194 protein-coding genes and 17 pseudogenes (2 of these 211 only partly in view) are annotated in these 230,686 nt (G+C 62.4%); 127 read left to right on the top strand and 84 right to left on the bottom strand.

Features of this window, described 5'->3' with window-relative positions; translation table 11 throughout:
- From hutH to MHI61_RS05255, 5 genes are all read left to right on the top strand, one after another.
- On the top strand, positions 1–493 hold the 3' end of the coding sequence (hutH, locus tag MHI61_RS05275) for a histidine ammonia-lyase (RefSeq protein ID WP_239789490.1). It extends 1,043 nt beyond the left edge of the window; the window shows 493 of its 1,536 coding nt (coding positions 1,044–1,536); its start codon lies off the left edge, out of view; its stop codon occupies positions 491–493.
- A 154-nt stretch (positions 494–647) separates the two neighbouring features.
- Complete coding sequence (hutG, locus tag MHI61_RS05270) at positions 648–1,478, top strand: N-formylglutamate deformylase (RefSeq protein ID WP_239789488.1); 831 nt, start codon at positions 648–650, stop codon at positions 1,476–1,478.
- A 113-nt stretch (positions 1,479–1,591) separates the two neighbouring features.
- The gene (hutU, locus tag MHI61_RS05265) at positions 1,592–3,265 is read left to right on the top strand and encodes a urocanate hydratase (RefSeq protein ID WP_239789486.1); all 1,674 of its coding nucleotides are present in this window, start codon (positions 1,592–1,594) and stop codon (positions 3,263–3,265) included.
- A gap of 5 nt (positions 3,266–3,270) precedes the next feature.
- Positions 3,271–3,846, top strand: coding sequence for a HutD family protein (locus MHI61_RS05260; RefSeq protein WP_239789485.1), 576 nt, complete (start codon positions 3,271–3,273; stop codon positions 3,844–3,846).
- 174 nt (positions 3,847–4,020) lie between these two features.
- Positions 4,021–4,650 carry a J domain-containing protein gene (locus MHI61_RS05255; RefSeq protein WP_239789484.1) on the top strand — a complete coding sequence of 210 codons (630 nt, stop codon included), beginning with the start codon at positions 4,021–4,023 and terminating at the stop codon, positions 4,648–4,650.
- Positions 4,651–4,662: 12 nt separating this feature from the next.
- Here the strand turns inward: MHI61_RS05255 and MHI61_RS05250 are convergent, their stop codons facing one another.
- Positions 4,663–5,364 carry a DUF899 family protein gene (locus MHI61_RS05250; protein WP_239789482.1) on the bottom strand — a complete coding sequence of 234 codons (702 nt, stop codon included), beginning with the start codon at positions 5,362–5,364 and terminating at the stop codon, positions 4,663–4,665.
- Between the two features lie 476 nt (positions 5,365–5,840).
- A complete protein-coding gene (locus MHI61_RS05245) occupies positions 5,841–6,023 on the bottom strand; it encodes a hypothetical protein (protein ID WP_183843930.1) in 183 nt (60 codons plus the stop codon).
- 69 nt (positions 6,024–6,092) lie between these two features.
- On the opposite strand from MHI61_RS05245, the gene MHI61_RS05240 reads away from it, so the two are divergent.
- Complete coding sequence (locus tag MHI61_RS05240) at positions 6,093–6,731, top strand: alpha/beta family hydrolase (RefSeq protein WP_239789481.1); 639 nt, start codon at positions 6,093–6,095, stop codon at positions 6,729–6,731.
- Here the strand turns inward: MHI61_RS05240 and MHI61_RS05235 are convergent.
- The 3 genes and pseudogenes from MHI61_RS05235 to pcaQ all read right to left on the bottom strand — a co-directional run bounded on the left by MHI61_RS05235 (position 6,728) and on the right by pcaQ (position 8,925).
- On the bottom strand, positions 6,728–7,426 hold the full coding sequence (locus MHI61_RS05235; protein WP_239789479.1) for an RES family NAD+ phosphorylase: 699 nt from the start codon (positions 7,424–7,426) through the stop codon (positions 6,728–6,730). The two genes, MHI61_RS05240 and MHI61_RS05235, sit on opposite strands and share 4 nt — an antisense overlap.
- Positions 7,423–7,935: an MbcA/ParS/Xre antitoxin family protein gene (locus MHI61_RS32595; protein WP_275593067.1), complete on the bottom strand. Its 513-nt coding sequence runs from the start codon at positions 7,933–7,935 to the stop codon at positions 7,423–7,425. Before MHI61_RS32595 ends, MHI61_RS05235 begins: the two co-directional genes overlap by 4 nt.
- 71 nt (positions 7,936–8,006) lie before the next feature.
- Positions 8,007–8,925 (bottom strand): annotated as a pseudogene (gene pcaQ / locus MHI61_RS05225) (pca operon transcription factor PcaQ).
- A 346-nt stretch (positions 8,926–9,271) separates the two neighbouring features.
- Here pcaQ and pcaD point away from each other — a divergent pair.
- The 8 genes from pcaD to MHI61_RS05185 all read left to right on the top strand — a co-directional run bounded on the left by pcaD (position 9,272) and on the right by MHI61_RS05185 (position 15,619).
- Positions 9,272–10,081, top strand: a complete 810-nt coding sequence (gene pcaD / locus MHI61_RS05220; RefSeq protein WP_239789478.1) for a 3-oxoadipate enol-lactonase — start codon at positions 9,272–9,274, stop codon at positions 10,079–10,081.
- Positions 10,078–10,476, top strand: coding sequence for a 4-carboxymuconolactone decarboxylase (gene pcaC / locus MHI61_RS05215; protein ID WP_239789477.1), 399 nt, complete (start codon positions 10,078–10,080; stop codon positions 10,474–10,476). The genes pcaD and pcaC overlap by 4 nt, the downstream gene beginning before the upstream one ends.
- Before the next feature lie 9 nt (positions 10,477–10,485).
- Positions 10,486–11,235, top strand: a complete 750-nt coding sequence (gene pcaH, locus MHI61_RS05210; protein WP_016736534.1) for a protocatechuate 3,4-dioxygenase subunit beta — start codon at positions 10,486–10,488, stop codon at positions 11,233–11,235.
- Positions 11,236–11,237: 2 nt separating this feature from the next.
- Positions 11,238–11,849, top strand: a complete 612-nt coding sequence (gene pcaG, locus MHI61_RS05205) for a protocatechuate 3,4-dioxygenase subunit alpha (RefSeq protein ID WP_239789476.1) — start codon at positions 11,238–11,240, stop codon at positions 11,847–11,849.
- A 160-nt stretch (positions 11,850–12,009) separates the two neighbouring features.
- Entirely contained in the window at positions 12,010–13,056 is a 1,047-nt protein-coding gene (locus tag MHI61_RS05200) for a 3-carboxy-cis,cis-muconate cycloisomerase (RefSeq protein ID WP_239789474.1), read from the top strand.
- A gap of 315 nt (positions 13,057–13,371) precedes the next feature.
- Positions 13,372–14,202 (top strand): MBL fold metallo-hydrolase, encoded by an 831-nt coding sequence (locus tag MHI61_RS05195; protein WP_097606641.1) that lies wholly within the window; start codon positions 13,372–13,374, stop codon positions 14,200–14,202.
- Between the two features lie 149 nt (positions 14,203–14,351).
- Positions 14,352–14,726, top strand: a complete 375-nt coding sequence (locus MHI61_RS05190; protein WP_239789472.1) for a GFA family protein — start codon at positions 14,352–14,354, stop codon at positions 14,724–14,726.
- A complete protein-coding gene (locus MHI61_RS05185; RefSeq protein WP_239789471.1) occupies positions 14,723–15,619 on the top strand; it encodes an alpha/beta hydrolase in 897 nt (298 codons plus the stop codon). Before MHI61_RS05190 ends, MHI61_RS05185 begins: the two co-directional genes overlap by 4 nt.
- Here MHI61_RS05185 and MHI61_RS05180 read toward each other — a convergent pair whose 3' ends face one another.
- On the bottom strand, positions 15,620–16,372 hold the full coding sequence (locus MHI61_RS05180) for a polysaccharide deacetylase family protein (protein ID WP_239789469.1): 753 nt from the start codon (positions 16,370–16,372) through the stop codon (positions 15,620–15,622).
- On the bottom strand, positions 16,369–17,460 hold the full coding sequence (locus tag MHI61_RS05175) for a glycosyltransferase family 4 protein (protein WP_239789468.1): 1,092 nt from the start codon (positions 17,458–17,460) through the stop codon (positions 16,369–16,371). Before MHI61_RS05175 ends, MHI61_RS05180 begins: the two co-directional genes overlap by 4 nt.
- 183 nt (positions 17,461–17,643) lie before the next feature.
- On the opposite strand from MHI61_RS05175, the gene MHI61_RS05170 reads away from it, so the two are divergent.
- Positions 17,644–19,356 (top strand): adenylate/guanylate cyclase domain-containing protein, encoded by a 1,713-nt coding sequence (locus MHI61_RS05170; RefSeq protein ID WP_239789466.1) that lies wholly within the window; start codon positions 17,644–17,646, stop codon positions 19,354–19,356.
- A pseudogene (locus MHI61_RS05165) lies at positions 19,356–20,233 on the top strand (FkbM family methyltransferase). The gene MHI61_RS05170 and the pseudogene MHI61_RS05165 overlap by 1 nt, the downstream one beginning before the upstream one ends.
- 143 nt (positions 20,234–20,376) lie before the next feature.
- Here MHI61_RS05165 and MHI61_RS05160 read toward each other — a convergent pair.
- The 3 genes from MHI61_RS05160 to MHI61_RS05150 all read right to left on the bottom strand — a co-directional run bounded on the left by MHI61_RS05160 (position 20,377) and on the right by MHI61_RS05150 (position 22,462).
- The gene (locus MHI61_RS05160; RefSeq protein ID WP_239789464.1) at positions 20,377–20,706 is read right to left on the bottom strand and encodes a hypothetical protein; all 330 of its coding nucleotides are present in this window, start codon (positions 20,704–20,706) and stop codon (positions 20,377–20,379) included.
- A 171-nt stretch (positions 20,707–20,877) separates the two neighbouring features.
- Positions 20,878–21,321: a DUF805 domain-containing protein gene (locus MHI61_RS05155; protein WP_239789463.1), complete on the bottom strand. Its 444-nt coding sequence runs from the start codon at positions 21,319–21,321 to the stop codon at positions 20,878–20,880.
- 235 nt (positions 21,322–21,556) lie between these two features.
- On the bottom strand, positions 21,557–22,462 hold the full coding sequence (locus MHI61_RS05150; protein WP_239789462.1) for an NAD(P)/FAD-dependent oxidoreductase: 906 nt from the start codon (positions 22,460–22,462) through the stop codon (positions 21,557–21,559).
- Between the two features lie 133 nt (positions 22,463–22,595).
- On the opposite strand from MHI61_RS05150, the gene MHI61_RS05145 reads away from it, so the two are divergent.
- Positions 22,596–23,051, top strand: a complete 456-nt coding sequence (locus MHI61_RS05145; protein WP_239789461.1) for an Rrf2 family transcriptional regulator — start codon at positions 22,596–22,598, stop codon at positions 23,049–23,051.
- A gap of 80 nt (positions 23,052–23,131) precedes the next feature.
- Here the strand turns inward: MHI61_RS05145 and MHI61_RS05140 are convergent.
- Positions 23,132–23,612 (bottom strand): annotated as a pseudogene (locus MHI61_RS05140) (class I SAM-dependent methyltransferase).
- A 122-nt stretch (positions 23,613–23,734) separates the two neighbouring features.
- Between MHI61_RS05140 and MHI61_RS05135 the strand changes: the two are divergent.
- Positions 23,735–24,910, top strand: coding sequence for a DUF3095 domain-containing protein (locus MHI61_RS05135; protein ID WP_239789460.1), 1,176 nt, complete (start codon positions 23,735–23,737; stop codon positions 24,908–24,910).
- Here the strand turns inward: MHI61_RS05135 and MHI61_RS05130 are convergent.
- Both MHI61_RS05130 and MHI61_RS05125 read right to left on the bottom strand, forming a co-directional pair.
- Positions 24,899–25,165 (bottom strand): type II toxin-antitoxin system Phd/YefM family antitoxin, encoded by a 267-nt coding sequence (locus MHI61_RS05130; RefSeq protein WP_222140646.1) that lies wholly within the window; start codon positions 25,163–25,165, stop codon positions 24,899–24,901. The two genes, MHI61_RS05135 and MHI61_RS05130, sit on opposite strands and share 12 nt — an antisense overlap.
- Positions 25,166–25,192: 27 nt before the next feature.
- The gene (locus tag MHI61_RS05125) at positions 25,193–26,530 is read right to left on the bottom strand and encodes a nucleotide sugar dehydrogenase (RefSeq protein ID WP_239789459.1); all 1,338 of its coding nucleotides are present in this window, start codon (positions 26,528–26,530) and stop codon (positions 25,193–25,195) included.
- Between the two features lie 415 nt (positions 26,531–26,945).
- Between MHI61_RS05125 and MHI61_RS05120 the strand changes: the two genes are divergently transcribed.
- The 11 genes and pseudogenes from MHI61_RS05120 (at position 26,946) to MHI61_RS05070 (ending at position 42,164) form a co-directional block, all read left to right on the top strand.
- On the top strand, positions 26,946–27,191 hold the full coding sequence (locus MHI61_RS05120; RefSeq protein WP_239789458.1) for a hypothetical protein: 246 nt from the start codon (positions 26,946–26,948) through the stop codon (positions 27,189–27,191).
- A 332-nt stretch (positions 27,192–27,523) separates the two neighbouring features.
- A pseudogene (locus MHI61_RS05115) lies at positions 27,524–28,868 on the top strand (adenylate/guanylate cyclase domain-containing protein).
- Between the two features lie 155 nt (positions 28,869–29,023).
- On the top strand, positions 29,024–30,913 hold the full coding sequence (locus tag MHI61_RS05110; RefSeq protein ID WP_239789457.1) for an ABC transporter ATP-binding protein: 1,890 nt from the start codon (positions 29,024–29,026) through the stop codon (positions 30,911–30,913).
- The gene (locus tag MHI61_RS05105; protein WP_239789456.1) at positions 30,913–32,820 is read left to right on the top strand and encodes an ABC transporter substrate-binding protein; all 1,908 of its coding nucleotides are present in this window, start codon (positions 30,913–30,915) and stop codon (positions 32,818–32,820) included. The genes MHI61_RS05110 and MHI61_RS05105 overlap by 1 nt, the downstream gene beginning before the upstream one ends.
- 3 nt (positions 32,821–32,823) lie before the next feature.
- Positions 32,824–33,822, top strand: a complete 999-nt coding sequence (locus MHI61_RS05100) for an ABC transporter permease (protein WP_097581826.1) — start codon at positions 32,824–32,826, stop codon at positions 33,820–33,822.
- Positions 33,822–34,994 (top strand): ABC transporter permease, encoded by a 1,173-nt coding sequence (locus tag MHI61_RS05095; protein ID WP_239789454.1) that lies wholly within the window; start codon positions 33,822–33,824, stop codon positions 34,992–34,994. The genes MHI61_RS05100 and MHI61_RS05095 overlap by 1 nt, the downstream gene beginning before the upstream one ends.
- 97 nt (positions 34,995–35,091) lie before the next feature.
- The gene (locus MHI61_RS05090; protein WP_097581825.1) at positions 35,092–36,300 is read left to right on the top strand and encodes a glycosyltransferase family protein; all 1,209 of its coding nucleotides are present in this window, start codon (positions 35,092–35,094) and stop codon (positions 36,298–36,300) included.
- Positions 36,301–36,309: 9 nt separating this feature from the next.
- A complete protein-coding gene (locus MHI61_RS05085) occupies positions 36,310–37,557 on the top strand; it encodes a glycosyltransferase (RefSeq protein ID WP_239789452.1) in 1,248 nt (415 codons plus the stop codon).
- Positions 37,554–38,699: a glycosyltransferase gene (locus MHI61_RS05080; RefSeq protein WP_239789451.1), complete on the top strand. Its 1,146-nt coding sequence runs from the start codon at positions 37,554–37,556 to the stop codon at positions 38,697–38,699. The genes MHI61_RS05085 and MHI61_RS05080 overlap by 4 nt, the downstream gene beginning before the upstream one ends.
- 181 nt (positions 38,700–38,880) lie before the next feature.
- On the top strand, positions 38,881–41,595 hold the full coding sequence (locus tag MHI61_RS05075) for an ABC transporter ATP-binding protein (protein WP_239789449.1): 2,715 nt from the start codon (positions 38,881–38,883) through the stop codon (positions 41,593–41,595).
- A gap of 101 nt (positions 41,596–41,696) precedes the next feature.
- Entirely contained in the window at positions 41,697–42,164 is a 468-nt protein-coding gene (locus MHI61_RS05070) for a cyclic nucleotide-binding domain-containing protein (protein WP_004679746.1), read from the top strand.
- A gap of 158 nt (positions 42,165–42,322) precedes the next feature.
- Here the strand turns inward: MHI61_RS05070 and MHI61_RS05065 are convergent, their stop codons facing one another.
- Positions 42,323–43,654: an MFS transporter gene (locus MHI61_RS05065; RefSeq protein ID WP_239789448.1), complete on the bottom strand. Its 1,332-nt coding sequence runs from the start codon at positions 43,652–43,654 to the stop codon at positions 42,323–42,325.
- A 374-nt stretch (positions 43,655–44,028) separates the two neighbouring features.
- On the opposite strand from MHI61_RS05065, the gene cyoA reads away from it, so the two are divergent.
- The 6 genes and pseudogenes from cyoA to MHI61_RS05035 all read left to right on the top strand — a co-directional run bounded on the left by cyoA (position 44,029) and on the right by MHI61_RS05035 (position 50,328).
- On the top strand, positions 44,029–45,168 hold the full coding sequence (gene cyoA / locus MHI61_RS05060; protein WP_239789447.1) for a ubiquinol oxidase subunit II: 1,140 nt from the start codon (positions 44,029–44,031) through the stop codon (positions 45,166–45,168).
- 42 nt (positions 45,169–45,210) lie between these two features.
- Positions 45,211–47,214 (top strand): cytochrome o ubiquinol oxidase subunit I, encoded by a 2,004-nt coding sequence (gene cyoB, locus MHI61_RS05055; RefSeq protein ID WP_239789446.1) that lies wholly within the window; start codon positions 45,211–45,213, stop codon positions 47,212–47,214.
- Between the two features lie 5 nt (positions 47,215–47,219).
- Positions 47,220–47,840: a cytochrome o ubiquinol oxidase subunit III gene (cyoC, locus tag MHI61_RS05050; protein ID WP_097581881.1), complete on the top strand. Its 621-nt coding sequence runs from the start codon at positions 47,220–47,222 to the stop codon at positions 47,838–47,840.
- The gene (gene cyoD / locus MHI61_RS05045) at positions 47,837–48,238 is read left to right on the top strand and encodes a cytochrome o ubiquinol oxidase subunit IV (protein ID WP_097581817.1); all 402 of its coding nucleotides are present in this window, start codon (positions 47,837–47,839) and stop codon (positions 48,236–48,238) included. Before cyoC ends, cyoD begins: the two co-directional genes overlap by 4 nt.
- Positions 48,235–49,043 (top strand): annotated as a pseudogene (locus MHI61_RS05040) (SURF1 family protein). Before cyoD ends, MHI61_RS05040 begins: the two are co-directional and overlap by 4 nt.
- A 109-nt stretch (positions 49,044–49,152) precedes the next feature.
- Positions 49,153–50,328, top strand: coding sequence for an acyltransferase (locus tag MHI61_RS05035; RefSeq protein ID WP_239789445.1), 1,176 nt, complete (start codon positions 49,153–49,155; stop codon positions 50,326–50,328).
- Positions 50,329–50,380: 52 nt separating this feature from the next.
- Here MHI61_RS05035 and MHI61_RS05030 read toward each other — a convergent pair.
- The 3 genes and pseudogenes from MHI61_RS05030 to MHI61_RS05020 form a co-directional block, all read right to left on the bottom strand.
- Positions 50,381–52,317: pseudogene (locus tag MHI61_RS05030) on the bottom strand (PAS domain S-box protein).
- A gap of 69 nt (positions 52,318–52,386) precedes the next feature.
- Entirely contained in the window at positions 52,387–53,793 is a 1,407-nt protein-coding gene (locus MHI61_RS05025) for an FAD/NAD(P)-binding protein (protein ID WP_239789444.1), read from the bottom strand.
- A gap of 482 nt (positions 53,794–54,275) precedes the next feature.
- Positions 54,276–55,172 (bottom strand): LysR family transcriptional regulator, encoded by an 897-nt coding sequence (locus tag MHI61_RS05020; protein WP_239789443.1) that lies wholly within the window; start codon positions 55,170–55,172, stop codon positions 54,276–54,278.
- A 114-nt stretch (positions 55,173–55,286) separates the two neighbouring features.
- Between MHI61_RS05020 and MHI61_RS05015 the strand changes: the two genes are divergently transcribed.
- Genes MHI61_RS05015 through MHI61_RS05000 form a run of 4 tightly spaced genes read left to right on the top strand, consistent with a single transcriptional unit; the run spans position 55,287 to position 59,019 of the window.
- Entirely contained in the window at positions 55,287–56,369 is a 1,083-nt protein-coding gene (locus MHI61_RS05015; RefSeq protein WP_239789442.1) for a 4-oxalomesaconate tautomerase, read from the top strand.
- Between the two features lie 48 nt (positions 56,370–56,417).
- A complete protein-coding gene (locus tag MHI61_RS05010; protein ID WP_239789441.1) occupies positions 56,418–57,419 on the top strand; it encodes an ABC transporter substrate-binding protein in 1,002 nt (333 codons plus the stop codon).
- A gap of 12 nt (positions 57,420–57,431) precedes the next feature.
- Entirely contained in the window at positions 57,432–58,262 is an 831-nt protein-coding gene (locus tag MHI61_RS05005) for an ABC transporter ATP-binding protein (protein ID WP_239789440.1), read from the top strand.
- Positions 58,246–59,019 carry an ABC transporter permease gene (locus tag MHI61_RS05000; protein ID WP_239789774.1) on the top strand — a complete coding sequence of 258 codons (774 nt, stop codon included), beginning with the start codon at positions 58,246–58,248 and terminating at the stop codon, positions 59,017–59,019. The genes MHI61_RS05005 and MHI61_RS05000 overlap by 17 nt, the downstream gene beginning before the upstream one ends.
- A gap of 234 nt (positions 59,020–59,253) precedes the next feature.
- Here MHI61_RS05000 and MHI61_RS04995 read toward each other — a convergent pair whose 3' ends face one another.
- Complete coding sequence (locus tag MHI61_RS04995; protein WP_239789439.1) at positions 59,254–59,871, bottom strand: NAD(P)H-dependent oxidoreductase; 618 nt, start codon at positions 59,869–59,871, stop codon at positions 59,254–59,256.
- A gap of 275 nt (positions 59,872–60,146) precedes the next feature.
- Here MHI61_RS04995 and MHI61_RS04990 point away from each other — a divergent pair, with 275 nt between their 5' ends.
- The 5 genes and pseudogenes from MHI61_RS04990 (at position 60,147) to MHI61_RS04970 (ending at position 67,052) form a co-directional block, all read left to right on the top strand.
- Positions 60,147–61,955, top strand: a complete 1,809-nt coding sequence (locus tag MHI61_RS04990; protein WP_239789773.1) for an ABC transporter ATP-binding protein — start codon at positions 60,147–60,149, stop codon at positions 61,953–61,955.
- 258 nt (positions 61,956–62,213) lie between these two features.
- Positions 62,214–64,113: pseudogene (locus tag MHI61_RS04985) on the top strand (ABC transporter ATP-binding protein).
- Positions 64,114–64,207: 94 nt separating this feature from the next.
- Complete coding sequence (locus MHI61_RS04980) at positions 64,208–64,522, top strand: hypothetical protein (protein WP_097606683.1); 315 nt, start codon at positions 64,208–64,210, stop codon at positions 64,520–64,522.
- Positions 64,523–64,886: 364 nt separating this feature from the next.
- Positions 64,887–65,927, top strand: a complete 1,041-nt coding sequence (locus MHI61_RS04975) for a LacI family DNA-binding transcriptional regulator (RefSeq protein ID WP_239789768.1) — start codon at positions 64,887–64,889, stop codon at positions 65,925–65,927.
- An 87-nt stretch (positions 65,928–66,014) separates the two neighbouring features.
- Positions 66,015–67,052: a LacI family DNA-binding transcriptional regulator gene (locus MHI61_RS04970; protein WP_239789767.1), complete on the top strand. Its 1,038-nt coding sequence runs from the start codon at positions 66,015–66,017 to the stop codon at positions 67,050–67,052.
- 5 nt (positions 67,053–67,057) lie between these two features.
- On the opposite strand, the gene MHI61_RS04965 is transcribed toward MHI61_RS04970, so the two are convergent.
- Positions 67,058–68,350 (bottom strand): MFS transporter, encoded by a 1,293-nt coding sequence (locus tag MHI61_RS04965; RefSeq protein WP_239789766.1) that lies wholly within the window; start codon positions 68,348–68,350, stop codon positions 67,058–67,060.
- A 143-nt stretch (positions 68,351–68,493) separates the two neighbouring features.
- Complete coding sequence (locus tag MHI61_RS04960; RefSeq protein WP_239789765.1) at positions 68,494–69,693, bottom strand: multidrug effflux MFS transporter; 1,200 nt, start codon at positions 69,691–69,693, stop codon at positions 68,494–68,496.
- 172 nt (positions 69,694–69,865) lie between these two features.
- On the opposite strand from MHI61_RS04960, the gene MHI61_RS04955 reads away from it, so the two are divergent.
- The gene (locus tag MHI61_RS04955; protein WP_239789764.1) at positions 69,866–70,606 is read left to right on the top strand and encodes a TetR/AcrR family transcriptional regulator; all 741 of its coding nucleotides are present in this window, start codon (positions 69,866–69,868) and stop codon (positions 70,604–70,606) included.
- A 14-nt stretch (positions 70,607–70,620) separates the two neighbouring features.
- Here MHI61_RS04955 and MHI61_RS04950 read toward each other — a convergent pair whose 3' ends face one another.
- Positions 70,621–71,061, bottom strand: a complete 441-nt coding sequence (locus MHI61_RS04950; RefSeq protein ID WP_097664071.1) for a response regulator — start codon at positions 71,059–71,061, stop codon at positions 70,621–70,623.
- Between the two features lie 275 nt (positions 71,062–71,336).
- Between MHI61_RS04950 and MHI61_RS04945 the strand changes: the two genes are divergently transcribed.
- A complete protein-coding gene (locus MHI61_RS04945) occupies positions 71,337–71,876 on the top strand; it encodes a L,D-transpeptidase family protein (protein WP_239789763.1) in 540 nt (179 codons plus the stop codon).
- Positions 71,877–71,884: 8 nt separating this feature from the next.
- Here the strand turns inward: MHI61_RS04945 and msrA are convergent, their stop codons facing one another.
- Positions 71,885–72,589, bottom strand: coding sequence for a peptide-methionine (S)-S-oxide reductase MsrA (gene msrA / locus MHI61_RS04940; protein WP_239789762.1), 705 nt, complete (start codon positions 72,587–72,589; stop codon positions 71,885–71,887).
- 208 nt (positions 72,590–72,797) lie between these two features.
- Here msrA and MHI61_RS04935 point away from each other — a divergent pair, with 208 nt between their 5' ends.
- The 6 genes and pseudogenes from MHI61_RS04935 (at position 72,798) to cueR (ending at position 87,237) form a co-directional block, all read left to right on the top strand.
- Positions 72,798–78,269 (top strand): alpha-2-macroglobulin family protein, encoded by a 5,472-nt coding sequence (locus MHI61_RS04935; RefSeq protein ID WP_239789761.1) that lies wholly within the window; start codon positions 72,798–72,800, stop codon positions 78,267–78,269.
- Positions 78,266–80,346 (top strand): annotated as a pseudogene (gene pbpC, locus MHI61_RS04930) (penicillin-binding protein 1C). Before MHI61_RS04935 ends, pbpC begins: the two are co-directional and overlap by 4 nt.
- A gap of 189 nt (positions 80,347–80,535) precedes the next feature.
- Positions 80,536–83,142: a malto-oligosyltrehalose synthase gene (treY, locus tag MHI61_RS04925; protein WP_239789760.1), complete on the top strand. Its 2,607-nt coding sequence runs from the start codon at positions 80,536–80,538 to the stop codon at positions 83,140–83,142.
- Positions 83,143–83,463: 321 nt separating this feature from the next.
- Complete coding sequence (locus tag MHI61_RS04920; RefSeq protein WP_239789759.1) at positions 83,464–83,970, top strand: hypothetical protein; 507 nt, start codon at positions 83,464–83,466, stop codon at positions 83,968–83,970.
- 348 nt (positions 83,971–84,318) lie between these two features.
- On the top strand, positions 84,319–86,838 hold the full coding sequence (locus MHI61_RS04915; protein ID WP_239789758.1) for a heavy metal translocating P-type ATPase: 2,520 nt from the start codon (positions 84,319–84,321) through the stop codon (positions 86,836–86,838).
- A 9-nt stretch (positions 86,839–86,847) separates the two neighbouring features.
- Positions 86,848–87,237 carry a Cu(I)-responsive transcriptional regulator gene (gene cueR / locus MHI61_RS04910; protein ID WP_239789757.1) on the top strand — a complete coding sequence of 130 codons (390 nt, stop codon included), beginning with the start codon at positions 86,848–86,850 and terminating at the stop codon, positions 87,235–87,237.
- 5 nt (positions 87,238–87,242) lie between these two features.
- On the opposite strand, the gene MHI61_RS04905 is transcribed toward cueR, so the two are convergent.
- Positions 87,243–87,551 carry a hypothetical protein gene (locus MHI61_RS04905; protein ID WP_239789756.1) on the bottom strand — a complete coding sequence of 103 codons (309 nt, stop codon included), beginning with the start codon at positions 87,549–87,551 and terminating at the stop codon, positions 87,243–87,245.
- Between the two features lie 177 nt (positions 87,552–87,728).
- On the opposite strand from MHI61_RS04905, the gene MHI61_RS04900 reads away from it, so the two are divergent.
- The 3 genes from MHI61_RS04900 to MHI61_RS04890 are packed head-to-tail and all read left to right on the top strand — an operon-like array spanning position 87,729 to position 89,753.
- Positions 87,729–88,268: a sigma-70 family RNA polymerase sigma factor gene (locus tag MHI61_RS04900; RefSeq protein WP_239789755.1), complete on the top strand. Its 540-nt coding sequence runs from the start codon at positions 87,729–87,731 to the stop codon at positions 88,266–88,268.
- The gene (locus tag MHI61_RS04895; protein ID WP_239789754.1) at positions 88,255–89,022 is read left to right on the top strand and encodes an anti-sigma factor; all 768 of its coding nucleotides are present in this window, start codon (positions 88,255–88,257) and stop codon (positions 89,020–89,022) included. Before MHI61_RS04900 ends, MHI61_RS04895 begins: the two co-directional genes overlap by 14 nt.
- Positions 89,023–89,042: 20 nt before the next feature.
- Complete coding sequence (locus tag MHI61_RS04890; RefSeq protein WP_097606697.1) at positions 89,043–89,753, top strand: Bax inhibitor-1/YccA family protein; 711 nt, start codon at positions 89,043–89,045, stop codon at positions 89,751–89,753.
- Between the two features lie 121 nt (positions 89,754–89,874).
- Here MHI61_RS04890 and MHI61_RS04885 read toward each other — a convergent pair whose 3' ends face one another.
- The 4 genes from MHI61_RS04885 to repA form a co-directional block, all read right to left on the bottom strand.
- A complete protein-coding gene (locus tag MHI61_RS04885) occupies positions 89,875–91,008 on the bottom strand; it encodes an RHE_PE00001 family protein (protein WP_239789753.1) in 1,134 nt (377 codons plus the stop codon).
- A 178-nt stretch (positions 91,009–91,186) separates the two neighbouring features.
- Positions 91,187–92,401, bottom strand: a complete 1,215-nt coding sequence (repC, locus tag MHI61_RS04880) for a plasmid replication protein RepC (RefSeq protein ID WP_239789752.1) — start codon at positions 92,399–92,401, stop codon at positions 91,187–91,189.
- A 156-nt stretch (positions 92,402–92,557) separates the two neighbouring features.
- The gene (gene repB / locus MHI61_RS04875) at positions 92,558–93,553 is read right to left on the bottom strand and encodes a plasmid partitioning protein RepB (RefSeq protein WP_239789751.1); all 996 of its coding nucleotides are present in this window, start codon (positions 93,551–93,553) and stop codon (positions 92,558–92,560) included.
- The gene (gene repA, locus MHI61_RS04870) at positions 93,550–94,746 is read right to left on the bottom strand and encodes a plasmid partitioning protein RepA (RefSeq protein ID WP_239789750.1); all 1,197 of its coding nucleotides are present in this window, start codon (positions 94,744–94,746) and stop codon (positions 93,550–93,552) included. The genes repB and repA overlap by 4 nt, the downstream gene beginning before the upstream one ends.
- Positions 94,747–94,947: 201 nt before the next feature.
- On the opposite strand from repA, the gene cobF reads away from it, so the two are divergent.
- The 5 genes from cobF (at position 94,948) to MHI61_RS04845 (ending at position 99,290) form a co-directional block, all read left to right on the top strand.
- The gene (cobF, locus tag MHI61_RS04865; RefSeq protein ID WP_239789749.1) at positions 94,948–95,712 is read left to right on the top strand and encodes a precorrin-6A synthase (deacetylating); all 765 of its coding nucleotides are present in this window, start codon (positions 94,948–94,950) and stop codon (positions 95,710–95,712) included.
- A gap of 71 nt (positions 95,713–95,783) precedes the next feature.
- Positions 95,784–97,166, top strand: coding sequence for a precorrin-3B synthase (cobG, locus tag MHI61_RS04860; protein ID WP_239789748.1), 1,383 nt, complete (start codon positions 95,784–95,786; stop codon positions 97,164–97,166).
- Positions 97,167–97,168: 2 nt separating this feature from the next.
- Complete coding sequence (locus MHI61_RS04855; RefSeq protein WP_239789747.1) at positions 97,169–97,801, top strand: precorrin-8X methylmutase; 633 nt, start codon at positions 97,169–97,171, stop codon at positions 97,799–97,801.
- Entirely contained in the window at positions 97,798–98,529 is a 732-nt protein-coding gene (locus MHI61_RS04850) for a precorrin-2 C(20)-methyltransferase (protein ID WP_239789746.1), read from the top strand. The genes MHI61_RS04855 and MHI61_RS04850 overlap by 4 nt, the downstream gene beginning before the upstream one ends.
- Entirely contained in the window at positions 98,526–99,290 is a 765-nt protein-coding gene (locus MHI61_RS04845) for a precorrin-3B C(17)-methyltransferase (protein WP_239789745.1), read from the top strand. Before MHI61_RS04850 ends, MHI61_RS04845 begins: the two co-directional genes overlap by 4 nt.
- On the opposite strand, the pseudogene MHI61_RS04840 reads toward MHI61_RS04845, so the two are convergent.
- A pseudogene (locus MHI61_RS04840) lies at positions 99,254–100,023 on the bottom strand (cobalt-precorrin-6A reductase). The gene MHI61_RS04845 and the pseudogene MHI61_RS04840 overlap by 37 nt on opposite strands.
- Here MHI61_RS04840 and cbiE point away from each other — a divergent pair.
- Together cbiE and cobM are read left to right on the top strand one after the other, a co-directional pair.
- A complete protein-coding gene (gene cbiE, locus MHI61_RS04835; protein ID WP_239789744.1) occupies positions 100,022–101,254 on the top strand; it encodes a precorrin-6y C5,15-methyltransferase (decarboxylating) subunit CbiE in 1,233 nt (410 codons plus the stop codon). The pseudogene MHI61_RS04840 and the gene cbiE overlap by 2 nt on opposite strands.
- Before the next feature lie 4 nt (positions 101,255–101,258).
- The gene (gene cobM / locus MHI61_RS04830; RefSeq protein WP_239789743.1) at positions 101,259–102,017 is read left to right on the top strand and encodes a precorrin-4 C(11)-methyltransferase; all 759 of its coding nucleotides are present in this window, start codon (positions 101,259–101,261) and stop codon (positions 102,015–102,017) included.
- Between the two features lie 84 nt (positions 102,018–102,101).
- Here cobM and MHI61_RS04825 read toward each other — a convergent pair whose 3' ends face one another.
- Together MHI61_RS04825 and MHI61_RS04820 are read right to left on the bottom strand one after the other, a co-directional pair.
- Positions 102,102–102,914 carry a TIM barrel protein gene (locus MHI61_RS04825; protein WP_239789742.1) on the bottom strand — a complete coding sequence of 271 codons (813 nt, stop codon included), beginning with the start codon at positions 102,912–102,914 and terminating at the stop codon, positions 102,102–102,104.
- A gap of 162 nt (positions 102,915–103,076) precedes the next feature.
- On the bottom strand, positions 103,077–104,105 hold the full coding sequence (locus MHI61_RS04820) for a LacI family DNA-binding transcriptional regulator (protein WP_239789741.1): 1,029 nt from the start codon (positions 104,103–104,105) through the stop codon (positions 103,077–103,079).
- 131 nt (positions 104,106–104,236) lie between these two features.
- Here MHI61_RS04820 and MHI61_RS04815 point away from each other — a divergent pair, with 131 nt between their 5' ends.
- The 13 genes from MHI61_RS04815 to MHI61_RS04755 all read left to right on the top strand — a co-directional run bounded on the left by MHI61_RS04815 (position 104,237) and on the right by MHI61_RS04755 (position 117,339).
- The gene (locus MHI61_RS04815) at positions 104,237–105,325 is read left to right on the top strand and encodes a fatty acid desaturase family protein (protein WP_239789740.1); all 1,089 of its coding nucleotides are present in this window, start codon (positions 104,237–104,239) and stop codon (positions 105,323–105,325) included.
- A gap of 22 nt (positions 105,326–105,347) precedes the next feature.
- A complete protein-coding gene (locus tag MHI61_RS04810; RefSeq protein WP_010028639.1) occupies positions 105,348–105,662 on the top strand; it encodes a MocE family 2Fe-2S type ferredoxin in 315 nt (104 codons plus the stop codon).
- Positions 105,663–105,672: 10 nt separating this feature from the next.
- Positions 105,673–106,896 (top strand): FAD-dependent oxidoreductase, encoded by a 1,224-nt coding sequence (locus tag MHI61_RS04805; protein ID WP_239789739.1) that lies wholly within the window; start codon positions 105,673–105,675, stop codon positions 106,894–106,896.
- 25 nt (positions 106,897–106,921) lie between these two features.
- Positions 106,922–107,737, top strand: a complete 816-nt coding sequence (locus MHI61_RS04800) for a 3-methyl-2-oxobutanoate hydroxymethyltransferase (RefSeq protein ID WP_239789738.1) — start codon at positions 106,922–106,924, stop codon at positions 107,735–107,737.
- A gap of 341 nt (positions 107,738–108,078) precedes the next feature.
- The gene (locus tag MHI61_RS04795) at positions 108,079–109,008 is read left to right on the top strand and encodes a hypothetical protein (RefSeq protein WP_239789737.1); all 930 of its coding nucleotides are present in this window, start codon (positions 108,079–108,081) and stop codon (positions 109,006–109,008) included.
- Between the two features lie 69 nt (positions 109,009–109,077).
- Positions 109,078–110,049 carry a quinolinate synthase NadA gene (gene nadA, locus MHI61_RS04790; protein WP_239789736.1) on the top strand — a complete coding sequence of 324 codons (972 nt, stop codon included), beginning with the start codon at positions 109,078–109,080 and terminating at the stop codon, positions 110,047–110,049.
- Complete coding sequence (locus MHI61_RS04785) at positions 110,046–111,587, top strand: L-aspartate oxidase (RefSeq protein WP_239789735.1); 1,542 nt, start codon at positions 110,046–110,048, stop codon at positions 111,585–111,587. Before nadA ends, MHI61_RS04785 begins: the two co-directional genes overlap by 4 nt.
- Positions 111,565–112,491 carry a carboxylating nicotinate-nucleotide diphosphorylase gene (gene nadC / locus MHI61_RS04780; RefSeq protein ID WP_239789734.1) on the top strand — a complete coding sequence of 309 codons (927 nt, stop codon included), beginning with the start codon at positions 111,565–111,567 and terminating at the stop codon, positions 112,489–112,491. The genes MHI61_RS04785 and nadC overlap by 23 nt, the downstream gene beginning before the upstream one ends.
- Positions 112,492–112,788: 297 nt before the next feature.
- The gene (locus MHI61_RS04775) at positions 112,789–114,741 is read left to right on the top strand and encodes a BTAD domain-containing putative transcriptional regulator (RefSeq protein ID WP_239789733.1); all 1,953 of its coding nucleotides are present in this window, start codon (positions 112,789–112,791) and stop codon (positions 114,739–114,741) included.
- 103 nt (positions 114,742–114,844) lie between these two features.
- On the top strand, positions 114,845–114,988 hold the full coding sequence (locus MHI61_RS04770; protein WP_239789732.1) for a hypothetical protein: 144 nt from the start codon (positions 114,845–114,847) through the stop codon (positions 114,986–114,988).
- Between the two features lie 13 nt (positions 114,989–115,001).
- Positions 115,002–116,267 (top strand): YcaO-like family protein, encoded by a 1,266-nt coding sequence (locus MHI61_RS04765; RefSeq protein WP_239789731.1) that lies wholly within the window; start codon positions 115,002–115,004, stop codon positions 116,265–116,267.
- Positions 116,264–117,007, top strand: coding sequence for a TfuA-like protein (locus MHI61_RS04760; RefSeq protein ID WP_239789730.1), 744 nt, complete (start codon positions 116,264–116,266; stop codon positions 117,005–117,007). Before MHI61_RS04765 ends, MHI61_RS04760 begins: the two co-directional genes overlap by 4 nt.
- Before the next feature lie 65 nt (positions 117,008–117,072).
- The gene (locus MHI61_RS04755) at positions 117,073–117,339 is read left to right on the top strand and encodes a hypothetical protein (RefSeq protein ID WP_004668299.1); all 267 of its coding nucleotides are present in this window, start codon (positions 117,073–117,075) and stop codon (positions 117,337–117,339) included.
- Between the two features lie 41 nt (positions 117,340–117,380).
- Here the strand turns inward: MHI61_RS04755 and MHI61_RS04750 are convergent, their stop codons facing one another.
- From MHI61_RS04750 to MHI61_RS04735, 4 genes and pseudogenes are all read right to left on the bottom strand, one after another.
- Positions 117,381–117,785: a helix-turn-helix transcriptional regulator gene (locus MHI61_RS04750; RefSeq protein ID WP_004668301.1), complete on the bottom strand. Its 405-nt coding sequence runs from the start codon at positions 117,783–117,785 to the stop codon at positions 117,381–117,383.
- Between the two features lie 387 nt (positions 117,786–118,172).
- Positions 118,173–118,337, bottom strand: a pseudogene (locus MHI61_RS04745) (cupin domain-containing protein); the annotation flags it as partial.
- 194 nt (positions 118,338–118,531) lie between these two features.
- Entirely contained in the window at positions 118,532–119,368 is an 837-nt protein-coding gene (locus MHI61_RS04740) for an amidohydrolase (protein ID WP_239789729.1), read from the bottom strand.
- A gap of 71 nt (positions 119,369–119,439) precedes the next feature.
- Positions 119,440–120,225, bottom strand: coding sequence for an IclR family transcriptional regulator (locus MHI61_RS04735; protein WP_239789728.1), 786 nt, complete (start codon positions 120,223–120,225; stop codon positions 119,440–119,442).
- Between the two features lie 298 nt (positions 120,226–120,523).
- Here MHI61_RS04735 and MHI61_RS04730 point away from each other — a divergent pair, with 298 nt between their 5' ends.
- Together MHI61_RS04730 and MHI61_RS04725 are read left to right on the top strand one after the other, a co-directional pair.
- Entirely contained in the window at positions 120,524–121,258 is a 735-nt protein-coding gene (locus tag MHI61_RS04730) for an SDR family oxidoreductase (protein ID WP_239789727.1), read from the top strand.
- A gap of 166 nt (positions 121,259–121,424) precedes the next feature.
- Positions 121,425–122,702: an L-fuconate dehydratase gene (locus MHI61_RS04725; protein ID WP_239789726.1), complete on the top strand. Its 1,278-nt coding sequence runs from the start codon at positions 121,425–121,427 to the stop codon at positions 122,700–122,702.
- Between the two features lie 94 nt (positions 122,703–122,796).
- Here MHI61_RS04725 and MHI61_RS04720 read toward each other — a convergent pair.
- A pseudogene (locus MHI61_RS04720) lies at positions 122,797–124,205 on the bottom strand (RtcB family protein).
- 776 nt (positions 124,206–124,981) lie between these two features.
- Positions 124,982–126,538 carry an RNA-binding protein gene (locus tag MHI61_RS04715; protein WP_239789725.1) on the bottom strand — a complete coding sequence of 519 codons (1,557 nt, stop codon included), beginning with the start codon at positions 126,536–126,538 and terminating at the stop codon, positions 124,982–124,984.
- 212 nt (positions 126,539–126,750) lie between these two features.
- On the opposite strand from MHI61_RS04715, the gene rtcR reads away from it, so the two are divergent.
- Positions 126,751–128,358, top strand: coding sequence for an RNA repair transcriptional activator RtcR (gene rtcR, locus MHI61_RS04710; protein ID WP_239789724.1), 1,608 nt, complete (start codon positions 126,751–126,753; stop codon positions 128,356–128,358).
- An 82-nt stretch (positions 128,359–128,440) separates the two neighbouring features.
- On the opposite strand, the pseudogene MHI61_RS04705 reads toward rtcR, so the two are convergent.
- The 4 genes and pseudogenes from MHI61_RS04705 to MHI61_RS04690 form a co-directional block, all read right to left on the bottom strand.
- Positions 128,441–128,987 (bottom strand): annotated as a pseudogene (locus MHI61_RS04705) (sarcosine oxidase subunit gamma family protein).
- A complete protein-coding gene (locus tag MHI61_RS04700; protein ID WP_239789723.1) occupies positions 128,980–131,934 on the bottom strand; it encodes a sarcosine oxidase subunit alpha family protein in 2,955 nt (984 codons plus the stop codon). The pseudogene MHI61_RS04705 and the gene MHI61_RS04700 overlap by 8 nt, the downstream one beginning before the upstream one ends.
- Positions 131,931–132,212: a sarcosine oxidase subunit delta gene (locus tag MHI61_RS04695; RefSeq protein ID WP_239789722.1), complete on the bottom strand. Its 282-nt coding sequence runs from the start codon at positions 132,210–132,212 to the stop codon at positions 131,931–131,933. Before MHI61_RS04695 ends, MHI61_RS04700 begins: the two co-directional genes overlap by 4 nt.
- Before the next feature lie 12 nt (positions 132,213–132,224).
- Positions 132,225–133,475, bottom strand: a complete 1,251-nt coding sequence (locus tag MHI61_RS04690) for a sarcosine oxidase subunit beta family protein (RefSeq protein WP_239789721.1) — start codon at positions 133,473–133,475, stop codon at positions 132,225–132,227.
- An 87-nt stretch (positions 133,476–133,562) separates the two neighbouring features.
- Between MHI61_RS04690 and MHI61_RS04685 the strand changes: the two genes are divergently transcribed.
- The 10 genes from MHI61_RS04685 to minE all read left to right on the top strand — a co-directional run bounded on the left by MHI61_RS04685 (position 133,563) and on the right by minE (position 142,843).
- Complete coding sequence (locus tag MHI61_RS04685; protein ID WP_239789720.1) at positions 133,563–134,522, top strand: GlxA family transcriptional regulator; 960 nt, start codon at positions 133,563–133,565, stop codon at positions 134,520–134,522.
- A gap of 73 nt (positions 134,523–134,595) precedes the next feature.
- Positions 134,596–135,273, top strand: coding sequence for a helix-turn-helix domain-containing protein (locus MHI61_RS04680; RefSeq protein WP_239789719.1), 678 nt, complete (start codon positions 134,596–134,598; stop codon positions 135,271–135,273).
- A gap of 89 nt (positions 135,274–135,362) precedes the next feature.
- Positions 135,363–136,268 (top strand): glutamine amidotransferase family protein, encoded by a 906-nt coding sequence (locus MHI61_RS04675; protein ID WP_239789718.1) that lies wholly within the window; start codon positions 135,363–135,365, stop codon positions 136,266–136,268.
- 50 nt (positions 136,269–136,318) lie between these two features.
- Entirely contained in the window at positions 136,319–137,005 is a 687-nt protein-coding gene (locus MHI61_RS04670; RefSeq protein ID WP_239789717.1) for a GXGXG domain-containing protein, read from the top strand.
- A 14-nt stretch (positions 137,006–137,019) separates the two neighbouring features.
- Positions 137,020–138,348 (top strand): FMN-binding glutamate synthase family protein, encoded by a 1,329-nt coding sequence (locus tag MHI61_RS04665; RefSeq protein ID WP_239789716.1) that lies wholly within the window; start codon positions 137,020–137,022, stop codon positions 138,346–138,348.
- A gap of 79 nt (positions 138,349–138,427) precedes the next feature.
- Positions 138,428–139,735 carry a type III glutamate--ammonia ligase gene (glnT, locus tag MHI61_RS04660; RefSeq protein WP_239789715.1) on the top strand — a complete coding sequence of 436 codons (1,308 nt, stop codon included), beginning with the start codon at positions 138,428–138,430 and terminating at the stop codon, positions 139,733–139,735.
- 99 nt (positions 139,736–139,834) lie between these two features.
- Positions 139,835–140,719: a formyltetrahydrofolate deformylase gene (gene purU, locus MHI61_RS04655; RefSeq protein WP_239789714.1), complete on the top strand. Its 885-nt coding sequence runs from the start codon at positions 139,835–139,837 to the stop codon at positions 140,717–140,719.
- Between the two features lie 245 nt (positions 140,720–140,964).
- Positions 140,965–141,687 (top strand): septum site-determining protein MinC, encoded by a 723-nt coding sequence (gene minC / locus MHI61_RS04650; RefSeq protein ID WP_239789772.1) that lies wholly within the window; start codon positions 140,965–140,967, stop codon positions 141,685–141,687.
- A gap of 83 nt (positions 141,688–141,770) precedes the next feature.
- The gene (minD, locus tag MHI61_RS04645; protein WP_016736745.1) at positions 141,771–142,586 is read left to right on the top strand and encodes a septum site-determining protein MinD; all 816 of its coding nucleotides are present in this window, start codon (positions 141,771–141,773) and stop codon (positions 142,584–142,586) included.
- Entirely contained in the window at positions 142,583–142,843 is a 261-nt protein-coding gene (minE, locus tag MHI61_RS04640; protein ID WP_012490694.1) for a cell division topological specificity factor MinE, read from the top strand. The genes minD and minE overlap by 4 nt, the downstream gene beginning before the upstream one ends.
- Positions 142,844–143,102: 259 nt before the next feature.
- On the opposite strand, the gene MHI61_RS04635 is transcribed toward minE, so the two are convergent.
- Together MHI61_RS04635 and MHI61_RS04630 are read right to left on the bottom strand one after the other, a co-directional pair.
- Positions 143,103–144,134, bottom strand: a complete 1,032-nt coding sequence (locus MHI61_RS04635; RefSeq protein ID WP_239789713.1) for an aldo/keto reductase — start codon at positions 144,132–144,134, stop codon at positions 143,103–143,105.
- A 217-nt stretch (positions 144,135–144,351) separates the two neighbouring features.
- Entirely contained in the window at positions 144,352–145,620 is a 1,269-nt protein-coding gene (locus MHI61_RS04630) for an NAD(P)/FAD-dependent oxidoreductase (RefSeq protein WP_239789712.1), read from the bottom strand.
- Between the two features lie 115 nt (positions 145,621–145,735).
- Here MHI61_RS04630 and MHI61_RS04625 point away from each other — a divergent pair, with 115 nt between their 5' ends.
- The 5 genes from MHI61_RS04625 to MHI61_RS04605 all read left to right on the top strand — a co-directional run bounded on the left by MHI61_RS04625 (position 145,736) and on the right by MHI61_RS04605 (position 150,109).
- Complete coding sequence (locus tag MHI61_RS04625) at positions 145,736–146,716, top strand: 3'-5' exonuclease (RefSeq protein WP_239789711.1); 981 nt, start codon at positions 145,736–145,738, stop codon at positions 146,714–146,716.
- Positions 146,717–146,900: 184 nt separating this feature from the next.
- Complete coding sequence (locus tag MHI61_RS04620; protein WP_010026285.1) at positions 146,901–147,047, top strand: DUF1127 domain-containing protein; 147 nt, start codon at positions 146,901–146,903, stop codon at positions 147,045–147,047.
- Positions 147,048–147,639: 592 nt separating this feature from the next.
- Positions 147,640–148,476 (top strand): 5-dehydro-4-deoxy-D-glucuronate isomerase, encoded by an 837-nt coding sequence (kduI, locus tag MHI61_RS04615; RefSeq protein ID WP_239789710.1) that lies wholly within the window; start codon positions 147,640–147,642, stop codon positions 148,474–148,476.
- Entirely contained in the window at positions 148,473–149,237 is a 765-nt protein-coding gene (gene kduD, locus MHI61_RS04610) for a 2-dehydro-3-deoxy-D-gluconate 5-dehydrogenase KduD (protein ID WP_275593070.1), read from the top strand. Before kduI ends, kduD begins: the two co-directional genes overlap by 4 nt.
- Positions 149,238–149,362: 125 nt before the next feature.
- Positions 149,363–150,109 (top strand): FadR/GntR family transcriptional regulator, encoded by a 747-nt coding sequence (locus tag MHI61_RS04605; RefSeq protein ID WP_239789708.1) that lies wholly within the window; start codon positions 149,363–149,365, stop codon positions 150,107–150,109.
- A 113-nt stretch (positions 150,110–150,222) separates the two neighbouring features.
- On the opposite strand, the gene MHI61_RS04600 is transcribed toward MHI61_RS04605, so the two are convergent.
- Together MHI61_RS04600 and MHI61_RS04595 are read right to left on the bottom strand one after the other, a co-directional pair.
- Positions 150,223–153,510, bottom strand: coding sequence for a cellobiose phosphorylase (locus tag MHI61_RS04600; protein ID WP_239789707.1), 3,288 nt, complete (start codon positions 153,508–153,510; stop codon positions 150,223–150,225).
- Between the two features lie 216 nt (positions 153,511–153,726).
- Entirely contained in the window at positions 153,727–154,635 is a 909-nt protein-coding gene (locus tag MHI61_RS04595) for a flagellin (RefSeq protein ID WP_010056808.1), read from the bottom strand.
- A 394-nt stretch (positions 154,636–155,029) separates the two neighbouring features.
- On the opposite strand from MHI61_RS04595, the pseudogene MHI61_RS04590 reads away from it, so the two are divergent.
- Positions 155,030–157,050 (top strand): annotated as a pseudogene (locus MHI61_RS04590) (beta-N-acetylhexosaminidase).
- A 9-nt stretch (positions 157,051–157,059) separates the two neighbouring features.
- On the opposite strand, the gene MHI61_RS04585 reads toward MHI61_RS04590, so the two are convergent.
- Positions 157,060–157,800: an AraC family transcriptional regulator gene (locus MHI61_RS04585; protein WP_239789771.1), complete on the bottom strand. Its 741-nt coding sequence runs from the start codon at positions 157,798–157,800 to the stop codon at positions 157,060–157,062.
- A gap of 278 nt (positions 157,801–158,078) precedes the next feature.
- Between MHI61_RS04585 and MHI61_RS04580 the strand changes: the two genes are divergently transcribed.
- Complete coding sequence (locus tag MHI61_RS04580; RefSeq protein ID WP_239789706.1) at positions 158,079–158,993, top strand: DMT family transporter; 915 nt, start codon at positions 158,079–158,081, stop codon at positions 158,991–158,993.
- 14 nt (positions 158,994–159,007) lie between these two features.
- Here the strand turns inward: MHI61_RS04580 and MHI61_RS04575 are convergent, their stop codons facing one another.
- From MHI61_RS04575 to MHI61_RS04555, 5 genes are all read right to left on the bottom strand, one after another.
- The gene (locus MHI61_RS04575; RefSeq protein WP_239789705.1) at positions 159,008–160,210 is read right to left on the bottom strand and encodes an ROK family transcriptional regulator; all 1,203 of its coding nucleotides are present in this window, start codon (positions 160,208–160,210) and stop codon (positions 159,008–159,010) included.
- 78 nt (positions 160,211–160,288) lie between these two features.
- The gene (locus MHI61_RS04570) at positions 160,289–161,509 is read right to left on the bottom strand and encodes an MFS transporter (RefSeq protein ID WP_239789704.1); all 1,221 of its coding nucleotides are present in this window, start codon (positions 161,507–161,509) and stop codon (positions 160,289–160,291) included.
- Positions 161,510–161,612: 103 nt separating this feature from the next.
- Complete coding sequence (locus MHI61_RS04565; RefSeq protein WP_239789703.1) at positions 161,613–162,389, bottom strand: SDR family oxidoreductase; 777 nt, start codon at positions 162,387–162,389, stop codon at positions 161,613–161,615.
- A 24-nt stretch (positions 162,390–162,413) separates the two neighbouring features.
- Entirely contained in the window at positions 162,414–163,277 is an 864-nt protein-coding gene (locus MHI61_RS04560; RefSeq protein ID WP_239789702.1) for a MurR/RpiR family transcriptional regulator, read from the bottom strand.
- 22 nt (positions 163,278–163,299) lie between these two features.
- Positions 163,300–163,689: a RidA family protein gene (locus MHI61_RS04555; RefSeq protein ID WP_239789701.1), complete on the bottom strand. Its 390-nt coding sequence runs from the start codon at positions 163,687–163,689 to the stop codon at positions 163,300–163,302.
- 111 nt (positions 163,690–163,800) lie between these two features.
- On the opposite strand from MHI61_RS04555, the gene MHI61_RS04550 reads away from it, so the two are divergent.
- From MHI61_RS04550 to MHI61_RS04540, 3 genes are read left to right on the top strand one after another with little or no spacing between them, the layout of a single operon-like run.
- Entirely contained in the window at positions 163,801–164,283 is a 483-nt protein-coding gene (locus MHI61_RS04550) for a hypothetical protein (RefSeq protein WP_239789700.1), read from the top strand.
- A 30-nt stretch (positions 164,284–164,313) separates the two neighbouring features.
- The gene (locus MHI61_RS04545; protein ID WP_239789699.1) at positions 164,314–165,789 is read left to right on the top strand and encodes a M81 family metallopeptidase; all 1,476 of its coding nucleotides are present in this window, start codon (positions 164,314–164,316) and stop codon (positions 165,787–165,789) included.
- Positions 165,790–166,890, top strand: a complete 1,101-nt coding sequence (locus MHI61_RS04540) for a D-TA family PLP-dependent enzyme (RefSeq protein ID WP_239789698.1) — start codon at positions 165,790–165,792, stop codon at positions 166,888–166,890.
- 197 nt (positions 166,891–167,087) lie between these two features.
- Here the strand turns inward: MHI61_RS04540 and MHI61_RS04535 are convergent, their stop codons facing one another.
- Positions 167,088–167,846, bottom strand: coding sequence for an SDR family oxidoreductase (locus MHI61_RS04535; protein ID WP_239789697.1), 759 nt, complete (start codon positions 167,844–167,846; stop codon positions 167,088–167,090).
- Between the two features lie 173 nt (positions 167,847–168,019).
- On the opposite strand from MHI61_RS04535, the gene MHI61_RS04530 reads away from it, so the two are divergent.
- Positions 168,020–168,919 (top strand): AraC family transcriptional regulator, encoded by a 900-nt coding sequence (locus MHI61_RS04530; protein ID WP_239789696.1) that lies wholly within the window; start codon positions 168,020–168,022, stop codon positions 168,917–168,919.
- A 331-nt stretch (positions 168,920–169,250) separates the two neighbouring features.
- Here MHI61_RS04530 and MHI61_RS04525 read toward each other — a convergent pair.
- Positions 169,251–169,562 (bottom strand): annotated as a pseudogene (locus MHI61_RS04525) (TOBE domain-containing protein); the annotation flags it as partial.
- 61 nt (positions 169,563–169,623) lie between these two features.
- Complete coding sequence (locus tag MHI61_RS04520) at positions 169,624–170,610, bottom strand: MBL fold metallo-hydrolase (RefSeq protein WP_239789695.1); 987 nt, start codon at positions 170,608–170,610, stop codon at positions 169,624–169,626.
- 135 nt (positions 170,611–170,745) lie between these two features.
- Between MHI61_RS04520 and MHI61_RS04515 the strand changes: the two genes are divergently transcribed.
- Entirely contained in the window at positions 170,746–171,642 is an 897-nt protein-coding gene (locus tag MHI61_RS04515; protein ID WP_222140977.1) for a LysR family transcriptional regulator, read from the top strand.
- 173 nt (positions 171,643–171,815) lie between these two features.
- Here MHI61_RS04515 and ugpC read toward each other — a convergent pair whose 3' ends face one another.
- The 5 genes from ugpC to MHI61_RS04490 all read right to left on the bottom strand — a co-directional run bounded on the left by ugpC (position 171,816) and on the right by MHI61_RS04490 (position 177,226).
- Complete coding sequence (ugpC, locus tag MHI61_RS04510; protein WP_239789694.1) at positions 171,816–172,949, bottom strand: sn-glycerol-3-phosphate ABC transporter ATP-binding protein UgpC; 1,134 nt, start codon at positions 172,947–172,949, stop codon at positions 171,816–171,818.
- A gap of 90 nt (positions 172,950–173,039) precedes the next feature.
- Positions 173,040–174,245 carry an ABC transporter substrate-binding protein gene (locus tag MHI61_RS04505; protein ID WP_239789770.1) on the bottom strand — a complete coding sequence of 402 codons (1,206 nt, stop codon included), beginning with the start codon at positions 174,243–174,245 and terminating at the stop codon, positions 173,040–173,042.
- A gap of 71 nt (positions 174,246–174,316) precedes the next feature.
- Positions 174,317–175,174, bottom strand: coding sequence for a carbohydrate ABC transporter permease (locus MHI61_RS04500; RefSeq protein WP_097582279.1), 858 nt, complete (start codon positions 175,172–175,174; stop codon positions 174,317–174,319).
- The gene (locus tag MHI61_RS04495; RefSeq protein ID WP_106795811.1) at positions 175,171–176,055 is read right to left on the bottom strand and encodes a sugar ABC transporter permease; all 885 of its coding nucleotides are present in this window, start codon (positions 176,053–176,055) and stop codon (positions 175,171–175,173) included. Before MHI61_RS04495 ends, MHI61_RS04500 begins: the two co-directional genes overlap by 4 nt.
- A gap of 13 nt (positions 176,056–176,068) precedes the next feature.
- Positions 176,069–177,226: a Gfo/Idh/MocA family oxidoreductase gene (locus tag MHI61_RS04490; protein ID WP_239789693.1), complete on the bottom strand. Its 1,158-nt coding sequence runs from the start codon at positions 177,224–177,226 to the stop codon at positions 176,069–176,071.
- Between the two features lie 332 nt (positions 177,227–177,558).
- Between MHI61_RS04490 and yghX the strand changes: the two genes are divergently transcribed.
- Positions 177,559–178,446 (top strand): YghX family hydrolase, encoded by an 888-nt coding sequence (yghX, locus tag MHI61_RS04485; protein WP_097608656.1) that lies wholly within the window; start codon positions 177,559–177,561, stop codon positions 178,444–178,446.
- Positions 178,447–178,736: 290 nt separating this feature from the next.
- Here yghX and MHI61_RS04480 read toward each other — a convergent pair whose 3' ends face one another.
- Positions 178,737–179,783, bottom strand: coding sequence for a saccharopine dehydrogenase NADP-binding domain-containing protein (locus MHI61_RS04480; protein ID WP_239789692.1), 1,047 nt, complete (start codon positions 179,781–179,783; stop codon positions 178,737–178,739).
- Between the two features lie 103 nt (positions 179,784–179,886).
- Here MHI61_RS04480 and MHI61_RS04475 point away from each other — a divergent pair, with 103 nt between their 5' ends.
- The gene (locus MHI61_RS04475; RefSeq protein ID WP_239789691.1) at positions 179,887–180,483 is read left to right on the top strand and encodes a TetR/AcrR family transcriptional regulator; all 597 of its coding nucleotides are present in this window, start codon (positions 179,887–179,889) and stop codon (positions 180,481–180,483) included.
- 238 nt (positions 180,484–180,721) lie between these two features.
- On the opposite strand, the gene MHI61_RS04470 is transcribed toward MHI61_RS04475, so the two are convergent.
- Entirely contained in the window at positions 180,722–181,594 is an 873-nt protein-coding gene (locus tag MHI61_RS04470; protein ID WP_239789690.1) for a LysR substrate-binding domain-containing protein, read from the bottom strand.
- A gap of 140 nt (positions 181,595–181,734) precedes the next feature.
- Between MHI61_RS04470 and MHI61_RS04465 the strand changes: the two genes are divergently transcribed.
- From MHI61_RS04465 to MHI61_RS04380, 18 genes are all read left to right on the top strand, one after another.
- Complete coding sequence (locus MHI61_RS04465) at positions 181,735–182,496, top strand: SDR family oxidoreductase (protein WP_239789689.1); 762 nt, start codon at positions 181,735–181,737, stop codon at positions 182,494–182,496.
- A 24-nt stretch (positions 182,497–182,520) separates the two neighbouring features.
- Positions 182,521–183,360, top strand: a complete 840-nt coding sequence (locus MHI61_RS04460; protein ID WP_239789688.1) for a transketolase — start codon at positions 182,521–182,523, stop codon at positions 183,358–183,360.
- Positions 183,357–184,394: a transketolase family protein gene (locus tag MHI61_RS04455; RefSeq protein ID WP_239789687.1), complete on the top strand. Its 1,038-nt coding sequence runs from the start codon at positions 183,357–183,359 to the stop codon at positions 184,392–184,394. The genes MHI61_RS04460 and MHI61_RS04455 overlap by 4 nt, the downstream gene beginning before the upstream one ends.
- A gap of 59 nt (positions 184,395–184,453) precedes the next feature.
- Complete coding sequence (locus MHI61_RS04450) at positions 184,454–185,461, top strand: TRAP transporter substrate-binding protein (protein WP_239789686.1); 1,008 nt, start codon at positions 184,454–184,456, stop codon at positions 185,459–185,461.
- Positions 185,462–185,487: 26 nt separating this feature from the next.
- Complete coding sequence (locus MHI61_RS04445; RefSeq protein ID WP_239789685.1) at positions 185,488–186,018, top strand: TRAP transporter small permease subunit; 531 nt, start codon at positions 185,488–185,490, stop codon at positions 186,016–186,018.
- On the top strand, positions 186,015–187,274 hold the full coding sequence (locus tag MHI61_RS04440) for a TRAP transporter large permease subunit (RefSeq protein WP_239789684.1): 1,260 nt from the start codon (positions 186,015–186,017) through the stop codon (positions 187,272–187,274). Before MHI61_RS04445 ends, MHI61_RS04440 begins: the two co-directional genes overlap by 4 nt.
- Positions 187,275–187,284: 10 nt before the next feature.
- Positions 187,285–188,787: a sugar ABC transporter ATP-binding protein gene (locus MHI61_RS04435; protein ID WP_239789683.1), complete on the top strand. Its 1,503-nt coding sequence runs from the start codon at positions 187,285–187,287 to the stop codon at positions 188,785–188,787.
- A complete protein-coding gene (locus MHI61_RS04430; protein WP_239789682.1) occupies positions 188,784–189,794 on the top strand; it encodes an ABC transporter permease in 1,011 nt (336 codons plus the stop codon). Before MHI61_RS04435 ends, MHI61_RS04430 begins: the two co-directional genes overlap by 4 nt.
- Before the next feature lie 40 nt (positions 189,795–189,834).
- Positions 189,835–190,812, top strand: a complete 978-nt coding sequence (locus tag MHI61_RS04425; protein ID WP_239789681.1) for a substrate-binding domain-containing protein — start codon at positions 189,835–189,837, stop codon at positions 190,810–190,812.
- Positions 190,813–190,877: 65 nt separating this feature from the next.
- A complete protein-coding gene (locus MHI61_RS04420) occupies positions 190,878–191,771 on the top strand; it encodes an amidohydrolase (protein WP_239789680.1) in 894 nt (297 codons plus the stop codon).
- A 260-nt stretch (positions 191,772–192,031) separates the two neighbouring features.
- Positions 192,032–193,165, top strand: a complete 1,134-nt coding sequence (locus tag MHI61_RS04415) for a transporter substrate-binding domain-containing protein (protein WP_239789679.1) — start codon at positions 192,032–192,034, stop codon at positions 193,163–193,165.
- Between the two features lies 1 nt (position 193,166).
- Positions 193,167–193,790: an ANTAR domain-containing protein gene (locus tag MHI61_RS04410; protein ID WP_010030221.1), complete on the top strand. Its 624-nt coding sequence runs from the start codon at positions 193,167–193,169 to the stop codon at positions 193,788–193,790.
- A 188-nt stretch (positions 193,791–193,978) separates the two neighbouring features.
- Positions 193,979–194,824, top strand: a complete 846-nt coding sequence (locus tag MHI61_RS04405) for a nitrilase family protein (protein WP_239789678.1) — start codon at positions 193,979–193,981, stop codon at positions 194,822–194,824.
- A 29-nt stretch (positions 194,825–194,853) separates the two neighbouring features.
- Entirely contained in the window at positions 194,854–196,002 is a 1,149-nt protein-coding gene (locus tag MHI61_RS04400) for a substrate-binding protein (RefSeq protein WP_239789677.1), read from the top strand.
- A gap of 50 nt (positions 196,003–196,052) precedes the next feature.
- Positions 196,053–196,886 carry a branched-chain amino acid ABC transporter permease gene (locus tag MHI61_RS04395; protein WP_097608670.1) on the top strand — a complete coding sequence of 278 codons (834 nt, stop codon included), beginning with the start codon at positions 196,053–196,055 and terminating at the stop codon, positions 196,884–196,886.
- The gene (locus MHI61_RS04390) at positions 196,879–198,636 is read left to right on the top strand and encodes an ATP-binding cassette domain-containing protein (protein WP_239789676.1); all 1,758 of its coding nucleotides are present in this window, start codon (positions 196,879–196,881) and stop codon (positions 198,634–198,636) included. Before MHI61_RS04395 ends, MHI61_RS04390 begins: the two co-directional genes overlap by 8 nt.
- Positions 198,629–199,336, top strand: coding sequence for an ABC transporter ATP-binding protein (locus MHI61_RS04385; RefSeq protein WP_239789675.1), 708 nt, complete (start codon positions 198,629–198,631; stop codon positions 199,334–199,336). The genes MHI61_RS04390 and MHI61_RS04385 overlap by 8 nt, the downstream gene beginning before the upstream one ends.
- An 11-nt stretch (positions 199,337–199,347) precedes the next feature.
- Positions 199,348–200,508: an amidase family protein gene (locus MHI61_RS04380; RefSeq protein WP_239789674.1), complete on the top strand. Its 1,161-nt coding sequence runs from the start codon at positions 199,348–199,350 to the stop codon at positions 200,506–200,508.
- Positions 200,509–200,678: 170 nt separating this feature from the next.
- Here the strand turns inward: MHI61_RS04380 and MHI61_RS04375 are convergent, their stop codons facing one another.
- On the bottom strand, positions 200,679–201,119 hold the full coding sequence (locus MHI61_RS04375) for a DMT family transporter (RefSeq protein ID WP_010027914.1): 441 nt from the start codon (positions 201,117–201,119) through the stop codon (positions 200,679–200,681).
- Entirely contained in the window at positions 201,116–201,598 is a 483-nt protein-coding gene (locus tag MHI61_RS04370) for a DMT family transporter (protein WP_097608696.1), read from the bottom strand. The genes MHI61_RS04375 and MHI61_RS04370 overlap by 4 nt, the downstream gene beginning before the upstream one ends.
- Before the next feature lie 179 nt (positions 201,599–201,777).
- Between MHI61_RS04370 and MHI61_RS04365 the strand changes: the two genes are divergently transcribed.
- Positions 201,778–202,590: a pirin family protein gene (locus tag MHI61_RS04365; RefSeq protein WP_239789673.1), complete on the top strand. Its 813-nt coding sequence runs from the start codon at positions 201,778–201,780 to the stop codon at positions 202,588–202,590.
- A 248-nt stretch (positions 202,591–202,838) separates the two neighbouring features.
- A complete protein-coding gene (locus tag MHI61_RS04360; protein ID WP_064684578.1) occupies positions 202,839–203,063 on the top strand; it encodes a hypothetical protein in 225 nt (74 codons plus the stop codon).
- Positions 203,064–203,371: 308 nt separating this feature from the next.
- Here the strand turns inward: MHI61_RS04360 and MHI61_RS04355 are convergent, their stop codons facing one another.
- Positions 203,372–203,572: a hypothetical protein gene (locus tag MHI61_RS04355; RefSeq protein ID WP_097582271.1), complete on the bottom strand. Its 201-nt coding sequence runs from the start codon at positions 203,570–203,572 to the stop codon at positions 203,372–203,374.
- 137 nt (positions 203,573–203,709) lie between these two features.
- Positions 203,710–203,880 carry a hypothetical protein gene (locus MHI61_RS04350; protein WP_239789672.1) on the bottom strand — a complete coding sequence of 57 codons (171 nt, stop codon included), beginning with the start codon at positions 203,878–203,880 and terminating at the stop codon, positions 203,710–203,712.
- Between the two features lie 232 nt (positions 203,881–204,112).
- Here MHI61_RS04350 and MHI61_RS04345 point away from each other — a divergent pair, with 232 nt between their 5' ends.
- Both MHI61_RS04345 and MHI61_RS04340 read left to right on the top strand, forming a co-directional pair.
- Positions 204,113–205,378: an AraC family transcriptional regulator gene (locus MHI61_RS04345; RefSeq protein WP_239789671.1), complete on the top strand. Its 1,266-nt coding sequence runs from the start codon at positions 204,113–204,115 to the stop codon at positions 205,376–205,378.
- Positions 205,379–205,514: 136 nt separating this feature from the next.
- Positions 205,515–205,653: pseudogene (locus MHI61_RS04340) on the top strand (IS30 family transposase); the annotation flags it as partial.
- 79 nt (positions 205,654–205,732) lie between these two features.
- Here MHI61_RS04340 and MHI61_RS04335 read toward each other — a convergent pair.
- Positions 205,733–206,329 carry a TetR/AcrR family transcriptional regulator gene (locus MHI61_RS04335; RefSeq protein ID WP_239789670.1) on the bottom strand — a complete coding sequence of 199 codons (597 nt, stop codon included), beginning with the start codon at positions 206,327–206,329 and terminating at the stop codon, positions 205,733–205,735.
- A 121-nt stretch (positions 206,330–206,450) separates the two neighbouring features.
- Between MHI61_RS04335 and MHI61_RS04330 the strand changes: the two genes are divergently transcribed.
- Positions 206,451–207,674 carry an MFS transporter gene (locus MHI61_RS04330; RefSeq protein WP_239789669.1) on the top strand — a complete coding sequence of 408 codons (1,224 nt, stop codon included), beginning with the start codon at positions 206,451–206,453 and terminating at the stop codon, positions 207,672–207,674.
- A gap of 98 nt (positions 207,675–207,772) precedes the next feature.
- On the opposite strand, the gene MHI61_RS04325 is transcribed toward MHI61_RS04330, so the two are convergent.
- Entirely contained in the window at positions 207,773–208,180 is a 408-nt protein-coding gene (locus tag MHI61_RS04325) for a carboxymuconolactone decarboxylase family protein (RefSeq protein ID WP_239789668.1), read from the bottom strand.
- A gap of 298 nt (positions 208,181–208,478) precedes the next feature.
- Here MHI61_RS04325 and MHI61_RS04320 point away from each other — a divergent pair.
- Positions 208,479–209,409, top strand: a pseudogene (locus MHI61_RS04320) (TauD/TfdA family dioxygenase).
- A gap of 47 nt (positions 209,410–209,456) precedes the next feature.
- Here MHI61_RS04320 and aspA read toward each other — a convergent pair.
- From aspA to MHI61_RS04260, 12 genes are all read right to left on the bottom strand, one after another.
- Entirely contained in the window at positions 209,457–210,884 is a 1,428-nt protein-coding gene (gene aspA, locus MHI61_RS04315) for an aspartate ammonia-lyase (protein WP_239789667.1), read from the bottom strand.
- Between the two features lie 100 nt (positions 210,885–210,984).
- The gene (locus tag MHI61_RS04310; RefSeq protein WP_239789666.1) at positions 210,985–212,088 is read right to left on the bottom strand and encodes an asparaginase; all 1,104 of its coding nucleotides are present in this window, start codon (positions 212,086–212,088) and stop codon (positions 210,985–210,987) included.
- A 69-nt stretch (positions 212,089–212,157) separates the two neighbouring features.
- Complete coding sequence (locus tag MHI61_RS04305) at positions 212,158–213,630, bottom strand: amino acid permease (protein WP_239789665.1); 1,473 nt, start codon at positions 213,628–213,630, stop codon at positions 212,158–212,160.
- Positions 213,631–213,857: 227 nt separating this feature from the next.
- Complete coding sequence (locus MHI61_RS04300; protein ID WP_239789664.1) at positions 213,858–214,565, bottom strand: FadR/GntR family transcriptional regulator; 708 nt, start codon at positions 214,563–214,565, stop codon at positions 213,858–213,860.
- Between the two features lie 52 nt (positions 214,566–214,617).
- Entirely contained in the window at positions 214,618–215,337 is a 720-nt protein-coding gene (locus MHI61_RS04295; protein WP_239789663.1) for a FadR/GntR family transcriptional regulator, read from the bottom strand.
- A gap of 85 nt (positions 215,338–215,422) precedes the next feature.
- Complete coding sequence (locus tag MHI61_RS04290; RefSeq protein ID WP_097664063.1) at positions 215,423–216,244, bottom strand: bifunctional allantoicase/(S)-ureidoglycine aminohydrolase; 822 nt, start codon at positions 216,242–216,244, stop codon at positions 215,423–215,425.
- A 79-nt stretch (positions 216,245–216,323) separates the two neighbouring features.
- A complete protein-coding gene (locus MHI61_RS04285; RefSeq protein WP_239789662.1) occupies positions 216,324–218,159 on the bottom strand; it encodes an ABC transporter ATP-binding protein in 1,836 nt (611 codons plus the stop codon).
- A 34-nt stretch (positions 218,160–218,193) separates the two neighbouring features.
- Positions 218,194–219,390, bottom strand: coding sequence for an aminotransferase class V-fold PLP-dependent enzyme (locus tag MHI61_RS04280; protein ID WP_097608605.1), 1,197 nt, complete (start codon positions 219,388–219,390; stop codon positions 218,194–218,196).
- A gap of 132 nt (positions 219,391–219,522) precedes the next feature.
- The gene (locus MHI61_RS04275; protein WP_239789661.1) at positions 219,523–220,035 is read right to left on the bottom strand and encodes a RidA family protein; all 513 of its coding nucleotides are present in this window, start codon (positions 220,033–220,035) and stop codon (positions 219,523–219,525) included.
- 54 nt (positions 220,036–220,089) lie between these two features.
- Positions 220,090–220,959, bottom strand: a complete 870-nt coding sequence (locus MHI61_RS04270; RefSeq protein WP_239789660.1) for an ABC transporter permease — start codon at positions 220,957–220,959, stop codon at positions 220,090–220,092.
- Complete coding sequence (locus tag MHI61_RS04265) at positions 220,959–221,900, bottom strand: ABC transporter permease (protein WP_239789659.1); 942 nt, start codon at positions 221,898–221,900, stop codon at positions 220,959–220,961. The genes MHI61_RS04270 and MHI61_RS04265 overlap by 1 nt, the downstream gene beginning before the upstream one ends.
- Positions 221,901–221,983: 83 nt before the next feature.
- The gene (locus MHI61_RS04260; protein WP_239789658.1) at positions 221,984–223,510 is read right to left on the bottom strand and encodes an ABC transporter substrate-binding protein; all 1,527 of its coding nucleotides are present in this window, start codon (positions 223,508–223,510) and stop codon (positions 221,984–221,986) included.
- 226 nt (positions 223,511–223,736) lie between these two features.
- Between MHI61_RS04260 and MHI61_RS04255 the strand changes: the two genes are divergently transcribed.
- Positions 223,737–224,321, top strand: coding sequence for a DUF1349 domain-containing protein (locus MHI61_RS04255; RefSeq protein WP_239789657.1), 585 nt, complete (start codon positions 223,737–223,739; stop codon positions 224,319–224,321).
- Positions 224,322–224,389: 68 nt separating this feature from the next.
- Here the strand turns inward: MHI61_RS04255 and MHI61_RS04250 are convergent, their stop codons facing one another.
- The 6 genes and pseudogenes from MHI61_RS04250 to MHI61_RS04225 all read right to left on the bottom strand — a co-directional run.
- Positions 224,390–224,704 carry a colicin gene (locus tag MHI61_RS04250; RefSeq protein WP_097588476.1) on the bottom strand — a complete coding sequence of 105 codons (315 nt, stop codon included), beginning with the start codon at positions 224,702–224,704 and terminating at the stop codon, positions 224,390–224,392.
- 22 nt (positions 224,705–224,726) lie between these two features.
- Entirely contained in the window at positions 224,727–224,978 is a 252-nt protein-coding gene (locus MHI61_RS04245) for a MafI family immunity protein (RefSeq protein WP_239789656.1), read from the bottom strand.
- Between the two features lie 166 nt (positions 224,979–225,144).
- Positions 225,145–226,080, bottom strand: a complete 936-nt coding sequence (locus MHI61_RS04240; protein WP_239789655.1) for a hypothetical protein — start codon at positions 226,078–226,080, stop codon at positions 225,145–225,147.
- A gap of 642 nt (positions 226,081–226,722) precedes the next feature.
- A complete protein-coding gene (locus tag MHI61_RS04235) occupies positions 226,723–227,085 on the bottom strand; it encodes a hypothetical protein (RefSeq protein ID WP_239789654.1) in 363 nt (120 codons plus the stop codon).
- Positions 227,085–227,525, bottom strand: a complete 441-nt coding sequence (locus MHI61_RS04230; protein ID WP_239789653.1) for a C39 family peptidase — start codon at positions 227,523–227,525, stop codon at positions 227,085–227,087. Before MHI61_RS04230 ends, MHI61_RS04235 begins: the two co-directional genes overlap by 1 nt.
- 836 nt (positions 227,526–228,361) lie before the next feature.
- Positions 228,362–230,686, bottom strand: a pseudogene (locus MHI61_RS04225) (hemagglutinin repeat-containing protein) (its annotated part continues 1,326 nt past the right edge of the window); the annotation flags it as partial.

The following is a 230,686-nucleotide window of genomic DNA, read 5'->3' as shown; positions in this document are numbered from 1 at the left end:
CGCGATCTCGCAGCGCCGCATCGCCCTGCTGGTCGATCCGGTGCTGTCCTACGGCCTGCCGGCCTTCCTCGCCAAGAAGCCCGGCCTGAATTCGGGCCTGATGATCGCCGAAGTCACCTCGGCGGCGCTGATGTCTGAGAACAAGCAGATGTCGCATCCGGCCTCGGTCGATTCGACGCCGACATCGGCCAATCAGGAAGACCATGTCTCGATGGCCTGCCACGGCGCCCGCCGCCTCCTGCACATGACCGAAAACCTGTTCGGTATCATCGGCATCGAGGCGCTGACCGCCGCGCAAGGCGTGGAACTGCGCGCGCCGCTTGCGACCAGCCCGGAGCTTTTGAAGGCGATCGCCGCGATCCGCAGCCAGGTGCCGAGCCTCGAGAGCGACCGTTACATGGCGGGCGATCTCGCCGCTGCGGCTGAACTGGTGGCGACGGGGGCACTGAATGCCTCGGTTTCGTCCGGCATCTTGCCGGTTTTGGAGGGCTGAGATGATAGTGAACGAAAAAAACCCCTCGCCAACCCCTCCCCACAAGGGGGAGGGGCTTAACCTGCGGCCCTCGCAGCGGTCGTTCTTGAACACGGAGCGTAAGGCTGGCCTTAGCCCCTCCCCTGTGGGGAGGGGTTGGGGAGGGGTTTTTGCCATGAGCACCCCCGTCTTCGAAATCCACCAAGGCACCTCCCCCGTCATCCTCGCCTTCCCCCATACCGGCACAGACGTGCCGCCGGCGATTTACGACCGCCTCAACGACAACGGCCGGATCCTCGCCGATACCGACTGGCACATCCACGAGCTCTACGACGGCCTGCTTTCTGGCGCCACGACGGTGCGCGCCACCTTCCACCGCTATGTGATCGACGCCAACCGCGATCCCCAGGGTGTCAGCCTCTATCCCGGCCAGAACACCACCGGTCTCGTCCCGGAAACGGACTTCGATGGCAAGGCGATCTGGAAGGATGGGCAGGCGCCCGATGCAGCCGATATTGACGCCCGGCTCAGGGATTTTCATGCGCCCTATCACGCCGCGCTTGCCGCCGAGATCGAGCGCGTCAGAACAATCCATGGCGTGGCGGTCCTCTATGATTGCCACTCGATCCGCTCGCATATTCCCTTCCTCTTCGAAGGCAAGCTGGCCGATTTCAATATCGGCACCGATATGGGCAAGACCTGCGACGGCGCCATCGAGCAGGCAACGCTCACCGTCGTCGAAGCCGCTGAAGGCTATGACAGCGTGCTCAACGGCCGCTTCAAGGGCGGCTGGACGACCCGCCATTATGGCCGGCCGGAAACCGGCGTGCATGCGATCCAGATGGAGCTCGCGCAGTCGACTCATCTCCAGACCGAGGCACCGCCCTTTGCCTACGACACCGCGAAGGCGGACCGGCTTCGCGTCCATCTCAGAGACATTCTGGTGCGCATCGAACAGATCGCACTAGAACAGGATGATTTTAGGCCGGTTCGGCCGAAAATCTGAATCCTGTTCTAAATTAAATAGTTAGAGCATGATGTTGTCCGAAAACCGCTGACACTTTTCGGCATCATGCTCTGGGCCTGAAACGATAACGATCACTCGACAGGGGAACCGCCATGAGCAATCCACGCCACAATATCCGCGAAATCCGCGCACCCCGCGGCAACGAGCTCAATGCCAAGAGCTGGATGACCGAAGCGCCGCTGCGCATGCTGATGAACAATCTCGATCCCGATGTCGCGGAAAATCCGAACGAGCTCGTCGTCTATGGCGGCATCGGCCGCGCCGCCCGCACCTGGGAGGATTTCGACCGCATCGTCGCGACGCTGAAGACGCTGACGGAAGAAGAAACGCTGCTGGTGCAATCCGGCAAGCCGGTCGGCGTCTTCCGCACCCACAAGGATGCGCCGCGGGTACTGATCGCCAATTCCAACCTCGTGCCGCATTGGGCGACCTGGGATCATTTCAACGAGCTGGATAAGAAGGGCCTTGCCATGTACGGCCAGATGACGGCCGGCTCGTGGATCTATATCGGCACGCAGGGCATCGTACAGGGCACCTACGAGACCTTCGTCGAGGCCGGCCGCCAGCATTATGGCGGCAATCTCAAGGGCAAATGGATCCTGACCGGCGGCCTCGGCGGCATGGGCGGCGCCCAGCCGCTCGCCGCCGTCATGGCCGGCGCCTGCTGCCTCGCCGTCGAATGCAATCCGGATTCGATCGATTTCCGCCTGCGCACCCGCTACCTCGACGCCAAGGCCGAGACGCTCGACGAAGCGCTTGAGATGATCGACCGCTGGACCAAATCAGGTGAAGCCAAATCCGTCGGCCTGCTCGGCAATGCCGCCGAAATCCTGCCGGAAATGGTCCGGCGCGGCATCCGCCCCGATATCGTCACCGACCAGACCTCGGCGCACGACCCGATCAACGGCTACCTGCCGAAGGGCTGGACGATGGCCGAGTGGAAGGCAAAGCGCGAGAGCGATCCGAAGGCTGTCGAAAAGGCGGCGCGCGCCTCGATGCGCGAGCATGTCGAGGCGATGATCGCCTTCTGGGATGCCGGCATTCCGACGCTCGACTACGGCAACAATATCCGCCAGGTCGCCAAGGACGAGGGCCTCGAAAACGCCTTCGCCTTCCCGGGCTTCGTGCCGGCCTATATCCGGCCGCTGTTCTGCCGCGGCATCGGCCCCTTCCGCTGGGCGGCCCTGTCGGGCAATCCCGAGGATATCTACAAGACCGACGCCAAGGTGAAGGAACTGCTGCCCGACAACAAGCACCTGCACAACTGGCTCGATATGGCCAGGGAGCGCATCGCCTTCCAGGGCCTGCCGGCGCGCATCTGCTGGGTCGGCCTCGGCGACCGTCACCGCCTGGCTCTGGCCTTCAATGAAATGGTCAGGAATGGCGAGCTTTCGGCCCCGATCGTCATCGGCCGCGACCACCTCGACTCCGGTTCGGTCGCCTCGCCGAACCGCGAAACCGAAGCGATGAAGGACGGCTCGGACGCCGTCTCCGACTGGCCGCTGCTGAACGCTTTGCTCAACACCGCCTCGGGCGCCACCTGGGTGTCGCTGCATCACGGCGGCGGCGTCGGCATGGGCTTCTCCCAGCATTCGGGCGTCGTCATCTGCGCCGATGGCACCGATGATGCGGCCAAGCGTCTCGAGCGGGTGCTCTGGAACGACCCGGCGACCGGCGTCATGCGCCACGCCGATGCCGGCTACGACATCGCCCTCGACTGCGCGAGGGAAAAGGGCCTGCGCCTGCCCGGCATTCTCGGGAACTGAGCCTCATGCGGATCCTGCGTGCCGGCGATCATAAGCGCATGCCGTGGAAAAACGGTGGCGGCGAAACGGTGGAGATCGCCGTTTCGCCCGAAGAGGCCGGCCTTGCCGGTTTCGACTGGCGCGTCAGCATGGCGACCGTCGCAGCCGACGGACCGTTCTCGAGCTTTCCCGGCATAGACCGCACGCTGGCGATCCTCGACGGCAACGGCATGGTGCTCGACATCGAAGGCAGTACGCACGTGCTGCTGACGGTGGCGAGCGATCCGCTGGCCTTCCCGGCCGATATCCCGGTCACGGCAAAACTGCAGGACGGCGCGATCACCGATCTCAACGTCATGACCCGCCGCGACGGGCTAGCCCATAGGCTCGTCCGCATCGAAATTGCCGGCGGCAAGACGGTGCCGCTGACGTCATCGACATGCCTGCTGCTCTGCCACCGCGGCACCCTGTCGTTCCGGCAGGGCGACGAGACCGGCGCGCTCGCGGCCGGCGATGCGCTGCTGATCGAGAATCAAGCGGAAAGCGCGCTTGAAATCGACGGTGAAGCCGAATGTTATCTCGTCTCGATCGCCGCACGCTAATCCCAACGCAACGCCTTGGAAAGATTTGATAATTGCGAAATAGTTCCGGCATTCGCATCGGCTATTTCCATGTCGGGCCATGGACGTCATTCGTGCTTTCGGTCTAAACTTCGCCTTTCTGATGCAGAAGAAGACCTAGACTGCCCGCGAGACCAGGGCAGCAGGGGAGCAGGCGTGACGGATCCATACGATATTCTCGGCGTTGAACGCGATGCGGACGAAGCGCAATTGAAGGCAGCCTATCGGAAGCTCGCGAAGGTCGCCCACCCGGATTCGGGCGGCGATTCGCAAGCCTTCGACAATCTGCAGAAGGCCTATGCGCTGCTTCTCGATCCGGTCCGCCGCAAGGTTTACGACGATACCGGCTACGACGTCGAATTCGCCGACGCAGCCGAATTGCAGGCGCTTGTCATGATCGAGAAGCTCGTCACCGATGCGGTGCTCGACGAGCGGGCGCCGGGAAGTTTCGATCCCGTCGCCGTCATGCAGGACAGCCTTTCGGAGGAACTGCGGAAAGCGCGCTTCAGCAAGAGCGAGCTGGAGCGCCATGCCTCGCGCATCGGGCTGCATCTGGAGCGACTCGCCAAACAGTCCGGCCGCGACGTGCTCGCCCATATGTTCCGCGCCCGCATCGAGGCGATCGCCAAGGCGGTGGCCGAAACCGAAGCGAAGATCAAGGCGACGGAACGCGCCGCCGACATGCTGAGCGGCTATGTCTACGACATCGACCCGACGCCGCTGCCGGAAGCGTCGATCACCAACATCGAATGGGCCGAGGCACCGAGAAACCGCTCCGCCGGCTGACGGCCTGCAGCCTCAATAGGACAGCTTCGGATACCAGTCCGGCGCCCGGCCTTCGGGCGTGGCATCGAGCACGGTCCAGAGCGGCATCAGATCGGGCGCGCCGCGCGGATCTTCGCCGGGATCGGCCGCCGCCTCGCCCATCTCCTCGCTCCAGAAATGACGGATGGTGCCATCGCGCCGTGTGAAGACATTGAAGGCGGCGCCATCGCTGCCATCCTTGCCGATCGCGTGATAATCGCGGCTGTATTCATCGGTCATATCCGAATAGAGCGGCAGGTGATGCCAGCCGCGCTCCTTCTTGAATGCGAGTAGCCTTTCGATCGGCGAGCGGGCGACGACGGCAAGCGCCACGCGCTGCTGCATATCGGGCACTTCGCCATCCCAGGCCGACAGCAGCGAGGTGCACATCGGACATGGGCGCTCGCGTTCACGCCCGTACATGTAACTGTAGACGACCAGCGTGTCCTTGTCGGCGAAGAGCTCGCTGAAGCTTATCGGCCCGTCGGCGCCTGAGAAGCGGTAGTCTTTCGTCACCGCGCCGCCCGGCGGCAGCGCCCGGCGCTGTACCGCCACGCGTTCGATGTGGCGGCGCAATTCGATCTCTTCGGCGAGCAGCGTATCGCGGGCGATGCGATATTCCTCGCTCTCGTTGGGAAACCTTACGCCGTTCTTTGCCGCAAGCACGGCGGCGGGGACGAAATTCTGATTATTCATATTCATATCCTCCTACGGTTGCCTGAGAACGTGCTGACCTGCAGCACATCGTTAAGATGACGATCGGCGGATGCGAAAGTCGACAGTGCGGCGCGAAAAGCGGCGGAAGAAAAATTCCCACTTCGGAATCCCGAAATTCCCCCGCTTCGGGATTCCGAAATGCGCGGGCTTTTTTGCCCCGCCGCGTCGGAAAAATATGTAATGATTTCAGTCCCGCAGCTAATTTCGGGATTCCGAAGTGCTATATAGATTTTGGTGGGAGTTCCTCAAGATCGCCTAGCTTCGAAGCGAGACCTTGTGAATGTCCGAAAGCAAAAAGGGCGCTCGACCCTTGCGGGGAGCGCCCTTATCCTGTCGGACAGCAAAGGGTTCGACAACGTCGATACCCCAAGCATCCGTTTTTCAGGCAGGGCTGGTATATGCGCCCTTTGCGTCGCGGTTTCAAGGGCCGATCTGCATCATAGTTTTGCGATCCCCTAAAAGGCGACGCCGGTCACCGGGTTGACCACCGGCCGTTCGCTCTTGTCCCCTTCCCCGGCCGGCTGCACGGCCGGCGGCGCCATCGAACCTGAGTCAGCAGGCTCAGGTTTCTCGGGGACGGCGGCGACATCCTTGGGACGGCGCTGCTCCGGCTTTACGTTTTCGTCGTTCGTTGACATTGTCTGTCTCCTTTCCAGGAACAAGTCACGGGCGTCGACATGGTTCCGATGGCGGATGGAGGATTGCCGATGCTTGACAGGTTTCTGATGCAAGGCCCCGAGGATGCGCGCTTCACCATCCTGCTTGCGCATGGCGCCGGCGCGCCGATGGATTCGGCGTCGATGACGGCCGCGGCGGACGCGCTTGCCGATGTCGGCTTCCGCGTTGCCCGTTTTGAATTCGCCTATATGGCCGCCCGCCGCACCGGAATCCGCAAGCCGCCGCCGCGCGCCGAAACGCTTGATCCCGAATATGAGGCGGCGATTGCCGCGCTCGGCGCAGAAGGCCCCCTCATCATCGGCGGCAAGTCGATGGGCGGCCGGGTCGCGAGCATGGTCGCCGACGATCTCCATGACAAGGGGAAGATCGCCGGCCTCCTCTGCCTCGGTTATCCCTTCCATCCGCCCGGCCAGCCGGACAAGCTGCGCACCGGCCATCTCAAGGGGCTGGCGACACCCGCGCTGATCTGCCAGGGAACGCGCGATGAATTCGGCACCCGCGACGAGGTGCCGGGCTACGATCTCTCCGACCGGATCGAAATCCTCTGGCTCGAGGATGGCGACCACGACCTCAAGCCGCGCAAGAAAATCTCCGGCTTCTCGGCTGCCGATCACCTCGCCACGATGGCGCAGGCGGCCAAGGCCTGGGCCGAGCGGTTGCCAGTTTAAGCGCCGGCTTTTGGCTGCCGTCGCCGGCTTGCAAGCTTCCTGACGTCGATGCGCCGATCGGCCGCGAAAACGGTGATTTCGAAGTGATCGGCCTGCAGCACATCGCGAATGTTGCGCGGCCGATGCGCGGCGATATTCACCCCGCCCCGCAGCCGCACACTGTCATAGAGGATGCCGGCGCCGCCGCTCGAACGCACCTCTTCGCCCAGCACCTGCGACGCCGCATAGCTCGCGCCGTCATAGACATCGGGCCGCAATGTCTGCTCGCCGCGAATGTCGAGATAGTCGCCGATCAGAGCGGCCGCATAGCTTCGGTAGGTGCGCGCCATCGTCGCCACGCCGCGGGCGACGGTCTCGCGCCGGAGATGATGGCCGACCTCGGCGGCGGCTGTCTTCAGATTGTCGGCGGCATACCAGGCGCCGAGATCGGGGCCGTTGAAACGCATGCCGCCCGGCGCGACATGCAGGAACGCCGCCATCACGATGCTGGCATTCGGACTGCCGTAAACCCATTCATCCCTCGCAAGCCGCTGGATGCGGTCGGCGACAAGCCGATCGTTGGTCCAGCCGACCAGTTCCATCACGGCTTCGAGATCGGCCGCCCGCGTCACCGTGTCGAATAGCCCGATCGGCGGAAATTGCGATGGGATCAGCCGGTAGGACGGCCGCGGCGCCTCGGCAAAACGCTCGCTCACCGGAAGACGATGTCCGCGTCTTCGTACGGCGTGAAGGCCTCGTCGAGCCTGTTCGGCGGCATGTAGAGGCCGCCGCGGGCGCCATCGAGGAACCGACGCACGGTCATCAACCCGTCCTGGGTTCCGTTGGTGACGATATCGAGCGGCGGATGGCCGCCGAACACCGGCGCCTCGTGCGGCGTGCGCATCCAGGCGACGCCGGCGCGTTCGTCGGAAAACAGCACGCCGAGCGCCTGATGGATGCCGAATACTGCGGAGATCCGGGTCAGCGTATCGACATCGAGCGTGAAAGCCCCGTGCTCGCGCGCCTGCTTGGCCCAGCTGTGATAGGTCGAGCGGGAGGGGTAGCCGAGCACGAGCAGGCGCTGCTCTTCGTTCAAGCCCCAGAGATCGGCGATCGCCAGAAAGGTCCGCAAGGCCGGCGGGCTCAGCCGCCGTCGGTTTGCCGGCGCAAACCGCTCCGTTTCCAGCCGTTCCGGCTCCTGTTCTCTGCGTCGCGCCTGCTGCATCGTGTTCTCCTGTCCTGAACTAGATTTAGTCCAAATCTGGGCATTCAGCAAGCGAATTTGAAGAGGGAAGGTCAGGAAAGCTCCCGCGCCGCCTCGCGGATCGTCTGCACCAGAAATCGATTGCAGTGCCGACGGCACGGCATCGGCGCGCATCGTCAGCCCGACCGGCCCCTTGGTCTCGGCGGTATCGACCGGCAGAAGCGCCAGCCGCCCGTCGGAGACATCGCCGGCCACGACGCCGTTGGAAATAATCCAGATCGCATCGCTTGCCCTGAGGAAAGCGCGGCCGAAGGCATCCGACACCGTCTCGATCTGGTTCGGCAGGCTGGAGACGCCGTTGGCGATGAGGAAATTTTCGACAACCGGCCGGATGATCGAACCGCGCGTCGGCATCAGTACCGTATAGTCGCTGAAGGCTGAGAACAGCGACTGGCGGCCGTCAAGCAGCGGATGGCCGGCGCGCACGGCAAACACCACCTGTTCGGAATAAAGATGCTCGAAGGAAAAGCCGGCCATCTTTTCGGCGCCGGCCAGGCGCCCGACGACCAGATCGAGGTCGCCGACGCGAAGCTCTTCCAAGAGCACCGCGTTCTCACCGGTGACGATCTTCACCCGGCTCCAGGTTTTCTCCCTGAGAAAGAGCTCCATCGCCCGCGGCATGATGCGCGATGAGACCGTCGGCAGGGCGCCGATCCGGATCGGCGGCGCATCGGCGAACTGTTCCTGCGAGACGGAATCGAGACCCTGGCGCAGCGCCGTCAGCGCCGCCCCGGCATGCCGCAGGAAAACCTCGCCATAGCGGGTGATCTTGATGCCGCGGCCGTCGCGCTCGAAGACGTCGACGCCCAGCACCTGCTCCAGTTCGCGGATCGTCTTCGTCACCGCCGGCTGGCTGACATGCAGCAATTCGGCCGCCTTCATCACGCTCTTCTGCCGCGCCACCTCGACAAAGGTCTGCAGATGGCGAAACTTGATGCGGCTGTCGATCATCGACCACATAACTCCTGGGTTATCGAAAAGCCAGAAAATATCATTTTACTTAACCGGATCAACCGGTCAGTTTTATTATTAGGAGTAGGTGCTGCTGGGTGGTTTCCGCACGGCGGGTTTGTCGAGAAAGCCAACCCACTTTCCGTTATCCTCGGGCTTGACCCGAGGATCCATGCCGCGGGCTGCCGGTGGATGCCGCGTGGATGCTCGCTCAAGGCCGAGCATGACGGAGGGCGGAGAGACCGACGGAGCCATTCTCGGCGTGGGTATTCGTGTCGAAACGCGCTTCGCCAGCGGAACCAAACCATGCCGGCCCTCGGCCGAGCTAACGTGATGAGGACGTGACGTGCAATTCGCCCGCATAAACGACGTGACGATTCATTATCAGGTCATCGGCGCGCCCGCCGACCGGCCGGTGATCGTCTTCATCAATTCGCTCGGAACGGATTTCCGCATCTGGCGCGACGTCGTGGTGCGGCTTGCCGGCGACTTCGCCATCATTCTTTACGACAAGCGCGGCCACGGCCTTTCCGATGTCGGCCAGCTCCCCGCGTCGATCGAGGACCATGCGACTGATCTCGCCGGCCTGCTCGATCTGCTCTCGGTGAAGGACGCCGTCATTTGCGGCCTCTCCGTCGGCGGCCTTATTGCCCAGTCGCTCCATCAGCGGCGGCGGGATCTCGTGCGCGCCCTCATCCTCAGCGACACCGCCCCTAAGATCGGCACAGCGGAAAGCTGGAATGCCCGCATCGCCGCGGTTGAGAAAAACGGCATCGGCAGCATCGTCGACAGCATCATGGAGCGCTGGTTCACGCCTGCCTTCCGCCGGCCCGAAAACACCGCTTATTCAGGCTATTGCAACATGCTGTCGCGCCAGCCGGTCGAAGGTTATATCGCCGCTTGCGAAGCGATCCGGGATGCCGATTTCACCGAAGCGGCCAAGAGGATCGCGGTCCCGACGATCTGCATCGTCGGCGACCAGGACGGTTCGACGCCGCCCGATCTCGTGCTTGCGACCGCCAAGCTGATTCCGGGCGCCCGTTACGAGGTCATCCCGGACTGCGCCCATATCCCCTGCGTCGAGCAGCCGGAAGCGCTGACGGCGATCATCCGCGCCTTCCTCACATCGATTTCGCCTGGAGAAAGCAGCCCATGAACGAGCCTCCCTCCGAACGCTTCCGGCAGGGCATGGCGACCCGCCGCGCCGTGCTCGGCGACGCCCATGTCGACCGTGCCGCCGCGACCGCCACGGAGTTCGACCGGCCCTTTCAGGAGCTGATCACCGAAGCCGCCTGGGGCCATGTCTGGTCGCGTCCTGTCCTGACCAAGCGAGAGCGCTCGATCGTCACCATCGCGCTGCTGGCGGCGCTCGGCCAGGACGATGAGGTCGCCATGCATGTGCGCGCCAGCGCCAATACCGGAGCGACCCGCGAGGATATATGCGAGGCGCTCCTGCATGTGGCGATCTATGCCGGCGTTCCCGCCGCCAACCATGCGATCAAGATCGCCAAGCAGACCTTTGCACAAATGGACGCCGAGCAGGCGGCCTGAGGGGGAAACATGTCCGAATTGGTCAATCGCAAGCCGGAGACCGGCGCCTTCTTCGCCCGCGACCGCGCCTGGCATGCGCCGGCGCTGACGCCCGGCTACAAGACCTCGGTGCTGCGCGCGCCGCAGCGCGCCCTGCTGTCGCTCGACGGCACGATCTCCGAAACGACAGGTCCGGTCTTCGGCCATTCGATGATCGGCGAGCTCGACAACGACCTGATCCTGAATTATGCGCGCCCCGGCGAAAGCGCCATCGGCGAACGCATCATCGTCCACGGCCGCGTGCTCGACGAGCGGGCAAAGCCGGTTGCCGGCGCCCTCGTCGAGTTCTGGCAGGCCAATGCCGGCGGGCGCTATCGCCACAAGAAGGAAAGCTATCTGGCGGCGATCGACCCGAATTTCGGCGGCTGCGGCCGCGCGATCACCGACGAGGAAGGCCGCTATCATTTCCGCACAGTGCGGCCCGGCGCCTATCCCTGGCCGAACGGCGTCAACGACTGGCGTCCCGCCCATATCCATTTCTCGATCTTCGGCCACGGCTTTGCCCAGCGGCTGATCACCCAGATGTATTTCGAGGGCGACCCGATGATCTGGAAATGTCCGATCGTCGGCACCATCCCGGACAAGGCGGCGATCGAGCAGTTGATCGCGCCGCTCGACTGGGGCAACACCATTCCGATGGATTCACGCGCCTATAAATTCGATATCGTGCTGCGCGGCCGTCGCTCGACGATGTTCGAAAACAGGCTGGAGGGCAACTGACCATGCAGCAGCTCGGCTATCTCAAGGAAACCCCGTCGCAGACGGCCGGCCCTTATGTCCATATCGGCCTGACACCGAATTTCTGCGACATAACAGGCGTCTACGACAGCGATCTCGGCGTGGCGATGGTCAACGACAAGACGCTCGGCGAACGCATCACCGTCACCGGCCGCATCTTCGACGGCGCCGGCGCCCTGGTGCGCGACGCCGTCGTCGAGATCTGGCAGGCCGACAGCGCCGGCCTCTACAACAGCCCCTCGGAAATGCGCGGCGCCGCCGACCCGAATTTCACCGGCTGGGGCCGCTGCCCGACCCGCGCCGAAGACGGCGTCTATAGCTTCGAGACCGTCAAGCCCGGCCGGGTCCCTTTCAAGGACGGCCGCAGACAAGCCCCGCACATCACCGTCTGGATCGTCGCCCGCGGCATCAATATCGGCCTGCAGACGCGCATGTATTTCCCGGAGGAGGCCGAGGCCAATGCCGCCGACCCGCTGCTATCGCGCATCGAACATCGCGAACGCGTCGCCACGATGATCGCCACCCGCGACGGAGCGACGTGTCATTTCGACATCCGTTTGCAGGGTCCTGACGAAACGGTGTTTTTGGATATTTGAGGGGTTGGCAATGGCTTATCCATGAGGTTCAGTGCAAGTAGCCCCCTCACCCTGGCCTCTCCCCGTGGGGGAGAGGGGAACAGTGCCCCAAATCCACTCCCCTCGGGGGCCCGAAGGACGGCAGCCGGATGAGGGGGCCACAGCCAAAAACGAGCAGACCATGACCGCATCGCCCTTCGACCACCCCTTCCTCTCCGGCCTCGTCGGCGACGATGAAATCGCATCCTATTTTTCCGCCGAAGCCGATCTCCGCGCCATGGCCGCCTTCGAGGCCGCGCTCGCCAAGGCCGAAGCCGATCACGCCGTCATCCCCGCCGAAGCGGCAAGAAGGATCGCCGAAACCTGCGCCGGCTTTTCTCCGGATCTGGCCAGTCTTCGCGCCGCAACGGCGCGCGATGGCGTCGTCGTGCCCGATTTCATCAAGCAGCTGCGCGCCGCGGTCGGCGAGGAAGCGGCCAGAAACCTGCATCTCGGGGCCACCAGCCAGGATGTCATCGACACCAGCCTGATGATCCGGCTGAAGGCGGTGGTCTTCCTGTTTGCCGGCCGGCTTTCCGCCATCGTCTCCGGCCTCGATGCGCTCGAGCGCCGGTTCGGCGGCAATAGTCTGATGGGCCATACCCGCATGCAGGCGGCAATCCCGATCACCGCCGCCGACCGTCTCGCTGCCTGGCGCGCGCCGCTGACGACCTATCGCGACCGCCTGACCGAGCAGAATTTCCCCGTCCAGTTCGGCGGCGCGGCCGGCACCCTCGACAAGCTCGGGCCGCAGGCCGCAGCCGTGCGCGCCTCGCTCGCCCAGGAGCTCGGCCTCACCGACATCGGCCAATGGCAGAGCACGCGCCTTGTGATCGCCGATATATCCGGCCTGTTCGCCTCGATCTCGGGCAGCCTCGGCAAGATCGGCCAGGATATCGCCCTGCTCGCCCAGGCGGGCCGCGAGATCGAAATTGCAGGCGGCGGCACCTCTTCGGCGATGGCGCACAAGCAGAATCCCGTCGCCGCCGAAATCCTGGTCTCGCTCGCCCGCTTCAATGCCACGGCGCTCTCCGGCATCCACCAGTCGCTCGTCCATGAACAGGAACGCTCGGGTGCCGCCTGGACGCTCGAATGGCTGCTGCTGCCGCAAATGGCCATGGCAACGGCCGCCTCGCTGCGGCTCGCCGGAGAACTCATAGGAAATATCAAGAGACTCGGAACTGCGTGACGCGGCATCGACAACAGCCAGCATAGGGCGAGTATTCTGTCGCCCGGCGCGGCAATTGTTTTTTCGATCGCGCGCAACCATCTAATAGGCATGACTTGCGGAAAACGCCCGCCTCGAGCAGCCCATTTACCGAAAACCAACCATACTGGGTTGCTTTCCGACGCGAAAGCCGATTGCTTAGGAGAATATACTTCTTCTTCCGCTAGCGGTTAGGAGAGTGAAAGGGGGCGCAGGCAAACCCTTGGAATTCTGCTGCTTCGCATCGGGATAAACTATGATTACGATGGCGATGCGGGAAGGCCGGTTTGAAAAACGATGACGACAGAACAGTTTCAGATAAAATTTTGGGGCGTCCGCGGCAGCATTCCCGTATCGGGCCCCGAATTCGACCGCTACGGCGGTAACACGTCCTGCATCGAAATTCGCTGCGGAAACCATCGGATGCTTTTTGACGCAGGCTCCGGCCTACGCGAGGCCGGGCTGTCATTGCTCGCCGACGGCGTCAGCGACGTCGATCTCTTCTTCAGCCACTGCCATTACGACCACATCATCGGGCTGCCCTTCTTCAAGGCGATCTACTATCCCTCGATCAACGTCAACATCTGGTCGGGCCATCTCGACGGTAAGATGAGCACACGGGAAATGGTCGAGCAGTTCATCAGCCCGCCCTGGTTCCCCGTCAAGACCGACATCTGTCAGGCGACGATGAACTTCCGCGATTTCCATGCCGGTCAGGTTCTGACCCCGCATGAGGGCATCGAAATCAGGACCTTCACGCTGAACCATCCGGGCGGCGCCATCGGCTATCGCATCGAGTGGCAGGGCCGTTCGATCGCTCTGATCTACGACATCGAGCATATCCCCGGCACTTACGATCCGGTCTCGCTGGAAATGATGCGCGACGCCGATCTCGTCGTCTACGACTGCACCTACAATGAAGACGAGATGCAGCGTTTCAAGGGCTTTGGCCATTCGACCTGGCAACACGGCACCGAGCTCGCAAAAATGGCCGGCGCCAAGCGCTTCGCCCTGTTCCACCACGCCCCCTCCCGCACGGACGAGCAGCTGGCGCAGATGGAAGCGCAGGCCGAGGCCGCCTTCCCCGGCGCCTTCGCTGCGCGCGACAATCAGACCGTGGTGATCTGACCGCTGCCGAACCGCTCCTTGTCGGCGCCAAGGCAAGTTGAAGACGCCTTGGTCCTTCGCCGCCCGCGCGCCTGCGCTTTCCTGACGGAACAGTAGCCGGGCCTGACCGTTTCCCCGGCAGCGCAAGATCGATGAAGCGGGGATCAGCCATGACCGTGTTATCAGGACAATGCCTTTGCGGGCAGGTGCAACTTTCTGTTCGAGGCGACCCCTTGCGCGTCGGCATTTGTCATTGCACCGATTGCAGGAAGGAGAGCGGCTCGGCCTTCACCTTCTATGGAATCTGGCCCGCCGGCCAGTTCGAATATTCCGGAGAAACCGGCGAGTTCCACGGCCGGCGTTTTTGCACCGGCTGCGGCTCGCGGCTGTTTTCCGCCGATGAGGAAGAGGCGGAAATCAAGCTCGGCATCCTGTCCGAAGCCCCGACGCCGCTCGTGCCGCGTTACGAACTCTGGATCAAGCGCCGCGAACCGTGGCTGCGGCCGGTCGAGGGCGCCGAGCAGCACGAGGAAGATCGCAGGTGAACGGCCACGTCGAAAACCCTCCCGTCGCCGCGCTCGTCCGGCATCGCCGCACCACCGTCGCTGGCATCGAGACCTTCTATCGCGAGGCCGGTCCGCCGGACGCGCCTGTCCTGCTGCTGCCGCACGGCTATCCCTGCTCGTCCTATGAGTTTCGCAATCTGATGCCGCGCCTTGCCGATCGCTGGCGGCTGATCGCTCCGGATTTCCCGGGCGCAGGCTACAGCGGCACGCCTGATGATTTCGACTACAGTTTCGATGGTTACGCCGCCTGGCTGGAGTCCTTCGTCGGCGCGGTCGATGTCGGCCGCTTCGCCCTCTATCTCCATGATTTCGGCTCGCCGATCGGTGCCCGGCTGGCGATCAGAGCGCCGCGGCGCGTCGTGGCGCTCATCATCCAGAACGGCGACATCCCCTACGAGGATGCGCTCGGACCGAAATATGCGGATATCGAGGCGACGTGGAGCCTACCGCCCGCAGAGATGAGGAAGGCGCTGGCGGAAGCGATCAACGAGAAGACGTTCAAGGAGGAATTCCTCAACGACCTGCCACCGCCTCTTGCCGATGCCATCCCGCCGGACCTCTGGACGCTGCACTGGTCATTGATGACGCCACAGCGCAAGCAAATCGCCATCGATCTGATCGCCGGTCTCAGGGAAAACCGCACCTGGTTTCCCGAGCACCGCAAATATCTCCGGGACTTCCAGCCGCCGACCCTGATCGTCTCGGGGCCGAACGACCACTACATGCCGGAAAAGTCGGCACGCGCCTATCTCCGCGATCTGCCGGACGCCGAACTGCATCTGCTCGGCGGCGGACACTGGCTGCTCGAGACCCACCTCGACGAGGTCGCCGCCCTCATGCGGGACTTTCTCGGACGCGTTCACGCCGCCTGATTACGCTCGCAGAAGTGCAGGCGCCGGCGACCAGCGGACGGCGGGGTGTCGGGCCGTCTGCTCGAATAGGGCCGACAGGAAATCCCAGGCGGCCGCGTCATGCACGAGATGATGGGTGAGAACACCGATCGGCTCGTCGCTGCCGGCAAACCGGTCGCCAAGCTCGGCCACCAGTTCGGCAACCAGTTCCCCTTCGCTGCGGCCGCCGCGTGTGCCATGCCAGTCAATAATGTCGACATGGGTGTTGAGAAGCGGCATCGGCCCGTCCCGCTTTGCCCGCCCGTAGACCGAAAGCGCTGCAAAGCCGAGATCGGGCAGAGCAGGGATGAGGGCGGCGTGGATCCGGTTCCACGGCGGCACCAGGATCGGCACAAAGCGGGCGGGATGCAGCCGCTGCAGCAGCCGAAACCCGTCGCGCAATTCACCGAGAACGACGTCCGCCGGCCGCTCGCTGCCGAGTTCCTGTTTTTTGCGCTCACGCCCGGCATGATTGGTGTGAGACCAGCCATGCACCGCGATGGCGACGGACGCTTCCTCCGCCAGCCGCGCGGCCAATGTTTCGCCGGTGAGACCGGGAATGACGGCGAGCGTCAACGGAATGTCGTACCGACCGGTCAGCGCCAGCAGCGTCTCCAGATCAGGCGTCGGCTCGACGGCATCGTCATCGCGCAGCCAGAACCGCGCCGCGCGGCCGGCGGCCTGCCAGCGGTCAAGCTCGCGGCGCAGCGGCTCCCAGCTCTTGCCTTCGCTCATTCTCCTGCTCCTGTTCCGGCGCTTTCGCGCAAAATCCCGTCCAAGGCGCGCGCAGCCGTCGCAAGCGAACGCTGATCGAACACGAAGCGCCGTGCCGCCTGCCCCATCACCTCACGCTTCTCACCGTCGTCGAGCAGGACGGCCACCGCCGCGGCATAAGCGGCAACGTCTCCATCCGGCGTCAAAAGACCGGTGACGCCTGCCTCGACGACGGCGGGCACGCCTGCCGTTGCCTGCGCGACCACAGGCAAGCCGGCCGCCTGCGCCTCCAGATAGGCAAGCCCGTAAGCCTCGCCGCAACCGGGCCAGACATAGAGGCCGCCGCGCCCCAGCAATCCGGCAATCTCGGCAGCACCCAGCGCGCCGAACCATTCCACGCGCGGGGAAAAGTCGGCAAACAGCGCCTGCACCTCCTGCCGCATCGGCCCGTCGCCGGCGATGGAAAGGCTCCATGGCCTGTCCTCGATCAGCCGCAATGCTTTTGCAAGCATCGCATAACTCTCCATCTTGTCCCCTGCCCGCATCATCGCCACCGTCACCAGCCGGCGCGGATCCGGCCTGGGTGGCAGCGCTTCGAAGAGCGCCGGATCGATGAAGGGATTCAGGCTGGCGAGCCGCGCCGCCGGAAAGGCGGCGGAAAGGCCGGCCCGGTCGCGCTCGGTGAAGCAGATATTCACCGCCGCCTGCAAGACCGCCTCGCCCACACGCTTCTGCTGCGCCGCCCAGCCGGTCCCGTCCCGCTTTGCCGCATAGGAGGCCTCGGCTGTGACATAGGGAATGGCGAATTCGGCCGATATCGCAGGCCCGAAGGGATCGGGCGATTTATAATAGGGATGGTAGCAGAACCAGAGCTCGGGGCGCGGCGCCGATTGCCAGTTCAGCCTGAGCCGCTCATCTTCGGCGCGGATGGCGGGCTCGAGCGCGACTGCCGCCTCCGGCGTTGCGGCATAGCTGCGGAATTCGGAGACGACCTCGACCGCGTGCCCGGCAAGCTCCAGCGCCCGGATCAGCAGCCGCGCCATCAGCCGATCGCCCGACGGCACCGGATGGTTCGGTGATTTCATCGGCGCGTAGAAAGCCACCCGCATGCGGCATCCCTCATAAGACAGACTGTTTCCAAATCGGCGCTCGCGGCCGGGCGAAAAATTCCGCTATTGTCCCTTTCCCTAAAACTTGCGCATAAGCATATGGAATGTGATCGCGCTCGAAGCAATTCCGCCTTTTTTGCAATCTCTATGGGCCTGCGGTTCCATCGACAAGAACGGGAATGAATGACGACGGCCTCAGCCACAGGGATTTTTTCGGAGCGCGCGATCAGACGGGCGAGGCTTGGTTCCGGCCTCGTCATTTTCATTTTCGTCCTGCTGCATTTGTCGAACCATGCGCTCGGGCTGATTTCGCTCGCCGCCGCCGACAAGGCCCGCCACCTTTTCCTCGCCATCTGGCGCAATCCCGCCGGCACCGCGGTGTTTTACGCCTCGGTGCTGATCCATATGGGGCTGGTGCTGCGCGCCATCTACATGCGCCGCAGCCTGGTCATGCCGAAGGGCGAAACGGCGCAGATCGTGCTCGGCCTGCTGATCCCGCTGCTTCTCATCGACCATGTCATCGGCACCCGCATCGCCCATGAACTCTATGGCTATATCGACGATTACCAGACGGTCGTCGAGCAGTTCTGGATCAAGAACCCGGCGAACGGCGCACGCCAGGTGCTGGGCGTCATCGCCGTCTGGTTCCATGGCTGCATCGGCCTCCATTTCTGGCTGCGCTACCGACCGTGGTATGCGGGCGCCGCGCCGCTGCTGCTTGCGCTGGCGATCCTCGTGCCGGTGCTCTCGATCCTCGGTTTCGTTGAGATGGGCCGCACCCTTGCCGATCCCTCCTATCAGCTGACGACCAATCCCTACGAGGTCAACCTCAACGCCCACTATCTCCACGACCCTGAGGTTCGCGCCCGGATCGCCACGGTCCGGGCCGGGCTCTACGGCGCTTTCTCGGCCTCGCTGCTCCTCGTCGTCGTCGCCCGCGCCCGGCGCCGGCTGAAGGAGCGCCTCGACCAGGTGGCGGTGCATTATCCGGGCGGCGAGGTGATCCGCGTGCCGCGCGGCTTCACGGTGCTGGAAGCAAGCCGGCTCGGCGGCCTGCCGCATTACTCCGTCTGCGGCGGCAAGGGCCAATGTTCCACCTGCCGCGTGCAGATCCTCGGCGACTATGAAAGCCTGCCCGCGCCCGACAAGATGGAACAGACGACGCTCAGGCGCATCAATGCCGGCCCCGACGTTCGGCTCGCCTGCCAGCTGCGCCCGGACCGCGACGTGGCGGTCGCCCCACTTCTGGTGCCGGCGGTCGAAACCGCCCTTCCCGCCAACAGCCAGGAGACCAGCCCGGGGCGCGAACGCGAGATCGCCGTGCTCTTCGTCGATATCCGCCATTTCACCACGCTGACGGAAACGCGCCTGCCCTTCGACGTCGTCTTCCTGCTGAACCGCTATTTCGCCATCATCGGCAAGGCGGTGGAGCAGGCGGGCGGGCGGCTCGACAAGTTCATCGGCGACGGCGCCATGGCGCTCTTCGGCCTCGGCACCGCGCCGGAGGAAGCCTGCCGCCAGGCGCTTAACGCCGCTGCGGCGATCGTCGGCGAGATCGAGAAACTCGCCGCCGAACTGGCCGAGGAGCTGGCGCTGCCGCTGCGTATCGCAATCGGCATCCACACCGGCCCGGCCGTCGTCGGCACGATGGGCTACGGCCGGGTGCGCAGCATGACGGCGATCGGCGATACCGTGAACGTCGCAAGCCGGCTGGAAAGTGCCGCCAAGGAGTTCGAAGCGGCAATCGTCATCTCCGAGCCGGTGGCGAAGCTCGCCGGCGCCGACCTTTCCGGCATAGAAAGCCGCCAAATCAGCGTGCGCGGCCGGGCGCTACCCTTGAAAGTCTATGTCATTCCGAGAGAGAAAGCGGCAGAACCGCTCGAAGGAAAAGACTGATGCCCGGCAAGCCCTGGCTCACCGCCAAATATTGGAGCCGCCGCCTGCGCAAGGCGCGCAATGCCGCCGCCTCGCGCTTTTTCGACACCCGCTTCGGCCGCCGCCTGCTGATCGAAAATATCGGCCCGCGCGTCGTCTCAATGACGGTCGATGCCGGCGATCATCTGATGACCTTTTCGCCGGCCGACTATATCGGCCGCAAGGTCTTCCGGAAGGGTCATTTCGAGCGCGACGCCGTCGACCGGCTGGTCGTCATCCTGCGCGAGCGCGGCCTGCTTCGAAAGGAGGCGACGCTGCTCGAGATCGGCGGCAATATCGGCACCCAGACCGCCTATTTCGCCTTGAGCGGCACTTACGCCCAGATCGTCAGCATCGAGCCCGACCCGCGCAATTTCCCGCTCCTTGCCCTCAACATCCGCCAGAACCGGCTGGAAGAGAAAGTACGGCTCGTCAATTGCGCCGCCGGCGAGCGCCAAGGCGAGATCGACTTTTTCCTCAATCGCAACAATCACGGCAAGAGCAGCGCCATTCGCCAAAGTGCGACCGACACGAAGATCAGCGTGCCGGTAAAGCCGGTATCCGAGATCCTTGCCGACCTGGCGATCGACCCGGCCGCCATCGGCCTCGTCTGGATGGATATCGAGGGTTACGAGCCGGTCGCCTGCCGCTCGATGCAGCCGCTGCTTGCCCGCCGTGTGCCGCTCCACATGGAGTTCACGCCGCTGTTCTATGGACCTGAGGGCACGAGAGCCTTCATCTCAATGCTTGCCGGTTATTATGAGGATTGCCTCGTCCTCTTCGAGGACCGCGAGGAGGAGATGAAAGTGCGGGATCTGCCGGGGAATTCGATCAGTATAACGTGCTGTTTTTGCCGTAAAGGCAGCCTTGTGCGGGCACGCCTTCCATTGCACGAGAGCGGAGTCTGGCGTCAGCCGGCGTTCTCAACCTGACGCCGGCTGCAAGAATGAGGCGCCGGCCACCTTCTTCTCCGCCGGCTTCGATGCGGACGTGAATTCCGCATCATGCTTGCCACCACTCGGCTTTTTCCAAAATGACCTTCCGCATCACTTTGTGTTTGTCGGGAGCCCGGATCTCAATAGTTTTGCCTTTCTTTCCCTTTTTTACCGCTTCACAAACTGCAAACACCGCCGAGAGCACTGGCTCGTGGATAGGATCCGACATTCCAAGAATGGTTGCAGCTTTGATTGCCGATTCTGGCGTCATCTTGAAACCGCATGAAGATTTCGACACCTCACGAAAGAACATGGCTGCGGCCATGCGATCTCCGGCCTGAGCGTGACCTGTAGCAGAAAGAATAAGCGCCAATGTGCCTAAAATCCGTAATTTCATTGCAATATCCCTAATTTAGAATCTGCGGTGCAATACAAACCTGCGAATTCTGAAGTCAGTTTTGCTGCCCTCAAAACCACAACTCTTCAGAATTCGACCAATAGGCGGGAATCTACCATCCCATCACTTCGAGCGACAAACCGGCAGCAGGCCCGCGTGGATGGGCACGCTCTAGGCAAATACCTCTGCGCGCGCTTCGGGACTCAACGGGTCCGATCCGAACTTGTTAGGCCCTTTGGTGCCCGGAAGCAGGGAAATAACAATCGTCACAGGGGCTGTGAGGAACATGGCATAGGGAATAAAGCTCAGGGCAAACAGCGCGAGATACCACCAACCGGAAATGTTGCGATCATGGAAGCGGCGAACCTGCAGGGATATCAGCGGCAAAAGCATTGCGAGCGTGAACAACATCCAGATGACCACGGTATAATGAGCCGGTGACGGGGCTCCGCCGCCACTGGTTAGGAAGGCGAGCACAGTGGCCAGAATTGCAAGCGGGAACAGCGCCAGCACATAGAAGAGCCCAAACCACCAATATTCAGAGCGGGAGGCTCTGCCAGAAAAGGTTGCGTATTTCTGCTTCAGTACTGTTCGAACAGCTTCAGTAAATCTCATTGAAATGCCCCCGAGTTCCCATTGCGGCAAGCGTCGCAAGATCTCACGCCGGCTTTGCCACTATAATTCCGATGGACACAGCTACAATTCAAACGCAAAGATTGCAAGAAGTCTGCATCCTTCAAACACCGCTATATCAAAAGCACAACGCTCCGTCCCCATCAGGCGGCGGAGCCGAGTGACGGTGGGGGATCTGCCTGGGCGCACTCGGTCAACCGACGCGCCGCCGTAGCACCTAACCGGCAGACTGCATCACCAGCGACTGATGGCAATGCACGCCGGCGAGCACGCCGGAGGCCGAGGCAAGCGTGCCGCTATGCATGGAGCTTGCCGCATCGCCGGCGGCGAAGACGCCCGTGATGCTGGTCTCCTTGTTTTCGCCGATCCGGATGACCGGCCCGAACATACCGTCGTCGAAGGCGCAGCCGAGTTGTTCGGCAATGGGGCTTGCCATCGCCGTTTTCGGCGCGACGAAGATGGCGTCGAGCGGCGCGATGCGGCCATCGGCGAGGCGCACTGCCTCGAGTTTCGGACTATCGCCCAGCAATTCCACGACCGGGCTGTGTTCGATGCGCACCCCGCGGGCCGTCAGCCGCGCCAGCTGCTCTTCATCGGGCTCGAACTGCGCCTGGGTGAAAAAGGTGGTCGCGCCCCAGTCCGGGATCATCATGGCCGAATGCGCCGAGTGCTGATGGTTTGCAAGGACGCCAAGCTCGCCGCCGCTCACCTCATAACCATGGCAATAGGGGCAGTGCAGCACCGAGCGCCCCCAGCGGTCTCCGAGGCCGGCAATCTCGGGCAGCGTGTCGCTGACGCCGGTTGCGAGAATGAGTCGGCGAGCGCGTTCTTCGCCGCCGCCTTCGATGCCGACGATGAATTGGTCATCCTGCTTCTGCGCGTGGACGACCTTGCCGTCGCGCAACGTGATGTTCGGATAAAGCGAAAGCTGTCTCTTCCCCTCCTCCATGATCGCCGCCGGTGCCCGGCCGTCCTGGCCGAGAAAACCGTGCGCGGCCTGCGAAAATCGGTTTCGCGGCATGCCCGCATCGATGAGCAGAACCCGCCGTCGCGCCCGGGCAAGCTGCATGGCAGCCGACAGGCCGGCAAAATTGCCGCCGATGACGATGACTTCGTAAGACATGCTGTCACTCCTTCGGTGTTGTGTTTTCATGAATCAACATAAGTTACATGAAAGGGCACGGTCAAGCGTCACGTCACTTGCGTTGTTACAGATGGCCTGCGATAATCACCCGCTCGTTCGACAGGATGGAACAATGCGCAACGACAGCCGCCTTTCCCGCATGCTGCACGTGCTGATCCACATGGATCGGCACGTGCATTCGGCGACCTCCGGAATGATTGCGAAGATGCTGAACACCAATCCCGTCGTCGTCCGCCGCACCATGGCCGGCCTTCGCGAACGGGGTTATGTCAGCTCCGAAAAGGGCCACGGCGGCGGCTGGACCTTGGTGCGTCCCTTGTCTGAGATCACCCTGCTCGACATCTACAACGCCCTTGGCGAGCCGCACCTCTTCGCCATCGGCCCCGCCGACGATCAGCCGCAATGCCTTGTCGAACAGGCGGTGAATAGCGCGCTGGCAGATGCGATGCTGGAGGCCAAGGCGCTGCTGCTGAGGCGGCTGGGCAGTGTGACTCTCAAGCAAATCGCGGACGAGTTCGAGGCAAAACTGGAAGCCCGCTCGGCTGCGGCTAATTCCTGCGCCTCGTGAGGGATTAACTCCTCCAAAAGAGGAATAACTGCCACTTCAAATCGCGACAGCGGCCGATGCCGCAATCCCCGCCCAATCGCTTACGTCCTCCGATAGAGGAAATACCGCCCTTCCTTGATCCCCTCCGGCAGCGGCAGCGCCACCAACTCCGGATGCTCAAGCGGCAGGCCGCTGACCGCGATGCCGTTATGAGCGAGCACGCCGGCGATCAGCTGCGGCAGCCAGGTCAGTGTCACGGCGTCGATCTCGTCGTGGCCGGTGCCGATATCGGCATGGGCGAGCGCTGCGCCGATGCCGAGGAAGGCCTGGCCGGAGTTCGCGGATATTGCCGGTCACCATATCTTGCGGCTCCGGCGTCGAGGCCGAATAGGAGCGGACCTCCCAGTCGAAGGCGATGATGCGGCGGTCGGGGAAATGCTCGCGCAGATGGTCATAGGTGCGGCCGTTGCCGAGGCCGAACTCCAGCACCGGGCCGTCGATTTCGGCGACCAGATCGGTGATCGCGTTCAAAATATCGCGCTGGGCCGTCAACCGGCGAATGAAGCTGTCGAGGCGGCTCATCTAAATCCGTATCCGTCATGAAATCGTGAGCGCGTGCTAACACTGAAACCTTGCCAAGTCGATTGCCGTAAATGGGAATTGGCGTTGCAGCACCAACATAGGTCTGTGCTAAGGTCGATGACATGGAAACCGTGACCGACGAAGAATTCTTTGCCGCCGTGCCGCTCTTCAGCGCCTTCGAGGGCGTGACCGATGCCGCCAACTACCGGCCGCTGCCGGATGGCTGGGTGCTGGCGCTTGCCGATATCGTCGGCTCGACCCAGGCGATCGCCGGCGGCCGTTACAAGGACGTCAACATGGCGGGCGCCAGCGTCATTTCGGCTGTGTTGAACGCCGTCGGCAAGGGCGACTATCCCTTCGTCTTCGGCGGCGACGGCGCGCTGATCGCGCTTCCGGGCGCGCTCGAGACGACGGCCCGCGAAGCGCTTGCCGCCGTGCAGGTCTGGGTCGAGGAGGATCTCGGCCTGATGCTGCGCGTCGCCATCGTTCCGGTTGCCGATACCCGCGCGGAGGGGCTCGATGTGCGCGTCGCGCGTTACTCGGCAAGCCCCTATGTCACCTATGCGATGTTCTGGGGCGGCGGCACCAGCTGGGCGGAGCGGCAGATGAAGCAGGGCCATTACGGTATAGAGCGCGCGGCCCCGGGAACACGGCCCGATCTCGCCGGCCTTTCCTGCCGCTGGAGCCCGATCGACGCGCAGAACGGCGAGATCGTCTCGATCATCGCGGTTCCCGGTGAAGGCCGGCCGGGCGAAGAATTCCGCGACCTGGTCAACGGCATCGTCGCCATCACCGGCGAGCAGAACTGCGGCAGCCATCCGGTGCCGGCCGGCGGCCCGGACTTCGCCTTCTCGCTGCACGGCATCAATCGCGAGGCCAAGGCCACAGCGCCGGCCGGCCGGCGACTACGCCAGAAGCTGATCATCTTCCTGCAGCTCGCCATCACCGTCGTCTGCTACAAGCTCGGCATTCCGCTCGGCCGGTTCGATGCGCGCCGCTACAAAAGCGACGTCGCCGGCAATTCCGATTTCCGCAAGTTCGACGACGGGCTGAAGATGACGGTCGATGTCGATGCCGAGCACCTGAAACGCATCGAGACGCTGCTGGAAGCAGCGCGGGCAAAGGGCATTGCCCGCTACGGCCTGCATCGGCAGGCCTCGGCGCTGATGACCTGCTTCGTGCCGACGCCGATTTCGCGCGACCATATGCATTTCATCGACGGCGCGTCAGGTGGTTATGCGGTGGCCGCGAGCCGGATGACCGGCAAGGCGCTTTCTACTGCGCCGTCAGTCATTTGAGGTGAAAGACGGAGTCATAGCAACTTCATCATCTCCCTTGCGAAGCTGTTCGATACTTTCGCGCAGTCGAGCGGAGTTGGCAGGCGTCGAGAGCAGGTGCAGCGTTTCCCGCATACTCTCGTATTCGCCTTCGGCGATTAAGACTATTGCTTCCGATCCTCGACGGGTCACGGTCAGAGGAGCCCGAGAGGAGAGGGCCTGATCGAAATAGGATGCAATGTTCTTCCGGAACTCGCTCAACCGAACGCGTGGCATCGAGATCCCTCTGTTAAGCTATGGCCCTCACGCCTTGATGACGTGATCGGCCGAAAGGCCGAGCCGGTTGAAGACGTTGCGGGTGTCGATGATCAGCGCCGCGCTTTTTGCAAGCGCCGCATAATCCACGCTGTCATGGTCGGTCGCCACCAACACCGCATCGTAGCCGGAAACGGCGTCCGGCGTCAGCGCCACCGATTTGCGGCCCTTCAGGGCCTGGTGTTCTCGCGTTGGCGGGATCTCGGCGACGAAGGGGTCGTGATAGTCGGCCCGGCCGCCGCGCTCTTCGATGATCTCGATCAGCCGCAGCGACGGGCTTTCTCTGATATCGGCGACGTTCTTCTTGTAGGCGAGCCCGAGCACCAGCACCTTGCTGCGGCTCAGCGCCTTGCCGGCGCGGATGTCGAGCGCTTCTGCAAGCTTGCCGACGACATAACGCGGCATTGCCGAATTGATCTCGCCGGCAAGCTCGATGAAGCGGGTTGGCAGCTCGTATTCGCGCGATTTCCAGGTGAGGTAGAAGGGATCGATCGGAATGCAATGGCCGCCTAGGCCGGGACCTGGATAGAAGGCCATGTAGCCGAAAGGCTTGGTCTTGGCCGCCTCGATCACCTCCCAGACGTCGATGCCCATCGCCGCGTAGACGGTCTTCAGCTCGTTGACGAGGGCGATGTTGACCGAGCGGAAGATGTTTTCGGTAAGCTTCACCGCCTCGGCCGTCGCATTCGAGGAAACAGGAACGACGGTCGATACCGCCGCGCCATAAAAGGCCTTCATCAGCGCCAGCGCCTCGGGCCCGTCGCCGGCGACGACCTTCGGGATGGTGGCGGTGTGATAATGCTGGTTGCCGGGATCCTCGCGCTCCGGCGAAAAGCCGACGAAGAAATCCACGCCGGATTTCAGGCCGGTGCCTTCGAGAATGACCTTCACCACGTCGTCGGTCGTGCCGGGATAGGTGGTCGATTCCAGCGCGACAAGCTGGCCGGCACGCAAATGCGCGGCGATCGAACGCGAGGTCGCCTCGACGAAGGAAAGGTCGGGATCGCGGTGCTTGGTGAGCGGCGTCGGCACGCAGATGATGATGACGTCGCAGGCGGCCAGACCGGCGAAATCGGTCGTCGCCTCGAACCGGCCTGCATCGATCTCGGCCGCAAGGGCTGCATCGCTGACGGCATCGATATAGGAGCGGCGGGCATCGAGCGCCACCATCTTGGAAGGGTCGATGTCGAAGCCGGTGACCGCAAAGCCGCTACGCGCAACGGCGATCGCCAGCGGCAGGCCGACATAGCCGAGCCCGATAACGCCGGCGCGCGCCGCGCGGGTTTCGATCTTCTGCAAAAGCGTGTCGAAGGTGGAGGTAGCCAAGGCGGGATCTCTCAAACTGGAAAATAAGGAAGCTGATCTAATGCATGATCGCAGTGAATTAAACCCGGGCGTGGATCTTCCACCTCCCACCCAGCAGGCGCTGCTCCCGACCGGTGGATGCGGTTTCGGTCGGTTATATCTCCAGCCACCGCAGTGGAGCTGCGATGGCAACTATACGACATTGCCGCTACGCTTGGACGCTGTTATGCAGCAAGCGACAGCTTCCGCTCGGGATGCACAATATGAGTTATCGCGACATATGGACCGAAGCAGATTTTGTCGACATGGGGTGGCATGACGTCGTCGTTTACTCCATGCGCTTCCCTCAAGCGGATCAGACAATTCGATTCGATATCGACTATATTTTCAAATGGCACTGGAAAGACGGAACGGTAAGCGGATGGGACGTTGCTCCATGTACGCTGCAATTCAACAACGTTTCCAATCTTGCGTTTCATTAGAATGGCAAATGCAGGGTGACACTTCCATTCTCGACATCACCCGCAACAATGGTCGGTCGTCAAAGGGAAAGCTTATGCTGTGGGACTACCAGATCGACTTTGATGTCGGACAACTTCGTTTCACCGCCAGCGGCTTCACGCAGGCTATAAGAGAGCAAGCTCTGTTTTCAACTTCCCAGTTTCTCGGGAGGAAGGAGTAAAGGGACGACCGAAAACCCCTTTAGCCGGGTGTGGCCGAAATGTCCCGGAAGCGGCCTTTGCTGCAACTTTGAAGCACAAAAAGATTCCCCTCCCATTGTTTCGCATATGCAGCATCCCTATTTTGATTTTTGATAATGAACCACCGAGAAAGGACCACCCGTCCGATCCCTCTCCAGGGAGCAAGGGGCGCCCGCTGCCGGGCCTCGGCAGATCGTTGACACTATATTGCCGCTCGTACATCCTGATTTCCCTATGACCTGCGCATGGAAATGTGCCGGCGGAAGGCGTTTTTTCTTTTGGGATGGCGTGTCTTATGAGGATCATACCGAGAATGAGCACGATCGATTCCAGCGTGTCGCCCATCCTGCTGGACCGGGTCGCCGAATGGCTGACGAATTCTTCGCTGGCAGGCGACGATCTCGAGAACATCGTGCGCGGCTTTTGCGAAAGGATTGCCGCCGCAGGCCTGCCGATCGCGCGCGTGCACCTGACATTCTCGATGCTGCATCCGCTCTACGATGCGTTGAGCTTCACCTGGCGGCGCGCCAGCGGCGTCACTATCGAGGGCTTCCGCATGCCGGCCGGGCAGAAGCCGGACCGCTTCCTGCAGAGCCCCTATTATTACCTGCTCGACAACAACCTGCAGCACATCCGCCGCCGGCTGTCGCAGGAAGGGCCGGCCGAATTCCCGATCTTCGAGGATCTGCGCAAGGACGCCATCACCGATTACCTTGCCTTCGTGCAGCCCTTCGGCGACGGTTCGGTGCAGGGCATGATGGGCTCGTGGTCGACGGACCACAAGAACGGCTTTTCCGACGACATGATCGACGCGCTGCTGAGAATGCAGAACCATCTGGCGGTCGCCGCCAAGATGGCGGTGCTCGGCAAGCTCGCCAACAACATGCTGACCACCTATCTCGGCGGCGACGCCGGCAAGCGGGTGCTGAACGGCCAGATCCGCCGCGGCGACGGCGAGACGATCCGCGCCGCCCTCGTCATGGGCGACATGCGCGAATCCACCTTGTATGCAGAAAAGGAGGGCCGCCAGGCCTATATCGACACGCTGAACCAGTTCTTCGACGCGATCGCCGCCCCCTTCAACCGGAATGGCGGCGAAATCCTGAGCTTCCTCGGCGACGGCTTCCTCGCCGTCTATCCTTGCGGGCGCCACAAGGACCCGTCGAAAATCGCCTGCGAGGCAGCACTTTCGGCCGTCCACCAGGCGCAGGCGCGGGTGGCCGAGCTCAACAACGACCGCCAGCAGAAGGGTCTCAGCAAGATCGGCTACGGCATCGGCCTGCATGTCGGCAACGTCATGTTCGGCAATGTCGGCCTCAAGGACCGCCTGACCTTCTCCGCCTTCGGATCGGCGGTCAACGAGGTGCAGCGTCTGCAGATCCTGACCAAGAAATACGGCCGCGAGGTCGTCGCCAGCCAGGCTTTCGCCGGCTATTGCGGTGGCGAGTGGACGCGAACTCGGCGAAGAGAAGCTGCGCGGCATCCGCCAGAAGGTGACGGTGCTGCAGCCGCGCGCGCCGGCCCCGGAGATCCATGTCGACGAACACTTCCGCGAGGCCGTGCAGAACGGGCTTTCCGAAGCCGAGCAGGTCATCCTGCTGCACCGGGACGCGAAGAAACAGGTCAAGCGCACAAGCATGGAGAAGTTCATCCAGTAAGACGCCAGGCCGGCGCCGATAAAACTGCGTGTTTCGTCCGGATGACCACGGCGAAAGGCGGCGATATCCCCTTGATTGTCATCAACTAGACACCCCGTTTGCGGTACGATAGTGTGCCTGAAAGGGAACATAGAAGACTGGGGAATATCATTGGTATGGCGTCCGCTGCCGATTTGTTGCGTATAGAGAATCTCGACGTCTCCTTCTCCGTTTTCGGCGACCGGCTGCGTGTCGTAAAGGAAGCCAATCTCCGCATCCTTCCGGGCAAGGTCACCGCTCTCGTCGGTGAATCCGGCTCGGGCAAATCGGTGATCAGCCAGGCGATCATGGGCATCCTGCCCAATCCGGCCAAGGCATCGGGCAGCATCCTCTTCACCGATCCGCTCGACGGCAGCACGACCGATATCCTCTCCTTGTCGCGCGACAGCGAGGAAATGCGCGACCTGCGCGGCCGGCGCATGGCGACGATCTTCCAGGAGCCGATGACTTCGCTGTCGCCGCTGCACACGGTCGGCAACCAGATCAGCGAAGCGCTTTTGATCCATACCGAAGCCGACAAGCAGGAGGCGCGTGAGAAGACCGAGGAAATGCTCGGTCTGGTCGGCTTTTCCAACCCACATCGCACCTACGACATGTATCCGTTCGAATTGTCCGGCGGCATGCGCCAGCGTGCGATGATCGCCATGGCGCTGATCTGCAAGCCGGCGCTCTTGATCGCCGACGAGCCGACGACGGCGCTCGACGTGACGATCCAGGCGCAGATCCTCGAATTGCTCCGCGAGCTGCAGGCCAAGCTCGGCATGGCGATGCTGCTCATCACCCACGATCTCGGCATCGTCGCCAACATGGCCGACGAGGTGGTCGTCATCTATCACGGCGAGATCATGGAAGCCGGGCCGGTCGAGGCGATCTTCCGCAATCCGCAGCATCCCTATCTCAAGGCCCTGATGGCCGCCGTTCCGCATTTCGACATGAAACCCGGCGAGCGGCTGAAGGCGCTGCGCGACGTGCCGGTCAATCTCGAGACTCTCGTCGGCAAGAAGAAGCCGCTGCAGGCGGAGGCGCCGGGCACGCTGCTGTCGGTCACCAATCTCTCGAAGACTTACAAGACGCGCAAGCGCAGTCTCCTCGGCAAGCATGAGGCCACCGTCCTGCGCGCCGTCGACGATGTCAGCTTCGACATCCGCCGCGGCGAATGTCTCGGCCTGGTCGGCGAATCCGGCTGCGGCAAGACGACGCTCAGCAAGATCCTGATGCGCGCCATCACACCCGACAGCGGCGCGGTCGTGTTCAACGACGGCAAGGATGTCATCGACGTGCTTGCCGTCAAGGGCGACGAGCTGCAGGACATGCGCACCAAGATCCAGATGGTGTTCCAGGATCCGGTCTCCTCACTGTCGCCGCGCATGACGGTGCGCAACATCCTCAGCGAACCACTGGAGATCCACGATCGCGGCGACAGTGATGAGCGCAAGCGCAAGGTCGAGGGGCTGATGGGGGCGATCGGCCTCGACAAGCGTTATCTCAGCCGTTACCCGCACAGCTTCTCCGGCGGCCAGCGCCAGCGCATCGGCATTGCCCGCGCGCTTGCCCTCGGCCCGAAACTCGTCATTCTCGACGAGCCGGTCTCGGCGCTTGACGTCTCCGTCCAGGCGCAGATCCTCAACCTCCTGAAGGATCTGCAGAAGGAGCTGGGGCTGACCTATCTCTTCATCTCGCACAACCTCGCCGTCGTCGATTACATGGCCGACCGCATCGCCGTCATGTGCAAGGGCCGCATCGTCGAGATCGCGCCGCGCGAAATCATCCTGCGCGATCCGGTGCATCCCTATACGAAATCGCTGCTTGCCGCCGTCCCCTTCCCCGATCTCGACCGGCCGCTCGATTTCAAGGCGCTCCGGGAAAACGGCGCCGCCGACAAGCAGAATTGGGGCGTGACCTTCACCGCCGAGCATGACGATGCTTCCGAACTTGCCTATGCCGATCTCGGCGACGGCCATCTGGTGCGCGCCCGCAAGGGCGCTACGGCCAAGGAGTTGCGCTGATGGTGACGCGTCGCACCTTTCTCGGCGGCCTTGTAGGGGCTGCGATCGCACCGGAAGTGCTTCGCGCCGAGCAGGCAGTCGAGCCGGAATTCCTCAAGGAGCGGCTGGCCGCAGGCAGCCTGCCTGCTATGGCCGAGCGTATTCCCGCCCGTCCGCGCATCGTCAATCTGAAGGAGATGGGGCTCGAACCCGGCGCCTATGGCGGCACGGTGCGCACCATCATCGGCAGCCAGCGCGACATCCGCTTCATGACGATCTACGGCTATTCCCGCCTGATCGGCTACAACAAGCACCTGCAGTTCCAGCCGGACATCCTCGCCGATTTCTACGCCGAGGACGAGAAGGTCTTCACCTTCATGCTGCGTGAAGGCCATAAATGGTCCGACGGAGAGCCGTTCACCGCCGACGATTTCCGCTACTGGTGGGAAGACGTCATTCTGAACGACAAGCTGACGCCGGGCGGCGGCGCGCTCGAGCTTCGCCCGCATGGCAGCCTGCCGCGCTTCGAGATGCTCGATCCGCTGACGGTGCGCTATACGTGGGAAAAACCCAATCCGATGTTCCTGCCGACGCTGGCAGGTCCCCAGCCGCTCGTCATCTTCGGACCGGCGCATTACCTCAAGCAATTCCATAAGAAGTTCCAGCCCGACGAGGCGAAGATGGAACAGATGATGAAGACGAGCCGCGTCAAGAAGTGGCAGGATCTGCACATCAAGATGGCGCGTTCCTACCGGCCGGAAAATCCCAACCTGCCGACCCTCGATCCCTGGCGCAACACGACAGCGCTGCCGGCCGAACAGTTCGTCTTCGAACGCAATCCGTTCTTCCACCGCGTCGATGAGACTGGCAGACAGCTGCCCTATCTCGACCGTTTCGTCCTCAACGTCTCCTCCTCGTCGATCATCGCCGCCAAGGCGGGTGCCGGCGAAGCCGATCTGCAGGCGACCGGCATCGATTTCAACGACTACACCTTCCTGAAGGAGGCCGAAAAGCGCTTTCCGGTGAAGGTCAATCTCTGGAAGGTGGCGCGCGGCTCGCGCATCACGCTCTTGCCGAACCTCAACTGCGCCGACGAGGTGTGGCGCGGCCTGTTCCGCGACGTGCGCCTGCGCCGGGCGCTGTCGCTGGCGATCGACCGGCACGAGATCAACATGGTCGCCTTCTACGGCCTGGGCACGCCGAGCGCCGATACCGTGCTGCCCGACAGCCCGCTGTTCAAGCAGGAATATGCCGACGCCTTCGTCAAGTTCGATCCCGACGAGGCCAACCGCCTGCTCGACGAGCTCGGCCTGACCAAGCGCGGCGGCGACGGCATAAGGCTGCTGCCGGACGGCCGGCGCGCCGAGATCACCGTCGAGACCGCCGGCGAAAGCAATCTCGATACCGACGTGCTGGAGCTGGTGCACGATCACTGGGCCAATATCGGCCTTGCGCTCTATACCCGCACCTCGCAGCGCGACGTCTTTCGCAACCGCGCCATGAGCGGCACGATCATGATGTCGATCTGGTACGGCCTCGACAATGGCGTGCCGACAGCCGACATGTCGCCCTCGGGCCTGGCGCCGACGCTCGACGATCAGCTGCAATGGCCGCTCTGGGGCATGCACTATCTCTCCGCCGGTCAGGAGGGTGTGGCGCCCGACCTGCCGGAGGCGGCCGAACTGATCGATCTGCTTAAACAATGGGGTTCGACGGCGAAGTTCGAGGAGCGCCAGGCGATCTGGCACAGGATGCTGTCGCTCTATACGCAGCAGGTGTTTTCGATCGGCCTGATCAACAGCACGCTGCAGCCGATCCTTCGCGCCGCCAAGCTGCAGAATCTGCCGGAAAAAGCCCTCTACGGCTTCGATCCCACCTCCTATCTCGGCATCTACATGCCGGATGCATTCTGGTACAAGGAGGCCTGAGGCGTGCTCAGATACATTCTCTGGCGCATCGCCGCCATGGTACCGACGCTCTTCGTCATTTCGGCGCTGGTTTTTACCATCATCGAACTGCCGCCCGGCGACTTCTTCGAGAGTCAGATCGCCGAGCTGCGCGCCTCCGGCGAGACCGCCAATCTCCAGGAAATCGAGGAGATGCGCCAGCAATACGGCTTCGACAAGCCGGAGATCGTGCGCTATTTCTACTGGGTCGGCGGCATGCTGCACGGCGATTTCGGCTATTCCTTCGAATACCAGCTGCCGGTTTCCGACGTGGTCGGCGAGCGGCTGTGGCTGACGATCCTCGTATCCTTCACGACGATCCTGCTCACCTGGCTGATCGCCTTCCCGATCGGCATCTATTCGGCCACGCACCAGTACAGCTGGAGCGATTACGGGCTGACCTTCCTCGGCCTGCTCGGCATCGCCATCCCGAACTTCATGCTGGCGCTGATCCTGATGTATTTCGCCAATATCTGGTTCGGCATCTCGATCGGCCATTTGATGGACCAGCAATACATCTCGGCGCCGATGAGCTGGGAGAAGGCGCGCTCGATCCTCTCCCATCTGTGGATCCCCGTCATCATCGTCGGCACGGCCGGCACGGCCGGCATGATCCGTCGCTTGCGCGCCAACCTGCTCGACGAGATGCAGAAGCAATATGTGACGACGGCACGCGCCAAGGGCCTGCATCCGATGCGGGCGCTGGTCAAATATCCGCTGCGCATGGCGCTCAACTTCTTTGTCGCCGATATCGGCTCGATCCTGCCGTCGATCATCTCGGGTGCGGAAATCGTCGCCATAGTGCTGTCGCTGGAAACGACCGGACCGATGCTGATCAAGGCGCTGCAGAGCCAGGACATGTATCTCGCCGGCTCCTTCCTGATGTTCCTCGCCTTCCTCAACGTCATCGGCGTGCTGATTTCCGATATCGCCCTCGGCTTCCTCGACCCCCGCATCCGTCTGCAAGGCAGGAGCACCAAATAATGTCGCCCCTTCCCGCACCCGGCGCGCCGCTGCCGCATTACGTCTCGACCGCACCTTTCGATCCGCATGCGACCGAAACCATGACGGCGGCGCAATCGCGCATCCATCTCGCCTCGCAGAAGAAGCTGATGTGGTGGAAGTTCAAGCAGCACCGGCTGGCCTTGGTCTCCGGCGTCTTTCTCGCCGCAATCTACCTGATGATCCTGATCGTCGAGTTCCTGGCACCCTACGGCCTGCACACCCGCAACGTCGATTTCATCCATGCGCCGCCGCAGCGCGTCCATTTCTTCGACAAGGGAGAATTCGTCGGCCCCTTCGTCTACGGCCGCAGCATGACGCTCGACCTCGATACGCTGCACCGGGTCTATACAGACCGGCCGAACGACGTGCAGCCGATCCGTTTCTTCTGCCGCGGCGATTCCTATAAATTCTGGGGCCTCGTCGCCTCGAACTATCATCTGGTCTGCCCGTCGATCGGCGGCCAGATGTTCCTGCTCGGCACCGACCGGCTCGGCCGCGACGTGCTCTCGCGCATCCTCTACGGCGCGCGGATCTCGCTGACGATCGGCCTGATCGGCATCGCGATCAGTTTCGTGCTCGGCATCGTCATCGGCGGTCTTGCCGGCTATTGGGGCGGCGTTTTCGATCTCATCGTCCAGCGCCTGATCGAGATATTGCAATCGCTGCCGAGCCTGCCGCTGTGGATGGCGCTTGCCGCCATCATGCCGGTGACCTGGAGCCCGATCGTCATCTATTTCGGCATCACCGTCATCCTCGGCATCATCGACTGGACTGGGCTCGCGCGTGCCGTACGCTCGAAACTTCTGGCGCTGCGCGAGGAGGATTACGTGCAGGCCGCCCAGCTGATGGGCGCCAGCACGCCGCGCATCATCGGCCGCCATCTGGTGCCGGGCTTCATGTCGCATCTCATCGCCTCGGCGACGATTTCGATCCCCGGCATGATCCTCGGTGAGACCGCGCTCTCCTTCCTCGGCCTCGGTCTTCGCCCGCCGATCACCAGCTGGGGCATTCTGCTGACCGAGGCAAAAAGCGTCAGCGTCATCGCCTTCTATCCTTGGTTGCTCTTTCCGATCATTCCTGTTGTTCTTGTCATTTTGGCGTTCAACTTTCTGGGAGACGGCTTGCGCGATGCGGCAGATCCCTACAAATAGCAGGAAACCCGGCGGCGCCGCACGGCACCGCCCCCGCCTCGTGGCCTCCGGACGGTGGGGGTACTAACGCATGTTGTTCACCCCGGAGGGAACACCCATGGCCAGACGTCTCGAAGATGCACGCATCCTCATGTACAGCCACGACACCTTCGGCCTCGGCCACCTGCGTCGCTGTCGCGCCATCGCCCATGCGCTGGTCGAGGATTATCGCGGCCTCAACATCCTGATCATTTCGGGCGCGACGATCGCCGGCGCCTTCGACTACCGCGCCCGCGTCGATTTCGTGAAAATCCCGAGCGTCATCAAGCTGCGCAACGGCGAATATACCTCGCTCGCCAGCCATATCGACCTGCACGAGACGCTGAAGATGCGCGAATCGAGCATTCGCCACACCGCCGAGACCTTCCAGCCCGATATTTTCATCGTCGACAAGGAGCCGATGGGGCTGAAGGGTGAGGTCGAGGATACGCTCGCCTATCTCAAGGCCCGCGGCACCGTGCTGGTGCTCGGCCTGCGCGAGGTCATGGACGCGCCGCATCTGCTCGAGGCCGAGTGGAAGCGGAACGGCATCATGCAGAAGATCGACCAATATTACGACAGCGTCTGGGTCTATGGCCCGCCGGATTTTTACGACCCGCTGATCGGTCTCGACGTGCCGGTGAGCCTGCGCCGGAAGATGGATTTCGTCGGCTTCCTGCAGCGCAGCGTCTCCAAGGGGAAGACCTCGATCAACGCCCGAAAGGATAATTATCTGCTGGTCACGACAGGCGGCGGCGGCGACGGCTCCGATCTCGTCCACGACGTGATGAATGCCTATGAGGCCGATCCGACGCTGACGCAGAAGGCGCTCGTCGTGCTCGGGCCTTATATGCCGGCCGCCGAGCGCGCCAAGCTGGTGCAGAAGGGCGAAGCCATCCCCTATATCGAGGTGATCGAGTTCGACAACCACATGGAAGAGCTGATCGACGGCGCCACCGGCGTCGTCGCCATGGGCGGCTACAACACCTATTGCGAGATCCTCTCCTTCGACAAGCCGGCCCTCATCGTGCCGCGCGTCAAGCCGCGCGAGGAACAGCTGTTGCGCGCCAAGCGGGCCAGCGAACTCGGCCTCGTCGACATGCTGCTGCCGGAACAATCGGTCGACCCGATTGTGATGGCCGAGGCGCTGAAGCGCCTGCCCTCCCGCCTGCCGCCGTCGAAGAGCGGCAGCAATATGCATCTCGAAGGGCTCGACCACATTTCGCAGACCGTCGGCCGATGGATCGACGGCCGCGGCAGCCACCTTGCCCTCGTCGGAGCGGAATAGGACCAAGCCTTGCCGCCACGCCGCAAGATTCTCGTCGTGCTGAAAGGCTATCCCCGCCTTTCGGAAACCTTCATCGCCCAAGAGCTGCTCGGCCTCGAAAAGGCCGGCTTCGACCTGACGCTGATTTCGATGCGCCGGCCGACCGACAAGAAGCGCCATCCCGTGCATGACGAGATCAGGGCGCGCGTCGTCTACCTGCCGGAATATCTGCACGAGGAGCCTATCCGGGTGCTGAAAGGCCTGGTCTCCGGTGTTTCCAAACCCGGCTTCAAGGCGCTGATCAAACGTTTTCTGGCCGATCTGCCACGCGACCTCTCCCGCAACCGCTTCCGCCGCCTCGGCCAGGCGCTGGTGCTGGGGCGTGAATGGCCTGATGGAGGCGAGTGGCTGCATGCCCATTTCATCCACACGCCGGCCTCGGTGACGGAATATGCAAGCATCCTGACGGGCACGCCCTGGAGCTGTTCGGCGCACGCCAAGGACATATGGACGTCGCCCGATTGGGAGCTCACCGAAAAACTCAACAGCGCTCGCTGGACCGTCACCTGCACCAGGACGGGTTACGAGCACATGCGGACGCTGACATCCCGCAAGGACGCGGTGCACCTGAGTTACCACGGTCTCGATCTCGCCCGCTTCGGCCATTTTGCCGGCGAGCACTCGAACCGCACCGGCAGCGACCTCGACGATCCGGCCTTCATCTTGAGCGTCGGCCGCGCCGTCGAGAAGAAGGGCTACGACGTGCTGCTGCGCGCCCTCGCCCTGTTGCCCGCCGACCTGCACTGGCGCATGGAGCATATCGGCGGCGGCGAGGCGCTGGCGACGCTGAAGGTGCTCGCCGCCGAGTTGGGCCTTTCCGACCGCATCGTCTGGAAGGGCGCCATGGCGCAGGAAGACGTGCTCGATCATTACCGCCGCGCCGACCTCTTCGCGCTCGCCTGCCGGATCGCCGCCAACGGCGACCGCGACGGCCTGCCGAACGTGCTTGTGGAAGCCTCGAGCCAGCGGCTGGTTTGCATTTCGACCGAAGTCTCCGGCGTGCCGGAACTTCTGAGGGACGGCGAAAACGGCCTCGTCGTGCCGCCGGAAGATCCGGCGCTGTTGGCCGGAGCCCTGGAGGCGGCGATCCGCGACCCGGCGCTGCGCAAGCGCCTCGGCGACGCCGCCGAAAGGCGGGTGCGCGACGATTTCGACTATCACTCCAGCATCAGACAGCTCAGCGGCCTGTTCGAGGCCGAATGGCAGAAGGCGTCATGACGGCACCGCGTATCTTCTTCTACGTCCAGCACCTGCTCGGCATCGGCCATATCGCCCGCGCCAGCCGCATCGCCAACGCCCTCGTCAAGGACGGTTTCGACGTCACTGTCGTGACCGGCGGCTTGCCGGTGCCGGGCTTTCCCGGAGAGGGCGTCAAGACCGTGGCGCTGCCGGCGGTCGTCGCCAGCAATGCCGGCTTTTCCGGCCTCGCCGATGCCAACGGCCGGCCGGTGGGCGAGGATTTCCTCCATGCCCGCCGCGACCTGCTGCTCGAGGCCTTTCATGCCGCAAGGCCCGATGTCGTCATCATCGAAGCCTTCCCTTTCGGCCGGCGGCAGATGCGCTTCGAACTGCTGCCTCTGCTTGCGGCGATCGAAACGGCCGAACCGCGGCCGAAGCTGCTGAGCTCGGTACGCGACATCCTGCAGGAGAATCGCAAGGCCGGCCGCGACGCGGAAACCGCAGCCCTGGTCAGAGATCATTTCGACGCCGTGCTCGTCCACGGCGATCCCGGCTTCGTCAGGCTCGAGGACACCTTCCCGCTGACGGCAGAGATTGCCGACAGGGTACGTTATACCGGCCTCGTCGCCGCGCCGCCGGCGCCGAAACCGGATGAGACCTTCGACATCATCGCGTCAGTGGGCGGCGGCGCCGTCGGCGCGGCGCTGATCGGCGCGGCAAAAGAGGCGGCGGCGTTATTGCCTGCCGATCTTCGCTGGCTGCTGATCGCAGGGCCGAACCTGCCGGAGGCCGATTTCGCCGCGCTGTCGCAGGATGCACCCGCGAATGTGACGCTGGTACGCTTCCGCAAGGATTTTCCCTCGCTGCTGCGCGGCGCCAAGGTGTCGATCTCGCAGGCCGGTTACAACACGGTCGGCGACCTCCTGCGCAGTCAGTGCCGAGCGATCCTCATCCCCTTCGTCGCCGGCGGCGAGACCGAGCAGACGGTGCGCGCCGAACGGCTGCAGGCACTTGACCTCGCCGATATCCTGCCGGAAGAGGGACTGACGCCGGGCCATGTGAAGGAAGCCGTCGAAAAGGCGCTCGCCGCACCGCGGCGCGGGAGGGTCCTGCTCGATCTCGACGGAGCGGAGAAGACCGCCGGCATCATTCGCTCCATGATTGCCGAATCGCTCGCCTAATTCAAAAATCCTGTGATATAAGCAAAGTTCCGGCGAGAATCGGCCTTTCTGCAGCCGCTCCCTTCGCCTTGTTTTCATTGCGATATCGGCGGTCCGGCTGCATGGTCCTGTTCTCAACAATTCCTCCCGTCCCGCGCCCGGATCGCGCCTTCGGAATTTCCCAGCAAGCTGACGGTTAGCCATGGAAAAGAGCCTCGCCCGCTACATCTGGAAGAACACGCGGCTGCAGCAGCTGTGGATCCTGGCCGTCGTCGCCGCCTCGATGGTGCCCTACTTCCTGTCCTTCGACCTGCCGAAGCAGATCGTCAACGGACCGATCCAGGGCGACGGCTTCGAGGGCCCCGGCGCAACCCAGACCTTCATGCACATCGCCTACAACATTCCGCTGATCGGCCATGTCGAGTTCTTCCAGGGCGTGCAGCTCAATCGCTTCCAGATGCTGATGGCGCTCAGCCTGGTATTCCTGGCGCTGGTGGTGCTGAATGGCCTCTTCAAATTCTACATCAACACCTATAAGGGCCGGCTCGGCGAACGCATGCTGCGGCGAATCCGCTTCGAGCTCATTGACCGGGTGCTGCGCTTTCCACCGGCTCATTTCAAGCGGGTGAAATCGGCCGAGATCGCCACGATGATCAAGGACGAGGTCGAGCCGATGGGTGGCTTCACCGGCGATGCCTTCGTTTCGCCCGCCCTTCTCGGCGGCCAGGCGATCACCGCGCTTGCCTTCATCATCGTGCAGAATTTCTGGCTCGGCATGATCGCCGCCGGCATCGTCGGCGTCCAGGCGGTCGTCATCCCCCGCATGAGGAAACGCCTCTTGGACCTCGGCCGCCAGCGGCAGCTGACGGCGCGCGAGCTTTCCGGCCGCGTCGGCGAAATCGTCGAGGGCATCGGCACGATCCACGGCAACGACACCTCCAACCTCGAACGCGCCGATATTGCCTGGCGGCTCGGCCGCATCTTCTCGATCCGTTACGACCTTTACCAGTGGAAATTCCTGGTGAAGTTCATCAACAACTTCCTCGCCCAGGTCACGCCTTTCCTGTTCTACGCGATCGGCGGCTACCTCGCATTGCAGGGCCGTCTCGACATCGGCCAGCTCGTCGCCGTCATATCGGCCTACAAGGATCTGCCCGGGCCGCTGAAGGAACTGATCGACTGGGACCAGATGCGCCAGGACGTGCAGGTGAAATACCAGCAGGTCTACGAACAGTTCAACGTCGAACCGCTGATCGACAGCCAGATCCAGGAACTTGCGGCTGCCCCGGTCGGGGCGCTGACCAGCGCCCTCGTCGTCACCAATCTCTCGCTCTCCGACGATAGCGGCGCCCGCCTCGTCGACCACGTCTCGGTCGAAATCAAGCCGAATGAGACGGTGGCGATCGTCGGCCCGAACGGCAGCGGCGCGGAAGCCTTTGCCGAAGCGCTCGGCCGCATGATCTGGCCGGATTCCGGCCGCATCACCATCGATGGGCGCGACCTGCTGGACCTGCCGGAATCGATCACCGGCCGGCGCATCTCCTATGCCTCGGCCGACACCTTCTTCTTCCATGGCTCGCTCGCCAGCAATCTGCTCTACGGCCTCAAGCATGCGCCGATGACAGATCCCGTCTACGACGAGAAGGAAGCGCTTGAATATAAATGGCATTCGGCCGAGGCCGTGAAGGCCGGCAATCCGACCCTCGACCTCAACAGCGACTGGGTGGATTACCAGGCGGCCGGCGCCAGCGGGCCGGAAGACCTTCTGAAAGCGATCCGGCCGGTGCTCGACGCCGTGCTGATCTCGCAGGACATTCTCGATCTGGCGCTGCGCTCGACCGTCAACACCGACGTGCATGTGGCCGTCAGCGATCATGTCGTCGCGCTGCGCGCTTCGCTCCGGGACCGGCTGCGTGACGAGGGGCTCGACGGCATCGTCGTACCGTTCGATTTCGACGCCTACAACGCCCAGGCGACGGTCGGCGAAAACCTGCTCTTCGGCACGATGAAGCGGCCGCTGATGACCAACCGCAGGCTGGCTGCACACCCTTATTTCCAGCAGCTCTTCCGCGAGACGGGCCTCAGCACCGATCTCTACGCCATGGGCCTCGAGATCGCCGAAAACGCCGTCGAGCTCTTCCATGACCTGCCGCCCGACCATCCTTTCTTCCAGCAGCTGACCTTCATGACGGCGGACGACATTCCGACCTATCAGGCGCTGCTGCAGAAGCTGCAAAGCCGCCGCTTCGAGGACGCCACGCCGGAGGAGCGCTCAGCGATCATCCGGCTGAGTTTCGCCTATATCGAGCCGCGCCACCGCTTCGGCCTGTTGACGACCGAACTGATGGACAAGATCGTCAGCGCCCGAAAACAGTTCCACGCCCATATTCCGGATGATCTCGCCGAGTTGATCGAGCGTTACGACGCCGAGCGTTTCACCCCGTCGGCCAGCCTCATGGACAATGTGCTGTTCGGCCGCATCGCCTATCAGCAGGCCGACGCCTCCGACCGTATCCGCGCCGTCATGGGCGAACTCTTCGACGCGCTCGACCTTTATGACGACGTGCTGTCGATCGGGCTGGAATTCGACGTCGGCTCGGGCGGCAAGCGGTTGACCATGGTGCAACGGCAGAAGCTGAACCTTGCCCGCGCGCTTCTGAAGCGTTCGGACTATTTCATCTTCAACCGGCCGCTGTCGGCGCTCGATCAGCGCGTCCAGGACCAGATTACCCGCAACATCATCGAAGACCTGCATAAGGAAGGCGAGCGGCCGGCGATCATCTGGGTGCTTTCCAATGCGCGGCTCGCCGAGATGTTCGACCGGATCCTGCTCTTCGACCGCGGCGGCCTGGCCGAAGCCGGGAACTATCCGGAACTTTCCGAGAAAAACGGTATGTTCAAGGAACTGTTATCGTAATATTCTATGGGAGCGGCGATGGTAGGCGTTCCCTGAGGGAACGCCCGGGAATTTAAGGCGTCTGGTTCGAAGAACCCTGCGCCCAGGGGATTGAAACGCTCATGCTGTTGAGAGACGAAGTCGAAATGCTGCGCCGGGTGCCGATCTTTTCGAGGATTGCGCCAGCCAAACTCAAGCTTTTGGCCTTCACCTCCGACCGCATGACCTACAAGGCCGGTCAGGACCTCTTCCATCAGGGTGATGTCGGCGACGCAGCCTATGTCATTCTCTCCGGCAGCGCCGATATCATCGTTTCCTCGCCGGCCGGCGAGATCAAAGTCGCCGACGTCGAGCTCAATTCCATCGTCGGCGAAATCGCCATCCTCTGCGACGTCTCGCGCACGGCAACGGTGCGCGCCACCTCGCCGCTCGAAGTGCTGCGCATCAGCAAGGAACACTTCCTGAAGCTGCTCAGCGACTTCCCCGAAATGGCCGTCGAAATCATGCGCGTGCTCGCCGACCGCCTGAACCACACCACCGCGGAACTCACCGCGGCGCGGGCGGCGAAGCAGCCGCAGATGGCACAATAAGATTTTAGATCCAGATTTCAGCGGTTATCGCATTGCGGCTGCAGAAGGCGCAGTGCGATAGATCAGCAAGAATGGCTGCGAGAAAATCGCCAGTTCATATCCTTCTCCCCGTCAGAGCGGGGAGACGTTTCTCGGCAGGCGCAAGAGGGGCAGCCCGCCTATTCGCGCTGTTCCAGCGCCTTGCTGAAGGCGAGTGCGGCCAGCGTGCAGATGGCGCCGGAGAGCAGGTAGTAGCCGACGAAGGTCAGGCCGAAGCGGCTGGAGAGGCTGAGCGCCACCAGCGGTGCGAAGCCGGCGCCGACCAGCCAGGCGAGGTCCGAGGTGAAGGCAGCACCGGTATAGCGATAGCCGCGGCCGAAGCGCGACGAGATCGAACCGGTCGCCTGGCCGAAGGACAGGCCGAGCACGCCGAAGCCGATGATGACGAAGGCATCGTGGCCGTTATTGCCGGATGCGATCAGGATCGGCCCGATAAAGCTGAAGACGGCGATGATGACGGCGCAGATGGCGAGCTGGGCGCGCCGCCCGATGCGGTCGGCAATCAGGCCCGAGGCGATGATGGCGACGATGCCGACCATGGCGCCGACCACCTGCACCACCATGAAGGTGCCGATCGGCTGGTTGCCGTACAGGCTCATCCAGCCGAGCGGGAAGATGGTCACCAGGTGGAACATGGCGAAACTGGCGAGCGGCACGAAGGCGCCGATCAGAATGTCGCGGCCGTGAACGCGCAGCACTTCGAGGATCGGTGCGGCCTCCAGCTCATGTTGCTCGAGCAGCGTGCCGAATTCCTTGGTCATGACCAGGCGCAGACGCGCAAACAGCGCCACGACGTTGATCGCGAAGGCGACGAAGAAGGGATAACGCCAGCCCCAGGAGAGGAAATCCTCGCTGGAAAGGTTGGCGACGAAATAACCGAAGAGCGTGCTTGCCAGCGCAAAACCGATCGGCGCGCCGAGCTGCGGGATCATCGCGTACCAGCCACGGTGATTGGGCGGCGCGTTGAGTGCGAGCAGCGATGCCAGACCGTCCCAGGCGCCGCCGAGCGCAAAACCCTGGCCGAGACGGAAGAGCGCCAGAAGCGCGATCGACCAAACGCCGATCTGCTCGTAACCCGGCAGGAAGGCGATCGAGGCGGTCGAGCCGCCGAGCAGGAAGAGCGCGATCGTCAGCTTGGTGCCGCGCCCATACATCCGGTCGATGGCCATGAAGACGACGGAGCCGACGGGACGGGCGAGAAAAGCGAGCGAGAAGATGGCGAAGGAATAGAGCGTGCCGGTCAGCCTGTCGGGCGCGAAAGGAAAGACGAGCTGCGGAAAGACCAGGACCGAGGCGAGGCCGTAGACGAAGAAATCGAAGAATTCCGACATGCGGCCGATCACCACGCCGATGGCGATGCTGCCCGGTGACACCGGCTTGTCGTCGTGAATGCGCCGCGCGTCGCGTTCCAGCGACGACGACGACGGTCCGTAATGTGATGTTGTTGCCATAAACGCCTCCTCGTTAAGGCGCTTCCGGCAAGGCGCCCCAAGCGTGATCTTGATCAAACCTGCAGGCTTATCAAGTCCGCAAGACTGAAATAGTTCATCATCACGGCTCAAATGAAGCGCGGACCGAAAAATTTGCGTGATCCGGACGGTGATTTTCCCCTGCAAATGCTGGCCTGATTGGCTGTTGCGGATATATTGGACTGAAACATGCGCAAGCCTAAAATCCTTCTATATTTAGGATTTCAAAGCACTAGCGCCCGATGATTTTTGCCGCAGTGCGGCATATTTTGCTGCACTGCGACCTTCCGCCTCATGTCGCGATCCGGTTCAGTGCTTTAGTCGCGGACCAAACGAAACAACAAGAGCTTAGAGACGTGCCAAAACTCATGAAGTTTTCCCGCCTTCTATCCGTCTTGCCGCTGCTTTTCCTGGCAGGATGCAACATGGTGGTCATGGCGCCCTCCGGCGACATCGCCGCGCAACAGCGCGATCTGATTGTCGTCTCGACGGTGCTGATGCTTCTGATCATCGTTCCGGTGATCTTCCTGACGCTGCTCTTCGCCTGGCGCTACCGCCGCTCCAACACGGCCGCGACCTACGCACCGGAATGGCATCATTCGACCCGCCTCGAAATCGTCATCTGGGCAGCGCCGCTGGCGATCATCATTGCGCTCGGTGCCGTCACCTGGATTTCCACGCATAAGCTCGATCCCTACCGCCCGCTCGACCGCCTCGATGCCGAGCGCGCCATTCCGGCCGATACCAAGCCGCTGACCGTCGAAGTCGTGGCGCTCGACTGGAAGTGGCTGTTCTTCTATCCCGAACTCGGTATTGCCACCGTCAACGAGATGGCCGCGCCGGTGGATCAACCGATCAATTTCAAGATCACCGCTTCCTCAGTGATGAACTCCTTCTACATCCCAGCCCTGGCCGGCCAGATCTACGCCATGCCCGGCATGGAGACGAAACTGCACGCCGTCATCAACAAAGAAGGCGAGTATGAAGGCTTCTCGGCCAATTACAGCGGCGCCGGCTTCTCGCACATGCGCTTCAAGTTCCATGGCCTTACCCACGAAGGCTTCGATGCCTGGGTGGCCAAGGTCAAGCAGCAGGGCACGATGCTCAACCGCGACGCCTATCTGAAGCTCGAGAAGCCGAGCGAGAAGGAGCCGGTGCGTTATTATGCCGGCGCCGATGCCGATCTCTACGCCGCCATCCTCAACATGTGCGCCACGCCAGGCAAGATGTGCATGAACGAGATGATGCACATCGACATGATGGGCGGCGGCGGCAAGGAAAGCGCCGAGAATCGCGAGAAGCTGCAATATGACAATCGCCATGCCGGCGAAGGCGTCGTGGCGCCTGCCGCCACCGTGCCGGCAACGGGGGCTCCGGCACGCAGCGAGCCAGACAGAAGCACTGATGGCAACAGCATGCAGCACGACGGCCATTCCATGCCCGGCATGAGCAACGGCACCGATCCGGCGCCTGCGCAGCTCAACAACAACAATTAACCTGGCGCTTTGCGTCGCAAGACATAATGAACGGGTTGTTCCATGTTTTCCAATCCTGACCTCCTGAAGTTCATCTTCGGCCGGTTGACCCTCGACGCCATCCCCTATCACGAGCCGATCCTGGTCGTGACCTTCATCGGCGTCGTCATCGGCGGTCTCGCCGTGCTCGGCGCCATCACCTATTTCAAGTTCTGGGGCCCGCTCTGGCACGACTGGATCTGCAGCGTCGATCACAAGAAGATCGGCATCATGTATGTGATCCTGGCCGTGATCATGCTTTTGCGCGGCTTCTCCGATGCGATCCTGATGCGCATTCAGCAGGCGATCGCCTTCAACGGATCCGAAGGCTACCTGCCGCCGCACCATTACGATCAGATCTTCACTGCCCACGGCGTCATCATGATCTTCTTCGTGGCGATGCCCTTCGTCACCGGCCTGATGAACTTCGTGGTGCCGCTGCAGATCGGCGCGCGCGACGTGTCGTTTCCCTTCCTCAACAATTTCTCCTTCTGGATGACCACCGCCGGCGCGATCGTCATCATGCTGTCGCTGTTCATCGGCGAATTCGCCCAGACCGGCTGGCTCGCCTACCCGCCGCTGTCGGGCGCCGCCTATAGTCCGGGCGTCGGCGTCGACTATTATATCTGGGGCCTGCAGGTGGCCGGTGTCGGAACGACGCTCTCGGGCATCAACCTGATCGCCACCATCGTCAAGATGCGCGCGCCGGGCATGACCTTCATGAAGATGCCAGTCTTCACCTGGACGGCGCTCTGCACCAACGTGCTGATCGTCGCCTCCTTCCCGATCCTGACCGCAACGCTCGCCCTGTTGTCGCTCGACCGCTATGCCGGGACGAACTTCTTCACCAACGACCTCGGCGGCAATCCGATGATGTACATCAACCTCATCTGGATCTGGGGCCATCCGGAGGTCTACATCCTCGTGCTGCCGGCCTTCGGCATCTTCTCCGAAGTCGTCGCCACCTTCTCGGGAAAACGCCTCTTCGGCTACGCCTCCATGGTCTACGCCACCTGCGTGATCATGATCCTGTCCTACATCGTCTGGCTGCACCACTTCTTCACCATGGGCTCGGGTGCATCAGTCAACTCCTTCTTCGGCATCACCACGATGATCATCTCGATCCCGACAGGGGCGAAGATCTTCAACTGGCTCTTCACCATGTATCGCGGCCGTATCCGCTACGAGGTGCCGATGCTGTGGACGGTCGGCTTCATGGTGACCTTCGTCATCGGCGGCATGACCGGCGTCATGCTCGCCGTGCCGCCGGCCGACTTCGTGCTGCACAATTCGCTGTTCCTCATCGCCCACTTCCACAACGTCATCATCGGCGGCGTTCTGTTCGGCATGTTCGCCGGCGTGAACTACTGGTTCCCGAAGGCCTTCGGCTTCAAGCTCGATCCCTTCTGGGGCAAGCTGAGCTTCTGGTTCTGGCAGATCGGCTTCTGGTTCGCCTTCATGCCGCTCTATGTACTCGGCCTGATGGGCGTCACCCGCCGCATGAGCCAGTTCGAGGATCCGTCGCTGCAGATCTGGTTCTTGATCGCCGCCTTCGGCGTCGGCCTGATCGCGCTCGGCATCGCCGCCTTCCTGATCCAGATCGTCGTCAGCTTCATGAAGCGCGAGGAACTGCGTGACGACAGCGGCGATCCCTGGGACGGACGGACGCTCGAATGGTCGACCGCCTCGCCGCCGCCGGACTACAACTTCGCCTTCACTCCTGTCGTGCACGACCATGACAGCTGGTACGACATGAAGAACCGCGGCTACGAGCGCCCGCTCGGAGGCTTCAAGCCGATCCATATGCCAAAGAATACCGGCACCGGCGCGATCCTCTCGGCCATCAGCGTCGCCCTCGCCTTCGGCCTGATCTGGTATATGTGGTGGCTGGTCGTCGTCTCCTTCGTCGCCCTGCTGGTCGTGGCGATCGGCCATACCTTCAACTACAGACGCGATTTCTACATCCCCGCTGACGCGGTGACCGAAACCGAAGGCAAGCGCACCGCGCTGCTTGCCGAGCAGGTGTAATGACCATGAGCGATCAGACCATCGACACGGCCGAAAAGCCTGAATTCTATCTGACGGAAGACCATCATCCGGAGAACAGCACCAATCTCGGCTTCTGGCTCTACCTGATGAGCGACTGCCTGATTTTCGCGGTGCTGTTTGCAACGCACGGCGTGCTCGGCCGCAATTACGCCGCCGGTCCGTCGCCGGCCGATCTCTTCGATCTGCCGATCGTCGCCCTCAACACCTCGATGCTGCTCTTCTCCTCGATCACCTATGGCTTTGCCATGCTGCAGATGGAGCGCAACGCCAAGGCGGAGACGCTGTTCTGGCTCGCCGTCACCGGCCTGTTCGGCGCAGCCTTCATCGGGCTCGAACTCTACGAATTCGTCCACCTGATCCACGAAGGCGCCGGGCCGACGCGCAGCGCCTTCCTCTCCTCCTTCTTCACGCTGGTCGGCACGCACGGTCTGCACGTCACCTTCGGCATCGTCTGGCTGATCACGCTGATGGTGCAGGTGTCGATGCACGGCCTGGTCGAGGCCAACCGCCGCCGGCTGATGTGCCTGTCGATGTTCTGGCACTTCCTCGACGTCGTCTGGATCGGCGTCTTTTCCTTCGTCTATCTCCTGGGAGTTCTCGGATGAGTTCGCAAGCACCTGCCCATGAGGATGCCCACGAGGCCCATCACGGCCACAGCCACGGCCATCAGGCCGGCCACGGCACCTTCCGCAGCTATATGACGGGCTTCGCGCTCTCCGTCATCCTGACCGCCATTCCCTTCTGGCTGGTCATGGCCGGCGTCTTCGACAGCCCGGCGGTGACGGCGGTGCTGGTGATGGCCATCGGGGCGATCCAGATCGTCGTCCATATGGTCTTCTTCCTGCACATGAACCCCAGGAGCGAAGGCGGCTGGACGATGATGGCGCTGATCTTCACCATCATCATCGTCGCCATCGCGCTCTCCGGTTCGCTCTGGGTCATGCATCATCTCAATACCAACATGATGCCGATGAGCCCCGAGATGATGAAGAACATGCCGTGACGGTATCGAAAGGGCGGCGCCACCGCCGCCCGAAGCGATTCTTGCTATGAGTGGGGCTCCCTCGGAACAAGCGGAAAGACGGCATTCGCGTGAAAAGCGCGCTCTCTTCTGCGTCTGCCTGGCGCTGCTCGCCGCCGCGCTCTTTGCCCTCGGCACCTGGCAGGTCCAGCGCCTCGGCTGGAAGCGTGATCTCATCGCCCGCGTCGACCAGCGTGTGCATGCCGCGCCCGTGCCGGCCCCGGCGCGTGCCGACTGGGACAAGGTCAATGCCGGTGACGACGAATATCGCCGGGTGACCGTGGCCGGAACGCTGGCGAACGACCAGGAGACGCTGGTCTATGCCTCGACGGCGCTCGGCCCGGGTTATTGGGTGATGACGCCGCTGACGCTCGCCGACGGCACCGATATCCTCATCAATCGCGGCTTCGTGCCGATCGAACGGCGCGATCCGACCACGCGCCGCGAGGGTCAGCCGGCAGGCCCGGTCGAAATCACAGGGCTCGTGCGGATGACGGAGCCGAAGGGATCGCTGCTGCAATCCAATGACGTCGCCGCCGACCGCTGGTATTCGCGCGATGTCGCAGCGATCGCGCAGAAGCGCGGCGTTGATGCGGTCGCGCCCTATTTCATCGATGCCGATGCGACCGCCAATCCGGGCGGCCTGCCCATCGGCGGCCTGACGGTCATCCATTTTCCCAACAACCATCTCGTCTATGCGATCACCTGGTACGGGCTGGCGGCGATGGCGCTGGCATTGCTGGTGTTCATCCTGCGCGGCGAGAGGGGAACAGGCCCCCGCGAATAATACGCGTTCCGGCGAGCAGTTGCGCCGCGCAGTTCAAGCTCAGCGGATTAATATCTTGTAAAGTCATGTCGGCTACTGCTTGCCTGACCAGAATAGATAAAAGCTGCAGATGAGCCGGCCGGATTACATCCCCAGTCTCGATGGGTTGCGCGGTCTCGCCGCGCTGTTGGTCGTTCAAGCGCATATCGGCCTTATCTTTCCAAGCGCGACATTGCATGTGGTGACCATGGGCAGCGAAGCCGTCGGCTTGTTCTTTGCCCTCAGCGGCTTTCTCATGGCCCATCTCTACGGTTCACGACCGGTGACCAGGGAAAATGTCCTGGATTTTCTGGTGAGCCGCTTTGCCCGCATCTATCCGGTCTATCTGGCTGCCGTTCTGCTCGTGGCGATGCTGTCCAGCATACAGGATCTAAACTTCGTTCAGCCGATCAACGGTGGCACGGACTTTGTGCGTCATGTCTTTCTTCTCGGCTCGAGCGGTGTTTTCTGGTCAATTCCGCCCGAAATTCAATTCTATCTGCTCTTCCCGGTCCTATGGCTTTGCCTCGCCCGCCCGCATCGCCATAGCGGCGTGATCGCAGGCTTCGCCATTGTCGTCGTCGTCGATGGCCTGCTCGAATTGCCGGGGCCTGGAATCCTACTCCTGTCCAAGCTCCCCTACTTTCTTTTCGGCGCACTTGCCGGTGCGCTGCATTCTCATCTGGAAAGATGGACGCCATCCGCCGTCACGGGGATTTTCACGCTGGTCCTGCTGGCGGTATTCTTCACCTACAGGCATGTCTTGCCGAATTTCTCCCCTGAATTTTGGGGCTTGCAAAGCGCGGTCGCCGCAGCCGTCATCGTAGCGCTCGTCGCACGACAACCGCCCATCGCAGCACGCGTCCTGGCAGCAGCCCCCGTCAGGTTTTTGGGCACGATCAGCTTCTCGCTCTATCTTTTCCACGTCCCGATCATGTTCCTTGTCCACCGGACTTTTGAAACTCTGCTTCCTGAACCGGCGCTGATTGCGGCAGCGCTTTTCGTTGCGGTCGGCGGAGCATGGTTCCTGCATGAAACGATAGAAGTCCCGAGCCGGCGCCTGCTCGTCACCTTGTGGCAGCGTCATCGGTCGCGCCTGGTCTCGCGCCAAACTTCGGCCGAGGGGATCGAACGGGCGATCCTTGATCTGCAACAGACCGAAAGGCGTCTTCTCGGCGGCACAGCTTCAGCCGCGACGGGTGACCTTCGGGAAGCAGCCGACAGCGCGGTCATCCGGGATGATGGCGACGAGAAGCTCCGCGCATAGCGTAGGCGTTCGGAACGTGGCGAAGTAACGCACGTCAGAATCCAGTCCGCACTCACGCGCCTTGAGCAGCGACCCGGCTGATCGCATCGGCGAGCTGTGCCTGCGAGAAGGGTTTGCCGAGCCGGGGCAGATTGGCGGCGCCGGCGCCGTCGGGCAGATCGGCGTAACCGGTGGCGAGGATGATCGGCATCTCGGGCCACTCGCTGCGGATCGCCTCGGCGAGCTGCGCCCCGGTCATGCGCGGCATGGCGTGATCGCAGATGACCAGATCGACGAGCTCCTTGCGCAGGATGTCGAGCGCCTCGGGACCGGCCATCGCCTCAAAAACGGTGTGGCCGAGATCCTCCAGCATCAGCGTCGTGTTCATCAGCACCAGGCCGTCGTCATCGACGGCGACGATCCGCAGCCGGCGCTGTACATCGTCGTTCGGCTGCGGCACGTCGGCCGGCGCCGCGGTCCTCTGTTCGACGGTCGCGACCGGGAACCACAATTCCGCCGTCGTCCCTTGGCCCGGGCTGCTCTTCAGCATCAGCCGGCCGCCGGACTGGGTGGCAAGACCCTGCACCATGGAAAGGCCGAGACCGGTGCCCTTGCCGACACCCTTGGTGGTGAAGAACGGCGTGATCGCCTGCTCCAGCGTCTTCGCATCCATGCCCTCGCCTTCATCGATCACCGAGATCCTGATATAGCGGCCGGCCGACAGCGGCCCCTTGCCGGCGGCGATCGATTCTTCGGACGCGCGCAGCACGATGCGGCCGCCGGCCGGCATGGCGTCGCGGGCGTTGACGACGAGGTTGAGGATCGCCATCTCCAGCTGGTTCGGATCGGTGAGGATGGTCGGTAGCCGGACGGGGAAGTAGGTCTCGATCGTGGTGAGGGGGCCGAGCGAACGGCTCAGAATATCCATCATCCCGCGCACCAGGCCGGAGACGTCGAGCGGCTCCATGTGCAATTCCTGCCGGCGGGAGAAGGCCAGCATGCGCTGGGTCAACGCCGCTCCCCGCTGGGCGCCCTGCATGGCATTGTCGACCAGCGATGTCAGCGACAGATCCTGCGGCATGCGCTTCTTCAGGATCTCCAGGCTGCCGAGCACGGCCATCAGCAGATTGTTGAAATCATGGGCGATACCGCCGGTCAGCTGACCGATCGCCTCCATCTTCTGCGATTGGAAAAGCTCTTCGCGCGCCTGCTCCAGCGCCCGCTGCGTCTCCATCTTCTCGGTGATATCGCGGGTGATCTTGGCAAAACCGAGCACGTCGCCGTCATCACCGCGGATGACGTCGACGACGATGCTGGCCCAGAAGCGGGTGCCGTCCTTGCGAACACGCCAGCCTTCCCGCTCGAACCGGCCTTCGGCGCGGGCGACGCGGAGCGCGGTCTCCGGCAGGCCGGCGGCGCGGTCCTCCGGCGTATAGAAGGTCGAGAAATGCCGGCCGATGATTTCATCCGGCCGATAGCCCTTGATCCGCTCGGCGCCGGAATTCCAGCTGCTGACATTGCCATTCGGATCAAGCATGTAGATCGCGTAGTCCGAGACGCCCTGGACAAGCCGGCGGAACTGTTCCTCACTCTGACGGATCGCGTTTTCGGCTGCCCTGCGTTCGGTCAGATCGCGGGTGATCTTGGCAAAGCCGATAAGCTCGCCGGAGGGGCGGCGGATCGGATCGATGACGACATGCGCCCAGAAGCGGCTGCCGTCCTTGCGCTGGCGCCAGCCCTCCCCTCGAACCGTCCCTGCTCGAGCGCCGTGGCAAGTGCGCGCTCGGGAATACCGGCCGCGCGATCCTCTTCGACATAAAAACGAGAAAAATGCTCGCCGAGAATTTCCGAAGGCTTATAGCCCTTGAAGCGCTGAGCGCCGGTATTCCAGCTGGTAACGATGCCTTCGGGGCTCAGCATATAGATGGCGTAGTCGGTGATGGCATCGACCAGAAGGCGAAAGCGCCCCTCTTCGTGAAGAGACGTATCATGTCGATCCAGCACTTCCATCTGCCCCTCTTGGTCACCAGCGCCTTTAACGCGACGGGGTGCAGATGGTTCCGAAAAGATCACACTTTTTCAAACCGCCTTGACTTGCGGATAGAAGCGCTCGCCGATCCGCTCGGCCGCGGCATAGGCCTGCGAGACGATCTCGGGCACGAGATCGATATCGGGCAGGCTGCCGAGGCCGAGCGGACCGACGGCAAAGAGCCCGGCAACCGTCGAACCGTCATCCAGGAAGGGCTCGCCCCGCGCAGTGACCGCCAGTCCGAGCGAGAGTTCGTCCGGCATGGCAAGGCCGGCGGAAAACAGGCTTTGCATCAGCGGCGCCGAGAGATCCGGCGCCTGGCAGCGGCAATCGATGATGCGCTCGGCATGGATCACCTCCTCGGCAGAGGATCCCGCCGGTGTGAAAAACAGGCCGCTCAGGCCCCTGCGACCGACCCGGCCGCGGCGCAGCACCGTGCGGCCTTCGGCAAGCTCGCGCTGCAGGCGCAGGTGCATGGCCTCCGGCAGGCGGTTGCGATGGCTGTCGTAGATCGCTCGCAAATGCCGGTTGAACTGATGTTTGTCGCGAGCCGGCAGCGAGCGCCAGAGCGAGCGGGCGTGTTTCCGCAGGCCGTTCATCACCGATTGCCAGCTTCGCCCCTCTTCCTCCGCCTCGCGACAGGCCTGGCGGATGAAGCGCACGATATCAGGCAGGCTCTCGGGCAGCGCTTCGGCCGGAAAGACCGGATCGGCGGCGTTCGGCGTGTGGCTCTGCGGCAGAAAACCGTGTCGCGAAAGGATCGTCACCTGGCCAGCATAGCCGGAATCGCGCAGCTGCAGCAGCTGGTCGACGACGCGGATGCCGCTGCCGAGCAGCACCGCATGCGGCCGCGCGACGAGGCGCTGGGCGCGGACCGGCGAAGCATCCGGCGCCTCGGCATGCGGATCGCTGAGACCGTAGCCGGTGGCGAGGATCACCGTATCGAACAGCGGATTGGCCGGATTGGTGCTTTCGAGCAGGAAGCGGTTGCCGTGGCTGCGGCGGATCGTCACCACAGGATCGTTGCAGACCTGAACGGTGATGTCCCGGCGCGCCGCCAGCGCTTCGGAAAAGCGCTGGTAGACGTAATCGCTGAAGATTTCCTTCGGCACGAAGATCTGCCGGAAACCCGGAATGGCGGCCGGCACTGCGGCGCGGAAGGCGGCGTTGCTACAGAGCCAGTCGTTGAAATCGTCGCTGTCGCCGACCGAGACCGAGAGATCGCGAACGCGGGTATTGAGGATCGTCGAGGCACGGGCAGAGGCGAGCGCCTGGCCGCCGCTGACCGAGGAATTCGGATCGAACAGCTGCAGGTGGAACGGTGCGCGCACCGTCCTCATCAGCGCAATGGCCGTCATCATGCCGGAGAAGCCGCGCCCGACGATCGCAATGCGCGGAACGGCTGATATCTTCGCCGCCGCATTGGCCCTTCCGGAAAAAAGTCCCTGAACCGTCATCGCAACTCCTTTGCGGCTTCATCAGCGCCCTTGGGGTCGATCGAGGTTTCAACGCATGAACACCGGGTCACGCGTTGATGAGGGTCATGCGGCCATTCACAAACATCGACCGCAGAGCGGGTCCGTAAAAGCGGCCCGCAAGCGAACTCGGCGGCAAAAGCAGCCCGTCCATAGTCTATTAAACTAGTCGTGTATGAAAGCGCCAAAAACCGCGAGTGGCAAGGGATTTATTGGACGCGAAGTTTAAGTTGTTGGAACAGCGGCATATTTTCCAACCAAACAGCCTCGCACCGTGGTGGCCACGCCTCGTCAGCCGCCTTGGCCTGATGCCGCCTCGCCTTCAACAGAGTGGCCAGATCCGCCGATTGTGGGGAAAAATGCCACCGCCATTGGCTATCTGCTTCCGTGCTTCCTCTCAGGGTATCGTCAACGTGACCAACGTTTGATTGCGTTGCTCGAACCATCGTTGCGGCGTCTTTCAATCACGCTCCCCATACACCTATCAACATCTCTAGAAACCGTTCAGCCGCCGGCGACAAGGTGCCGCCGCGACGTCGAACCACACCGATTGTGCGGGATATGTCGGGATTGCGGATGGGGCGGGTGATCAGAAATGGATGCTCTTCTCGCGGGGTTGCCATTCGCGGCAGCACCGAAATCCCAAGACCCGCCTCCACCAAACCGAGGGAGGTAGACAGATGGGTTACCTCGTAAAACCAGCGAAGTTTGATGTTTGATTTTGCCAGTGCCGCGTCGAGCAGCGTTCTGTTGCCGCTCGACCGATGAACCGTAATCAAGTGATAGGGCTCTAGTTCCGCCCACTCGACCCATTGTTTTGCCGCAAGAGGATGATCCTTTCGCGCTGCAAGCACGAATGGGTCTTCCGCAAGCCGCTCGAAGGTGAGGTCGGGGTCGGAGGTGCCAATGATGTTTATGCCGAACTCCACCTCGCCACTTGCCACGGCTCGAAGACCATCAGTGGCAGGGAGATCGAGGATACGAAAGCGGATGTTTGGATATTCTTCATTGAACTGGCGGATGACCGTAGGCAGGAAGTAGAATGCCGCGGTTGGTAGACATGCAATCGTCACCAATCCGCCGCGATTGGCTCCAACGTCGCGGACCGCAAAGAGAGAACCATCGAACTCCTCCAGCAGGCGTCGGACGAGCGGCATGAGTTCTGTACCGAGAGCTGTCGCAGACACGTGCCTGGTTGTCCGTTCCAGGAGCGGCGCCCCGATGACCTGCTCCAATTTTTGAATGCGGCGGCTCAACGCGGGCTGCGACATATGCAAGGCATCAGCCGCGCGATTAAAGCTCTCCAACTCCACGACGCTCAGGAAGGCTCGTAGGTCAAGAATTTCGCAATTAATGCTCATTACGCATCAATCCTCCAATTCTTAGCATTTTACAAATTAACACTTCTTCCAATAATTGGATCAAACGGCGCCGATTGATACGGCGATGACATAATTCCAATGGAAGCACAAGCGATGAACGACCTAATGGCTATCCCTTGCGTTCTGATGAGAGGCGGCACCTCGAAGGGCCCGTTCTTCCTAGCCAGGGATCTTCCTGCGGCTGCCGATCAGCGTGACAAGATCCTGCTGTCCATCATGGGATCGGGTCATCCGTTGCAAATCGATGGAATCGGCGGCGGCAACCCGGTTACGAGCAAGGTCGCCATCATCGGACCTGCGAGCGTTCCCGGCGCGGACGTCGATTATCTCTTTGCCCAGGTACGCGTCGATCAACAGATTGTCGACACCTCCCCGAATTGCGGCAACATGCTCGCCGCAGTCGGCCCATTTGCCATCGAAGCTGGACTTGTCCGGGTTCGTGGAGAAACGACGCTCGTTCGGATCCACAACGTCAACACCAGCAAGCTGATCGAGGCCGAAGTTCCTACTCCCAACGGCAGCGTTTCCTATCTCGGTGACGCTGTAATCGACGGCGTGCCCGGTCGCGCTGCACCGATCGCACTGACTTTCATGGACGCAGCCGGGGCTCGTACCGGACAGCTCTTTCCCACCGGCAAAGCCATCGACTTGATCGATGGCGTGGCTGTCACCTGCATCGACTGCGCTATGCCGATGATCTTGATGGAGGCAGCGGCGATCGGCGCGAGCGGCTTCGAATCAGCGGCCGAACTCAACGCCGACAGGGAGTTGCTGGAACGGCTGGAAAAGCTGCGCATTGCGGCTGGCGAACGGATGGGCCTTGGGGACGTGCGCAATCAGGTAACGCCAAAGCCGGTGCTCGTGTCCCAGCCAAAGGTCGGAGGCGACGTCAACGTGCGATATTTCATGCCGCATCAGTGTCATCCTTCCCTCGCAACCACAGGCGCTGTTGGAATAGCCACCGCCTGTCTATGCCAGGATACGGTCGCTTCGCATCTGATCGGCAGGCGGGCTCCTCCGGTTGTTCTTTCCATCGAGCACCCTAGCGGCCACCTGGACGTCAAACTTTATGAGCGGGACGGCACGGTCGTCGCCGGAATCCTTCGCACCGCCCGCCGGCTGTTCGAAGGGCATGTGTTAGCAAAACCTGTCACGCAACTGGGTTGCGCGGCATAATAGCCCTGGCCGCCGGGAGGGCGCCAACAACAGGAGGAGAATGTCATCATGCGCAAGCTCATGCTCGCCCTCGCGGCAACCGTCGCGCTTGCCGGCTCCGCATTTGCGGATCCGGTCCGTATCAGCGTCGGCTCTTATAACCTCAACAATCTTCCCTTTCCCGTCGCCCAAGGGCTTGGGCTTTATGAAAAGGAAGGGCTGGAGGTGACCGTCGAAAACTTCGCATCGGGCGGCTCGAAGACGCTTCAGGCGCTTGTTGCCGGCTCGACGGACATCGCCGTGGGCTTCTACGATCATACGATCCAGATGCAATCTCAGAAGAAGAGCGTCGTCGCCTTCGTGCAGCTTGCCCGCAATTCCGGGCTCGTGCTGGCTGGCGGAAAGGATGGCAAATTCGATCCGGCAAAGCCGGAAACGATCAAAGGTGCAAAAATCGGGATTACCTCGCCGGGTTCGTCTTCCGATTTCTTCGTCCGCTATTACTTGCAGCGCAACGGCTTGTCCGCAAACGACGTGTCGCTGATCGGTGTCGGCTCCGGGTCGGCCGCCGTCGCAGCGCTCGAACAGCAGAAGGTCGACCTGCTCGTCAACTACGATCCGGCTGCGACCTTCATCGAAGCCAAGGGCGTCGGCAAGATCCTGATCGATGGGCGCAGCGACGACGGTGCCAGAGCGATCTATGGCGGGATTTACCCAACCTCCGTCCTCTATGCCACACAGAGTTATATCGAGGAAAATCCCGAGACGATCCAGAAGGTCACCAATGCCACGGTCAAAGCGCTCGAATGGATGAATAGCCACTCCGCGGAAGAGATCGTAGAAAAGCTCCCGAAGGAGTTCATTTCCGGCGATCGCGATACTTACGTCAAAGCGGTCGAGAACGCGAAGGCGATATTCTCGAAGGACGGGCGCATCAACGAGGAGGAGATCAAAATCCCGCTCGCCGTCCTGAAGAGCTTTAACGACAAAGTCGCAGCGGCTGAAATCGACCTTGCGAAAACCTACACGAACGAGTTCGTCGGCAAGGTCCCGAACGACGCCGCCAACTGATAGGAGGAGGTCATGGAATTGGCCGTAGTGAAAACTGCACCCCCGACCAACAGTCCGGATCATGCAAAGCCGATGGTTTCCATCGATTCCATCACCATGTCCTTCGGTGCCTATGTGGCTGTGCAGGATGTCAATCTGAGCGTCTCCGATGGCGAGTTCCTGGCCATCGTCGGACCTACCGGATGCGGCAAGAGCACCATACTTAACGCGATTGCCGGCCTTCTGAAGCCTGCCGGCGGGACCGTTTCCATTGATGGCCATCAGGTGCGCGGGGTTCAGAACAACATCGGTTATCTGTTTCAACAGGATGCATTGCTTCCATGGAAGAGCGCAATCGAGAACGTGGAACTTGGTCCCATGTTCAAAGGTGTCGGCGCCACCGACCGTCGCGAGCAGGCGATGAGATGGCTGGCGAAAGTCGGGCTCAAAGGGTTCGAGCATCGCTATCCGCACCAGCTTTCCGGCGGTCAGCGCAAGCGCGTGCAGATGGCGCAGGCGCTGATCACCGGCCCCAAGGTTATCCTGATGGACGAGCCCTTCTCAGCGCTCGATATCCATACCCGCCACCTGATGCAGAACGAGCTGTTGCGGCTTTGGCAGGAGGAACGGCGCGCAGTGGTGATGATAACGCACGACCTCGAGGAGGCGATCGCTCTCGGCGATCGGGTGGTGGTGCTTGCCGCCGGACCGCGCTCGCGCGTGATCGACAGCTTCCCCGTGGATCTCGAACGTCCGCGTGATGTCGCTGAAATCAAGCTCGATCCGCGCTTCATGGATCTTTATCGCAACATCTGGTCATCGCTGCGAGGCGAAGTGGAGAAAAGCTATGAACGTCATGACTGAACGCCTCATTCAAATCGTGCTGCTCGTGGCAATTGTCGGCGGCTGGCAGCTCGGTGTCGCGGCCGGCGTCATTGACGTCTTCTTCTTTCCGGCTCCAGTCGACATCTTCGACCAGGTTTTATCCTGGGTGGCGGACGTCAGCTTCTATAGCCACGTCGCCATCACCCTCACGGAAACCGTACTCGGCTATCTCGTTGGAACGGCACTTGGCGTAGCAGCAGGCGTGTGGCTCGGCCTCAGCCGTTCGGCCGCGCGCATTCTGGACCCCTTCATCAAGGGGCTGAACGCAATTCCTCGCGTCGTGCTAGCGCCGATCTTCGTGCTGTGGCTCGGCCTTGGGCTATGGTCCAAGGTGGCGCTCGCCGTGACGCTGGTGTTCTTCGTCACCTTCTTCAACGCGATGCAGGGCGTGCGCGAAGTCAACCCGGTGGTATTGTCGAACGCCCGCATTCTGGGAGGTAATCGGCGGGACCTGCTTCGTCACGTTTATTTCCCGGCAGCGTCAAGCTGGATTCTGTCGTCATTGCGCACTTCGGTCGGCTTCGCCGTTGTGGGGGCGATCATTGGCGAGTATCTCGGCTCCTCTGCCGGGCTCGGCTATCTGATCGCCCAGGCCGAAGGCAATTTCGATGCGGTCGGAGTCTTCGCGGGCATTCTGATCCTCGCGATCTTTGTCTTGATTATCGACAGTATTCTGGACATCGCCGAGAAGCGCCTCATCAAGTGGCGAACAAATACTTCCGAACGGCCGGCGTGACCATCACTAACGGCAACTAAAAAATATGTTAGCACGTGCTCTCCCTCTCCAAAGAAGGGAGAGCACAAGCGTTCCGAGCGATGTGCACTCGGTCGCAATGAGACGTCCGGCCGTTAACTCGTCGACGAGGTCAATCGACCGGTCGGTCTATGACGCCATTAGCGAATCCTCGGCGGTGGCATTGTCAATTTCTCTAACAATCGCAAGTTTAAAAGAGTGCTCAGTGCCAGGGGCTCAACCGCCCTCGCCCGGATATTGTTTCGCCTTCAGCAAGCCCGCCAGATGCGCCGTGTTGCGCGCCAGCATGTCGACGGCTTTCGTCACGACCTTCGGCACCTTGTCGAGATCGACGAAATTGGTGGAACCCAGCGCCTCGCCAACCCAATAGGCGACGGCATTGGCCGGGATGGTGAAGCCGACATCGTTCAGCGCCTGATAGAGTTCGGCCGACACGTGATGGGCGCCGTCCTCGTTGCCGACGACGGCAACGGCCGCGACCCTGCCGTAGGAGACCATGCGGCCCTGATCGTCCGTCTCATCGAGGAAGGCGTCCATGCGCTCGAGCGCCCGCTTGCAGACGCTGGAGGGCTGGCCGAGCCAGATCGGCGTCGCCAGCAGCAGAATATCGGCGTCGAGCAGCTTTGCGCGAATATCGGGCCAGTCGTCGCCTTCGCCCTCGTCCGACGTGACGCCCGGCTTGACGTTGAAATCGGCAAGGCGGAGCACTTCGGTCACGACCCCGTATTCGGACATTGCCTTGTCGATGAGCCCTACCATCCGGTCGGTGGAAGATGGATCCTCGGCGTCGCTCGTCTTCAGCGTGGCGTTGAGAGCAAGGGCTTTCAGCGGCATCGTATCTCTCCGGTAACGGTTGGCCGACGGGTCTGCCTGCTGCAACCCACCCGCGCGCCGATTGTTCCCGCGGCGGAGGCGAGGCGGCCTCACGCAAAAATAACCAGTTGGTGAATTCTTTACTTGAACCGCCAAATGGAATCGGCAAAAGTGACGGTGCTATCAATCCCTTCATGGATTTGCCGTCTTTTCGGGCCAGCGTCCGAGCACACATCTATTGGAAAAACACCGTGAGCAGCGATGCGTTAACACGTGCGACGAAGCCTTCGGCTTCGATGGCGCTTGCAACTGCGGCAGGCTGGGGCCGAGGCCTCTATACACTGGTGCGCATCACCGTGATGGCTCTCCGCCACCCCTGGCAGGCGGGTTTTGCGATCGGCGCAACCCTCGTCGCCTCGACCTTCCAGCTGATGATCCCCCGCCTTCTCGGCCAGGCCGTCGACCACACGCAGATGGCGATGGGCGGCGGGGCGGCGGGCCAGGCGGCGCAGGACGCGCTGCTGACCACGGCCTTGCTGTTGCTCGGCGCCAGCGTGCTGCGCGGCCTCTTCACCATGGTGCAGAACTATTACAGCGAAGCCGTCGGCCACCACATGGGCTACGAGCTGCGTCTGGCCTGCTACGAAAAGATCCAGCGTCTCTCCTTCAGCTTTCACGACACGGTGCATTCCGGCGACCTGATCACCGTCGGCATGCTCGATCTCGAAGGCGTGCGCATGTATTTTTCCACCGCCCTGGTACGCATGATCCTGCTCACGATCCTGATCGGCATTGGCGCCTATCTGCTGCTGTCGACCGATGTCGTGCTCGGGCTGCTGGCGCTCTCCTTCGTGCCCTTCGTCGGCTGGCGCTCCTCGGTGACGCAGCTCAGGCTGCGCGCCACCTGGCTCGATCTGCAGGAGCGGTTGTCGGTGCTGACCCGCATCATGGAGGAGAATCTCGGCGGCATCCGCGTCGTGCGCGCCTTTGCCGCGCAGGAGCACGAGCTCACGAAATTCGAGGCGGCCTCGAAGAATGCCCTGGCGCTCGCCCATCAGCGCGTCGGCATTCGCGTCACCAATACCAGCGCCATGACCTTCTCCTTCTTCGCCGCCATGGGCCTCGTGCTCTGGATCGGTGGCGGCAAGGTAATGTCGGGCGAGATCACCGTCGGCACGCTCGCCTCGTTCCTGACCTTCATGACCATCCTGCAGATGCCGGTGCGCCAGCTCGGCCTGATGGTCAACGCCTTTGCCCGCGCCTCCACCTGCGGCTCGCGGCTCTTTGCCCTGCTCGACCTCGACATCGCGATCAAGGACGCGCCGGATGCCAGGGAACTGGCGGTGACGGATGGCGTGCTGCGCTTCGAGAATGTCAGCTTCGCCTATCCCGGCTCGGAAAAGCGCACGGTGCTGCGGGATGTCTCCTTCGAAGCCCGGCGCGGCCAGACGATCGGCATCGTCGGGCCGCCCGGCAGCGGCAAATCGACCATCGCCCATCTGATCCCGCGTTTCTACGACGTCACCGGCGGCAGGATCACCATCGACGGCCAGGATATACGCAAGGCGACGCTGCAGTCGCTGCGCCGCGCCGTTGCCGTCGTGCAGCAGGATTCCTTTCTGTTCACGACGACGATCGAGAACAACATCGCCTATGGCGACCCATGGGCGAAGGAAAGCCGCATCGAACGCGCCAGCGAAAGCGCCCAGCTGCACAATTACGTGCTCGGCCTGCCCACCGGCTACGGCACCGTCGTCGGCGAACGCGGCGTTTCGCTGTCCGGCGGCCAGCGGCAGCGCCTCTCGATCGCCCGCGCGCTGATGCTGAAGCCGGCGGTGATGGTGTTCGACGATTCGACGGCGGCAATCGACGCCGCCACCGAACAGCGCATCCGCAGCGCCATGCGCCGCTATGCCGCCGACCGGGTGACGATTATCGTCGCCCATCGCCTGAGCTCGCTGATGCATGCCGACCAGATCCTGTTCGTCGAAGACGGAAGGATCGTCGAGCGCGGCACGCATCAGGCGCTGCTTGCGCTCGGCGGCCGCTACAAGGCGCTCTACGACCTGCAGGTGCGGCCGGGCGACGAGGTGCTGAGTGCGTGATGCCTGGGTGGTGGCGTTTCCTCTTGCTCCCTCATCCCTGTGCTCGTCACAGGGATCCAGTGCGCCAAGTCCTTGGCGCGGGAAACCGTTTTAAGAGTCATTCACCGCGCAGATGCGCGGTGGCTGGATTCCTGTGACGAGCACAGGAATGAGGGGAGGAGAGGTTATTCCTCCACAACCACTCGCTGCGGATTGAGGCTATCCGCGGTCAGCGGCCGGCCAAACCAGAACAAAGGCCGTGGTACTAGGGAGATTGTGATGGCCGAGGAACTGGAAACCGAGCGTCCCGACGTGCGCGAGGATGGGCGCCGGCCGCCGCGGGCGGTGGTCGGTTCGCACCGCGTCGAGGAGGAAATGTTCGGCAAGGCCTTCGACGGCAACATCGTCAAGCGCATCTGGGCTTTCGTCCACCCCTGACCGCACCCAGGTGCTCTGGGCGGTCGTCGCCGTCCTGACCTTCACGACGATGCAATTGTTGATCCCGCTGATCATCCGTTACGCCATCGACCACGGCATGTCGCCGGGCGGCAATCCTTCGGCGCTGATTTGGGCGATCGTCGCCTTCGCCATCGCCATCCTTATCAATTATGCGGCAAGCTATGCCCAGGAGACGCTGGTCGGCAATGTCGCGGAAGAGGTGCTCTTCGACATCCGCAAGGCGATGTTCTCGCATCTCCAGCGCGTCTCGCTCTCCTTCATGGACAAGACCGAAGTGGGGCGGCTGATGTCGCGCCTGCAGGGCGACGTCAACTCGATGCAGGAATTCCTCGAAACCTCGGTGCTGTCGGTCGGCGACATCGTGCTGCTCTTCGGCATCGTCTTCGTGATGCTCTATCTCGATTTCAAGCTGGGGCTGCTGACGCTCTCGGTGCTGCCGGTGCTCTTCGTCGTCCGGCTGTTCTGGCTGCCGCTCGCCCGCAAATCCTTCATGGCCGCGCATGAGACCAATTCGGTCGCCAACGGCGCCCTTGCCGAAGCGATCCATGGCGTGCGCGCCGTCCAGAGCATGGACCGGCAGGGCGTCAACTTCACGCTCTACGACGACAAGGCGCACGCCAACCTCAAAACGCATCTGACGGCGGCGCGTTATGCGCAGGTGATGGTGCCGATCGTCGACAGCCTGACGGGCGTGGCAATGGCGCTCGTCATCGTCGTCGGCGGCGCCCGCGTTCTCAACCAGGCGCTCGATGTCGGCGTGCTCGTCGCCTTCCTGTTCTACATCCAGCGCTTCTTCGACCCGATCCGGTCGCTGACCCTGCAATATTCGGTGATGCAGCGCGCCATGGCGTCCGGCCAGCGGCTGACCGAAGTGCTCGACGTGCCGGTCGACATCAAGGACGCCCCCGACGCCAAGACCCTGTCGCGCGACATGGACGGTTCGGTCGAATTCAAGGACGTCGTCTTCGGCTACAATCCGAAGCATCCGGTGCTGAAACATGTGAGCTTCAAGGTCAATCCCGGCGAGACGGTGGCGCTGGTCGGGCCGACGGGTTCCGGCAAATCAAGCTGCATGTCGCTGATCCACCGCTTCTACGACGTGCAACAGGGCGAGGTGCTGGTCGGCGGCCACGATGTGCGTGACCTGACGCAGGATTCGCTCGGGGCGCAGATCGCCATGGTGCTGCAGGAACCCTTCCTCTTCACCGGCACCGTCTTCGAAAACATCCGCTACCACAAGCTGAAGGCGACGCGCGAACAGGTGATCGAGGCGGCCAAGGCGGTCGGCGCCCATGATTTCATCATGCGCCTGCCCGATGGCTACGACAGCATTCTCGGCGAGCGCGGCGGCAATCTTTCGCTCGGCCAGCGCCAGCTTTTGAGCTTTGCCCGTGCGCTGGTGGCCGACGCGAAGATCCTCGTGCTCGACGAGGCGACGGCCAATATCGACAGTTATACCGAAATGCTGATCCAGAAGGCGCTGGTGAAGCTGCTCGAAAACCGTACCGGCCTGGTTATCGCCCACCGCCTGGCGACGATCCGCGAGGCCGATCGCATCATCGTGCTGCAGAACGGCGAGATCATCGAAAGCGGTGACCATCGCCAGCTGATGAAGAACGGCAAGCTGTACTCCAGGCTCTATAACCTCAATTACGCCTCGTTCGACGATATACCCGAAGATGTGCTGGAGGAGACGACGGCGACCCAATCGGCAACCTGACTGCATTAACGCCTGTCGCAAAGTTTGAACGAACAAACGCCTTGCTGCCGTATTTTCCTCTTATCCGGGACGAGTGCCTACTGAGGAGAATGTTATGAAGAGAATTATTAGCAGCCTGTTGATCGCGACGGCCCTTGTTGGATCGGCTATTCAGCCCGCTGCCGCGCGCGACCGTCATCACGACAATACCGGCCGCATCATCGCCGGCGGCGTAGCCGCAGGTGTCGTCGGCGGCCTGATCGGCGGCGCAATCGCCAATGGTGGCCCGCGCTACGTCGATGAAGGCCCTCGTTATGTCGAAAGCCCCCGCTATGTCGAACCCGAGCCGAGATGCTGGTATGAGGATCGCGACGTCCGCAACCGCTATGACGGCGGCTACCACGCCGAAACCGTGCGGGTCTGCGAGTAGACCTGAAGTTTTTGCAGCGGCGTTGAACCCGTCAGCGCCGCTCGGCTCTCAGCCGAGGTTGCGTCCCGCAGCCTCGGCTTTGTCATTTTATATCAGGGACATCGGCCAAGAATTAGCCCCTCATCCGGCTGCCGCCACCTTCTCCCCGTAAACGGGGCGAAGGAGACAGGCCGCGACCTCTCCGTCCCTCGTCAACGTCTCGCGGGGCACGTCCCCTCGCCCCGTTTACGGGGAGAGGGTTAGGGTGAGGGGCAGCCTTTGGCGTGATTCGGTCGATCATCCCAACGACAATGCCTTCGCAAAAATTTCCCCCGCCCCACCGGCTGTCATCTGCCTGTCAGAGTCGAGCAATAGCTGAGGCCCGATGAATGATAGTTCCATAAATGCCGGCAAAGCGCCGAAAAGAGAACGCATGCGCTTCGTCAGCGCCGAGCAGGTGGCGCATCTGGCGGGCGTTTCGCGCTCAGCCGTCTCGCGCACCTTCACGCCGGGCGCAAGCGTCGCCCCGGCAACGCGCGAAAAGGTGCTGCGGGCGGCTGAAGAGCTCGGCTACCATGTCAACGATCTCGCGCGCGGCGTGCTCGCCAATCAGAGCCGCCTCGTCGGCATCGTTGCGACCCGGCCGGAGGTCGGCTTTCGCGCGCATCTCGCCGCAGCCCTTGCCAAATCGCTGATCCGGCGCGGCAGCATTCCGATCCTCATCAACACCGGTCAGACGGAAGAGGAACTGCTCGCCGCCCAGAAGATGCTGATCGGCCACCGCGCCGAGGCGATCATCATTCTCTCCGGCTCGCCGCCGGCAAGTTTCCTCGAACTCGCGCAGCGAAACGGCCAGCCGCTCGTCGTCATCGGCCGGTCGGAGCCCGACGCCGACCACGTGCGCGCCGGCAATTCCGAAGCCTCACGCAAGGCGGCGACGGCCTTTTACGACAGCGGCCGACGGCGGCTGGCGGTCATCGGCTCCCATACGGGAACACCTGCGATCGTCGAACGCGAAAGCGCCTTCCTGTCGGCGGCGGAGACGCTTGGCGCATCCGTCACCCTCGCCCGCGGCGGCGATTCCGATTATGACGGCGGCGTCACCGCCGGGCGCGCGCTTCTCGCGGAAAAAACAAAGCCCGACGCCGTCTTCTGCGCCAATGACCAGATCGCCTTCGGGCTGATGGATGTCCTGCGCCTGGAAGCGCAGCTGCGCATCCCCGAGGATGTCGCCGTCATCGGCTTCGACGACGTGCCGGAATCCGCCTGGCTGAGCTATCAGCTGACCACCTTCCGCCAGGACCCGCTGATCATGGCGCAACGCGCCGTCGCGCTGTTGGAGCGGCGGCTGGAAAACCCGGATTCGCCGCCGGCTTACGAACGCGTCATTCCCGAACTCGTCATCCGCCAGAGCTTCAGACCGTAACCTCTTCCCCATGGCTTTTCGCAGACGCCGTCCTGTGGCAAGAAGGGCGATGACGCGCGGCGCTGCAAGGGAGGAAGATCGCCAGAGATGAAGGGAATTCGCCAGCTCGCCGAGCATCTCGACATTTCGATCGGCACCGTGTCGCGTGCGCTGAACGGCAAGCCCGACGTCAATGACGAAACGCGCCGGCGCGTGCTCGCCGCCGCCGAAGAGCTTGGCTATGTCGCCAACCAGTCGGGCCGCAGCCTGCGCCAGGGCATGACCAATGTCATCGGGTTGATGCTCGAGGTCAGCCGCGAGACGGTCGAAAACAGCGACGACTTCTTCCTCGGCGTCACCGACGGGCTGCAGAGTGTCTTTTCCCGCCACAAGCTCGATCTGGTCATGCTGCCCTGCCCTGATGACGAGGATCCGCACGAATATCTGAAGCGCATGGTGGCGCGCCGCCTCGTCGATGCGCTAATCATCTCGGCGACACGGCGCACCGACCGGCGCATCGAGCTTCTGGAAAAGGCGCGCATCCCCTTCGTGGCGCTCGGCCGCAGTGCGTCCGGCGGCAGCTATACCTGGATGGACCTCGATTTCGAAGGCGTGGCGGCGCGCGGCGTCGACCGGCTCGTCGCCAAGGGCCACCGGCGGATTGCGGTGGCTGCCCCCTCCTCCGACATCAATCTCGGCTACATCTTCCTCGACAGCTATCGCCAGACGCTGCAACGCCACGGTCTTGCCTTCGACCCGGCGCTGGTCATCCGCGTCAAGTCGAGCGAACAGGGCGGCTATCAGGCCGGCCACGAATTGCTGATGATCGAAGACCGGCCAACCGCGATCATCCTGATCCACGAGCTGATGGCGATCGGGCTTTACCGCAGGCTGGCCGAGGCCGGCATCGTGCCCGGCCGCGACCTTGCCGTCGTCGGTTTCCGCGAGGAGCCGCGTACGCATTTCCTGCAGCCGTCGCTGACCTCCTTCCGCATGTCGCTGCGCGATCTCGGCGCCCAGCTCGGCGAAACCCTGCTCGCCACCATGCCGGCCTATGCCGAGCATTATCCGCAGGGCGCCCGCAGCAGGATCTGGCCGATGGAGCTCGTTGCGGGCGAAAGCGACGCCTTTACGCTGACGGGCTGAAGCCTTCAGATCCGGCTCGGCGCCGCCGCAGCCTCCCGGCTCGACAACTGACGCGTCACGAAGAAGACCAAGAGGGCGCCGGCGGCAAGGCAGGCGGCGAGGAAGAACATCGGCGCGATCGTGCTGCCGCTTTCATCCTTGATCCAGGGCACGACGTTCTGGGCGACGAAGCCGCCGAGATTGCCGACCGAATTGATGGCGGCAAGCCCGGCCGCCGCACCCGCCCCTTTCAGGAACCGCGAGGGCAGGCTCCAGAACACCGGCTGCGGCGCGAAGATGCCGGCGGCGGCGATGCAGAGGAAGGCGAATTGCAGCGTGTGGTTCGGAATCAGCGCCGACAGCAGCAGGCAGGCCGCGCCGATGAACGCCGGAATGACGATATAGGGCGTCTTCGATTGCGCCTTGTCGGCCATGGCCGGAACGGCATAGAGCGAGACGGCGACCAGCAGCCAGGGAATGACGTTGAGAAAACCGTTGACGGTATTGCTGACGCCGAAGGCCTTGACGATGGTCGGCAGCCAATAGCTGAGGCCATAGGCCGACAGCGGAAAGGCGATATAGCAGAGCGCCATCAAAAGGACGCGCGGGTCGACGAGCGCCTTGAAGCCGTCCGACGCATGTTCGTCCATGCCGGCATTTTCCGAGGCCAGCCGTCGTTCGAGCCAGGCCTTCTCCTCGCTGCTCAGGAAGCTCGCATTTTCCGGCCGGCCGGGAAGATAGAAGAAGGTGACGATGCCGGCGATGACGGCGGGAATACCGGTCGCCAGGAACACCCATTCCCAGCCGGCAAAGCCGTAGAGGCCGTCAAGATCGAGCAGCGCGCCGCCGAGCGGTGCGCCGACGGCATTGGCGATCGCGCTGAAGATCATGAACAGGCCGACCATCCGGCCGCGATAGGCCGACGGGAACCACAGCGTCAGGAGATAGAGGACGCCGGGAAAGAAGCCGGCTTCGCAGACGCCGAGCAGGAAGCGCAGGATATAGAACATAGCCGCGTTCTGGGTGAAGGCGAGCCCGATGGTGACGAGGCCCCAGGAGACCAGGATGCGGGCGAACCAGACACGCGCGCCGAGCCTGTCGAGGAAGAGATTGCTCGGCACCTCGAAGAGAAAATAGCCGATGAAGAAGAGCGAAGCGCCAAGGCCATAGGCATATTCGCTCAAGCCGAGAGCATCGACCATTTGCAGCTTGGCGAAGCTGACATTCTGCCGGTCGATGTAGGCGATCAAATAGAGGATGCCGAGAAACGGCATCAGCTTCCAGGTGATTTTCGAGATCAGCCGCTTCTCATCAACCATGCGTATTCTCCGGAATGATCATATTGCGTCGGAGGAGCGTAGATAGTGCCGCCCGCCAATATTCAATTGGGCGAGGTATTTTCTCCGATGCCGCAACCCAGATTGGTGGCCGCATCCGGGGATCGGGTGCGGCCGGTCTTTGACTATTCGGCAGCGGGGACGGCGGCGCGGCGGCCGATCGTTGCCTGGGTCAGCACGAAGGCTGCGAAGGCGCAGAGCGCGATGCCGGCGGCCATCGGAACGGCGGTGCCGTCGAAGAACAGGCTCGAGATCACCATGGCGACGGCGGCGATGACGAAATGCAGCGTGCCCATCAGCGACGAGGCGGTACCGGCGATTGCGCCGTGATCCTCAAGCGCCAGCACCGCGCTCGTCGGGATGACGAGCCCGAGGAAGCCGTAACCGATGAACAGGAAGCTCGCCATGACAGGCAGCGCGTTGAAGCCCGAAGCCATCACCACCGCCATGACGACCATGGCCAGCGCAAAGGCGCTGACGGCAATCCGCATGACGCGCACCAGGCCGAAACGCTCGCCGAGCCAGCCCGTCGCCTGCGATACCGCAAAGAAGGACACGGCATTGATCGAGAAGGCGAAGCTGTACTGCGTCGGCGTCAGCCCGTAATGCTCAATCAGCACGAAGGGCGAGTTGGCGAGATAGACGAGGAAGCTCGAAATGCCGAGGCCGCCGATGAAGGTCAGTGTCAGGAAGTTGCGGTCGGAAAGCAACAGCCGGTAGGCGGCCATGGCGCTCCCGAGGCCGCTACCGCTGCGTTCGGTGGCCGGGCGCGTCTCGTCAAGCTGGGTGGCAAGCAGGACGAGGCCGATCAAGGCGGCTGCTGTCACGGCCCAGAACACGCCGCGCCAGCCGTAGAACTCGATGACGGCGCTGCCGGTCAGCGGCGCCAGGATCGGCGAGATCGAGAAGACCAGCATCAGCAGCGACATCAGGCGTGCGGCCTGCACGCCGGTATGCATGTCGCGAACGATGGCGCGCGGAATGACCATGCCGGCGGCGCCGCCGAAGCCCTGGACGAAACGGAAGGCGATCAGCGTTTCGATATCTGTCGCAAGCGCGCAGCCGACCGAGGCGAGCGCGAAGAGGCCGATGCCGAGATAGAGCGGCAGCTTGCGGCCCCACATATCGGACAGGGGACCATAGAAGAGCTGGGCGAGCGCGAAGGAGATGAAGAAGGCGAGCAGGGTCAGCTGCGTGACATTATTATTGGCATGCAGGTCCTGGCCGATCGAAGGCAGCGCCGGCAGATACATGTCGATGGCAAAGGGGCCGATGGCCGACAAAAGGCCGAGAATGAGCGCAATGCGAAAGAAGGAAGCCGTCATAATGGTGATCTTTCATAAAAGCGAAACGGAGCGCCGGACCGTCACTCCGCCGCATTGCTCTTAGGGGTTCAATGATGATCGTTCGCGCGAAGACGAAGTTGGGAGCTCATATCTTCAGCGATTGAACCAGGAGTGTCAATAAATTTGGACACAGATGTAAAACTAGACGCCATTGTCTAAGAGGTCAAGACGTCTTATCTTCGCTCGCATGAAAGATCGCATGACACCGGCAAGCCGGATGACGGGACATACCCAGCGCGGGCAATGCGCCAAGCGCATGTCCATCCTCGATGCCGCCGCCGACGTCTTCTGCCGCCAGGGTTTCGCCGCCGCCAGCATCGACGAGATCGCTGCCGCCGCCTGTGTCTCCCGGCAGACGATCTACAACCATTATCGCGAGAAGGAAACGCTGTTCGTCGCCGTCGTCGAGGACGTCATGAACCGCGCCAACGCCATGCTCTTCTCCGTGCTGTCGGCCTTCCCTGACAATGCCGACAATCTCGAGGACGACCTGACGGCCTTCGTCGTGCGCCTCAACAAGAACTGCCTCTGCAACCATGACGGAAAATTCCTGCGCAAGCTGGTGCAGACGGAGGGCGAGCGCTATCCGCACCTCTTCGAAAGCTGGCGCCAGCACGGGCCCGGCAAGCTGACCACCGCGCTTTCCGCGCTTCTCGCGCGGCTGGCGCAAAAAGGAGCGCTCGTCATCGACGATTTCGACGTCGCCGCCCGGCAGTTCGTCGCGCTCGCCAATGCCGACCTGCAGATGATGACCCTTTTCGGGGGAACTCCGAGCGACGCGGAACTGGAAAAGGCAGCGCGCAACGCGGTGTGTACCTTTCTCAGGGCCTATGGCCGAGCGCCGGCGGAGAATGCCGGCGCTCAGCCGCAGCTGGCAGCCGTATCCGGCTGATCAGGCGCTTCCGATCACGCAAAAACCGTCATCTGCGCCGGCACGACCGCGAACATGCCGACGCGGCGCGCGGCAAGATATTTGACCAGCTGTTCGACAACGGAGGGCATGACCGGCTTCTGGACGACGCCGACCGCCCCCTTGACGCCGTCGGCGACGCTCTCGGGATTGCCGGTCATGAAGACGACGGCGATGCCGTGCTCTTCCGCCAGCCGCCTGCCGAGCTCGGGCCCGGTCGGGCCGTCGGCAAGATTGACGTCGACGAAGGCGATATCGGCCGACGGCGCCAGCCGCAACGCCTGTTCGCGATCATTCGCCAGGCCGGCGACCTGCATACCCATGCCTTCCACCGTCGCGCCGAGATCGAGTGCGATGAGGAATTCATCTTCGACGATCAATACCCGCTGCTTCATGAGATCATCTCGTTGCCAGCGCCGCACGACATTGGTGGCCATGATACGTCCCCTTGTTACGCCATACTTCGAAAGAAGGATCCGCTCCGGCAGTCTGTGCTGCACGAAACTCGTTGTCGTAACGGGCAACTTGACGATATGTTCCGCAGTGGAACGCGATTTCCCGGATTTAAGATATTGTTAACGTTGATAAAATCTTAACCGAAAGCCGGCGAAGAAAAACCGGTGCTCGATCATGTTCAATCCCAGGCGCCCGCGCTTCTTGATGCGGGCGAAATGATACGATTTGATTATTCCGTTGCTCTTGGAGGATCCCGTTGAGAACCAAGCTTATCGTCCTGGCCCTCGTGGCGGTCGGCCTTTTCGCCTATACCAAGGTGATGGCCAGGATCGGCTCGGGCTCGCCGCCTCCGGATGCACCGCTGGAGCAACGCGTCGACCTCATCCGTGTTTATAAATCCGAACGCCGCATGGTTCTTCTCAGAGCGGACGCTCCCATCGCGACATATCGGATTTCGCTCGGGAGGGCGGCCGATGCCGGCCCCAAGCAGCGCGAGGGCGACGAGAAAACACCGGAAGGGCGCTATGAAATAGACTGGCGCAATCCGAAATCCATGGCGCATCTGAGCCTGCACATCTCCTATCCGAAGCCGGAAGAGCAGCACGCAGCTCAAGTGAACGGCTTTCCGCCCGGCGGCAACATCATGATCCACGGGCTGCCCAATGGCTGGGGCCTGCTCGGAGACGTTCACCGCCTGTTGGATTGGACGGATGGCTGTATCGCAGTCACCAACGCGGAGATGCGCGATATCTGGGCCCGCGTCCCCGACCATACGCCCATCGACATCATGCCCTGACCGGCCAATCAGCCCTTGATCTTCCCGACGAGGACCGGCTCGCTGCGGTAGTCGGCCGGAAACAGCGACTTCAGGTTCTCGATTTTCGGCAGGTCGTTGTAGACGATATAGGGATAGGTCGGGTTGAGCGTCAGGAAATCCTGATGATAGGCCTCGGCCGGATAGAAGCCGGCGGCATCCGATACTTTGGTGACGATCGGTTGCTGGAAGACATGCGCCTTGTCGAGCTGGTCGATATAGCGTTCGGCGACCTTGCGCTGCTGCGGATTTGAGACGAACAGCGCCGAGCGATACTGCGTGCCCCGGTCAGGTCCCTGGAAATTCAGCTGCGTCGGGTTGTACGCCACGGAGAAGAAGATCTGCAGCAACCTGCCGTAGCTTATCTTTTTCGGGTCGAACCGCACCTCGACGGCTTCGGCGTGGCCTGTCGAGCCGGTGCCGACAGTTTCGTACTGCGCCGTTTTCGCCTCGCCGCCGGCATAACCGGAGACGGCGCTCTCGACGCCCTTGACGTGCTGAAAGACGCCCTGGACGCCCCAGAAACAACCGCCGGCGAAGATGGCGGTTTCGGTGCCCGATGTGGCGGTTTCGTCGATATCAGGCGGCGGGATGACGACCGCCTCCTCGGCGGCGCCCGCTACACCCACACCGAGTAAGACAACGGCGGCGGCAAGGAGCGCGGCAAAGCTCTTGCGGTGGGAAGACATGGACATGGCGCGACCTCCTGCGAGTTGTCCAAATCCTTGCGCATCCTTGCAAAAGCGGCAAATCACAAGGCGATCACTCACGCCGATGTGACAACCAAAAGAAAGTGCCTGTGCGAAGTTGAAACAGCGCTCAAGTTGAGTTGACAATCGCGTGAGGAGTGAGGAGAGTGCCGCCGGTTAGAGCCAGCATCGCCTGAATCCTTGGGGGGAACCTATGTCCGTGCGCTCGTTCTTTGCTTTCGCCAGCATCGCAATTTTGTCCGTGATCACCGTCAGCTTTCCAGCCGCCGCCGCGGAGACGAAGCGTGACATTCAGACGATCAAGGACGCCGATTTCTTCGGCTTCGATCTTCGCACCGAGCAGAACGTCTCGCTCGATCAGTGCAAGACTTCCTGCATCGGCGACAAGAGCTGCAAGGCCTTCACCTACAATCCCAAGGTGAAATGGTGCTTCCTGAAATCCGATTTCAAGACGATGAACGCCTTCCCCGGCGCGATCGCCGGCAAGATCGTCGAGACGGCCTCCCAGAAGGAGCCGGATATCGGCGCGGCGCCGCGCCTGACCTTCCTGACTAACGACCTGATCCAGCAGGCTCACGACTTCAGGGACAATCTTGCCCTGACCGACGCCCAGCAGGGCCAGAGCGTCGACAGCCTGACGGCCAGCGCCCGTCTCGACATGACCGCCAACAATCTGACCGACGCGCTGATCGCGTTCCACGGCGCGCTGTCGATTACCCCCGGTGATGCCGATCTCTGGCTCGAAACCGCCCGAGCCGCCGCTTCGCTCGGCAGCGCCCAGACCGGCACGAGCGGCCAGGCCGTGCTCGACGCGCTGAACGGCTACGAACTGACCCGCACCAAGGCCAAGCGCGCCGAGGCGCTCGCCGTGCTCGCCGACGCCCTGGACCGAAACAACAATTACCGCCCGGCCCTCCACGCCTACAAGGCGAGCCTGGCACTTGTTGCCTCCGACGATGTGCAGGCGGCCTATCTGCAGCTGAAGGCGACGCAGGGCTTCCGCATCACCGAACACACGGTCGACGCCGACAGCGCCACACCGCGGGCCTGCGCCACCTTTTCCGAGTCGCTCGTCAAGACCACCGACTACACGCCCTTCGTGACGCTCAACGGCGCCGCGCCCAAGGCGCTGGAAACCAAGGACAAGCAGATCTGCGTCGAGGGACTGACGCACGGCGAGACCTATAAGATCGCCTTCCGCACCGGCCTGCCGTCGTCCGTCGACGAGACCCTCGACGCACCTGTCAGCATCGACGTCTACATCAAGGACCGCAGCCAGATGGTGCGGTTTACTGGCGACAGCTTCGTGCTGCCCTCGACGGCGCGCCGCGGCATTCCGATCGTCTCGGTCAACCTGGCCTCGGCCAACCTCAAGCTCTATCGCATTGGCGATCGCGCCATCGCACCGCTGTTGGCAAACTCGCAGTTCCTGAGCCAGCTCGACGGCTACAGCGCCCAGAATATCCAGGACCAGAACGGCGAACTGGTCTGGCAGGGCTCGATCGACATCGCCAACGATCTCAACAAGGACATCGTCACCAGCTTCCCGGTCGACGAGGCGCTGCCCGAGCGCAGGCCCGGCATCTACGTGATGACCGCGACGGCGCCGAACGCCCCGTCGCAGGAGTGGGATTCGCAGGCGACACAATGGTTCCTCGTCTCCGATATCGGCGTCACCACCTATGCCGGCACCGACGGGCTCAACGTCTTCGCCCGCTCGCTCGCCTCGGCCAAGCCGATGTCAGGCGTCGAGCTGCAGCTGCTCGCCAAGAACAATGAAGTGCTCGGCACCGCGACGACCGACGAAAATGGCCGCGCCACCTTCACCGCCGGCCTGATCCGCGGCACGGCGGCGCTGACGCCCGCCGTCATCGCCGCCAAGAACGGCACGTCGGACTATGTCTTCCTCGATATGACCCGGGCGGGCTTCGATCTCTCCGACCGCGGCGTCACCGGCCGCGCCGCACCCGGCGCGATCGATGTGCTGACCTTCACCGAACGCGGCATCTACCGCGCCGGCGAGACGGTGCATGCCCAGGCGCTTGCACGCGACACCGACGGCAACGCCATCGAGAACCTGCCGCTCACCTTCATCTTCAGCCGCCCGGACGGCGTCGAAGACCGGCGGATCGTCAGCCAGACCAGCAATCTCGGCGGTTATTCCGTCGATTTCGCCACCCAGGAAAACGCCATGCGCGGCACCTGGTCGATGAACATCTATACCGATCCCAAGGGCAGCGCGATCGCCAGCAAAAGTTTCCTCGTCGATGATTTCGTGCCCGATCGCACCGACATGGAGATCAAGACCGAGGCCAAGGAAATCGGCCCGGATACGCCGGCGAATATCACCATTTCGGGCAAGTATCTCTATGGCGCCCCGGCCGTCGGCCTGACGCTCGAAGGCGACGTCGTCGTCAAGCCGACGCGTGAGAGCGCCGCCTATAAGGGCTTCCAGTTCGGGCTTGCCGACGAGGAAGCGAGCGAAGATTCCCGCCTGCCGATCGACGGCCTGCCGGAACTCGACGAGAATGGGCAAGCCTCGACCGACCTCACCGTCGGCGATCTGCCGGCAACGACGCAGCTGCTCAACGCCACCGTCTATATCAGGATGCAGGAAGCGGGTGGGCGCGCCATCGAACGCTCGCTTGTCATTCCGGTGAAGAACGAGCGCGCTTCGATCGGCATCAAGCCGGAATTTTCCGACGAGCTGCCCGAGAATTCCATCGCCAACTTCACGGTAATCGGCGTCAGCGCCGACGGCAAGAAGCAGGAGAGCAAGGGGCTGCGCTGGAAATTCTATAGCCTCAACCGCCAATACCAATGGTATCGCGAGGGAACCACGTGGAAATATGAGCCGGTCTATACCGCCGAGCAGATTTCCAACGGCAGCGTCGACGCGACGATGGACGGCGGCAAGATCTCCGTGCCGGTGACATGGGGCCGCTATCGCCTCGAGGTGGAAAGTCCGGATGCCGACGGCCCGACCTCCAGCGTCGAATTCGATGCCGGCTGGTTCGTGAGCTCGACCTCGACCGAAACGCCGGACGGCCTGGAAATCGCCCTCGACAAGGACAGCTACAAGATCGGCGAGACGGCCAAGCTGAAAGTCACCTCGCGCTACGGCGGCGAGCTGATGGTGACATCAGGAACCGAAAAGCTGGTCGCCGTACAGAATGCGACGATCGGTGAGACCGGCGGCGAGATCGACATCCCCGTCACATCAGACTGGGGCGCCGGCGCCTATGTGACCGCGACCCTCTTCCGTCCCGGCGACGCCCAGGACAGCCACATGCCGATGCGCTCGATCGGCATCCAATGGCTGAAGGTCGATCCCGAACAGCGCGCCCTGCAGGTCAAACTCGACACACCGGAAAAGATGCTGCCGCGCGGACCGTTGAACATCGGCCTGCAGGTGGCCGGTGCGGGCGCCAATGAGGACGCCTATGTCACGGTTGCCGCCGTCGATGTCGGCATTCTCAACCTGACGCGCTACGAACCGCCGAATCCGGAGGACTGGTATTTCGGCCAGCGCCAGCTGGGCCTCGAAATTCGCGACCTCTATGGCCGCCTGATCGACGGTTCGCTGGGTGCCACCGGCAAGCTCCGGACCGGCGGCGACGGCGGCGCCATTGCGCTGCAGGCAAGCCCGCCGACGCAGAAGCTCGTTGCCTTCTTCTCCGGCCCGGTGAAGCTCGACGCCGAAGGCAAGGCCAACGTCTCCTTCGACATTCCGCAATTCAACGGCACGGCGCGCGTCATGGCTGTGGCCTGGTCGAAATCAGGTGTCGGCCACGGCGTCAAGGATGTGATCATCCGTGATCCCATCGTCGTGACCGCGAGCCTGCCGAAATTCCTCGCCCCCGGCGACAAGGCCGATCTGCGCCTCGACATCGCCAATACCGATGCGCCGGCCGGCGACTTCAAACTGCAGCTGACCGGCAATGAGGCGGTCGGCATCGAGCAGACCTCCGCCGCGCAGACGATCCGCCTCGAGGCCGGCGCGAAGACGGAACTGACGCTTTCGTTGATCGGCAGACAGCCGGGCGCCGGCAGCGTCTCGATCAACCTCTCCGACGCCTCCGGCCTTTCGCTCGACCAGATCGTCGACGTGCCGGTACGCCCGGCATCCCTGCCGATCACCCAGCGCAGGGTGCTGGCGCTGAAGCCGGGGGCAAAACTCACCGTCGACAAGAACTTGCTTGCAGACAGCGTGCTGCCCGGGGCCGCAATCAGCGTCAACGTCACCCGTTCGGCCGCCTTCGACATTCCGGCGCTGCTGATGACGCTCGACCGCTATCCCTTCGGCTGCGCCGAGCAGACCACCAGCCGGGCGCTGCCGCTGCTTTACTTCGCCGAAGTGGCGAAGCAGGCCGGCATCGAAAACGACGCCGACGTGCACAAGCGCGTGCAGGACGCGATCTACCGCGTGCTCTCCTATCAGGCCTCGGCCGGCAGCTTCGGCCTCTGGGGGCCGGATTCGGGCGACGTCTGGCTCGATTCCTACGTCACCGATTTCCTGACGCGAGCCCGCGAAATGAAATACGACGTGCCGGAACGGGCTTTCGTGCAGGCGCTCGAAAACCTGCAGAATACCCTCTCCTACACCACCGACATCAAGGGTCAGGGCGACCAGATCGCCTATGCCGTCTATGTGCTTGCCCGCAACAAGAAGGCGGCGATCAGCGATCTGCGTTATTACGCCGATACAATGATCAACGACTTCCCGACGCCGCTTTCCAAGGCGCATATCGCCGCCGCACTGGCGCTCTATGGCGACGCCCAGCGTTCGAAGAATATTTTCATCGACGCGCTGCAGATGTCACAGCAATCGATGGTGTCGCGCGTGAACCTGTCGCGCACCGACTACGGGACGATCCTGCGCGACGGCGCGGCGATCCTGGCGCTTGCCGCCGAAAGCCGGCCGGTGCCGCCTGTCATCCCGGATCTTGCCAAGGCGGTCGCCAAGGAATGGGGTCGCAGCAAATACAAGAGCACCCAGGAAGAAACCTGGATGCTGCTGGCCGCGCGCGCCATCCAGGGCGGCGATGACGGGTTGAAGGTCGACGTCAACGGCGCGGCGCACACCGGCGCCTATATGGCCCGGATGACCGGCGAGGCGCTCGCCAGCCATCCGCTGACGCTGACAAACCAGACGAAAGACGCGGTCTCGGCCATCGTCACGACCGTTGCCGCTCCGACCGTGCCGCTGCCGGCCGGCGGCGACGGCTTCCTCATCGAGCGCAGCTATTACACGCTCGACGGCGAGCAGGCGAATGTCAGCGAGGCCAAGCAGAACGAACGCTATGTCGTCGTCATCCACGTGCGCGAGACCAACGACTGGCCGTCGCGCATCGTCATCACCGATCTCCTGCCGGCCGGTTTCGAGATCGACAATCCGAACCTCGTCAACAGCGCCCAGATGACGAATTTCGACTGGATCGGCGAAATCTCCGCCGCCCATACGGAATTCCGCTACGACCGCTTCGTCGCCGCCTTCAACCGTGCGGCCGGCGACAATCGCGAATTCAACGTCGCCTATGTCGTGCGCGCCGTCACCCCCGGCACCTACGACCATCCGGCCGCAAGCGTCGAGGATATGTATCGGCCCGAGCTTTCGGCCCGCACGGCGACCGGCAAGATGGAGGTCGTGGCGGCGCAACAATGAGGCTGTGGCGCAAGTTTGCCATCGGATCCGCCGCCGGCATCGTCCTTGCCGGCGGGGCCCTCTTCGCGCTCGACGCCGCCGACAAGGCCTTTCCGCCGCCGCTTGATAGAGCGGATGTGGTCTCCCCAGAGGTGCTGGATGCCGACGGGCAGCTGCTGCGCGCCTTTGCGACCTCGGAAGGGCGCTGGCGGCTGAAGACGACCGTCGCCGACGTCGATCCGCAATTCCTGCGCATGCTTGTTGCCTATGAGGACCAGCGTTTTTACGATCACGGCGGCGTCGACGCCTGGGCCCTCGGGCGGGCCAGCCTGCAATTCGTCCGCAACGGCAGCATCGTCTCCGGCGCCTCGACGCTGTCGATGCAGGTGGCGCGGCTGATCGAGCCGCGCACGGAACGTTCGTTTTCGGCAAAGCTGCTGCAGCTCGCCCGCGCCGTGCAGATCGAACGGCGGCTGTCGAAGGACGAGATCCTCGATCTCTATCTCACGCATGCGCCCTATGGCGGCAATCTGGAGGGCGTGCGCGCTGCAAGCCTCGCCTATTTCGGCAAGGAACCGCGCCGCCTGACGGTTGCCGAAGCCGCCCTGCTCGTCGCCCTGCCGCAATTGCCCGAACGGCGCCGGCCGGACCGCAATCTCCAGGCAGCGCAAGAGGCGCGCAAGCGCGTGCTCGAGCGGGCCGCGGTGGCCGAGGCCGTCGGCGAGGGCGAGGCGGACCGGGCCGACTCTGTCGCGATCCCCATGCGACGCATGCAGCTGCCGGCATTGGCTGCCCATGTCGCCGAAGCCGCGCTGCGCAAGCAGCCGGCGGTGCTCAAGCACCAGACGACCTTGAAGAAGCCGGTGCAGCAAGGGCTGGAAGCGGTCGCCCGGGCCGCGGCCATGAAGCTCGGGCCGAAGCTTTCGCTCGCCATGGTGATGGCCGATGCCCAGACCGGAGCGATCGTCGGCGAGGTCGGCTCGGCCGATTATTTCGACGCCAGCCGCTCCGGCTGGATTGACATGACGCGCGTCAACCGTTCACCCGGCTCGACGCTGAAGCCCTTCATCTACGGACTTGCCTTCGAGCAGGGCCTCGTCTCTCAGGAGACGATCATCGAAGACCGGCCGGCCGATTTCTTCGGGTACCGGCCGCGCAATTTCGACATGAGCTACCAGGGCGACGTCACGGTGCGCGAGGCCTTGCAACTCTCCTTGAATGTGCCGGCCGTCAAGCTGCTCGACGCCGTCGGACCGTCGCGGCTGCTGGTGCGCTTCCGCCGCGCCGAAGTGCGGCCGGCCCTGCCGCCGAACGAGACGCCGGGGCTTGCGATCGGTCTTGGCGGCGTCGGCATCACGCTGAAGGATCTCGTGCAGCTCTATACGGCGCTCGCCAATCGCGGTCAGCCGGCAAGGCTCGGCGACGGCATCACCGGCACACCTGGCAAGCTCGACGGCCAACCGCTGCTCGAGCCGGTGGCGGTCTGGAACGTCGCCGATATTCTCTCCGGCGTCATTCCCCCGCCGGCGCGCCGCAGCGCGGCATCGCCTACAAGACCGGCACCAGCTACGGCTATCGCGACGCCTGGTCGGTCGGCTATGACGGGCGCTATGTGCTCGGCGTCTGGGTCGGGCGGCCCGACAACAGCGCCGTGCCCGGCCTGACCGGCTATGGCACCGCCGCACCGATCCTGTTCGAGGCTTTCGCCAAGTCAGGCATCGCCACGACCCCCTTGCCGCGACCTCCGGCTGGAGCCGTGCGCATCGCCCAATCGGAGCTTCCGATCAGCCAGCGGCGTTTTGCGCTGAATGCCAGCGGCCTGCTCGTCGCCTCCGGCCGCGAGCCCGCGCCGCAGATCGTCTATCCGCCCGAAGGCGCCCATATCGATCTCGGTGCAAAAGGCGGCGATCTGTCGCCGTTGATGCTGAAGCTGCAGGGCGGCCGTGCGCCCTTCCGCTGGCTTGCCAACGGCAAGCCGCTGCCTGACCTTTCGCGTCGGCGCACGCAGCAATGGCAGCCCGACGGCGGCGGCTATTCGAAACTGACCGTCATCGACTCCGCGGGACGAGCCGCGAGCGTCGGCGTCTTCATCGACTAAAGCGCGTCGCGTCAAATATGATTCATGCGACGCGCTTTAGTCCTTTTGTTTTGATGCATGTCGTTGTCCCGGAACCGCTGCACACTTCCGGGCGACATGCATTAGCGCACAAGACGCGCGGCGCCATGAGGGAACAAAAGCCCGGCCGCAACCGTTGAAAAGGGTCTCCCTCCAACGTCAGACGGCCTCATGACATTTCCGACCGCGACCTACCGGATACAGTTCCGCAACGGCATGACCTTCGATCGCGCCTGTGGCCTCATTCCCTATCTCAAGACGCTCGGCATCAGCCATCTTTACGCCTCGCCCATTTTCACCGCGGTCAGCGGTTCGACCCATGGCTACGACGTCACCGACGCTAATGACATCGACCCTGCGCTTGGCGGCCGGGCAGGCTTCGACCGGCTGACGGAAAGACTTGCCGCCGCCGGCATGGGATTGGTTCTCGACATCGTTCCCAACCATATGGCCGCCTCGCCAGACAACGCTTGGTGGCGCGACGTGCTGACATTCGGCCGCCAAAGTGCCTATGCCGGCCACTTCGACATCGATTGGAGCGAGCCGTTGACCCTGCCGCAACTCGGCCGGGACTTCGAAGAGGTGCTGGCTGCAGGCGAACTGCGTCTTGTGCTCGACGAGACGCACGGCAACTTCGCCTTGGCTTACTTCCAGACCTTGTTGCCGCTGAACCCCCGCAGCTACGGTGCGCTCGCCAACCGCCTCGATGATCCGGTCGCCATGCGAATGGCCGAAGCGGCCGTGACATCGGGCGAGGATTTTGCCCGCGCGCTGCGCGATATCCTCTTCGAAGGCGGCGATCGGGCGATCCTCCGGCAAAAACTCGAAGACGTCTCGTCCGATCATGATTTTCTCAAAAGCCTGCATGAAGAACAGCATTGGCGCCTGACCCATTGGAAGGAGGCGGCGCGGCATCTGAGCTACCGCCGCTTTTTCGAGGTGACCGGGCTGGTCGGCATCCGCGTCGAAGATCCCCCGGTGTTCGAAGATCTGCATCGGCTGGTGCTCGAGATGGTGCGCCAGGGCAAGGTGCAGGGGCTGCGCATCGACCATGTCGACGGGCTCGCCGAACCCAAGGCCTATCTCGACAGACTGAGGGCAGCGGTCGGAGCCGATATCTATATCGTCGTGGAAAAGATCCTCGGGGCGGGCGAGGTGCTGCCGGAGAGCTGGCCGGTCGCCGGCACCACCGGATATGAATTCATCGCCGCGCTGAGCGAACTCTTCATCGACGCCGGCGGACTGCGCATTTTGGATGATACCTATCGCAGCCTCGCCGGCGAGGCCGCTGATCCGGAAGACGGCCGGCGGCTTGCCAGGCGACAGATGGTGGAGCGCAATTTCGCCGGTGAGTCCGGCCGGCTGGTAGCGATCGCGGCGGGCATCTTTCCCGAACTCGACAGAGCGGAGATCGCCACCGCGCTCGGCGCGCTGCTGGTGGCCTTTCCCGTCTACCGCACCTATGGCGACGGCGGTCCGCTTTCCTGGCAGGATTCGGCCGTCCTTGCCGCGACCGCATCGCACGTCATGGCTGAGCTCGACGACCGGCGCGCGCTCGATCATGTGCTGAAGCTTCTCGAAGGCAGGATCGAAGGCGATGCGGCCCGCGAATTCCGCATCCGCTTCCAGCAATTGAGCGGGCCTGTCATGGCGAAAGCGACGGAGGATACGCTGTTCTACCGCTATCACAGGCTGCTGGCCGCAAACGAGGTCGGCTGCGAACCGGGCAAGCCGCCCGAGGGCCCGGACGGCTTCCATCGCCGTATGGCCGAGCGGGCGCGGCTGCAGCCGCATGGGCTTTCGGCAACGGCTACCCACGACACCAAGCGCGGCGAGGATGCGCGCGCAAGGCTTTATGCCTTGAGCGAGGGGGCGGATGTTTTTGCCCAGGCGGTGGCGCGTTGGCGTGACATGAACCGGCCGTGGCTGAAGGATCTCGGGGATGGCGCGGCGCCGGAGCCGAGTACCGAATGGATGCTGTATCAGGCGCTTGCCGGCGTCTGGCCGGAGGATTTCGACAGAGGACAGATGGAAGAGCTGCGCGCCCGCTTTACCGACTACGCGGTCAAGGCGGTGCGCGAGGCGAAATTGCGCACCGCCTGGACCGAACAGGATGACGCTTATGAGGAGGCGATCACGAGTTATGCCGCGGCGCTGGTGTCGCCGGACAATGACGCCTTTCTCGAAGATTTCGAAAGAGTGCTGCAGCCCTTCATTGCGGCCGGCTACGTCAACAGCCTGTCGCAGACACTGCTCAAGCTGACGGCGCCGGGCATTCCCGACATTTACCAGGGCGCGGAAGGTTTCGATTTCAGTCTCGTCGATCCCGACAATCGCCGACCGGTCGACCACGAACAGCTGGCTGCCTGGCTTGCTGAAGCCGGACCGATCGCCAAGCTTCAGGCGGCGGCGTTGAAGCAGCGCATCGTCAGCATTGGCCTGCAGCTGCGCCAGCGGCACCCGGCTCTGTTTTCGAAAGGTGATTATCTGCCGTTGAAGGCGACGGGCAGCCGCCGCGACCATCTGCTCGCTTTTGCCCGGGTGCATAAAGGCGATTTCGCAGTCGTCGCCGTCCCCCGAATGATGTTCGGCTGGCTCGATCCCGGCGTGCTTTTTGCCGGTCCGGAGTTCTGGGAGGACACGGCGATCGCGGTGCCCTCCCCTCTTCACGGCCTGAAGGCAGATCTGCTGACCGGAAAAACCATCGAGCCCGGCGGCAGCATTTCGGTTGCCGCCTTGCTCGGAAGCCAGCCTCTCGGGCTGATCAGCCCGACCTGAAGATGGCGCCACGCCACCCGGGTCCGTCACATAAAATGGGCACAGATATACGCTAAGGATGGCGGGTGTCTAAAAACACCTGTTTGTCGCACATTGGAGCAGGAATAGCCGCTTGCCACCTTCGACGCGTCCGATCCTCCGTCGGAATCTGCCGTAGGTTCGACGGCAAGGTTGCCGCGTCCGGACAGAGTCCGCTAACGGTGTGGGTGTGTGAAAAAGAGACGTTCGGACTGGCGTAAGAATCAAACATGCGGAAATCGGCGCAACAAGCTTTTGCAAGGATTATCATTGAACAACGAGTTGGACGTTGGGGAAGCAAGCATGGCTGAAGCCCGAACTAAAATTATTCGCCTTTTCGAGAAGCACCGCGCGACGCCGGGCGCACCCTACGACGAAGACCACTTTCTCGACTTTTTGTTGGCCGATCCCAAAAGGAAGGGTGCGCTCTACGACAGCTTTCGAGGGCTTCGTAGGTTCCGCGCTTTTCTGGATGACGTCCAGTACGAGTTGGAGGTGTGCTTTTCGATCAAGGATCGGGAAGCCAATTATCCGCTCAACAAGTTTATAGCCCGGGCGATGGAGCTTCAGCAATCTCGGCGCGGGTCGCTGCGGTCCCTGCAACGTCAAATTAACGCCGGACCAGGATGGGGAGTGCTGATCGTCGCAGATGTCTTGCTACTGACTATTGGCAGCTTCTTAAGCGGCAGTCTGTGGGCGCTTACGACCGTTGTCACCGTTGCAGTGGCTGTAAACATCAGCTTTGCGCTATTCGCTTGGAAGGCCAGGTCTTATCTCCTCAAGCTTCGGGCACGCATTAAAGGTAACTGAAGTCTCGAAAGCACGAATGTCCGCCACGGCTTTCCGGACATTGGTCGCGCTGCAGTTCGTCGGAAAGCTGCCTGTCGGCAAAAACATGTTTTTTGACAGGGGCCTGCGCTCTCGGATCGCGCCTCCACGACGGCCGAAAGGCTGCGGCCGTTGCGCCAAAAGATCGGAGTTTCCGATGTCCAAAGCGCTTAGCGTATATCTGTGCCCATTTTATGTGAAGCCCCCACCCGCTCCGGAAGCGAGCGGCGGCCGTCGAAAAATCAATCTCGCCGAAATTAGCACTTGACCTTCCAGTTGCTGGAAGGTCGATAAGTCTCTCCAACTGCCCTTGGGGCATAGGAGATAAGCATGAACATGAAACACGACCACCATCACGGTCACACCCATGGCAATGATCATAGCCATTGCAGCCATGCTCGGGAGAAAGCCACCGACACGGTCATTCGTGATCCCGTCTGCGGCATGACCGTCGATCCGGAGGCCGGCAAGCCCTCGCTTACGCATGCTGGCCGCATCTACCATTTCTGCTCCGAGAGCTGCCGGACGAAATTCGCGGCGACGCCGCAGGATTACCTGACAGCGAAGGACCCTGTCTGCGGCATTGCCGTCGATCGTTCGACGGCAAAACATTTTCTGAAGGTCGAGGGCGAGAAATTCTACTTCTGCTCGGCCGGCTGCAAGACGAAATTCGAAGCCGACCCCACGGCCTATCGCGACGGCGCCCGCCCGGCCGCAAAGCCGGCGCCGAAGGGCACGCTCTATACCTGCCCGATGCATCCTGAGGTCGTCAGCGACCGTCCCGGCGACTGCCCGAAATGCGGCATGGCGCTGGAACCGATGGGCATTCCTCCTGCTGACGAGGGCCCGAACCCGGAACTTGTGGATTTCACCAGACGGCTCTGGGTCAGCGCCATCCTTGTCCTGCCGCTGCTGGCGCTCGGCATGGGGCCGATGCTCGGCCTGCCGCTCCGCGAAGCGATCGGCGAACCGCAGGCGACCTACATCGAGCTGTTGCTGGCAACGCCGGTGGTGCTGTGGGCGGCCCTGCCCTTCTTCCGCCGCGCTTGGGCGTCCCTCGTCAACCGCAGCCCGAACATGTGGACGCTGATCGGTCTCGGAGTCGGCACCGCCTATGTCTACAGCCTCGTCGCCACGCTTGCGCCCGGGATCTTCCCGATGAGCTTTCGCGGCCATGGCGCCGCCGTGCCCGTCTATTTCGAGGCGGCGGCCGTCATCGTCGCGCTCGTCTTCGTCGGCCAGGTGCTGGAATTGAAGGCGCGTGAACGCACCGGTTCGGCGATCCGCGCCCTGCTCGACCTCGCGCCGAAGACGGCGCGGCGCATTAGTGCCGATGGCAGCGAAAGCGACGTGCCGGTCGAGGAAATTCAAACCGGCGACCGGTTGCGCGTGCGTCCCGGCGAACGCATTCCGGTGGACGGTTCCGTCCTCGAGGGCCAGTCGACCGTCGACGAATCGATGATTACGGGCGAGCCCTTGCCTCTCGAGAAGTCGAAGGGCGATGCTCTGACCGGCGGCACGATCAACAAGAATGGGTCGCTCGTCATGGCGGCCGAGAAGGTCGGCGCCGACACGGTGCTGTCGCGCATCATCGACATGGTCGCCGCGGCGCAACGCTCGCGGGCGCCGATCCAGGGCGCGGTCGACCGGGTATCGGCCGTCTTCGTGCCGGCCGTCGTCATCGTGGCCATCCTTGCCTTCATCGTCTGGGCCGCGATCGGGCCGGAACCGAGTCTCGCCAATGCGCTGCTGGCCGCCGTCGCCGTTCTGATCATCGCCTGCCCCTGCGCGCTCGGTCTGGCGACGCCGATGTCGATCATGATCGCGACCGGGCGCGGCGCTCAGGAAGGCGTGCTGATCAAGGATGCCGAAGCGCTGGAACGCTTTTCCAAGGTCGACACGCTGATCGTCGACAAAACAGGCACGCTGACCGAAGGCAAACCAGTTTTCACCGACATCGTCGCCTTCGGCGGCATCGAGGAGAACCGGCTGCTGTCGCTGGCGGCAAGCCTGGAGCGCGGCTCTGAACATCCGCTGGCCGAAGCGATCGTTTCCGGCGCCGAAGAGCGCGATGCCACCTTCGTCGAGGTCACCGGCTTCGAGGCAAAGACCGGCAAGGGTGTCATGGGCCTTGCCGGCGGCATGCCGGTGGCGCTCGGCAATGCGGCGATGCTCGCCGATCTCGGCATCGATCCCGCGGCGCTGTCGGAAAAGGCCGAAGCCCTGCGCGGCGATGGCAAGACGGTGATGTTCGTCACGCTCGACGGCAAGCTTGCCGGCCTCGTCGCCGTCGCCGACCGGATCAAGCCGACGACATCAGCCGCCATCAAGGCGCTGCACGACAGCGGGCTGAAGATTATCATGGCCACCGGCGACAACGAGCGCACGGCGCGGGCGGTGGCAAAAAGCCTCGGCATCGACGAGGTCCGCGCCGACGTGCTGCCGGAAGGCAAGAAGGCGCTGATCGAGGAATTGCGCGCCAAGGGCGCCGTCATCGCCATGGCCGGCGACGGCGTCAACGATGCGCCGGCACTTGCTTCGGCCGATGTCGGCATCGCCATGGGCACCGGCGCCGATGTTGCGATGGAAAGCGCCGGCATTACATTGGTAAAGGGCGACCTCAACGGCATCGTCAGAGCGCGGCGGCTGGCGGAGGCGACGATGCGCAACATCCGTCAGAATCTCGGCTTCGCCTTCGGCTATAATGCCCTCGGCGTTCCGGTCGCCGCCGGCGTGCTCTATCCGGTCTTCGGCCTGCTGCTGTCGCCGATGATCGCGGCAGCGGCGATGAGCCTGTCGTCCGTGTCGGTGATTGCCAACTCGCTGAGGCTGCGCTTGGCAAAATTATAGGAGATGGCAATGAATATCGGCGAAGCATCCGAGCGCTCCGGTCTGCCTGCGAAGACGATCCGCTATTACGAGGATATTGGCCTGATCCGCCCCGAAAGGGGCGGAAACGGCTATCGCGACTACGCTGCGAGCGACGTTCACAAACTGCGTTTCCTGCAGCGCTCGCGCGGTCTCGGCTTTTCGGTCGAGGAATGCCGGCAATTGCTGGCGCTCTATGAAGACAAGGCTCGGGCGAGCGCCGACGTCAAGGATCTCGCCGAGACCAAACTCGGCGAGATCGACCGCAAGATCCGCGAGCTGACGGAACTACGTCGCACGTTGGAGCATCTCGTGCATGCCTGCCATGGTAATGACCGGCCGGACTGTCCGATTCTGGAAGAGCTTTCAGACGGCCGCTGAGCCGTTCAGGAAGGTCGGGATATGTCCTGGCTGAGCGCGTGGGAGAACGGCGCCGGCTCCGCGGAATCGTCCTCGTCGCCGTCATCAAGCACGCCGTCGTCGAGGCGGTGCTTGATCGCAAGCGCATAGATCACGTCGAGAATGTTGCGGTCCTTGAGATGCGGATCGGTCAGGGCGAGAAGCGAGGCCCGGACGATCTTCTTGCTGGTGGCCTTCGGACAACGCATCTTGACGAAATCATAAAGCGCCTCACCCGTCAGCCCTTCCATGGCGCCGTCCACGAGAGCTTCGTAGACCCGCTTCTTTTCCTTCATTGTGTATCTTCCCCTCCAAATCAGCGGCGTGATGATCTGTCATGTAATTGTCATAAACAATCGCCGATTTAGGGCGCTCATCGTAACCTGGCCGAATATTCAGCAACGATGTTCCGTCCGGATGACTTTTTTTGTCCCGCCGGGAATAAAATCCGGAGCGCTTGCGTATACTCAATCATGGAACGCAAAGACCGCCCGTTCGACGTCATCGGCCAGCTCGCAGCGCTGAGGCGCTACGCGCGCGCGCTGGTGCGCAATTCGGACGAGGCAGAGGATCTGGTGCATGATGCGCTGGTGCGCGCCTTCGAGAAGCGAAAGAGCTTCCGCAGCGGCGGCAACCTGCGCACCTGGCTGCTTTCGATTCTGCACAATGCCCATATCGATCGCCTTCGCCAGAAGCGGTCGCTGACACGGCGCCACGACGAAGCGGCTGTAGAAGCCGAGCAGTCCTTGCCGGCCGGCCAGGAACACGCCGTGCGTCTGCAGCAGGTGCGCGACGCCTTCTTCGACCTGCCGGAGGAACAGCGCGAGGCGCTGCATCTCGTGGCGATCGAAGACCTTTCCTATCAGGAAGCCGCCAATGCGCTCGGCATTCCGATCGGCACGCTGATGTCGCGCATCTCCCGCGCCCGCACCCAGCTGCGCGAATTCGAGGAGAAGACACCGCGCGCTTCGCACCTGAGATTAATCGGAGGGAACGGCCATGAAAGCAGTTGATCCGATCGTCGACGCCGATCTCGACTCCTATGTGGACGGCGAGCTCGATGTCGCCCGCCGCATCCAGGTGGAGTCCTACCTTTCCGAGAATCCGGCGATTGCCGCCAAGGTGATGGCCGATCTCAGCATGAAGGGTGAACTGCGCCTGGCGCTTGCCGGCGAAAGCGCCTTCGGCCGTGCCGAGACCCGCGATGCCGCCCGCCGGCTGGAGCGTGGCCTTTCCTATGGCCGCATCTTCCACTCCATGCAGCGCATCGCCGCCGTCGGTATTCTGGTGACCGCCGGCTGGGTGGCGCACAATTCCTTCGGTGCATTCTCGGCGACCGAGGTGGCGGCCTCCGTTCCAGCGCCCGCCTATGTCGAGGATGCCGTCCGCGCCTATCAGACTGCGGTCCTGCGCGAAACCATGCCTTCGCAGCCACCGACCGCATACAGCGCTGACGAAATCCGCGCGGCCACCGCGATCGTGATGCCCGAACTGCCTAGGGATTGGAAGATCGCCGACGTGCAGATCTTCCCATCCGAATTCGGCCCGAGCGTCGAGATGGCGATCGAGCAGTCGGATGGAAAGCGGCTGTCGCTTTTCGCCGTCCGTCCGGGCGCTTTCGAGGTCAAGCCGGTCAGCCATCTCACGCTCGAAAAAGCAGAAGCCGCCTATTGGCAGATCGGCGAGGTCGCTTACGCCCTGATCGCTGACGATAGCGGTCTCAATCTCGATCAGGCGGCCGAACGGCTCGCCCGCTCGCTCTATTAGTTCTAACCGAGGAGATCAGCATGAACCCGATCAATCCCCGCTATGGCGCCGTTGCCGGCTCCCAGGCCATCTTCGACGAGGGTCTGCGCCAGCACATGCTGCGCGTCTACAACTACATGGCTCTCGGCCTTGTCATCACCGGCCTCGTCGCCTTCGTCGTCGGTTCGACGCCGGCGCTTTACGTGCCTATCTTTGGCTCGCCGCTGAAGTGGGTGGTGATGCTGGCGCCGCTCGCCTTCGTCTTCTTCTTTTCGTTCCGAATCCAGACGATGTCGGCGAGCACTGCGCAGATCACCTTCTGGGCCTTCTGTGCCGTGATGGGCCTGTCGCTCGCCTCCATCTTCCTGGTCTTCACCGGGATGAGCATCGCGCGGACCTTCTTCATCACCGCCACGATGTTCGGCGCCACCAGCCTTTACGGCTATGTGACGAAGCGAGACCTGTCGCGCATGGGCTCGTTCCTGATGATGGGCCTCTTCGGCGTCATCATCGCCAGCATCGTCAACATCTTCCTGGGTTCGAGCGCGCTGCAGTTCGCGATCTCGGTGATCGGCATCGTCGTCTTCGTCGGCCTTACCGCCTACGACACGCAGAACATCAAGGAACAGTATTCGGAAAACTACGATCAGGAATCGAACCAGAAGCTCGCCGTCTTCGGAGCGCTCTCGCTCTACCTGAACTTCGTCAACATCTTCACGCTTCTGCTCAACTTCACGGGCGAGCGGGAATAGGACCGCGCTTCCGGGGGCAATGGAAGCGCAAGAGCGCCCGGTCTGCAGTCTGTGACAGGATGGCAGATCGGGTGCTCATCTCAAAACGAAGCGGCCGGGTTCACGCCCGGCCGCTTTCATTTCAGATGATACCCCAGGCACGATAGCGACCGCGGCCGGTGATTTCGCGAATGCCGATCTCATTGACGAGGTTCAGCGCGCCGCGCGGCGTAATCCTGAGATGGCGGGCAATCATCGCCGCCGAGACCATCGGCCGCGACAGGATGAAATCGGCAAGGTCCGGCAGGCTGCTGTTCGAGCGTCGGCCGCGGAAGCGCAGCTCCATCTGCGTGCGTGCCAGCGACAACCGGTCGACTTCCTTGAGACCGGCTGCGGCACCCAGATGCATCGCCTCCAGAAAGGCTTGCAACCGTGTGGCCCGGTCGCGGGCTCGACGCCGCTCATGGCGCACCAGCTTCAGCCCGCCGTAGAAGGAGAAGAGATGCGAGGCGACCTTGCCGCGGGCGCGCAGATAACTTGCGACCAGAAGACCACCGAGCCAATGCTGGCGCCGTAGCGGCTCAATCCTGTCCCAGGCTTCGAACAGAATGACGGCGCCGAGAACCGGCGGGAGGCTGTCGGCCACCGACTGCACGCTTCGCCACTCCGCAAGCCGCTGTTCCTCGTCCCATTCCTCGTCACCGAGCAGCCCGAGCGGGTCGTCGGTGCGCTTGGTCGTAGATACTGCCGCTGTCTCTCCAGCCGGCGCCTTGCCGGTATGGATATCGATGAGCTTCTGCGAGCGGGCAAGAAGCGCATCGATCTCCGCCATCTCGGCAGCGAGCGGCCCGTCTTCATCCCCCTCCTCGTCGTCGGGCTCGACCACGACCGCCGGGCTTTTGCTTTCCTGGGCCGTGCCCTCCCCTTCCCCCATGGTCGCGGTCAGCGTTGCGAGGCCCGACCCGCTAAGAGCCCAGGAAGGTTCCCCGGTCCAGATGCGCCGACGCGTCCGCAGCACCGAATGGGCGATCGTCAGCTCGTGGCTGGGCGCGCGGCTATCCATATGTGCGTCGTGCAAAACGAGATCCTCGACATGCACGAGTTCGCCGGCGACCCAGAGTGCACCGGCGGCATCGAAGAAATGACTGCGTTCGGCAAATCCCTCGCCGACCGGCGAGCGCAACACCCGCTCGTCCAGCCGCGCCAGTCCATCCTCTGCGGCAGCAAGGGGTGGAAGCAGGTTTTGCAGCATCGCACCGTCTATATCGTAGCGCATTGTTAAACTTTACGGTTTTTCACAAATGGAAGCAAAAGACATGTTTTCTTCCGTCACTATGACATGGTTAACGGTGTATTTCAATAAAAGTGGTGGGGGAGAAGGCGGTTAGGTCTCATCGACAGGCCGCATATCCTTCTAACCCTCGCAGCTGGCGCGAGGCTTTTTGGCCACCCGGTCACCCGGTTCTCCTCGCCAGCGGACCATTTGCCCGCATCAACGCCATCAGCATCGGCCCGAGCGAGAATTCGCCGCGCTCCGCCCGCCGGGTCAGGTCGCGCAGATAGCCGCCGGCCGAGTTGATATGGCCGCCTCGTTCCAGAATGCAGGCGATCACCGTGGCGGCGTTTTCCGGCCCCATGATATCGCAGGCCAGTTGATAGGCGCTCGGGCTGACGCCCAGCGTCGAGCGGACGATGACGGCCGCGGCCATCAGATCCCGCCAGCTGCCGATCCCGCCGCCCGGCCCATAAGCGGCGATCTCGGGGCAGGCCTGCAACACCATGGCAAGCGGGAAGGACTTTGGCGGCTCCCGCCACGCCCGCGGTTCTTCCTCCGGCTTTGCGCCCTGCTTCGTTTCGAAGCTTGGTTCAAGTTCAGATATTAGGTGTGGGTTTGAATTATGTATGTGCCGACCGTTTTGGCTGTCATTGGCGTCTGTTTTTTCTGTTTTCGTTTTCGATTCCAGCGTCTTGATGATCATTCCGCGGAACGTCTCGAGATCCGTCAGCAGACTTCTCATCTCCGCCGCCGACGGACGACGCGGCAGGCTGGCCGACAGCAGATTGAAATGCTTCTGCATCTCGATCCATTCGCCCGCAATTTCCTCTTCCAGCGCGATCTCGATCAGCTTGGCGATGTCACGCCGGCAGAGCGTCAGGCGCTCTCTCAGGCGCTTCCATTCGAGCCTATCGGCCATCACCTGAGCCGCCTGCGCTTCGATCTCGCCGGCGCGGGCAAGAAGCGGCGCCAGGCTGAAGCCGAAGGCCTCGCCAAACCCGCCCTCACCGTTGCGGCGGGCAAACCGTTTGCCGTTCGGACTATCGCGCCGGATGATCAGGCCGGCTTCCACCAGCATTGCCAGATTCCGCCGCAGCGTCGTGCCGGCCATGCCATGCGTGCGCAGCGAGAGCTGCTCATTCGAAGGAAAAACGACGAAGCCGTTGGCCTCGGCAATCTCGTTCTTCGGATAGAAGGTCAACAACGCGTTGAGAACGGCAAGCGCACGATCGGATACGCCGATCAGGTCCTTTGCCTCGCAGAGCGAGCGAAAGATCTTCCACTTGTCGACCGATGTGTCCGGATCGACCTTGCTGGCGCTTTCCTGGCTTGCCAGCATGCCAAGCGTCATCGATCGCCGCCCAAAGGGCGTCGATACATATTGAGGCTCCATGTCCCTCACCTTCTTTTCAAGGCAAAAGAAATCTTACCACCCAAAAGGATGCCGAAGATGCTTGACAGTGATTCGAGGAAGTGCGATTCTCAGATTGTCCAGATATGAGAAAGGCTTCCGCGACGGCAACGTTCGGAGGCTTTTTTCTTTTGCGGCCTACTCTCCTGCTTGCAACTTGCCGGCCCGATAGGCTTCGTAAAGCTCATCGAGACGGCGTGAAATGTAAGCGCCGAAATCCGGCGCATCGCCTGTTTTCAACGCGATCGTGAAAGAATTGCCGGCGCTTCTGATTCGGCCGGCAATTTTGCCGCCGCTCTTCGGCTTCCACTCATATTCCATGGGCTCCGGCTTCGCCTCTTTCCGGGCGAGCTCGGCAACCAAAAGCTCGAAACGGCGGTCGCTCTCTTCCGCCATGAACTGTTCCGAGCCGATAAGCTTCGCAAGCCGCGCCGCCGTCATCCCGTTCCAGTCCTGGGCCAGCGCCATCCATTTACGCCGCCCAATGCCGGGGGCAGCTCCCACGGAGCGGACGATCTCGGCCGGGATGGCTTTTGCGACCGACAACAGCTTCGACAGCTCCGTCTTGTCGGTCGACAGCGCCTTCATGATGACAGGGCGCTCAAACCCCTTGAGCTCGAGATTGAAGGCGAAGACGGCGCGTTCGATATAGGAAAGGTTCCGGCGCGCCGAGTTCTCGATACCCTGCGCGATGACGACATCGGTATCGTCGAGCTGACGGACGATCGCCTGCACTTTGCGTCCGAGCAGCCTGACGGCCTGCAGGCGTCGATGGCCGTAGGCGATCTGGTAGCGGGCCTCGTCATCAGGATGGCGACGAACCAGAACCGGCACTTCCTGGCCGTTCTCGGCAATCGACTGCACCAGCTCGTCTTCCATATCGAGCGGCTGGTCGGCAAGCCGGTCGCGCACGAAGGAGGAATCGATCAGATCGGGATCGAGTTCGACGATGCGTTCGCCGGAGAGAAAGGCCTCCTGCATCGCCCTGCTCTCTTCCTCCATGCGCCCGAGGGTCAGCGCCATCGTCCGGACCGGCCCCGCTGATCCGCGCGAAGAAGACTCTTCGTAGTTGGCCGCGGCCAACTCCTGCGCCGTATCGTCGAAAAGACCTTTGAGGCGATCGCGTCTGCTCATGTCCTGCCCCAGGCTTTGTGAATGCCGGCGAGAACCTCGCCGTTGGCGGCATTGACCGATTCCAACGCCCGATCGTAAGTCGAGCGGCGCACCTGCCCCTTCTCAATTTCGAAGAGCGTCTGCTTGGTCAGGCCGGCATCGGCAATCGCCGTCGACTTGAGAATGGTTGCCGTCAACACGTCATCACCGAACAGGCTGCGCAACAGCGCAACGATCTGCGACTGCGGTGCATCGAAAGGTTCGTGGCGGGTGACGACATATTTGATGAAGTCGTGCTGCAGGTCGCCGCCGGCCTTGCGAACGACGGAGAGCAGATCCGAGGTCATCAGCAGGAACTGCGACATGGACGCGACGTCGACCATCTGCGGATGGATGGTGATGAGCAGCGATGTGGCGGCGCAGACGGCTCCGAGGGTGAGATAGCCGAGCTGCGGCGGGCAATCGATCACCACCACGTCGTAATCCGCCTCAACCTCGGCAATCGCCACGCCGACCCGGCGGAAGAACAGCTCGGCCGGCTTCTGGCGATCATTGAGCGCGCGCGGCGTCTCGTGCTCGAACTCCATCAGCTCGAGATTGCCCGGCACCAGATCGAGCCCGTCGAAATAGGTCTTGCGGACAATCTCCTTCAGCGGCTTGCGTCCGGCATCGTAGCGAATGGCGCCATAGAGCGTATCGCCGTCGGAGAGATCGAATTCGGGCTGCACGCCGAGCATCGAGGAGAGCGAGGCCTGCGGATCGAGATCGATGGCGAGCACCCGGTAGCCCGCCAGCGCCAGATACTGCGCCAGATAGAGTGTCGTCGTCGTCTTGGCCGAACCGCCCTTGAAATTGGTCACGGCCACCGTCTGCAGCTTCTCGCCGGGACGCCGCCAGGGAAGATAGCTGAGCGCATCCTTCGGCTTCAGCTTCGCCATATAATGGCGCAATTCATTGATCTGGCCGAGCGTATAGGAGCGCCTGCCATTCGGGGAAAGTTCCGGCTGCGGCCCCTTGCCATCCAGCGAGAGCTGGCGAAGATAGCCGTCGGAAACGCCGATCATCTGAGCGGCCTCGCCGGAGGAGAATGTGCGCAGCGTCTTCTGCGAAAGCGGCGGAAACAGCTTGTCGCGCAACAGCTTCAATTGCCGCGAAAGCTGGTTCGCATGCCGCTCGATCCGCACATCTGTCGTCGATACGCTAATGTTGTCCAAAACACCCAATCCTTTTCGATGCGCTTTTCTGTCAACATAGCGTCAAAAAGCGTATCGAAAGTGACACGATTCGGGATTTCCGGCAACAATAGGGGCCAGGGCCTCATCGGCGGCCCGGTTGGCCGCGGCCAACTCCCTGCCCTGCCCTTGCGGCGACCCGGCTTTTTCGGCAAGACCGCCAGGAATCATGGGAGTATCGGCGTGAAGCACATCCATATCATCGGCATCGGCACGGGCAACCCGGAGCACGTCACCATACAGGCAATCAATGCGATGAACGCCGCCGACGTGATCTTCCTGCCGCTCAAGGGCGCGGCCAAGGAAGAGCTTGCCGAGGTCCGCCGCGAGATCTGCGAGCGGTATATCACACGGCCGGGGATCCGGATTTCAGAATTCGCAGTGCCGCAGAGACAGACGGCGGACAGAAGCTACGCGCAAAGCGTCGACGCCTGGCATGGCGAGATCGCCAATATCTATGCAGAGCTGATCGCCGGCCTGCCCGAGGATGGCAGCGGCGCCTTTCTGGTCTGGGGTGATCCCAGTCTCTACGACAGCACCATCCGCATCATCGAACGGGTGCGGCAGCAAGCCGACCTGGATTTCGATTACAGTGTCGTTCCCGGCGTCACCAGCATCCAGGCCCTGGCGGCCAGCCACAAAATCCCGATCAATCTCGTCGGCAAGCCGATCGAAATTACCACGGGGCGCCGGCTGGCGCGGGAGGGGCTCCAGGCGCCCACGACGGTCGTCATGCTCGACGGCGAACAGGCTTTTGCGAAAATTGACGACCCAGATGCCGAGATCTTCTGGGGCGCCTATCTCGGTACCGAGGACGAGATCGTCCGATCAGGGCGGCTCGGCGATGTCGCGACCGATATCCTCACCCTCAGGAGCGAGGCCCGGCAACGGCATGGCTGGATCATGGACATCTATCTCCTGCGCAAGGGACGGGATTTCGAGGAATAGCCGGCCGACCGTTTCCATCATGTTTTGCCGCGTCTGCCGCGATCATGTAAGACACGGACAGAGGATTAAGAATGGGCAGTGAGACCGCCAAGGCGATCGACAGAAGAGACGCGACGGACGGCCGTGATCGCGCGGCGGCGAAGAAGCGCGCGCGCGGCGCCTGCCCCGCCCTTGCCGCGCCGATGCCGACCGGTGACGGCCTGCTCGTGCGGCTGCGGCCGGCCGGCGGCGCGTTGACGCTCTCGCAATTCTCCGCCCTTGCTCGCTCGGCTGCGGCGCATGGAAATGGTATTCTCGAGATCACCGCACGCGGCAATCTGCAGATCCGCGGGCTGCGGGCCGAGACGGTCGGACAGCTCGCTTCCGATATCGATGCCGCCGGGATCACCGTGCCGGACGGGCCGGCGATCGAGATCTCGCCGCTGCATGGCATCGACCCGGAAGAGGTGAGCGATCCGGCCGCAATGGAACTGGCCCTGCGCAGCAAGCTTCAGGAACTGCTCGCCTCGCCGCGGCTTGCGCCGAAACTGTCGATCGTCATCGACGGCGGTGGAACCTTCGGCTTGTCGGCGCTTTCCGCCGATATTCGTGTCGTCGCACTATCCCAAGCGCATTGGCTTGTCGCCATCAAGGGCGATGGTGCGACCGCAACCCCGATCGCGGCCGGTCCTGCGGAGGCGGCCGTCTCGGCCGTAGGCGAAATCCTGGTTCTGCTGGCAATGCTCGGGCAGGGCAGTCGGGCACGGGATATCGATCCGGTGCTTCTGCAAACACATTTTCCCGCCACGGCCGCTATCCGATCCACTCAGTCGTGCTCGGCAAGGATGCCGCTACCGGGCCTGCATAGGCTGACGGACGGCAAAGCCGTGCTCGGCGTGCGGCCGGAATTCGGCCAGACAAGAGCGTCCGACCTGACCGCCCTGCTCGATCTCGCCAAAGCCTCCGGCGCAACGGCCATCCGGCTGGCGCCGGGTCGCGGTTTCTTCTTCCTCGGCCTGCCGGCAGAGAGAGTGCCGGCGATCAGAGCCGCGGCCGCCCAATATGGCTTCAGCGCGCAACCTGGCGAGAAAGCGGAGCATATCGCCGCCTGCGCCGGCGCCGGCGCCTGCGGCTCCGCCTTCTACGAGACACGAACGCTGGCCCGCCGCATCCTGGCCGCGGCACCCGACCTGTTCGACGGCTCGCTGACGCTGCATCTCTCCGGCTGTGCCAAAGGCTGCGCGCATGTGCGCCCGGCGCTGACCCTGACCGGCACGGCTGAAGGTTACGATCTCATCCTCAACGGGTTGGCAATGGACTGGCCGGATGAACGGATCGCTGGCGGACGGATCGATTTCGCTATAGAGAGGCTCGCCCGCTCCATCGAAGATAACAGAGGCGCTGGCGAATCGACCGCCGCCTGCCTTACACGGCTTGGCGCAACCGGCGTTTCGAAGGCGCTGCGACAGGAATAGGAATGCCAGACTACGATTATATCCGCAGCGGCGACGCGATCTATGAGCGTTCCTTTGCGATCATCCGCGCCGAGGCCGATCTTTCGCGCTTCACCGAAGAGCAGGCCGAGATCGCCGTGCGCATGATCCATGCCTGCGGGCTGGTCGAAGCGGCGGAGCATTTTGTGTTTTCCGCCGATGTCGTCAGCGCGGCGCGCCGGGCGCTGAAAGGTGGCGCACCGATCTTCTGCGACGCGGAAATGGTCGCTCAGGGCGTTACCAGGGCACGGCTGCCGGCGATGAACGAGGTGATCTGCACGTTGCGCGATCCCGCCACGCCGGAGCTTGCGGTTAAGACCGGCAATACGCGCTCGGCCGCCGCCATGCATCTGTGGCTCGACCGGCTCGGCGGAAGCATCGTCGCGATCGGCAATGCGCCGACGGCGCTGTTCCACCTGCTCGAACTCCTGCGCGACGGCGCCCCGAAACCCGCTGCCATCCTCGGCATGCCCGTTGGTTTCGTCGGCGCGGCGGAATCGAAAGATGCGCTGGCGGAAAATTCCTATGGCGTCCCCTTTGCCATCGTGCGCGGCCGGCTCGGCGGCAGCGCCATGACGGCGGCCGCCATCAATGCGCTGGCGAGGCCGGGCCTATGACAAAACAAGGCCGCCTGATCGGCGTCGGCACGGGTCCCGGCGACCCGGAGCTCCTGACCCTTAAAGCCGTCCGCGCTATCGAAGATGCCGACGTCATTGCTTACTTCGCCAAAGAGGGCAGGGGCGGCAACGGCAAGGCGATCGTCGAGCCACTGCTGAAATCCGGCGTGACGCTGCTGCCGCTCTATTATCCCGTCACCACCGAGATCGACAAGAACGACGAGCGTTACCGGAGCCTGATCACCCAGTTCTATGACCGGTCCGCCGAGGCAATCGCCGGCGATCTCGATGCCGGGCGCACCGTCGCCGTGCTCAGCGAGGGCGATCCGCTGTTCTACGGCTCCTACATGCACCTGCATGTCAGACTTTCCCAGCGCTACCCGACCGAAGTGATCCCCGGCATCAGCGCCATGTCGGGCTGCTGGTCCTTGGCCGGCATGCCGATCGTCCAGGGGGATGACGTGCTATCCGTACTGCCCGGTACGATGGCCGAGGCCGAGCTGACGCGTCGCCTGGCCGATACGCAAGCCGCCGTCATCATGAAGGTCGGCCGCAATCTGCCGAAAATCCGCCGGGCGCTGGAAACTGCCGGACGACTCGGCGAAGCCGTCTATGTCGAACGCGGCACCATGGCGAATGCGGCCATGGCAAAGCTTGCCGACAGGGCCGACGGCGATGCGCCGTATTTTTCGCTCGTCCTGGTGCCGGGCTGGGAGGGCCGCCGATGAGCGGCGCACTTTTCGTAATCGGCACCGGTCCCGGCAATCCCGAACAGATGACGCCGGAGGCATTGGCCGCCGTCGATGCGGCGACCGATTTCTTCGGTTATGGACCCTATCTCGACAGGCTGCAGCTCCGCCACGATCAGCTGCGCCATGCCTCGGACAATCGCGAAGAGCTCGACAGGGCAGGGGCGGCACTTTCGATGGCCGCCGACGGCGCCAAGGTCTGCGTCGTCTCCGGCGGCGACCCCGGTGTCTTCGCCATGGCTGCGGCCGTTTGCGAGGCGATCGAGAATGGGCCGGCCGCCTGGCGTGCGGTCGATCTCACCATCCTGCCCGGCATTACGGCGATGCTGGCGGTGGCGGCAAGAGCCGGGGCACCGCTTGGCCACGATTTCTGCGCCATCTCGCTGTCTGACAATCTAAAGCCTTGGAATATAATAGAAAACCGCCTCGTGTTGGCGGCCAGGGCCGGCTTCGTCATCGCCCTTTATAATCCGATCAGCCGGGCGCGGCCCTGGCAGCTCGGCGAGGCCTTCAAGCTGTTGCGCGACCATCTGCCGGCAATGACACCGGTCATATTCGGCCGCGCGGCCGGACGGCCGGACGAACGTATCGCCCTACAGCCGCTGTCGCAGGCGGATGCCTCGATGGCCGATATGGCGACCTGCATCATCATCGGTTCGGCCGAAACGCGGATCGTCACGCGGCCCGGCAGGCCGGACCTCGTCTACACCCCGCGTTTCATGGCGGAGGGGAAGAGGTGATCGATCGCCGCCAGCGCCGCCTCGACCGTTTCGACCGTCTTGACCGTGGACGCCTCAGCACGCGTGACCATCATCACCTCGATGCCGAGCAGGCGGGCTGCCTCGATCTTCGCATAGGTGGCGACGCCGCCGCTGTTCTTGGCAATGATGACATCGATATGGTGTTGCCTCAACAGAGCCAATTCGCCTTCCAGCGTGAACGGACCACGATCGAGGATATAATCGACATTCGCAAGCGCAAGCGGCGGCTCGACGGGGTCGACACTGCGAACGAGATAGTGATGCTGTGCTGCCGCTTCGGCATAATGCGCACCCTGCCGGCCCGTTGCCAGGAAAACATGGCGGGGGAGGGGCCAAGCGCCTCAATGGCCGCCGGAATGCTCCGCACGTCCCGCCAATGATCACTCGGCAGGCGCTGCCATTCGGGACGACGCAGAGCGATCGCGCTTATGCCGGTGGCCTCGGCAGCATGGGCGGCATTGGCGGAGATGCGCTCGGCGAAGGGATGCGTGGCGTCGATCAGCAGCTCATATCCGCCCGCCTTCAGGAAATCGGCGAGCGCCGCGGCGCCGCCGAAACCACCGATTCGAACCGGAACCGGCTGCGCAGCCGGTTTTTCGGTGCGACCGGCCAGCGACAGAAGAACGTCGCAATCGTCGCGCGCCGCGAGCGCTTCGGCCAGCAGGCGCGCCTCGCTGGTGCCGCCGAGGATCAGAATGCGAGGTCGTCCCATGTCTGATCTCTCTCCTCCCGGCAATCAGCCCTGGCTGACTATTATCGGCATCGGTGAAGATGGTCCAGAAGGGCTGGGCGAGGAGGCGAAAAGGCTGATCGCCAGCGCACCGGCCGTCTTTGGCGGCGCACGGCATCATGCGCTGGCGGCGCCGCTGATATCAGGTGAGAGGTTTTCCTGGCAGAGCCCGTTCGCGCGCTCGATCGAGGCCATCCTTGCAAGGCGCGGCACGCCGGTCGTCGTGCTCGCCTCCGGCGATCCGTTTCTCCATGGCGTCGGCGCAACGCTCTCCCGCCACTTGGCGGTGGAAGAGATGCGTACCATCCCGGCGCCCTCGGCCTTCAGCCTTGCCGCCTCGCGGCTTGGCTGGCCGCTGCAGGACATCGCGACGATTTCGCTGCATGGCAGGCCGATCGACCTGATCCGGCCGCATCTGCACCCTGGACGGCAGATCATCGCGCTGACGTCGGGCGAGAACGGGCCTCGCGAGCTGGCAAATCTGCTTACCGCCGATGGCTTCGGTCAGTCACAGCTTACCGTTCTCGAGGCGCTGGGCGGCTCGCGGGAACGGCGCAGAAGCGCGATCGCCGCGGATTTCGATCTTGCGGACATCGATCCCCTCAATGTCTGCGCCCTCGCTGTCGCGGCAGGGGAGGAGGCGCGCATTCTGCCTTTCGTCGCCGGGCTCGAGGACGAACTGTTCGAGCATGACGGACAGATCACCAAACGCGAAATCCGGGCGATGACGCTGTCGGCGCTCGCGCCGCGGCACGGTCAACTGCTCTGGGATATCGGCGCCGGTTCCGGATCGATCGGCATCGAATGGATGCTTGCCGATCCGTCGCTGAAGACGATTGCCATCGAGCAATCGCCGGAGCGGGCGGCGCAGATCGCCCGCAACGCATCCGCCTTCGGCGTGCCGGGTCTCGCCGTCATCGAAGGCACAGCACCCGGCGCGCTTGTGGGCCTGCCGGAGCCGGATGCGATCTTCCTCGGCGGCGGCGGCAGCGAAGCTGGCGTCATCGATGCCGCGATTGCGGCGCTGAAGAGGGGAGGGCGGCTCCTCGCCAATGCCGTGACGCTGGAGATGGAAGCCGTGCTGCTCTGCGAACACGCAAAGCGCGGCGGCTCGCTCACGCGCATCGAAATAGCGCGTGCAGGCGCCTTAGGCGGCATGAGCGGCTGGCGGCCGGCCATGCCGGTGACGCAGTGGCGCTGGACGAAAGGATGACGGAATGACGGTGCATTTCATCGGCGCGGGGCCGGGGGCGGCGGATCTAATCACGGTGCGTGGCCGCGATCTCATCGCCCGGTGCCCGGTCTGTCTCTATGCCGGTTCGATCGTCTCTCCCGAACTGCTGCAATATTGCCCGCCGGATGCGCGCATCGTCGATACCGCACCGCTGTCGCTCGACGAGATCGAGGCGGAATATCTCGCCGCCGCGGCCGCCGGGCAGGACGTCGCAAGGCTGCATTCCGGCGATCTTTCGGTCTGGAGTGCGGTGGCCGAGCAGGTGCGCCGGCTGCGAAAACACGGCATCGCCTATACGATGACGCCGGGTGTTCCGGCCTTTGCCGCCGCAGCCTCCGTGCTCGGCCGCGAGCTGACGATCCCGGCCGTGGCCCAGAGCCTGGTGCTCACTCGCGTTTCCGGCCGCGCTTCGCCGATGCCGAATGACGAGACGCTGGCGAAATTCGGCGCCACCGGCGCCACGCTGGCGATCCATCTGGCAATCCATGCATTGAAGCAGGTGGTGGCGGAATTGACACCGCTCTACGGCGCCGACTGCCCGGTCGCGATCGTGGTCAAGGCCTCCTGGCCGGACGAGCGCGTGCTGCGCGGAACACTCCGCGATATCGAGGCAAAGGTTGCAGCCGAACCGATCGAACGCACGGCGATCATCTTCGTCGGCCCATCGCTTGCGGCAGAGGATTTTCGCGAGAGCTCGCTCTACGACCCCGCCTATCAGCGCCGGTTCAGGGGCCGCGAGTAGAGTGATACGGTCGGCCGCTCGCCCGGCCGACCATATCGACAATCGTGGCGACGCTTCATGACAGCGCCGCAGGTCTTTGCCGTCTCAAACTCGTGCGGTGAGATGATCCATGCTGGCGCGTAGCGCTGCAGCCGGATCCTTGACCGCATGCACGTCGGCTGCGAAGGGTTCGAAGGAGAACGGACCCTTGTAGCCCGCCTGCTGCAGCGCCTTGATCTGCCCGGCATTGTCGAGCCGGTCGTCACCGTCGACGAGCACGCGGTGGGAATCGCGCATATCGGCAACCGAAACAGAGGGGTCGCTGACGCCGGAAATGTGGACGAGACCAGCAAGCTCCGGGAAGGTCGCTGCTTCGCCGGCAAGGTGATGGTGGAAGGTGTCGTGGACGAGCTTGAAGGTCGATTGCGTGCCGAGTTCCTTGATCGCCTCGGCCGCCTCGGTCTTCGAGCGCAGCGAGCAGATTTCGAAACCGAGCGGCTCGACGAGGCCGATGATGCCAGCCTCATCAAGCATCGGCTTCAACGCCGTCAGGGACTGGCGCAGGTTGGCCTGCCGTTCGCCATCGGCGCAGCCGGTACCGTCGTTCTTCGGAACGAGGACGAGCGCCTTGGCGCCGCAGGCGCTGGCATAGTCGATCAGTTCCTGCGCTTCGGCAGCCCGGGTTGCATTCCATTCGTTGAAGCGCTGCAGCGCATTGATCGAGATGATAGTCAGCCCGTGGCTCTTGGCGGCTTGCTTCATCGCCTCGGGTTTGGTGCCGTCGAGAATGGCGTTGCCGGAAAGGTCGTTGCGGATCTCGACCTCTCCGATGCCGAGCGACTTTGCCAGCACGAAGAAATCATCGATTGGGAGCGACGGCGCGGTCATATGGTTGAGCGCAAAGCGGATCGAAGTCATGGCTGGCAGTTCCTCCTCGTCTCCGCGTCGTTGCGGAGCAGTCCTCGTGAATGGGTCCAGGAATCTCTATCGGAATTTGCCTGGCAATCCATCCGTCATCGCCCACGCTTCGCTCTCATCGCTGAAAGAATTTCCGTCGGAATGATGGAATTCCATCATTCTTCAGATGTTCTCTGAGATATGAATATCGAAAGGCAGGAAGATCTGCCCGGGAACAGCGGTTTCGCCGTTTTCGATCGCGCTCCTCATCAGGGCCATTAGCTCCTTGCAGAGTGCCGGCAACGGAGTGCCGATCGCCATGGCAACGATTTCGTCGGCAAGACCCGCCTTGCTATCGGGCGTCAGCTCGTTGACCACGAGGACGATTCTGCCGCCGACGTCCTCTTCGCGGATCGCCGAGATCGCACCTTCCATGCCGCCGCCGCAGACGTAAAGGCCGACGAGATCGGGATTTTTCTCTAACAGTGTCAGCGTTGCCTCGTGGGTGATCTCCGGGGTATCCAGGTTGATCAACGTATCGATGACGTCGAATTCAGGCGCGTTTTCACGAAAATAGGAACGAAAACCGATCTCGCGCAGCTCATGTCCGTGAAAACGGTGGCTGCCGACGAAACAGGCGACCTTGCCCGGCACCCGGACAGTCTTGGCAATCACCCAGGCGGCGGTGCGGCCGACCTTGCGGTTGTTGACGCCAATATAGGCATTGCGTACCCCTGAGGCGAAGTCGGAAAGCAGCGAAAAGATGGGAATGTCTCTTTCCCTCAGTTCCTCGATTGCCGCCGTCACCGCAGGATAGTCTGGAGCGACGAGAGCGATGGCCTGATTGCGGGCGCCGAGGGCCTTGAGCTTCTCGACGATCGCTGCCGGTGTCGAAGCGGAGGGATAGTCGATCTGGATCTGGAGACGGGCGGTGGTCACGGCACGCGCCGCCACTTCGATCTCGCGAGCGAAAGCCTGATAGAAGGGTTGCATCGGCTTCTGTAGCAGGAAGGCCAGCCTGTATTGCGGCAGATCCTCGAAGACACGTTGTCGGATAAGGCCGACGGCATGATAGCCAATCGACTGGGCCGCGTCGTAAACGCGCCGCGCCGTTTCCTCCCGCACGCGGTGGCGGCCGTTGAGAACCCGGTCGACGGTGGCAACACTGACGCCCGAGGCGCGGGCGAGATCGGAAATGGTGGGACGGCGCATGAACGTTCCTGATAGATTCAATCACGGATGCAAGCCACTTATGATGGCTTTTGATAGATTATATCAAGCCTGCATTGAGGGCCCGCCAAAGTCAACCTATTCTGATCGGCAAGGGCAACGGGAGGCAGATAATGGCGACCCAGACAAAGAAACGCGACTACGATCTGCTCGGCGAAAGCGGCCGCACCGCCGTCGAGATGGGGCTGGCGGCAGCGCAATGGTACCACACCGATATTCCGCGCAAGGAGATGAAGGCGCTGATGCAGCGCTCCGATGCGCCGGCGATCCGTGACACGGTCATCTGGCTCGGCAGCATGGCGGTTCTTGCCGGGCTCGGCATCTATTTCTGGGGTTCATGGATCGCCGTGCCCTTCTTCCTCGCCTATGGCGTGCTTTACGGCTCGGCCTCCGACAGCCGCTGGCATGAATGCGGTCACGGCACCGCTTTCAAGACGCGCTGGATGAACGACGTCGTCTACCAGATCGCCTGCTTCATGATCATGCGCAATCCGGTGACCTGGCGCTGGAGCCATGCGCGCCATCACACCGATACCGTCATCGTCGGCCGCGATCCGGAAATCGCTGTGATGCGCCCGCCGGACCTCCTCCGGCTGGTTCTCAATTTCTTCGGCATCCTTGATGTCTGGCACGCTGTCATCGACATGCTGCGCAACGCTTTCGGTGTCGTCAGCGCCGCGGAAACGACCTTCATTCCCGAGATGGAGCAGCCCAAAGCGATCCGCATCGCCCGCATCTGGCTGGCGATCTATCTCGCCACGATCGCCGTCGCAATCGCCACCGGCTCGATCCTGGCGCTGATGCTGATCGGCCTGCCGCGTCTCTACGGCGCCTGGCACCATGTGCTGACCGGGCTCCTGCAGCATGGCGGGCTTGCCGACAACGTCATCGATCACCGGCTGAACAGCCGCACCGTCTATATGAACCCCATCAGCCGTTTCATCTACTGGAACATGAATTACCACGTCGAACATCACATGTTCCCGATGGTGCCCTATCACGCGCTGCCGAAGCTGCACGCGATGATCAAGCACGACCTGCCGGCGCCGAACCCGTCGATCCTCTCCGGCTATCGCGAGATGATCCCGGCCTTCCTGCGCCAGCTGCGCAACGAGGATTATTTCCTGAGGCGCGAACTGCCGGCCACCGCGCGGCCCTATCGCGAGGAATTCCACAACGAACTGGCGCCGGCGGCACAATAATCGAAAATCGAGGAGGACAAAGATGAGCGGAAACTGGATCGAAGTCTGCGGCAAGGACGAGATCGACGAAGAGGATGTCATCCGCTTCGATCATGGCGGGCGCACCTTTGCGGTCTACCGCAGCCCCGACGACGAGTTCTTCGCGACCGACGGGCTCTGCACGCATGAACATATCCATCTCGCCGACGGCTTGGTGATGGATGAGATCATCGAATGTCCGAAACATAACGGCCGCTTCAACTACAAGACCGGCGAAGCCAAGGGCGCCCCGGTCTGCGTCAATCTCAAGACCTATCCGGTCAAGGTCGAAGGCGACACCGTCTTCATCGCTGTATAAGGAGGCGGACGTGGCTCATTTCGTCATCCTGGGTGCGGGCGAATGCGGTGCCCGCGCCGCCTTCGCCTTGCGGGAAAAGGGTTTTGACGGCGAAATAACGCTTGTCGGAGCCGAACCCCTGCACCCCTATGAGCGGCCGCCGCTTTCGAAGGCGGGTTCCGATGCGAGCGATCCGAAATTCATCGTTGCCGCGGAAAAATACGCCGAAAACCACATCCGGCTCCTGACCGGCCTGGAAGCTACGAACTTCGATCCCGCCTCCAGGACCGTCACGCTTTCGAATGGCACTGCGCTTCTCTACGACAAGCTGCTGCTGGCGACGGGCGCAGCCGCGCGATCGCTCCCCGGCGCCCCGGAGGACAGTCCGCATATCCGCGCGCTTCGGACCCATGACGATGCGGCGGCGCTGCGCGAGGCCATGAAACCAGGAGGGCATATCGCCATCATCGGCGGCGGCTTCATCGGCCTGGAGCTTGCGGCGACGGCGCGCCTGCTCGGCGCGAAGGTCACCGTCATCGAGGGGCTGGAACGGGTGCTGAAGCGCGGCGTGCCGGAGGAGATCGCTCATCTGCTCACCGAGCGCCACCGCGCCGAAGGTGTCGATATCCGCTGCGGCGTCTCCATCGAGGCGCTGACGGCGGAAGGCGGGAAAGCCCGCATCCGATTGTCGAGCGGCGAGGTGATCGAAGCCGATCTTGCTCTCGTCGGCATCGGCGCGCGGCCGAATGTCGAGATCGCGCAAAGGGCGGGGCTGACGATCGAAAACGGCATTGCCGTCGACACCTGCCTCCGGACCTCGGCGCCTGACGTTTTTGCGGCCGGCGACTGCTGCTCCTTTCCGCTGCCGATCTATGGAGACCGGCGGGTGCGGCTCGAATCCTGGCGTAGTGCCCAGGAGCAGGGCACATTGGCCGCGGCCAACATGCTCGGCCTCGACGAAGCCGTTTCATCGGTGCCGTGGTTCTGGTCGGATCAATACGACATGACGCTGCAGATTGCTGGCCTTGCCGAAGGGGCGGCCACGCATTACCGCCGCGACCTCGGCACCGGCGCCTTCATTCTTTTCCATCTCGATGCCGACGGACGGCTGATCGCCGCCAGCGGCATCGGCCCGGGCAATGCGGTGGCGCGCGACATCAGGCTTGCGGAAATGCTGATCGCCGCACGCACCCACCCCGCCCCGTCGGCGCTGACAGCCGCCGACGTCAAGCTGAAATCCCTTCTGGCCGCCTGAGCCGTCGACATTTTCAAAGGAATTGATGATGAAAAAACATAAGCGTGCAACCGTCGCCGATCTGCTTTCGGAAAAAGGCAAGCGCCAGCTGACCATGCTGCGCGTCACCTCGCTGGAAGAGGCGGAAGCCGCCGAAAAGGCGGGGATCGACATCGTCTCGGTGCCGCCATCGCTGCTCGGTCCGGTCTTCCGCGAGATCGCCCCGACGCCCTTTGCCATTCCGGGGCTCGAATATGGCGAGCATGTTTCGGCCGAAGATTATCTGCGCGCCGCCTTCGCGGCGCTGAAGGCCGGCGGCGACGCGGTCTATTGTGCCGCCAGCCTGCAGATCGTCCGGCGCCTGCGCGATGAGGGCATTCCCGTCTGCGGCCATCTCGGGCTGATCCCGTCGAAGGCGACCTGGACCGGCGGCTTCCGCGCCGTCGGCAAGACGGCGGCGAGTGCGGCCGAAATCTGGCGGCAGACCAAGGCGCTGGAAGAGGCCGGCGCCTTCGCTGCCGAAATCGAAGTCGTGCCGGGCGATGTCGCTGCCGCCATCAGCAGCAATACTTCGATGCTGATGATCTCGATGGGGGCCGGCAGCGGCTGCGATGCCCAATATCTCTTCGCCGACGACGTGCTTGGCGCCAACCGCGACCACTATCCCCGCCATGCCAAGGTCTACCGCAACTTCGCCGCCGAACACGACCGGCTGCAGCGCGAACGCATCGCCGCCTTCACTGAATTCGCCGATGATGTCCGAACCGGCGCCTACCCGGAAAAGCGCCATCTCGTCGGCATCGAGGAAAGCGAATTGAAGGCTTTCCTGGATCGGCTGGCGAGTGAGACGGGGAATGGCTGAGCGTCTGTTCTTGCCTTCGCTTGCGCTCAGCGCATTCGCTCCTATCGTCGCTCACCCCCTCATCTGCCTGCCGGCATCTTCTCCCCGCTGGGGAGAAGGGGGATGTCGCAGCGTCTCGCCCTCCTAAAAGGTTCGCTTGTAGAAAACGAAGCTTGCATCTTGCTCCCCCTTCTCCCCAGCGGGGAGAAGATGCCCGTAGGGCAGATGAGGGGGGGGTGAGGAGCGCCCGCGACGAACGCCTTGAGCGCAAGCGAAAGGCATCTTCGCGAGAGACCGAGAGATGTGGAAGGCCCGCGAAGTGGCTTCCGCTCCATTGGCTTCCGCTCCCGCCTGTGTCAGGAATGACCCATTCGGAACGGAGTATTCGGCCCCCTGTGACGATCGGCTTTGCGCATGCGGAACTGATTGCAGTGCTCGTCGCAGTGACGGGGGATGAGCCGCGCGTGATGACCATCCGTTCCGGCGGCGCGCTGCCGTCAGGTCCCTTCGAAATGGGCCATCGCACCCTGCAATCAGGCCTGCGCGAGTGGATCCAGGAACAGACGGAGCACCCGGTCGGCTATCTCGAGCAGCTCTATACCTTCGCCGACCGCGACCGGAACAACGACATCCCGGGCGGGCGGACGATCTCGATCAGCTATCTCGGCCTCGTCAACGAGCAGGCGGGCGCCGGCCGGCCGGGATGGCACGGCTGGTACGACTATTTCCCCTGGGAAGACCATCGGCAGGGCCGCCCGGCCGTGCTGGATGAGATCATGACGCGCCTCGGAAGCTGGGCGGATGACGATCCGGCCCGGCGCGACCATCGCCACCGCCGCGCCGATTTCACCTTCGGCCTCGATGGCGGCGGCTGGAACGAGGATCTGGCGCTGCAGCGCTACGAACTGCTCTATGAAGCCGGGCTCGTGGCCGAAGCCGGATGTGCTGGTGAAGCCAATCTCGGCCGGGCGATGTTTGCCGACCATCGCCGGATTCTCGCGACCGGGATCGCCAGGCTGCGCGCCAAGATCAAATACCGCCCCGTCGTCTTCGAGCTGATGCCGGAGAGCTTTACGCTTCTGCGGCTGCAGCGCACCATCGAGGCGCTCGCCGGACTGACATTGCACAAGCAGAATTTTCGCCGGCTGATCGAACAGCAGGAACTGGTCGAGGAGACCGGCGACACGGAAAGCGAAACCGGCGGCCGGCCGGCCAAGCTTTTCCGCTTCCGCCACACCGTGCTCGAGGAACGGGCGCTCGCCGGAACGAAATTACCGCTCTCCCGCAATTGACATATGCTCAGAACGAGAATATCTCTTTGCCCACGATATGCTCAATTAGAGCATAATTAGGAGCCGGTCATGAATCACCCTGTTTCCGCATCCTCGCTCTACGAGCGCGTCAGCCGCGTCATTCCCAAAGCCGAATGGATGGCGTTCGAAAATGATGTCGACGCCATCCTCGAGCTCAAGCGCCGCCGCAACGCCGTCATCCTTGCGCATAATTACCAGACGCCGGAGATCTTTCACGGCGTGGCCGATATCGTCGGCGACAGCCTGGCGCTCGCCCGCAAGGCGATCGAGGTCGATGCCGACGTGATCGTGCTCGCCGGCGTGCACTTCATGGCCGAGACCGCCAAACTGTTGAACCCTGAGAAAACCGTGCTGATCCCGGATCTCGGCGCCGGCTGCTCGCTGGCGGATTCGATCACACCGGAGGATATCGCGCTGTTGCGCCAGGCCCATCCCGGCGTGCCCGTCGTCACCTATGTCAACACCTCGGCCGCGGTGAAGGCCGCCTCCGATATCTGCTGCACCTCGGGCAATGCCAAACAGGTGGTGGAATCGCTCGGCGTGCCGAAGGTGCTGATGATCCCGGACGAATATCTGGCGCGCAACGTCGCCCGCGAGACCGATGTCGAGATCATCGCCTGGCACGGCCATTGCGAAGTGCACGAACTTTTCACCGCCGACGATGTCCGCCAGCTGCGCGAAAACCACCCCGGCGTGACGGTGCTCGCCCATCCGGAATGCCCGCCCGACGTTGTGGCCGAGGCCGATTTCGCCGGCTCCACCGCCGTGATGTCGGACTACGTCGGCAGACAGAAGCCGGCGCGTGTGGTGCTACTGACAGAATGCTCGATGAGCGACAACGTCGCCGTGCACCATCCCGACGTCGAGTTCATTCGTCCCTGCAATCTCTGCCCGCATATGAAGCGCATCACCCTCGCCAATATCCGCGCCGCGCTCGAGGAAAACCGCCATGAAGTGACGGTCGATCCGGCAATCGCCGCAGCGGCGCGGCGCGCCGTCGAAAGGATGCTGGCGATATGAGCGAACGTCTCGATCACCTTGCCGGGCGCACCGTCATCGTCGGCAGCGGCCTGGCCGGGCTGATGACCGCACTGACGCTGGCGCCGGAGCCCTCCGTCATCGTTACCCGCGCTGCCCTCGGCACACAGACCTCGAGCGCCTGGGCGCAAGGCGGCATTGCCGCCAGCATCGGCGCCGACGACAGCGCGGCGCTGCATCTGGCCGATACGCTTGCGGCCGGCGACGGGTTCTGCGATCGGATCGTCGCGGCCGGCATCATCGCCGAGGCGCCGTCGGCAATTGCAGCGCTGGAACAGGCAGGCGTGCGCTTCGACCGCAATGCGGCGGGAGAATTCTCGCTCGGACTGGAGGCGGCCCATAATCGCCGCCGCATCGTCCATGCCGAAGGCGACGGCTCGGGTGCGGCAATCATCGCCGCCTTGGTGCGGGCCGTGGCGCAGACGCCCGCCATATCCGTGCTCGAAGGCTTCGAAGCGCGGCGGATTCTGATGGACGGCGACGAGGTCACCGGCCTGCTCTGCGCGACCGCGGGTAAAGCCGCCATCCTGCCGACCGGAAAGGTGGTGCTCGCCACCGGCGGCATCGGCGGCCTTTATGATGCGACCACCAATCCGCTCGGCAATTTCGGCCAAGGGATCGCGCTCGCGGCACGGGCAGGTGCCGATCTCGCCGACATGGAATTCGTCCAGTTCCATCCGACGGCGCTCGATTCCCGCCGCAGGCCCTTAGCGCTGGTCAGCGAGGCGGTGCGCGGTGAGGGGGCCCTGCTCGTCAACGAACGCGGCGAGCGGTTCATGGCCCGCATCCCGGGCGCCGAGCTTGCGCCGCGCGATGTGGTGGCGCGCGCCATCAGCGCCGAGATCGCCCGCGGCGACAGGGTCTTCCTCGATGCTCGCGACGCGCTCGGCAGTCGGTTTGCCACACGCTTCCCGGTTATCGCAGCTCTTTGCGGTGAAGCCGGAATCGATCCGGCGAAAGACCTCATTCCGGTGCGCCCGGCCGTTCACTACCACATGGGCGGGATCGCGACCGATGCCAACGGCCGCAGCTCGGTTCCCGGCCTCTGGGTTGCCGGGGAGGCAGCCTCGACCGGCCTGCACGGCGCAAACCGGCTGGCCAGCAATTCACTGCTGGAGGCGGCGGTGATGGGCATGCGGGCGGCGCGCGACATAGCGGGCATGCCGGCACGCACCGGCAGTCCCTGCCAATCTGAAAGGCTGCCGGTGTCGACCGACGCATCGCTTGTCCGGCCGATCGTCTCGCGCCATCTCGGCGTGCTGCGCAATCGGGATGCCGTGCAGGACGCGATCGCTGCCCTGCTGCCGCTTGCCGAAAGTGACGGCCCTGCCGCCGATCCGGCCATCGTCGCGCTGTTGATCGCCGTCTTTGCCGGCCTGCGGATGGAATCGCGCGGCGCCCATGCCCGCACCGATTTTCCGCTGAAGCTCGCCGATGCGCAACGCCGACGGATGCGCCTTTCCCAGGCGTTGGAGATCGCCCGCGCAACCCCGCCCTATGCCCTTGCCAGGAGTGCCTGAGATGAGCCTCGTTCCCCTTCCGCGCCTGATCGTCGAGCCGCTGGTGCGGGCGGCCTTGATCGAAGATCTCGGCCTCGCCGGCGACATCACCTCCGCATCTGTCATCCCCAAGGATCACCGCTCGACAGTGGTGATGGCCGCCCGTCAGCCGGGCGTGATCGCCGGTCTCGACGCGGCCGAACTCGCTTTCACGCTCGTCGATCCCGAGATCGTCCTGCGACGCCATGTCGAGGATGGCGACGCGGTCAAACCAGGCGACGTGATCGCCACCATCGAAGGTCCGTCGCGCGGCCTGCTCACTGCCGAGCGCACCGCGCTGAACTTCCTCGGCCATCTCTCTGGCATCGCCACCGTGACGGCCGAGATTGCCGCCGCCATCAGCGGCAGCAAAGCTTCTGTCGCATGCACGCGCAAGACGACGCCGGGGCTGAGGGCGCTGGAGAAACATGCGGTGCGGGCCGGCGGCGGCATGAACCACCGTTTCGCCCTTTATGACGCGGTGCTGATCAAGGACAATCACGTGGCGATCGCCGGCGGCGTTGCCGAGGCGATCCGCCGGGCGCGGGCCGGCGTCGGCCATCTGGTGAACGTCGAGGTCGAAGTGGACAGGCTCGATCAGCTGCATGAGGCGATGGAAACAGGCGTCGATGCCGTCCTGCTCGACAATATGACGCCGGATCAGCTGCGCGAGGCCGTCGCCATCGTTGCCGGCCGGGCGATCACTGAGGCATCCGGCCGGGTGACGCCGGCAACAGCCGCCGCAATTGCGGCCTCCGGTGTCGACCTTATTTCCGTCGGCTGGCTGACGCATAGCGCGCCGGTCCTGGATATCGGACTCGATTTCGTCGAGGCGACCGCGACCGAAAAAAGTCCGAAACGGGTTGCGCAGGTGCTAACTATCTAATTTAGAACAGGATTTAGATTTTAGGCCGATCCGGCCTAAAATCATCCTGTTCTACTCTGCCGGCTATGAAGGCCAGCGGCGGCTCAAACAACTCGCCGCCTCAGAACGCCCACAGCACCTCATTGGGCAAGTGTTGGCGAAGCATCTTTCCGGCGAGCGACGCGCGAAAATGCAAATATTCGCTGAAACTTCTTCTCTTTATAGCAAAAACCGCTATGCGCGGCGCTCTTATAGCTCTAACATGTTTACGCGACCGCTACGTTTGCGCGCCATGGCTTTCAGGGGTGAGAACCGGGGATGCAACGGACATCCGGACAGATGTCGAAGAACAGGCTGTGCCTGCTCGGAAGACCGAGGCTGCTGGCAGCGGGGAGGGAACTCCCCTTGCCGGAGAAGTCTTATTTTCTCCTCGCCATGCTCGCCGCCGAAGCCAATCTCGAACTCGACCGCGAAACCGTCAGGCGACAGCTCTGGCAATCGGAACTGCCGGAAAAACGGGCCGGCAGCCTGCGCCAGCTGTTGTCGCGCATTGAGCAGAGTATCCCCGCCGACCTTCCGCCGCTGCTTGCCGCGACCCGAACCCATATCGGGCTTGCGGATGGCTGGGAGGTCGACGTTCACATCCTGAAGCAGAAAGGGCCGCTCGCCCCCGAAGACAGCGATTTGCTGAACGGCGAATTGCTGGAAGGCGCCAAATCGCCGACGCAAGGCGCCGAGGACTGGCTGACCTTTGAACGCCAGCGCATCGACGAATGGCGCTCGGTCCATCTGACCCGGCTGATCGAAACATCGGAAGACCGGTCGGATGACGAGCAGGTCGCGCTTGCCAAGCGCCTGTTGGAACTCGACCCTGCCAGCGAGACGGCCTATCGCGCCCTGATGCGCCTCTATGTCAGGATGAACGATCCGGCCGCGGCCCGTCAGGCCTATCTGAAGTGCAAAAGCCAGCTGAAGGACGACTTCGATACCGAGCCGGAGGAAAGCACCACTGCGCTTGCCCGCGAGCTCGGCCTGGTCCCGGCAGCACAGGCAGCCGCGGCCGAGCGCCCTTCCGCGCTCGGTGGCTTCGCCGATGCGCTCGGCCAGCCGCGGATCATCATCCTGCCGCCCGAAAGTATTTTTACCGATCCGCTGATGGAGCGCGTCGGCAGGGCTCTTCTCGAAGATGTCACCATCGGCCTCAGCCAGCAGCGCGGCTTCAAGGTGATCGCAGCCCATACGAGCCTCGAGATCCTCAGTCGCTCGGTCGATCCGGCGCGCGCCGTCCCCGGCCCCCTCGACCTCAGCTTCGATTATGCGGTCTACGTGACCATCCAGGGCCGCGACGAGGATGTTTATGCGACCTGCCGGCTGACGCGGACGACGACGTCGGAGGTGATCTGGGCGCTGGAACTGCCGCTGGTCATGCAGAAGATCAGCGAATCCTTCGCGCATCTGACACGGCGGATTGTTTCCTCGCTCGCCGACACGATCGAGCGCCACGAACTGGTGATGCCGATCGGCGATGCGCCGCCATCCGCCTACCGTCTCTATCTGGAAGGTAAGCGGCTGATCGCCCAGACCGACCTGCAGCATCTGCGCCAGGCGCGCAAATGGTTCAAATCCTCGCTCAATCGTTACGAGAATTTCTCGGCCGCCCATGCCGGCGTGTCGCGCGCGCTCGGCATGGAATGGCTGATCCGCGGCATGCAGGACACCGACCTGCTCGACGAGGCGAATGGGGCCGCGCGGCTCGCCCAGCAATCCGACCCGAACAGCGGCCGGGCCTACCGCGAACTCGGCTTCGTGGCGCTGTACCGCCGCCGTTTCGACGAAAGCCTGGAATATTTCCAGCAGGCTCAGGATCTCAATCCTAACGATGCCGACATCCTCGCCGATTATGCCGATGCCCTGTGCCACTACGGTGACTTTGACAAAGCGCTGGATCTGAACAAGGCTGCTTTCAAGCTAAATCCCTTGCCCCCCGATTATTACTACTGGAATCGTGGCGGCATTCATTTCGATCGCGGAGAATACCAACAGACGATCGAAGCGCTTGAGCCGGTGAAGTCCAAACAGGCGACCGCCCGACTGCTCGCCGCCGCCCATGCTATGGCGGGCGACGTGAAAAAGGCCGGCACTTATGCCAAGGTTGTTCTGGAAAGTTTCCCGGATTTCCGCAGCGAAGACATTCGCCATTTCGTGCCCGATCGCGATCCCCGGTACACCGAAACGCTGATTCATGGCCTGCATCTGGCCGGACTTCCTTGATTATACGGCCTTTTAACGAAGCCTGTAACGCTTAAATGACGCAGGTAGTGTTCCCCTCCAATGGTTAACGGCAGCCCGGCTGCCTATCCATTGGAGATGGAAAATGAAAGCCACTGTTGAAACCAATGCCGCAATCCCCTCCCAGCCGCGTTTCTCGGCTGCAGCCAAGGCAGCGATGGAGCAGGATGAACTCAACATCACTGCGAACGCGCTGGAAAATCTGACACACGCCCTGAAGTTCCGCTGAGGAACAAATAGGTATGTCCGCCTTCGCCGACCTTGAAACGCTAGCCGGTGACCTCGAACGATCATCGGCCGGCATCAGCGACTATCATGACCGCGCGGTCACGCCGGCGCAGACATTGGCCGCCATCAGGCCGCAGCTGCGCGAATTCGGCATTACTCGCGTCGGCCTGCTGACCGCCCTCGACGTGCTGAACATCCCCGTCGCCTTTGCGACAAGGCCGAACAGTCATACGCTTTCGGTCTTCCAGGGCAAAGGCATCGACAATGATGCCGCCATGGCATCGGCCGCCATGGAGGCGATCGAGACGCGGATCGCGGAAATTGCGCCCGCCGACCTGACACGGGCGACCGTCGAGAGCATGCGGGCGGAAGGCGCCGCCATGATCGATCTCGACAATGTTGCGCGCTGCGCGCCCGATGACATCGGCGACGGCCCCATCCCGTGGTGCTCCGGCCTCGACATCCTCTCCGGCAGCAGCGTCTTTGTCCCCTGGTGGCTCGTCGGCCTTGACCATCGCGGCGAGCGGCCGTCGGGCTTCGAGCAGTCGAGCGACGGGCTCGCCTCCGGCAACACGCCGTCCGAAGCGGTCCTGCATGGGCTTTGCGAACTGGTGGAGCGCGACGCCTGGGCCCTGACCCAGCTGAAATCGCCGCAGCGCCTCAAGGAGAGCCGCATCGACCCCGCCTCTTTCGGCGATGCGGTCATCGATATCATGACCGACCGGATTTCGCGCGCCGGCATGCGTCTGCTGCTGCTCGACATGACCACGGATATCGGTGTCCCGGCTTTTCTGGCCGTCATCATGCCGGGCAATCTGTCCGACCGCGTCGATGCGCGCTGGGCCCATGTCTGCGGCGGCTGCGGCTGCCACCCCGATCCCGTGCGCGCCGCGCTGCGTGCCATCACCGAGGCGGCGCAGAGCCGGCTGACGGCGATCGCCGGCAGCCGCGACGATTTTTCGCCGCGCATCTATCAGCGGCTCGACAGGAGTGCGGCGATGCAGCAGGTGGTCGAACTCTGGGAGGGCGATAGCCGAATGCGCGCCTTCCAGCCCCGCCATCGCCGACCCGCGACCATCCAGGAGACCATCGGCCATATTGCCGACCGGCTGACGGCGACCGGCATCGAGCAGATCGTCGTCGTGCCGTTTCCGCATTGTCAGGCTCTGCCGGTCTCCGTCGTCAGGGTGGTCGTGCCGGGCCTGGAGGTCGATATTTCAGGTCAGTACATCCAACTCGGCCTGCGCGCCGTCAACACCATGAGGGGAGCCCAATCATGAAGGTTCTGTTCGTCGGTCCGAGCCTTGGTGGCGGTCTTGCCGCAGCGAGAAACATGTCTCCCTGCATCGACTTCCGGCCGCCTGCCGTCTGCGGCGACATTCTCAAAGCGGTGGAGGATGGGGCCACCGCGATCGGCCTCGTCGACGGCTATTTCGGCGATCTGCCTTCGGTCTGGCACAAGGAAATTCTCTACGCGCTCGAGCACGATGTCGCCGTTGCCGGCGGCGCCAGCATGGGCGCATTGCGGGCCGCCGAATGCGCTCCTTTCGGCATGGTCGGGCTCGGCTCGATCTTCGAGGATTACCAGTCCGGACGGCTGCTCGACGACGAGGCCGTCGCGCTGGTGCATGCGCCGCAGGCGCTCGGCTGGCTGCCGCTTTCGGTGCCCTGGGTCGATTTCGAGCCGACGATCGATGCGCTTCATGCCGGCGGTGAGATTTCGTCGGCCGAGCGCAAGAAACTGCTGCTCTCCGGCCGCTTCCTGCATTTCTCCGAACGCACCTATGCGCGGGTGGTGGACGAGTGCCATTTCCGCAAGGCGCGCCGCGACTATCTGCTCGCCGCCCTGCGCAAGAACCGGGTCGAACGCAAGCGGGACGATGCGCGGCTGGTGCTGGAATGGCTGCGCCGTGACGAATTCGTGCCCATCAACCGTGACTGGCACTTTGCCGCAACCTCTCACTGGGAGCTTTTGCACGCCGAAGTCACGCGCAGTGTGACGCCTGTAACGCTTGTATAACGGTAATGGCGAAAAGATGCAGTGGTGATGGAATCTGAGGTCTTCACGGCCAAAGGGGCGGGACAATGTTTGAACAACATAACGAAGGTACAGGCAGTGAATACGCAAGGATCTTCCGGCTGCTGTCGGCAGCCAAGGAGGAGGCTGAAAAGCTTCAGCTGCGTAATCTGATGCACCTAACGAACATGGCGCTGCTGCAGGTCGTCATCGATTGGGACGGCATAGATCCGGACAGGGAGCTAGACGTCAACCTCGAGAAACTGCTCGGCAGCAAGGCCAAGATCGCAATGAAGGACGCCAGCGAGAATCTGATCCTGATCGATCGCCATTGACCTTCATGCAGTCCGTTCGGAACGGGTGAAGGAGATCCGGCCTATTCGGCCGCTTCACCGTCCATTTGCTCGGTGTGGGCGATTGCCTGGACGAGCTTCAGGATCTTCTTGCGAAGCGCTTCGTTCTTGATCGAGAAGAACGCGGCGTTGAGAAGGACGCCCTCGCGCGAAATAACGAATTCCTCGCTGGGAGCGGGGTTGTCGTTGGCCGTATCAGGAGTGGACAGGTCGTCGAAGAACGTCCTGACGTCGACCTTCAGCGCGCCGGCGATTTCGACCAGCATGCTGGCGGAAACGCGGTTGGAGCCTTTTTCGTATTTTTGGATCTGCTGGAATGTCACGCCGACGCGATCGCCCAATTCGGTCTGCGAGACTTTCCGCAGCAGACGCTGTATGCGGATGGTCTTCCCGACATGAACATCCACTGCGTGCGGTTCTTCTTTCATTTTATTTTCCCTCCTGAGGACACGGAGATGAGGTTATTCGCCATATCCGTGTCTGACAACTTTTACCTGAGTTACACAAAGCTAGCAATTGTCCGGCAGTAGTCGTCCCAAACCGAAACATCACCTCGCTTCATATTAGCAGGAGCAAAAAGCATGCCAAAGTAGTACTTTTGGACGATACATCACCTGATTTCGGGATGTAGCGTCACCACGGGCGATAGGGCGGGCTACCCTTGAATCCAACCGCCGGCATGTTCCGGGATTACCACGCCCCGCACCCGAGAAGCTACGCAAAGGGGGCTGCATTATTTTTAATTAATTATCCTTAAATTGCGGTTTGGCAGTTATGCCGCCGCAAGCGCGAAGTGTCGATCGAGCCTGCTCCCTTGTCGTCAGAGTGGATATCCGATCCGTGTCGTAGCAGCTTCGAAGGTCGGCAAGTGCCATGGGTTCCGAAGGGCCGGATGCAGCGAGCTCGGCAAGTTCTTCGAAATATTGTTCGTGCCCAGGTGGAGAAACCGCCATCAGCACGCGCGCCGGCTTTACGCTGACGGGCTGCTCGAACGCGCCGTCGAACTCCGATCCCACCTATGCTCGGGCGCATGGCAATGCCGTGATGTGCCATCATTGCCTGTTCCTGCGCGCCGGCTTGCAGGAAGCCAACCGTGCCACTTCGATACACTATCCCCCCGGCCATCCTCCACGGGCAGGATGATGCCGCCGCCCTGACCCCGGCAAAAACCGCGTCAGAGTGACCAGAGCCGTTGGGCATTGGCGAAGAGCAGCTTCGAACGCTCCGCATCGCTGCTGCCGGAGAGCGCGGCATGGGTCGCCGCGACCCAGGTGGAAAGGCCGCCGCCGAGCGTGCAGACCGGCCAGTCGCTGCCCCAGACGACGCGGTCCCAGCCGAAACTTGCGACAACATGTTCGATATAGGGCAGCAGCGTCTGCGCCGTCCACGTCTCGGCATCGGCATAGGCGACGACGCCCGAAACCTTGCAGATGACGTTCGGCCGCCGGGCGATCTCCGATATGCCGGCCTTCCACGGCTGAAAGGCGTCCGAGCGGATATCGGGCACGCCGCAATGGTCGAGCACGAACTGCACATCCGGCGCAAGGTCGACGAGGGCGACGACGCGTCCGGCCTGATGCGGCAATGTGCAGAGGTCGAAGGTCAGGCCGCTGCCGCCGATGCGCCTGATGTTTTCGCGAAACAGCGCGCCTTCCGAGACGTCGTCGGCCACGACATGCAGCACGCGACGAAATCCCTTGACGAAGGGATCGGCCTTCTGCCGCTCAAGATAGGCGGCAAAACCGTCATCCTCCGGCCGGCAGGAGACGATGGCGCCGGCAATCATGCTGCCGGGCTTTCGGGCGATAGCGGCGATGTGGTCGGTCTCGGCCTGCATGGCGGCCGAATCGACATCGACTTCCATATGCAGTGCTGTGGTGATGCCGCAGCGGCACGCTTCGGCTGCATAGGTCTCGTAGAGAAAATCCTGGTCGAGATCAGGCACGCCGGAAAGCCAGGGATAAGGCAGCGCAGACCGATCGATGACATGCAGATGGGTGTCGATGAGCACGGGTTCCTCCAAGGCTGGCTTGCGGCAAGCTATCCCTGGTGAATGGATTGTTCAAATAGAAATTCGACGGCTCAGGCCGGGATGCTGACGTCGGCACCGGCAAGCTGCGAGAGCTCGGCGGCGGTCTTCTGCACCAGCATGATCGTCTGAGTAATGTCGGGTGCCGACGGCGCATTGACAAGCGCGATGAACGGACAGGTGAGGGCGGCAATGCAGCGCCGATCCGGACCGAGAACCGGCGCCGACAGATTGTAGACGCCTGAGGTCTGAGCGCTCGCCATCATCTCGTAGCCGCGCTCGCGGATCTGATCGAGGCGATCGTAGAATTCGGCCCCGAGTTCGATATCGGCGCGGTTGCGCACATGCTCCGATATCATCATCTCCCGCTCCTCATCACTGCGGAAGGCCAGCAGCACATGCCCCGAACCGGTGTCGAAGAGGCTGATATGGGCGCCGATGCGGATCGAGAATCCCCAATAATCCGGCGCCTCCTGCTGGGCGATGACAACGGCGGCGCCGCGATCGAAGACGGCCAGGTGATTGGCCTGACGCGCGCGCTGGGCGAGATCACGCATCAGCGGCGTGGCGTAGGAGGCGAGCCGGCGCACCGGCGCATGCAGCTGCGCAAGCCCGAAAAGCTTCAACGTCAGCGAATAACGATCGCCGTCCAGCCGGGTGACGTAGCCGCGACGCACCAGGCGGTCGAGCATGCGATAGAATTCGTTGGGGCTGCGGTCGAGCCGCTTGGCGATTTCCGCCTGGGTAAGGCCGCTGTCGACGCGGGCAAGCAGTTCCAGGATGTCGAGGCCCTTATCGAGGGCCGGAGCGCGGTAGCGGTCTGACTCGTCGGGCTCCATTCCATCCTCCTGTCAATATTATTCTGCATATACGCAGAGCCGCGGCCAGAAAAGCAAAACTTCGCGCTTGACCCTTGGCCAATCGTCTGTTTGTCTATAAACAGACAAATTATTGCTGAAGACAGCTGATCGACGGCACGACGAAGCCGGCATCGTGCCTTGCCTCGGGCGGGCCGTAACGCGCAAAGAGGGAAAATGGCAGGCGCGACGGACAACCTATTCCATCTCATCCTGGCCTTCGCCAAGATATGACCGTACGCACCGCCCCGCGCAGACAATTCCAGAAAAGGCCAGTGACATGACAAACAGACTTTCCGGCAAGACCGTTCTCATCACCGCCGCCGGCCAGGGCATCGGCCGGGCGACGGCGGCAGCCTTTGCCGCGACCGGCGCCAAGGTCCACGCCACCGACATCAACACCGACGCTCTGGCGACGCTCGCCGCCGAAACCGGCGTTTCCATCCATAAGCTGAATGTGCTCGACGAAGACTCGGTCCAAGCTCTGGTCGCCGAGATTGGGCGCGTTGACGTGCTGTTCAACTGCGCCGGTTTCGTCCATGCGGGCTCGATCCTGGAGATGAAGGATGCCGATTTCGAATTCGCCCTCGACCTCAACGTCAAGGCGATGATCCGCACCATCCGCGCCGTGCTGCCCGGCATGCTCGAGCGCAAGGACGGGGCGATCATCAACATGGCCTCCGTCGCCTCCAGCATCAAGGGCGTGCCGAACCGCTTCGCCTATGGCGTCACCAAGGCCGCCGTCATCGGCCTGACCAAATCCGTCGCCGCCGATTATGTCGCCGAAGGCATTCGCTGCAATGCCATTTGCCCCGGTACGGTGGAAAGCCCGTCGCTGCAGGACCGCATGCGCGCCGGCGGCGATTACGATGCGGCCCGCGCCGCCTTCATCGCCCGCCAGCCGATGGGCCGGCTCGGTTCGCCGGAAGAGATCGCCGATCTTGCCGTCTATCTCGCCGGCGCCACCTACACCTCGGGCCAGGCGATCGCCATCGACGGCGGCTGGACGATCTGACCCAGCGCATATCGCGCAAAACCGTGCAGCGGTTTGCGATGACGACATGCGCAACACAGAGACCTAAAGCGCGAGGCGCGAATCTGAAAGATCGCAACGCGCTTTCGCCGATGAGGAGGCCGGCAGGTTGCCGGCCGATCCGGCCATCGCAATCGGGAGGAACAACATGACCCGCATCACCGACCTTCGCGTCTTCGATCTCCGCTTTCCCACCTCGCAAAGCCTGGACGGGTCCGATGCGATGAACCCCGACCCGGATTATTCGGCCGCCTATGTCATTCTCGACACGGATGCGCCTGATCTTGCCGGCCACGGCCTGACCTTCACCATCGGCCGCGGCAACGACATTTGCTGCATGGCGATCGAGGCGATGCGCCATCTCGTCGTCGGCGCCGAGCTTACCGACATGCTCGCCCATCCCGGCAAGTTCTGGCGGCATCTGACCAGCGACAGCCAGCTGCGCTGGATCGGCCCGGAAAAGGGCGCCATTCATCTGGCGACCGGCGCCGTCGTCAACGCCGTCTGGGATCTGCTCGCCAAGCAGGCGGGCAAACCCGTCTGGCGCCTCGTTGCCGAGATGTCCCCGGATGAGATCGCCGATATCGTCGACTACCGCTATTTGACCGACGTGCTGACGCGTGACGAAGCGGTGGAGATCCTGAAGCGCGCCGAGGCGGGCAAGGCCGAACGCATCGCCCTGCTCGAAAAGGAGGGCTATGCCTGCTACACGACCTCGGCCGGCTGGCTCGGTTACGAGGACGAGAAACTGCGCCGCCTCTGCCAGGAGGCGATCGACGCCGGCTTCAACCATATCAAGATGAAAGTCGGCCGCGATCTGGAAGACGATATCCGCCGCTTGCGGATCGCCCGCGAGGTGATCGGCCCCGACCGCTATCTGATGATCGACGCCAACCAGGTCTGGGACGTCGGCCAGGCGATCGACTGGGTCAAGGCGCTCGCCTTTGCCAAACCCTTCTTCATCGAGGAACCCACCAGCCCAGATGACGTCGCCGGCCATCGCAAGATCCGCCAGGCGATCGCGCCGGTGAAGGTCGCGACCGGCGAGATGTGCCAGAACCGCATCATGTTCAAGCAGTTCATCGCCGAGGGCGCAATCGACATCGTCCAGATCGATTCCTGCCGCATGGGCGGGCTGAACGAGGTCCTGTCGGTGCTGCTGATCGCCGCCAAGTTCGGCCTGCCGGTCTGGCCGCATGCGGGCGGCGTCGGCCTCTGCGAATATGTGCAGCACTTGTCGATGATCGATTACGTCGCGGTGTCAGGCACCAAGGATGGCCGCGTCATCGAATATGTCGATCACCTGCACGAACATTTCCTCGACCCCTGCCGGATCGAGAACGCCGCCTATATGCCGCCCACCCTGCCGGGCTTCTCCATCGAGATGAAACCGGCTTCGATCAGCAGCTATACGTTTCGCGGCTAATGCGGCCTTAGGCGCCGCTATCCTTTTCGGCGACAACCGCCATATGCCTGAGCGCATTTGAGGGAAGGCAAGCCTGGTTGCCTTCCCTCGATGTTTACCGGCGCTTTTTACGCCAGGGCGCATTCTGCTGCCAGTCGCCGGCCATGATGCTCCCGTCAGGGGATCACCTCGTCGACCACTTCGGCGAGACCGTAGTGCTCGATCTGCGCCCGCACGTTCGCAGCGCTCTTGTAGGCACTCGGCAGTTCCGACACATCGGCGAAACCAGAGAAGAACCGCGCGTCGAGACCGCTTGTTTCCTTCTCCAGGATAGCCGCGATGTTGTTCGGGCTCAGACCTCGCGAATCCGCCCCATACTCCGCAGACAGCTGCCTCATATGCGCGCTGCGCGAAAAGTTGCGGCCAGCGCCATGCGGCGAGAAGCCGAGGCCATGGGCAGCGTTCGAGCCGCGAACGATCAGGATCGGTTCCGCCATATTGAGCGGAATGATGGTCAGATCGGTCGCGTCATGCGCCCAGTTGTCGAAGGCAGGGGTGGCACCCTTTCCGTGGTAGAACAGCCCGTCCGACTTCCGGAAGACGAAATTATGCTCGTTCCAGAAGCGGTCCGCGACCTTGACCGAGAAGTCTTTCCGCTGCCATGTCGTGAAGGACATAGTGGTTCTCTTTCGTCCACTGGCGGATCGTCTGCAGCGCCGACCAGTAAAAGTCACCTTCCTCGGTATCCGCCGGAATCCAGGCGTTTTCCCGATGCGTCTCGGGCGAAATGCGCTCCCGAAACCCGTTGGCGACCTTCATGCCCCTGTCGTAGAGCCGCGCCCCCGGTGCTCGCGATCCGTGGTGGGTCACAAGCGCGGTTTCACCGGTCGACTTCATCGTTCCGACATAGGCGAAATGATTGCCGTCGCCCTGCGTGGCGAAATGCTCGATGCCAGCGCTCAGCACGCCGTCGCGCAGATAGGGATTCTGCTCGAAGGCCGAAAGCGTCGCCTCGGAAGGCTTCAGCTGCGCACCGCGGGGCCGACCGCCGGGACCGAAATGCGTCACGGCCTGCACAGCGTCCAGAAGCGCCTTCGGATCCACGCCAGGAAGGATCGAGATCGCCATGGAGCAGCAGATATCGGCCGAGTGCATGCCGGGATGGATCGCTTCGGATGCCACCACGCCACCGACCGGGATTGTTCCGACCGGACCCGCCGGGCAGGCGTCCGGCATGATCGCCGCGGAACGGACAACCGGTGTCCGCACCAGCGCCCGCATCGTCGCGTTGACCTTCTCGACATTATCTTGCTCAAAGGCATTCTCGGCGCGGATGTTGGAATAGATCTCGATATCGTTGTCAGTCCTCAAGGCAAGCGTCGGCCCGGGCTGGAAGGCCCTTGCCGCCTCCAGCGCATCGGTCGCCGAGCCACCCTGGCTCAAAACCGCGTTGGCCGCGTCGAGAGCCGGGCGAAACCACTTCCCCTGGCTCATGCCGGCATCGATCAAATCCTGTCCGCTCATTACCGCTATCATTGTCTTTTCTGCGTCTGCAGTCCTTCTTGTTCAGTTGCTTTTCTTCACACCGCCTGAGCGACGAGCATTGCCGGAGATCTATCTCACCGCACGCATTCCATGATCATGGCGCGATGCGGCCCCTGTAATCACCGGCGGCATTCGCCCAGGGCCTTACCATCGTCCCCGCGACGAGATTGGCAGGACGGCTTACTGAGCTACGTGCTCCCTTCGGAAACACGGGATGATTTGAACATCCGACCTGCCCGCCGGAAATCCGACGGGCCGCTCTACCTGTAGTCCTGCCGGCATTCGCCGGGGTAGTTTCCTGCATGGCAGGAGGTCGCAGCGGCGACGAGGATGGACGAAACCGGATGGCCCCGCTCGTGCCAGAGAGCGTATGCCCAGGAGGAGTCGAACCTGCCAGACCATCCAACTTTGGCGGCTGTAGTTCCGTCCGGCATTCGCCACTGCATTTGGCTATGGCGACAAGTGTTTAAGAAACTTCCCGCTACCAAAGGGGACGTTTAATCCCTCGCAGGGTTCGAACCTGCCGCGGCTATGTAGTTCCTTTTGCATTCGCCATGTCATTCCATTCGTCCGTGACGACGAGGTGTGGTGAAACGCCCTGCTCTATCCGCTGAGCTACGGGTCCATCAACTGGAGGACCCGACGGGATTCGAACCCGCGACCTGGAGGGTAACAGCCTGTAGTTTCATCCGGCATTCGTCACGGCTCCCCGCGCCGTTCACGGCGGCGCGAGGATATTGCTTCCTGTGAGCCCGTCAGAGCTCGATTGCTTCGATGGCTTTTACCCAGCCATCCGCTCCTTTGCTGTTGGCCGCGAAAGCCGTGATCACCCCGTAGACGGCGTCCGAGAAGCCACCGATGTTGAGCACGTCTTCCCGCGTCGGCGCCTGCGTCGTGGCGTGGGGCTGGATGTCGAGGCAGACCAGCTTTGCAGCCGGGTTGACCCGCTTGATCCTGGCCCATTCCGTCATCACTGCCGTCGGCTTTCCGCTCCCGCGCGCATCCACCCAGGACTCATTGTCCGAGATGAACACCACGAGATCGACCTTGGCCCTCTCTTTTGCCAGCACCTTCAGCGGTGCGGAGCAGTTGGTTCCGCCGCCGCCGATTTTCGCCAGCTTACCGGCATTGGTCATCACCGAATCCCGCTTGTTGAGGCTGACGCGCACCACGTCATTCTCGAACGGCAGCACCCGCGCCTTCGGGTTGCGCTGCAGGAACGCCGCAGTCATCAGACCGGCAACGTCGATGCAACGAACCGAGGACGTCGCGCCCTTCCGGTAACCGGTCACGGGCGAGCCCATGGAACCCGACACGTCGGGGCAGAGCACGACATTGCCCATCAGGGACGGCACATTGGCGATGGCGATATCCATCGCGTCCTGAAGCGCATCCCGCACGACATCCGGAACTTGGCCGTCGACCATCTTCCACGCCATCATCAACTGATAGGGGAAGACCTTTGCCTTGCGGATTTCCTCCGGATCGGCAAGCCGCGCCGCCAGCGCCTCGGCAAAACTCTCGACCTCGAACACGCCGTTGCGTGCAAAGGTGTTGAGGTTCTGCCGCACCATCTGCCAGCCGCCCGTGCGGGTGATCTCGACCCAATGCTCCTGCGTCAGCGCCAGCGAGGTCAGCATCTGGAACGGGACATCGGGCACCGGCATCGTCTGGTCACGTCGGAACGCTTCCAATGCCTTGACGAGCTCCGGCAGTGCCGCGTAGTCGTGCGGCTTGCCGATGGCCCAGGCATAAAGCGCCTTGCGCTCCTCCGTAGCCGGCTTCGGATGCACCATGCGGATGACGTCGGCGAGCGAAGGATCGTTTCCAACCATCGCACGCAGGATCTGCTCGGTGCTCGCCCGCTCGAGCCACGCCTGCACCATCTTCTTCGGGCGTGTGCCGAGCGACTTTCGACCCGTGGCGCCAGATCGCATGACCTGCACGAAGCCGCGCAGCATCTTGCCGCTCTTCACCACGCGCGGGAACGCACGGGCGAAGGCATCGCTCTGAAGGCCGGAGAGCATGGCGAGCAGCGTCACCGGCATGTCCTTCATGTGACCCTTTTCAGCGGCGTAAACAGCCAGCTTGGCGAGAAATTCCGGCTCGACCTGAAGGGCAAGCGTCTTTACCGCGTCAAGCTGCTCAGCTCCTTCAGCATAGAAGGTGCCGTTGAACGTGCCGGTCACAGCATATTGCGCCAGCGCCTCGCGCGGCGTCAGCCGGTAGGCAGGGGCCGCTTCATGATTTTTTGTGTCCGTTCCCGGAAGCAGTTTTCCGAGGTAGGTTTTGAAGATCGCCTTGTTGACCATGACAGCCCCTCTTGTGTGGTTCGTGCCAGATACCTTTCAAGACGCGTGCCAGTTTGCAGAAAAGAACACCTCCTGCCTGCATTTTTTGTCTTATCTTTTTGTTTTTAAATAATAAATTTTTCTGAAGCCTTTACGCACAATCATGAATTGCGAAAATCCACATCCCGATTATATTATCGCAAAATATATGGCTTTATAATTTTGGATAAGTCATGAAGCGCCGTGTCGCCATCAGCATATTGGGAACCACCCTGGACGCAGGGAAATGGGAAAATCGCTGGAGCCGCTGGCGGCCCAATGTCGCGCTCTGCCAGCAACCGGGCCTATTCATCGACCGGTTGGAGCTGATCCTCGACAACCACTCGCAAGCTCTCTGTCACCGCATCGTTGCCGACATCGAAACCGTGGCGCCGGCAACGCAGGTGCGGAGCAATGTCATCAACTTCCGGGATCCCTGGGATTTCTCGGAGGTCTACACGCACCTCAGGGACTTTGCCCGCAACTACAACTTCGACCCCGAAACGGAAGACTATCTCGTCAACATCACCACCGGCACCCATGTGGCACAGATCTGCTGGTTCCTGCTGACCGAAGCCCGCATCATTCCCGGCCAGCTGCTGCAGCTCTCGCCGCCGCGCGACCGCGAGCCGGAGCAGGATTTCGCCGGCACGCATCGGATCATCGACCTCGACCTGTCCCGCTATGACGAGATCGCCAAGCGCTTCGCCTCCGAGCGCGAAGACGCCGCCTCCTTCCTGAAATCGGGGATTTCGACCCGCAGCGCCGCCTTCAACAGAATGATCGACGAGATCGAAAGGGTGGTGATCCGTTCGACCGCGCCCGTTCTCCTGACCGGGCCGACCGGTGCCGGCAAGTCGCAACTCGCCCGCAGGATCTACGAGCTGAAGAAGAGCCAGCGCAAGGTCAGCGGTCCGTTCATCGAGGTCAACTGCGCGACCCTGCGCGGCGACCAGGCCATGTCGACCCTGTTCGGCCATGTGAAAGGCGCGTTTACGGGCGCGGCCAGCGAGCGTGCCGGCTTGCTCAAGTCCGCCGACAAAGGCGTGCTGTTCCTCGACGAGATTGGCGAACTCGGCCTCGACGAACAGGCCATGTGCCTGCGCGCAATCGAGGAAAAGAAGTTCCTGCCCGTGGGCGCTGATCGGGAGGCGTCCGCAGACTTCCAGCTGCTTGCCGGCACCAACCGCGATCTTGGCGAGGATGTCCGCAAAGGCAGGTTCCGCGAAGATCTCTATGCCCGCCTGAACCTCTGGACGTTCCAGCTGCCGGCCCTGCGCGAGCGCAAGGAGGACATAGAGCCCAATCTCGACTTTGAGCTCCGGCGCTATCTGGAACGAGAAGGCGAAAATGTTACGTTCAACAAGGAAGCACGGGAGCGGTATCTTACCTTCGCAACCGGCCCGCAAGCCGTCTGGAGTGCCAACTTTCGCGACCTGTCGGCTTCGGTGACCCGCATGGCGACCCTCGCGCCGCATGGGCGCATCACGACCGGCGTCGTTGATGATGAAGTCCGCCGGCTGAATGCGTTTTGGCGCAGCTCGAGTGACGACGGCAGGGTGGATCTGATCATCGAAGAAGTGCTGGGTGCAGAAGTTGCGGCTCGCCTCGATCGCTTTGACGCAGCCCAGCTTGCCACCGTTCTTCATACCTGCCGTCAACATGCCACAGCAAGCGCGGCGGGCAGAACCTTGTTTGCGATCTCGCGATTGGAGAAAAGGAGCAGCAACGACGCCGACCGCCTGAGTAAATATCTCGCGCGCTTCTGCCTCAGATTCGAGGACATCAAGAAACCGGGCTAAGGACGATGTGCTGCGCGTGAACGCCAATCATCTCTTTCGCTGATGGAACAAACCCATGGCGGTTGACGGCAAGGATAGCCTTTTACACGCTATCCTTTTCGGCGCTCACCGCCATATGGGTGAGCTCGTCCCAGAGGCTTTCGGCGAAGCTGCGTAGGACCGTGAGCTCGAAGCTATCCTCGCCGGTGCGGACGATCTGCACCGAGATATGGCCGATCATCGTCATCGCCGAACTGCCCTCGGCAAACACGGCCGGATCGAGATCGACGGCCGTGCCTTTTGAAAGAAGCAGGCGCGAAGAACGGCCGGAGATTCCGATGCGGACACGGCCGTGACTTCTGGTCCACGACGAAGGCTTTTCCGGCGAGTGCTGCCGTAAGCGCGTCAAGACCGGCGGGCGAAAGCGGTTCATCGCCGGCGATGAACAATTGGTGGAAGCCGGCCTTGCGGATCGCACTGTTCGCAAAACCGGCTTTGACCAGTACGGCGGCAAGTGCGACCGGCTCGATCGCGCCGAGCACGTGCAGCAGATGGCCTTCCGGTAAGGCTTCCAGTCGGAGGCCGGAGCCTGTCATGCCGTTAAATCTAGCGCCGGCGAGAACCGGTGTATGCTGGGGAAGGTCAGGCATGGAGCTTCTCGTTTTCGGGATCGATGAAGACGGGATGGCAGAGCACCGCATCGGTGAATTCGTTGTGCAGGCCGTTCCAGACCGTCACCTTCTCACCGATACGCTCCCGCCCACGCCTGACGAGCGCCAGACCGATCCTATGGCCAAGCGTCGGCGAAAAGGCGCTTGAGGTGAGGTAGCCCTGGTCGTTTTCGAGCGTCGCCGCAGCGCCTTCGGCAAGAATATGCGAGCCGGTGCGGAAGCCGCTTGCCGGGTGAAGCGGCTTCACGCCGACAAGGCGCGGTCGCTCGGGGTCCTGCAGGCCCTCGCGGGCAAGCATCGCCTTGCCGATGAAATCCGGCTTGGTCGATGACACCATGCGGCCGAAACCGAGATCGCCCGGGGTGACCGTGCCGTTGATCTCGGCATGGGTGACGTGGCCCTTTTCGATGCGCAGGACGCCGAGCGCTTCGGCGCCGTAGGCGCAGATGCCGTGTTTTTCGCCGGCCGCCATGATGGCGTCGGCAACGCTCTCGCCGTAGCCGGCCGGCACCGCCAGCTCGTAGGCGAGTTCGCCGGAGAAGGAGATGCGGAAGAGCCGGCCTTCGAGACGGCCTGCGAATAGCGAGATCTTGCGGGCGCTCATGAAAGGGAAGGCGGCATCGGAGATGTCCTCGTCGACAATCTCGGCGAGGATGGCGCGGGACTTCGGCCCGGCAACAGCCATCTGCGCCCATTGATCGGTCGAGGAGGCGAAGCAGACGCCGAGCTCCGGCCACAGCGTCTGGGCGCAGAATTCGAGGTGGGTCAGCACGCCGGCGGCAAGCGCCGTCGTCGTCGTCATGAAGAAATGCTCGTCGCTGAAGCGGCTGGTGGTGCCGTCGTCATAGATGAAGCCGTCCTCGCGCAGCATGATGCCGTAACGCGCCTTGCCGACGGCAAGCTTGGCGAAGCCGTTGCAATAGACCCGGTCGAGGAAGGTGGCGGCATCGCGACCGAAGATTTCGATCTTGCCGAGGGTGGAGACGTCGCAGAGGCCGGCATTTTTGCGGATATTCAGCACTTCGCGATCGACGCTATCGCGCCATGTCGCCTCACCTGTGCGCGGAAACCAGGAGGAACGGTACCAGAGGCCGGTTTCGACGAAGACGGCGCCGTTCTTTTTCGCCCAGCCGTGCAGCGGCGATTTGCGCGCCGGCTGGAAATCTTTGCCGCGCGAAGCGCCGGTCAAGGCGCCGAAGGAGACCGGCGTATAGAAGGGCCGGAAGGTCGTCGTTCCCACTTCGGCGGGCGAAACGCCGCGCGCCTCGGCCAGAATGCCGATGGCGTTGATGTTGGAAAGCTTGCCCTGGTCGGTCGCCATGCCTGATGTCGTATAGCGCTTGGCGAGCTCGACATTGCCATAGCCTTCACGCACGGCGAGGCCGAGGTCCTTGAGATGGACATCGTTCTGATAGTCGACGAAGGCCTTGCCCTTCGAGCCCTTGACGGACCACAGCGGCTTTGCGCGCTGCGCCGTCTCGCCGGCTGAGGCAAAGGCCGGTTCTGTTGCGAAGCCGATCGCTTTCAAGGCGGCGGCCGCCTTTGCGGCTCCATCACCCAGACAGGCCGTGATTTCCTGGAGGCCTGCGGCCGAGCCGGCAACGGCAAGACCGTCTTGCGCGGCCGGCGCCAGAAACGCCGCCGCCTCGTCCGACCATTGCGGCTTTGCGCCGCGATGGCAGGCAAGGTGGATGACCGGGCTCCAGCCGCCCGACATGGCAAGCGCATCGGCTTCGATACGGCGGGTGCCGCCAGCGGTTTCGACGCTGACGCCGCGCAGGTGTTGGCCGCCATGGGCATCGATCACCCGGGCGCCCTTCAATACCTCGGCACGCCCCTGCCAGCCCTTGCCCGCATCCGCGCGGCTGTCGACGATCGCCGCAACGGAGAGGCCGGCGGCTTCAAGATCGGCGGCAGTGCGGTAACCGGCATCGTTGGTGGTAAAGATCACCGTGCGCTTGCCGGGTGCGACAGCCTGCCGGTTGAGATAGCTGCGAATGGCGCCTGCCATCATCACGCCTGGTATGTCGTTGCCGCCGAAGACCAGCGGCCGTTCCTCGGCGCCCGTCGCGAGGATCGCCTGGCGGGCGACGATGCGCCACAGGCGTTCGACCGGGCGGTCCGGATCCGGCAGCGCCACATGCTTCTGAACACGCTCGACGGCGCCGAAGACATTGTCGTCGTACGAGCCGAAGACGGTCGTGCGCGGCAGGCGGCGCACATTTTCCAGGCCCTCCAGTTCGGTCAGCAGTTCACCGAGAAGCGCGTCCGCCGGCTTGCCATCGATTGTGCCGCTCTCCGAGAGCAGGCTGCCGCCGAGCTCGGGGCCTTCGTCGGCGAGGATGACGCGGGCGCCGGCGCGGCCGGCGGTCAGCGCTGCGGCAAGACCGGCAGGGCCGGCGCCGATCACCAGCAGATCACAATGCGCCCAGCATTTCTCATAGGCATCGGGATCGGCCTCGTAGGAGGCTCTGCCGAGGCCCGCCGCCTTGCGGATTACCGGCTCGTAGAGCTTCTCCCAGAGAGCCGCCGGCCACATGAAGGTCTTGTAGTAGAAACCGGCGCTGAGGAAGGGCGAGAGCAGGCCGTTGACCGCACCCATGTCGAAGCCGAGCGAGGGCCAGCGGTTCTGGCTCTTGGCCGCCAGTCCCTGGTAAAGCTCGATCATGGTCGCGCGTGTATTCGGTTCGGTGCGCCCACCGCTGCCTGTCGTCACCAGTGCGTTCGGTTCGGCGGCACCGGCCGTCAGGATGCCGCGCGGGCGGTGATATTTGAAACTGCGGCCGACGAGCTGGACACCGTTGGCAAGCAGCGCCGAGGCGAGCGTGTCGCCGGGATGGCCTTCCAGGGCCTTGCCGTCGAAAGTGAAGCCGAGTGTTTTGGCGCGGTCGATGCGCCCGCCGGTGGAAAGACGGAAGCTGGTCATGCCAGGTCTCCGCCGAGCTTCGCAAGGGCGGCATCCCTGACACCATGGACCTTATGGGTAACGGTATCGCGTTCGACGATCAGCCAGCGGCGGCATCCGGAGGAATGGTGCCAATATTCGCTGTGGCGGCCGCGCGGATTGTCACGCGGATAGACATAGTCGAACCAGGCATCCGCACCGGCGTCCGGCGCCGGCCTGACAAGGCTCGCATCGCCGCGGATCGAGAATTCCTCCTTCGGCCGGGCGCCGCAATGGGGACAGGAAATCAGGCTCGCCATGGTCAAATGTCCTCAGTGCAGATTGGGCTGGGCGCCGACGCCCTTTTCGTCGATCGGATAGCCGCGCGCGAAACGGTCGAGCCGGAAGGCGCGGGCCGTCTGATGCGGCGTATTGCGGGCGATCAAATGGGCGTAGCAGAAGCCGGAGGCGGGCGTCGCCTTGAAGCCGCCGTAACACCAGCCGGCGTTGAGATAGAGATTGCCGATATGGGTGCGGTCGATGATCGGCGAGCCATCCATGCTCATATCCATGACCCCGCCCCAGGAGCGCAGAAACCGCACCCGCGATAGCGACGGGATCATTGCCAGCCCGGCTTCGGCGACATGCTCGACAGTCGCCAGAATGCCGCGTTGCGCGTAGGAGTTATAGCCGTCGATGTCGCCGCCGAAGACGAGACCGCCCTTGTCCGACTGCGACACATAGAAATGTCCGGCGCCGAAGGTGACGACATTGTCGATGAAGGGTTTCAGCCCTTCGGAAACGAAGGCCTGCAGCACATGGCTTTCGATCGGCAGGCGAAGGCCGGCCATATCGGCGACGACGGTGGAATTGCCGGCCGCCGCCAGCGCCAGCTTGCCGCAGCCGATGAAGCCCCTGCTGGTCTCGACGCCGGTCACGTCACCGTTTTGTGTGCGGATGCCGGTCACTTCGCACTGGGTGATGATGTCGACGCCGCGGCTGTCGGCGCCGCGCGCATAACCCCAGGCGACCGCATCGTGGCGCACCGTGCCGCCGCGCGGGTGGAACAGGCCCCCCATGATGGGGAAACGCGCATTGTCGAAATCGAGGAAGGGCAATTTCCTGCGCACCGCCTGCCGGTCGAGAAGCTCGGCATCGACGCCGTGCAGCCGCATGGCGTTGCCGCGGCGCGTATAGGCGTCGCGCTGCGCATCGGAATGGAAGAGGTTGAGCACGCCGCGCTGCGAGACCATGGCGTTGAAGTTGAAGTCCTGCTCCAGCCCTTCCCAAAGCTTCATCGACAGCTCGTAGAAGGGATTGTTGCCGGCAAGCAGGTAGTTCGAACGGATGATCGTGGTGTTCCTGCCGATATTGCCGGAGCCGAGATAGCCCTTTTCGAGCACGGCGACATTGGTGATGCCGAATTCCTTGGCAAGATAGTAGGCGGTGGCAAGGCCATGACCGCCGCCGCCGACGATGACGACGTCATAATGCGGCTTCGGCGCCGGGTCACGCCAGGCGGGCGCCCAATTTTTATTGCCGCGAAGGCCGTTGAGGAAAATCGAAAGAGCGGAATAGCGCATGGGTCAATCCGAATGGAACGACCGCATGATGCCAGAAAGGACATGATCGACTTGCGCAATTAGGACAGGAATGGTTAAAAAAGAGACATGTCCTCTTCCGATAGCAGAAATGTCCAGGAGATCGGCTTCATCCTGATCCCAGGATTCGCGCTGATGTCCTATGCCTCGGCGACCGAGCCGTTGCGGGCGGCAAACCTTCTGGCCGGGCGAGAAATCTATCGCCTGTGGATCTTCTCGCCGGATGGCGCGCCGGTGCTCTCCTCCTCCGGCGTGCCTGTGCCGGCCGAACCTCTTCCCGCCAGGGGGTCGGATCTCGGCATGACCTTCGTCTGCGCCGGCGGCTCGCCGCGCGACTGGCGTTACCCCGGCGTCCTTGCCTGCCTGCGGCAGCTGGCGCGCGAAGGTGTGAGGATCGGCGGCATTTCGGGCGGCCCCTACCTGATGGCCGCCGCCGGTCTGCTGGCCGGCCGCGACTTCACCATCCATTGGGAACATGCGGCGGCGCTTCTCGAAGCCTTCCCGGATCTTTCGCCGCGCCAGGCACGCTTCATGATCGACGGCAACCGCATCACCTGCGGCGGCGGCATTGCACCGCTCGACATGATGCATGTGCTGATTGCCGAGCGCATGGGGCCGGATTTCGCCCGCCGCGTCAGCGACTGGTATCTTCATACCGAGGTCAACGAGCCCGCCGCACCGCAGCGCGCCTCGCTCGCCGAACGCTATGGCGCCCATCATCCGGGGGTGCTCACGGTGCTCGAACGCATGGAGGAGACAATCGAAATGCCGCTCGACCGCGCCGCCATGGCGCGCATCGCCGGTGTTTCCGCCCGTCATCTCGACCGGCTCTTTGCGGCCCATCTCGGAACCACCTTCCTCGATCAATATCACAGGATCCGCCTGCAGCATGCCCATCGCCTGCTGAAACAGAGCCCGCTTTCCGTCTCGGAGATCGCTGTAGCCACCGGCTTTTCCAGTCTCAGCCATTTTTCCCGGATGTTCCGCGCCCTCTATGGCGTCGCGCCGCGGCAGGCGAGGCTGGATTAGGTTTCTTCATGGTTGAGGAACCTTCACTAGGGCGATAGGTTGGCATCGGGACAAAACCAGGCGGCGGACTTTCATGACAACCAAGCGTGAAACGGCAGAACAACCGGACCATGGGGCACGTGCGCCCTTTTCGCAGGACCCGCACGCCGTTCGGGAACCGAAGGAAAACAACCTCGAAATGGCGATCGGCCATGAGGTGCGCGCCTACCGCAAAAAACTCGGCATCACGGTCACCGATCTGGCGGCCGCGACCGGCATTTCGCTCGGCATGCTGTCGAAGATCGAGAACGGCAACATCTCGCCGTCGCTGACGACGCTGCAATCGCTGTCGCGGGCGCTCGGCGTGCCGCTGACCGCTTTCTTCAGACGCTACGAGGAACCGCGCAACGCCGTCTTCGTCAAGGCGGGAGAGGGCGTCGAGCTGGAACGGCGCGGCACACGCGCCGGCCACCAATATAATCTGCTCGGCCATATCGACAACAATTCGAGCGGCGTCATCGTCGAGCCTTATCTCATCACGCTGACGGCCGATTCCGACATCTTCCCGACCTTCCAGCACGAGGGCATGGAGTTTCTCTACATGCTCGAAGGCGAGGTGGTCTATCGCCATGGCGACCAGCTTTTCCAGATGCAGCCGGGCGACAGCCTGTTCTTCGATGCCGATGCGCCGCATGGGCCGGAGCAGCTGGTGAAACTGCCAAGCCGGTATCTCTCGATCATCAGCTATCCCCAACAAGTCACCAGAAGCTGATATTGCCTTAAAGGAAAAATTTATTCCTCCCAGTTGAAGCCTGCAAACAGAGCTGTTACTCCTTTCGCAACATGAACGGAGGCACGCGCATGTGCGGCATTGTTGGACTGTTCCTCAAGGACAAGGGCCTTGAACCCCAGCTGGGAAATCTGCTCTCGGATATGCTGATCACCATGACGGATCGCGGCCCGGATTCAGCCGGCATCGCGATCTATGGCGGAACGGCTGAGGGCAAAGCGAAAATCACCATTCAGTCCGCCAATCCGGACACGGATTTCGAAGGTCTTGCCGCCGACCTCGAGAAGGCCGGCATTAGAGCCGACGTGTCGGTCAAGAGCACGCATGCGGTCATCGAGCTCGAAGCTTCCAAGCTTGGAACTGTGCGCAAGGCGCTCGAAGAGATCCGCCCGGCGGTCCGTCTGATGGGATCGGGCGAAAGCGTCGAAATCTACAAGGAAATCGGCCTTCCCAAGGATGTCGTGAAGCGGTTCGACGTCCGCGCCATGAGCGGCACGCACGGCATCGGCCATACCCGCATGGCGACGGAATCCGCGGTCACCACGCTCGGCGCCCATCCGTTCTCGACCGGCGCCGATCAGTGCCTCGTGCATAACGGCTCACTGTCCAACCACAACAATCTGCGCCGCGAACTCATCCGCGAAGGCATGACCTTCGAGACGCAGAACGATTCCGAAGTCGCCGCCGCCTATCTGACGGCCGAGATGGCCAAGGGCAAGGATCTCGGCCAGGCGCTGACGGGCGCCCTCGACGATCTCGACGGCTTCTTCACCTTCGTCGTCGGCACCAAGTCCGGCTTCGGCGTGGTGCGCGACCCGATCGCCTGCAAGCCCGCCGTCATGGCCGAGACCGAGCAATATGTCGCCTTCGGCTCGGAATACCGCGCGCTGGTCAACCTTCCCGGCATCGAGAATGCCCGCGTCTGGGAGCCGGAGCCGGCGACCGTTTACTTCTGGGACCACGACAAGGCCGCCTGACGAGCGCCTGAAACCGCCCCCGGAGAAACGAAGATTCCAACGAGGACCCAATGCCCACATTCGATCTTTCCAACACACCTCTTCGCGAACTAAACAGCGCGTTGCACGCCCTTTCCAAGGGCGCCAACGACACCGAATTCGAAGTCATCAACCCGCGCGGCAGCCATGCCGTCGCCGTCGGCATCGACAGCCCCGTCACAGTCGCCGTCAGAGGCTCGGTCGGCTATTACTGCGCCGGCATGAATGACGGCGGCCGGGTCACGGTTCACGGTTCCGCCGGCCCGGGCGTTGCCGAAAACATGATGTCCGGCACCGTCGTCATCGAGGGCGACGCCAGCCAGTATGCCGGCGCCACCGGCCAGGGCGGCCTGCTGGTCATCAAGGGCAATGCGGCCTCGCGCTGCGGCATTTCGATGAAGGGCATCGACATCGTCGTTCACGGCAGCATCGGCCACATGTCGGCCTTCATGGGCCAGTCCGGCCATCTCGTCGTGCTCGGCGACGCCGGCGATGCGCTGGGGGATTCGCTCTACGAAGCCAAGCTTTTCGTCCGCGGCGAGGTCAAGAGCCTGGGCGCCGACTGCATCGAGAAAGAGATGCGGCCCGAGCATCTGGAGAAGCTTGCCGAACTGCTGGACAAGGCCGGGGTCACGGACGTCAGGCCCGAAGAGTTCAAGCGCTACGGCTCCGCCCGCAAACTCTACAATTTCAACATCGACAACGCCGACGCGTACTGAGGCGAGGGACCCCCATGAGCTATCACAACCCCTATACGCCGCCCCGCAAGTCCGCGACCTTCGACGACTATACGCTCGCCGAAATCCGCCGCGCGGCTGCCACCGGCATCTATGACATCCGCGGCGCCGGCACCAAGCGCAAGGTTCCGCATTTCGACGATCTGCTGTTTCTCGGCGCCTCGATCTCGCGCTATCCGCTCGAAGGCTATCGGGAGAAGTGCGACACGACGGTGGTGCTCGGCTCGCGTTTCGCCAAGAAGCCGATCACGCTGAAGACGCCGATCACCATTGCCGGCATGAGCTTCGGCGCGCTCTCCGGCAACGCCAAGGAAGCGCTCGGCCGCGGTGCCACGATTGCTGGCACCTCGACCACGACTGGCGACGGCGGCATGACCGATGAGGAGCGCGGTCATTCGCAGACGCTGGTCTACCAGTATCTGCCCTCGCGCTACGGCATGAATCCGAGGGATCTGCGCCGCGCCGACGCGATCGAAGTCGTGGTCGGCCAGGGGGCCAAGCCCGGCGGCGGCGGCATGCTGCTCGGCCAGAAAATCTCCGACCGCGTCGCCAATATGCGCAACCTGCCGAAGGGCATTGACCAGCGCTCGGCCTGCCGCCATCCGGATTGGACCGGCCCTGACGATCTGGAAATCAAGATCATGGAGCTGCGCGAGATCACCGATTGGGAAAAGCCGATCTACGTCAAGGTCGGCGGCGCGCGTCCCTATTACGATACTGCCCTTGCCGTGAAGGCGGGCGCCGATGTCGTCGTGCTCGACGGCATGCAGGGCGGCACGGCGGCGACACAGGACGTCTTCATCGAAAATGTCGGCATGCCGACGCTCGCCTGCATTCGCCCGGCCGTTCAGGCGCTGCAGGATCTCGGCATGCACCGCAAGGTGCAACTCATCGTGTCGGGCGGCATCCGCTCCGGCGCCGACGTTGCCAAGGCGCTGGCGCTCGGCGCCGATGCGGTCGCGATCGGCACGGCCGCGCTCGTCGCCATCGGCGACAACGATCCGCACTGGGAAGAAGAATATCAAAAACTCGGCTCGACGGCCGGCGCCTATGACGATTGGCATGAAGGCAAGGATCCGGCCGGCATCACCACCCAGGATCCGGAACTCGCCAAGCGGCTCGATCCGGTCGCGGCCGGCCGCCGTCTTGCCAACTACCTCAAGGTCATGACGCTCGAGGCCCAGACGATCGCGCGTGCCTGCGGCAAGAACCACCTGCACAACCTCGAGCCGGAAGACCTCGTCGCACTGACGATCGAGGCATCGGCCATGGCGCAGGTGCCGCTCGCCGGCACGAACTGGATCCCCGGCAAGACCGGCTTCTAAGAACACCCGGCCGGGCGCGTTTGGGAGGATGCGGCCGGCTTCATCATCAAGTGTCTAAGATCAACATAAGGGGACAAACGTGACACTCGACCTCTCGCAATACGCCGCCGAAAAAGGCATCAAATATTTCATGATCAGCTATACGGACCTGTTCGGCGGCCAACGCGCCAAGCTGGTCCCGGCCGAAGCCATCGCCGATATGCAGAAGGACGGCGCAGGCTTTGCCGGCTTCGCCACCTGGCTCGATCTGACGCCCGCCCATCCCGACCTGTTCGCCGTTCCCGACGCCTCCTCCGTCATCCAGCTGCCCTGGAAGAAAGACGTCGCATGGGTTGCGGCCGACTGCGTCATGGACGATCGGCCTGTCGAACAGGCGCCGCGCGTGCTGCTGAAAAGACTGGTCGCTGAGGCTGCGAAAGAAGGGCTCAGGGTGAAAACCGGCGTCGAACCGGAATTCTTTCTGATCTCGGCCGATGGTTCTGTCATCTCGGATCAGTTCGATACCGCCGAGAAGCCTTGCTACGATCAGCAGGCGGTGATGCGGCGCTACGACGTCATCGCCGAGATTTGCGACTATATGCTCGAACTCGGCTGGAAGCCCTACCAGAACGACCACGAGGATGCCAACGGCCAGTTCGAGATGAACTGGGAATATGACGACGTTCTGAAAACGGCGGACAAGCACTCCTTCTTCAAGTTCATGGTCAAATCGGTCGCCGAGAAGCACGGGCTTCGCGCCACCTTCATGCCGAAGCCCTTCAAGGGCCTGACCGGAAACGGCTGCCATGCCCATATTTCGGTCTGGGACATCGACGGCAAGGTCAACGCCTTCGCCGACAAGGAAATGGCGTTCGGTCTCTCCGCGCAGGGCAAGACCTTCCTCGGCGGCATCATGAAACATGCTTCCGCACTCGCCGCCATCACCAATCCGACGGTCAATTCCTACAAGCGCATCAACGCGCCGCGCACGACCTCGGGCGCCACCTGGTCGCCGAACACCGTCACCTGGACCGGCAACAACCGCACCCACATGGTGCGCGTGCCGGGGCCGGGGCGCTTCGAGCTGCGCCTGCCTGATGGGGCGGTCAATCCGTATTTGCTGCAGGCGATCATCATCGCCGCCGGCCTCGACGGCATCCGCAGCCAGGCCGATCCCGGCCCGCACCACGATATCGACATGTATGCCGAGGGGCATCTGGTGAAGGACGCGCCGCGCCTGCCGCTCAACCTGCTCGATGCGCTTCGCGCCTACGATGCCGACGAGGGCTTGAAGGCGGCGATCGGATCGGAATTTTCCGCCGCCTACCTCAAGCTCAAACATCGGGAATGGAATGCCTATTGCTCGCATTTTACCGAGTGGGAGCGGATGAGCACGCTCGACATCTGAAGGACCGACAGACTCCTCAATGACCGCCGACACGCCGGGGCTGACAAGCTTCGGCGTGTCGCATCCCCGGGCACCTGATCTGGCCAAGGAAGAGACAGCATGAAAAACGTCGTACTCACCGTATCCTGCAAATCGACGCGCGGCATCGTTGCGGCGATTTCGAGCTATCTGGCCGAGAAGGGCTGCAACATCATCGACAGCTCGCAGTTCGACGATCTCGATACCGGCAAGTTCTTCATGCGGGTCAGCTTCATTTCGGAAGAGGGTCTGTCGGGATCCGCGATCAGCACCGATTTTGCCGCCGTCGCCGCGCCCTTTGCGATGGATTATGATTTCCACGACAGCGAAAGCCGCATGAAGGTGCTGCTGATGGTGTCGCGCTTCGGCCATTGTCTCAACGACCTGCTCTACCGCTGGAAGATCGGGGCGCTGCCGATCGACATCGTCGGCGTCGTCTCCAACCATTTCGACTATCAGAAGGTCGTGGTCAATCACGACATCCCCTTCCACCACATCAAGGTGACCAAGGAGAACAAGCCGCAGGCCGAAGCCCAGCTGGTCGAGCTCGTCAATCAGACCGGCACCGAGCTGATCGTGCTCGCCCGCTACATGCAGGTTCTCTCCGACCAGCTCTGCAAGCAGATGTCGGGCAAGATCATCAACATCCACCATTCCTTCCTGCCGTCCTTCAAGGGCGCCAACCCTTACAAGCAGGCCTATGAGCGCGGCGTCAAGCTGATCGGCGCGACCGCCCATTACGTCACCGCCGACCTCGACGAAGGCCCGATCATCGAGCAGGACACGGCCCGAATCACCCACGCCCAGAGCGCCGACGACTATGTCTCGATCGGCCGCGACGTCGAAAGCCAGGTGTTGGCCCGGGCCATCCACGCCCATATCCACCACCGCACCTTCATCAACGGCAACCGCACCGTCGTCTTCCCGGCAAGCCCCGGAAGCTACGCCTCCGAACGCATGGGCTGAGTTGCCGAGAGGTTAACGCGGCGGCAAGAATCTCGATCATGCCGTCGATGAGATCGTCGGCAACAGATCTTCATTCCAGTCATATATGAGGATTATTCATTCTTCGTACAAAAGTGAATTTATTCAATTGTTTAAAAAAAGTTATCAATTGACGAAGGCCGCATCGCGTTAGGGAATATCGAGGCCGCGTTAACTTTTTGTTAACCATGTCGGCGGTAGACATGGTCAACGATTTCTTCACACAGATGACCAAAGTGCTAACAGACGCTCGCTCTATCCGCATCAAGGGCCGCTCCTTCCTGGCCGTCATGTTGTCCCCGGACCTTCCTTTCGATGATTGGCTGGCGAGGCTCGACGATCTGGCCGCGCGTTCGGCCGGTTTCTTCCTGGGACGCCCTGTCGTGCTCGATCTGACGGACCTGCAAATCGACAAGCCGCAGCTGAAGGAGCTCATTGCCGAGCTTGCCAAGCGCAACGTCAGCATCATGGGCATCGAAGGCGCTCGGCCGTCCCTTCTCGGCTCCGGCATGCCGCCGGCGCTCAAAGGCGGCCGCTCGGCTTCCGACATCGAGGTTCAGACGAGTGAGCCTGTCGAGTTGTCGAGCAAGCCGGTGGCTCCCGAGATCCGCCCGGCAACGACGCAATCGATCGTCATTCGCGAGCCGGTGCGCTCCGGGCAATCGGTGATCTTTCCGGAAGGCGACGTCACCATTGTCGGGTCGGTCGCCTCAGGGGCCGAGGTCATCGCCGGCGGCTCGGTGCATATCTACGGGGCGCTGCGCGGCCGCGCCATGGCGGGCTCGATCGGCAACGCCTCAGCACGGATCTTCTGCCGCAAGCTCGAAGCCGAGCTGGTCGCAATCGACGGCGTCTACAAAATGGCGGAAGACATGGCGCCCAATCTTCGCGGACAGGCTGTTCAGCTCTGGCTCGAAGACGATGCGATCATGGCGGAAAAACTGATCTGACTACGGTCCGCGCGTCTTCAAAAGACGCGCAAGGGACGCGGCGCAACACTTTGAATTACTGCGGCACGGCAAAGGAGAGAGACATGGGGAAAGTGATCGTCGTCACGTCAGGCAAGGGCGGGGTCGGAAAGACGACCTCGACGGCCGCATTGGGAGCGGCGCTGGCGCAACGCAATGAAAAGGTCGTCGTCGTCGACTTCGACGTCGGCTTGCGCAATCTCGACCTGGTGATGGGGGCCGAACGCCGGGTCGTCTACGACCTGATCAACGTCATCCAGGGCGACGCCAAGCTCACCCAGGCGCTGATCCGCGACAAGCGGCTGGAGACGTTGTTCCTGCTGCCGGCCTCGCAGACGCGCGACAAGGACAATCTGACGGCCGAGGGCGTCGAGCGCGTCATCAACGATCTGAAGCGCTATTTCGACTGGATCATCTGCGACAGCCCCGCCGGCATCGAACGCGGCGCGACACTTGCCATGCGCCATGCCGACGTCGCCGTCGTCGTCACCAATCCGGAAGTGTCGTCGGTGCGCGATTCCGATCGCATCATCGGCTTGCTCGATGCCAAGACCGCCAAGGCCGAACGCGGCGAGCGGATGGAAAAGCACCTGCTGCTCACCCGCTACGACGCTAACCGCGCCGAACGCGGCGACATGCTGAAGGTCGACGACGTGCTGGAAATCCTGTCCATCCCGCTGCTCGGCATCGTGCCCGAGAGCATGGATGTGCTGCGCGCCTCCAACGTCGGTGCGCCGGTCACCCTGGCCGAAAGCCGCAGCCCGGCCGCCATGGCCTATTTCGATGCCGCCCGCCGACTCGCCGGCGAGACCCTGCCGATGGCGATCCCCGAGGAAAAGCGCAATATTTTCGGCAAGCTTTTCGGACGGAGGGCGGCATGAATATTTTCCGTCTCTTCAACAAACAAAGAACCGCGCCCGCCGCCCGTGAACGCCTGCAGGTGCTTCTCGCCCACGAGCGCGCCTCGGCGGGATCGGACCTGGTCACCCTGCTGCGCGAGGAAATCCTTGCGGTGATCGCCAAGCACGTCGAGCTCGACCACGACAAGGTGCAGGTGACGATCGACCGCAACGAATTTGTCTCGACGCTCGAGATCGACGTCGAAATCCCGCTGAACGCGGCCGTACAGGCCGCTTGAGGGTAACGACACGCTTGTCTCGTTGCCCTTGAAAATACGAAAGCCGCCACGGAACGTGGCAGCTCAGTTTGATGGCAATCGTGCTCTCCCCGACGTCATCCTCGGCCTTGTGCCGAGGATCTGCTGCCCTATCGACCGGGGCAGATGCTCGGGACAAGCCCGAGCATGACGAAATGAGGGGGTGGCCGACCTTGTCAGCAATCCGAGCCGCCATGGAAAACATGGCGGCTTTTTGCGTCGATCTGTCCGGCCGAAAGGCTCAGCGGCCGCCCTCGATCTTGCGGTGGCGCTGGGCGATGCCGCCCTTGCCATAGGGATAGTCGAGAGGCTGCGGCGCACTGACCTCGTTGAGCCTGGCCATTTCCTCGTCGGAAAGTTCGAGCTTCATGGCGGCGAGATTGTCGGCGAGCTGTTCGGGCGTGCGGGCGCCGAGAATGACCGAGGTGACGGCCGGCTGCGCCGCCGTCCAGGCGAGCGCCACCTGCGCCATGCTGACGCCGCGGGCCTTGGCGATCTCCTCGACAGCGCCGATGATCGCCCAGGTGCGTTCCTGGGCATTGCGCGGCGCATAGGACTCGCTGCCGCGATTGGGGTTCTCGCCGAGGCGGGTGGCGCCGGTTGGCATCTCGTCGCGCTTGTACTTGCCGGTCAGCCAGCCGCCGCCGAGCGGCGACCATGGCAACAGGCCCATGCCGGCATCCTGGCAGGCGGCGACGATTTCGAGCTCGATGTCGCGGGCGAGCAGGCTGTATTGCGGCTGCAGCGTCACCGGACGCGTATAACCGCGCGCCTTGGCGATCTCCGACGCCTTGGCGATGTGCCAGCCGACATAGTTGGAGAAGCCGTAATAGCCGATCTTGCCTGACGAAATCGCATCGTCGAGGAAACGCAGCGTCTCTTCGATCGGCGTCAGCGCGTCCCAGGCATGCATCTGGTAGAGATCGATCTGCTCGAGGCCGAGGCGGCGGAGCGAATCGTCGAGCGCCTGGCCGAGATGCCGGCGCGACAGGCCGATATCGTTGGGTCCGTTGCCCATCGGAAACCGGCCCTTGGTGGCGACGATCGCCTGGCGGGCCTCGGTCGGGCGCGCCTTCAGCCAGCGGCCGATGATCTCTTCCGACTTGCCGGCGCTGTAGACATCGGCGGTATCGATGAAATTGCCGCCCCAGGCGAAATAATCGTCGAGCAGCTTGTGCGAGGCCGTCTCGTCGGCCTCCGCGCCGAAGGTCATGGTGCCCAGGCAATAGGCGGTGACGACGGCCCCGCTGGGACCGAGCTTGCGATAATCCATTTATTCCTCCTCATGCGGATACCCGCAGCCGACGCGCAAAATCGCCGGGGTAGAAGCCGGGGCTTCCGCAATCTAATGACAATATCGAGCTTGAGGCGGCCTCTGCCGCCGGATGACGTATGGCGCCCTGGGCTCATCCAGCGCAGGGGCGAGGGCAGCATAACCAATCCCGCCCGTGCCACAAGTGGGAAAACATATTCCCGCGGGCGGGCGACAGTTACGGATTTTTCGATAACGAGGCGGCAAGCAGCTCGGCTGCGGCGATACCGGTGTCGTAGGCGCCGTGCGCCGTCGAATAACGCGAATACGAACAGGCTTCGCCGGCAAAGAAAATCCGCCCATCATGCGGTGCGGCGAGCACCCCGCGCAGATCCGAGGCACCGGGCTCGGCATAGGAATAGGAGCCGCCGATATGGGGTGCAGCGGCCCAGGCCGAGATCGCCACCAGCGACAATTCCCGGCGGATATCCGCGCCGAATTCCGCCGCCAGCTCATCGGCGGCGAAGGAGAAGGCAGCGTCTCTGCCCTCCCGCTCCAGGTCATGGGCGAGGTCGCCGGCAAAATAGGCTTCAACGACGCCAGCCCCCAACGGCCGGAGCTGATAGGTGCCGGTGGCGCCGCGGCTGATGGAGCCGAGCATATGCGTATCGGCCGGCAGCGCCTGCGGATGCGCGAGCCCGAGGAAGAGTTTGTCGGCGAGCCCGAGCGGCAAACGGGCGGCCGCCTCGGTTTTGTCGGGCAAAGGCGGATCGAAGGCGATCTTTTCAGCGGCAAGCATATTCGTCGAAACGGTCACGAGCACGGCGCGGGCGCTCAGCACGCCTTGGTTCGTCTCGATGCCGATCCGGCCGGCATGGCGATGATCGATACGCCTGACCTCGACGCCGAGCCTTGCCGGAACCGGCCTGCCATAGAGCGAGATCAAGGTTCCGTAGCCCTGGCGCACCCGCCAGTCGGGACCAGGGCCTGGGTCATATCTGTTGTAGTCGACGACCGAAGACCGTTCCAGTTCGGCGCCGGTGATGTAGGTGCCGATCGCCCGGATCTGGCCGTTCCAGGCATTGCCGGGTTCGAGCATCGCGGCCAGATCGGTATCATCGCCTTCATGGCTGTCGAGGCGCTCGAAATAGCCGCCGATCGCCTCCTGCGCGGCATGGATGTCGACGCCATCCCGCTGAAGCCGCCGCCCGCCGTTCCAGGGCGCCGGCGTGCGGTCGACCGTCAGTCCCACCTTCTCGGCAATCGCCGTCCAGGCATTGGTCCGCGCCCCGTGCAGCCAGCCGCAGCCGAGATCGAGCGCGATGTCGGATGCTCCCGGCAGCCCGACCGTCCAGGCCCGGCCGCCAAGACGGTCACCGGCTTCCAACAGAAGGATCGAAAGATCCGGACGGATTGCCTGCAGGCGGCGGGCAGCAGCAATGCCGGCAGCACCGGCGCCGATGATGACGACGTCCTCGTCGGCGCCCTTGCCGTTGTCACCAGACATGTCTTCTCCTTTGGCTGCGCATGCCCAGCTAAACTTTGATGTCTTCAAAAGGCAAGGGCTGGGGATAGTGCCTCGCGCGGTGGATTAAACCGCGTTTGCGTGACATACAGGTCCGATGAGCGTGCAGAGAGATTCGCAACTCGACATGTTTGCCAAGGCATCGCCGGCGGTCGCCAAGGCGCGGGCTCCATCGCGCCGGCCGCCGTTGGTGCCGGCCGGCCGTTCCGATGAAGATATGGCGCGCACGCTCGAGGAGAGCGGCAACTATCGCATCCTGAGGAAATTGACCGCCCGGCCGATTGCCTCGGTCAGACGGCCGGAATTTTCGCGGCTCGGCGTCGTTCTCGACACGGAGACGACGGGCCTCAACCATCGCAGCGACGAGATCATCGAGATCGGCGCCGTCGCCTTTACCTTCGACGACGACGGCACGATCGGCGATATCGTCGGCATCTATGGCGGCCTGCAGCAGCCGTCGCGGCCGATCCCGCCCGAGGTCACCCGGCTGACGGGGATCACCGATGCGATGGTCGAAGGACAGGTGATCGACATCACGTCGCTCAGCGATCTGATCGAACCCGCCGATCTGATCATCGCCCACAATGCCGGTTTCGACCGGCCGTTCTGCGAGGCCTTCTCGACGCTCTTTACCGGCAAGGCCTGGGCATGTTCGGTGTCGGAAATCGACTGGAGCGCGCGCGGCTTCGAGGGCACCAAGCTTGGTTACCTCGTCGGCCAGGCCGGCTATTTCCATGAGGGCCATCGCGCGGTGGACGACTGCCACGCGCTCCTGGAAATCCTCGACCGGCAGCAAGGTGAGGGTGAAAGCCCGTTTGCCGAACTCTACCGAGCCAGCCAGCGCTCGCGCATCCGCATCTTCGCCGAACACAGCCCGTTCGAAATGAAGGACCATCTGAAGGCGAGGGGCTATCGCTGGTCTGACGGAAGCGACGGCCGCCTGAAGTCCTGGTGGATCGAAGTCGGCGAAGACGACCTCGGTGACGAACTCTCCTATCTGCGCGCGGAAATCTACCGATGGAGAGAGGCGGATCCGCCGACCGTGCGGCTGACGGCCTTCGATCGTTTCAAACTCTGACCGCGAAGCGGTTCGGATCCTGAACTAACCCCTCCCGACACGACCCATGCAAAGGCCGCATAGGTGCAGTGATGCATTGGCGCTGCAACAATCGCGCGTCTCATATTATATACGGCTCATCGAAGCGAACGAAGCGCCAAGGACTGGCAGCTAGGCTTCGAAAGCCCACGGAAAGGGGATCATCATGAACGTAGCACGCTCTTTCAACAATTGGCGCAAGTACCGTCAGACGGTCGCTGAACTGGGCCGTATGACCACGCGCGAACTGGACGACCTCGGCATCGGCCGCGGCGAAATCCGCAACATCGCCCGTGCAGCCATCGGCCGCTAACGGCCTGACAGACGACCATCTTCGAGCCTTGCCCAGCGCCTGCTTCTCCCGAGCGGGCGCTTTGCTTTTGCGGTGCCTGCCAGCCATGAGCATTTCGCATAATGCATGGCTGCCTTGCAAAGAAATGCCTATCAACTGGGCATAAAATAAGTATGATTATTTCTATCGAAGCGATGCATCTCCTCCCGCATCCCTTCGATATGCAGGCGCCCATCCTCCTCCCAAGGTCGCCTGCGGAACGACAGCACTCCTCCTCCCAGCTGTCGTTCGGTTCTTTTCGAAAAGCCTGCCGCACCTCCTCCCGCGGCAGGCTTTTTCGTTTTGGCCACCGGACCACGCCGAGAGCGGCCGCTTGCGATGGGGATGTCGTCATCAATCCCAGGCAAACTCTCCTGTCTGTTCTCAGCTCTGCTTGAATGCTCCTGCCGCCTCGCCTGTCTTTAAGGCAAGCACGGACAAAGCTGTTGACACCGAACTTGTCGTACAACTATGTAACCAGACGGATACCACCGCAGCGGAAAACCGTCTGATATGACCAGCTTTCCGCAATAGCGCTACCACCTGACGACAATGAAGCTGAAGGAAAATTGACATGCAGATCGACGTGAGACACGCCTCCCACCCCGAGGCCGTGCGCGGTTACGACACCGAAACGCTGCGGCGTCACTTTCTGGTGGAAACCATCTTCGAAGGCGGCGAAATCCGGCTGACCTATTCCCATTACGACCGCATGGTCATCGGCGGCGCCACGCCGCTCGGCAGCGGGCTGACGCTGACGGCGCCGACGGCGATCGGACAGGAAACCTTCCTTGCCGAGCGTGAACTCGGCGCGCTGAACATCGGCGGCGCCGGCCGCATCATCGTCGACGGCACCAGCTACGATCTTGCCAAATATGATTGCCTCTACGCCGGCAAGGGCGCAAAGGACGTCAGGTTCGAAAGCGCGGATGCCGCCAATCCGGCCAAGTTCTATCTGGTCTCGACGCCGGCCCATCAGACGCATCCGACCGTGCTGCTCACCCGCGAAAAGGCCCGCCACCTGACGCCGGGCGAAGCCGCGACGGCCAACAAGCGGTCGATCTACCAGTTCATCCACCCGGAGGTCTGCCAGTCCTGCCAGCTCACTTTGGGGTTCACCATGATCGAGCCGGGCAGCGTCTGGAACACCATGCCGGCCCACACGCATGACCGGCGCATGGAAGCCTATCTCTATTTCGATCTCGAAGCCGAGCAGCGCGTCTTCCACTTCATGGGCGAGCCGCAGCAGACCCGGCATATGCTCGTCGCCAACGAGCAGGCGGTCATCTCGCCGCCCTGGTCGATCCATTCGGGCGCCGGCACCAAGAATTACAGCTTCATCTGGGCGATGGCCGGCGACAACAAGAGCTTCACCGACATGGATCACATCGCCATTGCGGATCTGAGGTGAGCGCCGTGGCCAATCCCTTCGATCTTTCCGGCAAGACGGCCGTCGTCACCGGCGCCAATACCGGCATCGGCCAGGCCATCGCGGCCGCGCTGGCTGCGGCCGGCGCTTCGATCGTCGCCGTCGGGCGCTCCTCGATGGACGAAACCGAAGCATTGGTGAAGGAAGCGGGCAGCCGCTTCCATGTCATCAAGGCCGATCTCGGCACCATCGAGCCGGTCAAGGGGATCGTCGCCGAGGCCATCGAGACCTTTGGGGGCCTCGACATCCTCGTCAACAATGCCGGCATCATCCGCCGTGCCGATGCGCTCGACTTCACCGAGGAAGACTGGGACGCAGTGATCGACGTCAACCTGAAGACGGCCTTTTTCCTGTCGCAGGCGGCCGGCCGTCACATGGTCGACAAGGGCAGGGGCAAGATCATCAACATCGCCTCGCTGCTGTCCTTCCAGGGCGGCATCCGCATCCCCTCCTATACCGCCTCGAAAAGCGGGCTTGCCGGCCTGACCAAGCTGCTTGCCTGCGAATGGGCCGGCAAGGGCGTCAACGTCAACGCCATCGCGCCGGGTTACTTCGTCACCAACAATACGACGGCGCTGCGCGAGGATCCGGATCGCAATGCCGCTATTCTCGCCCGCATTCCGGCCGGGCGCTGGGGGAAGCCCGATGAACTCGGCGGTGCGGCCGTCTTCCTGGCATCGTCGGCATCCGACTATGTGCATGGAACGGTGCTGCCGGTCGATGGCGGCTGGCTGGCGCGGTGATCCGCGCGGGGTGACCGGATACAGAGCTGCCGCAACGTGGGTCGTTTTTGCCTTTCCCGCCGGCATGCGTTAGCAAAGGGACAGCGGCCGGCGCCGCCGCGCCGACAGGCAGGATTTCGATCGGGATGACGGACAAGGACAACGCGCTCTTCACCACCAGTCGCCAGCCGCCGAACCTGCGCAGCGGCCTTGCCGATACGCTGATGGCGCAGATCGAATCCGGCGACCTGAAGCCCGGCCAGCGCCTGCCGACCGAACAGGCGATCATGGCGGCAACCGGCGTCAGCCGGACGATCGTGCGCGAGGCGCTCGCCACCCTGCGCGCCAAAGGCCTGATCACCACGCATCAGGGCCTGGGGGCTTTCGTTTCGAACGATCCCAACCCGCGATCCTTCTCGATCATCCCCAACGACCTGCAGTCGATCGACGAGGTTCTGCGTGTGCTGGAGCTGCGCATCGGCGTCGAATATGAAGCCGCCGGTCTTGCCGCGCTGCGGCGCACGCCGGAGGACGTCGAGCGCATGCAGGACCGCCTCGATGCCCTCGACAAGGCGCTGGAGAAGGGCGGATACGGCGCGCAGGAGGATTACGCCTTCCACAGGTCGATCCTGGTCGCGACGCAGAATTCCTATTACAGCCGCCTCTTCGACACGTTCGGCGATATTATGGTGCCGCGCCAATGGGCGCGCCTCGACAAGATGACCAGCTTCGAGCGCAAGCGCCATGCCGCCCGCATGCGCAGGGAACACCACGCCATCTTCGCGGCGATCCGCGACGGCAACGAAGCGGCCGCGCGACGCGCGATCCGCAGCCACCTGTCGAAGAGTGCGGCGCGCTTCGAAGAGCTGCGCGACGCGAGTAGAACAGGATGATTTTAGGCCGGCCGGCCTAATCTGAATCCTGTTCTAAATTAAAGAGTTAGAGCATGATGTCGTCCGAAAACCGCTCACACTTTTCGGTATCATGCTCTGGCCTTTCCTGAATTTCAAATTTGCGGCTTCGGCTTCATCAACCGCCGCCAGGCGGCGTGATCCGTCCGCAGATCGAGGGCGGCATGCGCCGCCGGCAGCAGCGGTTTGCGGCTGCGCCGGCCGAAGCGTCGTTTGAAACCGAGGATATTTTCGACGAAGCTCCTGGTGTAGAGGCCGGGGCCGCTTGAATAGATGCGCCATCCGCCATCGACGGCGACCTTTCCGGCCTTGACGCGCGCCCAATCATCCGCCGCCTGATAGCGATCAGGGAAGGCCGCGTCGCTGCTGCTGAAATAGGTATTGCGCTGGCGTAGCGACGCCTGCGGCAAGGCCGTGGTGACGGCGATCGGATTGACGACGGCGATCGCCTCCCAGAGCGCGTCCGCGGCAGCATCCAGGGCAAGCGTTTCGCAATAACGCAGATGCGCATGCACATACATCAGCCCGATCTCGCGGCCGAAGAAGGAGGAGGATTCGGCCCGGCGGAACAGCGTTTCAGGCCCGCCGGCATAGGTCGCGGGTTTTTCCATCAGCCGCACACCGTCGGGGAAAAGCAGATGCTCCTCGATCAGCCGCATATGATCGCGCCGCTGCGCCGGCGTGAACAGCTTGCCGAGCATCGCCTGCGTCATCGCGATCAGCGAGAAGGAGAGGCCGGTGCGCGTGTCGCTCGGATGCAGCAGCAATTCGACGCCGTCATGGGCCGGGTCGAAAATGCCATAGCCGGCGACGACGCCGTCACGCACGAGATGGCGGCTGAAATCCCGGCGCATCGCCATGGCGATCTTCCTCAGGGCCTTGGCTCTCTCGCCAAGGCCGAGACGGCGCAGGATGGCGGAATAACGAACGATCTGCTCGTAGAGCAGGGCGACGGTCCAGCTGCTGACCATCCAGTCGCGCAGATGTGGATCGGCCGGCTGCAGGGAATCGTTCCAGTCGCCCTCGCCATAACGGATCAGATGGGTTCCCGGGATGAAACGCTCGCGGACGGTATCGAGCAGCTTCTCGACATGGACGGCGATGGTGTCGGCCTCGGGCGCCTTCTGCATGGTGTTTTCATCGCGCCAGGACACCTCCTCGTCGAGAATGGCGAGATCGCCGGTCGCTTCGATATAGTCGCACAGCGCCTTCAACGGCCAGACGATGATATCGCCGTGGCAGTCGCCCGCCCGGATGTTGGCATAGGGCTCCAGCATGAACCATTGCGGCCAGTCGCCTTTTTCCAGGTACTGTTCGCTGAAGACGGTTTTCAGCACTTGCTTGGCCTCGCGGTCATGCTCATAGGCGAGCAGGAATTCGATCGGCCCCTGGCAGGCGTCGCGCGTGCCCCAGGCCGCCCCCGTATATTGTTCAAGTCCATGCGGCACGCTCAGATGCACGATGGCGTCATGTGCAAGCCAGGGCAGGAGGGTCGCCTGGGCGGCAAGATCGGGCGAAGCGCTGTCGATCCGCATGCCGCGCACGGCGTTGCGCCAGAATGTCGCTGCCGGCGCGAGCATCGCTTCGTCGCTGACGCCGGCCTCATAGCGTTGCGCCAGCCGCTCGGCGTCTTCAGCATCGGTCATCGAACCGACGACGGCGAAGGAGAGGGCCTGCGTCGGCCGGGAGCGCAGCGCCACGAAGGCGCCGTTGCGCGCAAGGCCATCGGTATAGAGCAGCTCGTCGCCGCCGATCTCGTCGATGGCATCGGGCGTCGAACTGACCAGCCAACAGACGGCATCGGGGTAACGCCCGCCCCAGAGCCAGGCGGGGTCGGGCCGGAAGGCGACGCGTTTGCGCGAGGGGTCGAAGTCGATCTGCCCGCCCGCGTCATATTCGCGCTCGCCGAGCACGACATGACCGAAGACCAGGAAGCGGCACGGCTTGCCTTCGACGGAGAGGCTCCATTGCATCGCCGCATCCGCGCCGGAGGCAACGGCCGTGACGATGATCGTGCGCTCGGGGCATTGATAGATCCAGCGGCAGTCGCTCAAACCCATTTCGAAAGCCGATGGCGCCGCCAGAAGCTGCCAGCCAGCGCCGACATCGGCCATGATGCGCAGTCCGCTGGCGCGCGTCAGATTGTAGGGATCGCGCGAGACGGAAAAGAGCTTGTGGAAGGATGTGTTGCCGATCGTCAGCTGTGCAGCAAAAATGCCCTGCATCCAGCAGGTGGCGGCAAGCGTGGCATCATCCAGCAGCATGTTCTGGCCGCTTCGGACGATCGCGCCGTGGCGGCGCGCGACGATGAGCTCCTTGTCGCGCAGCACGACGTGGCGGTTGAGCGCACCGTCCGGCACGAAAAAGGAAAGCAATTTTCCGTGGCCGCGCTCTTCCAGGCTCCGCTCGGGATAGAGCCGGCCGATCGCCTTTTTATCCAGCGTTTCGACCTCCAGCAGAGGAGCGTCCTGGAGCAGGCTGCGAACCGGCGCCGCCGCCGCTCGCTCGATGGCCGCATCGTCCGGCAGCTCGATGCCGTCGAGCCGCGAAAGATCGGCATCGCTCGACGCCTCGGGATGATCGGCGGCGAACAGGGCAAAGAACGTCGCCGTCGCGCCATCTGGTGTGACCGAGAGCGATCTCGATTGAACGGCCGGGCAGGCGGTCTCCTGCTGCCGCCGTTCGCTCGGCAGCGGCGTGCCGAAAGCGCCGACCAGCAGGTCGTCGAGCCGGCCCTTTGCCTGCACTAGCTGGATCGCATCGGTGGCATAGGCGACAGCCCCGTCGAGGCAGCCTTGCGCCAGCCAGGGGTTGCGGCCGCCCGACTGTTTGAGATTTTGCCGGTTTATCACGACGCAGCCATAGGCCTCGTGCTCGGCAATGTGGTGATCGACATATTGCGAGGCATAGGCCTCGCTGTTCATCAGAAAGCCGCGGTCGCCGAGGCCGACATCCTGGATCAGCACCAGATCCGCCGGCAGCGTTCCCTCTTTCAGATGTCGGATCGAGGCACGCCAGAACCATGCCGTTTCGGAGGGATGAAGCGCGAGGCGGACGTCGTAGGCGATATCGCCTGTCTTGCCGCTCCAGGAGAAGCTCGTCGCATCATAGGCGAAACTGCCTTTGGCACGGGGGCCGACGATCTCGACGACATCGGGGCGGGCGCCGCCGACGCGCAGATAAAGGCGGCCAATGCCGCCGATGAGCGGCGAGCCCTGGATCTGGTTGATCTGCACCGATCCCTTGTCGTCGGCATAGTCGATGGCAAACAGCGTCCCGTTCGGCAGCGCCGATATCGACAGGCCGGAACCGTTGCTGATCGCAAAGAGCCCAAGCTCTTCGCGTCGGGGCATTTGCAAGCTGCGCGTCCGGTTGGGGGCCATGGAGATCTCGTCGATGAGTGCCAGAGGGGAATTCAGAGGATGGCGCAAAAAGAGTGAGAGAAATCTTACCGGTGATCGACAGATCGACAAGGTCTCGTGAAATGGCGGCTCCATGCCCGAATGCGACCGAGCCTGGCCGGGGGCCAGGCTCGGGGTTCGATCAGCGAATGTGGTCCGGGCGTTCTATGCGCCCGGCTCCCTTTGCATCGACCAGAATTAGCCGCGGAACAGCGACAGGATGTTCTGGGACGACGAATTCGCGATCGACAGCGACTGGATCGCCAGCTGTTGCTGCGTCTGCAAGGCCGACAGCTTGCTCGACTCCTCCTCCATGTCGGCATCGACCAGGCGGCCGACGCCGGAGTCGATCGAGTCCGAAAGCGCACTGACGAAGTCTTCCTGCAGCTCGATGCGCGTCGAGATCGAACCCAATTGCGCACCGGCCGAGGTCATCGCCGACAGCGCCGATTCGATGGTCGACAGCGCCGACTGGATCTGACCGGTGGTAAAGTCGGTAATGTCGAGCGAGTAAACGGAATCGCCGTTTGCATCCGCCGTTCCGAGGATACCCGAGGAGGTTTCGATCGACCCGCTGCTCATCCCGAACAGCACATTGCCGGCGGAGCTGGTGTCCAAAGCATATTCCGTCATCTTGACGGACACGGCGCCGGAGCCGTCGCGGACGAAAGACGATACGACACTTTTCGTGCCGCTCTCGCCGGCAACCCAATTCTCGCCGGAGAAGGATGCCGACTGGGCGATGCTCATCAGCTGTTCCTGCAGCTGGCTGATTTCTTCCTGGACCTTGGACTTGTCGACACCGTCTTCGGTGGCGGCCACGAGCTTGGCTTTGATCTCGTCGACGACGTCGATCGCACTTTCCATGGCCGTGTAAGCCGTATCCACCTTTGCCGCGCCGAGGCCAAGGGCGTCGGAGACGGCCGAAAGAGCCTTGTTGTCGGAGCGCATCGTGGTGGCGATCGACCAGTAGGCGGCGTTGTCGGATGCGGTGTCGACGCGATAACCGGTGGAAACGCTGTTCTGCGTCGATTCGAGGTTGGAGTTGATGCTGCGCAGCGTCTGGAGGGCTGCCATTGCGGAATTGTTCGTATTGATGCTCGTCATTGGAAATTCGCCTGCTTCGGAAGTTGGACGGGTTGCATCCGGGAACATCCGGGCCGTGGCGAGCAGCCTCATGCTTATCGACCCGTATCGGGCGGTCAATTCGCCATCGTTGGATCAATTATGGTACTTAAAGGTACCTTAATCGTTAACGCGCGGCGGCCCGCCGAAATTTTTTCCCGAAATGCGACACCTCGACCATGGGGAGCTTATCCTGCGATCGGCGGCCGGCATTGGCCCTGGGGTCGGCCGCAGAAATTCCGCATCGCCGATTGACGCCCCGGCGAAAAACCGACTATCAATATTAAATCAATTTGATTGACTTCAACCGCCATGGCGATCCCGGCGCCTGTGCCGGAACGCTCAAAACCTGGTTTTCCCTCAAGGAAGAGTGATGATGTCGACACCGCGACCGAACGCCCTGCGGCTTGAAACCCTTTGGAACCCGCCCGCCGACGGCAAGGAATTCTCCTACGTCCTGCGCCTCAAGAACCTCGGCAGCGAACCGCTTTCGAATTTTTCCCTCTGCGTCAGCGGCCCGGGCCGTATCGATCCCGCCGGGCGCGTCGAAGGCGCGACGGTCTCGCAGCGGCTTTCCAATTTCACCGTATTCCAGCCGCCGGCCGGTTTCGTGCTCGGCGCCGGCGAGACCTGGACAATCTCCGTCTATGCGCTGAGCTGGCAGTTCCGCCACTGGACGGACGGCGCGACGAGCGCCTATCTCGCGCTTTCCGATGGCAGCACCGTCGTGCTCGGCATCGAGCCGACGCGCTCTTCGGTCAGCAATGCGGCCCTGAAGCGCGGCGCCGAAATCTATCCGGTTCCGGCCAACGCGCCCGTCCAGATTTCGGTCATCCCCTGGCCGAACCATGTCGCGGTCGCCTCGCGCCGTCCGCTGCCGGCCGGCTTTGCGCCGCGGGCGCAGAGCACCGAAGGGGAGGAGGCGGCGCAAAGCTTCGCGGCGCTGGTCGACCATCTCTTCGCCGTCGAAGGCATTGTGCGCACCGAGGCGGAAGGCGCGGTGCCGGTCGTGCTGAAGGATACAGCCGGCTTCGGCCCCGAAGCCTATCGGCTGAGCTTCGACGAGGAAAACCTGACGGTCGAGGCGAGCAGCCGCACCGGCTTTCTCTACGGCCTCGTCACGCTCGGTCAGATCTGGCGCGGCGCCAGGCTGCATCCGGGGTCTTCCAGTTTCCCGGAGCCGGCGAGATCGTCGACGAGCCGGCGATGGGCTGGCGCGGCCTGCATCTCGATGTCGCCCGCCAGTTTTATGGCGCCGCCGAGGTCAAGAAGCTGCTGGCGGTGCTTGCCTGGAACAAGCTCAACCGCTTCCACTGGCACCTTTCCGACGACGAGGCCTGGCGCGTCGAGATCGACGCCTATCCCGCCCTGACCGAGATCGGCGCCTGGCGCGGCCACGGCCTTGCCGTGCCGCCGCTGCTCGGGTCGAGCCCGGCGCGGACGGGCGGCTACGATAGCAAAGCCGTCATCCGCGAGATCGTCGCCCAGGCGAAAAGCTTCGGCATCGAGATCGTGCCGGAGATCGACATGCCCGGCCATTGCTACGCCATGCAGCAGGCGATACCGGAGCTGCGCGATCCGGCCGAGAAGGGCAGCTACTACTCCGTCCAGGGCTTTCCCGACAATTGCATCAACCCGGCCCGCGAGCAGACCTACGAGATCGTCGAGACCATTCTTTCCGAACTGATCGAGCTCTTTCCGTTCAAGGTCATCCATCTCGGCGCCGACGAGGTGCCGCTCGGCGCATGGTCCGGCTCGCCGGCAGCACTCGATCGCCTGCGCGCCGTCGCCGGCGACGCGGTTGCCGATGCCCATGCCAAGCGGCTGAACGTCGTCACCAATACGCATGGCGCCGACGACATTCACGGCTCGGGTGCGGCGATCCTGCAGGCGGAGTTCCTGGAGCGCGTGCAGCGTTTCCTGGCGAGCAAAGGCTGCATCACCGGCGGCTGGGAAGAGGCGGCGCACGGCGACGTCATCGACAAGGAGAAGAGCTATCTCTGCAGCTGGCGCAATGTCGAGGTCTCGGCCGAGCTCGCCGAACGCGGCTATCAAATGGTCGTCTGCCCCGGCCAGGTCTACTACCTCGACATGGCGCTGAGGCCGGACTGGGATGAGCCCGGCGCCAGCTGGGCGGGGAATTCGGATGCGGAAAAGCTCTACAACTTCGATCCGGTCGGCGGCTGGACGGCGGCGCAGAAGCAGCAACTGCTCGGCATCCAGGCCTGCATCTGGTCGGAACCGATGACCGACCGCGCCGTCTTCGACCGCCTCGTTTTCCCGCGCATCTCGGGGCTTGCCGAAACCGGCTGGACGAAGCCGTCGGCCAAGTCATGGGACCGCTTCAAGGCGCTCGCAGGCCTGATGCCGCTGCTTTACGGGCTGCAACAGTCGTAAGGCCGGCCTTCACTGCCGCTGGCGGTAGGCGGAGGGTGTGACGCCTGTGCCCAACTTGAAGGCCCGGGTCAGGTGGCTCTGGCTGCTGAAGCCGCAGGCCGATGCGATCTGCGCGATCGGCTCCATGCCCGATAACATCGATTTGGCGCGCTCGACACGCCGGTGCGCCACCCAGCCATGTGGGGACACACCGAAGCTTGCCCGGAACATCCGCTGAAAATGAAAAGCGCTGAGCTGCCCGATATCAGCCAGATCCTGCAAGCGGATCGTCTCACCGAGATGGGCCTCGATATAATCCAGAGTTCGGCGCCGCACATGCGGTGCGAGCCCGCCGCTGATCGCGCGGGCGCGCATGCCTCCATAACGCGGATCAACGAAGAGATCGTTGATTGCCTGCGTCATCGCTTCTTCGGCCAGCAGATGACCGCCCGCTAACATCGCTTCCGTCATCTGCCGAAGCCTCAGCGCCAAAGCGGGCGCATCGGCGAAGGTCACTTCGGGAAGAGCCATCAGCCGCGCATCGCGGTCAAACGTCTCGGCAAACATCCGGCGCATCTGATCGTCGGGAACATACAAATGGACGAATTCGAAGAAGTCGGTGATTTCCCATTCGGACGAGTGCCCCTGCGGCATGATGCACAGCACACCAGGACGGCCGCGCGCGCCGGGGCCGCCATCCAGCCGACGCGTTCCGGCGCCACCGCTGAGATAAAGACTGAAAGTATGCCCGTCCGGCCGCTCATAGCTCATCCGGTCATGCGCATTGCTCCAGATGGCAGCCGATCGCCCGAAACCGAGATCGATCGACTGTGACATCCGCGCCTTGGGAGAGGCGGACAAAAACCTGAATACCGAGAGGCGGCTATCTTTCACCAATTCTTTCCCACAGCTGGCCACGCCTTCAGAACAATACGGAGAGACGCCTGATATGGCGAGGGGGGAAGTCCGGGCACACCGATTTCATAGCAAGAATCTGCAAGAGACCTGCTGGCCGTTTGCCTATTCGTGGAGAAAACGAGGATTACTCCATGGCAAATGCCGTTCTTTTCATCGCGACCGTCCTCATATGGGGGACGACATGGATCGCCATTGCGATGCAGGTCGGTCCCGTGCCGGTCCTGGTCTCGGTCTTTTACCGATTTGCGCTGGCAGCGGTGATCCTCGTCGCCATCCTGGCTGTCATGGGCCGACTCAAGGTCCCTGCCTTGCGCGATCAACCTTTCATCCTTGCGCAAGCGCTCTGCCTGTTCAGCCTCAATTTCATCTGTTTCTACAACGCCGCCGCCTCGATTCCTTCAGGGCTGATCTCGGTGATCTTCTCGCTCGCAACGATCTACAATGCCGTCAATGCGCGGCTCTTTTTAGGCGACCGCATAACAGGCCGCACGCTCTTCGCAGCGGCGCTCGGTGCCACCGGCCTTCTCCTGCTGTTCGGAGAGGAGGTCGTCGTCGATTTCGATATGGACACGTTGAAAGGGATCGGGCTGGCAGCGCTCGGCACGCTGTTCTTCTCGCTGGGCAATATGGCGTCGCGCCGCAACAGCGCGGCCGGAATCTCACCGCTGACCGCCAATGCCTGGGGCATGACCTATGGCACGATCGTCCTCCTCGTCCTGATTGCCGTGACGCAGACGCCGATCGTGGCACCATCAGGCATCACCTATCTTGCCGCGCTGCTCTATCTCTCGGCGATCGGATCGGTGATCGGTTTCACCACCTACCTGATGCTGGTGTCCCGCATCGGCTCCTCACGCGCGGCCTACGCCACCGTGCTGTTCCCGATCGTCGCCCTATCGCTGTCGACGGTGTTCGAGGGCTACCACTGGACCGGCCTCGGCCTGATCGGCCTGGCGCTGACGCTGCTCGGGAACGTGATCATCTTTGCGCGCCCTCTGGCGCGCCGCCCGCCGCAACCAGATGCGAGCCTGCCGGCACGCGGCTGAAGGACGGGCGAGAGCTAGCCGACCGGCTTCTGCAGCACGTCGAAGCGTGGATTGGTTTCGGAAAAGATCGGCAGGGCGGCGGCGCCGAGGATGGCGGTATCCTGGCCGGTCATGCCGATCATCACACGCGGCACCGTCCGCTGCCGGCCGGGATCGATCGGATCGTGCAGCGGCTCCAGCCGTTCGACAAGCCGGCGCATCAGCGATGGCGGCAGGCTGCCGCCGAGCACGATGCTCTCAGGATCGAAGGCGAGCTCGAGGAAATCGATGGTCTGCCGCAGCGGCTGGACGGCCTGGTCGAGCCAGGCGTCCAGACCGTCGCTGCCGCTTTCGATCAGCGCGTCGAGCGCGTCGGGCGACAGCTCGCCTGTATTGGCGATGCCCATGAATTCGTAGGCGACCGACGGCGAGACATACCGATCGAGGCAGCCGCGCTTGCCGCAGCTGCAAATCCTGCCATTCGGCTCGACGATGACATGACCGATCTCGCCGGCATTGTTGCGGCTGCCCTTGTAGAGATGGCCGTCGAGGAACATGCCGGCGCCGATGCCGCCGCCGCCGGCCAGAAACAGATAGACGAAACTGGCGAGGCCGCGGGCGACACCGTGAAGGCGCTCGCCGATCGCCGCGGCCGTCGCATCGTTCTCGACCAGCACCGGCACATTGAGCCGCTGTTCCAGCTCGCGGCCAACAGGAAAACCCTGCCAGCCGGGCAGGCTCTGCGGGCTGAGAGAGGTGGTGCCGCCCTCGGCATAACGGCCGGGCAGGGCGAGGCCGACGCCGAGCAGCCGCTCCTGGTCGAAGGCGAAGGCCTGCTTGAGATGCTCGACGATCGACTGGAGGACCGGCATCGCCCGCTGCGGATCGGGGTGTTCGACCTGGCGTTCGACGCGTGCGCAGACGGCGCCGGAGAGATCGGTCAGCACGCCGCTCGCCCGCTGGCGGCCAAGCTCGAGGCCGATCGAATAGGCGCCGGCCGGATTGATCGAATAGGGGATGATCGGCTGGCCGCGCGCCAGCTTCTGCGCCTCGGCGGCCACGAGCAGATGCGACCTTTCCAGTTCCTCGACGATATTCGACACCGTCTGCGGCGTCAGCGCCGTCATCCGGGCGATCGCCGCCCGCGACAGGGAACCGTGCGTGCGGATCAACTCGATCACCACCCGCCGATTGTGAGACTTGGCCTGCTCGAGATTCGTGCCGGAGATCGCCTTCATGTCGCCTTCAGAGGAAATGCAGTCTCACCCTTGTCACAAGACGAACATCGATGAAAGCCCCACATTCTGCGTCACGTCCTATTTGCCGGCGACCTCGGCTCGATGGGCCTTGCGTCGGTGCAGGAGGCCGAGGAGGGTGATCCCAGACAATCCGGTGACGGCGCTCAGAATGGCGGTTCCGGAATAACCGGTGATCCACGTGCCGGCGGCGAAGACCAGCGCGCCGATCCCGGCACTCGCAAAGATATTGACGGAGATCAGCGCGCTGCCGAGCCCCGGCCGGTCGGCGATGAGATCCTGCAGATAGGTGATCGGAATGCTGATGATCGCCGCAGCACCTATGCCGGCAAGCACGGTCAGCGCATAGAGGTGCCATGGCGCGGAGGCAAAGCCGAGAAGGGCAAGGAACAGTGCATAGATGACGGTGCCGGCGGCCAGTGCCGTCATCTGCCCGGTCTTCCGGGCGATCCGTGACCAGACGATGATGAAGACGACCTCCAGAAGCGCGACGATGCCGACAAGAATGCCGACATCGCTGAGCCGGCCATGGGCCGCGCCGGTGGCGATCAGCGGCAGCAGGGCGTCGTTCAGATGCAGCGTGCTGGTGATCAGCGCCACGCCTGCGATATGCGCCGAAATCCGCGGCGAAACCACCTGCCTGAGCGCGCCGAGATAGGTGAGATGATGAACCGCCGCCATTTCCGTTCCGACCCGTTTCGGCAAAGCGAAGAGGATGATGCCCTGGCAGAACACACAGGAGAGGCTGGCGAAGAGGTAGGCCGGCAGCATGCTCGACGCACCCGAAAGCACAAGGCCGGTGACGCCGGGGATCAGCACCCAGGAGAGCGAGATCATCGCCCGCACGCCGGAGTTGGCCGTCACCACGTCGTTCCGGCTCATGCCCTGCATCGCGGCGCGCGCATTGGCAAACAGCAGCGAATTCAGCGCCCCGTAGATCGGCATCGGCAGCAGCGCGCTGACGGCGAAGATCGCCGCGCTCGGAAAGGCATAGATCATGCCGTAGCCGACGATGCCGAAGAGACAGGCGCCGATCATCGCCGACCGATATTCGCCGAGCCGGTCGGCAAGATTGCCGAGCAGGACGCTGATCACCACGTTCACCGCCGCCGAGGCGAAGGCGAGGAAGGAATAGAGCCCGTCGCTCAACCCCAGTTCGCGAATGCCGACGATCGACCGATAGGGCGCGGTCATCGCCCCCGCCATGCCGAAGGTGAAAATGGCGATCATGCTGGCGCGGATCGCCGGATTGCGGAAGACATCAGGAAAGAGGCGGCTCATCGGGTCGTCAATCGTCAGGGAAATCGGCAGGCGCGGCCGCGGCGGGCAGTCCTGAAAGTCACGCTATGCTGTCTTGTCGGCTCAGAGGTCGGAGCGCCTGATATCAATAATGCTCCGATTGCGAGAAGGTCCGCGCCAGCTCGGCCTGGCCTGCCGTCAGCCCGCAATCGACGGGCAGGCAGACGCCCGTAATGGCGGCGGCAAGCGGGCCGGCCAGGAAGCCTACGGCATTGGCGACATCGCGGGGATCGACGACGCGCTGCAGCGGATACCAGCGGCGTGCTTCCTCGAACACATTGGGATTGGCGGCGGCGCGCGCCTCCCAGGCCTGCGTCTTCACCGTGCCGGGTGCCACCGCATTCGAGCGGATGCCGAACTTGCCGTATTCCACGGCGACCAGCCGGGTGAAATGCAGAAGGCCGGCCTTGGCGGCGCTATAGGCCGGGTGCCCGAAAACGTTCATGCCGTTGACCGAGGCGATATTGACGACAGAGCCCTTGGACGCCTTCAGCATCGGCTCGAAGGCGCGGAAGCACAGGAAGGCGGCTTCGAGATTGAGCGCATTGTCCGCCCGCCAGATCTCCGGCGTCGTCTCGTGCAGGCTGGTGGCGCGGGCCGCACCGGCATTGTTGACGAGGGTTCGCACCAGCCCGGCCTCGGCGGCGCGTCCTGCCAATTCCGATATGCTCGTCTCGCTGGTCACATCGCAGCCGACGGCGACGAAACGGCCGGCCGGCCCGAGCTTCGACGCGACGGCGGCCGCAGCCGCGGCATCGATATCGGCGAGAAATACCACGTCGTGATCATCGGCAAGCCGTGCGGCGATCGCCGCACCGATATCGCCCGCCGCACCCGTGACGATCGCTGCCGATTGGGTCATTTTCCCGCACTCCCGCTCATGGGTTCAATCTCCAAGCAATTGCCGGTCGTCGCCGTCGCGGTGGATGACGAGCTGCTGCTTGATGCGCCGCAGCGTCGTCGTCGCCTTCGGCTGAACGGCATAGGCGACCAGGCTCGAGAGAATATCGACCGTCGCGATATAGGCGATGCGCGTCGAGGTCGGGCGGTAGATATTGTTGCCTTCGGGAAGGTCGATCGGCACGACGATTTCGGCCGCCTTGGCAACCGGGCTTGCCGTCTGGGTCAGCGCGATCGTCTTCACCTTGGCGCCGCGGGCAAGCTCGAAGGCGCGCACCAGCTCCATATTCCGCCCGGAGAAGGACGAGCCGATCAGCACATCGCCCGGCCGGGCCGCGGCCGCCATCATCAGCTGCATGCTGTGATCGGAACTGGCGGTGATGCGCAGCCCGAGACGGAAGAGGCGGTTCTGCAGCTCGTCGGCGATCATCGACGAATTGCCGCCCGAGCCGAAGGCATAGATCATCTCGGCCTTGGCGATATGCGAAACTGCCGCTTCGATCGCCGCAAGATCGAGCGAGCGATGCAGCAGAAACAGCGCGTTCTGCGCCTTGGTGATGATATCCTGGGCGACATCGGCCGGTTCGGTGCTTTTCGATTCCGGCTTCAGATAACGCACGCCGATATGGGCGGTGCGGGCGAGCTGCACCTTGAAATCGGAAAAACTCTCGCAACCGAGCCGCCGGCAGAAGCGGGTGACGGTCGGCGGCGACACCTCGGCCCGCTCGGCAAGCTCGATGATCGAGGCATTCACGGCAAACTCGAAATCGTTGACGATGATCTCGGCGATGCGGTTTTCCGAAGGAGAAAGCCGGCTCTTATCTTCCTGCAATGTCGAAAAGATATCCAAACCGCCTCCCTCCGATCTTTCGCTACGCGCCCTTCTTCTTATAGGCCACGCAATCGATCTCAACCTTGCAATCGACCATCATCGACGATTGCACACAGGCGCGTGCCGGCGGATGCTCGCCAAAATACTCCTGGTAGATCTTGTTGAAGGTCCAAAAGTCACGCGGATCGTCGAGCCAGACTCCGACGCGCACGACATCCTCGACGCCGTAGCCGGCCTCCTCGAGAATCTCCAGCACATTGGCGATCGTCTTGTGGGTCTGGGCGATGATATTGCCGTCGATGATTTCGCCGTCTTCCATCGCAACCTGGCCGGAAACATAGAGCCATCCATCGGCCTCGACCGCACGCGCGAATGGCAGCGTCTTGCCGCCGGCGCCCGTTTGAACCGTGCCATAGCGCTTGATGGGCATGCTGAAGTCCTTGCAAATTATTTTCTTGATACGTTGACAAATGACCATAGAAAGCAGAATTTGACCAGTGAAAAACGCGATTTATGAAAAGAATTTCAATCCGGGGCGAACATGCGCGATCCTTTTCAAAACCCTTTCCCGTCCGACCGCGCCCGGCACGCGATCTGGGAAATGCTCGTTTCGCGCGATATCGATGCCTTTCTCGCCGCCGACTGGTCGATGGTCGAGGATGATTTCGTCGAAGAGGGCTTCATCGGCATCGACGGCCGCAAGGAGGTGAACCCCGACAAATGGCGGCTCGCCTTTCCCTCGCTCGCGGCCTATCGCGAGGAGTGGCTGACGCAGGCGAGAGAATTCGCCGGGCAGAGCTTCGCCGAAGATCCGCGCACGGCGATCTTCACCACGACGACGCTCGAAGATATCGAGATCGAAGGCGAGACGGCGCTTGTCCGCAAGAAATTCGACGGCGGCATTACCAAGGCCGACGGCACCCGCGATGTCCTGCAATGGCAGACGCTCTATTATTGCCGGCTGCACCAGGGACGCTGGAAGATCTCAGGTTTCACCGGCTACCTGCCGAACCCGATGGGGTGAGGCGGGGCCGACAACACGAAGGCCACTTTCTTGCGCATTTTCACGGCAGCACTGGCGACCGAGACCAACACCTTCTCCCCGATCTGCGTGGATCGTCGCGCATTCGAAGCCTCGCTTTATGCCCCGCCCGGCCAGCACCCCGAGACGCCGACGCTCTGCACCGCGCCGATCACCGTCGGCCGGCGCGTCGCGAGGGAAAAGGGCTGGGAGCTGATCGAGGGAACCGCCACCTGGGCCGATCCGGCAGGCCTCGTCAACCGGACGACCTATGAGGACCTGCGCGACGAAATCCTCGACCAACTCCGTGCGGCCATGCCGGTCGACGCCGTCGTCATGGGCCTGCACGGCGCCATGGTAGCGGCCGGCTATGAGGATACGGAAGGCGACCTTCTCTCCCGCATGCGCGAGATCGTCGGGCCTGATGTCCTGATCTGCGCCGAGCTCGATCCGCACAGCCATCTCACCGCAAAACGCGTCGCGGCGCTTAATTTCGCCGTCTATTTCAAGGAATTTCCACACACGGATTTCGTCGACCGCGCCGAGGATCTCTGGCGGATCGCCGTCGACACGCTCGAAGGCCGGGTCAAGCCCCTGATGTCGGTGTTCGACTGCCGCATGATCGACGTCTTCCCGACCTCGCGCGACCCGATGCGCTCCTTCGTCGACAAGATCATGCGGATCGAAAAGGACGATCCCGAGATCCTGTCGATCTCGGTGATCCACGGCTTCATGGTCGGCGACGTTCCCGAGATGGGAACGAAGCTGCTCGTCGTCACCGACAACAAGCCGGAGAAGGGCGCCGCCTTGGCGCGCGATCTCGGCCTCGAACTCTTTTCCAAGCGCGGCACCTTCATGGTGCCGCAGATCGACGAGAGGCAAGCGGTCTCGCGCGCCATCGCCGCCACCGCATGGCCCGTCGTCATCGCCGATGTCTGGGACAATCCGGGCGGCGGCACGGCGGGTGACGCGACCGTCATCCTCGCCGAGCTGATGGCCCGCGGCGTCACCAGCGCGGCGGTCGGCACCATCTGGGATCCGATGGCGGTGCAGATCTGTTTTGCGGCAGGCGAGGGGGCGGAAATCCCGCTGCGCTTCGGCGCCAAATCGGCGCCCGGCACCGGCAATCCGATCGACGGCACGGTCAAGGTCGTCAGGCTGGTCAGGAATGCCGAGATGCAGTTCGGCGAGAGCCTCGCCCCCTTCGGCGATGCCGCCCATATCGTGCTCGACGGCATCGACATCATCCTCAACTCGACGCGCGCCCAGAGCTTCGATCCGAGCCTGTTTTCGGTGATGGGCATCGATCCGACGAAGCAGAAGATCCTGGCCATCAAATCCACCAATCATTTCTTCGCCTCCTTTTCGAAGATCGCCGCGGAAATCCTTTACTGCTCCGCCGGAACGCCCTATCCCAATAATCCGGCGACGACGCCGTACCGGCGGGCGCCGAAGACGATATGGCCGATCGTGGCCGATCCACATGGGTTAAAACGCGGAGCCGCCTGAATGCCTGATCGCAGCTTTGCCGTCGTCGCCAAGGCAGGAGACCGGATCACCGATCTCTCGACGCCGCGTCCCGTGATCGACGAAGACCGGCTGGCCGCCAACATCGCCCGCGTCCAATCCTATATGGATGAGCACGGGCTGAACTTCCGCCCGCATATCAAGACGCACAAGATCCCGGCGCTCGCCGTCGCCCAGGTCGCCGCCGGCGCCAAGGGCATCAATTGCCAGAAGGTCACGGAAGCGGAAGTCTTCGCCGAAGCCGGCTTCAACGACATCCTCATCACCTTCAACATTCTGGGACAGCAGAAGCTCGAGCGCCTCGCCAGGCTGAATGCGCGCATTTCGGCCCTCAAGGTCGTCGCCGACAGCGAGGTGACGGTCGACGGGCTCGCAGCGCATTTTTCCGGCCACAAGCCGCTGACCGTGCTGGTGGAATGCGACACCGGCGGCGGCCGCTGCGGCGTGCAGACACCTGATGAGGCGGCCTCGCTCGCCAGGCGCGTCGCCGCCGCCGACGGCCTCACCTTCGGCGGCATCGTCACCTATCCGAAGCCGCAATCGGCCGCCGCCGTCGAAACCTTCATCGCCGAGACGCTGGGCCGCCTGAAATCCGACGGCATTGCCTGCCCGATCGTCAGCAATGGCGGAACGCCGAGCCTGTTCGAGGCGCATCTCGTCCCCTCCGCCACCGAACACCGCGCCGGCACCTATATCTACAACGACCGCCAGATGGTGCGCATGGGCCATTGCACCGAGGACGATTGCGCCATGCACGTGCTCGCCACCGTCGTCTCCCGCCCGACCGCCGACCGCGCCGTCATCGATGCCGGCTCGAAAGCGCTGACCTCTGATCTCCAGGGCTTCAGCGATTACGGCCTGATCGTCGGTTATCCCCAGGCTCGGATCACCAGCCTCTCGGAAGAACACGGCGTGATCGATCTCTCAAACTGCACCGGCCCCCGGCCGCAGATCGGCGAAAAACTCTTCATCATACCGAACCACACCTGCGTGGTCTCCAACCTGTTCGACACGATGGTCTTCCACCGCGGTGGCATCGTCACCCGCGTCGAGAAGGTCGCCGCCCGCGGCCTCGTCTGGTAGGAGCCGGGCTGAGGGCGAAATAGGCCCGATCACAGACTGATCTGTTCTGTCGCCCGCGTGCTCCCCGGACCGCATAGTACGAACGTCATTTGCCAAGTTGTGTGATTGGGCGTGGAGGCCCTCTCTTTATCGCGCGGCAATAAGCCTTGGCGCGCGACGAACGCTCCACGCCTCCCTCGCGCAGCCGTGGCAGCGGTTTACAGCATCTGGCCACCCGAAATATCGAAGCAAGTGCCGTTCGCCCAACCCATGTCGTCGGAGAGGATTGCGGCGACAGCGCTGCCGATATCGTCCGGCAGACCGACGCGGCCGAGCGCGATGCCCTGCGCGACGAAGGCATTGACGCCCTCGTTATCGCGCACCGCGCCGCCGCCGAAATCAGTCGCGATCGCGCCGGGAGCGATAGCATTCACCCGGATCCTGCGTTCACCCAGTTCGAGAGCCATAAATCGCGTCAGGACCTCGGTCGCCGCCTTCATTGCCGCGTAGACGCTATAGCCGGGCAGAGTGAAACGTACGAAACCGGAAGAGACATTGAGGATACGGCCGCCGTCCTCGATCAGCGGCAGAAGCCTTTGGGTGAGAAAGATCGGACCGCGCAGATGTGTCGCCACCAGAGCGTCGAACTGTTCCTCCGTCGTCTCCGCGAAATTGGCGAATACGCCGATGCCGGCGTTGTTGACGAGATAGTCGAACTGCTGACGGCCAAAAGTATCGTCCAGCGCCGTGGCGACAGCTTCGACAAAGAGCGGAAAGCCCGGCGTGTCGGTCACGTCAAGCGGGATCATGACGGCCTTGCCGCCTTTCGCTTCGATTTCGTGCTTCAACGTATCGGCTTCGGCCGCGCCGGTGCGGTAGGTGCCGATGATGCCGACGCCACGGTCGGCGAGATGAAGCGCCATGGCGCGACCGAGACCGCGGCTAGCGCCGGTGATGAGAGCGATTCTGTCAGTCATGTTCTGCCTTTCAGAAGAGAATATTGGCGAGCGGCAAATCGCGTGCGATGAGCGCCGCCTGCCTCTGCAAGGTAGCGACAAGCCCTCACCTAAACCCGCCTGATCGGATCAACATCTTGCCCAATTGTCTCAACTGGCTTGCCCGGTGCCAGAGCTACTGACATAGTCCTTGAATGACCGAAGTCTTCGAACAGCATCTTGAAATCGCCCTGCGCCACGCCAAGCCTGACACGCTGCTCACGCCGATCCCGCGCGTCGAGCTGCTGGTCGGCGATCGCCCGACCGGTGAGACGCCTTGCCTTTATCGGTCGATGGTTTGCTTCATTCTTCAGGGCTCCAAACGCGTCGCCTTCAACGACAGCGTTCTGAGCTACGACAGTTCACAATATCTGATCAGCGCCCTCGATCTGCCGCTGATGGGCCAGGTGTTGGACGCCGACCAGCATCGCCCTTATGTCGCCGTCTCATTGACACTCGATCCCGCCTTGCTGGCAGAACTGGCCGCTGCCATGCCGCCCAAGCGGGAGAGCGACGGCGAGCAGATCGGTCTGTCGATCAATCCGATGACGGTCGAGCTCCGTGATGCGCTCCTCCGATTGCTTTCGCTGCTGGACAAGCCCGCCGACATCCCGGTTCTCGCGCCTATGGTTGAGCGCGAATTGCTTTATCGTCTCCTGCAGGGCCCGCAGGGGCGCCTTCTCCGCCAGATCGCGCAGCCGGAGGGGCCGCTGGCCCGCATTCGCCGCGCCATCGCATGGATCAGGGACAATCACGACCAACAATTGCGGATCGATGCGCTGTGTGAGGCAAGCGGCATGAGCCGAGCGAGCCTGCACCGGCACTTTTCGGCGATCACGGGCTTCAGCCCGCTCCAATACCAGAAGCAACTTCGCCTGCAGGAGGCCCGCCGGCTGCTGCTGGGAGGCGAGTATAGCGCATCGGTCGTCGCCTTCGCGGTCGGCTATGAGAGCGCATCCCAGTTCAGCCGCGAATACCTCCGGCAATTCGGCGCGCCGCCCGCCCGCGACATCCGCCAGATGCGGAAACATATCGACGCCGCATCGGCCAACTGAGCGCCCCCTAAATGCCGCCGCCGTCGAAGCCTTCACAGCCTAAAGTTGGGGTGGCGGACGGCGTTTCCTGGATAATGCCAACTCGGCACTCTCAGCATGATCGCTTGCGGCTGCCAAATCCTTGTATTTCCAAGGCTCAAACTGTCCGTTCTCGTCCTTCTTCCGGATCGGTAGATCGAGCCACGCTGTTTCCTGGTAGGACCAATCTTTGGTCCAGTAGTCGTTCGCGCCCCATTACTCTTTCCGCAGCCGCGGCGGCGTAAATTGCTCGACCGGTAGGTTCCCATATGCTCGGCTGGACTACGTCTAGGTATGGGCCGTGGTGCGCGCTTCAAGCCGCCGTCGGGTTGATCACGTTCATATCGATTTCCGTCAGCTCCACACGCCGCTCGAAGGCGATGCCGGCCTCGTCGAAGAGATGGCAGTCGGCAGCATTGATGCCGGTTGACACAGGCGCGTCGGGGCGGATGCCGACGCTGCCGGGCAGCATGGCGCAGAAATTCTCGGCCTCGCCGTTGAGCGAGGCATAGGCGACCGTATTGGCGCCGAGGCGCTCGATGACGGTCGGGGTGACGGTGAAGACGATATCGCCGCCGTTCAGCTGGATATGCTCCGTCCGGATGCCGAGCGTTAGCGTCTTGCCGGTCATCCGTCGCGCGCGGAGGCGGTTACTGGTTACTACCTCGCGACCGCCGGAGCGGACGTCAGTTCTGCAAGGCCCAGTCCGCGATCTGCCAGCGCATCTGCCCACGGTCGGCAACGACACGGCCGAGCCCTGGGAAAGGCATGTGCGTGGCGGCGATGAGGGCGCCCTCCGAAGCGGCGCGAGGGAAAAACCGGTCGCGCATCGCTTTGGCCGCGGCAGGATCCTGCTCGAACAGGAAGAACACATCGGTCGCCCCGGGATGCACGACGGGAAAGATCATATCCGAAACCATGATGAGGCTCTGTCCGCCATCTTCGACCCGCACGCCGATATGGCCGGGTGTATGGCCGGTCAGATCGACGATCGAGACGCCCGGCACGATTTCCCGCTCTCCGTCGATCGCTTGAATTCTCGGGTAAAGGCGCACGACCTCCTCGGCCATCTTGAAGCTGGTCTGCAGATAATCGGGCGCACCATTGCGCTTGGCCGGATCGGTCCAATGGGCGACGTCGCGGCGATCTATGTAGAGTTCCGCCTTGGGATAGTTGTTCTTGCCTCCGAGAATCAGACCGCCCATGTGGTCCTGATGCATATGGGTCACGATCACCGCGTCGATCTGGTCGGGCCGCACGCCGAGCGTGGCGAGCGCCTGCGGCAATTGGCCGGTTTGCCCGATCGAGCCTGCCGCACCGGCGTCGATCAGGATGCGCCGTTCGCCATCCTCGACGAGATACTGGTTGAAGAGGAACCGCACGCCGCTCGGGCGGGCTGTGAACTGCGCGACTGCCGCCTGTTCAACCTCCGCAGCGGTGCGCCCGGGAAAATACTCATAGGGCATATCCGCATACCCATCCGTCAGCGCTGTCACCGTGAAACGGCCGATGCGGATCTGCGCGAGCGGCGTAACACTGACCGGCGCTTCTGCGATATCCTGTGTCGCGGCAAGCGCAGACGCGCCTTCAATCATTCCTCCGCCGAGGAAGCTTCCCCCGAGGAGGCCGAGAGGGAGAGCGCTTGCAAAGGCACGACGCGAAAATTTGGGCATGATGTCCTTCCTGATCATTTGGCAAAACGGGGAGCCGGGCAGCGCCCTTTAACGAAGGTGAAGCTATGACATCCACAAACAGTAGGGTATCCTGCCATTCTGGGAACTTTCCTCTCATATTGCGGAAGGATTTGGATGGACCGTTTTGACGCGATGTCGGTACTGCTGGCGGTGGTCGACGCCGGCAGCCTTTCTGCCGGGGCGCGGCGACTGCATGCACCTCTTGCCACGGTTAGCCGCAAGGTCGCGGATCTTGAAAAGCACCTCGGCGTGCCCTTGGTGCTGCGCACTCGCCGGGGCCTCTCGCTGACCGAGGAGGGGCGCGCCTTCGTCGCCGCCTCACGGCGTATCCTTGAGGAGCTGGACGCGGCGGAGCGGCAGGCGAGTGGCGAACATGGGGCGCTGCGTGGCGGGCTTCATGTGACCGCACCCGTTGCTTTCGGCGAGCGTCATCTGCTGCCAATCGCGCTGGAATTCTTGAAGGAGCAGCCCAATATCAATCTGCGCCTGACGCTGGTTGATCGGCAGATCAATCTGGCGGACGAGCAGGTTGACGTGGCTCTTAGAATTGGCCACCTGACGGACAGTGCACTGATCGCAACGCGCGTCGGCAGTGCCCGACGGGTGATCTGCGCTAGCCCCGACTACCTCGCCCGCCGAGGCGTCCCGCGTCGGCCGGAAGATCTTGTACGGCATGACGGCATCAGCTTCCAGGGCTTTGCGACCGCGCCGGAATGGCGCTATCGCCGGGACGGTCCAGCCTTCACCATCGAGCCGCGCCCCAAACTCGCTGTCAACACGACGGAGGCGGCCGTCCAGGCTGCACTCGCAGGAATCGGCATCATCCGCGTGCTGTCTTACCAGATTTCCGAGCAGCTGCGCTCCGGTGCTCTGCAGGAACTGCTGACGGAGTTCGCGCCGGAACCGCTGCCGGTGAACGTTATGCATGGACCGGCCGATCCCCTGTCGCAGAAGGTGCGGTGCTTCCTCGACTGGATCGTGCCCCGCCTCCGCGCGCAGATGGCGTACTAAAGCACCATCGCCTCGGCTCGATTAATGACAGACAGGCGCCCCGGTCCGAATGATTCGGGGCGCGGCTGGCCTTACCAAGCTCGTAACATCTCGCTCTCCTGGAAAGAGCTGAACGAGCGGCGCACTGCAGCCATACTCCCGAAGCCCGAACCGCTGAAACAAAGCCAGTCGCCTCAAGCCGCCGTCGGGTTGATCACATTCATATCGATTTCGGTCAGCTCCACCCGCCGCTCGAAGGCAATGCCAGCCTCGTCGAAGAGATGGCAGTCGGCGGCATTGATGCCGGTGGCAACCGGTGCGTCGGGGCGGATGCCGACGCTGCCGGGGAGCATGGCGCAGAAATTTTCGGCCTCGCCGTTGAGCGAGGCGTAGGCGACCGTGTTGGCGCCGAGGCGTTCGATGACGGTCGGGGTGACGGTAAAGACGATGTCGCCGCCGTTCAGCTGGATATGCTCCGGGCGGATGCCAAGCGTCAGGGTCTTGCCCGCCATGCCGTCGCGCGGCGTCACCGGCAAGACGGCGGTCTGGCCGAGATAATCGACTTCGACGCCGGCGGCGCTGACGCCCTTGCAGGTGACGGGAAGAAAATTCATTTTCGGGTTGCCGATGAAGCCGGCGACGAACTGGTTGGCGGGCTTGTGGTAAAGCTCCAGCGGCGCGCCGGTCTGCGAAATATTGCCGGCGTCGAGCACGACGATGCGGTCGGCCATCGTCATGGCCTCGACCTGGTCGTGCGTGACATAGATCATCGTCGCCTTCAGCTGCCGGTGCAGCTTGGCAAGCTCGATGCGCATGTCGGCGCGCAGTGCTGCGTCAAGGTTGGAGAGCGGCTCGTCGAACAGAAAGATCTTCGGTTCGCGCACGATGGCGCGGCCGATCGCGACGCGCTGGCGCTGGCCGCCGGAGAGCATGCCGGGCTTCTGCTGCAGCCGCTGGTCGAGATGCAGGATGCGCGCGGCGTTTTCCACCTTGGCCTTGAGCTTTTGCTCTTCCATCTTCTCGACGCGCAGCGGGAAGGCGATGTTCTCGAATACCGTCATATGCGGATAGAGCGCGTAGGACTGGAACACCATGGCGATGCCGCGCTTGACCGGCGGCAGGTCGTTGACCCTGACGCCATTGATGATGATATCACCCGCCGTCGTCGCGTCGAGGCCGGCGATCATCCGCAAGAGCGTGGATTTGCCGCAGCCTGACGGCCCAACGAAGACGACGAATTCGCCGTTCCGCACCTCGAGCTGCACGCCCTTCAGAACTTCGTAGTCGCCGTAGAATTTCTGAACATTGTTGAGAAGGAGCTGTCCCAAAAATCTGCCTCCGCCGGCGGCCTTCGTCGCACATTCGATAGAGGGAGGGGCCGCGGTTTATGCCGCGACCCCAATGAGCCTCAGAAGAGGTTATTTGAAAGCCTCGATTTCGCCGGCAGCCTTCTTCAGCGCGGCTTCCGGTTCGGCCTTGCCCGTCACCACGGACTGGATCATCTCGATCATCGAGTTCTGGAAGCCCTTATAGTCGGTGAAGAGCGGCTCGGGACCACCATAGCTGATGCCCTCGATGAGCGGCTTCCAGTAGGGGTCCTTGGCGACGAATTCGTCGACCTTTGCCGAGGGACGCAGCGGGGTGAGGCCGGCGCCGCCCTGCAGTTCGTATTCCGACTGAACATCCGGCGAGGTGATGAACTTGGCGAATTCGGTCGCCTTGTCCTCGACGCCCGAACCCTTGAAGATCGCCAGGCTGTCGGTGATCAGAAGCGTGCCGGGGCCCTTGGCGTTGGGACCGAGCGGCAGCGTCGTGATGCCCCAGTTGATCTTCGTCTCCTTCAGGCGGGAGGCCGCACCCGATCCGGCCTGGATCATGGCGACCTTGCCGTCGAGGAAGATGGCGCGGACTTCGTTCTGCTCATAGGCCGTCGGGCCTTCTTCGGAGTAGGGGACGATGTCCTTGTAGGCCTTCAGCGCGGCGAGGATCTCGGGGCTGTCGAGCGTCACCTTGCCGTCGGCGTCGATCACCTTGCCGTTGTTGGTGTAAACCCAATGCATGAACTGGTGCATGGTGTTGTCGAAGGTTTTGGCGGAGAGACCGAAGCCCGGAATGCCGGTCTTTTCCTTGATGGTCTTTGCCATCTCGATTTCTTCGGCCCAGGTCTTCGGCGGCTTCTCGGGATCGAGGCCGGCCTGCTTGAACAGGTCCTTGTTCCAGTAGAGCGCCTTGGTGGAGAAGGCGATCGGAACGCCCCACTGGTTGCCCTCGAAGGTCACGGTGTCGACGATATTGGGATAATAGGACTTCTTCTCGTCATCGGTCATCGGCACGGGGACGATGAGGTCGTTCTGGGCGAACTCCTTCAGCGTGCGCGAGCCGACATAGGCCATGGCAACCGGCGTGCCGGCGGCGGCCAGCGTCGTTGCCTTGTCCTGGCACTGCGCCCAGCCGACGACTTCAGGCGTGACCTTCCAGCCGGCGTTCTTTTCTTCCCACTGCTTGATGTATTTGGTGTGGACCGGGTCGATCGTGTCGCCGCAATAGATCCAGCTGATTTCCTTGTCGGCGGCTTGAGCAGTGACCGCGGTCAGTGCCGTCGAGCCGAGCAGGGCGAGCGCCATAAGGCCTGTCTTGATTGTTATGCTCACGTCGTGACTCCCATTCTTGGTTAGCTGTTCACTCGTTTTTGCTTTTATTGTTTCACCGCACCGGCGGTCAGACCGCCGACAAGGTAACGCTGAAGGAAGAAGATGACGACCATCGCCGGCGCGATGCCGACGAAGGAAGCCGCCATCAGTTCGTTCCAGATGACCTCCTGCTTGCCGAAGTAAGCAAAGAGCCCCACCGGCAAGGGCATGTATTCGGTCTTCGAGTTGAAGGTCAGCGCGAAGATGAATTGCTGGGCGTAAGCGCCGATGAAGGTGGTGATGGCGACGACGATGATCCCCGGCATCGCAATAGGCAGGATGACGCGGCGAAGCGTGTAGAAGTGGCTGGCGCCATCCATGTAGGCGGCTTCGTTGAGCTCCTGGGGAATGCGGATCATATAGGTGCGCAGCAGCCAGATCGCCGACGGGATGAGGAAGGCGACTCCCGGCACGATCATGGCGAGGTAGGTGTTGAGCACACCCATGCTGCGCATCAGCCGGAAGAGCGGGATCAAGAGCACGGCGCCGGAGAACATGTTCACCGTCAGGAAGGCGCCGAGCAGGATGCCCATGCCCCTGAATTCGAACTTGGCGAAGGCATAGGCCGCCGGAATGACGAGGCAGAGCACGATCAGCGTGACGATGATCGAGATGAAGAAGGAATTGAAGATATAACGTCCGAAGCCCGGCACGCTGATCCACATCGTCCGGTAGGCTTCGAACGAGCCGTTCTCCGGCCAGAAGCGGTAGGGCGAGGAGAAGAGCTGGGCGAGCGGCTTCAGCGACACCAGGAAGCCCTCGACGAAGGGCGCCAGCACGAAAAACAGGAACAGCGCGATGCCGCAATAGATCAGGATGATCTCCCACCAGCGGTAACGGTCGATCATGGCAGCATTGCTCATGCGCGCTTCTCCGGGTTGAGGCGGCGGGTGACGCGGAAATAGGCGAAGCAGAAGAGCGACAGGAAGATGCAGATCAACACGGCGCGCGCCGCCCCTTCACCGTATTTCTTCGAGCCGATCGCCGTCTGGTAGGTATCGATGATCATCGTCGTCGTCTCGCCGCTCGGGCCGCCCTGCGTCAGGATCCAGATAATGTCGAAGGAGTTGAAGGTGGCGATCAGCGACAGCATCGACATGGTGATGATCGCAGGCACCATCAGCGGCAGGGTGATGCGGCGGAAGCGGTACCAGCGTCCGGCGCCGTCGGTCCAGGCGGCCTCGTAGAGATCCTTCGGGATCGACTGGATCGCCGCCAGGAAATAGATCGTCACCAACGGCACGCCAATCCAGACGTCGGTGACGATCGTCGCCCAGAAGGCGGTGCTGCCATAGGCGAGGAAGGCGACCGGGCCGTCGACGAGGCCGAAACGCTGCAGCAGGCCGGAGATCATCCCGAACTGGCCGTTATACATCCAGCCCCACATGAAGATGCCGATCGCCATCGGCACGATCCAGGGCGGCATGGTCAACAGCCGGAACAGCGAGCGGCCGGGCACGGCGGCATTCAGCATGCATGCGCCGAAGGTGCCGATCACCATTTTCAGGGCAACCGAGAAGAAGGTCCAGATGAAGGTGCGGAAGATGACCTCCGCAAAAGTGGCATTGAAGATCTTCTCGTAGTTGACCCAGCCGACCCAGTTGGTGGTCTTCCTCAACGACGCGTCGGTGAAGGAGAGAATGAAGGTATCGACGAGGGGATAGGCGACGATGGCGAGAACATAGAGAACGGCCGGAAGAAGAAGGATCCAGGCAAAGATGAAGGCGCTTCTTTGGACACTCATCTTGCCGCCGTCCTCAAGCCGCTCTTGCGTGAAGGGCTTCGTCGAAGCGGTCCCAGATGGGTCTGAGGTCGACGACCGTTTTCTTCATCCTCGCTTCGTCCATCGCCAGCGCCAGGATGCCGGCCTCGAGCGCATTCAGCGTGGACACCGGCAGTTCGAGCCCGGTGCGCACGCTTTCGAGCAGGTCGCTCGCCATCTGTTCATCGGCGCCGTAATGCTGGGAGAGCTCGGTGGCGGCATATTTGTTTTCCACCACCTTCTTGCCGGTCAGCTGCTCGTGCACATCGAGATAGCCGCGGACGAAATCGCCTTCGGCCATGCCGCGCGAGCCCATGATGGCGAAGCGGCGGAACTGGTCGGGCACGTTGAGATTGGTGTGGAAGTTCATGCCGACGCCGTTCTCATATTCGACGATCGCCACCTGGTAATCGATGATGTCGGCGTCGCTGTCGAAGACCTTGTCCGAGCCCATCCAGCCGCTCGGCTTGCGATGGAAAAGCTCGAGGTCGTTGATGCCCTCGCGCGCCGGGTCATTGGCCGGAATGAAGCTCTTGCGGCCGCCGAAACTGGCGACGCGCTCCGGCCGTGCGCCGACGACGCCATTATAAAGGTCGAGGTCGTGGCAGCATTTCTCCAGCATGAAGCTGCCGGAATAGCGCTCGTAGCGGCGCCAGTCGCGCATGAAGAAAGCGCCGTGATAGGGCTCGATATGTTCGGACGCCTCGATCGAGACGATCTGGCCGAGCTTGCCCTCGGCCTGGATGGCGCGCAGATCCTTGTAAAGAGGGGAATAACGCAGGACCAGGCCGACCATCAGCCGCTCATGGCCGAACTTCGCCATCAGATGGGCAAGCTCGATGCTTTCGGCGATCGTCGTGACGATCGGCTTTTCGCAGAAGACCTTGAGGCCGGCCTGCAGCCCGAGCCTGATATGGCCGAGATGCATGTGATTGGGAGAGCCGATCATCAGCAGATCGAGCTTCTCGGAGGCGATGAGCTCTTCCGGCGAAGCATAGGCCTTGCCGGCGGAAATGCCCTTTTCCGTCAAACCGGGAAGGCCGGCGGGATCGGGATCCACATAGCCGACGATGTCGAAGCTGCTATCGATCGCTTTGAAGACATAGCCGAGATAGCCGAGCCGGAATCCGAGCCCGATGATTCCCACTTTCATGCCGATCAAGTTCCCAATTTAAGTAATTTATTTTCTTTAAGTTGGGACAAAAATCGGAAGGCGTCAATAGAAAACGGGCCGCAAGACGCGAGCATGAAATTAATTTTCATAAGTCGGTAGGCGGCTGCCGATCAGGCGCTTCGATCGGCTCGGATGCGGGGGCGCCGGATACAGCAGGCGTATTTTTGAAGCCCCGGACCTCGACGCCAGGCTTCCTTGCAACTGGCGGCAATCGCGCCGGCAAGCTCACGCGAATCTCGCGAAATGTTGAAAAGAGCCGCGCGCTTACCTGTGTAGGATGCTGCGAGAACCCGAGGCCAGGAGGAGCCATCATGACCCGCATGACAGCCAAGGATTTCCCACAGGAACTGCTCGAACTCTATGATTATTACGCGCATGGGAGGATCACCAAGCGCGAGTTTCTCGACCGGGCCGGCAAATTCGCTGTCGGCGGCGTGACCGCGGCCGCGATCCTGGCGTCGCTGAGCCCCGATTATGCGCTGGCGACCCAGGTCGAGGCGACCGATCCCGATATCTCAGCCGAATACATCACCTATCCCTCGCCGAAGGGAAATGGCGATGTCCGCGGTTATCTCGTCCGTCCCAAAAACGCCACCGGCAAGGTCGCCGCCGTCGTGGTCGTGCATGAGAACAGAGGCCTCAACCCCTATATCGAGGATGTCGCGCGGCGCGTGGCGAAAGCCGGATTCATCGCGCTGGCGCCCGACGGCCTCACCTCGGTCGGCGGCTACCCCGGCAATGACGAAAAGGGGCGCGAGCTGCAGCAGAAGGTCGATCCGGAAAAGCTGATGAACGACTTCTTCGCGGCGGTCGAGTTTCTGATGAAGAATGATCTCACCACCGGCAAGGTCGGCATCACCGGCTTCTGCTACGGCGGCGGCGTCGCCAACGCCGCGGCGGTCGCCTATCCCGAGCTTGCCGCCGCCGTGCCGTTTTACGGCCGGCAGCCACGCGCCGAGGACGTGCCGAAGATCAAGGCGCCATTGCTGATCCATTATGCCGGGCTGGACAAAGGCATCAACGAAGGCTGGCCGGCCTATGAAGCGGCGCTGAAATCCGCCGGCAAAACCTACGAGGCCTATATCTACCCCGACGTCAATCACGGCTTCCACAATGATACCACGCCGCGCTACGACGAGGCCGCCGCCAAGCTCGCCTGGCAGCGGACGGTCGATTGGTTTACCAAATACCTGGCTTGAGAATGCAGTGACCAGTCGGCGGGGAGCCATCCCCGCCGACTGGCAAAATGTCGTGCCCGGTTATTGCGAACGTTCGACCTTGCGCCGTCCCCGGCTGACCATCATTCCGCCGACGTTTTCCACTCTGGACGGCCAGTCTGGCCAGCAAGTTCGTTAGGAGTGGCGGCCCCGCTCATGGCGGCAGTTCTACCTCTCTCTGCTTCTGAGGTCCCGCAATTTCAGGCGGGACGGGAGCATTTTTGGCGGCCTGAGCGCACCATCCGTCTTTGAAGCAATCTCTCGCGGAAAGCTCAAGTTTCCGATGTCTCAACCAGCAGATTCGAGCCGAGCGCCTGCAGGAAACTCCCGGCATCAAAAATGGCAGCCGGTGGCTTTGCACCGGTGTCGCGGATGTCGCCCGACAGGATCCGCTGGACCGCTTCGCAGATGATCGGCGCCGTGACGGCATAGATGTCCTGTCCCTGGGCGAGAAGCCGGCGACGCAGGTCGCCTTGCGTGATGATCACTTCGACGGCGAAGCGCTGCGCCGAACGCCCGGTTTCATCGATGGCCTGGGGCGGGGGCGTTGACGGATCGCGAACATCCCGCAGGGCTGTCGTGCTGAGAAAGGTGTGCAGCTCCCTGATGCGGACGTGGCGGGCGATGAGCGGTACTTCCGAAAATGGCAGCTCGACGAATGTTTGCCGGCCGAACGGGGCCGGTAAAACGGCCACCTTCTCCGCCGGTGGCTGATGGACGGGCCGAAGCTCTCCGCCGCTGACGGCGAGGCGCTGTGTCCTGTTCTTCTCGCCGGTCACGCGCGTGCCTTTCGTGGGCAGCCAGCTGTCGAGCGCGACCCGGATTTCGACAGTGTCTGCATCCTGCCATTCGTCCATCAGGGCTGCCACCAGCAGATCGGCAAGACCGCCGTAAAATCCCATGGCCGGGATGACGGCTATGCCTGCTTTTCCGGCCGCAGCCCCATGCCGGTCGAACGTGGCCTGAACGCTCGGCTGTTCAGCCGTTACATCGAGATAGTGGATGCCGGCGCGCAACGCGGCACGCACGACCGCGTCGGCCGTCTCCATGAACGGACCGGCGCAGTTGATCACCGCCGCCGCTTCGGCGAGCGCCCTGTCGAGCGCCGCGTCATCCTCTATGGCTGCTTCGCGGCATTCGACGCCACGTTCCGGAAAACCAGCTTCCGCCAATCGCCCGGCACTCCGACCGATCGCAATCGGTTTCAACCCGCGCCGCAACAGTTCGGTGACGACAAACCGGCCGGTATGGCCATTCGCGCCGAAAACCGCGACGGCGGCCTGGGGTGTTCTGATGATGGCGGCTTGATGCGTGGTCATTGCTCTCTCCTGCGCTACAGACCTGTCTGTTCTCTACAGAACATACAGGTCTGTAGCGTGTCAACCAGTTTTCTGCTAGTGTGGCTAAATTGGAGATATGCGAATGACGAAAAGCACAGCGAACGCACTTGCCCCAGCCGTGAACGAGGTCCGGGACAGAATTCTCGAGACGGCATCGGAACTCTTCTACCGGCGCGGCGTACGCGCCGTCGGCGTCGATTTGGTGGTGGAAAAATCTGGGGTCGCCAAAACCAGTCTCTACCGCCATTTCGGCACAAAGGACGATTTGATTGCCGCCTTTCTTAAGCGCGAGGACCTGGATTTCTGGAGCACCTGGGACCGGGTAACCGAGCGGCATGCGGATGACGCTTTGGCCGAACTCGACGCCCATTTCGAATGGATCGGCGAACGGGTCGGACGGGACAATTACCGCGGCTGCCCGCAGATCAACACCGCTGCCGAGTTTCCGGAAGCCGGTCACCCCGCCCGCAAGGTCGCCGAAGCCCATATGCGTGAAATGCGGCGGCGCCTAAAGGCCATCGCCGCGAGGCTGGCGGTTGCGGCGCCCGACCGGCTTGCCGGGCAACTCGCGGTGCTGATCAACGGCGCCTTTGTCAGCATGCAGGTCTTCGAACCCGGCGAGGCGACCGGCTTGCTCCGCGATGCCGCTCACGCCCTGATCGCCGCTGGCCGCAGTTGATTCATGGGGCACACTCCCAGAGTTGGAAAAGGGGTAATGCTGCTGCAATCGCGCGCAAGTGCAGGGTTCGGCAAGCATCCACCGGCTTGCCCAACAGCTCGAGTTTTCGGACATACCGAGTTCCGCGCCAAGGTGCGGAGCATCTTGGCAGCTCCCCACATTTTGCGGCCTTCCCGATGTTGTTATCAGTAGAGACGGTTTGAACGCCCAGCCTCCTCAGGGAGGAACAAATACGTCCTCAAAAAGTCTGCGACGTCAGCCAATCGGCGAACACCTTTGACAGCCGCCGCTGGCTGCCGGCTTTTGGATAAGCGAGATAGTGGCCGATGTAGCGGTTGTCGCGGCTGTTACTGAACGGGCGAACCAGACGCCCGCTGTCGAGCTCGCGTCTTGCCAGAGTGTTGGACTCTAACGCCACCCCCAGCCCGTTCGCCGCGGCGTCGACTGCCAGAAAGCTTCTATCGAAGCTCATGGCGGGCAGGGGCGGAGGGCCGAGATTGTTGAGTTCGAACCAGTCGATCCACTGGATCCTTTTCAGGTCGCTGCGGATGAGGGGAAGACGCGCGAGATCGCGCGGGTTTTTCAGTCGTTCAGCCATCTTTGGAGAACACAGCGGAGAAATGATCTCTTCTCCAAGCGGCACGACGATCAAATCTTCTCTGTTCGATGGTTCGCCGTAGATGATGTCGACATCAAACAGGCCGTCCACGAAACGCGCATAGTTTGTGCTCGCCGCCACCCGGACCTCTACCCCCTCGTTCTTGCCGAGGAAGTCGGGAAGGCGTGCCGAGAGCACCTGCGCGGCATAGCTCGGCGCGCAGTGAACCCGCAGCAGGTGGGTCTTGTTGGATGAAATCATCTCAACACCGCGACGAAGCTCTTCAAAGGCATTGGAGGCATGGGACAGAAGCGTCTGCCCCGCCAGAGTCAGGGTGACCTTTCGCGTGCTGCGCTCGAAGAGGGAGATGCCAAGGTCACGCTCGAGCTTTGCAATGGCATGACTTACGGCACTTGGTGACAGGTGCAGCTCCTCGGCTGCAGCGCGAAAAGACGCCAGCCTGGCTGCGGCTTCAAAGATGCGGACCGCGGAGAGGGAGGCCATCTGCAACATCGGATTAGTGAACCAGATTCACCCACCGTTGTAAACTTCGCGTTTGTCGAACGGCGTCAACTCGATCAGTTTCGAACCCGCAAGCCAACTGACTTGTCGAAAATTTGCCAGATGCTCGGGACGCATCGGGAGGAGATTACATGCTACTGAATGGGAAGACCGCGGTCATTTCGGGCGCGGCGAGCAGGCGCGGCATCGGCCGTGCGACGGCACAGCTTTTCGCCGAGCATGGTGCTCGCGTCGCCATCCTCGATATCGATACCGACGCCGCTGCGGAGGCCGCCGCGGCGCTACCGAGCGTCAACGCCGGCAACCACTTCGGGCTTCGCTGCGACGTCGCCGACAAGGGCTCATGCGACGAGGCCGCATCCAAAGTAATCGAATCCTTCGGCTCCGTGAACGCACTGATCAACAACGCCGGTATCACCCAGCCTGTCACAACGCTCGACATCACGGAAACCGACTGGCAGCGGATCATCGCCGTCAACATGACCGGTGTGCTCTTCCTGAGCCAGGCATTCATCCCATACATGCGCGACAACGGCGGCGGCTCGATCGCCTGCATGTCCTCGGTGTCGGCGCAGCGGGGCGGCGGCATCTTCGGCGGACCTCATTACTCCGCAGCTAAGGCAGGCGTGCTCGGCCTCGCCAAAGCGATGGCCCGCGAATTCGGTCCAGCCGGAATTCGCGTCAACTCCGTCACGCCTGGCCTCATCCAGACGGATATCACTGGTGGCAAACTCACCGATGAGATGCGCGCCGACATAATCAAGGGCATCCCCCTGAGCCGGCTCGGAGAGGCCGCCGACGTCGCGAATATTTACCTGTTCCTCGCCTCGGATCTGTCGGCCTACGTCACTGGCGCGGTCATCGACGTCAACGGCGGCATGCTGATCCACTGAGGTCCATTCCGGAGAGAGACCGACATGAGCCAGATTGGCCACAATATCAGCCTGACGGAACGCGCCCGGCGCATCCGCCGTCACGCGCTGCGCATGGGGGAAGTGCAGGGGCAGGGTTACATCGCCCAGGCGCTCGGCGTCGCCGACGTCCTGGCGGTATCCTACTTCCACGCCACGAACTACCGGCCGGACGATCCCGAATGGGAGGGGCGGGACCGCTTCCTCCTGTCGATTGGGCACTATGCCATCGCCCTCTATGCCGCGCTGATAGAAGCCAAGATCATTCCGGAAGACGAGCTGGAAACCTATGGCACGGATGACAGCCGGCTGCCGATGTCCGGCATGGCCGCCTACACGCCCGGAATGGAGATCACCGGCGGATCGCTTGGACACGGGCTTGGCATCGCTGTCGGAATGGCCTTGGCGCTGAGGCGGAAGAAGTCCTCGTCCTTCGTCTACAACCTGTTCTCCGACGGCGAACTCGATGAAGGTTCGACTTGGGAGGCGGCAATGTCGGCGGGCTCCTATAAGCTCGACAATCTGATTGGCATCGTTGACGTCAATCAGATGCAGGCCGACGGCCCATCGATCGGGGTGCTCAATTTTGAACCGCTGGCCCCCAAATTCGAAGCCTTTGGCTGGTTCGTGCAGCGGGTCGACGGCAACGATATCGGCGCGCTCGTAGAAGCCTTCGAAGCTGCTCGTCATCACGCCGAGGCGAAGCCTCGCATCATCATATGCGACACGAAGATGGCGAAGGGGGTGCCCTTCCTCGAGGCGCGCGATCGAAACCACTTCCTGCGCGTCGAACCCCACGAATGGGCCGAGGCCCTCAGGATCATCGATGCGGGAGTGCAAGCATGAGGCGTTCCAAGTACATCCGGCCTGCGCATCTTGAAAGCGGCGTCGACAAGCCCCGGCTTACGACGTCGGCGATGATCGCATCGATTGCCGGCCCCGATCAGCCGACCAGGCCCGCGCCTTTCGGTAACGCCCTGGCAGCTCTGGCGCGGAAGGACGACCGCATTCTCGGCATGTCCGCCGACCTTGCGAAATACACGGACCTTCATGTGTTCCGCGCTGCCCACCCCGACCGCTTCTACCAAATGGGCATGGCGGAACAGCTGCTGATGATGTCGGCGGCGGGCATGGCGCGCGAAGGCTTTCAGCCTTGGGTGACGACATATGCCGTCTTCGCGTCCCGGCGGGCCTACGACTTCATTTGCCTGGCGATTGCCGAGGAGATGCTTGATGTGAAGATCGTCTGCGCCCTTCCGGGCCTGACGACGGGATATGGGCCGAGCCACCAGGCGACTGAGGATCTCGCAATGTTCCGCGGCATGCCGAACCTGACAATCGTCGATCCGTGCGACGCGAGCGAAATAGAGCAGGCAGTTCCGGCGATCGCCGCCCATAAGGGGCCGGTCTACATGCGCCTGCTGCGCGGCAACGTTCCGCTGGTTCTGGAGGAATACGGCTACAAGTTCGAACTCGGCAAGGCCAAGCTCCTTTGTGATGGCAAGGACACCCTCATCATCTCGACGGGGCTGATGACGATGCGCGCGCTCGAGGCTGCCAAGCTGCTTCGAAACGACGGCGTCGACGCTGCCGTCCTGCATGTCCCGACCATAAAGCCGCTCGATGAGGCGGCGATCGTCGCCGAGTGCCGCAAAGGTGGGCGGCTCGTGGTCGTGGCGGAGAACCACACGGTCATTGGCGGCCTTGGAGAGGCAGTCGCCGGAACGCTGTTGCGTGCCGGCGTCGCACCGCCGGCCTTCCGCCAGATCGGCCTGCCCGACCAGTTCCTGGAGGCGGGCGCCTTGCCGACGCTTCATGACCAATACGGGCTATCGACCCTGAAGGTGACGGAGGCGGTCAAGACCTGGCTCTCGACCTGACGACATCGACCGGTTGAGGAGATGCCGGCCGCTTAAACAAGCTTGTGATGGAGGATGAAATGAGCTTGCAGATGAACAGAAGATTTTTCCTGGCGACCGCCACTGCTGCGCTCGCGGCCCCGGCAATCGTGCTTTCAAGCCGATCCGCCAGCGCTGCCGCCACGACCTTGACCCTTGGCCATGGCGCCGCGCCCGGCAATCCCAGAACCGTCGCTGCCGCTAAATTCGCGGAACTCGTCAAGCAGAAGACCGAAGGTCGTATCCAGATCAACGTCGCAGGCGCCGAGACGCTCGGAAGCGACTCTGCGATGCTGACCAGCCTGCGGACCGGAGCTCTGGACTTCACCGCAAACAGCCAGGGCGCAACTTCGGCGATCGTTCCGGAACTCAGCGCGCTCGGCCTGCCGTTCCTGTTCGAAAACACCGACAAGGCGGTGGCTGTCCTGAACGGTCCAGTGGGGGCCGAGCTCAACCGGCGCTTCGAAGCGGTCGGAGTCGTACCGCTCGACTGGTGGGACAACGGCATCCGGCACCTGACGAACTCGAAGCGGAAGGTGACTTCGCCTGCTGACCTGGCGGGCATGAAAATCAGGACGCCGGCCGATCCGATGACCATCGACATCTTCCAGGCTTTAGGAGCGGGCACCGAACAGATCGCCTTCGGCGAACTCTACATCGCCCTGCAGCAAGGCGTTGTCGACGGGCAGGAGAATCCGCTCGCCAATATCGAAAGCTCCAAACTTCACGAGGTCAACAGGTACATTAGCCTGACCGCCCACAAATGGGAATCCACACCGTTCCTGATGTCGAAGATCGCTCAGGCTCGGTTGGGGTCTAATTTAGAGGCGGTCAAGGCCGCGGCAAAGGAGGCAGGTGCTCTGCAGCGGAAGCTCTCGAGCGAGAAGGCCGCTGAGGTGCTCGAGAACTTCAAGAAGAACTCCGCCGTCGAGGTCGTGGAAGTCGACCACGACGCTTTCGTCAAGGCGACCGCGTCCGTCGCGGACAGCTGGAAGAAGAAGCCTTTCGGCGATTTTGTCACCCAGGTGGAAGCGGCTGCGAGGGGCTGAGGCTCCTCTCACGATCCGGAGGCCTCATGAGCAGGTTTTATTCAGCCGTCGATCTGGTCGCCGGTATCATCGTCTTATTCGCCCGTTTGGTGATCATCGTCAGCGGCATCGCGCTGACGGTGGTCACCACGGCCAACGTCGCCGCTCGATACGCTTCGGCGAGCGGGGGACTGTCGTTCGCCCAGGAGCTGCCGATGCTGATGTTTCCATGGTTCATCATCGCGGGAATCATCATTGCGGCCCATGCGGGCGGGCATATGGCCGTCGAATGGCTCTACGAAAAGCTCGACGGCAGTGCTCGGACGACGGCCCTCATCGTAGCGAACGCGATCAGCGTCGCCGCATTTCTGGTGCTGGCATATCAGGCGACCGTGGTGGCCGAGATTGCCGGGGCTGAACGCAGCCCCGTTCTGCAGCTTCCGAACAGCATCGGATACTACTCGCTTTCGATCGGTGCCGTGCTGGTGTCTATCGTCACCATCGCCGCGACCGTCCGCGTTCTCCGCCTCGGCTGGGATCACCGCCTCGAAATCAAGCCCGAGGAGATCGCGCTATGACACTCGTCATGATCTTTTCCTTTTGCATCCTCATGGTCCTTGCCGTCCCCGTGGGTTATGGGCTGATCATCGCGGCAGCACTAGGAGTGCTGTTCAATGGCTACGTCCCGCTCTCGGTTGTCGCCCAGCAAGTCTACGATCAGACCCAGTCCTTCCCGATGCTGGCGCTACCGTTCTTCATGCTTGCCGGCACGCTGATGCTTGGCGGCGAACTGGGGCGCCAGCTCCTGGAGCTTGCCTCTCGCGCCATGCAGCGGTGGCGCGGCGGACCACTTTCGACCACGGTCGTATCCTCCGTCGTCTTCGGCGGTGTATCCGGTTCGGCCGTGGCGAATGCCAGTGCGCTCGGCTCCGTTCTCATCCCATGGCAGAAGAAGCACGGGTTCCCGCCGGCGCTCTGCGCCGCCAACAACGCGACCTCCGCTGTCATCGACGTCCTCATCCCGCCTTCGATCCCGATGATCCTCTACGCTCTGATCAGCGGCGTCAGCGTCGGCGACCTCTTCATCTCCGGCATTGTTCCGGGGCTGATCATGGCCGCGAGCTTCGTGTTCGTGTGCTGGTACGTGTCAGTAAGGCGAGGGTATGCCATTGAGGCCGTGAAGGTCCGCAAGCGCGAGCTGGCGCGGCTGGCAGTGCAAAGCTTCCCGGCAATCCTGCTGCCGATCCTGATCATCGTCTTTCTGCGTTCCGGCTTGGCGACGCCGACAGAGGTCTCGGTCCTGTCGGTCGTTTACTCGCTGCTGCTCAGCATCCTCTTCTACCGTGACCTGACCTGGAAACGCTTCTGCGAAAACATGGTGGAGGCGGGCGTCGCGACGGGCGTCGTCATGCTCGTGATCATGGGCAGCGCGGCGGTCGGCTGGGTTCTGACATTCGATCAGGCCCCGCAGCACATGGCCGAATGGGTTTCGACGCACATCTCCAGCCCGATCGTCATCATTCTCATGATGAACCTGATCATGCTGGTGGTCGGCATGCCTCTCGACATGCCGCCGGCGATCCTCCTGCTCGGACCGATCTTCGTTCCTCTGGCCGATTCCATCGGCCTCGACCGGGTCCAGCTTGGCCTGATGATGGTGATCAACCTCGGGATCGGTCTCTACACGCCGCCGATCGGCACGACCCTGTTCATCTCGTCTTCAATCGCAAAGGCGCCGCTCGGCACCACGACGAATGAGCTCTGGCCGTTTTTCGGCATGGCCATGTTGCTCCTCCTCGCGGTCAGCTTCGTGCCGGCGCTGACGATCTACTGAGGAGTGTCCGATGAGCGAAACGTCCAAGAACGTCATCACCGTCCGAGGACTTACAAAGTCCTACGGTGCGACCTCTGTCCTAAAAGGCGTCGACTTCTCCGTTGCTCGGGGGGAGGTTCATGCGCTGCTTGGTGGTAATGGCGCCGGCAAGTCGACGATGATCAAGATCATCACGGGCGCGGCCTCGCGCAATGATGGAGAGATCCGCTTCTTCGACAGCAACGGCAGCGAACGGAGCGAGGCCGAGGGTAGGGCGAAGGTCGCAGTCGTGCACCAGGAACTTGCGCTCCTGCCGCATTTGACCGTCGCCGAAAACATCGCCCTGCCGCATCACAGGAAGGGGACGGGGTTGTTCCGGCGCGCCGCGGCGGCCGGACAGGCCTACGACGCGCTGCGGATGATCGATCAGGACTTTGCCGCCAGGTCCTTACAGAGGCTGGTTGGAAGCCTCAGCCTCCACGAAGCTCAGATGGTTGAAATTGCCAGGGCGCTTTCATCGGGTGCGGAATTGATCCTCCTCGACGAGCCGACTGCCAATCTCACCGCTCTTGAGACGGAGAGGCTGTTTGTGGTCCTGAGACGGCTCACCCGGGATACCGGTCTATCGGTCGTGTTCGTCTCGCACCGAATGAAGGAGATCAGGCAGGTCGCCAATGTCTGCACGATCATCCGCGACGGCCGCACGGTGGTCCATCGTCAGCCGATGGAAGAGCTGACGGACGCCGGCATCATCGAAAAGATGGGGCAGGTGGCAGCCTCTCATGCACCGGAACGGGTGCCGCGGCCCGCATACCGGCCGGACGCCTCCGCTGCGACGGACACTATTACCATCGAGGAGCCAGGTTTCAGGCTGGAACTGTTGCCGGGCACCGTCCTCGGCGTGGCCGGCGCACCGGCTGGACCGGCGGCACTGGTCGAAGCGCTGACAGGCGCCGCCCGGAAGAAGCGATGGACGGTTGCGCGTGCGGGATGGCCGGACCAGCTCCGATCGCCACGCAAAGCCGCCCGCCTGGGAGCGGGATATGTGACCGGCGATCGGGCACACAAGGGAGTCCTCCACAGTCTTCCGGTCATCGATAACGTGATGGCGTCCCGCCGTGTGACCAGAGGCGCGCTCCTCGCCGGCGGCTCTGAAGGGGGCGAATGCCTCGATCTGGTGAAGGCCTTGAAGGTGAAGGCCGCTTCCGTCTGGGATCTGCCGAGCACGCTGAGCGGTGGCACCCAGCAGAAGCTTCTGCTTGCCCGCTGGCTGGGCGTGCCCTCCCGGCTGCTGGTCCTCGAGGAACCGACCAGAGGCGTCGATATCGGAACCAAGCGTGAGATCTATCAACTCATCAGACAGATGGCCGCTTCAGGCACAGTGATCGTCTGGTGGTCTACCGAAAATGTCGAACTGCTGGAAGTCTGCGATCGCGTCATCGCCTTCGACACCGAGGGACGGTGTGCCGGTGTGATGGACCGCGATGACTTCAGTGAAGAGAAACTTGTTACCTTGACTGGAATGGCCGCATGACTGGGACCCGGGCACATATCGCGCCGACTGAGGCGCCGGCAACACAAATCAGACAGAGGGAAAGCCTCTTTAGCACCTACAGGACCGAGGTCGCGATCGCTCTGGCCATCGTGCTGCTGGCCCTTGCGGTCGGCTCGCAGGTTCCGCAGGCGCTCACCTGGGGCAACTTCGCCAATATCACGCAGGCCGGTGCGCCTCTTATCATCATGTCGCTGGGCGTCCTGCTTGTCGTCATCACCGGCGGTATCGACCTATCCGTCGGCTCGGTCTTCTCCTTGACCGGGATGGTGACCGCGCAGGCGATGGCAAATGGCTTTGGTGGCATCTCGGCAAGTCTGATCGGTCTAGGCGTGGGACTTCTTTTCGGATCGATCAACGGCTTCCTCGTCACGATCGCCGGCCTGGCGCCGTTCGTCGTAACCCTCATCACCTTTGCCGTTGCAGGCTCGCTGGCCTTCATCGTCACCAACGGGCGCTCGATGCCGATCGGCGATCCGGACTTCTGGATCCTCAACAGCGGCAGTCTGATACCGGGCGTGCCCAATTACATCCTCTTCTGCGCGATCCTCCTGATTGCGATCGAGCTCTTCCTGAAGAAGATGGTGGCGGGCCGCTGGTTCTATGCCGTCGGCAGCAGTTCGACGGCTGCCTATCTGCTTGGCATTCCGGTCAAGCGCACGAAATTCATGGCCTATGTCGCGTCGTCGCTGCTTGCATCGTTCTCCGGCCTCCTGACGATCTCCTACATTCTCAACGCTGAATCCACGGCCGGCTCAAGCCTGATGCTCCAGGCTATCGCGGCGGTCGTGATCGGCGGTGCAAGTCTGCTCGGCGGCACAGGAACCGCGATCGGCGCGGTGCTGGGAGCCTTGATGATCACGGTCATCCAGAACGGCGTCAATCTCATAGGCATCAACAGCTTCTGGCAGGGGTCGGTCACGGGCGTCGCCATTCTCATCGCGGTCCTTATCGACCGTTTCAGCAAGTCGCGGCGGGGGGCCGTTTGACATCAACCCGGCAAAGCCGGTCTTTGGAGGAGGAATGGAAATGACAAAAACGAAACGCGCAGTTGGGTTTGTTGCCGGCGTCGCACTGGCGGTCCTTTCACTTGCGGCCGCCGCGCAGGCCGAGGAGAAGAAGACGGTGGCATATATCGCGCCGTCGCTCGACATATCCTACTGGCAGTGGGTCGGCTACGGCGTGAAGCAAAAGGCCAAGGAACTCGGCATGGACTATGTCGAGTACACTTCGGAAAATTCGCCGGCCAAGCAGATGGACAATGCCCGCACTGCCGTGACCAAGGGTGTCGACGCGATCGTGATCGGCCCTGTCAGCTCGACGAGCACACCGCCGCTTCTCGCCTACTTGAAATCGCAGAACATCCCGATCGCTTTCGCCGGCATCGGCCCGCAGCCCGGCCAAACCGACTACACGTCGTCGGTTACGGCAAACAATTACGAGACCGGCAAGGCGCAGGGCGAATTTGTCTGCAAGCTTGCCAAGGACCGCGGCGGTAACCAGGTCGGCATGCTCTCATTGCCGCAGGACCGCGAGAATGCCCAGAAATATCTGAAGGGTGCTGAAGAGGCGTTCAAGGCGAGCGGGTGCGACCTGGTGCAGATGCTGGAGACCAGGGGGCTCACGGTCAATGAAGCGGTCACGCAGGCCAATGACATGCTCACCGCTCATCCTGACATCAAGGCCATTTACGGCATGTATGATGAGGCCGGGACGGGCGCCGCAAAAGTGCTTCAGACCCGCGGGCTTACGGGCAAGGTCGGCATCGCGGTTGCAGACGGCAGCCCGACCACGATCTCGCTGCTGAAGTCGAACGCGATCCAGGGCATCTTCTTCCAGGAAGCGGTTGGACAGGGGATCGACGGGACGCAGCAGGTCTTCAATGCGCTCTCCGGCGCCCCTGTCAAGAAGGACCTTGCTCTGATCATGCCACTGGTGACGGCCGATAAGGTCGACTCGCCGGAAGCGAAGGCCGTCATCGCACGGGTGTTCCCGCCCGCCAACTAAGGTGATGCGGACGCCGGCTGTTCTGGCCGGCGTCCTTTTCGGCAATCTCTTGAAGGTTCGCAGGCATGAAAGACCTCCCGATCATCGATCCGCATTTTCATCTCTGGGATCTCGACAACAACTACTATCCGTGGCTGTCGGACGGCGTGAAACCGTCTGCCTTCGGCGACTACACCGCCATCAACAAGACTTACCTCATCGCCGACTTTCTGGCGGACGCCAGGAATCAGAACCTGGTGAAGGCAGTCCACCTCGACGTCGGATACGATCCGAATGATCCGGCCGGCGAGACGCGGTGGCTGCAGGGCGTGGCTGACAAGCACGGTTTTCCTCACGGCATCGTCGGATATGCCGATTTCCGCAGACCCGACGTCGGCGACCTCCTTGACGAGCACATGACTTTCGCGAACTTCCGCGGCATTCGGCAGTCAATGAACTATCACCAGGATCCTGCCAAGACCTACCTGACCGAACCTGGCGTTAGCCGCACGCCGGACTGGCGCAGGGGTTTCAAGGAACTTGCCCGACGGGATCTCAGTTTCGACCTCCAGCTCTACTATTGGCAGATGGAAGAATTTCTCGACCTTGCCCGCGACTTTCCCGATGTGCAAATCATTCTGAACCACACGGGCATGCAGGTCGATGGCCCGAGCCATTTCGAGGGGTGGCGAAGGGGGATGCGCATGCTTGCGCAGGCGCCCAATGTCGCCTGCAAAATCTCAGGCCTCGGCATGGGCGACTGGACCTGGACGGTCGAAAGCATCAGGCCCTATACCGAGGAGGCGATTGCAGCGTTCGGCGTCGAGAGGTGCATGTTCGCATCGAACTTCCCGGTGGACAAGCTGTTCGGCAGCTACGACAAGATCATGGACGCCTTCAAGGTGATTACAGCGAACTACACCGGCGACGAGCAGCTTGCCTTATTTCATCATAACGCCGCTCGCCTATATCGGATTTGATGCAAATGTATGAGAATGGGGACCGGCCACAGATAGGGATCGACGGTTCCCGACATTCGTTGGGTTGCACTCAGCAAAATTTGTACCGCGATTTCCGGGCCGGATGCCGATGTCGTCCCGTCTTCGTCCACTGGGACAGCGACCCCGCATCGTACCCGCTTGCAGCATCCCATCAAAAAGCACTAAGGGTATGGAAGTCGAAGGCGCGGAACTGAGGCATTCACCGCTTTCGATCCTCCAACACGTCGGAAAAGGCAAAGATGACAAGCTCCGAATGGCGGGTGGGAGTGCTGTTTTCCAGAAGCGGAATTAGCGAAGTTACGGAAACCGAGCACTTTCTTGGCACCGCACTTGCGATCGAGGAAGTCAATGCGGCGGGCGGCGTGCTTGGCAAGCCCATTGTCCCGATCGCCTATGATCCCGGCGGGGACCAAACCGCCTATCGCAATCTGGCGCGGCGCTTGCTGGCGGACGACGACGTCAACATCATTTTCGGTGGCTCGATGTCGGCCAGCCGAAAGGCCGTGCTGCCGATCGTCGAGCGGCACAATGGACTGCTGTTTTATCCGTCGATGTATGAAGGTTTCGAATATTCGGAGAACGTCGTCTATACCGGCGCCACCCTCAATCAGAATACTTTCGCGCTCGCGGAATATCTTCTCCGCCACCATGGACGCCGCATCCTCTTCGTCGGCGCGGATTATATCTATCCGCGCGAATCCAATCGGGTGATGCGCGATGTGGTAGAAGCAAAGGGCGGCGAAGTCGTCAGCGAGCGATATCTTCCCCTTCATGCCGACGAACAAACCTTGCGTTCGGTTATTTCCGATATCGTCCGCCTTCAGCCCGATGCTATTTTCTCGACGATCATCGGCCGGCCGGCGCAGCGCTTTTACCGCATGTATGCCGAGGCCGGAATCGATCGCACGAAGGTTCCGATCGCCAGCCTGACCATGGCCGAGAGCGAGATCCGCGAGATCGGAGCCGACGCTTGCACCGGCCATATTCTTTCGGCGACGTATTTCCAGACGGTCGAGAACGAGGCAAATGAGCGCTTCGTAAGTGCGTTCAAGGCCCGTTTTGGCCAGGACTGCACGACGAGCGTGTGGTCGCAGCCTGCCTATGCGCAGGTTCACCTCTTCGCCCGTGCGCTTGCCCGGGCTGGCTCGCTCGATACCCATCGTATTTCCGAAGAAATTCTCCTGGAGGACTTTCTTGCTCCAGAGGGCCGGATCAACTTCGACACCGATACCCGTCATCTCTGGCTGCATCCCCGCATCGGCGTGGCGCGGGCCGACGGGCTTTTCGACATTGCCTGGCAAGCGCCCGGCCCGGTCCGGCCGGACCCGTACCTGACGGCGTCGCGGTTCGAAGACGTTTGGTTGGAGGCCTGAGATGGCGGGACCCAGCAGGATCGTTCAGGATCTGCGGCGCGCACGCGTTCTTGTCGTCCATCCGCGCGACGAGGACGGCAACGTGCTGATCGCTCACCTCAAGCGCCTTGGCTGCGAGGTCCGGGCGACCTGGCCGCTTCCGCCATCCTTGCCTCCCGACATAGACACCGTTTTCCTGCATATCGAGGATGTGCATGTCGAGCACGCGCTTGAGATCATCGACCTCCAGCAGACGGCGATCATCGCCATCGTAACATATGAGAGCCCGACCGCCCTCCAGGCCATCATCGATCTCAACGCCCACGGCGTGATCAGCAAACCGTTGCGCCCGCTCGGCATCCTGACGCAATTTGTGCTTGCACGCTATCGGCAGAGCTACGAAAAACGGCTCGCCGGCAAGGTGCAGAAACTCGAGGAAACCTTGAAGAGTCGCCGGCTTGTGGAAAAAGCGGTTTCAGCGCTGCGGGCCATGAACGGTCTGGACGAGGAGGCGGCCTACAAGCTCCTGCGCGATCAGGCGACGTCCAAGCGCGTTCCGATGGCGACGATCGCCGAATCCATCATCGCCGCGCAAGACACCATGAAAAGCCTCGGGCTTTCCATCGGCGGAAAAAATCAACCTTAAGTCGCTCGAACTGCCGGCTTCGAAAATGCCTGCTAAGGCGGCTTGACGGTCACATTCTTTCGTGCCAGCCTAAAGATAACGAGCAGGTTTGCTCAGCGGCAGGGCTGCCGCATTCACATCATGGCTATGTAGCCTCTGGTTCACGGATTGAATTCCGTGCCAGAGGTTTTTTGCGTTTGGAGACGAGATTGAGTGTCAAGACCTCAACAGCGCGGACGGCAACAGTCGCAACCGTCCAGTTCGAACCGATCGTCGGTGATCGCGCCCATAACCTCGCGGCCATAGAGCGGCTGGCGAGGGCGGCCAAGGCCAAGGGCGCGGAGATCGTCGTTCTGCCGGAACTCGCCGATAGCGGCTATAGCTTCCGTGACGGCGAGGAGGTTGCCGCATTGGCCGGCCCGGTACCCGGCGGCCCGAGTGCCGAGGCGTTCCGCCGCCTTGCCGGGGAGCTTGGCCTTCACATCGTCAGCGGCGTTGCCGAGCGGGATGGCGACCGGTTTTACAACAGCGCACTTCTCTGTGGTCCCGAGGGATATATCGGCAAGTACCGCAAGCTCCATCTGTGGAACAACGAAAACCGTCTTTTCAAAAAAGGTGATCTCGGGCTGCCGGTATTCGACCTGCCCTTCGGCCGCATCGGCATCGCCATCTGCTACGACGGCTGGTTTCCGGAAACATTTCGCGAGTTGGCGCTGGCCGGCGCGGAACTGGTCTGCGTGCCCACCAACTGGGTACCGATGGTGGGTGCGGAAAGTGCGGCCGAACCGATGGCGAATATCCTGCACAAGGCGGCCGCCCATACCAATGGTCTTTACATCGCCTGCGCCGACCGGATCGGCATCGAGCGCGGCCAGTCCTTCATCGGTCGCAGCCTTATCGTCGGCCCGCAAGGCTGGCCAATATCCGGTCCGGCCAGTGCCGATCGCGAGGAAATCCTCCTGGCGCAAATCGATCTGTCGAGCGTGACGGAAACCCGCACGCTCAACAGCTTCAATCATCTGCTCGGCGACCGCCGAGCCGATGTCTACGGGTAACATCGACCCACTCAAGAAAGGGGAACAAAATGCAAATGAAAACCATCATCCTGACACTGGCATCTGCGGCATTCGCCACCGCAGCTTTCGCCGAGGACCCGATCAAGATCGGCGTGCCGGTCGGGCTGTCTGGCGCAAACAGCGTGGTTGCGCCGTCCGTCGTCCAAGCTGCGGAACTCGCCGTCGAAGAAATCAACGCCAAAGGCGGCGTTCTCGGGCGGCCGTTGGAACTCGAGATCGCCGACGACGCGTCAGGTGCTGCCGGCGCGCAAAAGGCCTTCGATTCCCTGGTTTTCCAGAAGGAGGTCAACGTCGTCATCTCCATGGAGACGAGCGCTGCGCGCAATGCCGGCCTGCCGATCGTTTCCAAGGGTGACGTGCCATACATCTACACGTCGTTCTACGAAGGCAAATCCTGCAACGCCAATCTTTTCGTCGATGCCTGGGTTCCAGAACAGCAGGTGCCGCCTGTCGTTGACAATTTCATCGGCAAACAGGGCGCCAAGAAGTTCTTCCTGATCGGATCGGATTATGCCTTCGGACGCGGCATGCTGACCTTCGCCAAGACCTATATCGAAAAAGCCGGCGGAGCGGTCGTCGGCGAAGAATATCTGCCGATCGACGGCAGCGACTGGACGGCCATCATCTCCAAGGTCCGTTCCTCCGGCGCTGATGCCATCATCACCTCGACGGCCGGCGGCGCACCGAACGTGACCTTGACCAAGCAACTGCGCTCGTCTGGCGTCACTCTGCCTTACGGCAATCTCGCGGTCGACGAAGGCACCGCCAAGAGCATGGGTGCGGATGCCAAGGACATCTTTCTCTCCGCATCCTACGTCACCGGTATCGACAGCCCAGACAACAAGGCCTTTCTTTCGGCCATGGAAAAGAAGTTCGGCAAGGAACTGCGCACGCCGAACGATCTTTCCGTGCCGCAATATGAGGCGATCTACCTTTACAAGGCAGCCGTCGAGAAGGCCGGCAGCACCGATACGGCGGACGTGCTCAAAGCCCTTCCCGACGTATCCTTCACCGGTCCGCGCGGCAAGATCTCGATGAACAAGCAGCACCATGCGCCACTGACGATGTATCTTGGGCAGGTGAAGGACGACGGCAGCGTGGCGGTCGTCGATAGCTTCAAAGACGTCGATCCCGGCGATCAGTGCCCGAATCTCTGAAACCAGCGTGGCGGGGCAGGCGCCCCGCCTCCAGCATCGGAGTTCTAGAAATGACGCTCTTTCTCGATATTGTCAGCTCTGCGGCCATTCTCTTCATCGTTGCCGCCGGGCTGCTCGCGATCTTCGGCGTGCTGAAGATCATCAATTTCGCGCATGGCGCGTGGCTGACGATCGGGGCCTACTGCGCTGTCGTCGTCAGCGGGTTCGGCCTCAATCCATGGCTCGCCATTCCCTTCGCCTTCCTGGTCGGAGCGATCCTCGGCGGTATCGCCGAACGGTTCATCGTGCGGCCTCTCTATCGCCGGCCGCTCGACGCCATTCTCGCAACCTGGGGCCTTGGCATCGTCATCGGCCAACTGATCACGCTCTGGTTCGGCCGCGACGTGCAGTTCACGCCGGCCCTGTTGCCCGGCACCTTCGATCTCTTTGGCACCGGCTACTCGGCCTACCGCCTTTTCGCCATTGCTGCGGCTATCGGTCTGGGTCTCGGCTTCACCTTGCTGCTTGATGGGACAAGGCTTGGTCTTTCCGCCCGGGCAGTCATCATGAATGAAACACTGGCGCGCGGGCTCGGTATCGATACCGAAAAGGTGCGGCTCGCAACCTTCATGATCGGCACCGGCCTTGCCGCCCTCGCAGGTGTGCTGCTCGCGCCGCTAACCAGCGTCGATCCCAATATGGGCGTCGCCTGGCTAACAGGCGCCTTCATGCTCGTGATGGTCGCGGGCTCTTCCTTCGCCGCGCTTGCCGCCGCCTGCCTCATCTTCGGTGCCGCTCAGGTGCTGGTCAGCACCTATTTCAGCCCAATCCTCGGCGGCATCACCGTGGCCGTCCTCTGCGCAATCACACTGCGCATACGTCCGAAAGGATTTGCCCGTGCGTGACAGACAAAAACTCCGGCTTGTCCTTCTTCTGGCGCTGGCGCTTGCAGCCCTCCTGCTGATCGTCTTCGGACCGATGTTTCTCGGCCGCTTCAGCCTCAACGTCCTGACACGTTCGATGATCTACGCCATGCTGGCGATCACCGTCGACCTGCTCTGGGGATATACGGGCGTTCTCACCTTCGGGCAGGCGGCATTCTTTGGCGTCGGCGCCTATTCCACCGCCATGGTTCTCACCCATGTCGGCGCAAGCCCGGGGCTTTTCGTCGTCGCCCTTGTCGCCGCCGTGCTCGTTCCGCTCGTGCTTGGCCTCGCCGTCGGCTGGCTGTCGTTCTATCACGGATCGACACCGCTCTATGCCACCGTGATCTCGCTCGTTGTGCCGATCGTCGTCACACAACTCGTCTTTTCGGGCGGCACCTGGACCGGTTCCTCGAGCGGCCTTGTCGGTTACGACACTCTGCCGCTCGGGCTTCCCGGCTATTTCCGCCTGTCGGGCGCCTGCCTGCTGGCATTGGCCATTGTTGCGATCGTCTTTGTCCGGTCGGACGCCGGCCGTCTGCTTGTGGCAATCCGCGACAATGAAGCCCGCGTCGCCTATCTGGGCATGAACCCAGCCCGGTTGAAAATCGTTTTGACGGGCGCTCTCGCCGGCGTATGCGGCCTGGCGGGCTTCCTCTATGCCAATGCGTCCGGCGTCGTCGCACCTGAAAACACCGGCTTCGTATTCGGCACTGAACTCGTCGTCTGGACGGCGCTCGGTGGCCGGGGAACGATCATCGGGCCCTTGTTCGGTGCTATCGGCATCGATTATCTGAGCGCCAGTCTTTCGGGCGATCTGCCCTTCCTGTGGCAACTGATCGTCGGGGCGCTCTTCGTCGTCATGATCATCCTTTTACCGGGCGGCCTCGCCTCGCTGGTAACGCGCTTCCTTAAGGCCGCAAACTCCAACAGCACTCTGAAGTCCCTGCCGACGCGCATCGTCGCCAAGGAGGGTGCACTGGCAAGCGAAAGCCTCCTGTCGATCCGCGGTCTCGGCAAGTCCTATGGCAGCCTCTCCGTCCTCAAGGGCATCGAACTCGAGATCGGCGCCGGAGAACTCGTCAGCCTGGTCGGCCCGAACGGCGCCGGCAAGACCACGCTGATGCGTTGTCTGTCCGACGGCACCCAGCAGATCGAAGGTCAAGTGGATATCTTCGGCACGAATATCGCCGGTCGTGCACCCGAACGGATCGTCGCGCTCGGCGTCGGCCGCAAATTCCAGGTCGCCAGCATCTTCGACAGCATGACCGTTGGCGAATGCCTGAAGATGGCGCGTCTCAGCCGCGAGAGACCCAACCCGATGCGATCGGCCGCCGAGATCATGCTGCCGGCAGCAGCGGCCGAAATCCTGACGCTCACCGGTATGGCTGATATGCTGGACAAACCGGTCTCGCTGCTGTCGCACGGTCAAAGGCAGGCTCTCGAACTGGCAATGGTCGTCACTCTGGAACCACGCGTCATTCTTCTCGACGAGCCGACCGCGGGTCTCACCAAGACCGAGCGCATGACCATCGGCATTATCCTCAAGAAACTGACGGACCAGATGGGTTTCGCCGCCATCCTGGTCGAACACGATCTGGATTTCGTGCGCGAGATATCGAGCCGCATCGTGGTTCTCCACCAGGGCAAGCTCGTTCTCGACGGCACGGTGAACGACGTGGTCAATTCGGAGACGGTTCGCACCATCTATGCAGGAGGCGCTCATGGCTGACCCGTTCAAACTCAAGCTCAGCGGCGTATCGAGCGGATATGGCGCGGTGAATGTCGTCAACGGCGTGTCGCTCGCCATCCGGCCCGGCGAAATCTTCACCCTCATGGGCAAAAACGGCATGGGCAAAACGACACTGCTGAAGACGATCCTCGGCTTCCTGCGTGTCGGCAAAGGCAAGATCGAGGTCGATGGTGCTAATATCACCGACAGGAAGCCCACCGAGCTCATCGCTTCCGGCATCGGCTATGCCCCTCAGGAATTGCCGCTGTTTCAGGATCTTTCCATCCGCGACAATCTGCGCTTGGCGCTCAAAGGCGATCGGGATCTGGCGTCCGCCCTGGAGCGGGTCTACAGCTATTTCCCGTTCCTGAAGGACCGGCTGGCGCAGAAGGCCGGCACGCTTTCGGGCGGTGAGCAGAAGATGCTGATCCTGGCGCGGGCGCTGATGCTGCGGCCAAAGCTGCTGCTCATCGATGAAATCTCCGAAGGCCTGCAGCCCTCTGTCGTCCAGAACATCGCCAAGGCGTTGAGGGATGACCGTGAGCAACGCGGCACGACTATCCTGCTGGTCGAACAGAACCTGGATTTCGCCCTTTCGGTGGCGGACCGCTGGGCCATTCTCAAACTTGGAGCGATCGAAGACGAAAGCCCCAATGGCCCGGACAGCCGCAACCGTGTCCTGCAGCATCTGAAGATCTAGGGAGCGGTTAAGTGCAGGACCGGTGGAATGCATTCATGCCCTATCCGGACGCGGATATCGGCCACGCGGCCATCGGCTTGCTTTCTGGCCTTCGCCTCGCAGTAAAGGACCTTTTCGACGTGGCCGGCTATCCAACCGCGGCCGGCAATGCCGCGGTGCTCGCTGCCTCCGGCATCAAGACGGCGACGGCGCCTTTGGTTCAGACGCTCTTGGATGCCGGGGCCTGTTTCGTCGGCAAGACCAATACGGACGAGCTCGCCTATTCCCTTATTGGCGGCAACATCCATTTCGGCATGCCGAGAAACCCGCGAGATCCTAACCTTATTCCCGGTGGATCGTCGTCCGGTTCAGCCGTCGCGGTTGCCGCTGGTCTTGCTGATCTCGGCCTTGGAACCGACACTTCCGGCTCCATCCGGCTGCCCGCCGCCATCAACGGCCTCATCGGCTGGCGACCGACACATGGAAGCCTCGACAACAGGGCAGTGCGTCCGCTGGCGCCAAGCTTCGATGTGCCGGGTTTCATGACGACAAGCCTTGAACCAATGGCCGCGGCGATGAGCGCCGTCGGCATGCCCGCGGCAAATGACCGACCAATATCCATTCTCATTCCCGAAGATATCTTCGAAACCATCGACGACGCGACCGCCGATGAGATCATCGCCAGCCTTCGATCGGCGGCCATGCCTATCCGTAAGATCGATTCTATATCCTCAGCCAGCCTGGCGGATCTTGCTGTGGCGTTCATCGCCATCCTGCAAAAAGAAGCCTGGGCAAGCAACAAAGCGCTCTTTGAGCAGAGTCCTGAAGCCATTTCTCCCGATATCGCCGCGCGTCTTCGATCAGGTTCGCGCCTGGACGAAAAGGACGTGCGCGAGGCATGCAGGATCCGCAAGCTCTTTTCCGGGGAGATTGACCGATTGCTTTGCGAAAGTGTGGTTGTTGCTCTTCCGACATTGGCAGTTAGCCCGCCCACACGCGATGCAGGGCCGGAAAGTTTCGCCGCATTTCGTTCCGCCTGCATCAAGCTTCTGTGTCTCTCAGGTCTTGGCGGCTGCCCGCAACTGGCTTTTCCAATCGGCAGGGGCGCTGGAAACGTTTCGCTTTCCTTGCTCGGCGCACGGAGCGCCGACAGTATGCTGATGAATGTGGCCCGGCGACTAAGAGCTGAGTGAAAGAGCAAGCAACGGATGGCCGACTGGTTTACGAAATACCTCGCTTGAGGAGGCCGTTGCCCGAATGATCTGCGGGTAGGCGGCGTCCGCCATTCGGAGCAGCCTTGCTACAGGCTTGCATTCCCGCGCACCTCAGGATTGCCTTGCTCTTCGACCTGCGCGGGGCTTGATTATCGCTCACCGTCGACCTTGCGCCGTCCCCGGCTGACCATCATTCCACCGATGATGAGGAGAATTCCGCCGGCGTTCGCCCAGAAGGACGCCGGCACCGCATTGATATAATCAAACGCCACCCCCGTGACCATCTGCCCGCCGATGATCAGCAGAGCCGAATTGACCGCGCCGATCCGCGCAATCGCCCAGCTGCCGGCGGCCACGAAGACAACGCCGAGCGGACCGCCGAGATAGGCATACCAGGGCGCCTCGGCGGCGCCCGCAGGAAGCAGGCCTCCGACGAAGAGGCCGAGGCAGGTGAGGGCGGCAAAACCTATCGCGTGATTCCAGAAGGATGCGATCAGCGGCGTCGTCGAGATGCTCAACCGCCCATTGAGCTGACGGCTGAGGCCGACGAGCACGCCGCCCAGGCAAGCGAGGAGAACGAAGAGCGTCACGCCGCACCTCGCCCGAACAAGATGATCAGCACCGCCCCGGCAACAACCAGGCCGAGCGCAACGATGTCACGTCTATCGGGATGCCGCTTTTGCATGCCGAACAGCCCCCAGCTATCGGCCGCGAGGCTGAAGACGACCTGGCCTGCCAGCCCCAAGGCCAAGGTGCCGGAGAGCCCGAGCGGGGAGTTGACCGTGGTCGAGGTCAGCATCACCGTTGCCGCCCCCGAGAGCCCGCCGAGATAGGCCCATAGAGGCGCGCGCAGGGTTTGTTCCGGCTTTGGCCGCCGCCGGTGGACCAGCAGCAGAAGAATGATGGCTGCGACCATGCCGGTGCCGTGCGCGGTCCAGGACGAAAACAGCGGATTCCCGTAGCGTGCCAGCTCGCCGTTCAGGTGCACCATGAAAGTCAGGAGGCCGCCCGTGGCAAAAGCGCCGGCAAAATAGATCGGATGCGGATTTCGTGCGGCGTCGATGGTCATTGGAGATCCCGTCAGCGAATCGGTTGCGGCGGATGTTTTCAGATTGCCACTAAGGCCATTCATCGGCATCGTCAGCAAGATGATTACCACCACCTGCCTGTTGGCGGTGTTCGAGCCCCGCAGCGCTTCGTGATCGATTGATAGCGGCAGAGTTCAGCCTGGCAGGCATGGAGGACACGATGCTGCTCAAGGGCGAACGAACATTCGTGGTGCGGGATGCAGGAGGCTTCGTCGCGCACGTCAACATGCCGGGATGGCTGAAGCCGAAACCGCGTGACCACGGCCACGGCCCTCTCGCCATGATCGTCGAATCCCTCCTGGACCCCGGCCGCCTGATCGCGATGCATGAGCACCGGGACGACGAGATCGTCTCCTGGGTGCCGGACGGCGTGATGCGCCACGACGACAAGGCCACCGGCCGGCTGGTGGTCGACCGCGACCATCTGATGGTGATGAATGCCGGAACAGGCTTCTGGCATTCCGAGGAGACGCTGGCCTCCGATCCGCCGCTGCGCATGCTGCAGATCCTCATCCGTCCGTCCGCGGCCGGTCTCGATCCGAAAATTCAATACGGTCCGATCCCCGCGGCCGCGGCGAATGTCTGGCGGCATCTGGTCGGCCCGGAAGGGGAGGGCGCGCCGTTTTATGTCCGCAGCGCCGTCGACATCTTCGATATCCGGCTGGATGCGGGCGCGCGGGCGGAATTCCCGCGCAAGCAAGGCAGGGATCTCTATTTCTACGTCTTCAGCGGCGCCGCCCTCGCCGGCGGCCAGACCTTTGGCGAAGGCGAGCAGGGGCTGCATCTGTCCGATGCCAGGCTCGAAACAGAGGCGAAGAGCTCAAGCCTCCTGGTCGCCTTTCTCCTCGACCCGAACGCGCCGTTCGCCAGGCAGGGAACGGTCGGCGACCACAGGAGGATCCCGCCGGCCATCATCATTCGCGCCTTTCTGAAATGGCGGAAATTTCGCCAGCTGTTGCGGCGCGCTTCATAGCGGCGCCCTTTGATCGATGATTACCGCAAGTCGCTTCCGCTTTCGGCAATTGTGCGGTAGCCTGTGCGTTCGTTCATCGCGCGAAGGTTTCGCTGCGACCCAAGAGACGCCGAGGACGGGCGAGTTGCGACCGTCCAGAGTTCGGAACAGTTTTCGTCAGCCGAGATAAGGCTGAAAATGCGATTGTGAACGGAACAAGCATGCCTGCAATTGGGTTTCGAACCTTAGCGTTCAAAAGGAGGAGCATTATGCCGACGGTTGCTGCGACACCCATTACTCCGCCCGACCAGCACGTTGTCACCGCCCGCGAAGCCATCGAGCCGCTTTATGAAAAGCTCGAGCTTCAAACGGAATCGCTCGTTCTCTCCGCAGCGCTGGAAGCAGGATGGTCTCCTGATGAGGCAACGGAAGCGCTGGCCGCACTCAGACTGCAGGACGCACTCTCCATCCTCGACGAACGAACCGGCCAGTAAGTCGAGAACAAATCGACGAGATCGGGTGGTGGTATCTTAGGATCGCGGCGCCGGCTTCCTCGCTCATCTTACGCGGACGATCAATCCCGCTCGTGTACGAGCCGACCAACGGAATGCCCATCTCCGGCGCGGCGATTGATGTGATGGAAACCACTGCGGCGCCTGACAGTGCTGCCGTCTCATTGAGACAGAAGCGATCATTTTTCTAAAGCGCGTCGCGTCAAATTTGATTCATGCGACGCGCTTCAGCTCTTGTTTTGATGCATGTCGTTATCCCGGAACCGCCGCACATTTCCGGGCGGCACGCATTAATTCGGTCGAAGCTTTTTGGTCGCGATCAGCATGACGAGATCCTCGGAGGCATCTGCGAGCGCCAATGCCAATTCCGCAGCCGACCATCCATGTTTCTGCAAACTGACGAGCATCTCAACCATTGCGACTTCGACCTCTCGTCTGCAGCTCGAAAGCGGCTTCAATTCGATATGTTCCTCATCACATGCGGTAGTCATCTTAGCCTCCATTCTGCCACATGGGCAGCGTCGCAAAAATTCGCCAATGGGTGGATATGTAAGGGTTGCGTGCAAGCCTCGGGCTCATTACGCATCGACACAGACGGCCTCGGCTGCGCGCAACCCTTCGCGCGCCATCAGTTGCCGATGTCCGGCCTCAGGAGCGTCTCGCATGAATGTGAGCAGGGAAAACCCGCACGATTGGCGATAGGAATTTTTCCTGGCGCCTGATGGTTGTGCGGAGAAGAACTGCTGTCGTAAGCCGACGCTCGCGCAAAGCGCGCACGAATATTGCCCAGATAGTTCACGACCTATCCTCCTGTTCTCGCATTTTTTGTTTTGAATAAGTGTCGTTTCACGTTGAGGGTGCTTTGAAACTGCATTGCACCGGCAAGTGAGCTTTTTGGAATTTCCGAACGTTTTCGGAATTAACCATTGCTTAATTAGATACAGGAACAGGACGCGATTGTCGTTATCGCCGCATCCTGAAAATTATCGGTGCGTCCATTTCTGCTCGCATAGGAATATGATAAGTAACTTATGCACGTAGAGCTTCAGTCGATTCGGTTCCATCGAATGGGTTGCGCGGAGGTTTCAGCCGCGAAAACGATTGCTTGCTTCAGTTTCAACAGCCCGGATCGGCTATGCGCTGGAGGAATTGGATGGTTACGGAGTTCTGGAGATGACCCCGCTGGTGGACGGGAGTGGCCGGCCCATTTGGAGCGGCGGCGCTGGCCGCGCGAACCGTCCCCGCAGAAAGAACATCGGGCGGACGTTCCGCCGGCACTGGTGCCGTTGCGATTTTCGACGCAAGACCTGCCGCCGAAAGAACAGTTCCAGTCCTGGCGATCCCACATGGCGCCGCTTGTGGATGTTCATCTGCCGGACGGAAAATCAGAGGACGACGGTTTTCTTGCGGAACAGACCGGCTGGCATCTCGGCGATATCCTCATCGTCCAGCAGCGCGCGCAGGCATGCAGCTATATTCGCGATCAGGCCATGCTGCGATCGAGCCCAATCGATCACTGGAATGTCGGCGTACTGCGCAGCGGCCGGGCCTGGACCGAGGCCAATCGCCATGTAACGGAGACCGGCCCGGGTGAGATATTTTTCAGGTCGCTTGGTTATCCCTACCGCGGGCGGATGACCGATTCAGTCGCCGTGCTCGTCTTCCTGCGCTATGAACTGCTGACCCATGATGCGAGTCTTCTGCAGAACGCCAACAACACCGTCCTCTCCGGTAGCCTGGCTGAATTGCTCGTCAGCTATATCAACGGCCTGGAAGCGAACCTCAGCAATTTGACGGTGGAGGAGGTGCCGCGGATCATACGGACGATCGGCGATATGGTCGTTGCATGCGCTGCATCGTCCACAAGTTTGGATCGCGCTCAGGAACAGGCCAATATGGGGCTGATGGAGCGGGCGCATCGCTATATTCACCTCAATCTTCATTCCGATAGCTTGACGCCGGAGGTCATGTGCCGCGCGCTGGGCATCTCGCGGACGCGGCTCTACCAATTGTTCGAAACGAGCGGGGGCGTCTTCAATTACATTCGCAAACGTCGATTGCTGCAGGCCTATGCAGATCTCACCAACCCGACCGACAACAGGCCGATCTCGGAGATTGCCGAGGCCGCCGGCTTCGACGTTGCAGCCAATTTCACGCGCGCCTTCAGCCACGAATTCGGGCTCAGCCCGCGTGAAGTCCGAAAGACCATCGCCACTGAGCGCCCGGCCATTCCCGCAACACGTTCCATGCGACATTTTGGGACAACGATCGGCGATTGGCTGACACTTGCACGTTGATGCAGAAATGCACCAATATTGTCGAATATTTTTCAATGCGTTATGCGGCTGCGTTTGTTTAACGCATTCAAGTTCCATAAGATAGATTACGCCACATATTGCAATTTAAAACTGCTGTGAATGTCCCGACTGCTATTTGCAGCTGACCCTCGCCGATCGCCGTCGCCTGCACCGGCCTGTGGAACGCAAGGTGCCGGTCAATGAGATGGCGCGCCAATTCGGCCGGCAAGGCGCATAGCGGCTACTTCTCGACGGTTGCCAACGATCTCCGCCAGCCCTAGCTGACTTTTCTGCCCTGGGCGCTCCTTTCTGCGATATGGCTGGCGATCGTACCAACAAGTCGACAGCGCCAGCCTAGTCAACTTTATTGGCGCGCAGGCCTTCCAAAAAGGTTCGAAAACTCTCTACAGCCCGCTTCGCGATGACATCCGGATTTTCGGCATTAGCGATCCATTGCGCCGCACTGCTGCTGGCGGCGTTGATCAGGCGAGCACCGGCTTCAGGGTCGATATCGACGATGACACCTTCTTGTTTCAAGGTCTCGAGACTTTGGGCAACCGCGGCGATGCAGCCGTTTGCATTCGGCCACTGCGATGGATCACCGAGAACGGCCGGCCCATCACGAAACATGATGCGCTGAAGTTCCGGCTCCAGCGCCATTAGGACGTAACCAATATTCTCATCCACGAAGCCCTGCCAGCGCGTCGATGCCATAGAAGAGATCTCGCAGAGTCGGGCCGTCATCTCGCTGTCGATCTCGGCAACAACGGCCGCGAACAGTCCTTTCTTGTCGCCGAAGTGATGATAAAGAGCGCCGCGCGTCAGTCCGGCTTTACCTGTAAAGTCGTCCATGGAAGCTTCGGCGTAACCAGAGGCACCAAATGCTCTTCGGCCCGCAGCCAAGAGCTTAGCCCGAGTCTCAGCAATCATTTCATTACGTGACCTGCGCATAGGTCCTCCATCATCCATTCTCATACGTATCGTATGTCAATTGACATACGCCGTGCATTTGATTACACATTTGCATACGTTGCGTATGTACGTGGCGTTAGCTCTAACACGGAACACGCCGATGCATAATCCATATGTAGAAATTTTCCGCGCGCCCGGTACCAAAAGCTTTTCCGCTGCAGGTTTCTTCGCCCGCCTTCCAATAGCGATGGCGCCGATCGGTATCGTCGCCATGCTTTCTCAGACTCATGGAGAATATTGGCTCGCGGGCGCTGTCTCCGCGACCTTTGCACTGACCAACGCCGTGATCTCCCCGCAGATTTCGCGGCAGGTGGATCAGCTGGGCCAACGGGCCGTCCTGATCCCCACCACCGTCGTCTCGGTGATCGCATTCGGGACGCTGATCGGGGCCGCAAACCAGGGTTGGCCTTCGTGGACGCTGTTCCTCTCGGCACTCTTTGCTGCAACAATGCCCAGTATTCCAGCAATGCTGCGTGCCCGCTGGACAGAGATCTTTCGCGACAGACCTGAGCTTAACACAGCCTTCGCCTTTGAATCCGCTGCGGACGAACTTGTCTATATCGCTGGCGCGTCGCTTTCTGTCGGCCTGGCCGTCTCGCTGTTCCCGGAGGCGGGCATGATCGTGAGTACTCTCTTCATGGCGCTCGGCAGTTTTGCCTTTCTCGTGCAGCGGTCGACAGAACCGAAAGTGCGCCCGGTCGATATGGACACCCACCAACGGTCGGCAATCTGGCTGCGCCCGGTCCAGATTATCACGCTCGCGTTGGTCTTTGTCGGCTCTACCTTCGCCACGGCTGAGGTCAGCGCTGTTGCAATTACCAAAGAGCTCGGGCGGCCCGAAGCTGCCAGCCTCGTCATCGGCGTTTATGCCATTGGCTCTTTCATGGTTGGCCTCATAATTGGAGCAATAAACCCCAAGCTGGCCCTCCAACGCCAGCTGCTAATCGCCGTCGGCGTGCTTGCGCTCACCGCTCTACCACTTCTTGTCGCGAGCAGTTCTGTCTGGTTCCTTGCGTTCGCAGTCTTCGTGAGCGGCATCGCCATCTCACCCGTCTTCATCACCGCCTTCGGGCTCATCGAGCGCCGCGTGCCGGAATCGATGCTGACGGAAGGTGTGACCTGGGTTATGACCGGCATTGGAATCGGTATGGCGCTCGGCGCCTTCGTCTCCGGCTGGGTGGTCGACACTTACGGCCCGAGCAATGGTTTTTGGGTTTCGGTCGCAGCCAGCTTGTCTGCAGTACTGATCGTAGGCATAGGTCAGCAGAGTCTCACTGGAGACCGAGCAGTGGCGCCGCTCCCGCTCAGGCAACCTGCAGAGTGATACAACCGCGTTCCCCATCTTCGCTTTCGCTCGCCGCTGGCAGAAGTACGCCTTGCGGCGAGCAGTCGCACGCCTTGATGCGAATCGTCCGTTGTTTCCTATCGCACCTCGAATTCCGGATCGGGCGGAACCTGCATGGCGAGGGCGAGATGGTTTGTCTGCGCGGCGAGCCCGATGATCGTCAGGAGTTCGCCATGTTGGGCATCGGTCATCCCTCGCGCCCGGGCGGCTGCGGTGTGGGATTGAACGCAGTACTGGCAGGCATTGGCCGTCGACACCGCTATGTAGATCATCTCGCGGGTCAACAGATCGATGGCGCCTTCGACCGTCATGACCGATTTGAGCGTCTCCCATACCCGCTTGAGGTTTGCGGGGTCGTTTGCAAGAGCACGCCAGAAATTGTTGATGAAATCGGTCTTGCGTGTCGCCCTGATGTCATCGAACACGGCTTGCACGGCCGGAATGGCTGCGGCCTCTTGATCCGACAGAAGTTTCACTGTTGCCATCGAAAGTTCCTTTCCGGGCGCCGATCTACGGCCGCAACCATGATGTTGCTCGGCGATCCGACGCCGCTGGCGGAAGATACGGAGAAACGGCAGCGGCCGCCAGCCTCCCGCTGACGAGGAAATCGAAGCGGCTGTTTCACGAAAACAGGCAAAATTAGAAATTATTGTCTACAGATTTTATAGATTATGCGGTTCCATAGCCCTCTCGACTTCAGCGTTGAATTTCGAACGCCCAATGGATGCATCCTTGGGCGCATGTGACCTGCCGACTTCTTCCCAAATCAAACAGGAGATTTCCATGAGCAATCCGGTTCTCGTAAATCAGATCATTCCCGAGTTCCGATATCGTCCCGCTGACCGGCCGTGTCGGAGCCGAAATCAAGGGTATCCGCCTCGGCGGAGAGCTTTCGGATGCAATGGTGGCAGCCATCAACCAGCTTCTCCTGAAGCACAAGGTCATCTTCTTCCGCGATCAGGGACATCTTGACGATCCCGAACAGGAAGCTTTCGCGCGCCGCCTCGGCGATCTCGTGCCGCATCCAACCCAGGGACCGGTCTCCGGCACGGCGTCCATCCTCAATCTCGATTCCAGCCGCGGCGGCGGCAGGGCGGACCAGTGGCACACCGACGTCACCTTCGTCGACGCCTATCCCAAATTCTCCGTCCTTCGCGGCGTCGTCATTCCGGCGGCCGGCGGCGACACGATCTGGTCCAATACCCATGCCGCATATGAAAGCCTGCCGGCACCGCTGAAACTACTGGCGGACAATCTATGGGCCATTCACAGCAATGCCTATGACTATGCCGCCGTGCGCCCTCGCGCCAGTGCCGAAGAGAAGAAACATTTCGAGGAAGTATTCACCTCGACCATCTACGAGACCGAGCATCCTGTTGTCCGTGTCCATCCGGAAACCGGCGAAAGAACGCTGCTGCTCGGCAACTTCGTTCAGCGCCTTGTCGGCCTGTCGAAGAGCGACTCCGCAAAACTCTACGAGGTGTTCCAGTCCTACGTCACCGCCCCGGAAAATACCGTGCGCTGGCGCTGGAGCGCCGGGGATGTGGCGATCTGGGACAATCGCGCCACCCAGCACTATGCCGTCAACGATTATGGCGACCAGCACCGCGTCGTGCGCCGCGCCACCGTCGACGGTGACGTCCCCGTCAGCATCGACGGCCGCCGCAGCGTAACCCACGTCAAGGCTGCCAAGCCGCAAGCAAAGGCGGCGTGATCGCCCACATCTGAGTGTCGCCCGGAAGCTAAGTGAGCCGCACGCCTTTACGAGAAGGAAAGCTTCTCGCTCGGCCGGGTTAGCGTTTCCGGGCGCAGCACCGCATCGAGATGCTCCTTCTGCATCAGGCCGCGTTCGAGAAGGATTTCGTAGACCCCTCGTCCCGAATGATGCGCTTCCAGCGCAACCTCGGTGGCGTTGCGATAGCCGATATAGGGGTTGAGCGCCGTCACGATGCCGATCGATTGCTCGACCATCTGCCGCAGCCTTTCGCGGTTGGCGGTGATGCCTCGAATGCAATTCGCCTCGAGCGTCAGGCAGGCATTGGTGAGATGACTTAGGCTGCGATAGAGGCTGTAGAAGATCACCGGCTCGAAGGCGTTCAGCTGCAGCTGGCCGGCCTCCGCGGCCATGGTGATCGTCACATCATTGCCGATCACCTCGAAGGCGACCTGGTTGACGACCTCCGGGATAACAGGATTGACCTTGCCGGGCATGATCGAGGAGCCAGCCTGGCGTGCCGGCAGGTTGATCTCGTTGAAGCCGGCGCGCGGCCCCGAGGACAGAAGCCGCAGGTCGTTACAAGTCTTGGAGAGCTTGACCGCCACACGCTTGAGAACGCCCGAAAGCTGCACGAAGGAGCCGCAATCCTGCGTCGCCTCCACCAGGTCAGGTGACGTCACCAGATCGACTCCGACGATATCGGACAGGCGCTCGCGCACCAGCGCCGCATACCGCGGATGGGCAGTGATGCCGGTGCCGATCGCCGTTGCGCCGAGATTGATCTCGCGGATCAACGAGACCGCTTCGGAGAGGCGCGCCTCGTCCTCCGCCAGCATCAGCGCATAGGTTCCGAATTCCTGCCCCAGCGTCATCGGCACGGCGTCCTGCAACTGGGTGCGGCCCATCTTGAGGACGTCGGCGAACTCGACCGCCTTGACCTCGAACGAGCGGCGCAGGATCGCCATGGCGTCGACCAGACGGTGAACGCCGATCCATGCGGCAAGCTTCAACGCCGTCGGATAGACGTCGTTGGTGGATTGCGAGAGATTGACGTGCTCGTTCGGATGCAGGTGCTGGTAGTCGCCGCGGGCATGCCCCAGGATTTCGAGCGCTCGGTTGGCAATCACCTCGTTGGCGTTCATGTTGGTCGAGGTTCCCGCCCCGCCCTGGATCAGATCGACGACAAAATGGTCGTGCAGCGCCCCGTCGCGGATTTCGATGCAGGCCGCAATGATCGCGTCGGCCCGCTCCTGATCCAGAAGGCCGAGGCTAACATTGGCCTCAGCCGCCGCATGCTTGATCGCCGCCAGCGATGCGATCAGATCCGCCGATTCCTTCAGGGTCTGACCGGTAATCGGAAAATTCTCGACCGCGCGCAGCGTATGCACGCCGTAATAGGCAGAGGCCGGTATGTCGCGATCGCCGATCAGGTCGTGCTCAACGCGGATAGCAGTCATATCGGATGTCGTCATGGCAGGAACTTTCGAAAGGGGCGCGGCGCGCACGCATTGCGGCGACGGGATGAAGAAGAGGATGGGCGCAGACGCGGCGGAATGGCCGCGTCCGCAGACGTCATCGGGCCAGAGCGGCAGGACGAGGATCGTCCTCGTCCGGCTTCGATCCCCGCAGCTTGAACGGAAAAGACACGCCGCCTGTTGTGACGCCCATCGTGTTCACGCGCTGGGGATGATGGAACGGCGCGAGCTGGCTTCGGATATCAGGCGAGCCGATGCCGAGCCGCTCAAGGAGCTCCGTCACGACAGCGTAAAGGATTTCAAGATTGCCGTCCTCGATCTTGACCGAAATGCCGAGCGCCCCGTCCGTTCCCAATCGCCGGGTTTCATCCGAGGCCCGCACGCCGATCGCGTAGCTGGCATCGGCTCCGAGCTTGCCGATGAGGGTACCGCCGAATGCGCGCATCAGCAGCGTGCAGTAGCGTCCCTCGCCCGCAACCATGTCAGGATGGCGCGTCATTGCGTGGAAGATTCGGCCCAATGCCGCCCCCCGCATCGACGGAGCCTCGCCCGCCTCTTCCCCATCCGCTGCCGCGGCAAGCTTGGCATAGATGCGGGCCAGGCGGTCCAGGGGAAAAGCGGGGGTTGGGAGATTGCATCCGTCGATCCCCCATTCGACGTCCCGGGTGTCCAGATCGCAGAGTTCGGCGACGGTGCGCTTGACCCGCCCCTGCATCGGATGATCCGGCAGGTGGTAGCCTTCCATGCCTGCCCCGATCGCCCGGGCGCCGGCAAGCATGCCGACGTGTTTGCCCGAACAATTGCTGCAGACCGCCGTCGGGATAAAATCCTGCCTGATCCAAGCGCTGTTCACCGTTTCCGACAGCGAAGGATGGCCGCCGCAGCGAAGGTCGGCCTCCTCGGCCTTGATCTTCGACAGCATGGTTCGCGTGCGGGCGATATGCCGCTCTTCGCTGCTGTGGGACGCGCACATCAGCGCAATATCCGCATCATCGAAGCCGAAACGCTCGACGCCCTCCGTCTCCAGGATGGCAAGCGCCTGCGCCGGCTTTGCCGCGGACCGGGCAAGCGTCATACGCGCCGGATTTCCGAGCGTGTAGAGCAGCCTGCCCTTGGCATCGACGACAGCCGCGTGGACGCGATGACTGTTCTCGACGATCCCGCCACGATCGGTGACGACGAAATCCTCACTCGGGGTCATGTCTCTCTCCATTTATGCCGCACCCCGGCGGCATGCGCCGCCGGAGCAAGCTCGGATTCTCGATCGATGTCAGGCGAGATCGAAACCGCCGCGATCCTCGCCCTGTTCGACGGCGAGCATGTGGATGCGCTCCCGCATCAAGAGCCAGCCGACCACCAGCGCCGGAATGATCAGAGCCAGAGACGCGACCGTATAGGTTCCGACGGGATAGTCGAGGGCCATCAGGACCACGACGACGGCGAGGAAGCCCAGGGTCAGCAGGCCGGTATAAGGCGCGCCGAACATCCGGAATTCAGGCCGTGCCAGCTTGCCCTGCCGCGACAGTTGCCACAGCTTGAGCTGGCAGAGCACGATCACGCCCCACGCCGCGATGATGCCGAGAGCAGCGACATTCAGGCCGATCTCGAAGGCTTCTGCCGGAACGACGGCGTTCAGCACGACGCCAAAGGCGGTCACGACAGCCGTCACCGCAATGCCGACATAGGGCACGCCGGATCGGTTCATCTTCGCCAGTGCCGCCGGGGCCGAGCCCGAAATCGCCATGGAATGCAGGATGCGGCCGGTCGAATAGAGGCCGGCATTGAGCGACGACAGGACGGCGGTCAGCACAACGAGGTTCATGACGACATCGGCGCCCTGGATGCCGATCTTGCCGAAGAAGGTCACGAACGGGCTCTCGCCGCCCTTATAAGCGGTATAAGGCAGCAGCAACGACAGCAGCAGAACCGAGCCGACATAGAAGATCACCAGGCGCAGAACGACCGTGCGGATCGCCCGCGGCATGACCTTGCGGGCATTTTCGGTTTCACCGGCGGCGGTGCCGATCAGCTCGATCGAGGCATAGGCGAAGACCACGCCCTGGATCACCACGAGAGCCGGCAGGACGCTGTTCGGGAACATGCCGCCGAAATCGGTGATCGTGTTCAGGCCCGGAACATGGCCATCGATCGGCGTGCCGGTGACGACGAAGTAGACGGCGACGATCAGGAAGACGACGAGGGCAAGGACCTTGACGAGGCTGAACCAGAATTCCAGTTCCCCGAAGACCTTCACCGACAGGAGGTTCATCGAGAGGACGAGGACCAGCGCCGCCAGCGCAAACACCCACTGATCGATCATCGCGATCCACGGGACATAGGCCTTGAAGAAATTCATGTAGAGGGCGACCGCAGTGACGTCGGCGACCGCCGTCATCGCCCAGGTCAACCAATACATCCAGCCGACCGCGAAGGCGAGCTTTTCGCCGTAAAATTCGCGGGCATAGGAGACGAACGAGCCCGAGGTCGGGCGATGGACGATCAGTTCGCCGAGAGCCCTCAGAACGAGGAAAGCGAAAAAGCCGCACAAGGCATAGACCAGCACAAGTGCCGGACCGGCAGCGGCAAGCCGGCCGCCGGCGCCGAGAAACAGCCCCGTGCCGATGGCGCCGCCGATGGCGATCATCTGGATCTGCCGCGGCTTCAGCGCCTTGTGGTAACCGAGTTCCTCCTCGGCAAAGACCTGGCCATCGGCCTCGCTTCTGTTGGATTGCATCACTGTCATTTCTCCTCCCTATCCATGGGTTCGGCAACCTCCCGGCCGCCCCTCCGCGCAGATGCCATAAAGATGTTAATCTGCTATGCGGTCTGACAGGTTTGGCGATTAAAGGAAAAACCACCTTGCAGTCAAGGATTTTCACTCTGCTATTTGTGGATGCGTCACCGCCGGCCTGTGGAAAGACAGTGTCTGGCGGCTGAACAACGTCGCTTCCCTACGCTGCGCGACGGACTTTAGCGCGGCTCGGCGCCGATGATGCGGCTGACAGCCGCCTCGACCTTCTTGAGATGAATTTCCATCGCCGCCTGGGCTTCGGCCTCCGCCCCTTTGCGGATGGCTTCGACGATGGCGCGATGCTCTTCATTCGATTCCTGACGCCTCGGCCCCAAGGCGGTCAGCAGCCCGGATTGCTGCGCCATCGCCTCGCGGACGTCATCGACGATGTCGCGGAAGACGGCATTCTTCGATGCCTCGGCGATCAGCCCGTGAAAATCCGAATCCAGCCGCACCCAGGCCTCGGTATCCTCTTCCTGTTCCATCCGGTCGCAAAGCGCCAGCAGCCGGGACAGCTCATCGTCGCTCCGGCGCAGCGCCGCCCAGCCGGCCGCGGAGACCTCGACGAAGGGACGCGCCTCCACCAGATCACGCGCCGAATAATTGCCGTAGCGAATATCTCCGTCGCCTGCGGCGGTAAGCACATAGGTCCCGCTCCCGGTCCGCGTCTCCGTCAGCCCCAAAATCTGCAGCGAGCGCAGCGCTTCCCGCACGATCGGGCGGCTGACACCGTATTTTGCCGCGAGTTTCGCTTCCGACGGCAGCTTCGAACCGGCGGCAAAGCGGCCGGACAGAATGAGATTGCGCAACTCCTCGAAAACCAGTTCCGAGGCGCTTTTTCGACTGAGGATCGCGGAGTCGGAAAGCCAGCTTTCTAGATCATTCATCGCTTTGCATTCGATCGGCAGCGACCCGGATATCCGGGCGCGACAGTGGAAATCATATCGTCAGCGGCGCGCGCTCTTCACCGGCAATGCCGATGATGGAGCGCTTGACCTCGAGCAGGTGCTCCGCCATGGCGGCGCGCGCATCCGCCTCGCTGCCTGCGGCAATGGCCTGCAGAATGCGGCGGTGCTCGGCGTTGGAGGCTTTGCGCCGGCCGCGAACATGCTCCACCAGTTCCGATTGCGTCGAAAGAGCGCCGCGGACATCGGCGACGACTTTCCGGAAGATCGCATTGCCCGAGGCTCCGGCGATCTCGCCATGAAACTCAGCGTCCATCCGCACCCATGTCTGAACGTCCTCCTCCTCGTCCATCCGGTCGCACAAGGATGAGAGCGACGCCAGCTGGTCCTTCGAGCGCCGCAATGCCGCCCAGCCCGCAGCCGGGATCTCGATGCAGGGGCGCGCCTCCATGAGATCGCGGGCGGAATAGGCGCCGCCGCCGAGCTGCCGCGCCGGGCTCTCCGAGACGACGAACGTGCCCCGCCCCGTCCTGGTTTGCGTAAACCCCAGCGTCTGCAGCGAGCGAAGCGCCTCACGCACGATCGCCCGGCTGATGCCGTAACGTTCGGCAAGCTGCACCTCCGCGGGAAGACGGGTGCCGAGCGCCAGTTTCCGACTAACAATAGCCGTGCGGATATCTTCGAAGACCGCTTCGGCAGCGTTTCTCCGGCCTATCTCTTTCTTCTCCGACAGCCATGAATCCATATCCTGCATCGAAGGACGATGCGGGCATTCGAGAGAGCTGTCAAGCAACCGGACAGGTGCGCGCAGACGCGCCGGCGGCATGCCGACGCGGGGCCTACCAGAGCTTCATGTGACGGTTGACGTCCTTGTAGAGCAGATAGCGGAAGCGGCCGGGGCCGCCGGCGTAGCAGGCCTGCGGGCAGAAGGCGCGCAGCCACATGAAATCGCCGGCCTCGACCTCGACCCAGTCCTGGTTGAGGCGATAGACCGCCTTGCCCTCAAGCACATAGAGCCCGTGTTCCATCACATGGGTCTCCATGAAGGGGATCACCGCGCCCGGCTCCAGCGTGACGATATTGACGTGCATGTCGTAGCGCACATCGGCAGGGTCGATGAAACGGGTCGTGCCCCAGCGGCCGTCGGTGTCGGGCATGGCCCGGATCGGATGGTCGTCCTCATGGGTGACGATCGCCGGCGGCGGGTCCAGCCCCTCGACCTCCTGAAAGGCCTTTCTGACCCAGTGGAAGATTGCTGCGGCCGAGCCGTCATTCTTTAGACGCCAAGCCGAACCGGCGGGAATATAGACGAAGGAGCCGGCGCGCAGCGTATGGCCGACACCTTCGAGCTCCACCGTCATGCCGCCTTCGACGACGAAGAGCACTGCCTCGGCGCGGCTGTCCGGCTCCGGCCGGTCGCTTCCGCCGCCCGGCTGAACCTCCATCACATATTGCGAGAAGGTTTCGGAGAAGCCGGAGAGCGGACGGGAGAGAACCCATGCCCGCGTTCCCGTCCAATGCGGCAGGAGGCTGGTGACGATGTCGCTCATGACGCCGCGCGGGATGACCGCGTAAGCCGTGGTGAAAACGGCCCTGCCGGAAAGCAGCTGGGTCTGCGGCGGCAAACCGCCGAGCTTCGAAAAATACTCTGTCTTGTCCATTGATGCGGCTTTCCAGGCAGGTGTCTCTGCATCTGCTTTATGCGCCGCCGGCCCGTTAGGCAACTCCCAACGCCTTTCGCTACCGGTCGGCCATCACCAGATGGCCCGGCCCGACTTCACGATAGAAGGTGGCCGGAGGCTGGTAGTCCACGGCACGCATCGGGCTCTTGATTTCGTCATTCGCCACCATGCGTTTTTCGTGGCGGCGGTCGGGATCGGGCACCGGCACGGCGGCGATGAGTTTCCGGGTATAGGGGTGCTGCGGATTTTCGAAGACGGCGGCGCGCGGGCCGATCTCGACGATCTCGCCGAGATACATCACCGCCACGCGGTGGCTGACGCGCTCGACCACCGCCATGTCGTGCGAAATGAACAGGAAGGCGAGGTTGAGGCTCTGCTGCAGGTCGAGCATCAGGTTGATGACCTGCGCCTTGATCGAAACATCGAGCGCCGACACGCTTTCGTCGGCGACGATGACCTTGGGCTGCAAGGCGAGCGCCCGGGCGATGCAGATGCGCTGGCGCTGGCCGCCGGAAAATTCATGCGGGTAACGCGAAGCCATATCCGGGGAGAGGCCGACTTTGACCAGCAGGTCGGCGACGACGTCCCTCGCCTGCTGCGAATTGCCCATCCGGTGTTCGAGATAGGGCTCAGCGATCGCCGCACCGACCGTCATGCGCGGATTGAGGCTGGCGAAGGGATCCTGGAAGATCATCTGCACGGATTTGCGCATCTCGCGCAGATCCTTCCTGTCGAGGCCGAGCACCTCCCTGCCCTCGACGAGAACGGAACCCGCCTGCGGCTCGATGAGACGCATGATGGCGCGGCCCGTCGTCGACTTGCCGCAGCCGGATTCACCGACGAGCGACAGGGTTTCGCCGGCATGCAGATCGAAGGAGACGTTTTCGACCGCATGCACGCGGCTGGTCAGCCGGCCGAACAGGCCGGAATGGATGTCGAAACGCTTGGTGAGGTTCTTGACCTCAAGGACCGGCGTCGCAGCGACGGTATCGGCCGCCTCGGCCGGTATGTCCGATTCGCCTGTCGCCGTATTGACCACGGGAAAACGCAGCGGCCGCTGACGGCCTTGCATCGAGCCGAGCACCGGCACGGCCGACAGCAGCGCCCTGGTGTAAGGATGTTTGCCGCGGTGAAAAATATCGGCGGTGGGGCCGCTCTCGACCTGTTCGCCGCGATACATCACGACCGTCCTGTCGGCGATCTCGGCGACGACGCCCATGTCGTGGGTGATGAAGAGAACGGAGGTCCCCTCCTCTTCCTGCAGCATCTTGATGAGATCGAGGATCTGGCCCTGGATCGTTACGTCGAGCGCCGTTGTCGGCTCGTCGGCGATCAGGAGTTTCGGCCGGCTGGCGAGCGCCATCGCGATCATCACCCGCTGCCGCATGCCGCCGGAAAAACGATGCGGATATTCGTCGAAGCGCGTGGCGGCCGAGGGGATACGGACCTTTTCCAGCAGCCTGATCGTCTCGGCCCGGGCATCGGCCTTGCTGATATCGGAATGGCAGAGCAGCGCTTCGGAAATCTGGTCGCCGATGGTGAAGAGCGGATTGAGCGATGTCATCGGCTCCTGGAAGATCATCGCCACCTCATTGCCGCGCACCTGCCGCATGGCCTGTTCCGGCAAGGCCAGCAGATCGCGCCCACCGAGTATGACGCGGCCCTCGATGCGGCTCACTTCCGCCTGCAGCAGCCGCATGATCGACAGCGAGGTGACGCTCTTGCCCGAGCCGGATTCGCCGACGATCGCCACGGTTTCGCCGGGCGCCACGGTGAAGGAAACGTCGCGCACGACAGGCTTCCAGGCGCCGTCGACCAGAAAGGACGTCGTCAGCCCCTCGACGGAAAGAACGGGGATGGCGGTCTCGATCGATTGTGCTTGGACGCTGCCCATGTCGGTTCCTCTTGTGGCGGATGAGAACGGCGGATCAATCCGGCCAGCGCAGCAAGCCGTCGAAGCGATGCCTGCTGCGGTTTTCGATCGGGGTTGCGATGATCTCGTTGGAAGCGCGCGCCTTGTCGAGTTCCTCGGCCAGGCGGTTTGCGACGATGACCTCCTGGCCCGGATGCAGGTTGCACGGGTCGAGATAGAAGTAGCGGTGCTCCACTTCATGGTCGCGCACGATGATCGGCGGGTTGCCCCTTGCCAGCGCATCGGCGAGATCCCAGGCGGTGATATGCGCCTGTTCGGGATCGACGATCAGGCGCAGCCGGTCGAGCGGATTGTTGGTCGGGTCGGGTTCGATCAGCGCGGTGATGCCGGGGCGGCCGTCGAGCGTGCGTTTCCACAGATTGAGATAACCGGTCTCGCGTTCACGGATGCCGGCATGGTCGCGGCTTTCCCAGGCTTCGAGGGCCGCCATGACGCCGAAGATGCTTTCCTTGCCGACCTTCATGCCGCGGCCGATGCCCATATTCTGCAGGAAGGCATGGCGCACCAATTCCTTCCGGCCGGCGACGATGCCCGAGGTCGGGCCGCCGAGGAACTTGTGGCCGGAATAGAGCGCGATATCGGCCCCCTGCTCGAGGAAAATCCTCAGATCATATTCCGACGCCGCATCGACGATAACAGGCACGCCCCTGGCATGGGCGATCTCGACGAATTCCTTGAGGTTCAGCAGGCCGTAATCGACGACATGATGGGAGACGACATAGACGGCGGCGGCGGTCTTGTCGGTGATCGCCTTCTCCATGTGGAAACGGTGCGTCGAGGTCGCCTGCCCCACGAGCACGACCTTGCCCCCGGCAAGCCGGATCGCCTGATCGACCGGGGCGCCATAGCTCACCACATGGCCCATCTGCACCAGCACCTCGTTCTTCTCGGGCACGGCATCCGGCAGCTTCTCGATCGCCAGCAGATCATCGCCGGTGATGGCGCCGGCGACGGCGAGCGAAATGCCGGCCGAGCAGGAGGCGGTGACGAAGCCGGCTTCCCCGCCGGTCAGCCGGGCGATGACGCTGCTTGCCTTGCGCTGCAGGTCGTTGATCTCGACGAAGTGCGGCAGGATGGAGGTCATCGCGGCGATCGCCTCCGGAACGACGATCGAGGCGCCGAGGCTGGTCATCGTGCCGGACACGTTGATGACGGGGCGAAGGCCGAGCGAAGGTCTGATATCATCGGGCATGAAGATCTCCGGAAGTCTGGGGCGAAAAGCCGAACATGGCGCGATCATCCGGCAGTGTCGAGCAGCCGGAGCAAAAGCCTGGGTTAAAATAGAAAGAGCTCATCCGAAGACCACTCCAAACATCAAAGCGCCTCAGCCATGCAAGGCGACGATGGCCTCGATCTCGACGGTGATGTTGCCGGGCAGCGAGCCGAAGCCGACGGCCGAGCGGGCATGTTCGCCGGCCGCGCCGAAGACCGCGATCAGCAGATCCGAGCAGCCGTTGATGACGCTCGGATGATCCTCGAACTCAGGCACGGCATTGACCATGCCGAGCAGCTTGACCACCCGCCTGACGCGGGAGAGATCGCCGAGCGCCTCATGCATCACGGCAAGCAGGTTGATGCCGGTCAGCCGCGCATGCCGGTAGGCCTCCTCCACACCGACGCCGCCGCCGACCTTGCCCGCATGCAGGAAGCCGTCGGCCTCGCGCGGCCCCTGGCCGGAGAGGTAGAGCATATTGCCCTCCACCACATGCGTCACGAAATTGGCGATCGGCGGCGGCGGCGGCGGCAGCTTGATGCCGAGGGCGGCTAACCGTTGGTAAGGCGAGTTCTCAACCTTGCCGGCGGCGTTGGGAAATTGATTCACGCAAACTCCTGTCATGCGAATTTTGGATTGGCGAATTTGGTTTTGGATTGGCCGATTTAGGTCGGCGGATTAAAGGTCCTTGCGAAGTCTTGGATCGAGCATGTCCCTCAGGCCATCGCCGACCATCTGCAGCGACAGCACCGAGAGGATGATGGCGACACCGGGAAACAGCGTCATCCAGTCGGCCTGGCCGATATATTGGCGGCCGGCGGCGATCATCGTTCCCCAGGTCGGGATCTCCGGGCTGACGCCGAGGCCGAGGAAGGAGAGGCCGGCTTCGGCAAGCATGGCGCTGGCGAAGAGGAAGGTGGCCTGCACCAGGATCGGCGACAGCAGATTGCGCAGCACATGCCGGGTCATGATGTGGAAGGTCGAGATGCCGAGCGCACTTGCCGCCTCGACATAGGGCAGCTCGCGAATGACCAGCGTCGAGGCGCGGACGATGCGGGCCAGGCGCGGGGAATAGACGATCGACAGCGCGATGATGACAGTGGTGAGGGACGGGCCGAGCGCGGCGACGAGGGCGATCGCCAGCAGAATATCCGGGAAGGCCATCATCGCGTCGATCAGCCGGGCGATCGGCGTGTCGAGCTTCTGGAAGAAGCCGGCAAGCAGGCCGAGGGTGACGCCGATCACAGCCGACAGGCTGACGACCGCAGCCCCGACCAGCAGCGACAGGCGGCCGGCAAAAATCGTCCGCGAGAAGACGTCGCGACCGAACTCGTCGGTGCCGAAGAAGAAGGTGCCGCCCGGCGGCTTCAGCCGGTTGACGATCGAAAGCTTGGACGGCGAATAGGGCGCGACAACGGGCGCGAAGACCGCCAGCAGCACGAAGATCGTCAGGATCAGCAGGCCGAAGGCCACCGTTTTGCGCTTCAGCAGGCGGCGGAGGAATTTGCTGCCCTCGCTCTCGGCGGGCTTGATTGCGATATCGGCCATCAGTAGCGCACCCTCGGATCGACCAGCAGATAGAGCATGTCGATCGCAAAATTGATCAGCACGTAGAGCGCGGCGATGACGAGCAGCGCCCCCTGGATGACGGGGTAGTCGCGGCGCAGCACTGCCGAGACGACGAGATTGCCGACGCCCGGCAGGCCGAAAACCGTCTCGGTGACGACGGCGCCCGATATCAGCACCGCCGCTGTGAGGCCGAGCACTGTGAGGATCGGGATCAGCGCATTCTTCAGCGCGTGCTTGAGGATGACCTTGCGCTCGACCAGCCCCTTGGCGCGCGCCGTGCGGATATAATCGTCACCGAGCACGTCGAGCATCGAGGCACGGGTGAAACGCAGGATCAGCGCCGAGGAGACAATGCCGAGCGCGAAGGCCGGCAGCGTCAGATGATACATGCGGTCGGCGAAGGTCGAGCCCGGCCCGGCATAGCCCGAGACCGGGAAGAGATTGAGCCTGACGGCGAAGAACTGCATCAGGATGAGGCCGAGCCAGAAGCTCGGAATGCTGGCGGCAAACATGGCGAGCGTCGTTGCCGCCTGATCGACGAAGGAGCCGCGCCGATAGGCGGCATAGATGCCGATCGGCAGCGCAATGACGCTGGCGATGGCGAGCGAGAACAGCGTCAGGAAGAAGGTCGGCTCGGCCCGGTCGATCAGCGCCGACGTCACCGGCATGTTGAGGAAGATCGACTGGCCGAGATCGCCCTTCAGCAGCTGGCCGATATAGTAGAGATATTGCAGGCCGAGCGACTGATCGAGGCCGAGCCGGGCCCTCAGATCGGCGACATCCTGCGGCGTCGCATCCGGTCCGAGCATGACGGCGGCCGGATCGCCCGGCGTCACGCGCACGATGACGAAGACGATCGTGACGACGAGAAACATCACGACGATCATGCCGAACAGGCGCTGGAGGATGTAGCGGATCATGAATGCTGGCCTTCAAGCCCTTGCGGATGCGGCAGAAAAGAAAACCGGCACCGGCCGCGAAGGACCGGTGCCGGCGGCGGTGTTTACTTCTTGATCGACGCGTTCCAGAAATACGGCCACGGAGCCGGATCGACGCCTTCGAGCTTGACCGATTTCGCCGAGACGGCGTTGAAATCGCCGATCTTCATGAACGGCGCATCGGCATAGACGGCCTTCTGGACATCGGCCCAGAGTGCGACACGCTTCTTCGGATCGACTTCAGAGGTGAAGGCATCGACGGCGGCCTTTCGGGCCGGCGTATCCCACCAGCCGGGCGAACTGGTCGAGAGCGAACCGATCAGCGCCGGCTCCGGCAGGAAGGGGCTGTGGGTGATGTAGATATCCCAGAGCTTCGGATCGGTGCGGCGCTGCGTCAGCGTCGCCCAGTCCACCACCTGCATATCGACGGTGAAGCCGGCGAGCTTCAGATATTCGGCGGCGACCTGCGCCATCTTGTAGTGGAACTCGTACTGGCGGCTGGTCAGGATGCGGATCGGCTCGCCATTATAACCGGCCTTCTTGGCGGCAGCGGCCGCCCCTTCCGGATCGGCGACATTATAGGCGCCTTCGGCGCCGGCTTCGGTCGACCAGGAGAAGGTCTTCGGATAGATGGCGCCGTCGAGCGCATAGAAATCCGTGCTGCCGAAGGCGGCGGCCAGCATGTCTTCCATGCTGAGCGCCTGGCGGATCGCCTTGCGCACCTCGACATTCCCGGCAACACCTTCCTTGGTGTTGAAGACGAAAACTGGATAACCGAAGGGTTTCAGCATGACCGGCTGCGAGGCGGTCGAAGCCTTCAGCTTGTCGTAGGATTCGACCGGGATCGAATCGACATAATCATACTGGCCGGACACGGCGGCCTCGACGCGGGTGTTCGGATCCGGCACCGGCACGAAGCGGATTTCATCGAGATATTGATGGCGGGCGCCGCCATAACCATTGCTGTCGCCTTCGCGCGACTTGTATCCGTCGAAGCGGACGAGCTGGATATATTGGTCGGCCTTGCGCTCCTTCAGCATATAGGGACCGGTGCCGACGAACTCCTTCATCGGCTCGTCCTGCTTTTCCGCAGGAATGATGATCGCGGCCGAATTGTTGAAGGCAAGCAGCGAGGTCAGCGGCGCATAGGGCTGCTTCAGCGTGATCGTGACGGTCGAGGGATCGGCAGCCGTGATCTTGTCGATGAAGCCCGCCACCTGCTTGCCGCGCGAAGCGATCTTCATCCAGCGGTTCAGCGAGGCGACGACATCGTCCGAGGTCATGTCGCTATTGTCGTGGAACTTAATGCCGGTCCTGAGCTTGATCGTATAGGTTTTCCCGTCGGCGCTGATCTCGGGCAGGTTTTCGGCCAGAAGCGGCGTGACGTTCCAGCTCTTGTCGAACGTATAGAGCGTTTCGAAAATATGCTGGGTGACGATGCCGACGAGATCGGCCGTCGAGGACATCGGATCGAGCGTCGGCGGCTCGCCGATCGTCGCGACATTGATGACGCCGCCCTTCTCCTCAGCAAGCAAGGTCGAAGGCAGGGCGACGAGCGCAGTGCCGAGCAGGAATGCGACAAGCGTTTTCATATGAGGGCTCCCGATTAAGTTCCACAATTATGTAATTCATGTTTTTGTAACAGAATAAGAGATGAAATGATCGTGTCAAGCGGAAGCCGTGGATTATGTCGTGAGACGAGGTCGCAGCGGCAAACAGCGCCGAACCGCATGTGCGGCTGGCCGCCTGCCCGAAGCTCGCGCATTATGCGGGCGCGAAGAGTCGGCAGCGCCACGGCTTCAATAGAGCGAGGATGGAATGGACATCGATTTCAACGACGGAAAATGGCTGAACGAACCGGAAAGCTGGCAGGCCGACGCAACCCGCCTGACGCTGACAACAGGCGAGAAGACCGATTTCTGGCGGGAGACCTATTACGGCTTCACCCGCGACAGCGGCCACTTCCTCGCCTTTCCCACCACCGAGAGCTTCACCGCGCAGATCCGCATACAAGGCGAGTTCCGCACCCTCTACGACCAGGCCGGCCTGATGGTGCGCCTCGACGAAACACGCTGGGTCAAAACCGGCGTCGAATTCACCGACGGCGAAGCCTTCCTCAGCACCGTCGTCACCGACGGCAGGTCCGACTGGTCGGTGTCGCAACCCTTCAAGGAACTCGAGGACTTCCACATCCGCGTCACCCTGGCGGCCGGCGCCCTGCGCATCCAGGCTTCGCACGACGGGAGCTTCTGGCCGCTCTTGCGGCTAGCGCCCTTCCCAATCGCCGACAGATACCAGGTCGGGCCGACCGCCTGCACGCCGGGGCGAAGTGGACTGAGGGTGCGGTTTTCGGAGTTTTCGATCGGACCGGCGATTACGACGGATCTGCATGATTTGAGTTGAGGAACGCTGTGACGCATTCAAGCGCCTCATGCCGACTGCACCACCTGGAACAGGAGACACAGCCATCCTCACTCGGGCATGTCGTATTCTCGACGGCAATATACAAACCCAGACAATGCGTCCAAATCTTTGAAAAGCCGCGTTGCGTAGGAACATTCCGTATCGATACGTTCGATCAGTTCCGGTCCGGCAGAGGCGAAAACGTTTGTGGATAATACTTCCGCGCTTTCGATATCAAACTCAGTTGGCTCACGCTCAAGGTAATATCTTATGAGAAGAGCCTTTTCATCGAATTCGACGGCGATGGCCCTAATCGCTGGGTAAATCTCTCCCAGTAGATTTCGCCAGATATTGAGGACAAGCCAGTTTGGAAGTTTGTTCACTGTTGTCGCCCTTGCACTGAGCTCACGAATTCGAATGCCTGAGGAAGTGCCATGTATCCTCCTCCAGGTTCATTTCCTCGGCTAGCTCCCGAATGGTGATCAGTTCCCCTGGAGCCGGCACCACGTCATGCTCGTACAATGGCGTGCATAGATCTTCCAATGCGACTGCGCACTCATTGTGCTTCGCAAGGGATATGTATTCGCCGATATATTCCTCGGGCAGGCGTCCGGTGAAATCACCTATGAGCTTGATCAGCTGTTTCTCAACTTCCATACGCACCTCACGGGGCTTGAGCGCTAAATCTATGAAATAATCCGAGCAACTCACCTATCCATGAGGAATTCGGCATTGCACGAAACACAAACCGTTTACCGGCTGTCCAGCCACTCAACTTTCATCCGGCAGCGAGTATCTCGGCTTTTTTGAACCGCCTGCTCCATCAATATTGGAGTGCAGCGGGCGTGGGCGCCACAGCAGTAAAGCGGGCATCCCTGAAATCACACAGGCGCTGAAAGGCATCTTCGCGCTTGTCGGCATAATATCGGAATTGGCTTTTCGACAATCGGTAGATGCAACCACCCCGGGCAAACACAAGGTCGCCGCCGTCCCAATCCGCCCAATCAGTCTCAGGGAGATCGATGAGCAGGGTTCCGCCGCGATCAATCACGCGATAATCCAGGCCGTACCACGCCTTTTGCCTACGACCGATCGCGAGGAGGATCATCTGGAGCCGCCGACCGTTAAAACCGACCTTTTCCTCAACGTGCGGCTGGCTAAAGCGAAAAAATGCGGCCGCATTCAAACCGCAGTACTGCCCTTCACCGATCTCGATCACCCGCCAACCATCGCGCTCGCGCAGGAGGCCATTGATCGGTTCGTCCTCACCGCGGCCTGGCCGCTTCCCGCACGGCTTGATATGCATTCCCGGCTTTAGCCGGAATCCATCGGCGAGTTTGAAGCTGGCCTCCCACTCGGGGGAATGATTCAAAAGCAGTGTTTCTTCATCCTCGAAAATGCCGCCACCACCCCAGGCATCCCCCTTCGGCCAAAGGGCCAACGCGGTGAAGAATGGGGGCTTTGATATTGCTGTCCAGCTTCCGTAGGGCGCGCGGTTTGTCGCCGCGAAATAGACGAGCAGTCGGCCGGACGGCGAAAGATCGCAACGTCGTTCGTAGATGCGTCCCTTGAACCATTGCCCATGTTCAAAAGTGTCGTTGCGCAGGTCCCAACGAATTAGCTGCACCTGTTTGCTCGGTCCGCGACGGAATATGACACCCGTTCTCGCTGCCCGCGCGAGGATCGCATATAGCCGCGTTGCGGCCGGTTTGTTCCTCTGAGGACCTTCGCCTGGGGGGTCGCGTTCTTCGATGGTCAATTAGACTGCTTCCTAAGCTAGAGGCGTGTTCCTAGGCTAGAGGCGTGAAGGCATCCTAGCCGATACCCTTATGGAAGCTATTTTCCTGCTTTCAATGTAGACTCTTTGATCATACTTTCTAACAGGCTACCTATATCCTCAATCTCCTCTCGATCTTCCAGGCTTTCGTGCTCGAGGACGAATCTAAGTTGCCATCGCCCACCCAGGTTTCCCAAAGCCACAAGCCTAAAGTTTGGAGAAATTGTCCCGAGCAATGCCTGCACGAGGCATACCGTCGTGCGGTTTCACAATTCGATGGCTTCTTTATCCATATCTGTCATTGGGCACCCGCCGTAGGACTCGTTGGAACAACGCTTGGATTAGCGGTCGGAAATATCGACAGAGAGCTGCTTGTAGGCCTCGCGGACCTCTGCAGCACTTTCGAAAATACCTCTCTCAACTGCTCGATCTACCGCGTGGTCCATGTTGGAGTTTACTGCCTTTTCCACGGTAGGCAGACAACGATTAACAAGCACCTTCACGCCAATCCTTGGCGGCTTCGGACGGAAGGGACGCAGAAGCCTATTAAACAACTGTGGATGCTTCCCAGTTAATCGTCTGTCAGAATACGTGTGCGCTCGTAGCTGCGGTCAACGGCGATGTCTACTCTTCCTCGTCCCAGAAAGAGCCAATCGGGCCGTACTCCCCGTCGATCACGATAGGGCACCACCCTACACTACGATTAAAAAAGGCTAGATCTACAACCTGATATTTGTCATCCCCAAGTGGCGCAAGACTAATTGTCCCAAAGCAGTAATGCGTATATTTTCCACCCACCCCTGCCGGCGCACGTTCATCTATTTTTCTGTGGTCCCAATCGCTCACCTTACCATTGGCCGCAGGTAGCGGGTCGACGAAAGCGATCTCGAATTCGGGACCGCGGATGCGGCACAAGCAGGGTATACCTCGCTGCGCAAACAATGTTTCGGTCAGAAGATTCTTGATGATAATAAGTTCTACATTCATCATGGGCTCCTTGGAACAATCACTTCAGCCATATATTTGGAAAATGTTGTTCTTGGACTGAAATATTGCTGTCCGTGCGGATCTCTGATTGCGACGACTTCTATGCCGTTTCTCTTTGTCACTCCATCCACAACCACAAAGTGAGAGAAGCCAGTCGTCGGATCCGAAACCCGAGCGATGACCGGTGTGCCATTGGTCGTGTAGCGGACGAGATCATCGACGTTTCTATTCCTAAAGACATTCGCGTCAATACCTTGATCCTTGAAAAGGCTAACAACATCTCCCGGGAAAATACCGTCTTCCATTGGAGGAATCTTAGCGATCAAAGCCTCAACATCAACAGGCCGTCCTAACGTATCCAATACCATTCCGCAGGAATTATGACCGCAAGTGGGTACCTGACCCTGATCAAGCAACATGCGATTGCCGTTTCTGGTCATAGCATCCGCTCTAAGCGGATTAGTTGGCGCCGACACGCCGCCGGTAACAATTCTCCTGTCTGCGGATTCAGCTCAATATTGTTGAGCGCGGAACGGATGCTGCTATCGGCTGAGTCACTGACCTTGAAGCGTATCGCAAGTGCCTCACCACCTGACGTTACGAGAGTAGCAGCGATAAGACCGAGATCGAGAGCAAGCTGAATCTTCTGTGCTTCCTCATCCGAATAATTCTGCTTCTTGAGCAGGGAAACCAGCAGACTATCGGCTTCCTTGCCGGTGATGAGCGTTTCCGTATAGCCAACCAAGTGGTTGGCACTGTTCATCGCTGTAGCAATCGCAGCAATACACGCCGCCGTCCCAACGTTGCACAGCGCGGTAACACCGACCGTACCTGCGACCTCAAGGATCGCCGACATGCCCGCATTGGTTCGAGCAATCTGGGCCATTGCTCCCTCGATCGCGTCCGGTATCGAGCCACCCTTGTTGACAGCGTCAGCTACGTATCTAGCAAGGATCACATCGAGATAGACTGCGCCCTTGCCCGGAGTGAATTGGGCCAGCGTATCTGCGTCGAAGTCCAGATTTAACGAGCTATCCCCGGGTTGCTGATCGGGGAAGACGTCGATGCCTGCCCTATCCAATCTTGAGGCGAACTTCAGGAAATCCTTGATCATCGAACGGCAGGTGTCCGAGGCGGGATTCTGCTGGCAGACCGCCATCATCACGATGTCATTCTGTAGTGACTGCTGCTGGTAACCTCTGACTTTCGCCCATTCAGCATCGCAATCGGACTGGCATGCCTCAGCTTCCTTGAGGGCCTTTACCGCCTCAAACAGCTCCTTGTCCGCAAGATAATTGTACTGATAATTCGCCGCACCATATGCGGCCCCTTCACCACCGCCGACCGCACCACCGATAGCGGCCGCCAAGCTGGCTCCGATCAACCTGGCAAGTGCTGCACCTTCTTTTGTCCCGTCATATTTGGTGCCTTTGAGCATGCCCTCGACCAGTTTGTCGATTGCAGAACCGAGCATAGTGGTAGCTGCACCACCAAGCGCACCCTTTAGAGCTCCTTCCCAGCCATTGACGCCGCCGAGAATTCCGCCGCCAATGGCATGCAGTAGAGCTCGCCCGGCTCCATCCTTACCCCAAAAGTCTTGTTCCGCCTGCGTCGTAGCTTTCAGCATCAGGTCGTTGGCGATATCGGCCACCAAGCCCGCCATCGTCGCCTGCGCTTCCTGCAGATCGGCTTGCGTCTTGTACTGATCGCGCAGGATGTTTTGCAGATCCGGCAGGCCGGGCAGCGAAGTATTAGTGTTATCAGTGTCTCGGCGGATCGTACCGATGTCCTGCGTCTGGCGCTCTGGATCGGTGATAGCGATGCCGATATTGCCGCCGATAGCCGAATAGGCCTTGCCGGTTTCGTTCTCTCCATCGTTGACCTTCGCGAGGCTCAGGCCACCAGAGCCGATCGAGGCACCGTAGGTGTCGGCCTTCCAGCGCGAATGGGTGTCGACGTCGGTGACTTCAAGCGTGCCTGTTTCGAGATGATTCAGCTCCTCCGAAGCTTGGCTTGTGATCAGCCCGCCCACGAGCGTGGTCTTCTTGTCGACGGTTAGATCAAGGCCGCCGGCGCCGGCATGGATGCCCGACTGCTCGGAGACAATGGCGGCGTCGCCCGTCGCCTTCTGCGTTGCGCCAGATGCGCTGAAGCCGTCGGAGCCGATCGAACCGGAGAGATTGAACTGGCGAGCCTCAGCAGTCGCCGTGTCCACCAGGCTTTCGACCGTCAAGTTGCGGACAGCGGCGGTCACCGAATTTCCAGTAACGGTGGCGCCTCTCAGTGTGAGGTCGTTGGTGAGAATGGTAACGTCGCCGGTGCCATTGACATGGGTATTATAGTGCGTGAGCCCCGTCGTGCCGTCATTGCCCTTGCCGTAGGAGCCGGTGACGTTGACGCCAGGCGTGCCGCAGCCAACCTTCGTGCCGCACTTCCAGCCGACGCCAACACCAAAGCTGTAGGACGAGTTCTGGCTTGATGTATTCGACGTGCCAATCGCGGCGTTGAGGTTGATATTGCCCTTGTCCGCTGACAAGAAGATGTCGCCAGCCAGAGGATCATCAGAGAGCGTCGGCAGGCCGAACTTGTCGTGGCCGGCGGCGATCTGTGCGCCATCGCTGGTGATCGAGCCGTTCTCAGCCTCCAGGGTGATCGAGCGGCCGGCGCGGATGTCAGTGACGACAGGCGTCGAGGAGGACGAGGAAGAGCTGTTCTCCTGATGGTTGACACCAGCCGACAGCGAGACCGAGAAACTGAGGCCTTTCGCCTCGAGCGACGTGTCCGTCAGTTGCTTGTAAGCTTCCTTCAGGCCTTGGTAGCCCTGATAGAAGCCGAGAGCTGCGATTGTGGTGTTGGTGACCGCATTGACGCGGCTGTCGCCGTTCAGGCGCTCGGCCGAGTTCATGATGCTCTGGGCTGCACTTCCCAACTGGCTGGAAACGGAGAGCGTCACGCCGGCAAAGGTCTTTTCGTGAATCTCCTCGTAATTGGTCTTATCCGCGGCCGAGAGAAGGTTGATGTCCTTGCCGGCAAACAGGTTGACATCGCGCTCGGCCGAGGCCCCCGCGGCTTGCAGATTGACGTTGTTGCCGGCGGAGATGTTGAGGTCGCGGCCGGCAGACAGCATCGAGGCCGCATTGGTGTCGGATTGTTGTGCCGAGCTGTCCTTGCTCGTCTGCGCGCCGATGCCTACCGAGAAGCCGCCCCCGCTCGAACCGAAGGAAATGCCGAAGCCAGACTTCTTCTCCTGTTCGGACTGCGAGAAGCTTTCCGCACCCGGCGTCACGTTGACGTCACGCTTAGCCGACAGGTTGATGTCGTTCTCGGCATCGACGGACGAACCCATGATGTTCAGGTCGGTTGTTCGAGCTTTGAGATTGACGTCCTCGCCGGCGGAAAGCGCCGAACCGACATTCAACGTCGACGCTTGGGCGCCCTTGTTCTGCTGGCTACCGTAGATCGAAATGAAGCCGCCGCCGCCGCCGATGCCGAAGCCGGATTTCTTGCGCTGCTCCTCGAGCTCGTGGGTTTCCTGCGCCCCGATGATCGAGACGCTGTCCCCCGTGACGGAAATCGAACCGTCGGCATTGGCCTTCGAGCC

This window comes from Rhizobium sp. K102, assembly GCF_022385315.1.
In the GTDB taxonomy this organism is placed as follows: domain Bacteria; phylum Pseudomonadota; class Alphaproteobacteria; order Rhizobiales; family Rhizobiaceae; genus Rhizobium; species Rhizobium croatiense.
Note: the sequence above shows the minus strand (reverse complement) of the source record. Positions and strands in the feature narration are given on the sequence as shown.

Excerpts from the sequence above, each read along its gene's own strand:
- MHI61_RS04360 (WP_064684578.1), top strand. The coding sequence starts at position 202,839 with ATGCCGACGGTTGCTGCGACACCCATTACTCCGCCCGACCAGCACGTT.
- MHI61_RS04755 (WP_004668299.1), top strand. The coding sequence starts at position 117,073 with ATGTTTGAACAACATAACGAAGGTACAGGCAGTGAATACGCAAGGATC.
- MHI61_RS04820 (WP_239789741.1), bottom strand. The coding sequence starts at position 104,105 with ATGCGCCGTCCCACCATTTCCGATCTCGCCCGCGCCTCGGGCGTCAGT.
- MHI61_RS05035 (WP_239789445.1), top strand. The coding sequence starts at position 49,153 with ATGAGCCGGCCGGATTACATCCCCAGTCTCGATGGGTTGCGCGGTCTC.
- MHI61_RS04770 (WP_239789732.1), top strand. The coding sequence starts at position 114,845 with ATGAAAGCCACTGTTGAAACCAATGCCGCAATCCCCTCCCAGCCGCGT.
- MHI61_RS04600 (WP_239789707.1), bottom strand. The coding sequence starts at position 153,510 with ATGGCCCCCAACCGGACGCGCAGCTTGCAAATGCCCCGACGCGAAGAG.
- MHI61_RS05020 (WP_239789443.1), bottom strand. The coding sequence starts at position 55,172 with ATGAGCATTAATTGCGAAATTCTTGACCTACGAGCCTTCCTGAGCGTC.
- MHI61_RS04715 (WP_239789725.1), bottom strand. The coding sequence starts at position 126,538 with ATGGTCAACAAGGCGATCTTCAAAACCTACCTCGGAAAACTGCTTCCG.
- MHI61_RS04470 (WP_239789690.1), bottom strand. The coding sequence starts at position 181,594 with ATGTTGCAGATGGCCTCCCTCTCCGCGGTCCGCATCTTTGAAGCCGCA.
- MHI61_RS04495 (WP_106795811.1), bottom strand. The coding sequence starts at position 176,055 with ATGAGTGTCCAAAGAAGCGCCTTCATCTTTGCCTGGATCCTTCTTCTT.
- MHI61_RS04520 (WP_239789695.1), bottom strand. The coding sequence starts at position 170,610 with ATGCCCAAATTTTCGCGTCGTGCCTTTGCAAGCGCTCTCCCTCTCGGC.
- MHI61_RS04400 (WP_239789677.1), top strand. The coding sequence starts at position 194,854 with ATGCAAATGAAAACCATCATCCTGACACTGGCATCTGCGGCATTCGCC.
- MHI61_RS04500 (WP_097582279.1), bottom strand. The coding sequence starts at position 175,174 with ATGAGCAATGCTGCCATGATCGACCGTTACCGCTGGTGGGAGATCATC.
- MHI61_RS04310 (WP_239789666.1), bottom strand. The coding sequence starts at position 212,088 with ATGACCCCGAGTGAGGATTTCGTCGTCACCGATCGTGGCGGGATCGTC.
- MHI61_RS04825 (WP_239789742.1), bottom strand. The coding sequence starts at position 102,914 with ATGACTTCGATCCGCTTTGCGCTCAACCATATGACCGCGCCGTCGCTC.
- MHI61_RS04800 (WP_239789738.1), top strand. The coding sequence starts at position 106,922 with ATGATGAAAAAACATAAGCGTGCAACCGTCGCCGATCTGCTTTCGGAA.
- MHI61_RS04530 (WP_239789696.1), top strand. The coding sequence starts at position 168,020 with ATGACCGAAGTCTTCGAACAGCATCTTGAAATCGCCCTGCGCCACGCC.
- MHI61_RS04750 (WP_004668301.1), bottom strand. The coding sequence starts at position 117,785 with ATGAAAGAAGAACCGCACGCAGTGGATGTTCATGTCGGGAAGACCATC.
- MHI61_RS04535 (WP_239789697.1), bottom strand. The coding sequence starts at position 167,846 with ATGACTGACAGAATCGCTCTCATCACCGGCGCTAGCCGCGGTCTCGGT.
- repB (WP_239789751.1), bottom strand. The coding sequence starts at position 93,553 with ATGAGCAGACGCGATCGCCTCAAAGGTCTTTTCGACGATACGGCGCAG.
- treY (WP_239789760.1), top strand. The coding sequence starts at position 80,536 with ATGACATTTCCGACCGCGACCTACCGGATACAGTTCCGCAACGGCATG.
- MHI61_RS05195 (WP_097606641.1), top strand. The coding sequence starts at position 13,372 with ATGACGACAGAACAGTTTCAGATAAAATTTTGGGGCGTCCGCGGCAGC.
- MHI61_RS05150 (WP_239789462.1), bottom strand. The coding sequence starts at position 22,462 with ATGTCTTACGAAGTCATCGTCATCGGCGGCAATTTTGCCGGCCTGTCG.
- MHI61_RS04475 (WP_239789691.1), top strand. The coding sequence starts at position 179,887 with ATGACGAAAAGCACAGCGAACGCACTTGCCCCAGCCGTGAACGAGGTC.
- MHI61_RS04255 (WP_239789657.1), top strand. The coding sequence starts at position 223,737 with ATGGACATCGATTTCAACGACGGAAAATGGCTGAACGAACCGGAAAGC.
- MHI61_RS04445 (WP_239789685.1), top strand. The coding sequence starts at position 185,488 with ATGAGCAGGTTTTATTCAGCCGTCGATCTGGTCGCCGGTATCATCGTC.
- MHI61_RS04995 (WP_239789439.1), bottom strand. The coding sequence starts at position 59,871 with ATGCCGCTGAAAGCCCTTGCTCTCAACGCCACGCTGAAGACGAGCGAC.
- msrA (WP_239789762.1), bottom strand. The coding sequence starts at position 72,589 with ATGTCCATGTCTTCCCACCGCAAGAGCTTTGCCGCGCTCCTTGCCGCC.
- MHI61_RS04365 (WP_239789673.1), top strand. The coding sequence starts at position 201,778 with ATGCTGCTCAAGGGCGAACGAACATTCGTGGTGCGGGATGCAGGAGGC.
- MHI61_RS04490 (WP_239789693.1), bottom strand. The coding sequence starts at position 177,226 with ATGAAAGTGGGAATCATCGGGCTCGGATTCCGGCTCGGCTATCTCGGC.
- minC (WP_239789772.1), top strand. The coding sequence starts at position 140,965 with ATGACCAAAGTGCTAACAGACGCTCGCTCTATCCGCATCAAGGGCCGC.
- MHI61_RS04685 (WP_239789720.1), top strand. The coding sequence starts at position 133,563 with ATGTCCTCTTCCGATAGCAGAAATGTCCAGGAGATCGGCTTCATCCTG.
- MHI61_RS05155 (WP_239789463.1), bottom strand. The coding sequence starts at position 21,321 with ATGAGATTTACTGAAGCTGTTCGAACAGTACTGAAGCAGAAATACGCA.
- MHI61_RS04305 (WP_239789665.1), bottom strand. The coding sequence starts at position 213,630 with ATGACAGTGATGCAATCCAACAGAAGCGAGGCCGATGGCCAGGTCTTT.
- MHI61_RS04795 (WP_239789737.1), top strand. The coding sequence starts at position 108,079 with ATGACCCATTCGGAACGGAGTATTCGGCCCCCTGTGACGATCGGCTTT.
- MHI61_RS05245 (WP_183843930.1), bottom strand. The coding sequence starts at position 6,023 with ATGTCAACGAACGACGAAAACGTAAAGCCGGAGCAGCGCCGTCCCAAG.
- MHI61_RS05130 (WP_222140646.1), bottom strand. The coding sequence starts at position 25,165 with ATGCCACGCGTTCGGTTGAGCGAGTTCCGGAAGAACATTGCATCCTAT.
- pcaG (WP_239789476.1), top strand. The coding sequence starts at position 11,238 with ATGCAGCAGCTCGGCTATCTCAAGGAAACCCCGTCGCAGACGGCCGGC.
- MHI61_RS05010 (WP_239789441.1), top strand. The coding sequence starts at position 56,418 with ATGCGCAAGCTCATGCTCGCCCTCGCGGCAACCGTCGCGCTTGCCGGC.
- MHI61_RS04300 (WP_239789664.1), bottom strand. The coding sequence starts at position 214,565 with ATGAATGATCTAGAAAGCTGGCTTTCCGACTCCGCGATCCTCAGTCGA.
- MHI61_RS05170 (WP_239789466.1), top strand. The coding sequence starts at position 17,644 with ATGACGACGGCCTCAGCCACAGGGATTTTTTCGGAGCGCGCGATCAGA.
- MHI61_RS04665 (WP_239789716.1), top strand. The coding sequence starts at position 137,020 with ATGAGCTATCACAACCCCTATACGCCGCCCCGCAAGTCCGCGACCTTC.
- MHI61_RS04450 (WP_239789686.1), top strand. The coding sequence starts at position 184,454 with ATGAGCTTGCAGATGAACAGAAGATTTTTCCTGGCGACCGCCACTGCT.
- MHI61_RS04890 (WP_097606697.1), top strand. The coding sequence starts at position 89,043 with ATGAACCCGATCAATCCCCGCTATGGCGCCGTTGCCGGCTCCCAGGCC.
- MHI61_RS05190 (WP_239789472.1), top strand. The coding sequence starts at position 14,352 with ATGACCGTGTTATCAGGACAATGCCTTTGCGGGCAGGTGCAACTTTCT.
- MHI61_RS04895 (WP_239789754.1), top strand. The coding sequence starts at position 88,255 with ATGAAAGCAGTTGATCCGATCGTCGACGCCGATCTCGACTCCTATGTG.
- MHI61_RS04265 (WP_239789659.1), bottom strand. The coding sequence starts at position 221,900 with ATGATCCGCTACATCCTCCAGCGCCTGTTCGGCATGATCGTCGTGATG.
- MHI61_RS05120 (WP_239789458.1), top strand. The coding sequence starts at position 26,946 with ATGTACGCTGCAATTCAACAACGTTTCCAATCTTGCGTTTCATTAGAA.
- MHI61_RS04575 (WP_239789705.1), bottom strand. The coding sequence starts at position 160,210 with ATGAAGGCGATCTCCGGCACGAATCTCGAGCAGGCCAAGTCTCACAAT.
- MHI61_RS04440 (WP_239789684.1), top strand. The coding sequence starts at position 186,015 with ATGACACTCGTCATGATCTTTTCCTTTTGCATCCTCATGGTCCTTGCC.
- MHI61_RS04335 (WP_239789670.1), bottom strand. The coding sequence starts at position 206,329 with ATGCGCAGGTCACGTAATGAAATGATTGCTGAGACTCGGGCTAAGCTC.
- cobM (WP_239789743.1), top strand. The coding sequence starts at position 101,259 with ATGACGGTGCATTTCATCGGCGCGGGGCCGGGGGCGGCGGATCTAATC.
- MHI61_RS05175 (WP_239789468.1), bottom strand. The coding sequence starts at position 17,460 with ATGCGGGTGGCTTTCTACGCGCCGATGAAATCACCGAACCATCCGGTG.
- MHI61_RS05135 (WP_239789460.1), top strand. The coding sequence starts at position 23,735 with ATGGAAACCGTGACCGACGAAGAATTCTTTGCCGCCGTGCCGCTCTTC.
- MHI61_RS04595 (WP_010056808.1), bottom strand. The coding sequence starts at position 154,635 with ATGACGAGCATCAATACGAACAATTCCGCAATGGCAGCCCTCCAGACG.
- pcaH (WP_016736534.1), top strand. The coding sequence starts at position 10,486 with ATGTCCGAATTGGTCAATCGCAAGCCGGAGACCGGCGCCTTCTTCGCC.
- MHI61_RS04970 (WP_239789767.1), top strand. The coding sequence starts at position 66,015 with ATGAAGGGAATTCGCCAGCTCGCCGAGCATCTCGACATTTCGATCGGC.
- MHI61_RS04935 (WP_239789761.1), top strand. The coding sequence starts at position 72,798 with ATGTCCGTGCGCTCGTTCTTTGCTTTCGCCAGCATCGCAATTTTGTCC.
- MHI61_RS04885 (WP_239789753.1), bottom strand. The coding sequence starts at position 91,008 with ATGCGCTACGATATAGACGGTGCGATGCTGCAAAACCTGCTTCCACCC.
- MHI61_RS04465 (WP_239789689.1), top strand. The coding sequence starts at position 181,735 with ATGCTACTGAATGGGAAGACCGCGGTCATTTCGGGCGCGGCGAGCAGG.
- cbiE (WP_239789744.1), top strand. The coding sequence starts at position 100,022 with ATGTCTGATCTCTCTCCTCCCGGCAATCAGCCCTGGCTGACTATTATC.
- MHI61_RS05090 (WP_097581825.1), top strand. The coding sequence starts at position 35,092 with ATGGCCAGACGTCTCGAAGATGCACGCATCCTCATGTACAGCCACGAC.
- MHI61_RS04460 (WP_239789688.1), top strand. The coding sequence starts at position 182,521 with ATGAGCCAGATTGGCCACAATATCAGCCTGACGGAACGCGCCCGGCGC.
- MHI61_RS04345 (WP_239789671.1), top strand. The coding sequence starts at position 204,113 with ATGCACGTAGAGCTTCAGTCGATTCGGTTCCATCGAATGGGTTGCGCG.
- MHI61_RS04330 (WP_239789669.1), top strand. The coding sequence starts at position 206,451 with ATGCATAATCCATATGTAGAAATTTTCCGCGCGCCCGGTACCAAAAGC.
- MHI61_RS05160 (WP_239789464.1), bottom strand. The coding sequence starts at position 20,706 with ATGAAATTACGGATTTTAGGCACATTGGCGCTTATTCTTTCTGCTACA.
- MHI61_RS04950 (WP_097664071.1), bottom strand. The coding sequence starts at position 71,061 with ATGGCCACCAATGTCGTGCGGCGCTGGCAACGAGATGATCTCATGAAG.
- MHI61_RS04540 (WP_239789698.1), top strand. The coding sequence starts at position 165,790 with ATGCCTGATCGCAGCTTTGCCGTCGTCGCCAAGGCAGGAGACCGGATC.
- hutU (WP_239789486.1), top strand. The coding sequence starts at position 1,592 with ATGAGCAATCCACGCCACAATATCCGCGAAATCCGCGCACCCCGCGGC.
- cyoB (WP_239789446.1), top strand. The coding sequence starts at position 45,211 with ATGTTTTCCAATCCTGACCTCCTGAAGTTCATCTTCGGCCGGTTGACC.
- nadC (WP_239789734.1), top strand. The coding sequence starts at position 111,565 with ATGCCCTTGCCAGGAGTGCCTGAGATGAGCCTCGTTCCCCTTCCGCGC.
- MHI61_RS05110 (WP_239789457.1), top strand. The coding sequence starts at position 29,024 with ATGGCGTCCGCTGCCGATTTGTTGCGTATAGAGAATCTCGACGTCTCC.
- MHI61_RS04990 (WP_239789773.1), top strand. The coding sequence starts at position 60,147 with ATGGCGCTTGCAACTGCGGCAGGCTGGGGCCGAGGCCTCTATACACTG.
- MHI61_RS04785 (WP_239789735.1), top strand. The coding sequence starts at position 110,046 with ATGAGCGAACGTCTCGATCACCTTGCCGGGCGCACCGTCATCGTCGGC.
- MHI61_RS04625 (WP_239789711.1), top strand. The coding sequence starts at position 145,736 with ATGAGCGTGCAGAGAGATTCGCAACTCGACATGTTTGCCAAGGCATCG.
- MHI61_RS04810 (WP_010028639.1), top strand. The coding sequence starts at position 105,348 with ATGAGCGGAAACTGGATCGAAGTCTGCGGCAAGGACGAGATCGACGAA.
- MHI61_RS05105 (WP_239789456.1), top strand. The coding sequence starts at position 30,913 with ATGGTGACGCGTCGCACCTTTCTCGGCGGCCTTGTAGGGGCTGCGATC.
- MHI61_RS04415 (WP_239789679.1), top strand. The coding sequence starts at position 192,032 with ATGACAAGCTCCGAATGGCGGGTGGGAGTGCTGTTTTCCAGAAGCGGA.
- MHI61_RS05250 (WP_239789482.1), bottom strand. The coding sequence starts at position 5,364 with ATGAATAATCAGAATTTCGTCCCCGCCGCCGTGCTTGCGGCAAAGAAC.
- hutG (WP_239789488.1), top strand. The coding sequence starts at position 648 with ATGAGCACCCCCGTCTTCGAAATCCACCAAGGCACCTCCCCCGTCATC.
- MHI61_RS04435 (WP_239789683.1), top strand. The coding sequence starts at position 187,285 with ATGAGCGAAACGTCCAAGAACGTCATCACCGTCCGAGGACTTACAAAG.
- MHI61_RS04630 (WP_239789712.1), bottom strand. The coding sequence starts at position 145,620 with ATGTCTGGTGACAACGGCAAGGGCGCCGACGAGGACGTCGTCATCATC.
- MHI61_RS04275 (WP_239789661.1), bottom strand. The coding sequence starts at position 220,035 with ATGACAGGAGTTTGCGTGAATCAATTTCCCAACGCCGCCGGCAAGGTT.
- MHI61_RS04845 (WP_239789745.1), top strand. The coding sequence starts at position 98,526 with ATGAGCGGCGCACTTTTCGTAATCGGCACCGGTCCCGGCAATCCCGAA.
- MHI61_RS04385 (WP_239789675.1), top strand. The coding sequence starts at position 198,629 with ATGGCTGACCCGTTCAAACTCAAGCTCAGCGGCGTATCGAGCGGATAT.
- aspA (WP_239789667.1), bottom strand. The coding sequence starts at position 210,884 with ATGACGACATCCGATATGACTGCTATCCGCGTTGAGCACGACCTGATC.
- MHI61_RS05080 (WP_239789451.1), top strand. The coding sequence starts at position 37,554 with ATGACGGCACCGCGTATCTTCTTCTACGTCCAGCACCTGCTCGGCATC.
- MHI61_RS04765 (WP_239789731.1), top strand. The coding sequence starts at position 115,002 with ATGTCCGCCTTCGCCGACCTTGAAACGCTAGCCGGTGACCTCGAACGA.
- MHI61_RS04900 (WP_239789755.1), top strand. The coding sequence starts at position 87,729 with ATGGAACGCAAAGACCGCCCGTTCGACGTCATCGGCCAGCTCGCAGCG.
- MHI61_RS04965 (WP_239789766.1), bottom strand. The coding sequence starts at position 68,350 with ATGGTTGATGAGAAGCGGCTGATCTCGAAAATCACCTGGAAGCTGATG.
- pcaC (WP_239789477.1), top strand. The coding sequence starts at position 10,078 with ATGAACGAGCCTCCCTCCGAACGCTTCCGGCAGGGCATGGCGACCCGC.
- MHI61_RS04980 (WP_097606683.1), top strand. The coding sequence starts at position 64,208 with ATGAAGAGAATTATTAGCAGCCTGTTGATCGCGACGGCCCTTGTTGGA.
- MHI61_RS04700 (WP_239789723.1), bottom strand. The coding sequence starts at position 131,934 with ATGACCAGCTTCCGTCTTTCCACCGGCGGGCGCATCGACCGCGCCAAA.
- cyoD (WP_097581817.1), top strand. The coding sequence starts at position 47,837 with ATGAGTTCGCAAGCACCTGCCCATGAGGATGCCCACGAGGCCCATCAC.
- MHI61_RS04680 (WP_239789719.1), top strand. The coding sequence starts at position 134,596 with ATGACAACCAAGCGTGAAACGGCAGAACAACCGGACCATGGGGCACGT.
- MHI61_RS04280 (WP_097608605.1), bottom strand. The coding sequence starts at position 219,390 with ATGCCCGATGATATCAGACCTTCGCTCGGCCTTCGCCCCGTCATCAAC.
- MHI61_RS04515 (WP_222140977.1), top strand. The coding sequence starts at position 170,746 with ATGGACCGTTTTGACGCGATGTCGGTACTGCTGGCGGTGGTCGACGCC.
- MHI61_RS04695 (WP_239789722.1), bottom strand. The coding sequence starts at position 132,212 with ATGGCGAGCCTGATTTCCTGTCCCCATTGCGGCGCCCGGCCGAAGGAG.
- MHI61_RS05260 (WP_239789485.1), top strand. The coding sequence starts at position 3,271 with ATGCGGATCCTGCGTGCCGGCGATCATAAGCGCATGCCGTGGAAAAAC.
- cueR (WP_239789757.1), top strand. The coding sequence starts at position 86,848 with ATGAATATCGGCGAAGCATCCGAGCGCTCCGGTCTGCCTGCGAAGACG.
- MHI61_RS04245 (WP_239789656.1), bottom strand. The coding sequence starts at position 224,978 with ATGGAAGTTGAGAAACAGCTGATCAAGCTCATAGGTGATTTCACCGGA.
- MHI61_RS04855 (WP_239789747.1), top strand. The coding sequence starts at position 97,169 with ATGCCAGACTACGATTATATCCGCAGCGGCGACGCGATCTATGAGCGT.
- MHI61_RS04425 (WP_239789681.1), top strand. The coding sequence starts at position 189,835 with ATGACAAAAACGAAACGCGCAGTTGGGTTTGTTGCCGGCGTCGCACTG.
- MHI61_RS05200 (WP_239789474.1), top strand. The coding sequence starts at position 12,010 with ATGACCGCATCGCCCTTCGACCACCCCTTCCTCTCCGGCCTCGTCGGC.
- purU (WP_239789714.1), top strand. The coding sequence starts at position 139,835 with ATGAAAAACGTCGTACTCACCGTATCCTGCAAATCGACGCGCGGCATC.
- rtcR (WP_239789724.1), top strand. The coding sequence starts at position 126,751 with ATGAAGCGCCGTGTCGCCATCAGCATATTGGGAACCACCCTGGACGCA.
- MHI61_RS04850 (WP_239789746.1), top strand. The coding sequence starts at position 97,798 with ATGACAAAACAAGGCCGCCTGATCGGCGTCGGCACGGGTCCCGGCGAC.
- cobG (WP_239789748.1), top strand. The coding sequence starts at position 95,784 with ATGGGCAGTGAGACCGCCAAGGCGATCGACAGAAGAGACGCGACGGAC.
- MHI61_RS04905 (WP_239789756.1), bottom strand. The coding sequence starts at position 87,551 with ATGAAGGAAAAGAAGCGGGTCTACGAAGCTCTCGTGGACGGCGCCATG.
- MHI61_RS04295 (WP_239789663.1), bottom strand. The coding sequence starts at position 215,337 with ATGCAGGATATGGATTCATGGCTGTCGGAGAAGAAAGAGATAGGCCGG.
- MHI61_RS04410 (WP_010030221.1), top strand. The coding sequence starts at position 193,167 with ATGGCGGGACCCAGCAGGATCGTTCAGGATCTGCGGCGCGCACGCGTT.
- MHI61_RS04920 (WP_239789759.1), top strand. The coding sequence starts at position 83,464 with ATGGCTGAAGCCCGAACTAAAATTATTCGCCTTTTCGAGAAGCACCGC.
- MHI61_RS04420 (WP_239789680.1), top strand. The coding sequence starts at position 190,878 with ATGAAAGACCTCCCGATCATCGATCCGCATTTTCATCTCTGGGATCTC.
- MHI61_RS04605 (WP_239789708.1), top strand. The coding sequence starts at position 149,363 with ATGACGGACAAGGACAACGCGCTCTTCACCACCAGTCGCCAGCCGCCG.
- MHI61_RS04960 (WP_239789765.1), bottom strand. The coding sequence starts at position 69,693 with ATGACGGCTTCCTTCTTTCGCATTGCGCTCATTCTCGGCCTTTTGTCG.
- MHI61_RS04690 (WP_239789721.1), bottom strand. The coding sequence starts at position 133,475 with ATGCGCTATTCCGCTCTTTCGATTTTCCTCAACGGCCTTCGCGGCAAT.
- MHI61_RS04815 (WP_239789740.1), top strand. The coding sequence starts at position 104,237 with ATGGCGACCCAGACAAAGAAACGCGACTACGATCTGCTCGGCGAAAGC.
- MHI61_RS05070 (WP_004679746.1), top strand. The coding sequence starts at position 41,697 with ATGCTGTTGAGAGACGAAGTCGAAATGCTGCGCCGGGTGCCGATCTTT.
- MHI61_RS04395 (WP_097608670.1), top strand. The coding sequence starts at position 196,053 with ATGACGCTCTTTCTCGATATTGTCAGCTCTGCGGCCATTCTCTTCATC.
- MHI61_RS04620 (WP_010026285.1), top strand. The coding sequence starts at position 146,901 with ATGAACGTAGCACGCTCTTTCAACAATTGGCGCAAGTACCGTCAGACG.
- MHI61_RS04760 (WP_239789730.1), top strand. The coding sequence starts at position 116,264 with ATGAAGGTTCTGTTCGTCGGTCCGAGCCTTGGTGGCGGTCTTGCCGCA.
- MHI61_RS05065 (WP_239789448.1), bottom strand. The coding sequence starts at position 43,654 with ATGGCAACAACATCACATTACGGACCGTCGTCGTCGTCGCTGGAACGC.
- MHI61_RS04285 (WP_239789662.1), bottom strand. The coding sequence starts at position 218,159 with ATGGGCAGCGTCCAAGCACAATCGATCGAGACCGCCATCCCCGTTCTT.
- MHI61_RS04455 (WP_239789687.1), top strand. The coding sequence starts at position 183,357 with ATGAGGCGTTCCAAGTACATCCGGCCTGCGCATCTTGAAAGCGGCGTC.
- MHI61_RS04635 (WP_239789713.1), bottom strand. The coding sequence starts at position 144,134 with ATGGATTATCGCAAGCTCGGTCCCAGCGGGGCCGTCGTCACCGCCTAT.
- cyoC (WP_097581881.1), top strand. The coding sequence starts at position 47,220 with ATGAGCGATCAGACCATCGACACGGCCGAAAAGCCTGAATTCTATCTG.
- MHI61_RS05095 (WP_239789454.1), top strand. The coding sequence starts at position 33,822 with ATGTCGCCCCTTCCCGCACCCGGCGCGCCGCTGCCGCATTACGTCTCG.
- nadA (WP_239789736.1), top strand. The coding sequence starts at position 109,078 with ATGAATCACCCTGTTTCCGCATCCTCGCTCTACGAGCGCGTCAGCCGC.
- MHI61_RS04580 (WP_239789706.1), top strand. The coding sequence starts at position 158,079 with ATGGCAAATGCCGTTCTTTTCATCGCGACCGTCCTCATATGGGGGACG.
- MHI61_RS04555 (WP_239789701.1), bottom strand. The coding sequence starts at position 163,689 with ATGCCCATCAAGCGCTATGGCACGGTTCAAACGGGCGCCGGCGGCAAG.
- MHI61_RS04235 (WP_239789654.1), bottom strand. The coding sequence starts at position 227,085 with ATGAATGTAGAACTTATTATCATCAAGAATCTTCTGACCGAAACATTG.
- MHI61_RS05180 (WP_239789469.1), bottom strand. The coding sequence starts at position 16,372 with ATGAGCGAAGGCAAGAGCTGGGAGCCGCTGCGCCGCGAGCTTGACCGC.
- MHI61_RS04670 (WP_239789717.1), top strand. The coding sequence starts at position 136,319 with ATGCCCACATTCGATCTTTCCAACACACCTCTTCGCGAACTAAACAGC.
- MHI61_RS04735 (WP_239789728.1), bottom strand. The coding sequence starts at position 120,225 with ATGGAGCCCGACGAGTCAGACCGCTACCGCGCTCCGGCCCTCGATAAG.
- MHI61_RS05005 (WP_239789440.1), top strand. The coding sequence starts at position 57,432 with ATGGAATTGGCCGTAGTGAAAACTGCACCCCCGACCAACAGTCCGGAT.
- minD (WP_016736745.1), top strand. The coding sequence starts at position 141,771 with ATGGGGAAAGTGATCGTCGTCACGTCAGGCAAGGGCGGGGTCGGAAAG.
- MHI61_RS05000 (WP_239789774.1), top strand. The coding sequence starts at position 58,246 with ATGAACGTCATGACTGAACGCCTCATTCAAATCGTGCTGCTCGTGGCA.
- MHI61_RS04550 (WP_239789700.1), top strand. The coding sequence starts at position 163,801 with ATGCGCGATCCTTTTCAAAACCCTTTCCCGTCCGACCGCGCCCGGCAC.
- MHI61_RS05145 (WP_239789461.1), top strand. The coding sequence starts at position 22,596 with ATGCGCAACGACAGCCGCCTTTCCCGCATGCTGCACGTGCTGATCCAC.
- yghX (WP_097608656.1), top strand. The coding sequence starts at position 177,559 with ATGACCCGCATGACAGCCAAGGATTTCCCACAGGAACTGCTCGAACTC.
- MHI61_RS04290 (WP_097664063.1), bottom strand. The coding sequence starts at position 216,244 with ATGGACAAGACAGAGTATTTTTCGAAGCTCGGCGGTTTGCCGCCGCAG.
- repC (WP_239789752.1), bottom strand. The coding sequence starts at position 92,401 with ATGGAGCCTCAATATGTATCGACGCCCTTTGGGCGGCGATCGATGACG.
- MHI61_RS04355 (WP_097582271.1), bottom strand. The coding sequence starts at position 203,572 with ATGACTACCGCATGTGATGAGGAACATATCGAATTGAAGCCGCTTTCG.
- MHI61_RS04270 (WP_239789660.1), bottom strand. The coding sequence starts at position 220,959 with ATGGCCGATATCGCAATCAAGCCCGCCGAGAGCGAGGGCAGCAAATTC.
- MHI61_RS05025 (WP_239789444.1), bottom strand. The coding sequence starts at position 53,793 with ATGACGGTTCAGGGACTTTTTTCCGGAAGGGCCAATGCGGCGGCGAAG.
- MHI61_RS04370 (WP_097608696.1), bottom strand. The coding sequence starts at position 201,598 with ATGACCATCGACGCCGCACGAAATCCGCATCCGATCTATTTTGCCGGC.
- MHI61_RS04430 (WP_239789682.1), top strand. The coding sequence starts at position 188,784 with ATGACTGGGACCCGGGCACATATCGCGCCGACTGAGGCGCCGGCAACA.
- MHI61_RS05240 (WP_239789481.1), top strand. The coding sequence starts at position 6,093 with ATGCTTGACAGGTTTCTGATGCAAGGCCCCGAGGATGCGCGCTTCACC.
- MHI61_RS05015 (WP_239789442.1), top strand. The coding sequence starts at position 55,287 with ATGAACGACCTAATGGCTATCCCTTGCGTTCTGATGAGAGGCGGCACC.
- minE (WP_012490694.1), top strand. The coding sequence starts at position 142,583 with ATGAATATTTTCCGTCTCTTCAACAAACAAAGAACCGCGCCCGCCGCC.
- MHI61_RS04915 (WP_239789758.1), top strand. The coding sequence starts at position 84,319 with ATGAACATGAAACACGACCACCATCACGGTCACACCCATGGCAATGAT.
- kduI (WP_239789710.1), top strand. The coding sequence starts at position 147,640 with ATGCAGATCGACGTGAGACACGCCTCCCACCCCGAGGCCGTGCGCGGT.
- MHI61_RS05075 (WP_239789449.1), top strand. The coding sequence starts at position 38,881 with ATGGAAAAGAGCCTCGCCCGCTACATCTGGAAGAACACGCGGCTGCAG.
- MHI61_RS04585 (WP_239789771.1), bottom strand. The coding sequence starts at position 157,800 with ATGAGCTATGAGCGGCCGGACGGGCATACTTTCAGTCTTTATCTCAGC.
- MHI61_RS04480 (WP_239789692.1), bottom strand. The coding sequence starts at position 179,783 with ATGACCACGCATCAAGCCGCCATCATCAGAACACCCCAGGCCGCCGTC.
- MHI61_RS04775 (WP_239789733.1), top strand. The coding sequence starts at position 112,789 with ATGCAACGGACATCCGGACAGATGTCGAAGAACAGGCTGTGCCTGCTC.
- MHI61_RS32595 (WP_275593067.1), bottom strand. The coding sequence starts at position 7,935 with ATGCAGCAGGCGCGACGCAGAGAACAGGAGCCGGAACGGCTGGAAACG.
- MHI61_RS04230 (WP_239789653.1), bottom strand. The coding sequence starts at position 227,525 with ATGACCAGAAACGGCAATCGCATGTTGCTTGATCAGGGTCAGGTACCC.
- MHI61_RS04725 (WP_239789726.1), top strand. The coding sequence starts at position 121,425 with ATGACCCGCATCACCGACCTTCGCGTCTTCGATCTCCGCTTTCCCACC.
- MHI61_RS04975 (WP_239789768.1), top strand. The coding sequence starts at position 64,887 with ATGAATGATAGTTCCATAAATGCCGGCAAAGCGCCGAAAAGAGAACGC.
- MHI61_RS04565 (WP_239789703.1), bottom strand. The coding sequence starts at position 162,389 with ATGACCCAATCGGCAGCGATCGTCACGGGTGCGGCGGGCGATATCGGT.
- MHI61_RS04675 (WP_239789718.1), top strand. The coding sequence starts at position 135,363 with ATGTGCGGCATTGTTGGACTGTTCCTCAAGGACAAGGGCCTTGAACCC.
- MHI61_RS04730 (WP_239789727.1), top strand. The coding sequence starts at position 120,524 with ATGACAAACAGACTTTCCGGCAAGACCGTTCTCATCACCGCCGCCGGC.
- MHI61_RS04325 (WP_239789668.1), bottom strand. The coding sequence starts at position 208,180 with ATGGCAACAGTGAAACTTCTGTCGGATCAAGAGGCCGCAGCCATTCCG.
- MHI61_RS04260 (WP_239789658.1), bottom strand. The coding sequence starts at position 223,510 with ATGAAAACGCTTGTCGCATTCCTGCTCGGCACTGCGCTCGTCGCCCTG.
- MHI61_RS04570 (WP_239789704.1), bottom strand. The coding sequence starts at position 161,509 with ATGAGCCGCCTCTTTCCTGATGTCTTCCGCAATCCGGCGATCCGCGCC.
- MHI61_RS04505 (WP_239789770.1), bottom strand. The coding sequence starts at position 174,245 with ATGGCGCTCGCCCTGCTCGGCTCGACGGCACTGACCGCGGTCACTGCT.